Source organism: Nocardioides xinjiangensis, assembly GCF_017916385.1.
GTDB classification, from domain to species: domain Bacteria; phylum Actinomycetota; class Actinomycetes; order Propionibacteriales; family Nocardioidaceae; genus Nocardioides; species Nocardioides xinjiangensis.
The window spans coordinates 54,697-282,917 of record NZ_JAFMSW010000001.1; the positions used below are offsets into that span (position 1 = coordinate 54,697).

Annotated in this window: 218 protein-coding genes and 1 tRNA gene (2 of these 219 only partly in view); 71 read left to right on the plus strand and 148 right to left on the minus strand. The window is 73.1% G+C overall.

The window, feature by feature from the left end; genetic code table 11:
* Positions 1–369, minus strand: the beginning of a protein-coding gene (locus J3P32_RS00285) for an acyl-CoA dehydrogenase family protein (RefSeq protein ID WP_210437550.1). Its footprint begins 1,005 nt before the window's first position; the window shows 369 of its 1,374 coding nt (coding positions 1–369); the start codon lies at positions 367–369; the stop codon falls past the left edge of the window.
* 88 nt (positions 370–457) lie between these two features.
* On the opposite strand from J3P32_RS00285, the gene def reads away from it, so the two are divergent.
* From def to J3P32_RS00300, 3 genes are read left to right on the plus strand one after another with little or no spacing between them, the layout of a single operon-like run.
* On the plus strand, positions 458–1,075 hold the full coding sequence (gene def / locus J3P32_RS00290; RefSeq protein WP_210437551.1) for a peptide deformylase: 618 nt from the start codon (positions 458–460) through the stop codon (positions 1,073–1,075).
* Between the two features lie 7 nt (positions 1,076–1,082).
* Positions 1,083–1,874 (plus strand): TrmH family RNA methyltransferase, encoded by a 792-nt coding sequence (locus J3P32_RS00295; protein WP_210437552.1) that lies wholly within the window; start codon positions 1,083–1,085, stop codon positions 1,872–1,874.
* 12 nt (positions 1,875–1,886) lie between these two features.
* Complete coding sequence (locus tag J3P32_RS00300; RefSeq protein ID WP_307861515.1) at positions 1,887–2,537, plus strand: DedA family protein; 651 nt, start codon at positions 1,887–1,889, stop codon at positions 2,535–2,537.
* Here the strand turns inward: J3P32_RS00300 and J3P32_RS00305 are convergent.
* Entirely contained in the window at positions 2,485–3,300 is an 816-nt protein-coding gene (locus J3P32_RS00305; protein WP_307807613.1) for a TrmH family RNA methyltransferase, read from the minus strand. The genes J3P32_RS00300 and J3P32_RS00305 overlap by 53 nt on opposite strands.
* Positions 3,293–4,543 carry a uroporphyrinogen-III C-methyltransferase gene (gene cobA / locus J3P32_RS00310; protein WP_210437553.1) on the minus strand — a complete coding sequence of 417 codons (1,251 nt, stop codon included), beginning with the start codon at positions 4,541–4,543 and terminating at the stop codon, positions 3,293–3,295. Before cobA ends, J3P32_RS00305 begins: the two co-directional genes overlap by 8 nt.
* A 49-nt stretch (positions 4,544–4,592) precedes the next feature.
* Here cobA and J3P32_RS00315 point away from each other — a divergent pair, with 49 nt between their 5' ends.
* The 3 genes from J3P32_RS00315 (at position 4,593) to J3P32_RS00325 (ending at position 6,188) form a co-directional block, all read left to right on the plus strand.
* The gene (locus tag J3P32_RS00315) at positions 4,593–5,114 is read left to right on the plus strand and encodes a YbhB/YbcL family Raf kinase inhibitor-like protein (protein ID WP_210437554.1); all 522 of its coding nucleotides are present in this window, start codon (positions 4,593–4,595) and stop codon (positions 5,112–5,114) included.
* A gap of 297 nt (positions 5,115–5,411) precedes the next feature.
* Entirely contained in the window at positions 5,412–5,972 is a 561-nt protein-coding gene (locus tag J3P32_RS18325) for a CAP domain-containing protein (RefSeq protein ID WP_210437555.1), read from the plus strand.
* 78 nt (positions 5,973–6,050) lie between these two features.
* Entirely contained in the window at positions 6,051–6,188 is a 138-nt protein-coding gene (locus J3P32_RS00325; protein WP_210437556.1) for a hypothetical protein, read from the plus strand.
* A 160-nt stretch (positions 6,189–6,348) separates the two neighbouring features.
* Here J3P32_RS00325 and J3P32_RS18330 read toward each other — a convergent pair whose 3' ends face one another.
* A complete protein-coding gene (locus J3P32_RS18330) occupies positions 6,349–7,500 on the minus strand; it encodes a PP2C family protein-serine/threonine phosphatase (protein ID WP_210437557.1) in 1,152 nt (383 codons plus the stop codon).
* A 77-nt stretch (positions 7,501–7,577) separates the two neighbouring features.
* Between J3P32_RS18330 and J3P32_RS00335 the strand changes: the two genes are divergently transcribed.
* Entirely contained in the window at positions 7,578–8,612 is a 1,035-nt protein-coding gene (locus J3P32_RS00335) for an alpha/beta hydrolase (protein WP_246849840.1), read from the plus strand.
* On the opposite strand, the gene J3P32_RS00340 is transcribed toward J3P32_RS00335, so the two are convergent.
* The 4 genes from J3P32_RS00340 to J3P32_RS00355 all read right to left on the minus strand — a co-directional run bounded on the left by J3P32_RS00340 (position 8,556) and on the right by J3P32_RS00355 (position 11,911).
* Positions 8,556–9,317 (minus strand): sulfite exporter TauE/SafE family protein, encoded by a 762-nt coding sequence (locus tag J3P32_RS00340; RefSeq protein ID WP_210437558.1) that lies wholly within the window; start codon positions 9,315–9,317, stop codon positions 8,556–8,558. The two genes, J3P32_RS00335 and J3P32_RS00340, sit on opposite strands and share 57 nt — an antisense overlap.
* The gene (locus J3P32_RS00345; protein WP_246850164.1) at positions 9,314–10,432 is read right to left on the minus strand and encodes an SPFH domain-containing protein; all 1,119 of its coding nucleotides are present in this window, start codon (positions 10,430–10,432) and stop codon (positions 9,314–9,316) included. The genes J3P32_RS00340 and J3P32_RS00345 overlap by 4 nt, the downstream gene beginning before the upstream one ends.
* 169 nt (positions 10,433–10,601) lie before the next feature.
* Positions 10,602–11,063 carry an NfeD family protein gene (locus tag J3P32_RS00350; RefSeq protein WP_210437560.1) on the minus strand — a complete coding sequence of 154 codons (462 nt, stop codon included), beginning with the start codon at positions 11,061–11,063 and terminating at the stop codon, positions 10,602–10,604.
* 41 nt (positions 11,064–11,104) lie between these two features.
* On the minus strand, positions 11,105–11,911 hold the full coding sequence (locus J3P32_RS00355; RefSeq protein ID WP_210437561.1) for an ABC transporter ATP-binding protein: 807 nt from the start codon (positions 11,909–11,911) through the stop codon (positions 11,105–11,107).
* A 79-nt stretch (positions 11,912–11,990) separates the two neighbouring features.
* On the opposite strand from J3P32_RS00355, the gene J3P32_RS00360 reads away from it, so the two are divergent.
* A complete protein-coding gene (locus tag J3P32_RS00360) occupies positions 11,991–12,713 on the plus strand; it encodes a hypothetical protein (RefSeq protein WP_210437562.1) in 723 nt (240 codons plus the stop codon).
* 65 nt (positions 12,714–12,778) lie between these two features.
* On the plus strand, positions 12,779–13,996 hold the full coding sequence (serB, locus tag J3P32_RS00365; protein ID WP_210437563.1) for a phosphoserine phosphatase SerB: 1,218 nt from the start codon (positions 12,779–12,781) through the stop codon (positions 13,994–13,996).
* Here serB and J3P32_RS00370 read toward each other — a convergent pair.
* Positions 13,968–14,810, minus strand: coding sequence for a putative protein N(5)-glutamine methyltransferase (locus J3P32_RS00370; protein ID WP_210437564.1), 843 nt, complete (start codon positions 14,808–14,810; stop codon positions 13,968–13,970). The two genes, serB and J3P32_RS00370, sit on opposite strands and share 29 nt — an antisense overlap.
* Positions 14,807–15,328, minus strand: coding sequence for a SixA phosphatase family protein (locus J3P32_RS00375; RefSeq protein WP_210437565.1), 522 nt, complete (start codon positions 15,326–15,328; stop codon positions 14,807–14,809). Before J3P32_RS00375 ends, J3P32_RS00370 begins: the two co-directional genes overlap by 4 nt.
* Positions 15,329–15,394: 66 nt before the next feature.
* On the opposite strand from J3P32_RS00375, the gene J3P32_RS00380 reads away from it, so the two are divergent.
* Both J3P32_RS00380 and cphA read left to right on the plus strand, forming a co-directional pair.
* Positions 15,395–16,450: a cyanophycinase gene (locus J3P32_RS00380; RefSeq protein ID WP_210437566.1), complete on the plus strand. Its 1,056-nt coding sequence runs from the start codon at positions 15,395–15,397 to the stop codon at positions 16,448–16,450.
* The gene (cphA, locus tag J3P32_RS00385; protein ID WP_210437567.1) at positions 16,447–19,221 is read left to right on the plus strand and encodes a cyanophycin synthetase; all 2,775 of its coding nucleotides are present in this window, start codon (positions 16,447–16,449) and stop codon (positions 19,219–19,221) included. The genes J3P32_RS00380 and cphA overlap by 4 nt, the downstream gene beginning before the upstream one ends.
* A 423-nt stretch (positions 19,222–19,644) precedes the next feature.
* On the opposite strand, the gene J3P32_RS00390 is transcribed toward cphA, so the two are convergent.
* Genes J3P32_RS00390 through J3P32_RS00405 form a run of 4 tightly spaced genes read right to left on the minus strand, consistent with a single transcriptional unit; the run spans position 19,645 to position 23,196 of the window.
* Complete coding sequence (locus J3P32_RS00390; RefSeq protein WP_210437568.1) at positions 19,645–21,339, minus strand: Mur ligase family protein; 1,695 nt, start codon at positions 21,337–21,339, stop codon at positions 19,645–19,647.
* Positions 21,340–21,399: 60 nt separating this feature from the next.
* A complete protein-coding gene (fabI, locus tag J3P32_RS00395; protein ID WP_210437569.1) occupies positions 21,400–22,170 on the minus strand; it encodes an enoyl-ACP reductase FabI in 771 nt (256 codons plus the stop codon).
* Between the two features lie 35 nt (positions 22,171–22,205).
* The gene (fabG, locus tag J3P32_RS00400) at positions 22,206–22,943 is read right to left on the minus strand and encodes a 3-oxoacyl-[acyl-carrier-protein] reductase (RefSeq protein ID WP_210437570.1); all 738 of its coding nucleotides are present in this window, start codon (positions 22,941–22,943) and stop codon (positions 22,206–22,208) included.
* Between the two features lie 40 nt (positions 22,944–22,983).
* Positions 22,984–23,196, minus strand: a complete 213-nt coding sequence (locus tag J3P32_RS00405) for a dodecin (protein WP_210437571.1) — start codon at positions 23,194–23,196, stop codon at positions 22,984–22,986.
* 87 nt (positions 23,197–23,283) lie between these two features.
* Between J3P32_RS00405 and J3P32_RS00410 the strand changes: the two genes are divergently transcribed.
* From J3P32_RS00410 to malQ, 3 genes are all read left to right on the plus strand, one after another.
* Positions 23,284–23,574 (plus strand): DUF3099 domain-containing protein, encoded by a 291-nt coding sequence (locus J3P32_RS00410; RefSeq protein WP_307807615.1) that lies wholly within the window; start codon positions 23,284–23,286, stop codon positions 23,572–23,574.
* Positions 23,575–23,760: 186 nt separating this feature from the next.
* On the plus strand, positions 23,761–23,964 hold the full coding sequence (locus tag J3P32_RS00415) for an acetone carboxylase (RefSeq protein WP_210437572.1): 204 nt from the start codon (positions 23,761–23,763) through the stop codon (positions 23,962–23,964).
* A gap of 66 nt (positions 23,965–24,030) precedes the next feature.
* Positions 24,031–25,884 (plus strand): 4-alpha-glucanotransferase, encoded by a 1,854-nt coding sequence (gene malQ / locus J3P32_RS00420; RefSeq protein ID WP_210437573.1) that lies wholly within the window; start codon positions 24,031–24,033, stop codon positions 25,882–25,884.
* 62 nt (positions 25,885–25,946) lie between these two features.
* Here malQ and moaA read toward each other — a convergent pair whose 3' ends face one another.
* On the minus strand, positions 25,947–26,936 hold the full coding sequence (gene moaA / locus J3P32_RS00425) for a GTP 3',8-cyclase MoaA (RefSeq protein WP_210437575.1): 990 nt from the start codon (positions 26,934–26,936) through the stop codon (positions 25,947–25,949).
* 68 nt (positions 26,937–27,004) lie between these two features.
* Here moaA and J3P32_RS00430 point away from each other — a divergent pair, with 68 nt between their 5' ends.
* On the plus strand, positions 27,005–27,931 hold the full coding sequence (locus J3P32_RS00430; protein WP_210437577.1) for an SURF1 family cytochrome oxidase biogenesis protein: 927 nt from the start codon (positions 27,005–27,007) through the stop codon (positions 27,929–27,931).
* On the opposite strand, the gene J3P32_RS00435 is transcribed toward J3P32_RS00430, so the two are convergent.
* The 4 genes from J3P32_RS00435 to J3P32_RS00450 all read right to left on the minus strand — a co-directional run bounded on the left by J3P32_RS00435 (position 27,875) and on the right by J3P32_RS00450 (position 33,331).
* On the minus strand, positions 27,875–28,645 hold the full coding sequence (locus tag J3P32_RS00435; protein ID WP_210437584.1) for an SDR family oxidoreductase: 771 nt from the start codon (positions 28,643–28,645) through the stop codon (positions 27,875–27,877). The genes J3P32_RS00430 and J3P32_RS00435 overlap by 57 nt on opposite strands.
* 281 nt (positions 28,646–28,926) lie before the next feature.
* The gene (locus J3P32_RS00440; protein WP_407075266.1) at positions 28,927–30,810 is read right to left on the minus strand and encodes an ABC transporter ATP-binding protein; all 1,884 of its coding nucleotides are present in this window, start codon (positions 30,808–30,810) and stop codon (positions 28,927–28,929) included.
* Positions 30,811–30,921: 111 nt separating this feature from the next.
* Positions 30,922–31,704, minus strand: a complete 783-nt coding sequence (locus J3P32_RS00445) for an enoyl-CoA hydratase/isomerase family protein (protein ID WP_210437588.1) — start codon at positions 31,702–31,704, stop codon at positions 30,922–30,924.
* A 28-nt stretch (positions 31,705–31,732) separates the two neighbouring features.
* Positions 31,733–33,331, minus strand: coding sequence for an ABC-F family ATP-binding cassette domain-containing protein (locus J3P32_RS00450; protein WP_210437590.1), 1,599 nt, complete (start codon positions 33,329–33,331; stop codon positions 31,733–31,735).
* Between the two features lie 110 nt (positions 33,332–33,441).
* Here J3P32_RS00450 and ypfJ point away from each other — a divergent pair, with 110 nt between their 5' ends.
* A complete protein-coding gene (gene ypfJ / locus J3P32_RS00455) occupies positions 33,442–34,353 on the plus strand; it encodes a KPN_02809 family neutral zinc metallopeptidase (RefSeq protein WP_210437592.1) in 912 nt (303 codons plus the stop codon).
* An 18-nt stretch (positions 34,354–34,371) separates the two neighbouring features.
* On the opposite strand, the gene J3P32_RS00460 is transcribed toward ypfJ, so the two are convergent.
* The 13 genes from J3P32_RS00460 to J3P32_RS00520 all read right to left on the minus strand — a co-directional run bounded on the left by J3P32_RS00460 (position 34,372) and on the right by J3P32_RS00520 (position 44,618).
* Positions 34,372–35,286, minus strand: a complete 915-nt coding sequence (locus tag J3P32_RS00460) for a phosphotransferase (RefSeq protein WP_210437594.1) — start codon at positions 35,284–35,286, stop codon at positions 34,372–34,374.
* Positions 35,287–35,344: 58 nt separating this feature from the next.
* Positions 35,345–35,962, minus strand: coding sequence for an acVLRF1 family peptidyl-tRNA hydrolase (locus J3P32_RS17570; protein ID WP_210437596.1), 618 nt, complete (start codon positions 35,960–35,962; stop codon positions 35,345–35,347).
* A 116-nt stretch (positions 35,963–36,078) separates the two neighbouring features.
* Positions 36,079–36,624, minus strand: coding sequence for an NYN domain-containing protein (locus J3P32_RS00470; protein ID WP_210437598.1), 546 nt, complete (start codon positions 36,622–36,624; stop codon positions 36,079–36,081).
* Between the two features lie 41 nt (positions 36,625–36,665).
* Entirely contained in the window at positions 36,666–37,052 is a 387-nt protein-coding gene (locus J3P32_RS00475) for an ASCH domain-containing protein (protein ID WP_210437600.1), read from the minus strand.
* 44 nt (positions 37,053–37,096) lie between these two features.
* Positions 37,097–37,879 (minus strand): aminoglycoside adenylyltransferase domain-containing protein, encoded by a 783-nt coding sequence (locus J3P32_RS18335; RefSeq protein WP_210437602.1) that lies wholly within the window; start codon positions 37,877–37,879, stop codon positions 37,097–37,099.
* 212 nt (positions 37,880–38,091) lie between these two features.
* Positions 38,092–38,481, minus strand: a complete 390-nt coding sequence (locus tag J3P32_RS00485) for a metal-sulfur cluster assembly factor (protein WP_210437604.1) — start codon at positions 38,479–38,481, stop codon at positions 38,092–38,094.
* Positions 38,478–38,945 (minus strand): Fe-S cluster assembly sulfur transfer protein SufU, encoded by a 468-nt coding sequence (sufU, locus tag J3P32_RS00490; protein ID WP_210437605.1) that lies wholly within the window; start codon positions 38,943–38,945, stop codon positions 38,478–38,480. The genes J3P32_RS00485 and sufU overlap by 4 nt, the downstream gene beginning before the upstream one ends.
* A gap of 2 nt (positions 38,946–38,947) precedes the next feature.
* Positions 38,948–40,183 carry a cysteine desulfurase gene (locus tag J3P32_RS00495; RefSeq protein WP_210437607.1) on the minus strand — a complete coding sequence of 412 codons (1,236 nt, stop codon included), beginning with the start codon at positions 40,181–40,183 and terminating at the stop codon, positions 38,948–38,950.
* A gap of 29 nt (positions 40,184–40,212) precedes the next feature.
* Entirely contained in the window at positions 40,213–40,974 is a 762-nt protein-coding gene (gene sufC / locus J3P32_RS00500) for a Fe-S cluster assembly ATPase SufC (RefSeq protein WP_210437609.1), read from the minus strand.
* Positions 40,971–41,306, minus strand: a complete 336-nt coding sequence (locus J3P32_RS00505; protein ID WP_210437611.1) for a non-heme iron oxygenase ferredoxin subunit — start codon at positions 41,304–41,306, stop codon at positions 40,971–40,973. The genes sufC and J3P32_RS00505 overlap by 4 nt, the downstream gene beginning before the upstream one ends.
* Positions 41,303–42,499: a Fe-S cluster assembly protein SufD gene (sufD, locus tag J3P32_RS00510; RefSeq protein WP_210437613.1), complete on the minus strand. Its 1,197-nt coding sequence runs from the start codon at positions 42,497–42,499 to the stop codon at positions 41,303–41,305. The genes J3P32_RS00505 and sufD overlap by 4 nt, the downstream gene beginning before the upstream one ends.
* A 59-nt stretch (positions 42,500–42,558) precedes the next feature.
* Entirely contained in the window at positions 42,559–43,986 is a 1,428-nt protein-coding gene (sufB, locus tag J3P32_RS00515; RefSeq protein WP_210437615.1) for a Fe-S cluster assembly protein SufB, read from the minus strand.
* Positions 43,983–44,618 (minus strand): helix-turn-helix transcriptional regulator, encoded by a 636-nt coding sequence (locus J3P32_RS00520; RefSeq protein WP_307807617.1) that lies wholly within the window; start codon positions 44,616–44,618, stop codon positions 43,983–43,985. The genes sufB and J3P32_RS00520 overlap by 4 nt, the downstream gene beginning before the upstream one ends.
* 178 nt (positions 44,619–44,796) lie before the next feature.
* Here J3P32_RS00520 and J3P32_RS00525 point away from each other — a divergent pair, with 178 nt between their 5' ends.
* The 3 genes from J3P32_RS00525 to J3P32_RS00535 are packed head-to-tail and all read left to right on the plus strand — an operon-like array spanning position 44,797 to position 47,455.
* Complete coding sequence (locus J3P32_RS00525) at positions 44,797–45,735, plus strand: ABC transporter ATP-binding protein (RefSeq protein WP_307807618.1); 939 nt, start codon at positions 44,797–44,799, stop codon at positions 45,733–45,735.
* Positions 45,732–46,529 carry an ABC transporter permease gene (locus J3P32_RS00530; RefSeq protein ID WP_307807619.1) on the plus strand — a complete coding sequence of 266 codons (798 nt, stop codon included), beginning with the start codon at positions 45,732–45,734 and terminating at the stop codon, positions 46,527–46,529. The genes J3P32_RS00525 and J3P32_RS00530 overlap by 4 nt, the downstream gene beginning before the upstream one ends.
* On the plus strand, positions 46,529–47,455 hold the full coding sequence (locus J3P32_RS00535) for a COX15/CtaA family protein (RefSeq protein WP_246849841.1): 927 nt from the start codon (positions 46,529–46,531) through the stop codon (positions 47,453–47,455). Before J3P32_RS00530 ends, J3P32_RS00535 begins: the two co-directional genes overlap by 1 nt.
* 31 nt (positions 47,456–47,486) lie before the next feature.
* Here J3P32_RS00535 and J3P32_RS00540 read toward each other — a convergent pair whose 3' ends face one another.
* The 3 genes from J3P32_RS00540 to J3P32_RS00550 all read right to left on the minus strand — a co-directional run bounded on the left by J3P32_RS00540 (position 47,487) and on the right by J3P32_RS00550 (position 50,102).
* Entirely contained in the window at positions 47,487–47,966 is a 480-nt protein-coding gene (locus J3P32_RS00540; RefSeq protein WP_210437619.1) for a class F sortase, read from the minus strand.
* An 11-nt stretch (positions 47,967–47,977) separates the two neighbouring features.
* Positions 47,978–48,901 (minus strand): hypothetical protein, encoded by a 924-nt coding sequence (locus tag J3P32_RS00545; protein ID WP_210437621.1) that lies wholly within the window; start codon positions 48,899–48,901, stop codon positions 47,978–47,980.
* A 235-nt stretch (positions 48,902–49,136) separates the two neighbouring features.
* A complete protein-coding gene (locus J3P32_RS00550; RefSeq protein ID WP_210437623.1) occupies positions 49,137–50,102 on the minus strand; it encodes a heme o synthase in 966 nt (321 codons plus the stop codon).
* Between the two features lie 266 nt (positions 50,103–50,368).
* Between J3P32_RS00550 and tkt the strand changes: the two genes are divergently transcribed.
* The 7 genes from tkt to J3P32_RS00585 all read left to right on the plus strand — a co-directional run bounded on the left by tkt (position 50,369) and on the right by J3P32_RS00585 (position 59,718).
* Positions 50,369–52,483 carry a transketolase gene (tkt, locus tag J3P32_RS00555; RefSeq protein ID WP_246850185.1) on the plus strand — a complete coding sequence of 705 codons (2,115 nt, stop codon included), beginning with the start codon at positions 50,369–50,371 and terminating at the stop codon, positions 52,481–52,483.
* A 41-nt stretch (positions 52,484–52,524) separates the two neighbouring features.
* Positions 52,525–53,640 (plus strand): transaldolase, encoded by a 1,116-nt coding sequence (gene tal, locus J3P32_RS00560; RefSeq protein WP_210437627.1) that lies wholly within the window; start codon positions 52,525–52,527, stop codon positions 53,638–53,640.
* Positions 53,637–55,289, plus strand: a complete 1,653-nt coding sequence (gene pgi, locus J3P32_RS00565; RefSeq protein WP_210437629.1) for a glucose-6-phosphate isomerase — start codon at positions 53,637–53,639, stop codon at positions 55,287–55,289. Before tal ends, pgi begins: the two co-directional genes overlap by 4 nt.
* On the plus strand, positions 55,286–56,809 hold the full coding sequence (gene zwf, locus J3P32_RS00570; RefSeq protein WP_210437631.1) for a glucose-6-phosphate dehydrogenase: 1,524 nt from the start codon (positions 55,286–55,288) through the stop codon (positions 56,807–56,809). The genes pgi and zwf overlap by 4 nt, the downstream gene beginning before the upstream one ends.
* A gap of 75 nt (positions 56,810–56,884) precedes the next feature.
* The gene (locus J3P32_RS00575) at positions 56,885–57,796 is read left to right on the plus strand and encodes a glucose-6-phosphate dehydrogenase assembly protein OpcA (protein WP_210437633.1); all 912 of its coding nucleotides are present in this window, start codon (positions 56,885–56,887) and stop codon (positions 57,794–57,796) included.
* The gene (gene pgl, locus J3P32_RS00580; protein ID WP_210437645.1) at positions 57,793–58,521 is read left to right on the plus strand and encodes a 6-phosphogluconolactonase; all 729 of its coding nucleotides are present in this window, start codon (positions 57,793–57,795) and stop codon (positions 58,519–58,521) included. The genes J3P32_RS00575 and pgl overlap by 4 nt, the downstream gene beginning before the upstream one ends.
* Before the next feature lie 246 nt (positions 58,522–58,767).
* Complete coding sequence (locus J3P32_RS00585) at positions 58,768–59,718, plus strand: hypothetical protein (RefSeq protein ID WP_210437647.1); 951 nt, start codon at positions 58,768–58,770, stop codon at positions 59,716–59,718.
* Positions 59,719–59,856: 138 nt separating this feature from the next.
* Here the strand turns inward: J3P32_RS00585 and J3P32_RS00590 are convergent, their stop codons facing one another.
* From J3P32_RS00590 to gap, 5 genes are read right to left on the minus strand one after another with little or no spacing between them, the layout of a single operon-like run.
* Positions 59,857–60,219 carry an RNA polymerase-binding protein RbpA gene (locus J3P32_RS00590; protein ID WP_210437648.1) on the minus strand — a complete coding sequence of 121 codons (363 nt, stop codon included), beginning with the start codon at positions 60,217–60,219 and terminating at the stop codon, positions 59,857–59,859.
* Positions 60,220–60,252: 33 nt separating this feature from the next.
* Complete coding sequence (secG, locus tag J3P32_RS00595; protein ID WP_210437649.1) at positions 60,253–60,492, minus strand: preprotein translocase subunit SecG; 240 nt, start codon at positions 60,490–60,492, stop codon at positions 60,253–60,255.
* Between the two features lie 43 nt (positions 60,493–60,535).
* Positions 60,536–61,306 (minus strand): triose-phosphate isomerase, encoded by a 771-nt coding sequence (gene tpiA, locus J3P32_RS00600; protein ID WP_210440564.1) that lies wholly within the window; start codon positions 61,304–61,306, stop codon positions 60,536–60,538.
* A gap of 24 nt (positions 61,307–61,330) precedes the next feature.
* Positions 61,331–62,545, minus strand: a complete 1,215-nt coding sequence (locus tag J3P32_RS00605; protein ID WP_210437651.1) for a phosphoglycerate kinase — start codon at positions 62,543–62,545, stop codon at positions 61,331–61,333.
* 5 nt (positions 62,546–62,550) lie between these two features.
* Positions 62,551–63,546 (minus strand): type I glyceraldehyde-3-phosphate dehydrogenase, encoded by a 996-nt coding sequence (gene gap / locus J3P32_RS00610; protein WP_210437652.1) that lies wholly within the window; start codon positions 63,544–63,546, stop codon positions 62,551–62,553.
* A gap of 278 nt (positions 63,547–63,824) precedes the next feature.
* Here gap and J3P32_RS00615 point away from each other — a divergent pair, with 278 nt between their 5' ends.
* The 4 genes from J3P32_RS00615 to J3P32_RS00630 are packed head-to-tail and all read left to right on the plus strand — an operon-like array spanning position 63,825 to position 70,598.
* Positions 63,825–64,697: an ABC transporter ATP-binding protein gene (locus tag J3P32_RS00615; RefSeq protein WP_210437653.1), complete on the plus strand. Its 873-nt coding sequence runs from the start codon at positions 63,825–63,827 to the stop codon at positions 64,695–64,697.
* Positions 64,694–65,338, plus strand: a complete 645-nt coding sequence (locus tag J3P32_RS00620) for an ABC transporter ATP-binding protein (RefSeq protein ID WP_210437655.1) — start codon at positions 64,694–64,696, stop codon at positions 65,336–65,338. Before J3P32_RS00615 ends, J3P32_RS00620 begins: the two co-directional genes overlap by 4 nt.
* Complete coding sequence (locus tag J3P32_RS00625) at positions 65,335–67,560, plus strand: hypothetical protein (protein ID WP_210437656.1); 2,226 nt, start codon at positions 65,335–65,337, stop codon at positions 67,558–67,560. The genes J3P32_RS00620 and J3P32_RS00625 overlap by 4 nt, the downstream gene beginning before the upstream one ends.
* Positions 67,557–70,598, plus strand: coding sequence for an FtsX-like permease family protein (locus tag J3P32_RS00630; RefSeq protein ID WP_210437659.1), 3,042 nt, complete (start codon positions 67,557–67,559; stop codon positions 70,596–70,598). The genes J3P32_RS00625 and J3P32_RS00630 overlap by 4 nt, the downstream gene beginning before the upstream one ends.
* 16 nt (positions 70,599–70,614) lie before the next feature.
* On the opposite strand, the gene whiA is transcribed toward J3P32_RS00630, so the two are convergent.
* The 6 genes from whiA to uvrA form a co-directional block, all read right to left on the minus strand.
* On the minus strand, positions 70,615–71,601 hold the full coding sequence (whiA, locus tag J3P32_RS00635) for a DNA-binding protein WhiA (protein WP_210437662.1): 987 nt from the start codon (positions 71,599–71,601) through the stop codon (positions 70,615–70,617).
* 45 nt (positions 71,602–71,646) lie between these two features.
* On the minus strand, positions 71,647–72,615 hold the full coding sequence (locus J3P32_RS00640) for a gluconeogenesis factor YvcK family protein (RefSeq protein ID WP_210437665.1): 969 nt from the start codon (positions 72,613–72,615) through the stop codon (positions 71,647–71,649).
* 1 nt (position 72,616) lies between these two features.
* Positions 72,617–73,486 carry an RNase adapter RapZ gene (gene rapZ, locus J3P32_RS00645; protein WP_210437668.1) on the minus strand — a complete coding sequence of 290 codons (870 nt, stop codon included), beginning with the start codon at positions 73,484–73,486 and terminating at the stop codon, positions 72,617–72,619.
* Positions 73,487–75,514: an excinuclease ABC subunit UvrC gene (uvrC, locus tag J3P32_RS00650; protein WP_210437671.1), complete on the minus strand. Its 2,028-nt coding sequence runs from the start codon at positions 75,512–75,514 to the stop codon at positions 73,487–73,489.
* A 112-nt stretch (positions 75,515–75,626) separates the two neighbouring features.
* Entirely contained in the window at positions 75,627–76,100 is a 474-nt protein-coding gene (locus tag J3P32_RS00655) for a Rieske (2Fe-2S) protein (protein WP_210437673.1), read from the minus strand.
* A gap of 50 nt (positions 76,101–76,150) precedes the next feature.
* Complete coding sequence (uvrA, locus tag J3P32_RS00660; protein WP_210437676.1) at positions 76,151–79,210, minus strand: excinuclease ABC subunit UvrA; 3,060 nt, start codon at positions 79,208–79,210, stop codon at positions 76,151–76,153.
* 172 nt (positions 79,211–79,382) lie between these two features.
* Between uvrA and J3P32_RS00665 the strand changes: the two genes are divergently transcribed.
* The 3 genes from J3P32_RS00665 to trxA are packed head-to-tail and all read left to right on the plus strand — an operon-like array spanning position 79,383 to position 81,479.
* Complete coding sequence (locus J3P32_RS00665; protein WP_210437678.1) at positions 79,383–80,084, plus strand: maleylpyruvate isomerase family mycothiol-dependent enzyme; 702 nt, start codon at positions 79,383–79,385, stop codon at positions 80,082–80,084.
* Entirely contained in the window at positions 80,078–80,779 is a 702-nt protein-coding gene (locus J3P32_RS00670; RefSeq protein ID WP_210437681.1) for an MBL fold metallo-hydrolase, read from the plus strand. The genes J3P32_RS00665 and J3P32_RS00670 overlap by 7 nt, the downstream gene beginning before the upstream one ends.
* 19 nt (positions 80,780–80,798) lie before the next feature.
* On the plus strand, positions 80,799–81,479 hold the full coding sequence (gene trxA / locus J3P32_RS18340) for a thioredoxin (RefSeq protein WP_210437684.1): 681 nt from the start codon (positions 80,799–80,801) through the stop codon (positions 81,477–81,479).
* 24 nt (positions 81,480–81,503) lie between these two features.
* Here the strand turns inward: trxA and J3P32_RS00680 are convergent, their stop codons facing one another.
* Positions 81,504–82,073: a cytochrome b/b6 domain-containing protein gene (locus tag J3P32_RS00680; RefSeq protein WP_210437687.1), complete on the minus strand. Its 570-nt coding sequence runs from the start codon at positions 82,071–82,073 to the stop codon at positions 81,504–81,506.
* A gap of 9 nt (positions 82,074–82,082) precedes the next feature.
* Positions 82,083–82,553: a hypothetical protein gene (locus tag J3P32_RS00685; RefSeq protein ID WP_210437690.1), complete on the minus strand. Its 471-nt coding sequence runs from the start codon at positions 82,551–82,553 to the stop codon at positions 82,083–82,085.
* A 226-nt stretch (positions 82,554–82,779) separates the two neighbouring features.
* On the opposite strand from J3P32_RS00685, the gene J3P32_RS00690 reads away from it, so the two are divergent.
* Positions 82,780–83,421 carry a sulfotransferase family 2 domain-containing protein gene (locus J3P32_RS00690; protein ID WP_210437693.1) on the plus strand — a complete coding sequence of 214 codons (642 nt, stop codon included), beginning with the start codon at positions 82,780–82,782 and terminating at the stop codon, positions 83,419–83,421.
* A gap of 20 nt (positions 83,422–83,441) precedes the next feature.
* Here the strand turns inward: J3P32_RS00690 and J3P32_RS00695 are convergent, their stop codons facing one another.
* Entirely contained in the window at positions 83,442–84,095 is a 654-nt protein-coding gene (locus J3P32_RS00695; RefSeq protein WP_210437696.1) for a hypothetical protein, read from the minus strand.
* Between the two features lie 83 nt (positions 84,096–84,178).
* Here J3P32_RS00695 and J3P32_RS00700 point away from each other — a divergent pair, with 83 nt between their 5' ends.
* Together J3P32_RS00700 and J3P32_RS00705 are read left to right on the plus strand one after the other, a co-directional pair.
* A complete protein-coding gene (locus J3P32_RS00700; protein WP_210437710.1) occupies positions 84,179–84,823 on the plus strand; it encodes a sulfotransferase family 2 domain-containing protein in 645 nt (214 codons plus the stop codon).
* Between the two features lie 224 nt (positions 84,824–85,047).
* Positions 85,048–85,710: a class I SAM-dependent methyltransferase gene (locus J3P32_RS00705; RefSeq protein ID WP_307861521.1), complete on the plus strand. Its 663-nt coding sequence runs from the start codon at positions 85,048–85,050 to the stop codon at positions 85,708–85,710.
* On the opposite strand, the gene J3P32_RS00710 is transcribed toward J3P32_RS00705, so the two are convergent.
* The 6 genes from J3P32_RS00710 to J3P32_RS00735 form a co-directional block, all read right to left on the minus strand.
* Positions 85,669–86,802: a prenyltransferase/squalene oxidase repeat-containing protein gene (locus J3P32_RS00710; RefSeq protein ID WP_210437713.1), complete on the minus strand. Its 1,134-nt coding sequence runs from the start codon at positions 86,800–86,802 to the stop codon at positions 85,669–85,671. The two genes, J3P32_RS00705 and J3P32_RS00710, sit on opposite strands and share 42 nt — an antisense overlap.
* Positions 86,799–87,560: a class I SAM-dependent methyltransferase gene (locus J3P32_RS00715; RefSeq protein WP_210437716.1), complete on the minus strand. Its 762-nt coding sequence runs from the start codon at positions 87,558–87,560 to the stop codon at positions 86,799–86,801. The genes J3P32_RS00710 and J3P32_RS00715 overlap by 4 nt, the downstream gene beginning before the upstream one ends.
* Positions 87,547–88,824, minus strand: a complete 1,278-nt coding sequence (locus J3P32_RS00720) for a glycosyltransferase family 4 protein (protein WP_210437737.1) — start codon at positions 88,822–88,824, stop codon at positions 87,547–87,549. The genes J3P32_RS00715 and J3P32_RS00720 overlap by 14 nt, the downstream gene beginning before the upstream one ends.
* A gap of 64 nt (positions 88,825–88,888) precedes the next feature.
* On the minus strand, positions 88,889–89,860 hold the full coding sequence (locus J3P32_RS00725) for an NAD(P)/FAD-dependent oxidoreductase (protein WP_210437740.1): 972 nt from the start codon (positions 89,858–89,860) through the stop codon (positions 88,889–88,891).
* Between the two features lie 52 nt (positions 89,861–89,912).
* The gene (locus tag J3P32_RS00730; RefSeq protein ID WP_210437743.1) at positions 89,913–90,440 is read right to left on the minus strand and encodes a hypothetical protein; all 528 of its coding nucleotides are present in this window, start codon (positions 90,438–90,440) and stop codon (positions 89,913–89,915) included.
* On the minus strand, positions 90,437–90,931 hold the full coding sequence (locus J3P32_RS00735; RefSeq protein ID WP_210437746.1) for a hypothetical protein: 495 nt from the start codon (positions 90,929–90,931) through the stop codon (positions 90,437–90,439). Before J3P32_RS00735 ends, J3P32_RS00730 begins: the two co-directional genes overlap by 4 nt.
* A 65-nt stretch (positions 90,932–90,996) precedes the next feature.
* On the opposite strand from J3P32_RS00735, the gene J3P32_RS00740 reads away from it, so the two are divergent.
* Positions 90,997–91,653 (plus strand): ion channel, encoded by a 657-nt coding sequence (locus J3P32_RS00740; RefSeq protein WP_307807623.1) that lies wholly within the window; start codon positions 90,997–90,999, stop codon positions 91,651–91,653.
* A 31-nt stretch (positions 91,654–91,684) separates the two neighbouring features.
* Here the strand turns inward: J3P32_RS00740 and J3P32_RS00745 are convergent, their stop codons facing one another.
* Both J3P32_RS00745 and uvrB read right to left on the minus strand, forming a co-directional pair.
* On the minus strand, positions 91,685–92,251 hold the full coding sequence (locus tag J3P32_RS00745; protein WP_210437748.1) for a hemerythrin domain-containing protein: 567 nt from the start codon (positions 92,249–92,251) through the stop codon (positions 91,685–91,687).
* Between the two features lie 52 nt (positions 92,252–92,303).
* A complete protein-coding gene (uvrB, locus tag J3P32_RS00750; RefSeq protein ID WP_210437750.1) occupies positions 92,304–94,433 on the minus strand; it encodes an excinuclease ABC subunit UvrB in 2,130 nt (709 codons plus the stop codon).
* 116 nt (positions 94,434–94,549) lie between these two features.
* Here uvrB and J3P32_RS00755 point away from each other — a divergent pair, with 116 nt between their 5' ends.
* Positions 94,550–95,794, plus strand: a complete 1,245-nt coding sequence (locus J3P32_RS00755; RefSeq protein WP_307861522.1) for a phospholipase D-like domain-containing protein — start codon at positions 94,550–94,552, stop codon at positions 95,792–95,794.
* Here the strand turns inward: J3P32_RS00755 and J3P32_RS00760 are convergent.
* From J3P32_RS00760 to J3P32_RS00770, 3 genes are all read right to left on the minus strand, one after another.
* A complete protein-coding gene (locus J3P32_RS00760) occupies positions 95,754–96,572 on the minus strand; it encodes a hypothetical protein (RefSeq protein ID WP_210437753.1) in 819 nt (272 codons plus the stop codon). The genes J3P32_RS00755 and J3P32_RS00760 overlap by 41 nt on opposite strands.
* A gap of 41 nt (positions 96,573–96,613) precedes the next feature.
* Positions 96,614–98,305, minus strand: a complete 1,692-nt coding sequence (locus J3P32_RS18345; protein ID WP_210437756.1) for an FAD-dependent oxidoreductase — start codon at positions 98,303–98,305, stop codon at positions 96,614–96,616.
* A 603-nt stretch (positions 98,306–98,908) separates the two neighbouring features.
* Positions 98,909–99,844: a DNA-3-methyladenine glycosylase family protein gene (locus J3P32_RS00770; RefSeq protein WP_210437758.1), complete on the minus strand. Its 936-nt coding sequence runs from the start codon at positions 99,842–99,844 to the stop codon at positions 98,909–98,911.
* A gap of 40 nt (positions 99,845–99,884) precedes the next feature.
* Between J3P32_RS00770 and kynA the strand changes: the two genes are divergently transcribed.
* Entirely contained in the window at positions 99,885–100,739 is an 855-nt protein-coding gene (gene kynA / locus J3P32_RS00775; protein ID WP_210437761.1) for a tryptophan 2,3-dioxygenase, read from the plus strand.
* 57 nt (positions 100,740–100,796) lie between these two features.
* Here the strand turns inward: kynA and J3P32_RS17595 are convergent, their stop codons facing one another.
* Positions 100,797–101,600 carry a resuscitation-promoting factor gene (locus J3P32_RS17595; RefSeq protein ID WP_307861524.1) on the minus strand — a complete coding sequence of 268 codons (804 nt, stop codon included), beginning with the start codon at positions 101,598–101,600 and terminating at the stop codon, positions 100,797–100,799.
* A 630-nt stretch (positions 101,601–102,230) separates the two neighbouring features.
* Here J3P32_RS17595 and J3P32_RS00785 point away from each other — a divergent pair.
* Positions 102,231–108,800 carry a ThuA domain-containing protein gene (locus J3P32_RS00785; RefSeq protein ID WP_210437764.1) on the plus strand — a complete coding sequence of 2,190 codons (6,570 nt, stop codon included), beginning with the start codon at positions 102,231–102,233 and terminating at the stop codon, positions 108,798–108,800.
* Between the two features lie 51 nt (positions 108,801–108,851).
* Here J3P32_RS00785 and J3P32_RS00790 read toward each other — a convergent pair whose 3' ends face one another.
* Positions 108,852–109,469 carry a hypothetical protein gene (locus J3P32_RS00790; RefSeq protein WP_210437767.1) on the minus strand — a complete coding sequence of 206 codons (618 nt, stop codon included), beginning with the start codon at positions 109,467–109,469 and terminating at the stop codon, positions 108,852–108,854.
* Complete coding sequence (locus tag J3P32_RS00795) at positions 109,466–110,086, minus strand: FMN-binding negative transcriptional regulator (RefSeq protein WP_307861525.1); 621 nt, start codon at positions 110,084–110,086, stop codon at positions 109,466–109,468. Before J3P32_RS00795 ends, J3P32_RS00790 begins: the two co-directional genes overlap by 4 nt.
* Before the next feature lie 59 nt (positions 110,087–110,145).
* Between J3P32_RS00795 and J3P32_RS00800 the strand changes: the two genes are divergently transcribed.
* A complete protein-coding gene (locus tag J3P32_RS00800; protein WP_210437769.1) occupies positions 110,146–111,675 on the plus strand; it encodes an ATP-dependent DNA ligase in 1,530 nt (509 codons plus the stop codon).
* Positions 111,676–111,691: 16 nt separating this feature from the next.
* Here J3P32_RS00800 and J3P32_RS00805 read toward each other — a convergent pair whose 3' ends face one another.
* Entirely contained in the window at positions 111,692–112,528 is an 837-nt protein-coding gene (locus J3P32_RS00805) for a trypsin-like serine peptidase (protein WP_210437772.1), read from the minus strand.
* Between the two features lie 53 nt (positions 112,529–112,581).
* On the opposite strand from J3P32_RS00805, the gene J3P32_RS00810 reads away from it, so the two are divergent.
* Complete coding sequence (locus J3P32_RS00810) at positions 112,582–113,280, plus strand: TetR/AcrR family transcriptional regulator (protein ID WP_210437777.1); 699 nt, start codon at positions 112,582–112,584, stop codon at positions 113,278–113,280.
* 7 nt (positions 113,281–113,287) lie between these two features.
* On the opposite strand, the gene J3P32_RS00815 is transcribed toward J3P32_RS00810, so the two are convergent.
* From J3P32_RS00815 to efp, 3 genes are all read right to left on the minus strand, one after another.
* Entirely contained in the window at positions 113,288–114,097 is an 810-nt protein-coding gene (locus J3P32_RS00815) for a DUF1206 domain-containing protein (protein ID WP_210437780.1), read from the minus strand.
* A gap of 97 nt (positions 114,098–114,194) precedes the next feature.
* Entirely contained in the window at positions 114,195–114,605 is a 411-nt protein-coding gene (nusB, locus tag J3P32_RS00820; protein ID WP_210437793.1) for a transcription antitermination factor NusB, read from the minus strand.
* A gap of 6 nt (positions 114,606–114,611) precedes the next feature.
* Positions 114,612–115,175: an elongation factor P gene (gene efp, locus J3P32_RS00825; RefSeq protein ID WP_210437796.1), complete on the minus strand. Its 564-nt coding sequence runs from the start codon at positions 115,173–115,175 to the stop codon at positions 114,612–114,614.
* A gap of 188 nt (positions 115,176–115,363) precedes the next feature.
* Here efp and J3P32_RS00830 point away from each other — a divergent pair, with 188 nt between their 5' ends.
* The 3 genes from J3P32_RS00830 (at position 115,364) to J3P32_RS00840 (ending at position 118,643) form a co-directional block, all read left to right on the plus strand.
* Positions 115,364–116,014, plus strand: coding sequence for an SDR family oxidoreductase (locus J3P32_RS00830; RefSeq protein WP_210437799.1), 651 nt, complete (start codon positions 115,364–115,366; stop codon positions 116,012–116,014).
* A gap of 126 nt (positions 116,015–116,140) precedes the next feature.
* Positions 116,141–117,511 carry an HNH endonuclease signature motif containing protein gene (locus J3P32_RS00835; protein ID WP_210437801.1) on the plus strand — a complete coding sequence of 457 codons (1,371 nt, stop codon included), beginning with the start codon at positions 116,141–116,143 and terminating at the stop codon, positions 117,509–117,511.
* Positions 117,512–118,031: 520 nt separating this feature from the next.
* Positions 118,032–118,643: a hypothetical protein gene (locus J3P32_RS00840; RefSeq protein ID WP_210437804.1), complete on the plus strand. Its 612-nt coding sequence runs from the start codon at positions 118,032–118,034 to the stop codon at positions 118,641–118,643.
* Between the two features lie 47 nt (positions 118,644–118,690).
* Here J3P32_RS00840 and J3P32_RS00845 read toward each other — a convergent pair whose 3' ends face one another.
* The 3 genes from J3P32_RS00845 to J3P32_RS00855 form a co-directional block, all read right to left on the minus strand.
* Positions 118,691–118,879, minus strand: coding sequence for a hypothetical protein (locus J3P32_RS00845; RefSeq protein WP_210437807.1), 189 nt, complete (start codon positions 118,877–118,879; stop codon positions 118,691–118,693).
* Positions 118,880–119,011: 132 nt separating this feature from the next.
* Positions 119,012–119,896 (minus strand): NAD(P)H-hydrate dehydratase, encoded by an 885-nt coding sequence (locus J3P32_RS00850; protein WP_210437810.1) that lies wholly within the window; start codon positions 119,894–119,896, stop codon positions 119,012–119,014.
* On the minus strand, positions 119,889–120,650 hold the full coding sequence (locus J3P32_RS00855) for a histidine phosphatase family protein (protein WP_210437813.1): 762 nt from the start codon (positions 120,648–120,650) through the stop codon (positions 119,889–119,891). Before J3P32_RS00855 ends, J3P32_RS00850 begins: the two co-directional genes overlap by 8 nt.
* A 118-nt stretch (positions 120,651–120,768) precedes the next feature.
* Here J3P32_RS00855 and ligD point away from each other — a divergent pair, with 118 nt between their 5' ends.
* Positions 120,769–122,340, plus strand: a complete 1,572-nt coding sequence (gene ligD, locus J3P32_RS00860) for a non-homologous end-joining DNA ligase LigD (protein WP_246849845.1) — start codon at positions 120,769–120,771, stop codon at positions 122,338–122,340.
* Here ligD and J3P32_RS00865 read toward each other — a convergent pair.
* From J3P32_RS00865 to J3P32_RS00965, 21 genes are all read right to left on the minus strand, one after another.
* Positions 122,333–123,193 carry a PhzF family phenazine biosynthesis protein gene (locus tag J3P32_RS00865; protein ID WP_210437816.1) on the minus strand — a complete coding sequence of 287 codons (861 nt, stop codon included), beginning with the start codon at positions 123,191–123,193 and terminating at the stop codon, positions 122,333–122,335. The genes ligD and J3P32_RS00865 overlap by 8 nt on opposite strands.
* Positions 123,194–123,229: 36 nt before the next feature.
* Complete coding sequence (locus J3P32_RS00870) at positions 123,230–123,679, minus strand: type II 3-dehydroquinate dehydratase (RefSeq protein WP_210437818.1); 450 nt, start codon at positions 123,677–123,679, stop codon at positions 123,230–123,232.
* A complete protein-coding gene (aroB, locus tag J3P32_RS00875; RefSeq protein WP_210437820.1) occupies positions 123,676–124,785 on the minus strand; it encodes a 3-dehydroquinate synthase in 1,110 nt (369 codons plus the stop codon). The genes J3P32_RS00870 and aroB overlap by 4 nt, the downstream gene beginning before the upstream one ends.
* Positions 124,782–125,282 carry a shikimate kinase gene (locus tag J3P32_RS00880; RefSeq protein WP_210437822.1) on the minus strand — a complete coding sequence of 167 codons (501 nt, stop codon included), beginning with the start codon at positions 125,280–125,282 and terminating at the stop codon, positions 124,782–124,784. The genes aroB and J3P32_RS00880 overlap by 4 nt, the downstream gene beginning before the upstream one ends.
* Positions 125,279–126,457 carry a chorismate synthase gene (gene aroC / locus J3P32_RS00885; protein ID WP_210437824.1) on the minus strand — a complete coding sequence of 393 codons (1,179 nt, stop codon included), beginning with the start codon at positions 126,455–126,457 and terminating at the stop codon, positions 125,279–125,281. Before aroC ends, J3P32_RS00880 begins: the two co-directional genes overlap by 4 nt.
* A gap of 12 nt (positions 126,458–126,469) precedes the next feature.
* On the minus strand, positions 126,470–127,219 hold the full coding sequence (locus J3P32_RS00890; protein ID WP_210437826.1) for a prepilin peptidase: 750 nt from the start codon (positions 127,217–127,219) through the stop codon (positions 126,470–126,472).
* Positions 127,216–128,049, minus strand: a complete 834-nt coding sequence (locus J3P32_RS00895; RefSeq protein ID WP_210437828.1) for a shikimate dehydrogenase — start codon at positions 128,047–128,049, stop codon at positions 127,216–127,218. Before J3P32_RS00895 ends, J3P32_RS00890 begins: the two co-directional genes overlap by 4 nt.
* Before the next feature lies 1 nt (position 128,050).
* Positions 128,051–129,208 (minus strand): endolytic transglycosylase MltG, encoded by a 1,158-nt coding sequence (gene mltG, locus J3P32_RS00900; RefSeq protein ID WP_210437830.1) that lies wholly within the window; start codon positions 129,206–129,208, stop codon positions 128,051–128,053.
* The gene (ruvX, locus tag J3P32_RS00905) at positions 129,201–129,668 is read right to left on the minus strand and encodes a Holliday junction resolvase RuvX (RefSeq protein ID WP_210437832.1); all 468 of its coding nucleotides are present in this window, start codon (positions 129,666–129,668) and stop codon (positions 129,201–129,203) included. Before ruvX ends, mltG begins: the two co-directional genes overlap by 8 nt.
* Positions 129,669–129,676: 8 nt before the next feature.
* Positions 129,677–132,379 carry an alanine--tRNA ligase gene (gene alaS / locus J3P32_RS00910; protein ID WP_210437834.1) on the minus strand — a complete coding sequence of 901 codons (2,703 nt, stop codon included), beginning with the start codon at positions 132,377–132,379 and terminating at the stop codon, positions 129,677–129,679.
* The gene (locus tag J3P32_RS00915) at positions 132,379–132,651 is read right to left on the minus strand and encodes a DUF6167 family protein (protein WP_210437836.1); all 273 of its coding nucleotides are present in this window, start codon (positions 132,649–132,651) and stop codon (positions 132,379–132,381) included. The genes alaS and J3P32_RS00915 overlap by 1 nt, the downstream gene beginning before the upstream one ends.
* Positions 132,651–133,199, minus strand: coding sequence for a hypothetical protein (locus tag J3P32_RS00920; protein ID WP_210437838.1), 549 nt, complete (start codon positions 133,197–133,199; stop codon positions 132,651–132,653). Before J3P32_RS00920 ends, J3P32_RS00915 begins: the two co-directional genes overlap by 1 nt.
* 92 nt (positions 133,200–133,291) lie before the next feature.
* Positions 133,292–134,548 carry a replication-associated recombination protein A gene (locus tag J3P32_RS00925; RefSeq protein ID WP_210437840.1) on the minus strand — a complete coding sequence of 419 codons (1,257 nt, stop codon included), beginning with the start codon at positions 134,546–134,548 and terminating at the stop codon, positions 133,292–133,294.
* Between the two features lie 153 nt (positions 134,549–134,701).
* The gene (locus tag J3P32_RS00930; protein WP_210437842.1) at positions 134,702–136,030 is read right to left on the minus strand and encodes an ABC transporter ATP-binding protein; all 1,329 of its coding nucleotides are present in this window, start codon (positions 136,028–136,030) and stop codon (positions 134,702–134,704) included.
* Positions 136,027–137,124, minus strand: a complete 1,098-nt coding sequence (locus J3P32_RS00935; RefSeq protein WP_210437843.1) for an ABC transporter ATP-binding protein — start codon at positions 137,122–137,124, stop codon at positions 136,027–136,029. Before J3P32_RS00935 ends, J3P32_RS00930 begins: the two co-directional genes overlap by 4 nt.
* On the minus strand, positions 137,121–138,131 hold the full coding sequence (locus J3P32_RS00940; RefSeq protein ID WP_210437845.1) for an ABC transporter permease: 1,011 nt from the start codon (positions 138,129–138,131) through the stop codon (positions 137,121–137,123). Before J3P32_RS00940 ends, J3P32_RS00935 begins: the two co-directional genes overlap by 4 nt.
* Before the next feature lie 127 nt (positions 138,132–138,258).
* On the minus strand, positions 138,259–140,034 hold the full coding sequence (locus J3P32_RS00945; protein ID WP_210437847.1) for an ABC transporter substrate-binding protein: 1,776 nt from the start codon (positions 140,032–140,034) through the stop codon (positions 138,259–138,261).
* Between the two features lie 62 nt (positions 140,035–140,096).
* Positions 140,097–141,131: an ABC transporter permease gene (locus J3P32_RS00950; RefSeq protein WP_210437856.1), complete on the minus strand. Its 1,035-nt coding sequence runs from the start codon at positions 141,129–141,131 to the stop codon at positions 140,097–140,099.
* A 295-nt stretch (positions 141,132–141,426) separates the two neighbouring features.
* Positions 141,427–143,232: an aspartate--tRNA ligase gene (gene aspS / locus J3P32_RS00955; protein WP_210437858.1), complete on the minus strand. Its 1,806-nt coding sequence runs from the start codon at positions 143,230–143,232 to the stop codon at positions 141,427–141,429.
* Positions 143,229–144,596 (minus strand): histidine--tRNA ligase, encoded by a 1,368-nt coding sequence (gene hisS, locus J3P32_RS00960; protein ID WP_210437860.1) that lies wholly within the window; start codon positions 144,594–144,596, stop codon positions 143,229–143,231. The genes aspS and hisS overlap by 4 nt, the downstream gene beginning before the upstream one ends.
* Positions 144,596–145,279, minus strand: a complete 684-nt coding sequence (locus tag J3P32_RS00965) for an MBL fold metallo-hydrolase (protein ID WP_210437861.1) — start codon at positions 145,277–145,279, stop codon at positions 144,596–144,598. Before J3P32_RS00965 ends, hisS begins: the two co-directional genes overlap by 1 nt.
* Before the next feature lie 146 nt (positions 145,280–145,425).
* Between J3P32_RS00965 and J3P32_RS00970 the strand changes: the two genes are divergently transcribed.
* Positions 145,426–146,703 carry a DUF349 domain-containing protein gene (locus tag J3P32_RS00970; protein WP_210437863.1) on the plus strand — a complete coding sequence of 426 codons (1,278 nt, stop codon included), beginning with the start codon at positions 145,426–145,428 and terminating at the stop codon, positions 146,701–146,703.
* A 12-nt stretch (positions 146,704–146,715) separates the two neighbouring features.
* Here J3P32_RS00970 and J3P32_RS00975 read toward each other — a convergent pair whose 3' ends face one another.
* The 12 genes from J3P32_RS00975 to J3P32_RS01030 all read right to left on the minus strand — a co-directional run bounded on the left by J3P32_RS00975 (position 146,716) and on the right by J3P32_RS01030 (position 156,634).
* Positions 146,716–149,004, minus strand: a complete 2,289-nt coding sequence (locus J3P32_RS00975; protein ID WP_246849846.1) for a RelA/SpoT family protein — start codon at positions 149,002–149,004, stop codon at positions 146,716–146,718.
* A gap of 66 nt (positions 149,005–149,070) precedes the next feature.
* Positions 149,071–149,619 carry an adenine phosphoribosyltransferase gene (locus J3P32_RS00980; protein WP_210437865.1) on the minus strand — a complete coding sequence of 183 codons (549 nt, stop codon included), beginning with the start codon at positions 149,617–149,619 and terminating at the stop codon, positions 149,071–149,073.
* Entirely contained in the window at positions 149,612–149,905 is a 294-nt protein-coding gene (gene yajC / locus J3P32_RS00985) for a preprotein translocase subunit YajC (protein ID WP_210437867.1), read from the minus strand. Before yajC ends, J3P32_RS00980 begins: the two co-directional genes overlap by 8 nt.
* Before the next feature lie 65 nt (positions 149,906–149,970).
* Complete coding sequence (ruvB, locus tag J3P32_RS00990) at positions 149,971–151,065, minus strand: Holliday junction branch migration DNA helicase RuvB (RefSeq protein ID WP_210437882.1); 1,095 nt, start codon at positions 151,063–151,065, stop codon at positions 149,971–149,973.
* 17 nt (positions 151,066–151,082) lie between these two features.
* A complete protein-coding gene (ruvA, locus tag J3P32_RS00995; protein ID WP_210437884.1) occupies positions 151,083–151,682 on the minus strand; it encodes a Holliday junction branch migration protein RuvA in 600 nt (199 codons plus the stop codon).
* Positions 151,679–152,221: a crossover junction endodeoxyribonuclease RuvC gene (gene ruvC / locus J3P32_RS01000; protein ID WP_210437886.1), complete on the minus strand. Its 543-nt coding sequence runs from the start codon at positions 152,219–152,221 to the stop codon at positions 151,679–151,681. Before ruvC ends, ruvA begins: the two co-directional genes overlap by 4 nt.
* Before the next feature lie 97 nt (positions 152,222–152,318).
* The gene (locus J3P32_RS01005; protein WP_210437888.1) at positions 152,319–153,092 is read right to left on the minus strand and encodes a YebC/PmpR family DNA-binding transcriptional regulator; all 774 of its coding nucleotides are present in this window, start codon (positions 153,090–153,092) and stop codon (positions 152,319–152,321) included.
* A 34-nt stretch (positions 153,093–153,126) separates the two neighbouring features.
* Positions 153,127–153,726, minus strand: a complete 600-nt coding sequence (gene pdxT / locus J3P32_RS01010) for a pyridoxal 5'-phosphate synthase glutaminase subunit PdxT (protein WP_307807628.1) — start codon at positions 153,724–153,726, stop codon at positions 153,127–153,129.
* 16 nt (positions 153,727–153,742) lie between these two features.
* Positions 153,743–154,651, minus strand: a complete 909-nt coding sequence (gene pdxS, locus J3P32_RS01015; protein ID WP_210437890.1) for a pyridoxal 5'-phosphate synthase lyase subunit PdxS — start codon at positions 154,649–154,651, stop codon at positions 153,743–153,745.
* A gap of 65 nt (positions 154,652–154,716) precedes the next feature.
* Positions 154,717–155,340 carry a phosphatidylinositol phosphate synthase gene (pgsA, locus tag J3P32_RS01020; protein ID WP_210437892.1) on the minus strand — a complete coding sequence of 208 codons (624 nt, stop codon included), beginning with the start codon at positions 155,338–155,340 and terminating at the stop codon, positions 154,717–154,719.
* A gap of 9 nt (positions 155,341–155,349) precedes the next feature.
* Complete coding sequence (locus tag J3P32_RS01025) at positions 155,350–156,120, minus strand: inositol monophosphatase family protein (RefSeq protein WP_210437894.1); 771 nt, start codon at positions 156,118–156,120, stop codon at positions 155,350–155,352.
* 10 nt (positions 156,121–156,130) lie between these two features.
* A complete protein-coding gene (locus J3P32_RS01030; RefSeq protein ID WP_210437896.1) occupies positions 156,131–156,634 on the minus strand; it encodes an HIT family protein in 504 nt (167 codons plus the stop codon).
* Between the two features lie 23 nt (positions 156,635–156,657).
* Here J3P32_RS01030 and J3P32_RS01035 point away from each other — a divergent pair, with 23 nt between their 5' ends.
* Entirely contained in the window at positions 156,658–157,137 is a 480-nt protein-coding gene (locus J3P32_RS01035; protein WP_210437898.1) for a GNAT family N-acetyltransferase, read from the plus strand.
* Positions 157,138–157,391: 254 nt separating this feature from the next.
* Here J3P32_RS01035 and J3P32_RS01040 read toward each other — a convergent pair whose 3' ends face one another.
* From J3P32_RS01040 to J3P32_RS18060, 6 genes are all read right to left on the minus strand, one after another.
* Complete coding sequence (locus tag J3P32_RS01040; RefSeq protein WP_210437899.1) at positions 157,392–158,822, minus strand: HNH endonuclease signature motif containing protein; 1,431 nt, start codon at positions 158,820–158,822, stop codon at positions 157,392–157,394.
* Positions 158,823–158,946: 124 nt separating this feature from the next.
* Positions 158,947–159,258, minus strand: coding sequence for an aminotransferase class I/II-fold pyridoxal phosphate-dependent enzyme (locus tag J3P32_RS01045; RefSeq protein WP_210437902.1), 312 nt, complete (start codon positions 159,256–159,258; stop codon positions 158,947–158,949).
* A 9-nt stretch (positions 159,259–159,267) separates the two neighbouring features.
* Positions 159,268–160,434 carry a MalY/PatB family protein gene (locus J3P32_RS01050; protein WP_210437904.1) on the minus strand — a complete coding sequence of 389 codons (1,167 nt, stop codon included), beginning with the start codon at positions 160,432–160,434 and terminating at the stop codon, positions 159,268–159,270.
* Entirely contained in the window at positions 160,431–162,425 is a 1,995-nt protein-coding gene (gene thrS / locus J3P32_RS01055; RefSeq protein ID WP_210437906.1) for a threonine--tRNA ligase, read from the minus strand. Before thrS ends, J3P32_RS01050 begins: the two co-directional genes overlap by 4 nt.
* A gap of 81 nt (positions 162,426–162,506) precedes the next feature.
* A complete protein-coding gene (locus J3P32_RS01060; protein WP_210437908.1) occupies positions 162,507–163,460 on the minus strand; it encodes an SDR family NAD(P)-dependent oxidoreductase in 954 nt (317 codons plus the stop codon).
* 78 nt (positions 163,461–163,538) lie between these two features.
* Positions 163,539–164,399: a DICT sensory domain-containing protein gene (locus tag J3P32_RS18060; protein ID WP_210437910.1), complete on the minus strand. Its 861-nt coding sequence runs from the start codon at positions 164,397–164,399 to the stop codon at positions 163,539–163,541.
* A gap of 99 nt (positions 164,400–164,498) precedes the next feature.
* On the opposite strand from J3P32_RS18060, the gene J3P32_RS01070 reads away from it, so the two are divergent.
* The 19 genes from J3P32_RS01070 (at position 164,499) to J3P32_RS01160 (ending at position 186,044) form a co-directional block, all read left to right on the plus strand.
* Positions 164,499–165,542, plus strand: coding sequence for a polyprenyl synthetase family protein (locus tag J3P32_RS01070; RefSeq protein WP_210437913.1), 1,044 nt, complete (start codon positions 164,499–164,501; stop codon positions 165,540–165,542).
* Positions 165,539–166,420, plus strand: coding sequence for a phytoene/squalene synthase family protein (locus J3P32_RS01075; protein ID WP_210437915.1), 882 nt, complete (start codon positions 165,539–165,541; stop codon positions 166,418–166,420). Before J3P32_RS01070 ends, J3P32_RS01075 begins: the two co-directional genes overlap by 4 nt.
* On the plus strand, positions 166,417–168,003 hold the full coding sequence (gene crtI, locus J3P32_RS01080) for a phytoene desaturase family protein (RefSeq protein WP_210437917.1): 1,587 nt from the start codon (positions 166,417–166,419) through the stop codon (positions 168,001–168,003). Before J3P32_RS01075 ends, crtI begins: the two co-directional genes overlap by 4 nt.
* Entirely contained in the window at positions 168,000–168,353 is a 354-nt protein-coding gene (locus J3P32_RS01085; protein WP_210437919.1) for a lycopene cyclase domain-containing protein, read from the plus strand. The genes crtI and J3P32_RS01085 overlap by 4 nt, the downstream gene beginning before the upstream one ends.
* Positions 168,350–168,685 carry a lycopene cyclase domain-containing protein gene (locus J3P32_RS01090; RefSeq protein WP_210437920.1) on the plus strand — a complete coding sequence of 112 codons (336 nt, stop codon included), beginning with the start codon at positions 168,350–168,352 and terminating at the stop codon, positions 168,683–168,685. The genes J3P32_RS01085 and J3P32_RS01090 overlap by 4 nt, the downstream gene beginning before the upstream one ends.
* The gene (locus J3P32_RS01095) at positions 168,682–170,058 is read left to right on the plus strand and encodes a cytochrome P450 (protein ID WP_210437922.1); all 1,377 of its coding nucleotides are present in this window, start codon (positions 168,682–168,684) and stop codon (positions 170,056–170,058) included. The genes J3P32_RS01090 and J3P32_RS01095 overlap by 4 nt, the downstream gene beginning before the upstream one ends.
* Entirely contained in the window at positions 170,055–171,239 is a 1,185-nt protein-coding gene (locus J3P32_RS01100) for a glycosyltransferase family 2 protein (protein ID WP_210437924.1), read from the plus strand. The genes J3P32_RS01095 and J3P32_RS01100 overlap by 4 nt, the downstream gene beginning before the upstream one ends.
* The gene (locus J3P32_RS01105) at positions 171,239–171,739 is read left to right on the plus strand and encodes a glycosyl-4,4'-diaponeurosporenoate acyltransferase CrtO family protein (protein WP_210437926.1); all 501 of its coding nucleotides are present in this window, start codon (positions 171,239–171,241) and stop codon (positions 171,737–171,739) included. The genes J3P32_RS01100 and J3P32_RS01105 overlap by 1 nt, the downstream gene beginning before the upstream one ends.
* The gene (locus J3P32_RS01110; RefSeq protein WP_210437928.1) at positions 171,736–172,704 is read left to right on the plus strand and encodes a phosphatase PAP2 family protein; all 969 of its coding nucleotides are present in this window, start codon (positions 171,736–171,738) and stop codon (positions 172,702–172,704) included. The genes J3P32_RS01105 and J3P32_RS01110 overlap by 4 nt, the downstream gene beginning before the upstream one ends.
* Positions 172,705–172,774: 70 nt before the next feature.
* Positions 172,775–173,590 (plus strand): UbiA family prenyltransferase, encoded by an 816-nt coding sequence (locus J3P32_RS01115; RefSeq protein ID WP_210437930.1) that lies wholly within the window; start codon positions 172,775–172,777, stop codon positions 173,588–173,590.
* A complete protein-coding gene (locus J3P32_RS01120) occupies positions 173,587–174,837 on the plus strand; it encodes a geranylgeranyl reductase family protein (RefSeq protein WP_210437932.1) in 1,251 nt (416 codons plus the stop codon). Before J3P32_RS01115 ends, J3P32_RS01120 begins: the two co-directional genes overlap by 4 nt.
* Positions 174,834–175,892 carry a type III polyketide synthase gene (locus J3P32_RS01125; RefSeq protein WP_210437934.1) on the plus strand — a complete coding sequence of 353 codons (1,059 nt, stop codon included), beginning with the start codon at positions 174,834–174,836 and terminating at the stop codon, positions 175,890–175,892. The genes J3P32_RS01120 and J3P32_RS01125 overlap by 4 nt, the downstream gene beginning before the upstream one ends.
* Positions 175,889–176,425, plus strand: coding sequence for an isoprenylcysteine carboxyl methyltransferase family protein (locus tag J3P32_RS01130; RefSeq protein WP_307861529.1), 537 nt, complete (start codon positions 175,889–175,891; stop codon positions 176,423–176,425). The genes J3P32_RS01125 and J3P32_RS01130 overlap by 4 nt, the downstream gene beginning before the upstream one ends.
* Complete coding sequence (locus J3P32_RS01135; protein ID WP_210437936.1) at positions 176,418–177,452, plus strand: NAD(P)/FAD-dependent oxidoreductase; 1,035 nt, start codon at positions 176,418–176,420, stop codon at positions 177,450–177,452. The genes J3P32_RS01130 and J3P32_RS01135 overlap by 8 nt, the downstream gene beginning before the upstream one ends.
* Positions 177,449–178,060 carry an isopentenyl-diphosphate Delta-isomerase gene (idi, locus tag J3P32_RS01140; RefSeq protein ID WP_210437938.1) on the plus strand — a complete coding sequence of 204 codons (612 nt, stop codon included), beginning with the start codon at positions 177,449–177,451 and terminating at the stop codon, positions 178,058–178,060. Before J3P32_RS01135 ends, idi begins: the two co-directional genes overlap by 4 nt.
* A 111-nt stretch (positions 178,061–178,171) precedes the next feature.
* Entirely contained in the window at positions 178,172–180,271 is a 2,100-nt protein-coding gene (locus J3P32_RS01145; protein WP_210437940.1) for a SpoIIE family protein phosphatase, read from the plus strand.
* Between the two features lie 84 nt (positions 180,272–180,355).
* Positions 180,356–181,021, plus strand: coding sequence for a hypothetical protein (locus J3P32_RS01150; protein WP_210437948.1), 666 nt, complete (start codon positions 180,356–180,358; stop codon positions 181,019–181,021).
* 19 nt (positions 181,022–181,040) lie between these two features.
* Positions 181,041–182,621, plus strand: coding sequence for a Y-family DNA polymerase (locus tag J3P32_RS01155; RefSeq protein WP_210437950.1), 1,581 nt, complete (start codon positions 181,041–181,043; stop codon positions 182,619–182,621).
* A gap of 27 nt (positions 182,622–182,648) precedes the next feature.
* Positions 182,649–186,044 carry an error-prone DNA polymerase gene (locus tag J3P32_RS01160; protein WP_210437951.1) on the plus strand — a complete coding sequence of 1,132 codons (3,396 nt, stop codon included), beginning with the start codon at positions 182,649–182,651 and terminating at the stop codon, positions 186,042–186,044.
* A 144-nt stretch (positions 186,045–186,188) separates the two neighbouring features.
* Here J3P32_RS01160 and J3P32_RS01165 read toward each other — a convergent pair whose 3' ends face one another.
* The 3 genes from J3P32_RS01165 to J3P32_RS01175 form a co-directional block, all read right to left on the minus strand.
* Positions 186,189–186,338: a hypothetical protein gene (locus tag J3P32_RS01165; RefSeq protein WP_210437953.1), complete on the minus strand. Its 150-nt coding sequence runs from the start codon at positions 186,336–186,338 to the stop codon at positions 186,189–186,191.
* A 186-nt stretch (positions 186,339–186,524) separates the two neighbouring features.
* Positions 186,525–186,596, minus strand: a tRNA-Val gene (locus tag J3P32_RS01170).
* Positions 186,597–186,657: 61 nt separating this feature from the next.
* Positions 186,658–187,137, minus strand: a complete 480-nt coding sequence (locus J3P32_RS01175) for a PGPGW domain-containing protein (RefSeq protein WP_210437955.1) — start codon at positions 187,135–187,137, stop codon at positions 186,658–186,660.
* Between the two features lie 206 nt (positions 187,138–187,343).
* Here J3P32_RS01175 and J3P32_RS01180 point away from each other — a divergent pair, with 206 nt between their 5' ends.
* Positions 187,344–187,793: an SsgA family sporulation/cell division regulator gene (locus J3P32_RS01180; RefSeq protein WP_210437957.1), complete on the plus strand. Its 450-nt coding sequence runs from the start codon at positions 187,344–187,346 to the stop codon at positions 187,791–187,793.
* Positions 187,794–187,814: 21 nt separating this feature from the next.
* Here the strand turns inward: J3P32_RS01180 and J3P32_RS01185 are convergent, their stop codons facing one another.
* The 14 genes from J3P32_RS01185 to hisD form a co-directional block, all read right to left on the minus strand.
* A complete protein-coding gene (locus J3P32_RS01185) occupies positions 187,815–189,629 on the minus strand; it encodes an ABC transporter ATP-binding protein (protein WP_210437959.1) in 1,815 nt (604 codons plus the stop codon).
* A complete protein-coding gene (locus tag J3P32_RS01190; protein ID WP_210437961.1) occupies positions 189,626–191,431 on the minus strand; it encodes an ABC transporter ATP-binding protein in 1,806 nt (601 codons plus the stop codon). The genes J3P32_RS01185 and J3P32_RS01190 overlap by 4 nt, the downstream gene beginning before the upstream one ends.
* 163 nt (positions 191,432–191,594) lie before the next feature.
* A complete protein-coding gene (locus J3P32_RS01195; RefSeq protein ID WP_210437962.1) occupies positions 191,595–192,344 on the minus strand; it encodes an amino acid ABC transporter ATP-binding protein in 750 nt (249 codons plus the stop codon).
* Positions 192,341–193,213, minus strand: coding sequence for an amino acid ABC transporter permease (locus J3P32_RS01200; RefSeq protein ID WP_210437964.1), 873 nt, complete (start codon positions 193,211–193,213; stop codon positions 192,341–192,343). The genes J3P32_RS01195 and J3P32_RS01200 overlap by 4 nt, the downstream gene beginning before the upstream one ends.
* Positions 193,213–194,115 (minus strand): ABC transporter substrate-binding protein, encoded by a 903-nt coding sequence (locus J3P32_RS01205; RefSeq protein WP_210437966.1) that lies wholly within the window; start codon positions 194,113–194,115, stop codon positions 193,213–193,215. Before J3P32_RS01205 ends, J3P32_RS01200 begins: the two co-directional genes overlap by 1 nt.
* Positions 194,116–194,124: 9 nt before the next feature.
* Positions 194,125–194,916, minus strand: coding sequence for an imidazole glycerol phosphate synthase subunit HisF (hisF, locus tag J3P32_RS01210; RefSeq protein ID WP_210437968.1), 792 nt, complete (start codon positions 194,914–194,916; stop codon positions 194,125–194,127).
* The gene (priA, locus tag J3P32_RS01215; RefSeq protein WP_210437970.1) at positions 194,913–195,680 is read right to left on the minus strand and encodes a bifunctional 1-(5-phosphoribosyl)-5-((5-phosphoribosylamino)methylideneamino)imidazole-4-carboxamide isomerase/phosphoribosylanthranilate isomerase PriA; all 768 of its coding nucleotides are present in this window, start codon (positions 195,678–195,680) and stop codon (positions 194,913–194,915) included. Before priA ends, hisF begins: the two co-directional genes overlap by 4 nt.
* Positions 195,681–195,741: 61 nt before the next feature.
* Positions 195,742–196,167, minus strand: coding sequence for a hypothetical protein (locus J3P32_RS01220; protein ID WP_210437972.1), 426 nt, complete (start codon positions 196,165–196,167; stop codon positions 195,742–195,744).
* Positions 196,168–196,231: 64 nt separating this feature from the next.
* Entirely contained in the window at positions 196,232–197,668 is a 1,437-nt protein-coding gene (locus tag J3P32_RS01225) for an HNH endonuclease signature motif containing protein (protein WP_210437974.1), read from the minus strand.
* 139 nt (positions 197,669–197,807) lie between these two features.
* Complete coding sequence (locus J3P32_RS01230; RefSeq protein WP_210437975.1) at positions 197,808–198,440, minus strand: hemerythrin domain-containing protein; 633 nt, start codon at positions 198,438–198,440, stop codon at positions 197,808–197,810.
* Positions 198,441–198,484: 44 nt separating this feature from the next.
* Entirely contained in the window at positions 198,485–199,141 is a 657-nt protein-coding gene (hisH, locus tag J3P32_RS01235) for an imidazole glycerol phosphate synthase subunit HisH (protein WP_210437982.1), read from the minus strand.
* Entirely contained in the window at positions 199,138–199,746 is a 609-nt protein-coding gene (gene hisB, locus J3P32_RS01240) for an imidazoleglycerol-phosphate dehydratase HisB (RefSeq protein WP_210437988.1), read from the minus strand. The genes hisH and hisB overlap by 4 nt, the downstream gene beginning before the upstream one ends.
* Entirely contained in the window at positions 199,743–200,906 is a 1,164-nt protein-coding gene (locus J3P32_RS01245; protein WP_210437989.1) for a histidinol-phosphate transaminase, read from the minus strand. Before J3P32_RS01245 ends, hisB begins: the two co-directional genes overlap by 4 nt.
* On the minus strand, positions 200,903–202,216 hold the full coding sequence (hisD, locus tag J3P32_RS01250; protein ID WP_210440573.1) for a histidinol dehydrogenase: 1,314 nt from the start codon (positions 202,214–202,216) through the stop codon (positions 200,903–200,905). The genes J3P32_RS01245 and hisD overlap by 4 nt, the downstream gene beginning before the upstream one ends.
* Positions 202,217–202,299: 83 nt before the next feature.
* Between hisD and J3P32_RS01255 the strand changes: the two genes are divergently transcribed.
* Positions 202,300–202,965 (plus strand): LON peptidase substrate-binding domain-containing protein, encoded by a 666-nt coding sequence (locus tag J3P32_RS01255; RefSeq protein ID WP_210437990.1) that lies wholly within the window; start codon positions 202,300–202,302, stop codon positions 202,963–202,965.
* A gap of 11 nt (positions 202,966–202,976) precedes the next feature.
* Positions 202,977–203,468 carry a Cys-tRNA(Pro) deacylase gene (gene ybaK, locus J3P32_RS01260; protein ID WP_210437992.1) on the plus strand — a complete coding sequence of 164 codons (492 nt, stop codon included), beginning with the start codon at positions 202,977–202,979 and terminating at the stop codon, positions 203,466–203,468.
* 6 nt (positions 203,469–203,474) lie between these two features.
* On the opposite strand, the gene J3P32_RS01265 is transcribed toward ybaK, so the two are convergent.
* The 4 genes from J3P32_RS01265 to J3P32_RS01280 all read right to left on the minus strand — a co-directional run bounded on the left by J3P32_RS01265 (position 203,475) and on the right by J3P32_RS01280 (position 210,526).
* Complete coding sequence (locus J3P32_RS01265) at positions 203,475–205,226, minus strand: DUF3352 domain-containing protein (protein ID WP_210437994.1); 1,752 nt, start codon at positions 205,224–205,226, stop codon at positions 203,475–203,477.
* Between the two features lie 69 nt (positions 205,227–205,295).
* The gene (locus tag J3P32_RS01270) at positions 205,296–205,850 is read right to left on the minus strand and encodes a hypothetical protein (RefSeq protein WP_210437996.1); all 555 of its coding nucleotides are present in this window, start codon (positions 205,848–205,850) and stop codon (positions 205,296–205,298) included.
* On the minus strand, positions 205,847–209,416 hold the full coding sequence (dnaE, locus tag J3P32_RS01275; protein WP_210437998.1) for a DNA polymerase III subunit alpha: 3,570 nt from the start codon (positions 209,414–209,416) through the stop codon (positions 205,847–205,849). The genes J3P32_RS01270 and dnaE overlap by 4 nt, the downstream gene beginning before the upstream one ends.
* A gap of 147 nt (positions 209,417–209,563) precedes the next feature.
* A complete protein-coding gene (locus tag J3P32_RS01280; protein WP_210438000.1) occupies positions 209,564–210,526 on the minus strand; it encodes a DUF2332 domain-containing protein in 963 nt (320 codons plus the stop codon).
* Between the two features lie 156 nt (positions 210,527–210,682).
* Here J3P32_RS01280 and J3P32_RS01285 point away from each other — a divergent pair, with 156 nt between their 5' ends.
* Positions 210,683–211,819, plus strand: a complete 1,137-nt coding sequence (locus J3P32_RS01285) for a ThuA domain-containing protein (RefSeq protein WP_210438002.1) — start codon at positions 210,683–210,685, stop codon at positions 211,817–211,819.
* Positions 211,820–211,932: 113 nt separating this feature from the next.
* Here J3P32_RS01285 and J3P32_RS01290 read toward each other — a convergent pair whose 3' ends face one another.
* From J3P32_RS01290 to J3P32_RS01375, 18 genes are all read right to left on the minus strand, one after another.
* Complete coding sequence (locus tag J3P32_RS01290) at positions 211,933–212,631, minus strand: GNAT family N-acetyltransferase (RefSeq protein ID WP_210438004.1); 699 nt, start codon at positions 212,629–212,631, stop codon at positions 211,933–211,935.
* The gene (locus J3P32_RS01295; protein WP_210438006.1) at positions 212,621–213,559 is read right to left on the minus strand and encodes an RluA family pseudouridine synthase; all 939 of its coding nucleotides are present in this window, start codon (positions 213,557–213,559) and stop codon (positions 212,621–212,623) included. Before J3P32_RS01295 ends, J3P32_RS01290 begins: the two co-directional genes overlap by 11 nt.
* The gene (gene lspA / locus J3P32_RS01300) at positions 213,556–214,137 is read right to left on the minus strand and encodes a signal peptidase II (protein WP_210438007.1); all 582 of its coding nucleotides are present in this window, start codon (positions 214,135–214,137) and stop codon (positions 213,556–213,558) included. The genes J3P32_RS01295 and lspA overlap by 4 nt, the downstream gene beginning before the upstream one ends.
* On the minus strand, positions 214,110–214,838 hold the full coding sequence (locus J3P32_RS01305) for a TraR/DksA family transcriptional regulator (RefSeq protein WP_210438009.1): 729 nt from the start codon (positions 214,836–214,838) through the stop codon (positions 214,110–214,112). The genes lspA and J3P32_RS01305 overlap by 28 nt, the downstream gene beginning before the upstream one ends.
* A gap of 159 nt (positions 214,839–214,997) precedes the next feature.
* Entirely contained in the window at positions 214,998–215,738 is a 741-nt protein-coding gene (locus J3P32_RS01310; protein ID WP_210438010.1) for a DivIVA domain-containing protein, read from the minus strand.
* A gap of 103 nt (positions 215,739–215,841) precedes the next feature.
* Positions 215,842–216,135: a YggT family protein gene (locus J3P32_RS01315; protein ID WP_210438012.1), complete on the minus strand. Its 294-nt coding sequence runs from the start codon at positions 216,133–216,135 to the stop codon at positions 215,842–215,844.
* Positions 216,136–216,149: 14 nt separating this feature from the next.
* A complete protein-coding gene (locus J3P32_RS01320) occupies positions 216,150–216,635 on the minus strand; it encodes a cell division protein SepF (RefSeq protein ID WP_210438020.1) in 486 nt (161 codons plus the stop codon).
* Positions 216,636–216,696: 61 nt separating this feature from the next.
* The gene (locus J3P32_RS01325) at positions 216,697–217,413 is read right to left on the minus strand and encodes a YggS family pyridoxal phosphate-dependent enzyme (protein ID WP_210438022.1); all 717 of its coding nucleotides are present in this window, start codon (positions 217,411–217,413) and stop codon (positions 216,697–216,699) included.
* The gene (gene pgeF, locus J3P32_RS01330) at positions 217,410–218,102 is read right to left on the minus strand and encodes a peptidoglycan editing factor PgeF (protein WP_210438031.1); all 693 of its coding nucleotides are present in this window, start codon (positions 218,100–218,102) and stop codon (positions 217,410–217,412) included. The genes J3P32_RS01325 and pgeF overlap by 4 nt, the downstream gene beginning before the upstream one ends.
* A 13-nt stretch (positions 218,103–218,115) precedes the next feature.
* Positions 218,116–219,345: a cell division protein FtsZ gene (gene ftsZ / locus J3P32_RS01335; RefSeq protein WP_210438033.1), complete on the minus strand. Its 1,230-nt coding sequence runs from the start codon at positions 219,343–219,345 to the stop codon at positions 218,116–218,118.
* A 178-nt stretch (positions 219,346–219,523) separates the two neighbouring features.
* Entirely contained in the window at positions 219,524–220,285 is a 762-nt protein-coding gene (locus tag J3P32_RS01340; protein WP_307861532.1) for a cell division protein FtsQ/DivIB, read from the minus strand.
* Positions 220,286–221,698, minus strand: coding sequence for a UDP-N-acetylmuramate--L-alanine ligase (gene murC / locus J3P32_RS01345; RefSeq protein ID WP_210438035.1), 1,413 nt, complete (start codon positions 221,696–221,698; stop codon positions 220,286–220,288). It lies immediately after the preceding gene.
* Complete coding sequence (gene murG, locus J3P32_RS01350) at positions 221,695–222,786, minus strand: undecaprenyldiphospho-muramoylpentapeptide beta-N-acetylglucosaminyltransferase (protein WP_210438037.1); 1,092 nt, start codon at positions 222,784–222,786, stop codon at positions 221,695–221,697. Before murG ends, murC begins: the two co-directional genes overlap by 4 nt.
* 10 nt (positions 222,787–222,796) lie before the next feature.
* Complete coding sequence (ftsW, locus tag J3P32_RS01355; protein ID WP_210438039.1) at positions 222,797–224,143, minus strand: putative lipid II flippase FtsW; 1,347 nt, start codon at positions 224,141–224,143, stop codon at positions 222,797–222,799.
* Between the two features lie 26 nt (positions 224,144–224,169).
* Positions 224,170–225,645 carry a UDP-N-acetylmuramoyl-L-alanine--D-glutamate ligase gene (gene murD / locus J3P32_RS01360; protein ID WP_246849849.1) on the minus strand — a complete coding sequence of 492 codons (1,476 nt, stop codon included), beginning with the start codon at positions 225,643–225,645 and terminating at the stop codon, positions 224,170–224,172.
* Positions 225,646–225,653: 8 nt separating this feature from the next.
* Positions 225,654–226,766 carry a phospho-N-acetylmuramoyl-pentapeptide-transferase gene (gene mraY / locus J3P32_RS01365; RefSeq protein WP_210438043.1) on the minus strand — a complete coding sequence of 371 codons (1,113 nt, stop codon included), beginning with the start codon at positions 226,764–226,766 and terminating at the stop codon, positions 225,654–225,656.
* Positions 226,763–228,166 (minus strand): UDP-N-acetylmuramoyl-tripeptide--D-alanyl-D-alanine ligase, encoded by a 1,404-nt coding sequence (locus J3P32_RS01370; protein WP_210438045.1) that lies wholly within the window; start codon positions 228,164–228,166, stop codon positions 226,763–226,765. The genes mraY and J3P32_RS01370 overlap by 4 nt, the downstream gene beginning before the upstream one ends.
* Positions 228,163–228,221 carry the 3' end of a UDP-N-acetylmuramoyl-L-alanyl-D-glutamate--2,6-diaminopimelate ligase gene (locus J3P32_RS01375; RefSeq protein WP_374222500.1) on the minus strand. Its footprint extends 1,528 nt past the window's final position, so the window shows 59 of its 1,587 coding nt (coding positions 1,529–1,587); its start codon lies off the right edge, out of view; the stop codon is at positions 228,163–228,165. The genes J3P32_RS01370 and J3P32_RS01375 overlap by 4 nt, the downstream gene beginning before the upstream one ends.

Sequence of the window (228,221 nt, forward strand, 5' to 3'; positions counted from 1 at the left end):
GTCGGCCGCCGACGCGGCGGGCCGCAGCACCTCCTCGGCGAGCTCGCGCGCGACGTCGAGGAGCATCGCCTCGTCCTCGGTCGGCGTGAGGTCGAAGACACCGCTGGACGCGGCGCTCGCGGGCCGGGTGCCGGCGGTGCGCCGGCCGGCCCGGACGAACGTGCGGCCTGCGGCCGTCGCGACCCGGAAGCCGTTGCGCGTGGTGGAGTAGACGAACTGCTCGGCCTGGCGCCGCAGCCCGACGCGGTCGATGAGGTCGCTCTGCGCCAGCCGGTTCACCGCGGCGACGGCGAGACCGATGGGGTCGCGCGTCTCCCGGGTCGACAACCCGTGCCGCCCGCCCGGTCGGAGGCTGCTCATGATGGACATGGCAAAACTGTAACTAGGAGTTACACGTCGCGCCAGTCGCTCACCCGTGGTGAGTGCCGCGCTCCGTCCCCTCGTTAGGATCCACGGCATGTCCGCCGACCGACCGACCGACGCCTCCGCCGAGCCCCGGGCGCCGCACGGCCCGCTCCCCGAGGGCGGGAGGGTGCGCCCCATCACGCGGTGGGGCACGCCGGTGATGCACCGCCCGCAGGCCGGCGTGACGACGTACGACGAGGCGCTGGCCGCGCTCGCAGCCGACATGGTCGCGACCATGTACGCCGCCGACGGCGTCGGGCTGGCGGCCTGCCAGGTCGGCGAGGACGTCGCGATGTTCGTCTTCGACTGCCCCGACGCCGACGGCGTGCGGACCGTCGGCGTCGTGTGCAACCCGGTGCTCACGCTGCCGGAGGGCAGGGACCGCCGGCTCGAGGACGACGACGAGGGCTGCCTCTCCTTCCCGGGCTCGTTCGAGTCCTGCCCGCGCCCCGACTGGGCGCGTGTCGACGGCCAGGGCCTCGACGGGCAGCCCGTGACCTTCGAGGGGACCGGCCTGCTCGCGCGCTGCCTGCAGCACGAGACCGACCACACCCTCGGCACCGTCTTCGGTGACCGGCTCTCGGCGAAGGCCCGCAAGCGGCTCGAGCGGCAGCACCAGGCCGCCGCGGAGGACTACCCGCCCACCTGGCCCGCCGACGCCTCGGCGTGAGCCCGGCATGACCGACCTGCGGATCACCCGGGAGAACGCGCGCTTCCAGCAGTGGGAGGCGCTGCTGACCAACCGCGCCAAGCGGCACCGCAACCGCGAGCTGCTGGTGCAGGGCGTCCGCCCGATCACCCGCGCCGTCGAGGAGGGGTGGACGGTGCGCGCCCTGCTGCGGGCCGAGGGGGCGACCTCCGCCTGGTCCGACCGGCTCTGGTCCAGCACCGGCGCCGAGCGCGTCGTCCTGTCCCCCGCGCTGCACGCGCGCCTCAGCGGCAAGGACGGCGCCGAGCTCGTCGCCGTGGTCGAGATGCCGGAGGACGGGGTGGAGCGGCTCGCCGACTCCTCCCGCCCCCACGGACCGGTCGTGGTCCTCGACCGGCCCACCAGCCCCGGCAACATCGGCACGCTGGCACGCTCGGCCGACGCGTTCGGCGCCTCCGCGCTCGTGGTCACCGGCCACGCGGCCGACCCCTACGACCCGCAGGCCGTGCGGGCCAGCACCGGCTCGCTGTTCGCGCTGACGGTCCTCCGCGTCCCGGGTCCGGGGCCGGTCGTCGAGTACGCGCACGCGCACGGCTACCGGATCGTCGGCACCGACGAGGAGGGCACCCCGCTGGCCGATGTCGCGCTCGGCGGCCGCGTGCTCGTCGTGGTCGGCAACGAGACCACCGGCCTCTCGTCGGGCTGGCGTGCGGCCTGCGACGACGTCGCGAGCATCCCGATGGTCGGCACCGCCTCGTCGCTCAACGCGGCCGTGGCCGGCTCCATCGTGCTCCACGAGGCGCTGCGGCAGCGCGGCTGACGGGGCCTCGGGGTGCAAGCGGTTCTCGACTGGGTCGTCCTCGTCATGCGCACGGTCGGCTCACCCGGCGTCGGGCTGGCCACCGCGCTGGAGACCGTCTTCCCGCCGGTGCCCAGCGAGCTGGTGCTGCCGCTCGCGGGCTACACGGCCAGCCAGGGCCACTACGGACTGCTCGCCGCGATCCTCTGGGCCACGGCGGGCTCGCTGGCGGGCGCGCTCGTCCTCTACTGGCTGGGCGCGGCGTGGGGGCTGGAGCGCACCTGCGCGCTGGCCGACCGCATCCCGCTCATGCGGGCGGCCGACGTGCGCAAGGCCGTCGCGTGGTTCGGCGACCACGGCCGGGCCGCGGTCCTCCTCGGCCGGCTGGTGCCGGGGGTGCGCAGCCTCGTCTCGATCCCGGCGGGGGTGGACCGGATGCCGCTGGCGACGTTCTGCCTCTTCACCACGATCGGCAGCCTGGCCTGGAACTCCGCGCTCATCCTCGCCGGCTACGAGCTCGGCGCGCAGTGGCACCTCGTGGAGTCGTACGTCGGGCCGGCGAGCAACGTGGTCTACGTCCTGGTCGCGGTCGTGCTGGTCGTCGTGGTCGCCCGCCGGTGGCGGCACCGGGTCAGCGGCGGGCCGCGACGTAGCACGCGACGGCGCTCGCCGCGGCCACGTTGAGCGAGTCGATCCCCGCCGCCATTGGGATGATCGCCCGCCGGTCGGCCGACTGCTCCCACCGCTCCGACAGCCCGTGCCCCTCGGACCCCAGGACCAGGGCCAGCCGGTCCACGCCCGCCACCGCCTCCTCGATCGGCACGGAGTCGGGTCGCAGCGTCAGGGCGACCGTGGTGAAGCCGCGCGCCGCCAGGCCCGGCAGGGCGTCGTACCAGTCCGGCAGCCGCGTCCACGGCGTGGTGAACACCGCCCCCATCCCGACCTTGATCGACCGCCGGTAGAGCGGGTCGGCGCACCGCGGGGCCAGCAGCACCGCGTCGAAGCCCAGGGCCGCCCCCGACCGGAAGATCGCGCCGACGTTGGTGTGGTCGACGACGTCCTCGAGGACCAGCACCGACCGCGCCCCCGCGAGGACGTCGTCTACCGACGGCAGGGGCCGCCGGCGCAGCGACGCGAGGGCACCGCGGTGCACGTGGAAGCCGGTGACCTGCTCGATGAGCGCCTCGGAGAGCACGTAGCACGGACCGGAGCCGCGGGCGACGACGTCGGCGAGGCCGTCGAGCCAGCGCGGCGCCATCAGGAACGACCGCGCGTCGTAGCCGGCCTCGACGGCGCGCCGCACCACCTTCTCCCCCTCGGCGAGGAACAGACCGTGCTCGGACTCGAGGTGCTTGCGCAGCTCCACGTCGCGCAGGTCGCGGTAGTCGGCGAGGCGCGGGTCGCCGGGGTCGGAGATCTCGACGACGTCCACGGGGCGCTCAGGCACGGGGGTAGTGCCCGGGGCGGGCGACGGCCACCACCTCGCCGACGACGATGATGGCCGGCGGCACCACCTCGTTTGCGGCGAGGTCGGCGGCCAGCGTGCCGAGCGTGGACAGCACCGTGCGCTCGGTCGGCATCGTGCCGTCGACGATCACGGCGACCGGGGTGTGCGCGGAGCGGCCGCCGTCGAGGAGCGCGGCGGCGATCGCGGGAGCGTTGTCGACCGCCATGAGAAGGACCAGCGTGCCGGAGAGCCCGGCGACCGCCGCCCACTCGACCAGCGAGTCGGGGTGGCCGGGGGGCAGGTGCCCGGAGATGACGGTGAACTCGTGCGCGACGCCACGGTGGGTCACCGGGATGCCCACCCGCGCCGGGACGGCGATGGCCGAGCTCAGGCCGGGCACCACGGTGACCGGCACGTCGGCCGCCGCGCACGCCAGCAGCTCCTCGTAGCCACGACCGAAGACGAAGTTGTCGCCGCCCTTGAACCGCACGACGCGCTTCCCGGCGCGCGCCCGCTCGACGATGAGCTCGTTGATGCGCTCCTGCGAGGCGGAGCGCCCGCGCGGGAGCTTGGCGACGTCGATCAGCTCCACGTGCGGGCCGAGCTCGTCGAGCAGCTCGCGCGGTGCCAGTCGGTCGGCGACCACCACGTCGGCGGACGCCAGCGCGTGCCGGGCGGCGACCGTGACCAGCTCCGGCTCTCCCGGGCCGCCACCCACCAGCACCACGCCGGGGCTGCGGTCCAGCGCGTCCGAGGCGGTCAGGTGCCCGTCGCGCAGCGCGGTGACGATGTCGTCGCGGAGTGCGGCCGACCGGCGCGGCTCGCGGTTGCCCAGCACGCCCACGGTCACGCTGCCGTGGCGGCCGACGGCCGGGGTCCACGCCGTGCCGCCCAGGGCGTCGTCGGCGCGGACGCAGAACGTGTGCCGCTCCTCGGCCGCCGCGACCACGCGCGCGTTGACGGCCGGGTCGTCGGTGGCGGCGACGACGTACCACGCACCGTCGAGGTCGCTCTCGGCGAAGTCGCGCAGGACCAGGGTGAGCTCGCCGGCGAGTCCCTCGATCGCCGGGGTGACCTCCGGGCTCACCACGAGCACGTCGGCACCGCTGGCGAGGAGCGCGGGCACCCGGCGCTGCGCCACGTGGCCGCCGCCGACGACGACCACCCGGCGGCCGGTGAGCACCAGTCCCGCGAGGTAGGGATGGGGGTCGGCCGAGCCCGGGTGCGCAGTGGTGGTGCCCATGCCTCATTGTCTCTGGCCCGAGCCGCGCCCCGGTGGCTAGGTTCGAGGTATGAGCATCGAGCGACCTGTCAGCCCCGATCCGTACGACTACCTGCCGGCGACGGCGTCCTTCACCGTCACCAGCGACGACGTCACCGACGGCGCACCCCTCAAGGACGACCAGGTGGCCGCGCTGGGCAACACCTCGCCGCAGCTGAGCTGGTCGGGCGCCCCCGAGGGGACCCGGTCCTACGTCGTCACCTGCTTCGACCCCGATGCGCCGACGCCGAGCGGCTTCTGGCACTGGTGCCTGGTCGACATCCCCGCGGAGGTGACCTCGCTCGACGCCGGCGCCGCCTCGGACACGCTGCCCGGCGCCGCGTTCCACGTCCGCAACGACGGCGGCGAGGCCGGATTCATGGGAGCCGCCCCGCCCGAGGGCGACCAGCCGCACCGCTACTACTTCGTCGTCCACGCCGTGAAGGACGACTCGCTGGGCGTCGACCCCGACGCCTCCCCCGCCGTCGTCTCGTTCAATCTCGCCTTCAAGACGCTCGGACGCGCGATCATCCACGGCACCTACCAGCACTGACCCCGGCGGTCGCCCGCCCGGGCGCTGCACCACGAGACCCGTGGTCGGACCGACAGGTCCAGACCACGGGTCTTTTTTCGCGATTCCGGTCATGGAGAAACGGTCAAGGCGCTTTGATCTCCCCCAGACGTCCCCGAGATTCGTGCCGAAACCTTGACGAACCATGACGCATACCGTCCTCGGACAGGCGTCGAATCGACATCAGCAGGAGCGGCCGTTACGGTCGAGTCTCAGTTTCTGAAAGATTTCGTCAAGACGCGCATACTTTTGGCGCCGTCCGATTCCCGGAGGACCCCCGTGCAGCACCCCCGACTCATCACCCGCCTCGCGATCGCCGTCACAGCCGCGGTGCTGTGCGGCGTCCCGGGCACCGCCGGGGCCCACGCCGACTCCCCGAAGCTCGACTCCAGGGCCGCGAAGGTCGCGTCCAAGACCTGGCCGGTCCCCCGCACCGTCTCGGCCAAGGACCTCGAGGAGGCGTCCAGCAACGACCTCGAGGACGCGCTGATGGTGCAGATCAACGAGGCGCGAGCCGCCCACGGACTGCGCAAGATCTGGAGTTTCGACGGCTGCACCGACCAGCTGGCCGAGCAGTGGGGCGAGCGCATCGCGCGCACGGGCCGCTTCGAGCACCGCGACCAGGGCGAGGTCATCCGCAGGTGCGACAACGCCTGGGCCGGCGAGACGCTGGTGCGCGGCACCGGCCTCCGCCCGACGGACATGGTCGAGCTCTGGCTCGACTCCCCCGGCCACCGCGAGATCCTGCTCAGCCCGCGTGCGCGCCGTGCCGGCGTCGCGATCACCCGCGACGCCCAGGGACGCACGATCGGCGTCGTCAACCTCGTCAAGCACAGCTGAGGTGCGCCGCACCCCGGCGGTGTGAGCCGATCCCCGGCCCCCTCGTCGGGCGGGCCGGGGACCGAACGCGTTGAGGGGGTGGCGGATGCTGCACGTCGCCGTCGCGACCTCCAGGACATCGAGGCGCTCTGCGACCGGGTCGTCGTCATCGACCGCGGCACCTCGGTGTACGACGGCTCGCTCGCCGGGCTGCGCACGCCCAGGGCGGCTCGATGAGGACCCTCGTGGTGGACCTCGTCGACAGGCGCCGCCCGTCGTGGTGCCGGGCGCGACGGCCTACGACGTGGCGGACCTGTCGATCCAGGAGCCCGCGATCGAGGACGTCATCCGCGACCTCTACTCCCGCGGCGCCTGAGCCGGCGTCCCCAGGGCGCGGTCAGCCGCCGACCCGCAGGGCGCGTTCGGCGTCGAGCTCCGGCGAGGTGAGCGGCTGGCGCTCCAGCAGCAGCAGCGCCCGGTCGTCGTCGCCGCGCGGCACCTTCTTGAGCACGCGTCGCGGCATGCCGGTGAAGCCGCGCGCGTCGACGGCCTGCAGGGCGACCTGCCGCAGCCAGTCGATGCCCTCGTCGAGGTCGCGGTCCGCTGCCTCGATGACGCCGTCGGTGTAGAACATCAGCGCCTCGCCGGGGCGGAGCCGGCCCGTGCTCGGGGTGAACTCCGCCTCGTCGATGACACCGAGCGCCATGCCCCGCGCGTTGTCGATGGACCAGCCGCGGCGGTCCAGGTGCCAGTGGAGGGCGGGCGGGTGGCCCGCGCTGGTGATCGTGTAGTCGCCGGTGACGAGGTCGACCTTGATGTGCACGGCGGTCGCGAGCGACTCGTCGGACTCCTGCCGCAGCAGGAACGCGTTGGCCGCGGCCATCATCTGGGCCGGCGGCAGCGCGCCGATGAGGCCGCCGAGCGCGCCCGCGAACTGCAGCGCCTGCGGTCCCACCGAGGTGCCCTTGCCGCACACGTCGACGAGCGCCATCTCCAGCCAGCGTCCCTCACGCAGGTCGGCCACGAGGAAGTCGCCGGCGTAGCTCGGGCCGTTGGCGGTGATCGTCGCCGACTGCGAGCGCCAGCCGTTGGGCAGCGGCGGCACGACGCCCTGGCGCTGGAGCCGGTCGCGCAGCTGGGTCAGCACCGCCTCGCTCAGCGCCATCGGCAGGCCGGAGCGCTGCCGGCTGGACTGGTAGATCGCCAGCAGCAGGGCCAGGCCGAAGATCGTCAGCGCCGACGTGCGGCTCGCGGTGGCGAAGTCGGTGTCCAGGGAGGTCCACACCGAGACGGCGCCCAGCACGAGCGCCAGGACCAGCAGCGGCACGAACCGCAGCAGCATCGTGCCGACCATGAGGAAGAGGAACCACATGGCGACCGGGACCACGACCTGCACGGCCGCGCCGAGGAGCGTCGTCGTCGCGACCATCGCGACGAGGACGGCGAGCAGGAACCCCTGGCTCCCCCGGGACCCGGTGCGCCACCCGGCGACACGCTGCCGGACGTACGACGAGACGCCGCCCAGCACGGTCCCCACAGCACTCGACACGGCCAAAGGGTAGGTCCGGTCGGCCACGCGCCGAGGCCGAACCGGCAAAGTCGCCGCGGCTGGATAGGCTCCCGCCCATGCCCCTGGTCCCGCTGCAGGCAGACATCCTCGGGCCTGACTACCGGGTGGAGACCATCTCGCTCCCGCCCGACGACGAGGGGCCGGTCGTCGCCACCCTCGTGAAGCTCGAGCCGGCCCGTCCGACCGGTCGTGCCGTGCTGCACGTGCACGGGTTCGCCGACTACTTCTTCCACACCGAGTACGCCCAGTGGTGGGCCGCGCGCGGCTACACCTTCTACGCGCTCGACCTGCGCAAGTACGGCCGCTCCCTCCGCGAGCACCAGACTCCCCACTACGTCGCCGACCTCGCCGAGTACTTCGCCGAGATCGACCTCGCCTGGTGGCGGATCACCACGCGCGACGGTCACCGGCGCGTCATCGCGTCCGGCCACTCCACCGGCGGCCTGACCGTGCCGCTGTGGGCGCACGAGCGGCGACCCGACGAGCTCGCCGCGCTCGTGCTGAACTCGCCGTGGTTCGACATGCAGGGCGCCGCGTGGCTGCGCAGCCCGGCGGCCCGCCTCGCGATCGAGCGGATCGGCACGAGCCGGCCCAGGCAGCAGATCCCCCGGCGGATCAGCGGGGTCTACGGCCGCTCGCTGCACCGCGACCACGGCGGCGAGTGGGACTACGACCTCACCTGGAAGCCGCTCGAGTCGCGGCCGGTCCACGTCGGGTGGCTGCGCGCCGTGCGGCGCGGCCACGCCATGCTGCACGCAGGGCTCGACATCGCCTGCCCGACGCTCGTGCTGTCCTCGGCGCGGTCGCACTTCGGCGAGCAGACCGAGGAGACCGCGGCGACGCACGACATCGTGCTGGACGTGCAGCAGATCCGGCACTGGGCGTCGTCGGTCGGGCGGCACGTCACCTCGGTCGCGATCGAGGACGCGATCCACGACGTGGTGCTCTCCCGGCCCCACGTGCGCGCCCGGGCGTACGACGCGTTGGCGACGTGGCTGGACGCCTGGGTGCGGCCCGACGCGGACCGCGCGGGCTCAGACGAGGAGGACGGCGAGGGCCACGATCCCGACCACGGCGATCACGGCGCGTAGCAGCACCGGCGGGAGCCGGCGGCCGACGCCGGCGCCGAGCTGACCTCCGACCACCGAGCCGAGGGCGATCAGGCCGGCCACCGCCCAGTCGATGTCGGCGACGCCGACGAACACGGCCGCGGCCACGGCGTTGACGAGCAGGGCCAGCACGTTCTTGGTGGCGGTGTGGCGCTGCATGGTGTCGGCGACGCCGATGCCGAGGACGGCCATCAGCAGGACGCCCTGGGCCGCCCCGAAGTACCCGCCGTAGACGCCGGTGGCCGCGACGGCCGGCCAGACCCACCACACCCCGTGGTCGGGGATGCCGCCGCGTGACTCGGCGCGGGCGGCGACGGAGCGCTGGATCCGCGGCCCGAGCAGGACGAGCAGCACGCCGAGGGCGATCAGCACGGGGACGATCGCGTCGAAGGCGGACGACGGCAGCCACAGCAGGAGCAGCGCGCCGGCGATCCCGCCGAGCAGGGACGCCGAGCCCAGCCGCACGATCCGGGCGCGTTGGCCGGCGAGCTCGCGGCGGTAGCCGACGACCCCGGACAGGCTGCCGGGCACGAGCCCGACGGTGTTGCTGACGTTGGCGGTCACCGGCGGCACGCCGAACGCCAGCAGGGTCGGGAACGTGATCAACGTTCCCGACCCCACCACGGTGTTGATGGTGCCGGCCGCGACCCCCGCGAGGGCGACCAGCACGGCTTCGGTCGGACTCACTGGCCGGCGGACGCCCCCGGGTCGGTGGGCTCGCCTGCCGGACCGCTCGGACCCTGGAGCCGGTCGGTCTCGGTCGCGGTCGCCGCGGGGTCGATGGAGCGCGCCGTACGGCCCGGGTTGGCGGCGTTGGCCGCCTCGGCGATGGCCGCCTGCACGGCCTCGCTCGTGGCCCGGGTCTCCGGGTCGTCCGACGACCTCGGCAGCTGCGGCTCCGAGGGGCCCATGTCCACGCGCGTGCGCGGCGTGGCGTCACGGGGGATGCCCGCGACCTCGTGGATGGAGGAGCCCAGGCCCTCGAGCGCCTTGGTGATCTCCGAGGGGATCACCCACACCTTGTTGGCGTCGCCCTCGGCGATCTTCGGCATCATCTGGAGGTACTGGTAGGCCAGCAGCGACTGGTCGGGCTGGCCGTCGTGGATGGCCTGGAAGACCGTCTGGATGGCCTGTCCCTCACCCTGGGCCCGCAGGATCGCGGCCTCGCGGTCGGCCTGCGCACGGAGGATCTGCGACTCGCGCTCGCCCTCCGCGTTGAGGATCGCGGACTGCTTGTTGCCCTCGGCGGTGAGGATCGCGGACTGTCGCTGGCCCTCGGCGCTGAGGATCAGGGCGCGCTTGTCGCGGTCGGCGCGCATCTGCTTCTCCATCGCGTCCTTGATCGACGGCGGCGGGTCGATGCCCTTGATCTCGACGCGGTTGACGCGGATGCCCCACTTGCCGGTCGCCTCGTCGAGCACGCCGCGCAGGCCGTTGTTGATCTCCTCGCGGGAGGTCAGCGTCTGCTCGAGGTCCATGCCACCGACGATGTTGCGCAGGGTGGTCATGGTGAGCTGCTCGACGGCCTGGATGTAGTTGGCGATCTCGTAGGTCGCCGCCACCGGGTCGGTGACCTGGAAGTAGATGACGGTGTCGATCGACACCACCAGGTTGTCCTCGGTGATCACCGGCTGCGGCGGGAAGCTCACGACCTGCTCGCGCAGGTCGATGAGGTAACGCACCTTGTCGATGAACGGCACGACGATGTTGAGTCCCGCCGGCAGCGTCCCCTTGTACTTGCCGAAGCGCTCGACGATCGCCGCTCGTGCCTGGGGCACGATCCGGACCGTCTTGGCGAGCATGACGACGACGAACAGGATGACGAGCAGGAACAGGACGAGCAATGCGGTCGGCACTGGTCTCCCCCGATCTCGTGTGGGCTGTGTGTGCTGGTGGTTGCGTGGGCAGTGGGTTGTCGCGTGGGTCCGGCGTGAGCCCTGGGCCGACGCTCGTGGCTGGCCTGAGGTCCGGTCAGGGCTCGAGCGTCGCCACCGGGTGGACGTAGGCCGTGGCGCCCCTGATCTCCAGGATCTCGACGGTCTCGCCCGGGGCGATCCGGAGGTTCTCGTCGTAGGGCAGGGCCGTCCAGATCTCGCCGGCCGCCTTGATGCGACCCGGCGCGAGGCCGGTGATCTCCTCGGTCACCATCCCGCGGGTCCCGACGAGCTTGCCGTGCCCGAGAGCCAGCTCGGGGCCGGAGTGCAGCCGCTTGACGAACGCGGGTCGGACGAAGGCCAGCATGGCGACCGACGCGCCGAGCGCCGCGAGGACCTGCACGAAGATCGGGAGGCCCAGGAGGGCGGTGACCATGCCGATCACGGCGCCGGCCGCGAGCATCGCCAGGATCAGGTCAAGGCTGAACATCTCGGCCACGCCCAGCGCGATCGAGAGAGCCAGCCAGGTCTCCCAGAGGTGGTCACGGAACCAGTCCATGACACGACCCTATCCACTGCCCGATCCACCGCCCGCAGGCGTCAGGGCCCCGTGACCCGGTCGCCGGGTCGTCGGCGTGCGGCGAAGCGGTCGTCGGCACGGCTCAGCAGCAGCGGCATGCCGAAGGTCTCCGACAGCGTCTCGGCCGTGACGACGTCCTCCACGGGACCGGCGTCGACGACCCGGCCCTCGCGCAGCAGCAGCGCGTGGGTGAACCCGGGCGGGATCTCCTCGACGTGGTGGGAGACCAGGACCGTGGCGGGTGAGTCCGGGTCGAGGGCCAGCCGCGACAACGTCGCCACGAGGTCCTCCCGGCCACCGAGGTCGAGGCCCGCGGCCGGCTCGTCGAGCAGCAGCAGCTCGGGGTCGGTCATCAGCGCACGCGCGATCTGCACCCGCTTGCGCTCGCCCTCGCTGAGGGTGCCGAACGTCCTGTCCAGCAGGTGGGCCGCGCCCACCTCGGCCAGCAGGCCGGCGGCGCGGTCGTGGTCGAGGTCGGCGTACTGCTCGCGCCAGCGGCCCACGACACCGTAGGACGCCGAGACGACGACGTCGCGGACGAGCTCGCTGCGCGGGATCCTGTCGGCGAGCGCGGCACTGGTCAGCCCGATGCGCGGACGCAGCTCGAACACGTCGGTGGTGCCGAGCACCTCGTCGAGGATGCCGGCGACCCCGGACGTCGGGTGCAGCTGGGCGGCCGCGACCTGCAGCAGCGTCGTCTTGCCGGCGCCGTTGGGCCCGAGGACCACCCAGCGCTCGTCCTCCTCGACCAACCAGCTGACGTCGTCGAGCAGGAGCGTCGTGCCACGGCGGACCGTGACCCCGGCGAGCTCGATGACGGCGACCACGTCGCTCACCCTATCCAGCCGCGTCCGTGGCGCCGGTCCTGACACGGCGGTGGCGGGACGACGGGTAGCCTCGCCGGCGATGTCGCCCTCTCCCGCGTCCCCGGCCGCGACCCTGCCGCACGCGGCCCGGCTCGCGTGGTGGCTGACCGCCTGGCTGCGCGGCCACGAGCAGACCGACCACGTGCTCGACGTCCTCGCCGACGACACCCACCTGCTCGCCGGCGGCTCGGCGCTCGACCTGCTGGCGCGCTCGCGCGCGACGGGGGCGACGCACGCCGGGGTGGCCCTGCCGGTCGACGGCGACCTGCTCGGGCTCGGCGGGCCGCGCGACTTCAACGCCGCGGCCCTCGAGGCGGGCCAGGCCGTGGTGGTCGGGGACCTCGGCCTGGTGCCGGAGGAGCAGGGCGAGACGGTCCAGTGGCGGGTGTTCGCCGCGGCCCGCCGCCAGCTGCCGGACGTCGGGGAGGCCGACCGGTCCCTGCGGCAGACGCTGCTGTCCACGGCCGGCGACCTCGCCGACCTCGACGTCGCCCGGTGGCGGCCCGAGGCCGCAGACGCGTTGATGGACCTCCACCACCGCCCGGAGCTCGACGCGCCGCTCGGCACGCCGCCCCGGTGCCTGGAGCTCGCCGCCCGCGGGCTGCAGGCCTGGGCGATCGTCGACCTGGCCCTCGCCGACGACGGCGGTGCGCTGTCGTCCTACGAGATCGAGCGGCGTCGCGGCCTGCTGCAGCCGCTCGGGCGGGCGGCGCGTGGGGCGGTCGTCGCGGCGTGCTCGGCCGAGGTGTGGCCCGAGCACTGACGGACCGCTCGAGGCGCGGACCCGGCAGCGGGTTGCCGGGCCGCGAGGCTAGCCTTCGTCGCACCATGGAAGACGAGCCGAAGACCCTCCTCGTCACGCTCACGGGCAAGGACCGCCCGGGCGTCACCTCGACGATCTTCGCCGCGCTCGCCGGCGCGGGCGTCGAGGTCCTCGACATCGAGCAGATCGTGCTCCGGCGCCGCCTCGTGCTCGGCATCCTGGTCACCGCGCCGCGCGACTGGAAGAAGCTGCGCGACGTCGTCGAGCGCACCGCCGCGGAGCTCGAGATGAGCGTCGAGGTCGACCGCGGCGCGGGCGACAACCGCAGCCGCCCCGGCGACCGGTCGCACATCACGATCATCGGCAGCCCGCTGAAGGCGTCCGCGATGGCCGCCGTCGCCGGGCGCATCGCCGACTCCGGTGCCAACATCGACAGGATCGAGCGGATGGCGCGCTACCCCGTCACGGCCATCGAGCTCCACGTCTCGGGCGCCCCGGCCGACACGCTGCGCCCGCTGCTCGCCGTCGAGGCCGTCAAGCAGGGCATCGACCTCGCGGTGCAACGTGACTCGCTGCACCGGCGTGGCATCCGGCTCATCGTGATGGACGTCGACTCCACGCTCGTCCAGGGCGAGGTGATCGAGATGCTGGCCGCGCACGCCGGGCAGGAGGCCGAGGTCGCGCGGGTCACCGAGGCGGCGATGCGGGGCGAGCTGGACTTCGAGGAGTCGCTGCGCGAGCGGGTGGCGCTCCTCGAGGGGGTGCCCGCCTCGGCGCTCGACGAGGTGTACGACTCCATCGTGCTGGCCCCCGGAGCGCGCACCATGGTGCGCACCCTGCGTCGCCTCGGCTACCGCTTCGCGATCGTCTCGGGGGGCTTCACCCAGGTCACCGACCGCCTCGCTGCCGACCTCGGCATCCACTTCGCACGGGCCAACGAGCTCGAGATCGTCGACGGCCGCCTGACGGGGCGCATCGTGGGCGACGTCGTCGACCGCGCCGGCAAGGCGGCGGCGCTGCGCGAGTTCGCCCGCGAGGTCGGCGTCCCGCTCGACGCGGTGATCGCCATCGGTGACGGCGCGAACGACCTGGACATGCTCAACGCCGCAGGGCTGGGCATCGCCTACAACGCCAAGCCCATGGTCCGCGACGCCGCCGACACGTCCGTCAACGTCCCCTACCTCGACGCGATCCTCTACCTCCTCGGCATCTCGCGGGAGCAGATCGAGGACGCCGACGCCGCGGTCGGCATCGTCACCCCCGCTCCGCCCCTCCTGGGCTGACCCCGACCGCGACGCAGCCGCCGATCTCCTCGTCCACGACGACGTGGGCGGCCAGGCCCGCGCGCTCCATGGCAGCGGTCGTCAGGGCGGCCTGGGCAGGACTGGTCTCGATGAGGAGCACCCCATCCGGCGCGAGCCACGCGGGTGCGCCCGCAGCCAGCCGCCGGTGCACGTCGACGCCGTCGGGACCGCCGTCCAGCGCCTCGCGCGGCTCGTGGTCGCGGGCCTCCGGGGGCATCCGGGCGACGGCGTCGCTCGGCACGTAGGGCGCGTTGGCCGCGACGACGTCGATGCGCCCCGCCAGGTCGCGCGGCAGGGCGTCGTAGAGGTCGCCCAGGTGCAGCGCGGCCCCGGGCGCGTTCTGCCGGGCGCACGCGAGAGCGGCGCGGCTCAGGTCGGCGGCGTGCACCTCCGTGCCGGCCCCGACGCGGGCCCCGACGCGGGCCCCGACGTCGGTCTCGAGGCAGGCTGCGACCGGCGCGACCCCGCTGCACATCTCCACCACCACGAGCGCCCCACCGCCGCGGGGTGCGGCCCGTGCTGCCACCTCGGCGAGGGTCGTGCGGGCGAGCAGCTCCGTGCGGCGGCGCGGCACGAAGACCCCCGGCGCCACCACGAGCCGGCGCCCGAGGAACTCCACCCAGCCGAGCACCAGCTCGAGGGGCTCACCCGCGACCCGGCGCGCCACCAGGTCGTCGAGCTGCGCCGGCGACCCGGCCGCGCCCGTCAGCAGCGCCGCCTCCTCCTCGGCCCACACGCACCCGGCCGCGCGCAGCAGCCCTGCCACCTCGACCGGCCCGTGCCGAGCGCTCATCCGGCCCCGACGTAAAAGGCCTCGAGCCGACCGGTGCCCGGACCGAGGCCGCTCCACGGGACGGCCACCGAGAACACCGCCAGGGCGGCGGGCGGGAAGCCGCGGGTCAGCATGCTGGTCGTCGCGCCGGCGTCGCCCTCGCCGTCGTCGACCAGCTCGGCGAGCGTCGCCATCGTCGGGTTGTGGCCGACCACGACGAGGCACCCGACCCCGGCGTCGGTGTCGCGGAGCAGGTCGAACGCCGAGTCGGCACCGGCGGCGTAGAGGCCGGCGGAGTGCTCGGCCGGACAGCTCCAGCCGGCGCCGGCGGCGACCTGCTCCCAGGTCTGCACGGCCCGCGTCGCGTCGGAGACCAGCGCGGCGTCGGGACGTACGCCCCGGTCGTGCAGCCAGCGTCCGGCCTCCGCGGCGTCCGCGCGCCCCTGCGACGTCAGGGTCCGGGCGTGGTCGGAGGGCGCCATGGCCGCGGCCGTGGCATGGCGCACCAGCACCAGCCGTCGTACGTCCTCGCCCGTCACGTCGCTCCCCTACCCCGCTCGCGGCTCCTGCATCCCCGCACCTTTGCAGCCGCTAGCCTGCCTGTCATGCCCAAGGGTCCACTCATGATCATCGGTGGCGCCGAGGACAAGGTCCGCAAGCCGACCATCCTCGAGCACTTCGTGGCCCTCAGCGGGGGCCCGGACGCCCGCATCGCCGTGGTCCCCACCGCGTCCTCGCTGGGTCGCGAGGTCGTCGAGGTCTACGACGCGCTGTTCAGCAAGTTCGGGGCGGCCCGCGTCGACGCCGTACGCCCCGAGTCGCGCGAGGAGGCCCACGACGCGTCCCTGGTGGAGGTCCTCGACAAGGCCACCGGGGTGTTCATGACCGGTGGCAACCAGCTCAAGCTGTCGTCGATCGTGTGCGGCACGCCCGTCGGTGAGGCGATCCTGCGCGCCCACGAGCGCGGCGCGGTGGTCGCCGGCACGTCCGCGGGCGCGAGCATCCAGTCCTCGCACATGGTCGCCTTCGGCGTCGGCGGGTCGACGCCGAAACAACGGATGACCCAGGTGGCGGCGGGGCTCGGGCTGGTCGACGCTGCCGTGATCGACCAGCACTTCGACCAGCGCAACCGCTACGGCCGGCTGCTGATGATCGTCGCGCAGAGCCCGCAGCTGCTGGGCATCGGCGTCGACGAGGACACCTGCGGTCTCGTGGAGGACGTCGACGGGGAGAGGGTGATGCGGGTGCTGGGCCGAGGGGCCGTCACCGTCTTCGACGGCTCCCGCATGGTCTCCAACGCCCACGAGGCGAAGCGGTCCGCGCCGCTGCTGGCCAGCGGCATCGTCTTCCACACGCTGCCCGAGGGGACGGTGTTCAACCTCTCGACACGCTCGCTCGTGCCGCAGGACGCGGTCGTGGACCCGGAGGACGCCGAAGAGCTCGCCGAGGCCAGCCGCGACCTGCGCCAGCTGGCGCGCGACATCGCCGCCGCCGACGCCGCGCCGGCCGCCATCCGGCGTCGCCTCCGGATGCGGCGCCCGCGGACCGCGCCCGTGGCCACCCGACCCACCGAGCCCAGCCAGCCGACCGAGCCCACCGAGCCCACCGAGCCCACCGAGCCCACCGAGCCCACCGAGCCCACCGAAGGAGATCCTGCATGAGCGAGCGCCCCACGCCGGACCTGGAGATCGTCGAGACGCGGGTCTACCGCGGTCCCAACGTGTGGTCCTACGACAAGTCGATCCACCTCGTGGTCGACCTCGGGTCGCTCGAGCAGTTCCCCACCAGCACCCTCCCCGGCTTCACCGACGCTCTCGTCGCGATGCTGCCCGGCCTGCGGGAGCACTCCTGCTCGCGGGGGCGCCGCGGCGGCTTCCTGGAGCGGCTCCACGAGGGGACGTGGCTCGGCCACGTCGCCGAGCACGTCGCGCTGGCGCTGCAGCAGCTGGTCGGCCACGACATCCGCCGCGGCAAGACCCGTCAGGTCGCGGGCGTCCCGGGGCGCTACAACATCGTCTACGGCTACATCGAGGAGAACGTCGGCCTGACCGCCGGCCGTCTCGCCGTGCGCCTGGTCAACCACCTCGTGGAGGGCGACCCCGACTTCGACTGGGAGACCGAGCGCGACGACTTCATCCGCCGGGCCGAGCGGACCGCGTTCGGCCCCTCGACGCAGGCGATCGTCGACGAGGCCGTCTCCCGCGACATCCCCTGGATCCGCCTGAACCAGTACTCCCTCGTCCAGCTCGGCCAGGGCGTCCACGCCAGGCGGATCCGGGCGACGATGACGTCCGAGACGTCCTCGATCGCCGTCGACATCGCCTCCGACAAGGACCTCACCACCACGCTGCTCGGCGCGGCCGGTCTGCCGGTGCCCAAGCAGGAGTCGGTCCGCACGGAGGACGGCGCGGTGGCCGCCGCCCGCCGCATCGGCTACCCGGTCGTGCTCAAGCCGCTCGACGGCAACCACGGCCGCGGCGTGTGCCTCGACCTGCAGGACGAGGCCGACGTACGCGCTGCCTTCCCGGTCGCGCACGGGCAGTCGCGCCGCGGCAACGTCATCGTCGAGTCCTTCGTGACGGGCAAGGACTACCGGTGCCTGATCATCGACGGCCGGATGGTCGCCATCGCCGAGCGCGTCCCCGCGTCGGTCACCGGTGACGGCACGTCGACCGTGCAGGAGCTCGTGGACCTCACCAACGCCGACCCGCGTCGCGGGGTCGGCCACGAGAAGGTCCTGACCCGCATCAAGGTCGACGAGGCGGCCGTGGAGGTGCTCGCCGACCAGGGCCACACGCTCGACTCGGTGCCGGCCGAGGGCGAGATGATCAAGCTCGCGCTGACCGGCAACATGTCCACCGGCGGCATCTCCATCGACCGCACGTTCGAGGCCCACCCCGAGAACGTCGAGATCGCGGAGGAGGCGGCGCAGATGGTCGGCCTCGACATCGCGGGCATCGACTTCATCTGCCCCGACATCACCCAGCCGGTGCGCGAGACCGGCGGCGCGATCTGCGAGGTCAACGCCGCCCCCGGCTTCCGGATGCACACGCACCCCACCATCGGGGAGCCGCAGTTCATCGCCAAGCCGGTGGTCGACATGCTCTTCCCGCCGGGCGCGACGTCGCGGATCCCGATCGTCGCGGTCACCGGCACCAACGGCAAGACGACGACGAGCCGGATGATCAGCCACATCTTCAAGGGCATGGGCCGCAAGGTCGGCATGACCTCCACGGACGGCGTCGTGATCGACGAGCGGCTGCTCATCCGCGCCGACGCGTCGGGGCCCCGCTCGGCCCGGATGGTCCTGCAGAACCCGCGCGTGGACTTCGCCGTCTTCGAGGTGGCGCGCGGCGGGATCCTGCGCGAGGGCCTCGGCTACGAGCGCAACGACGTCGCCGTCGTGCTCAACGTGCAGCCCGACCACCTCGGCCTCCGCGGCATCGACACCGTGGAGCAGCTCGCCGACGTGAAGGCGGTGATCGTCGAGGCGGTGCCGCGCGACGGCCACGCCGTCCTCAACGCCGACGACCCGCTCGTGCGGGAGATGCGGCGCAAGTGCTCCGGGCAGGTCGTGTGGTTCTCGATGGCCGAGCCCGGCAGCGAGGCGCGCGAGATGATCGACGCCCACTGCCGCCGCGGCGGGAAGGCGATCGTCCTCGACCCCAGCGACCGCGGCGAGATGATGGTCGTCCTGCACGGCCGCCGCGCGATGCAGCTGGCGTGGACCCACCTGCTGCCGGCGACCTTCAACGGCCGGGCCCGCATGAACGTCCAGAACGCGCTGGCCGCGGCGGCCGCGGCGTTCGCGGCCGGCGCGCCGCTGCACGACATCCGGCAGGGCCTGCGCACGTTCTCGACGAACTACTACCTCTCCCCCGGGCGCCTCAACGAGGTCGACGTCAACGGGGTCAACGTCATCGTCGACTACTGCCACAACGCACCGGGCATGCGGATGCTCGGCGACTTCGTCGACCGGGTCGGGGAGTCGCTCGAGTCCTCGCACGACCTCGCCCGGCCGTCGCGCATCGGCATCATCGCCACCGCCGGCGACCGCCGCGACGAGGACATGCGCGAGCTCGGCCGGATCGCCGCGCAGCACTTCGACGTGTGCATCGTGCGCGAGGACGTGGCGCTGCGCGGCCGCGAGCGCGGTGCGACGGCGGAGCTCGTGATGGACGGCGTGCGTGCCGCGATGGCCGAGGGTGCCCGCTGCAAGCAGGCGGAGCTGGTGCTGGAGGAGATCGAGGCGGTGCGCCACGCCATGAGCCGGGCCAACCGCGGCGACCTCGTCGTGGTCTGCGTCGACAAGCACGCCGAGGTCATGGCGGAGCTGGAGAACTGGTCCGACGTCGCGCAGGCGGGATCGGTGAGCAATCCCGACGCCCCGTCGGCGGACCCCGACTACACGCCCTCGACCGCCGGCGTCTGAGCCGCCGCCTGGCGCCGCGGGCGGTGCGTGGACGGCACGCCGCCTGCCGCCGCGGGCGGTGCGTGAGGCAGGTTCTGAGCCCCCGGAACATGCCTCACCCACCGCCGCCGCCGCGGGCGGTGCGTGGAACAGGCTCTGAGCCCCCGAAACATGCCTCACCCACCGCTGCCGCCGCGGGCGGTGCGTGGAACAGGTTCTGAGCCCCCGGAACATGCCTCACTCACCGCTGCCGCCGCGGGCCGGTGCGTGAGGCAGGTTCTGAGCCCCCGGAACATGCCTCACTCACCGCCGCCGCCGCGGGCCGGTGCGTGAGACAGGTTCTGAGCCCCCGGAACATGCCTCACCCACCGCTCCCGCCGCGGGCCGGTGCGTGAGACACGTTCTGAGCCCCCGAAACCTGCCTCACCCACCGCTCGGCGCCGCTCAGGGCTGCGCTGACGCGGCCCGCACCTTCCCCGACAGGGTCTCGGGCGAGTCGGGCGTGCCGCCGTGCGCGGCGATCCAGTCGTAGGCCTCCTGCCGCTCGGCGTGGCACATCAGCCCGACGACGTCGCCCGGCTCGGCGCGCCCCACCAGGGCGGCGAGGCACTCCACCTCGGTCCGGAAGGTGTCGATGTCGGTGACGCCGACGCGGGCGGCGCCGGCGCGCAACAGGGCGTCGAGCTCGTCCATGGTCCGTCCCCGCAGGTACCACTCCTTGTGGCCGATCGCGACCACGTCGCTGCTCTTCGCGCCGATCTCGCCGAGCGCCTCGATGAGCTCGTCGGTGCGGTCCCCCACCGCGCCGAGGCCGAGCAGCAGGCGGGCACCGGGACGGCGTACGCCGGCCATGACCTCCAGCAGCGCCTCGAGCCCCGCCTCGTTGTGGGCGAGGTCCATCACCACGGAGACGCCGCCGGGGAGGGAGAAGAAGTTCATCCGGCCGGGGTTGTGCTCGGCATCGGGCCGGAAGGACGTCAGGCCGGCCACCACGTGCTCGCGGGCCAGCCCGACCGCCAGGGCCGCCGACGCGGCGGCGAGCGCGTTCTCGATGTTGAAGCGCGAGAGACCGGCCAGGGTCATCGGCACGTCGACCAGCTCGACCAGGGGGTCGGGGTCCGCACCGGGCGCGAGCACCGTTATCCACCCGTCGATGACCGTGCTGGCGCGGCCGCCGTGGCCGAGCACCTCGCGCACCGCCGGCGAGTCGGGGTCGCGGCTGAAGACCCACGGCTGCGCGGCGATCACCGCGCGCATGGCCAGCACGCGCGGGTCGTCGCCGTTGAGCACCGCCCAGCCGTCCTTGCGGGTGATCCGCGGGACGACGGACTTCACCTCGGCGAGCTGGTCGACGGTGTCGATGCCCTGCAGGCCGAGGTGGTCGGCGGTCACGTTGGTCACCACCGACACGTCGTTGCGGGTGACGCCGATCCCCTTGAGGAGGATCCCGCCGCGAGCGGTCTCGGTGACCGCGAGCTCGACGCCCTCCAGGCCCAGTGCCCGCCCGGCACCGGACGGACCCGAGTAGTCGCCGGCCTCGACCAGCACCCCGTCGCGGTAGATGCCGTCGGTGTTCGACCAGCCCACGACGAGCCCGCTGGTGCGGGCGATGTGGGCGACCATCCGGCTGGTCGTGGTCTTCCCGTTGGTGCCGGTGACCGCGACGACCGGGATCGTCGGCGTGACCGTGGTCGGCGGCGGGCCGGGCGGGGCGGCGGCGACCTCGCGGGCAGCGGCGGTGACAGCGGCCTCCACGTCCGGGGCGGGCAGCGCGTCCAGGGCGTGGGCCACCGCCTCGCCCAGCGCCCGGGCCCGGCCGCGGCGGCGCCAAGGGAACGCGACGACGACCACGTCGGGGGCCGCCGTCGGACGCACCCGCACCGCGAGCCGGCGGGTGCCCGCCTCGAGGGCGATCGCGCGGACCAGCCGCTCGACCGCCCGCAGGGCGAAGCGCTGGCGGAAGCCGGACCCAGGCGCGCCGGGGCGCGTGGTGCGCAGCCCGATGCGGCGGGCGAACCGCAGCACCGCCTCGTCCTCGGCCCCGGTGATCGTCGAGACGTCGAGGGTCAGCTTCACCGCGGCGCGCGGGAAGTAGAGGTTCGGGCCTTCGAGGACGCGCAGCTCGACGAGTGAGGTCACCGGGCGAAAACTACCCGGCACCGCCTCCGGGGGCACCAGCCCGCGCACCGGCGTCGCTGGTCACAGGCCCATCGCGTGGAAGCCGCCGTCGACGTGGACGATCTCGCCGGTGGTGGCCGGGAAGAAGTCGCTCAGCAGCGCGCACACGCCGCGGGCGGTCGGCTCGTGGTCGGACTCGTCCCAGCCCAGCGGGGCACGGTCCTTCCACGACGACTCGAGGGCCTCGAACCCCGGGATCGCCTTCGCGGCGAGCGTCTTCAGCGGGCCCGCCGACACGAGGTTGCAGCGGATGCCCTCGGGCCCGAGGTCGCGCGCGAGGTAGCGCGAGGTGTTCTCCAGCGCAGCCTTCGCGACGCCCATCCAGTCGTACGCCGGCCACGCGGTCGTCGCGTCGAAGGTCAGGCCGACGATGGACGAGCCGGGCGACAGCAGCGGCCTCGTCGCGACGGCGAGCGACTTCAACGAGTACGCCGAGACCTGCACGGCCTGGGCCACGTCGTCCCACGGGCCGTCCATGAACTTGCCGCCCAGCAGCGTCTCCGGGTTGCCGTACGCGATGGAGTGGACGACGCCGTCGAGCCCGTCGACGTGCTCGCGCACCTGGTCGGCGAGGCCGGCGAGGTGGGCCTCGTCGGTGACGTCGAGCTCGAGCACCGGCGGCTCCTGCGGCAGCCGCTTCGCGATCCGCCTGGTGATGCCGAGCGCCCGGCCGAAGTTGGAGATCAGCACCGTGGCGCCCTGCTCCTGCGCGACCCTGGCGGTCGCGAAGCCGATCGAGCTGTCCATCGTGACGCCGGCGACGAGGATGCGCTTGCCGTCGAGGATTCCCATGTCGTTGTCGACCTTTCGTGTCTGGCGTGGAGGGGTCAGTGGCCCATGCCGAGGCCGCCGTCGACCGGGATCACGGCCCCGGTGACGTACGCCGCGCCGTCGGAGGCCAGCCAGGTGACGGCCGAGGCGACCTCGGCCGTCGAGGCGTAGCGCCCCAGCGGCACCTGCGCCCTGATCGAGGCCTTCTGGTCGTCGCTCAGCACCTCGGTCATGTCGGTCTCGACGAAGCCGGGCGCGACGACGTTCGTGGTGATCGACCGGCTGCCGAGCTCGCGTGCCAGCGAGCGGGCCATGCCCACGAGGCCGGCCTTGGACGCGGCGTAGTTGACCTGGCCGGCCGAGCCGAGCAGGCCGACGACCGACGAGATCAGGATGATCCGGCCGCGGCGCATGCGCAGCATGCCCTTGGCGGCGCGCTTGGCGAGCCGGAACGTGCCGGTCAGGTTGGTGTCGATGACCGAGGACCAGTCGTCCTCGCTCATCCGGAGCAGCAGGGTGTCCTTGGTGATGCCGGCGTTGGCGACCAGCACCTCGACCGGCCCGTGGGCCTGCTCCACCTGCGCGAACGCCGCCTCGACGGCCTCCGGGTCGGTCACGTCGCAGCGCACGTCGAGCGCACCCTCGGGAGCGCCACCGTTGCGCGTGGTCACCGCGACCTTGTCGCCCTGGGCGATGAAGGCCTCGGCGATGGCGCGGCCGATGCCGCGGTTGCCGCCGGTCACCAGGACCGAACGGGGCTCGGACGGGGCGCTGGCTGCGGGAGTGTCGCTCACGTTCCCGACGCTAGTGATTACCGGGCGGTAGAGGCGAAACCTACTCGTCCTCGAGGCGGAAGCCGACCTTCATGCCGACCTGGAAGTGCTCGACCACGCCGTCCTTGGCCTGCCCGCGGACCTGGGTGACCTCGAACCAGTCGATGTGGCGCAGCGTGCGACCGGCGCGCTCGATGCCGTTGCGGATCGCCTGGTCGATGCCGTCCGGCGAGGTCCCGACGATCTCGGTGACGCGGTAGGTGCGGTTGGTCATGTGTCCTCCTGCTCGGGCGGCGGTCCGTGGACCGGCCGAGCGGTCCGCGGCGTGGGTTCCCGAGCCTAGCGACGTAGACTGGGGGGCGTGGCAAGGTCCGACGCCGTACGCATCACCACGGCACGCAGCAGCGCCGCCGAGGACATGCGATCCCGGCAGCGCCGCTACGCCTGGTCGATGAGCATCCGCCTCGTCTGCTTCGTCGCCGCGGTCGCGGTCGGACCGGGCGTCCTGCGCTGGGTCCTCGTCGGCGCGGCCGTGTTCCTCCCGCTGTTCGCGGTGGTCATGGCCAACGCGAACGACCAGCGTGACGACGGATTCACCCTCCCCCACGGCGCCGGGGTGCACGAACTGACGGCACGTGACGACGAACACTGAGGAAACGCCGGGCGACGTGCGGGTGACGAAAGTTTGGTTTTCATCCGGTCCCATGGAATGATCAACCCCGCGAACGCAGCATCCCCCGTCTGCGTTGGCGCCGAAGTGCCGGACAGCTTCCCCCCGTGGCTGTCCGGCACTTCTCTTTCGTCCGCACGCCGCTCGCACGCCTTCCGGGAGGACGCCATGGAGCCCGACCGCGACATCTGCTCGGCGAAGGGCTGCCAGGCCGACGCCGCCTGGGACCTGCAGTGGAACAACCCCAAGATCCACACGCCCGAGCGCCGCAAGTCGTGGCTCGCGTGCGATGAGCACCGGGCGTCGCTGTCGGACTTCCTCGGCTCGCGCGGGTTCCTGAGGGACGTCGTCCCGCACCGCCCCGCCGTGTGATCCGCCCCACCCGCGGAGGCGAGGCCCGGCACCGGTAGATCCGCGGGCGCGGGGAACTGGGGCCGCATGGACAACGGCTTGCGCGACTCGACCGACGCCTGGGGCATTCAGCACCGCTGGCTCGACGCCGACGACGTACCGCAGGAGGTCTCCGACGCGACGGTGGCCCGGCTGCGCGAGGTCATCGGGGAGGCACCCGACGACCTCGAGCAGCGGGCGCCGCTGGTGACGCGGCCCGGGCGCGACCTCGGCCCCGTCGCCGGACGCGTGCTCTGCGAGGACGGCACCGAGCGACGCATCGAGGGTCGCGTGCCCGACGACATGCCGCTCGGCTACCACCGGCTGCACGGCCCCGACGGCACCGACCGCCTGCTCGTGGTGTCCCCCGGCCGCTGCTGGCTCCCGTCGCGGAGGTCGTGGGGATGGGCGGTGCAGCTCTACGGCGCGCGCTCGGCCGCGAGCTGGGGCATCGGCGACCTCGGCGACCTGCGCACCCTGCGCGAGTGGACCGAGCGCGCGGGCGGCGGCTTCCTGCTGGTCAACCCGCTCCACGCGGTGGCCCCGACGGTCCCGCTCGAGCCGAGTCCCTACCTCCCGGCCACCCGGCGCTTCCGGAACCCGGTCTACCTGCGCGTGCAGGACGTGCCGGGCTGGTCCGCCGACGACGCCGACCCCGACGCCGTACGCCGGCTGGGTGACTCGCCGCTCGTCGACCGCGACGCCGCCTGGCAGCTCAAGCGCACCGTCCTGCAGGCGGCGTACGACCGCTTCCGCTCCGCCGGCGGCGACCCGCACTTCGACGACTGGCGCGAGCAGCGCGGTCCGGGGCTGCAGGAGTTCGCGACCTGGTGCGCCCTGGCCGAGGAGCACGGACCGGACTGGCACCAGTGGCCACCCGTCCTCCAACGGCCCGACACCGAGGACGTGGCGAGCTTCGGGCGCACCCACGCGACCGAGGTCGGCTTCCACGCCTGGCTGCAGTGGCAGCTGGACGTGCAGCTGCGCTCCGCCACCGGCGGGCTGACCGTCCTGCAGGACCTGCCGATCGGCGTCTCCGGAGGAGGCGCCGACGCCTGGGCGTGGCAGGAGGGCGTGGCGCAGGGCGTCACGGTCGGGGCGCCGCCCGACGCGCTCAACACGCTCGGCCAGGACTGGGGCTCGCCGCCGATGGTGCCGTGGCGCCTGCGGCTCGCCGAGTACGAGCCCTTCATCGAGTCGGTGCGCGGCACCATCGCGGGGGCGGGCGGCCTGCGGATCGACCACGTGATGGGGCTGTTCCGCCTGTGGTGGATCCCCGAGGGGGCCGACGCGACCGAGGGCGCCTACGTCCGCTACCCCAGCGACGACCTGCTCGACATCGTCGCCCTCGAGTCGCACCGTGCCGAGGCGGTCGTCGTCGGCGAGGACCTCGGTACCGTCGAGCCGGGCGTCCCCGAGGCCCTGTCCAGCCGGGCGCTGCTGTCCTACAAGGTGCTGTGGTTCGAGGAGGACGATCCGTCCGAGTGGCCCGCGGAGGCGCTGGCGACGGTCACCACGCACGACCTCCCGACGGTGGCCGGTCTCTGGACCGGGTCCGACGCCGAGGACCAGCTGGCCACGACCGGCATGCCGGAGGAGGACGTGCGCCAGGGCCGCGCCGACCTCGTGGCGAAGCTGACGCGCTCGGGTCTGCCCACCGACGCCACCCCCGAGCAGGCGGTCGACGCTGCCTACCGCGAGCTGTCGCGGGCGCCGTCGCTGCTGCTGTCGCTGTCGCTGGAGGACGCGGTGCTGGAGGAGCACCGGCCCAACGTCCCGGGCACGGTGGAGCGCGACAACTGGCGCCTGCCGCTGCCCGTGCCGGTCGACGCGCTCGACGACGTGCCGTCGGCGAGGCGCCTCGTGCGGACCGTCACCGAGGCGCTGGCCGGCGACGCCTGACCGCGCCGGTCGGCCGCCGGCCGGTCAGCGGCCGGCCCGTCGGCCGGTCGGCCGCCGGCGCGTCAGCCGCCGATCGCCGACATCGGTCGGTCGGGCTGGAGGAAGGACTGGTCGTCGATGCCGTGGCCGGCACGCTTGCCGCGCATCGCGACGACCCACCTGTCGGCGACCTCCTGGTCGCTCGCGCCGGAGCGCAGCGCCGTACGCAGGTCGGACTCCTCACGCGCGAACAGGCAGTTGCGCACCTGGCCGTCGGCGGTGAGCCGCACGCGGTCGCAGTCGCCGCAGAACGGGCGCGTCACCGACGCGATGATGCCGACGGTCGCCGGTCCCCCGTCGACGTCGAAGAGCTCGGCCGGAGCGCTCCCGCGCGGCGCACCGTGCGGCGTGAGCGTGAACTCGGCGGACAGCGCGGCGTGGATCTCGTCAGCGGTCACCATGGCCGCCCGGCTCCACCCGTGCTGGGCGTCGAGCGGCATCTGCTCGATGAAGCGCAGCTCGTAGCCCTGGGCGATGCTCCAGCGGAGCAGCTCGGCCGCCTGGTCGTCGTTGGTGCCGCGCAGCAGCACCGCGTTGAGCTTGATGGGCCCCAGCCCGGCCTCCCGGGCCGCCTCGAGCCCGGCGACGACGTCGCGCAACCGGTCCCGGCGGGTGATGGTGGCGAAGGTCTCGGGACGGACGCTGTCGATGCTGGCGTTGATCCGGTCGAGCCCGGCGTCGGCGAGGGCCCGCGCGGTGCGGGACAGGCCCAGGGCGTTGGTGGTCAGGGAGGTCTCGACGCCGAGCGCGTGCGTCCGCGCCACGATGTCGACCAGTCCGCGGCGCAGCAGCGGCTCGCCGCCGGTGAAGCGCACCTCGCTGATCCCGAGCCGCTCGACGCCGATGGTGATGAGCCGCACGACCTCGTCGTCGGTCAGGGTCTGCTCGGTGGGCAGCCAGTCGAGGCCCTCGGCAGGCATGCAGTAGTTGCACCGCAGGTTGCAGCGGTCGGTGAGGGAGACGCGCAGGTCCGTGGCCACGCGGCCGAAGCGATCTGCCAGGAGTGTCGTCACGGTCACGAGTCTACGAGTGCCGTCGAGCCCCCCTCCGCCACCGAGGACGCGCCGGATAGCCTCGGTGGGTGCCCAAGCTGCGGTTCCTGCTCTCGCGCCGCTGGATCGTCTTCGCACTCGTCGTCGTCTTCCTCGCCTGGGTCGCCTGGCGGCTCGGCGAGTGGCAGTTCCACCGGCTCGAGGACCGCCAGAAGCGCAACGCGATCATCGAGCGGAACGAGAAGGCCGGTGCCGCCCCCGTCACCGAGGTGATGGCTCCGGGCCGCGACGTCGACGCCTCGGACGAGTGGCGGATCGTCGAGGCCCGCGGGACCTACGCGGTCGAGGACACGGTCATCGTGCGCTACCGCACCCGCGACGGCGAGGCCGGTGTCGACGTCGTCGTCCCGCTCGAGCTGCCCGGCGGCACGAGCGTGCTGGTCGACCGCGGCTGGTACGCCACCGACAACCGCGGCGCCACCACGGCGGACGTCCCGGCGCCGCCCGAGGGCGAGGTGACGATCACGGGGTGGGTGCGCCGCGACGCCGAGGGCGACAGCACGCAGGTCACCGACCAGTCCACCCGTGCGGTCGACAGCGAGCAGATCGGTGAGGCGCTGGACCGCCCGGTGCTGGGCGGCTGGCTCGACCTGCGCTCGGAGTCGCCAGCGCCCAAGACGGCGCTGCAGCCGGTGGAGCTGCCCGAGCTCGACAACGGCCCCCACTTCTTCTACGGGCTGCAGTGGTGGTTCTTCGGGGTGCTCGCAATCTTCGGCTTCCTCTACCTCATCTACGACGAGTGGCGCGGCGGCCGCGGTCCGTGGGGCCGCCAGGACGCCGCCGGGGGCCGACCCGCCGGCGGCCCTGCGGGTCCGCCGGCGCGTACGGCGGCCGCGAAGCCGCGCCGCACCTGGCGCGACCGGCTGGACCGGGGCGCGGACGAGGACGACGCGCCCCCGTCAGAGCGCGCGGAGCAGTCCCCCGTCGACCGGGAGCATCACGCCCGTCAGGAATGACGCGGCCGGCGAGAGCAGGAACGCCGCGACCGCGCCGAACTCCTCCGGCTCCCCGTAGCGGCCCAGCGGGATCGTGGCCTCGGCTGCGCGCCGTGCCGCCTCCGGGTCGCCCGTCGAGGCGTCGAGCTCGGCGACCCGCTCGGTGGCGAGGCGGCCGGGCAGCAGCCCGTTGACGCGCACCCCGCGCGGGCCGAGCTCGTCGGCCAGGGTCTTGGCGACCATCGCCAGGCCCGGGCGCAGCCCGTTGGAGATCGCCATGTCGGGCAGCGGCGCGCGGACGCTCGACGAGAGCACGAGCCCGAGGGAGCCGCCCGACGGGAGGGCGGCGCCGACCTCGCGCGCGAGGCGTACGGCACCGAGGAACACCGACTCGAACGCACTGGTCCACTGCTCGTCGGTGATCGTGCCGACCGGGCCCTTGGGCGGACCGCCGACGCTGATGAGCGCGCCGTCGACGCGCCCCCAGGCGTCGTCGGCCGCGGCGAGCAGGCGGGCCGGGGTCTCGCGGTCGGCGTTGTCGGCGACCACCGTGACGGCGGCGTGACGGCCGGCCGCCTCGTCGAGCGTGGCGGCCGCCTGCTCGAGCGTCTCGCGGGAGCGGCCGGACAGGACGACACGCGCGCCCTCGGCGACCAGCACGTCGGCGCTCGCCCGCCCGAGCCCCCGGGCTCCGCCGGTGACGAGGTAGACGCGATCGGTGAGCTGGAGGTCCATGTCGCGAGCCTAGCCGGGGTCGGCGGGGTCGCTGTGCGGGTGCCGGGGCGGCCGGACGCCCCCCGCCCCGGCCCGGCCAGCGTCATACGAACCCGCACGTATAGGCGCCGGTCCGCATGACGCATGCGGGCGCCCGCCACCAGCGTCATACGAACCCGCACCCATAAGCGCCGGTCCGCATGACGCACCCCGGCGCCGCCGGACGCTTACCGGCGGCGCATGACGCTCACCGGCGCCGCCGGGCGCGACCCGGCGCACCGCGGACGCCAGGCGAGTGACGCTCAGCCGCGCGCGGGGACCGCCGACTCCTCGCGGAACTGGGTCGCGTGGAGCGTGGCGTAGAGCCCGCCGGAGGCGAGGAGCTCGGCGTGCGTGCCCTGCTGGACGACCCGGCCGCCCTCGAGGACCAGGATGAGGTCGGCGTTGCGGACGGTGGAGAGCCGGTGGGCGATCACGAGGGACGTACGCCCCTCGAGCGCGGCGTCGAGCGCCTGCTGGACGGCGGCCTCGGACTCGCTGTCGAGGTGGGCGGTCGCCTCGTCGAGGACGACGATCGAGGGCGCCTTGAGCAGCAACCGGGCGATCGCCAGCCGCTGGCGCTCGCCGCCGCTGAGGCGGTAGCCGCGGTCACCGACGACCGTGTCGAGGCCGTCGGGCAGGGCCCGGACGAGGGAGGCGATCTGCGCGGCCTCCAGCGCCGCCCAGACGTCGGCCTCGCTGGCCTCGGGCCGCGCGTAGAGGAGGTTGGCGCGGATGGTGTCGTGGAACATGTGGGCGTCCTGGGTGACGTAGCCGACGACGTCCTCGAGCGACTCGAGCGTCACGTCTCGGACGTCGTGGCCACCGACCCGGACGGCACCGGCCTCGACGTCGTAGAGCCGCGCGACGAGGTGGGTGACGGTCGTCTTGCCGGCCCCGGACGGCCCGACCAGCGCGACCATCTGGCCCGGCTCGGCGGTGAAGGTGACGTCGTGCAGCACGCGTCCGCTGTCGCGCGACTCGGTGCGCGCGACGGTCTCGAGGGAGGCGAGCGAGATCTCGTCGGCGCGCGGGTAGGTGAACGCGACGTGGTCGAACTCCAGCCGGGAGGCCGACCTCGGCAGCGCGATCGCGTCGGGCTTCTCCTGGATCAGCGAGGGCAGGTCGAGCACCTCGAAGACCCGGTCGAAGCTCACCAGGGCGGTCATCACGTCGATGCGCACGTTGGAGAGCCCCTGCAGCGGACCGAGCAGCCTGGTCAGCAGCACGCCCAGCGCCACGATCGTGCCGACCGAGAGGTCGCCGCGAATCGCCAGCCAGCCGCCGATGCCGTAGACCAGGGCCGTCGCCAGGGACGGCACGAGGGTCATGGCGGCGAAGAAGATGCGGGTCAGCAGCGAGATCCGCACGCCGAGGTCGCGCACCACGGCGGCCTTCCGCGCGTACGTCGCGTCCTCTGCGTCGCGGCGTCCGAACAGCTTGAGCAACATCGCGCCGCCCACGTTGAAGCGCTCGGTCATGGCGTTGCCGAGGTCGGCGTTGCCGTCCATCTGCTGCCGCGAGAGGTCCGCGAGGCGGTTGCCGACCACCCGGGAGGCCAGGAGCAGGATCGGGAACAGCGCGACGCACAGCAGCGTCACCGGCCAGCTCAGGAACAGCATGGTCACGCCGACCACGACGGCGGCGATGACGTTGGACACGGTGCCCTGCAGCGTCGAGGTGAACGCCCGCTGCGCGCCGATGACGTCGTTGTTCAGGCGGCTGACGAGCGCCCCGGTCTGCGTGCGCGTGAAGAAGGCGAGCGACTGCCGCTGCACGTGGGAGAAGACCTGCGTGCGCAGGTCGTAGATCAGGCCCTCGCCGATCCGGCTCGACAGCCAGCCGGTGACCAGGCCGAAGGCGGAGTCGACCACCGCAACCAGCGCGACCAGCGACGCCAGCCACACGACCAGCGAGGTGTCGCCGGTGCGCACGCCGTCGTCGATGATCGCCTTGAGCAGCAGCGGCGGCACCACGACGAGGGCCGCGTCGACGACGGTGACGGCGAGGAAGGCTACGATCAGCCTGCGGTGCGGACGGGCGAACGCGAGGACCCTGCGCACGGTGCGGCGCTCGATCTTGTTGTCGACCACGCTCCGGTCGCTGCGCAGGAAACGCCACGGCGGGCCACCTGCGCCCGGTCCCATCGACATGCCTGCTCCTCCGTCCGTCCCCACGAGAACCCGCGAGTGGACCGGATTGTTCCTCCCGCCACCGACAGGCCGGTCATGCTGCTGCCTCGGGGCGCCGGCCCGCGATCAGCTGAGCGCGGCGGCGACGGCGCGGAAGCGGCGTACCTGGGCCTCGCGCTCGAGGCGGCGCTGCTCGTCGAGGTCGCGGCCGGCGGCGCCCTGCAGCAGGCGCTTGGTCTCGGTCACGACGCCGGGCATCGGGGCGACGAGGGCGGCGACGAGGTCGCCGACGGCGGCGTCGAGGTCGGCGGATGGGTACGCCGCCGTGGCCAGGCCGATGCGGACGGCCTCCTCCGCCCCGACCGTGCGGGCCGTGGCGCAGATCTCGAGCGCCCGCGCGTAGCCCACGTGCTCCACCAGCGGCTTGGTGCCGGTGAGGTCCGGCACGAGCCCGAGCGCCGACTCCTTCATGGAGAACGAGGCGTCGTCCGCGACCACGCGCAGGTCGCAGGCGAGCGCGAGCTGGAACCCGGCGCCGACCGCGTGGCCGCGGACCTTCGCGATGGAGACGAACCGCGGCTCGCGCAACCACGTGAAGCCGCGCTGGAACTCATCGACCCGGGCCGAGGCGTCCTGGTCGCTGAGGGCGAGCAGGCCGACGACACTCTCCCGCGCGTCGGTGGACGGGTCGAGCATCGCCCGGTCGAGCCCCGCGGAGAACGTCGGTCCCTCCCCCGTCACCACGACGACGCGCACGTCGTCGGGCAGGGTGCCGCCGATCTCGGCCAGGGCGAGCCACATGGCCGGAGTCTGCGCGTTGCGGACGGCGGGCCGGTCGAGCGTCACGGTCGCGACGGGGCCGGCGAGGTCGAGGCGGAGGCCGACGGCGGCGAGCTCTTCGGGAGTCATGCCGCGAGGCTACTACTGGTCAGTAACCTCAGGCGAGGGACACGAGGTCGGCGTACTCGTCGCTCCACAGGTCCTCATCACCGTCCGGGAGCAGCAGCACCCGGTCGGGGTCGAGCGCCCGGACCGCCCCCTCGTCGTGGGTGACGAGGATGATCGCGCCGGTGTAGCTGCGGATGGCGTGCAGCACCTCCTCGCGGGAGGCAGGGTCGAGGTTGTTGGTCGGCTCGTCGAGGAGGAGCACGTTGGCGCTCGACACGACGAGGATCGCCAGGGCGAGGCGGGTCTTCTCCCCGCCGGACAGCACCCCGGCGGGCTTGTGCGCGTCGTCGCCGGAGAAGAGGAACGAGCCCAGCACCGACCGGGCCTGGGTGTCGGTGAGCTGCGGCGCCGCGCTGTGGAGGTTCTCCAGGACGGTCCGGCCGACGTCGAGCGTCTCGTGCTCCTGGGCGTAGTAGCCGAGCTTGAGGCCGTGGCCGGGCACGACCCGGCCGGTGTCGGGCTGGTCCACCCCGGCGAGGATCCGCAGCATCGTGGTCTTGCCGGCGCCGTTCAGGCCCAGGATCACCACCCGGCTCCCCCGGTCGATCGCGAGGTCGACGGCGGTGAAGACCTCGAGCGAGCCGTAGGACTTCGACAGGTCGGAGCCCATGAGGGGCGTCTTGCCGCACGGCGCCGGCTCGGGGAACGCGATGCGCGCGACCCGGTCGGCCTGGCGCTCGGTCTCGACGCCGGCCATCATCTTCTCGGCCCGCTTGAGCATCGACTGCGCGGCCTGCGCCTTGGTGGCCTTGGCCCGCATCTTGTTGGCCTGGTCGGTGAGCACCCTCGCCTTGTTCTCGGCGTTCTGGCGCTCGCGCCTGCGGCGCTTCTCGTCGTCCTCGCGCTGGGTGAGGTAGTTGTGCCAGCCCATGTTGTAGACGTCGATCACCGCGCGGTTGGCGTCGAGGTGGAACACCTTGTTGACCGTCGCCTCGAGCAGCGCGTTGTCGTGGCTGATGACCACGAAGCCGCCCCTGTGCGCCTTGAGGAAGTCGCGCAGCCAGATGATCGAGTCGGCGTCGAGGTGGTTGGTCGGCTCGTCGAGGAGCATGATCTCGGCGCCGGAGAACAGGATGCGCGCGAGCTCGACGCGGCGCCGCTGGCCGCCCGACAGCGTGCCGATCGGCTGGGCGAGGATGCGCTCCTCGATGCCCAGCGCGGCCGCCATCTGCGCCGCCTCGGACTCCGCGGCGTACCCGCCCCCGGCGTGCAGCTCGGCGTCGGCGCGCGCCCACCGGCGCATGCCGCGCTCGTGGACCTTCGGGTCCTCGCTCGCCATGTCGACCTCGGCCTCGCGCAGGCGGCGGACCACCTCGTCGAGGCCGCGGGCCGACAGGATCCGGTCGCGAGCGATGACCGCGGGGTCGCCGACCCGGGGGTCCTGGGGCAGGTAGCCGATGTCGCCGCTGCGGACGACCTGGCCGGAGGCCGGCTGCCCCTCGCCGGCGAGGATCCTGGTGAGGGTCGTCTTGCCGGCGCCGTTGCGCCCCACGAGGCCCACCTTGTCGCCCGCGGCGATCCGGAAGGTGACGTCCTCCATGAGGAGCCGCGCGCCGGCTCGGACCTCGAGCTTCTGGGCGGTGATCATCAGGGTGCACATCCTACGAAGGGGTGGCTCCCGGAGCCCCATCGGGAGCCGTTCGCGCTACTGTGCGCGAAGGCTCCTCGCCCGCCCCAGACCCCCGGAAAGGCACCCGCATGCGCTTCAACCCGAAGGCCGACATCAGCGGTGGCCGCGTCCGCGACGTGGGCGGCGGCGGTGGCGGCCCGATGCGCATCCCGCTGCCGGGCGGCACCCGTGCCGGCGGCGGCATCGGCGGCATCCTCATCATCATCCTGTTCGTGGTGCTGACCCAGTGCATGGGCGGGGGCACGGGACTGCCCAGCGGCGGCGGTGGGTCGCTGGGCCAGCCCCAGGGCATCGACAGCGACGACGAGCGCTACGCCAACTGCAGGACCGGCGCGGACGCCAACACCGACAGCGACTGCGCCCGCATGGGCGTGGCGGCCTCGCTCGAGGACTACTGGGCCACGGCGCTGCCCGAGCAGGGCGGCCCGCAGTTCACCCCGGCGGTGATCAACACCTTCGCCGGAGGCGTGCAGACCGGCTGCGGCCAGGCGACGTCGCAGGTCGGCCCCTTCTACTGCCCGGCCGACCAGCAGATCTACCTCGACACCACCTTCTTCGCCGACGTGCTCGAGGGCCAGCTCGGCGGCCAGGGCGGCGACTTCGTCGAGCCCTACGTCCTCGGTCACGAGTACGGCCACCACATCCAGAACCTGATGGGCACCATGGGCCGGGTGCGCACCCAGCAGGGCGCGAGCTCCGACGCCGTGCGCCTCGAGCTCCAGGCCGACTGCTACGCGGGCATGTGGACGCAGCACGCCGAGGACAGCGAGCTGTTGACCCTCGACGACGCCGACATCGCGGAGGCGCTCGACTCGGCCAAGGCGGTCGGCGACGACCGGATCCAGCAGCGGTCGGGCCAGGGCGTGAACCCCGAGGGCTGGACGCACGGCTCCTCCGAGCAGCGGATGGCGTGGTTCACCCGCGGCTACGAGGAGGGCACGCTCGAGGCGTGCGACACCTTCTCGGCGTCCTCGCTGTAGGCCCGGCGCCCACCGGGCTCAGGCCAGCAGGGCCTCGATCTGGCCCACCTGCCGCTGCATGGCGCGGATGTACGGCGCCACGCTGGGGTGGCGGAACTTCCCGGCGAGCGCGCCCTCGCCGTCGGCGATGCGGGCGAGGGCCCAGTCGAGCCGGGTGAGCGCCGTGTAGACGGCCATCACCCGGGCGCCGGTCAACGCCGCGTCGGGTGTGGCGAGGCCCGGCGGCAGCGCGGCGACGTAGGCGTCCACGAGCGGTTCGAGGTCCTCGCGGGCGGCCAGCGAGAGGTAGCCGAGGTCGGCGCCGACCGGGCCCCGTCCGAGGTGGGCCCAGTCGACGGCGACGGCACCGTCGCCGGCACGGCCGGGGATGTTGGCCGCCGACGGGTCGCCGTGCTGCGCCACCTGCGGGAGCGCGTCGCACCGGTCCAGCCACATCCCCCGGTGCGACCAGAGGTGCTCGGCGACGTCGGCCATGGGTGTGCGCGCCAGCGTGCGCCAGCCTCCGCGCCGCTCGACGAGCGCGAGGCGGGTGCGGAGCTGGTCACGGGCCAGCCACGGGTGGCGGCCGAGGTCGGCGGCCGCGAAGCGGCCCAGGCAGGCGGCGAGCCACAGGCCGGGGGCGTCGCGCGCCTCCACGCGCTCGTGCACCAGCGTGACGCCCTCCTCGTCCTCGTCGACCCGCACCACGGGCGCCTCGCGGAGACCGGGCGCGCCGGCCACGATGCCGCTGAGGGCCACGTCGGCGGCGCGGCGCCAGTAGTTGACGTCGGACGGCCGCAGCGGGCCGGGCGCGTCGTACGGGTCGGGCCGGCGCAGGCGCTTGACCACCACGTCGCGGCCCCGGTGCGTCGCCGACCAGACACCGACCGTGGCCGGACCGGCGCCCGCGAGCGGCTGCCACCCCGGCTCGGGCTGCCAGACGGAGGCGTCCATGGGCGCGAACCTAGCGCACCCGCGGCCCCGCCGCCGGACCCGCGCGCCCCGAGCTGCCTCAGGCGTTGGAGACCTCCACCTGCACCGCCTGCGCGTCGGCGACCGCCGCGTCGAGCACCGCCCGGCGCGGGTCGGGGACGGGGAGCCACGGCTCGCACACGACGACCGACGCGAGCCGGGCGTCGGTGAGAACGGCCGCCACCGCCGCGTGGTCGCCGCCGGTGACGACCGGGCCGCTGGTCCCCAGCACGGCGGCCAGCACGCGGGCGGCGTGGTCGGCCGCGGCCTCGTAGGCCTGTCGCGCCTGGTTGTCGCGCCGCCGGGCGAAGCGCTGCTGGCTCTGACCGCCCGCCTTGGTGCGACCCTGCACGTGCCGCTGTCCCACCTTGTGCTCGACGAGGTCGGCGCCGCTCAGCCGCGCGACCGCGAACCCGCCCTTGCGCACGAGCAGTACCCCCCACGTGTCCGGCGGCACCGCCGCGGCGGCGAACGCGGCGGCCTCCGCGGGACCGTCGTACGACGTCGCGAAGGGCAGCACCGCCGTGAAGTGCGACCCGTCGGCGGCGCTGCCGCGGAGCGTGCCGTCGGCGACCGCGAGCTCGGCTCCGCCGTGGCCGGTGGCGAAGTTGGCGACCCAGCGCTCCCAGCGCGCGGCAGGGACGAGGACGCGGGGCACGGCACGGACGCTACCGCGTCAGGCCGGGCGGGCCGCCTCGTCGGAGGCCCGCGGGAACGGGGTCAGCGAGATGACCGCTCCCGCTGCGGCGCGCCGGCCCTCGCCGGGCCGGCGCGTCAGAGGAAGTCGAGCGGGTCGAACTGGTCGATCGGGATGATCCGGATCCGGGGCAACGACGAGTTGAAGGCTCCGATGTCGTACTCGAGGTCGAGGATCCGCACGCCGGGAAGGGTGCGGAACTGTGAGTTGACGAACTCGCCGAACCCGACAACGCCGACCTGGCGGCTGCCGTCGCACAGGGCGGAGACCTGGTCGACGAAGTCACCGTCGTGGCTGACCAGCACCACGTCGGCCGGCCGGTCGACGAGCGCCTCGGCGGTGCGCTGGATCGCGATGTCGACGATCTTGCCCTCGCCGCTCAGCGGGATCGGCTTGAAGCCGATCGCCAGGAGCGCCTGCACGAAGCTCGTCGGGAGCTCGGTGCTCGCGGCGAGGAAGAAGAGCCCGGTGACGTCCTGGTCGAAGGCGCGCTCGACCCACTCGAGGAGGCGGTCCCAGCGCGGCCGCTCCTCGGGGCGCGGACGCCGGCCCAGGATCGAGGTGCCCAGGGTGGCGTCGATGTTCTCCCCGTCGACGAGGAGGTAGGTCATCCGCTCGGCCATGCGAGGACTCTCCCACACCGCGCCGGCGGCCGTCGGACCGCTCAGGACCGGTAGACGACCTTGAAGGACTCGACCACCTCGTCGCCCGCGACCTCGACCGCGGTGACCTCCACCAGCGCCCGCGGCACGCCCGCCCCGTCGCACAGGATGGAGAGCACCCCCACCTCGGGGAGGCCGTCGGCGTAGTCGGCCGCCGCCGCGCTCGTCCGGCCCCGGTCGTCGGCCAGCACCTCGGCGACGAAGGCGTCGGACTCCTCGGCGGACTCGCCGTAGGCCCACGCCGGCGGCGGCACCGACTCCAGCGTGGTCGGCCCGAAGTAGGTCGGCGCCGCGTTGAGCTTGGCGTGGTAGCGGGCGAGGTCCCAGAAGACCCGCAGCTCCTCGTGGTCGAACTCGATGTCGGACAGGTCGACCTGGGGCTGCTCCATGGAGGGAGCCTAGCCAGTCGGGCGCGCTCGCGCGGCCCCGACGCTCACGCGATGTCGGCGACGTACGACGCGAAGGCGCGCGCCGCCTCCATCGAGCCCGGGCGCGGGCGCGCCTCCCGGTCGAGGCCGAGATCGCGGTCGGCCTGCACCTGCTGCAGCAGCGGTCGCCACCGGGGGTCCGCGTGCATCATCGCCCAGCGCAGGGCGTCGCGCTTGCTCGCGACCCCACCCGTGCGCACCGTGTAGAGGCTGCGGCAGGCCTGGACGACGAGGTACCGCTGGCACCACGCCACGTCGGGCGGACACCAGCCGAGGACGCCCTCGGTGAGGCCGGCGAGCCCGGCGCGCGCGTGCTCGCGCAGCACCCCCTCCGGCACCGGCTCCACCAGCTCGACCGGGCACGGCCCGAGGAGCGTGATGCCGTGCTCGCGCAGGATCCAGCGGGTCCACGGCTGGTTGCAGTGCGTCGACCACGACATCTCGTCGGCGCCGTGGTCGACGTAGAGCCACTCGCGGCCGAGCCCGGCAGTGGTGCGCAGGTCGCCGGCGACCGCGTACGAGCCCTCGAGGTGGCGGTGCCAGGAGCCGCCGCGGTGCGGCAGGTCACCGTGCATCGCCCGCAGCGCGGCCTCCTGCGCCTCGTCGGGCCGCTCGCGCACGACGACCAGGAAGTCGCAGTCGCTGTGCCGGTCCCCCGCCCCGAGCGCGAACGAGCCCTGGAGGTAGGCGCCCACGAACAGCTCGCCGAGGACCGGCTGCGCCTCCGTGACGAGGTCGTGCAGCACGCCGTTGAGGTCGGCGTAGCGCGTGGGGTGGGGGTTGAGCACGGATGGAGTGTGCGCCCGCCCGCTCCCCCGCCGCCACGGGATATCGACGAGGTTTCAGCGAGCCCGCCCCTCGCGGTCCCAGCTGCTCGGGTAACGCCACCGAACGTGCACTCCCGCCCCCACCGGTGGGGGCGGGAGTGCACGTTCGGTGGCGTTACCGGACGACCCGGCGCGGGCTCAGGTGTCCGCTGCGGCCGGGCCTCGTGCGCGGCTCAGACGTTGAAGCCGAGGGCGCGCAGCTGCTCGCGGCCGTCGTCGGTGATCTTGTCCGGGCCCCACGGCGGCATCCAGACCCAGTTGATCGCCACGTCGTTGACCAGGCCCTCGAGGGCGGACTCCGTCTGGTCGGTGATCACGTCGGTCAGCGGGCACGCCGCGGAGGTGAGGGTCATGTCGAGGACGGCGTTGCTGCCCTCGTCGAGGTGGACGCCGTAGACGAGGCCGAGGTCGACCACGTTGATGCCGAGCTCGGGGTCGACGACGTCCTTCATGGCCTCGGTGACGTCCTCGACGGTCACCGTCGAGGTGCCGCCGGCGCCGAGGGTGGCCTCGGGAACCTCGGGCAGGTCGCCGTGGCGCTGCTGGTCGGTGGAGTCGGTCATCGGGTCTCTCCTTCTGTCTGGGCCTGGGTGGTCGCGTCCTTCCACGCCATCCAGGAGAGCAGGGCGCACTTCACGCGCGCCGGGAACTTGGCGACGCCGGCGAACGCGATCCCGTCCTCGAGGACGTCCTCGTCGGGCTCGACCTGGCCCTTGCCCTGCATGAGCTCGAGGAAGGTCGCGTGGATCGACATCGCCTCGTCGACCGGCTTGCCGATCACGAGGTCGGTGAGCACCGACGCCGACGCCTGCGAGATGGAGCAGCCGACGGCGTCGTAGGACACGTCCCCGACGACGGAGCCGTCGGGGCCGTCGGCGAGGTGCACCCGCAGGGTGACCTCGTCGCCGCAGGTCGGGTTGACGTGGTGCACCTCGGACTCGAACGGGTCGCGCAGGCCCTTGTGGTGCGGGTTCTTGTAGTGGTCCAGGATGATCTCCTGGTAGAGCGAGTCGAGGTCGGTGCTCACGTTCAGGCCACCTTGAAGTAGCTGCGGGTGTGGTGCAGGGCCTCGACCAGCGCGTCGACCTCCGCGGGCGTCGTGTAGAGGTAGGACGACATCCGGGTCGAGCTCTGCACGCCGAAGCGCGCGTGCGCCGGCTTGGCGCAGTGGTGCCCAGCGCGCACGGCGACGCCTCGCGAGTCCAGGACCTGGGCGATGTCGTGCGGGTGGACGCCGTCGAGCTCGAACGACACCGCCCCGCCGCGCTGGGTGGCGTCGAGCGGGCCGAGCACGGTGAGCCCCGGCACGGACTGCAGGCCCTCGAGGGCGTACGCGGTGATCGCCTGCTCGTGGCGGTGGATGGCCTCGAGCCCGATGTGCGAGAGGTAGTCCACCGCCGCACCGAGCCCGACGGCCTCCACGATGGGCGGGGTGCCGGCCTCGAAGCGGTGCGGCGCCCGGGCGTAGGTCGAGCGCGCCATGGTGACGGTCTCGATCATCTCGCCGCCGCCGTGGAACGGGGGCAGCTCGTCGAGCAGCTCCTGGCGCCCCCACAGCACGCCGATGCCCGTCGGGCCGCAGACCTTGTGTCCGGTGAACACGAGGAAGTCGCAGCCGACGGCCTGGACGTCGACCGGCAGCTGCGGTGCCGCCTGCGACGCGTCGATGACCGAGTACGCCCCGACGGCGCGGGCGCGGGCCACCAGGTCCTCGACCGGGTTGATCGTGCCCAGCATGTTCGACACCCAGGTGAAGGCGACGACCTTGGTGTTCTCGTCGACCAGCCGGTCGGCGTCGGTGAGGTCGAGCCGTCCGTCGTCGGTCAGGCCGAACCAGCGCAGCTCGGCGCCCGAGCGCTCGCACGCCAGCTGCCACGACACGATGTTGGAGTGGTGCTCCATCTCGGTGATCACGACGTTGTCGCCGGGGCCGAGCTCGATCGTGCGGGCCAGCAGGTTCAGCGCCTCGGTGGCGTTCTTGGTGAACACCACCTCGTTGCGCGAGGGCGCGTTGAGGAACGACGCGACCTTGTCGCGCGCCGACTCGTAGGCCTCGGTCGACTCCGCACCCAGCTGGTGCATCGCCCGCGCGATGTTGGCGTTGTGGCGCTCGAGGTGGTCGACCATCGTGTCGATGACCACCTGCGGCTTCTGCGAGGTGTTGGCGCTGTCGAGGTAGACCAGCGGCACCCCGCCCGCGAGCGTGCGCTCGAGGATCGGGAAGTCCTTGCGGATCACGTCGAGATCCGGCAGCAGACCGTCCATCGTGGTCGTCCTTTCGTGGCGCCCGGGGGTCAGGCGGAGGCGGGCTTCAGGTAGCGGTCGTAGCCCTCGGCCTCGAGGCGGTCGGCGAGCTCCTTGCCGCCGGACTCGGCGACCTTGCCGTCGACGAACACGTGGACGTAGTCGGGCTCGATGTAGCGCAGGATGCGCGTGTAGTGCGTGATCAGCAGGACGCCCTTGCCCTCGCGGGCGCGGAAGCGGTTGACGCCCTCGGAGACGATCTTGAGCGCGTCGATGTCGAGGCCGGAGTCGGTCTCGTCGAGCACCGCGACCTGGGGGTCGAGCAGCTCGAGCTGGGCGATCTCGTGGCGCTTCTTCTCGCCGCCGGAGAAGCCCTCGTTGACCGAGCGCTGCGAGAACGACGCGTCGAGGTTGAGCGCCTCGAGGGCGCCGTTGACGTCCTTGACCCAGGTGCGCAGCTTGGGCGCCTCGCCGTCGATGGCGGTCTTGGCGGTGCGGAGGAAGTTGGCCACGGACACACCGGGGACCTCGACCGGGTACTGCATGGCGAGGAAGAGGCCGGCGCGGGCGCGCTCGTCGACGGACAGCGCGAGCACGTCCTGGCCGTCCAGGGTCACCGAGCCTCCGGTGATCGTGTACTTCGGGTGGCCGGCGATGGAGTACGCCAGCGTGGACTTCCCGGAGCCGTTGGGACCCATGATCGCGTGGGTCTCGCCCTCCTTGATGGTGAGCGTGACGCCCTTGAGGATCTCCTTGGGGCCGTCCTCGGTGTCGACGGTGACGTGGAGGTCGGTGATGACGAGCTTGCTCATGCGGGGGTGACTCCGTTCAGGGTGGTCTCGGTGTCGACGTACACGTCGGTGCCGCGTACCTCGACCGGGAAGGTGGCGACCGGCTCGGTCGCGGGGAGGCTGGTGGGCTTGCCGGTGCGCAGGTCGAACATCGACCCGTGCAGCCAGCACTCGATCTGGCAGTCGGCCACCTCGCCCTCGCTGAGGGCGACGGTGGCGTGGCTGCACTCGTTCTGGAGGGCGAAGACCTCGTCGCCGTCGCGGGCGACCACGACCTCGAGGTCGCCGAGGGTGACGGCGAGGCCCTGGTCCGCGGGGACCTCGGACAGCGCGCAGGCGAGCTCGAAGGTCATGCCGACAGGTCCTTCAGCACGTTCTTGGCCAGCTCCGCCTCGACCGTGGTCATCAGGCGCTCCTCGATGGAGGGCACGCCGACCTTGCGGATCAGGTCGTTGAAGAAGCCGTGCACCACCAGCCGCTGGGCCTCCTGCTCGGAGACCCCGCGCGACTGGAGGTAGAAGAGCTGGTTGTCGTCGAAGCGCGCGGTCGCCGAGGCGTGCCCGGCGCCCTCGATCTCGCCCGTCTCGATCTCCAGGTTGGGGATCGAGTCGGCCTGGCAGCCGTCGGTCAGGACGAGGTTGCGGTTCTCCTCGTAGGTCTCGATGCCCTCGGCGACCTTGCGGATCAGCACGTTGCCGACCCACACGGTGTGCGCCTTCTCGCCCTGCAGCGCACCCTTGTAGATCGCGTTGGACTTGGTGCGCGGCGCGGTGTGGTCGGCGAAGATCCGGTGCTCGATGTGCTGGCCGGCGTCGGCGAAGTAGAGACCGAGCAGCTCCGCGGAGCCACCGGGTCCGTCGTAGGTCACGTTGGCGTCCATGCGCACCACGTCGCCGCCGAAGGAGATCGCGGCGTGCTTGTAGGTCGCGTCGCGACCGACCCGCGCCTGGTGGTGCGAGAGGTGGACGGCGTCGTCGGCCCAGTCCTGGATCGACACGACGCTCGCCTCGGCGCCGTCAGCGACGACCACCTCGACGACCGCGGCCACCGCGGCGGAGCCGGTGTGGTTGAGCACGACGACGGCCTTGCTGTGCCGGCCGAACCGCAGCACCACGTGGGCGCCGCTGGTCGCGTCGGCGTCGGTGCCGTCGACCTCGAGCACGATCGGCTCGTCCGCCTCGACCTCGGCGGGCACGTCGACCAGCAGGGTCGCGGGCACCTCGGCGAGGACGCGCGCGGTGAAGCGCGTGTTGGGCGCCCAGCCGCTCACGCCGCGCAGGTCAGCGGCCTCGTCGCCGCTCACCATGCCGACGGTCACGCCCTCCGGCGCTGCCCAGCTCGCGCGGACGTTGCGCCCGTCGAGCGGCGCGTCGGCGTGCAGGCCCTTGAGCCGCTTGAGCGGCGTGAAGCGCCAGATCTCCTCACGACCGGTGGGCACGGCGTGGTCGGCCACGTCGAACGAGCCCGCCGGGTGGAGGTGGCTCTCGACCTTGTCCAGCGCGGGTGCCTGCTCCAGAGCGGAGCGGACGGAATCAGTGATGGTCAACTGTCTACTTTCCTTGGTACTCGAAACGAGCGTCGTGCTGTCCGGGTCAGCCCGGACGGTCAGCCGACCGCGCCTTCCATCTGCAGCTCGATGAGGCGGTTGAGCTCGAGGGCGTACTCCATCGGCAGCTCCTTGGCGATCGGCTCGACGAAGCCGCGCACGATCATCGCCATCGCCTCGTCCTCCTCCATGCCGCGCGACATGAGGTAGAAGAGCTGGTCGTCGGAGACCTTGGAGACGCTCGCCTCGTGACCCATCGACACGTCGTCCTCGCGGATGTCGACGTACGGGTAGGTGTCGCTGCGGCTGATCTGGTCGACGAGCAGCGCGTCGCACAGCACGTTGGACTTCGAGCCGTGGGCGCCCTCGTTGACCTGGATCAGGCCGCGGTACGACGTCCGGCCGCCGCCGCGGGCCACCGACTTGCTCAGGATCGAGCTCGAGGTGTGCGGCGCAGCGTGCACCATCTTGGCGCCGGCGTCCTGGTGCTGGCCCTCGCCGGCGAACGCGATCGAGAGCGTCTCGCCCTTGGCGTGCTCGCCCATGAGGTACACGGCGGGGTACTTCATGGTCACCTTGGAGCCGATGTTGCCGTCGACCCACTCCATGGTCGCCCCGGCCTCGCACGTCGCGCGCTTGGTGACGAGGTTGTAGACGTTGTTCGACCAGTTCTGGATGGTCGTGTAGCGCACGCGGGCGCCCTTCTTCACCACGATCTCCACGACCGCCGAGTGCAGCGAGTCGGAGGAGTAGATCGGCGCGGTGCAGCCCTCGACGTAGTGCACGTAGGAGTCCTCGTCGGCGATGATCAGCGTCCGCTCGAACTGGCCCATGTTCTCGGTGTTGATGCGGAAGTACGCCTGGAGCGGGATGTCGACGTGGACGCCCTTGGGGACGTAGATGAACGACCCGCCCGACCACACCGAGGTGTTGAGCGCGGCGAACTTGTTGTCACCGACCGGGATGACGGTGCCGAAGTACTCCTTGAAGAGCTCCTCGTGCTCCTTCAGCGCCGTGTCGGTGTCGACGAAGATGACGCCCTTCTCCTCGAGGTCCTCGCGGATCGAGTGGTAGACGACCTCCGACTCGTACTGCGCGGCGACACCGGCGACGAGGCGCTGCTTCTCCGCCTCCGGGATGCCGAGCTTGTCGTAGGTGTTCTTGATGTCCTCGGGGAGCTCCTCCCACGAGGTGGCCTGCTTCTCGCTGGAGCGGACGAAGTACTTGATGTTGTCGAAGTCGATCGCCGAGAGGTCGGAGCCCCACGTCGGCATCGGCTTGCGGTGGAAGAGCTTCAGGCCCTTCAGGCGCAGGTCGAGCATCCACTGCGGCTCGGACTTCTTCGCCGAGATGTCGCGCACGACCTCCTCGTTGAGGCCACGGGTCGCGGTGGCGCCGGCGTCGTCGCGGTCGGCCCAGCCGAACTCGTAGCGGCCGATGCCCTTGAGCTCGGGGTTGAGGTCTTCGATGCTCAGGTTCTGGGTCATGCCTGCTGCTCCTTCGGGTGCGGCTTGTGGGTCTGGGGGATGCACGTGGTGCAGACGCCGTCGCCGTGGGCGATGGTCGCCAGGCGCTGGACGTGGGTGCCGAGGACGGAGGCGATCGCCTCGGTCTCGGCCTCGCAGAGCTGGGGGAACTCGTGGGCGACGTGGGAGACCGGGCAGTGCTGCTGGCACAGCTGCTCGCCCACGACGGGCAGGTCGCGCACGGACGCGGCGTAGCCGTTCTGGGTGAACACCCGCGCCAGGGCCTCGGCGGGGGTCAGGTCGGGGTCGAGCGCCATCACCGCGGCGTAGTCGCGCTCGACGAAGGCGACGCGGCGCCGGGCGAACTCCACCACGGCGTCCTCGCCCTGCGTCTCGGCCAGGAACCGCATCGCCTGCACCGCCAGGTCGTCGTACTGCTGGTCGAAGCTGTCGCGGCCGGCCTGGGTCAGCGCGAACACCTTCGCCGGACGGCCCCGGCCCCGCGTGCCGTAGACCTTCTGCTCGCGCGACTCCACGACCCCCTCCACGGCGAGGTGGTCGAGGTGGCGGCGCACGGCGGCCGGCGTGAGCACGAGCCGACGCGCGAGCTCGGCGGCGGTCGAGGGACCGTTCTCGAGGATTGCGCGGGCCACGCGGTCACGCGTGGGCCCATCGCCCTCACGCTGTGCCGTCGACGTCCCCACGAATTCCACAACACCAGTGTGTCGTTATTGCTTCCCGTGGTTCAAGCAAGGGTCGCCTAAGTGACGCGGGCCACCGCGGTCCGCACCGGCACCGCCCTCGGCGGCCGGCCGACCTAGACTTCCGATCGTGCCACCCGCCTCCCCCGCCGTCGTCATCGACGGCCTGGTGATGGCGTACGGCGACAAGGTGGCGGTGGACGGCCTGTCGCTGGAGGTCGCCCGTGGCTCGGTGACGGCGGTGCTCGGTCCCAACGGCGCGGGCAAGACCACGACGCTCGAGACCTGCGAGGGCTACCGCGTCCCGCAGCGAGGCACCGTCCGGGTCCTGGGGCTGGACCCGCAGCGTGACCGCGCCGCGCTGCTCCCCCGCATCGGGGTCATGCTCCAGGCCGGCGGTGCGTGGAGCGGCGTGCGGGCCGTCGAGATGCTGGAGCACATGGCGGCTCTGCACGCCCATCCCCTCGACACGGCGATGCTGGTGGAGCGGCTCGGGCTGGGGGACTGCGGCAGGACGCCCTACCGCCGGCTCTCGGGCGGGCAGAAGCAGCGGCTCGGGCTCGCGATCGCGCTGGTCGGGCGCCCCGAGCTGGTGTTCGTCGACGAGCCGACGGCGGGCATGGACCCGCAGGCACGGCGCACGACGTGGGAGCTGCTCGAGGAGATCCGGGCGGACGGCGTGACGGTCGTGCTCACCACCCACCACATGGACGAGGCCGAGCACCTCGCGGACCGGATCCACATCATCGACCGCGGCAGCGTCATCGCCAGCGGCACGCCCGCGGAGCTCACCCGCGGCGGACGGGCGGCCACGATCCGGCTCGTGGTCAACCGGCCCTTCCCCGACGGGGCACCGGAGTCCCTGCGCGCCGAGCTCGGCGCCGGCACCGAGGTGCGCCAGCTCGACGAGGTCAGCATGCTGATCCACGGGCCCGCCGACGGCACCACGCTCGGCCGCGTCTCGCGGTGGTGCGAGGAGCACGACGTCCTGCCGCAGACGCTGAGCCTCGGCCAGCGCACCCTCGAGGACGTCTTCCTCGACCTGACCGGACGCGAGCTGGCCTCGTGAGCGGCCCCGCTGCGACCCGAGCGTTCTCCCCCGCACCGGGCGGCGCCCCGCTGGCGCGCATGGTGCTCGCGCAGTCACGCATGGAGGCGCGGCTGATGCTGCGCAACGGCGAGCAGCTGCTGCTCGCCATCGTCATCCCGGTGATCGTGCTGGTGGGCGGCGTCGCCGCCGCGGGACGCATCGGCATCGACCTCGACGGCCACCGGGCCGTCGACGTCCTCACCCCCGGCGTGCTGGCGCTCGCAGTCATGTCGACGGCCTTCACGTCCGTGGCGATCGCGACGGGGTTCGAGCGCCGCTACGGCGTCATCAAGCTGCTGGGATCGTCGCCGCTGCCCCGCCACGGGCTGCTGCTCGGCAAGGTGCTCGCCCTGCTCAACGTGGTCGCGCTCCAGCTCGTGGTGCTCGTCGTCGTCGGGCTGGTGCTCGGCTGGGAGCCGACCCTCGCGGCCCCGCCGCGCACCCTGGCCGGCGTGGTCCTGGCGGTCGCGCTCGGCACCGCCGCCTTCGCCGCCCTCGGCCTCTTCGTGGCGGGGGCGTTGCGCGCCGAGGCGACGCTCGCGCTGGCGAACCTCGTCTACCTCCTCCTCATGGCCGGCGGCGGCGTCGTGCTGCCCGTCGGCACGTACGGCGCGGCGGGCGGCCTCATCCAGTGGCTGCCCTCGGGAGCCCTCGGCGAGGCGATGCGCTCCGCGCTCGTCGACGCCGTCGTCGACAGCCGCTCGCTGCTCGTCCTCGCCGGCTGGGCGCTGCTCGGCACGGCGATGACGGCCCGGACCTTCAAGTGGGAATGATGTCCTCCGTGCTCGCCCGGCTCGCCCGGCACCTGTGGCCCCTCGCGGTCGCCAACCTCCTGGCCAACATCGGCATCGTCGTCACCGGCGCCGCGGTGCGGCTCACCGGGTCGGGACTCGGGTGTCCCACCTGGCCGCGCTGCACCGAGGCGTCGTACGTCGCCCACGCCGAGCTCGGCGTCTACGGTGCCATCGAGTTCGGCAACCGGCTGCTGACGTTCCTGCTGGCCGCGGTCGCCGTGCTGTGCTTCCTGGCCGCGCTCGGCGCCCGGCACCGGCGCGCCACCAGGCTCGCGCTCGTCGTCGGGCTCGGCATCCCGCTCCAGGCCGGCCTCGGCGGCATCACCGTCCTCACCGACCTCAACCCGTGGGTCGTCGCTGGCCACTTCCTGCTGTCGATGGCCATCGTCATGGTGTGCGTCGCCCTGGTCGACGAGCTGCGCAGCCCCGACCGCGGGCTGGCTCCGCGGCTCCCCCGGGCACTCGCCTGGGGCACGCTGGGCTGGGGATGGCTCGTGCTGTACCTCGGCACGGTGGTGACCGGCGCCGGTCCGCACGCCGGCGACGCCGACGCACGGCGCAACGGCCTCGACCCCGCCACCGTGTCGCAGGTGCACGCGGTGTCCGTCTACGTCCTGGTCGCGCTCACGGTCGCGCTGCTGGTGGTCGCCGTGCGCGGTGGGCACGGCTGGCTCGCCCGCGTGACCGGCCTCGTGCTGGTCATCGAGCTGGCGCAGGGCGTGCTCGGCTGGGTGCAGTACTGGCTGGACCTGCCGGTCGGTCTGGTGGCCCTGCACATGCTGGGCGCTGCCCTCCTGGCAGCGGGCCTCGCCCGGATCGCGCTCGCGGTGCTGCCCCACCGGGCGGACCGGGAGGCCCGGGCCGGCGGCGAGTCGCAGCCCCACGCTGCGACTCGCCTGCCCTAGCCCTCCGGGTCCACCTGTCGGCGCCGTGCGCCTAGCCCTCGACCTTGCGGGCGAACACCACGGTGCGCTTGGCGTAGTCGTCGGCCTTGCAGGCCAGCAGGACGATGCGCGCGGGCCCGGACACGGAGTAGAGCGAGCCGATCCGGCGCTGGGCCGGCCAGAACTCGCGCTTGGTGACCCGGAACCTGCACCCCGCGACCGTGATCAGGTCCCCGCGGCGGAGCTGGCCCCACCGGTCGGCGACACCATTGCCGGCCCGCCAGGCGTGACCGGCGTAGACGGTGCTGCCGGTCGGGTCGCACGGCGGGTCGCCCTTCGACCAGGTGTAGACCGCTCCACGGAGGCGGGAGCCGACCGCCAGCGTGTCGTTGCGGGCCGGCACCTCGATGACAGCGGCGTCGGTGCCCAGCGTGGGGATGCGCAGCCGGTCAGGGGCGGCGTGGGCTGCCACTCCCTGACCGGCCAGCACCGTCGCACCGAGCGCCACACCTGCGAGCAGGCGTGCGAGCACGGGGCGGCGCATCACATTCCGGTGTTGGGCGCGATCTCCGGGGCACTCGCGCAGGGCCGAGTGCTGAAGGTCATCCGCCACACCTGCTTGCCCTCGAGCCGGAAGGTCGCGTCGGCGGCGTAGGCACGGACGGTGATCGACCGGGTCGTCGCCCTGAGCCACCTGCCCTCGCGCAGGACCTTGCCGCGGGACTTGTAGATGACGCCGGAGCGCTCGGCGACCCTGAACCGGTCACCGCTGCGGCCGCACTTGTCGATCTTGCGCGCCTGCGCCCGCACCACCCGCACCTGCGCGGGCAGCACCTCCGGCGGAACGACCACCGGCGGGGTGAGCACCGGCGGATTGACGGGCGGGTTCACCGGCGGCGTCACGGGGCAGGGCACGTTGCTGTCGCTCGGCGGAGGCAAGGTGACCGTCGTCGTGCCCCCGGGGAACTGGTGGCCCGGGTTCGCGGTGATCGTGATGCTGCCGTTGCCGTTGATCACGTACGTCCACGGGCCCGACGGCACCGGGCCGTAGGTCGCGTTGTTCGGGCCGCACGGGTCGAGCACCGGCACGGTCGGCGGCTCGACGATCTTGACGTCGCACTTGTCGGTGAACTTGGCGACAGCGACACTGCCGGAGTTGGTCCTGGTGTAGCCGTTGTCCCACTTCGCCGTCAGCCTCAGGGTCAGCGGCTCGGTGGGCTTGGTCGTCACCGTCTCGGTGAACGTGCGCGTCTGGTGACCGCTCAGCGTCGTGCCGGCGGGCACGACGCCCCGGCTGGAGTACGTGATCGTCTCGCTGATCGGCTCGCTGTTGACGACGGTCCAGGTGACGGCCCACCCGCCGCCGTCCTTGCACGCCACGGAGCCCGTGATGGTGTTGTGGTGCGCGTTGGCGGCGCCCGCGATCCCGACGACCGCGAAGCCGACCGCCAGGACCAGCGTGATCACTCTCGACACGATGCGGTTCAGGGAGGACGTCCGTCCTGCGACCTGCCCCCGGGTCTCGTCGCCGAGACGGTGTTGCGGTGCTGATTTCATGCTGCCGAACCCCCACGTCCCTCGGGGGATGCCCACTGCCTCCCCATCCCGCGATTCAACGCCGTCCGGGAGGACCGAGCCCGGGAGGTTGCCTCAAGATGCTCTATGTATTCACCCGGTCGCCTGACGAATCCTTCGGGATGCGCTAGCGACCGAGCAGAGGATCCAGGGCAACAGCGACGAAAAGGAGGGAAAGGTAGAGGTTCGAGGCGTGGAACAGGCGCATCGGGTTGATCTCACCGAGCACGTCAGAGGCCTTCGTACGGCTCCACATGCGGTGCGCCTCGGCGAGGAAGACCGCACCCAGCACGGCCGCCGCCACCGGGTAGACGAGGCTCGTGCCGGCGACCGGCCACAGCACCAGGGAGGTCGCCACCATCACCCAGCTGTAGAGGACCACCTGACGCCCCACCTCCGCGGCGGGCTTGACCACCGGGAGCATGGGCACGTCGACGTTGCGGTAGTCCTCCCGGTAGCGCAGCGCCAGCGCCCACGTGTGGGGCGGGGTCCAGAAGAACACCACGAGGAACAGCACGACCGGCGTCCATGCCAGCTCGCCGGTGACGGCCGTCCAGCCGATCAGGGCCGGGAAGCAGCCGGCCAGCCCACCCCAGACGATGTTCTGGGTGGTGCGGCGCTTGAGCACCATGGTGTAGACGACGACGTAGAACGCGTTGGCCAGCACCGACAGCCCCGCCGACAGCCAGTTGACCCACAGGCCCAGCACGATTGTCGACAGCACGGCGAGCATCGTCGCGAACACGAGCGCGGAGGTCGGCGAGACGATGTGTCGCGGGAGCGCGCGGCGCCGCGTCCGACGCATCTGCTCGTCGATGTCGCGGTCATAGACGCAGTTGTAGGCCGAGGCGGAACCGGCCGAGAGCGCACCGCCCACGACCGTGGCGGCGACCAGTCCCAGGGCCGGGATGCCCCGCTCGGCGAAGAACATCACCGGCACCGTGGTCAGCAGCAGCAGCTCGATCACGCGCGGCTTGGTGAGGCCGACGTACGCCGCGACGACGTCCCGCCAGGTCTTCGGCCCCTCGACCGCACCCTCGTCACCGGTCGACTGCCGGTCGGACGCGGCAGCGTGCGGGCCGGCGTGGGACACGTGGAAACCTCGGGTGGCGGAGCGGATGGGACGCGAGCGGGTGGGAACCGGAGGACATGAGCAGCCGGATTTCCGGCGTCCGGGACGACCCTCGGGCGTTGTCGAGTCTACTCGGCGACGGCGCTAGGCTCGCAGTCGAGGCCACCGACGCGCACCTGTGATCCTGGCTGCACCGCACCTGTGCTCCACCGGCGCTGCCTGGCACTCCTGGCTGCACCCCACCTGCATGACGTCCGAGAGGAACTGCGTTGACCGACAACCCCGCCCTGCCCGCCACGCTCGAGTGGGACGACGTCGACCGCCGGGCGGTCGACACGGCCAGGGTCCTGGCGATGGACGCGGTCCAGAAGGTCGGCAACGGCCACCCTGGCACGGCCATGAGCCTGGCGCCGGCCGCCTACCTGCTGTTCCAGAAGGTCATGCGGCACAACCCGGCGGACCCGCACTGGACCGGTCGGGACCGGTTCGTCCTCTCGGCCGGGCACAGCTCGATCACGCTCTACACCCAGCTGTTCCTCGGCGGCTTCGGCCTCGAGGTCGAGGACCTCCGCTCGCTGCGCACGTGGGGCAGCAAGACACCCGGTCACCCCGAGCACGGCCACACGGCCGGCGTCGAGACCACGACCGGCCCGCTCGGACAGGGCGTCGCCAACGCCGTCGGCATGGCCATGGCGGCCCGTCGCGAGCGCGGCCTGCTCGACCCCGACACCGCCGAGGCCGACTCCCCGTTCACCCACCACGTCTACGCCATCTGCTCCGACGGCGACCTCGAGGAGGGCGTCAGCGCCGAGGCCTCGTCGCTCGCGGGCACGCAGCAGCTCGGCAACCTGACGATGATCTACGACGCCAACCAGATCTCCATCGAGGGCGACACCGACGTCGCCTTCACCGAGGACGTCGGTGCGCGCTACGAGGCCTACGGCTGGCACGTGCAGCACGTCGACTGGACCAATGGGGGCAGCGACTACGTCGAGGACGTCCCCGAGCTCTACGCCGCAGTCCGCGCCGCGGCCGAGGTCACCGACCGCCCCAGCCTGATCGTCCTCCACACGGTCATCGCCTGGCCGGCACCCAACGCCCAGGGCACGGGCAAGTCCCACGGCTCCGCGCTCGGCGCCGAGGAGGTCGCGGCCACCAAGCAGATCCTCGGGTTCGACCCGGAGCAGCACTTCGAGGTGCCCGACGAGGTCATCACCCGCACCCGGTCGCTGGTCGAGCGCGGGAAGGAGGCCCAGGCGGCCTGGCAGGAGCGCTTCGAGGCGTGGCAGGCCGCCGCCCCGGCCGACGTGCTGGCGACCTTCGAGCGCATGCAGACGCGGGCGCTCCCCGAGGGGCTGGCCGAGGCGCTGCCGACGTTCGAGGCGGACCCGAAGGGCGTCGCCACGCGCAAGGCCTCCGGCGCGGTGATCAACGCCGTCGCCGGCATCATGCCCGAGCTGTGGGGCGGCTCCGCCGACCTGGCCGAGTCCAACAACACCACCATCGAGGACGCCCCGTCCTTCATCCCCGCGAGCCGGTCGACCGACCAGTGGACCGGCGACCCGCTCGCCGGGCGCGTGCTCCACTTCGGCATCCGCGAGCACGGCATGGGCGGCATCCTCAACGGCATCGCGCTCCACGGCGGCACCCGGGTCTTCGGCGGCACGTTCCTCACGTTCTCCGACTACATGCGCGGCTCGGTGCGGCTCGCCGCGCTCATGGGGCTCCCGGTCACCTACGTGTGGACGCACGACTCCATCGGGCTCGGCGAGGACGGCCCGACCCACCAGCCGATCGAGCACCTCGCTGCCCTGCGCGCGATCCCGGGCCTCGACGTCGTGCGACCCGCGGACGCCAACGAGACCGCCGCTGCGTGGCACGCGGTGCTCCGGCGCACCGACCGCCCGGCCGGCATCGCCCTGACCCGCCAGAACGTCCCGGTCTTCCCCCGCGGGAAGGACCCCGAGACCGGTGAGCACTGGAGCGACACCTCCAACGTGCACCGCGGCGGCTACGTCCTCCTCGACGTCGACGGCGGCGACCCCGACGTGATCTTGATGGGCACCGGCTCGGAGGTGCAGGTGGCGGTCGCGGCCCGCGACCTGCTCGCCGCCGACGGCATCCGCGCCCGCGTGGTGTCGCTGCCCTGCCTGGAGTGGTTCGAGGAGCAGGAGGAGGCCTACCGGGAGACGGTGCTGCCGCCGGCGGTCAAGGCCCGCGTGTCCGTCGAGGCCGGCGTGAAGCTGGGCTGGCGCGAGTACGTCGGCGACCACGGCCGCATCGTGTCCATCGACCACTACGGGGCCTCGGCCGACTACGCCCGGATCTACCAGGAGTTCGACATCACCGGCGAGGCGGTGGCCAACGCCGCCCGCGACAGCCTGCGGACGCTCACCGACTGAGCCCCTCCGCGGCCCGACCGACCCACCCCCAGGAGGCACACATGTCCGACCGTCTCAAGGCCCTGGCTGACGCCGGGGTGTCCATCTGGCTCGACGACCTGTCCCGCGAGCGGCTCGAGACCGGCAACCTCGCCGACCTGGTGCGGGACAAGCACGTCGTCGGGGTGACCTCCAACCCGGCGATCTTCCAGTCGGCGCTGGCCGACGGCGAGCGCTACGACGCGCAGGTGCGCCAGCTCGCCGCCGAGGGCGCCGACGTCGACCGGGCGACGCTGGTCATCACCACCGACGACGTCCGCGAGGCGTGCAAGGTCATGCGCCCGGTGTTCGACGCGACCGACGGCGTCGACGGCCGCGTGTCGATCGAGGTCTCCCCCGGCCTGGCCCACGACACCGCCGAGACGGTGAAGGAGGCGGCGATCCTCCACGAGACCGTCGGCGAGCCCAACGTGATGATCAAGATCCCCGGCACCAAGGAGGGGTGGCCCGCCATCACCGAGACCCTCGCCGCCGGCATCTCGGTCAACGTCACGCTGATCTTCGGCCTCGAGCAGTACCGCAACGTCATGGAGGCCTACGTGACCGGGCTCGAGCGGGCCGCCGACAACGGCCACGACCTCGCCGGCATCCACTCCGTCGCCTCCTTCTTCGTCTCCCGCGTCGACACCGAGATCGACAAGCGCCTCGAGGCGGTCAGCGAGGGCCCGGGCACCGACCCCTCGCTGCGGGGCAAGGCCGGCGTCGCCAACGCCCGGCTGGCGTTCCAGATGTACGAGGAGTTCTTCACCGGCGAGCGCTGGGAGGCGCTGGCCGCCAAGGGCGCCCGCAAGCAGCGCCCGCTGTGGGCCTCGACCGGCGTCAAGAACCCCGACTACGACGACACGATGTACGTCGTCGACCTCGTCGTCGAGGGCACGGTCAACACGATGCCCGAGAAGACCCTGGACGCCGTCGCCGACCACGGCGAGGTGCGCGGCGACCGGGTGCGGCCCTTCTACGACGACGCCCACGCCCACATGCACGCGCTCGCCGAGGCGGGGATCGACTACGACGACGTGATCGAGGCCCTCATCAAGGAAGGTGTCGACAAGTTCGTCACCGCCTGGGACGAGCTGCAGTCGACGCTGTCGGCGTCCCTCGACTCCGCCCGCGCATGAGCACCGGGCCCGTCGACCCGACCACCACGACGGCCTGGACGCGGCTGGCGGGGCTCGCAGCGGCCCCCCGGCCGGACCTGCGCTCCACCCTGACCCCGGCCTGGGTCGAGCAGCAGACCCTGGTCGCCGCCGACCTCCACGTCGACCTGTCGAAGAACCTGTTCGACGACGAGGTGGAGGCGGCGCTGCTCGCGCTCGCCGAGGAGGTCGACCTCCACGGCCGCCGACGGGCGATGTTCGCCGGGGAGCACATCAACGTCACCGAGGACCGGGCGGTGCTCCACACCGCGCTCCGGCTCCCGGCCGGCGCGTCGCTGGTCGTCGACGGCCACGACGTCGTCCCGGAGGTGCACGACGTGCTCGCCCGCGCGTACGACTTCGCCGAGCGGGTGCGCTCCGGTGACTGGACGGGCGCCACCGGCAGGCGCATCGCCACGGTGGTCAACATCGGGATCGGCGGCTCGGACCTCGGGCCTGTGATGGCCTACGAGGCGCTCGAGCCCTACCGGCAGGAAGGGCTCAGCTGCCGGTTCATCAGCAACATCGACCCGACCGACGCCGGGCAGGAGCTGAAGGGCCTCGATCCCGAGACCACGCTCTTCATCGTCTCGAGCAAGACCTTCGGGACCCTGGAGACGCTCACCAACGCGCGGCTGTGCAAGGCGTGGCTGCTCGAGCGGCTGCCCGCCGGCACCGACCCGTCCGCCGCGGTGGCGCAGCACTTCGTCGCCGTCTCCACCGCGCTCGACAAGGTCGCCGACTTCGGCATCGACCCCGACAACGCGTTCGGGTTCTGGGACTGGGTGGGCGGCCGCTACTCGATGGACTCCGCGATCGGGCTCTCGCTCATGGTCGCGGTCGGACCCGAGCGGTTCACCGAGATGCTGGCCGGCTTCCACGCCATGGACGAGCACTTCCGCACCGCCCCCGACACGGCCAACGTGCCGCTCAAGATGGGCCTGCTCAACGTCTGGTACACCAACTTCCTCGGCGCCCACACCCATGCCGTCCTCCCCTACGCCCAGTTCCTCCACCGCTTCCCCGCCTACCTCCAGCAGCTCACGATGGAGTCCAACGGCAAGGGCGTGCGCTGGGACGGCGAGGCGGTCGGCTACGACACCGGGGAGGTGTTCTGGGGCGAGCCCGGCACCAACGGCCAGCACGCCTTCTACCAGCTCATCCACCAGGGCACCCGGCTCGTGCCGGCCGACTTCATCGCCTTCGCGCGGCCGTCGTACGCCCTCACCGACGGTGACACCGACGTCCACGAGTTGTTCCTGGCGAACTTCCTCGCCCAGACCAAGGCGCTGGCCTTCGGCAGGACGGCGGACGAGGTGCGTGCCGAGGGCGTGGCCGAGGACCTCGTGTCCGCGCGGACCTTCCCCGGCAACCGGCCGACGACCTCGATCATGGCCCCCGAGCTCACGCCGGGCGTGCTGGGTCAGCTGGTGGCGCTCTACGAGCACATCACGTTCGTCGAGGGCGCGGTCTGGGGCATCGACAGCTTCGACCAGTGGGGCGTCGAGCTCGGCAAGCAGCTCGCCCAGGAGCTGCGGCCGGCCGTCGCCGGCGACGCGGAGGTCGCTGCCGAGCAGGACCCCTCCACCCAGTCCCTCATCCGCTACTACCAGGAGAACCGAGGCCGATGAGTCCCGCCAACCCCCTCCGCGACCCGCAGGACCGGCGGCTCCCGCGCATCGCCGGTCCCTGCGGCATGGTGCTGTTCGGCGTCACCGGGGACCTGTCGCGCAAGAAGGTCATGCCGGCGATCTACGACCTCGCGAACCGCGGGCTGCTGCCCCCGGGCTTCAGCCTGGTCGGGTTCGCCCGTCGCGACTGGGAGGACCAGGACTTCGCGCAGATCGTGCACGACGCGGTCAAGGAGCACGCGCGCACGCCGTTCCGCGAGGAGGTCTGGAAGCAGCTGTCCGAGGGCTTCCGCTTCGTGTCGGGCAACTTCGACGACGACGAGGCGTTCGACCAGCTGCGCCGCACCGTGCAGGAGCTCGACGAGCTGCGCGGCACCGGCGGCAACATGGCGTTCTACCTGGCGATTCCCCCGGCGTTCTTCGGCACCGTGGTGGGACAGCTCAAGGAGCACGGCCTCGCCGACCCGGGTCCCGAGCAGTGGCGCCGCGTCGTGGTCGAGAAGCCGTTCGGCCACGACCTGGAGTCCGCGCGCGAGCTCAACGAGACGCTCGCCGGGGTGTTCCCGTCCGGGTCGGTGTTCCGCATCGACCACTACCTCGGCAAGGAGACGGTGCAGAACATCCTGGCGATGCGCTTCGCCAACAACATGTTCGAGCCGATCTGGAACGCCAACTACGTCGACCACGTGCAGATCACCATGGCCGAGGACATCGGCATCGGCGGCCGCGCCGGCTACTACGACGGGATCGGCGCCGCCCGTGACGTCATCCAGAACCACCTGCTCCAACTGATGGCCCTCGTCGCGATGGAGGAGCCGGTGGCCTTCGACGCGGAGAGCCTCCGGCTGGAGAAGCAGAAGGTGCTCGCCTCGGCCCAGCTGCCGGCGCGGCTCGACACCACCACGGCGCGCGGGCAGTACACCGCCGGCTGGGCCGGGGGCGAGAAGGTCATCGGCTTCACCGACGAGGAGGGCATCGCCAAGGACTCGGCGACCGAGACGTTCGCCGCGATCACCGTGCACGTGGAGACCCGGCGGTGGGCGGGCGTGCCGTTCTACCTGCGCACCGGCAAGCGGCTCGGCAGGCGGGTGACCGAGGTGGCCGTGGTCTTCAAGCGCGCTCCGCACCTGCCGTTCACCTCGACCGCCACCGAGGACCTCACGCAGAACGCCCTCGTCATCAGGGTGCAGCCCGACGAGGGCCTGACGATGCGGTTCGGCTCCAAGGTGCCCGGGACGGCGATGGAGATCCGCGACGTCAACATGGACTTCGCCTACGGCGGCTCGTTCACCGAGGCGAGCGCCGAGGCCTACGAGCGGCTGATCCTCGACGTGCTGCTCGGCGACCCGCCCCTGTTCCCGCGCCACGAGGAGGTCGAGCTGTCCTGGAAGCTGCTCGACCCGGTCATCGCCCACTGGGAGAAGGACGGCCGGCCCGAGCCGTACGAGTCCGGCACATGGGGACCCGAGTCCGCCGTGGCGATGCTCGCCCGCGACGGGCGTACGTGGAGGAGGCCCTGACATGACCCCGCCCCACGCTGCTCCTCGCCTCCCCCGCTCCGCTCCTCCGCCGAACACCACCGAGGGGACCCCGAGATGATCGAGCTCACCGACACCAACGCCTCGAAGATCGCCGCGGAGTTCGTCCGGGCGCGCACCCGCGCCGGGAGCCCGGCCATGGGGATGGTGATGACGCTGATCATCGTCGCCCCCGAGGAGGACGCCGAGGAGGCGATGTTCGCGGCGAAGCGTGCCTCCCGCGAGCACCCGTCCCGCGTGCTCGGCGTGATCCTGGGCGAGACGCGCGGCGCCGCTCGCGTCAGTGCGCAGGTGGGCAGCGGGGACGGATGGGGCGGCGAGACCGCGCTGATCCGCCTCGAGGGCGAGGTCGTCGACCACGCGGAGTCCGTCGTGCTGCCCCTGCTGCTCCCCGACTCCCCCGTCGCCATCTGGTGGCCCACGACGGCGCCGGCCGACCCTGCGGCCGACTCCCTGGGCGCGCTGGCCCAGCGCCGCATCACCGACTCCGCCGCCGCCTCGCAGCGCAAGAGCACCGCGATGCTGCACCAGTGCCGCGCCTACGCCCCCGGGAACACCGACCTGAGCTGGACGCGGCTGACGCCGTGGCGCGCGCTCCTCGCCGCCGCGCTCGACCAGCACCCCCTCCACGTCACCGGCGCCAAGGTCACGGCCGAGCGGGTGAGCCCCAGCGCCGACCTGCTCGTCGCCTGGCTGACCGACCGGCTGGAGGTCGAGGTCGACCGCGGGCACTCCGACGGGCCCGGCATCACCGAGGTCAGCATGGACACCGAGGAGGGGCCGATCCGCATCTCCCGTGCCGACGGCCGGCTGGCGACGTTCTCCTCCCCCCACCGCCCCGACCGTCCGGTGGCGCTCAAGCGTCGCGAGGTCCCGGCCCTACTGGCCGAGGAGCTGCGGCGGCTCGACGAGGACGACGTCTACGCGGCCACGGCACGGCGCCTGGTCGAGCTGCGGGGGAACAAGTGAGCGGCGCCCCCGAGGTCCGGCGGCACCAGGACGCGGACGTCCTCGTCGGCGACGTGGCGTCCGCGCTCCTCGAGCGGCTCGAGGCGGCCCAGGGCCGTGGCGAGGTGCCCCACGTCGGCCTCACCGGCGGAACGATCGCCGAGGCGCTGCACCGCGAGCTGGCACGCCGCGCGCCGGACTCGTCCGTGGACTGGTCGCGCGTGGTGTTCTGGTGGGGCGACGAGCGCTTCGTGCCCGCCGGCTCGCCCGACCGCAACGCCGGTCAAGCGCGGGAGGCACTGCTCGACCACGTCCCCGTCGACCCGGCCAACGTCCACGAGGTGCCCGCGAGCGACCAGGTGGCGACGGCCGAGGACGCCGCAGCCGCCTACGACGCCGCCTTGCGCGAGCACGGTGCCGGCTCCTTCGAGGTGATGATGCTCGGCATCGGCCCCGACGGTCACTGCGCCTCGCTCTTCCCGGGGCACCCGGCGCTCGAGGTCCGCGACGCCGTCGCGGTCGCCGTCCACGACTCGCCGAAGCCGCCCCCGGACCGCGTCTCGCTCACGTTCGAGGCGATCGCACGATCGCGCTCGGTGTGGTTCATCGCGAGCGGCGCCGGCAAGGCCGAGGCGGTCGCGCGGGCGCTCGCGGAGGACGGTTCGGTCACCGAGACCCCGGCGCGCGGCGCGCGGGGCGAGGAGACCGTCTGGTGGCTCGACGAGGACGCCGCCTCCCGTCTGTGACGCCCGAGTGGGCGCGGGCGTCCCCTCCCGAACCGCCGAGTGGGCGCGAGGGTCCCGCCCGGGCGCCCCGAGTGGGCGCGAACGTCCCGCGCGAGCGCTCGAGTCGGCGCGAATATCCCGCCTGAGCGCACCGAGTCGGCGCGAACGTCGCGTCTGAGCGCACCGAGTCGGCGCGAACGTCCCGGCCTGTCCACAGGCAGTGACGGACCGGAGTGCCCGGCTTCCCCCGCGGGCAGGGATGTCGTCATGAACCTGCGCGCGTGGCTCGAGCTGCCGTACCTCGACGACAGCTTCCCTCTCCCGTTGGACGGTCCCTTCACCACGCGATCGGCGCTGGACGCCGGGCTCCCGCGGAAGTGGCTACCTGCGCTGACCGGCGCCGGGCTCCTCCGCAACCCGATCCGCAACTGCTTCGTCCCTGCCCAGCTGGCGGACGACATCGCCACGCGGATCGCCGTCCTTCGCCTGGTGGTGCCGCCTGACGCCGTGCTGGTCGACCGGCACGCCGGATGGGCGCACGGCGCCGACATGCTGCTGCTCCCGAACGAGCACCTCGGCACCCAGCCCATCGCCATGTACCTCCCGGACGGGCGGGGACGGCTGCGCAACAAGCTGGTCGCGAGCGGTCAGCGTACGTTCCGCGACGAGGACCTCGTCGTCGTACGAGGCGTCCGGATGACGACGCCGCTGCGGACGGCGCTCGACCTCGGCCGGCAGCGATGGCCGGAGCCCGCGCTCACCGCGCTGGATGCGCTCCACCGGCTCGGCACGTTCACCGTCCCCGAGCTCGTGCACGCCGTCGATCGCTTCGCCGGCATGCGGTGGGTCACCACGCTGCGTACGGTCGCTCCGCACACGGACGGCCGCTCGCAGTCCGGCGGCGAGACGGTCGTGCGATGGCGGTGGAAGCAACTGCCCGTGCCACCGCCCGAGCCGCAGGTCGAGGTGCGCTCAGGGACCAACGTCGCCCTCATCGACGTGGGCAACGAGGAGATCAGGTTCGGTGTCGAGTTCCAGGGGCGCGAGTGGCACACCGGAGCACGAGCCGAAGCGCGGGACGAGAAGCGCCTGCGTTGGCTCGACCGCGACGCCGGCTGGGAGATCGCTCCGGTCTGGACCCCGGACGTCTACGCGCGCAACTCGACGCTCGACGACATCATCCTGGCGGGCGTACGTCGAGCACGGGACCGGCGGTGACGCGCGGGACACTCGCGACCACTCGGCGCCCTACTGCGGGACACTCGCACCCACCCGGCCCCCTAGCGCGGGACACGCGCGCCCACTCGGCGCCCTAGCGCGGGACACCCGCGCCCACTCGCGCGGGCGGGCGGGCGGTCAGAAGATGATCTCGCCGGCCTTGCGGCGGCTGCGCAGCAGCGCGACGGCCTCGTCGAGGATGTCGGCCGCCTCGGTCTCGCTGCGCCGCTCCTTCACGTAGGCGAGGTGCGTCTTGTAGGGCTCGATCTTCGGCGCCGGCGGCGGGTTCTCGCTGTCCAGGCTGGCCGGCAGACCGCACTTGGGGCAGTCCCACGACTCGGGCACGGCCGCCTCGATCGCGAAGGTCACGACCGAGCGGTGGTCGTGACTGCAGAAGTAGGTGACGGTCTGCCGCGGAGCGGCCTCGCCGCGCTCGGCCTCGCCCATGGGACCGGCCCCGACCCGGCTGCCCCGGATTGCGTTTCCTCCACCACCAGCCACGAGGGACTCCTTCGGTCGAACTTCAGAGGGGGGTCAGTTGCCCTGGTAGGCCATGAGCAGGCCCAGGGCGACGATGCAGGCGAACCAGATGACGCCGATGCCGATCGTGAACCGGTCGAGGTTGCGCTCCGCCACCGACGATCCCCCCAGGCTGCTCGAGACACCACCGCCGAACATGTCGGACAGGCCGCCTCCGCGGCCCTTGTGCAGCAGGACCAGCAGGATCATGATCGCGCTCGATGCGACGAGCAGGATGGTGAAGAGCAGAATCACGAGCGGAAGCCTACGTCACGTCGCCCGCGGATCGGCGAGCGCCTCACAGCACGGGCATGTCGTAGAACCGGCAGATGCCGCCGAACTCGTCGACCTGCAGGCTGGCGCCCCCGACGAGGCACCCGTCGACGTCCGGCTTCTCCATGATCCCGCCGACGTTCGCGGCCTTGACGGACCCGCCGTAGAGGATGCGGAGGCCGTCCGCGGCCGCGTCGCCGTGGACCTCGCGGACCCGCGCGCGGATGGCCGCACAGACCTCCTGCGCGTCGTCGGGGGTGGCCACCTCGCCGGTGCCGATGGCCCACACGGGCTCGTAGGCCACGACCAGGCCGGCGACCTGCTCGGCGGTGAACCCGTCGAGCGAGCCGTCCACCTGGGTCAGCGTGAACGGGACGTGCTCCCCGGCCTGGCGTACGTCGAGTCCCTCGCCGACGCACACGATCGGGGTCATCCCGGCGTGCAGCGCCTTGTGGGCCTTGGCGTTGACCAGCTCGTCGCTCTCGTTGTGGTACATCCGGCGCTCGGAGTGCCCGACCACGACGTAGGAGCAGCCCAGCTTGGCCAGCATCGCCGCCGAGATCTCGCCGGTGTACGCGCCCTCGTCGTGCACGGAGACGTCCTGCGCGCCGTAGCGGATCGCGAGGCGGTCGCCGTCGACGAGCGTCTGCACCGAGCGGATGTCGGTGAACGGCGGCACCACGACGACCTCGACCTTGCCGTAGTCGTGCCGCTTGTCCGACAACGTCCACGCGAGCTTCTGGACCAGCACCACCGCTTCCTGGTGGTTGAGGTTCATCTTCCAGTTGCCCGCCATCAGCGGGGTGCGCTCTGCCACGTGTCAGTCCTTCTCGAGTACGGCGATGCCCGGGAGCTGCTTGCCCTCCAGGAACTCCAGCGACGCGCCGCCGCCGGTGGAGATGTGGCCGAACGCGGCCTCGTCGAAGCCGAGCTGCCGCACGGCCGCGGCGGAGTCGCCGCCGCCGACCACGGACAGGCCGTCGACCTTCGTGAGCGCCTCGGCGACGGCGCGGGTGCCCTCGGCAAACGCCTCGACCTCGAACACGCCCATCGGACCGTTCCAGAACACGGTGCGGGCGTCGGCCAGCGCCGCCGCGAACGCGGCGGACGACTTTGGCCCGATGTCGAGCCCCAGCGCGTCGGCCGGGATCTCCGAGGCGGGCACGACCCGGGGTTGCGGCTCGCGGTCGCCCGACGGGAACGCCGTGTCGACCACCACGTCGGTCGGGAGCACGATCTCCACGCCGCGGTCCGCCGCCTCGGTGAGGTAGCGGGTGCAGGTGTCGAGCTGGTCGTCCTCGAGCAGGCTCCTGCCGACCTCGTGGCCCTGGGCCTTGAGGAAGGTGAACACCATGCCGCCGCCGATGAGCAGCCTGTCGGCCTTGTCGATGAGGTTGTCGATGACGCCGAGCTTGTCGGAGACCTTGGAGCCGCCGAGCACCACGACGTAGGGGCGGTCGGGGTGCTCGGTGAGTCGGCGCAGCACGTCGACCTCGGCCGCGACCAGCCCGCCCATGGCCGAGGGCAGCCGCTGCGCGACGTCGTACACGCTGGCCTGCTTGCGGTGGACCACGCCGAAGCCATCGGAGACGAAGGCGTCGGCCAGGGCGGCGAGCTCGTCGGCGAACGCGCCCCGGGCGGCGTCGTCCTTGCTGGTCTCGCCGGCGTTGAACCGGACGTTCTCCAGCAGGGCGACGCCACCGTCGGCGAGGCCCTCGACCGTCTCGCTGGCGCTCGCGCCGACGGTGTCGGTCGCGAACGCGACCGGGCGCCCGAGCAGCTCGGAGAGCCGCTCGGCGACCGGGCGCAGCGAGTACCTCGGGTCGGGTGAGCCGTCCGGGCGGCCCAGGTGGGCGGTGACGACCACCCGGGCCCCTGCGTCGGACAGCTGCCGGAGCGTCGGCACGCTCGCCCGGATGCGGCCGTCGTCGGTGATGGAGGTGCCGTCGAGGGGCACGTTGAGGTCCGAGCGGACCAGGACGCGCCTGCCCCTCAGGTCACCCAGCGACTCGATGCCTGCGGTGTGGTCGACCATCGACGTCAGAGCGTCTCGCCGATGTAGGTGATCAGGTCGGCGAGGCGGTTGGAGTAGCCCCACTCGTTGTCGTACCAGCCGGCGACCTTGACCTGGTTGCCGATGACCTTGGTCAGCGGCGCGTCGAAGATGCAGGACGCCGGGTCGGTGACGATGTCGGAGGAGACGATCGGGTCGGTGGAGTAGCGGAGGTACCTGCCGTCCGCGGCCGCCTTGACGATCTCGTTGACCTCGTCGACCGAGGTCTCGCGCGAGGCCTCGAACGAGAGGTCGGTGAGCGAGCCGGTCGGGGTCGGGACGCGCAGCGCGTAGCCGTCGAGCTTGCCCTTGAGCTCGGGCAGCACCAGGCCGATGGCCTTCGCGGCGCCGGTCGAGGTCGGCACGATGTTGAGGGCGGCGGCGCGGGCGCGGCGCGGGTCCTTGTGGATGTTGTCCTGGAGGTTCTGGTCGGCGGTGTAGGCGTGGATGGTGGTCATCAGGCCCTTGTTGATGCCGAGGCCGTCGTTGAGGGCCTTCGCCATGGGCGCCAGGCAGTTCGTGGTGCACGAGGCGTTCGAGATGACGGTGTGCGCGGACCCGTCGTAGAGCTCGTGGTTCACGCCCATCACGATGGTGATGTCCTCGTTGGAGGCCGGCGCGGAGATGATGACCTTCTTGGCCCCGGCGTCGACGTGGGCCTTCGCCTTGGTCGCGTCGGTGAAGAAGCCGGTGGACTCGACGACGACGTCGGCGCCGATGTCACCCCACTTGAGGGCGGAGGGGTCGCGCTCGGCGAACGCGTGGATGGTCTGGTCGCCGACCTTGATCGAGGACTCGTCGCTCGACACGTCGGCGTCGAGACGCCCCAGGATCGAGTCGAACTTGAGCAGGTGCGCCAGGGACGCGTTGTCGGTCAGGTCGTTGACGCCGACGATCTCGATGTCGGCGCCGGAGGCGCGGACGGCGCGGAAGAAGTTGCGGCCGATGCGGCCGAAGCCGTTGATGCCTACGCGAACGGTCATGTGCATGTCTCCTAGGTGTGGGGCCTTCGGTGACCCCGTCGACGACTCTGGCCTTCGGTGACCGTCACCGACCCTATCGGTAGCCGCGAGGGCCCCGGCCCGGAGTCTCCCGCGGTACGGACGGGTAACCGGGGATCGCCGCGACGCCTCAGCGGGCGCGCCCGGGCGGCCGCGGGCGACGATGCGTCGGTGGCGACCCGCTCGGTCGGGGTGCATGATGTCCCCCGCACTCCGGCACGGGCGGGGTGGCGGACCGAGGCGGCTACGGGGGGACTCGCGTGCAGGACGGGGGCGGCATCGGCGTCCGGTGCTCGGGCGTGGTGCACCTGTACCGCACCTTCGAGGGGCACGACGTGGTGGCGCTGCAGGGCGTCGACCTCGAGATCGCGCCCGGGGAGCGGGTCGCGTTCCTCGGACCCAGCGGGTCGGGCAAGTCCACCCTCCTCGCGCTGCTCGGCGGCATCCAGCGGCCCAGCGCCGGGCGCATCCTCCTCGGCGACGACGACATCTCCCGCATGGGCGAACGGCACCTCGCCCGGCTCCGCGCACGCCGCGTGGCCACGATGCTGCAGGGAGCCACGCGCAACCTCCTCCCCTACACGACGGCGCGGCGCAACATCGAGTTCGCCCGGGTCGGGATGACCGCGGAGGAGGCCACCCGGGCGCCGGCCGTGTTCGACCTGCTCGACCGGGTCGGGCTGACCGACCAGGCCGACCAGGTGGTGAGCACGCTCTCCGGCGGCCAGCGCCAGCGCCTGGCCCTGGCGTGCGCCATCGCCACGACACCCGGTCTGCTCCTCGCCGACGAGCCCACCAGCCAGCTCTCGCACGCCGACCGCGACGCCGTGGTGGGGCTGCTCCACGACCTCAACCGCGACTTCGGCACCACCGTCGTGGTCGTCACCCACCAGCCGGAGGTCGCTGCGACGTTCCCCCGGACGGTGACGATGAAGGGCGGCCGCGTCGGCTCGGAGGGGCACCACGGCGCCGAGTACGCCGTCATCGGCACCGAGGGCGTGCTGCACCTGCCCTCGCACCTGTCCGCGCAGTGGCCCCCGGGCACGTTGGTCCGCGTCGAGGCCGAGCCGCGGAGGATCGTGATCTCCCATCCCGCGGACGAGACCGGCATCCCCCAGGACGGCGTGCGATGAGCGCCGCCGGCGACCTGGTCCTCGACCACGTGAGCTACCGGCCCGGGCCGCTGCTCCTCGACGACGTCTCCGTGACGTTCCCGGCCGGGAAGGTCACGGCCCTGTCGGGACCGAGCGGGTCGGGGAAGACCACGCTGCTCTCGGTGGCGGGCGGCCTCGTCGCACCGACCGCGGGCACGGCGACGTACCGCGGCCAGGAGACGTGGCAGGGCGACGGCGACCCGCCGCCCGAGATCGCGTTCGTGCTCCAGGTCTACGGCCTCGTCCCCATCCTCTCCGCGCGCGAGAACGTCGCCATCGCGCTGCGCGCCCGCGGCACGCCGTGGTCCGACGCCTCCGACCGCGCCGAGGCGGCGCTCGCCCGCTTCGACATCGCCGACCTCGGCGACCGGCAGGTCGAGGAGCTCTCCGGGGGCCAGATGCAGCGGGTGGCCTGCGCCCGCGGCCTCGTCGTCGGCGCTCCCGTGCTGCTCGCCGACGAGCCGACCAGCGAGCTCGACCAGGGCAACGTCGCGGTGGTCCTCGGCGCGCTGCGTGCGGAGGCGGAGCGCGGCTGCGTGGTGGTCATCGCCACCCACGACCCGGCCATCGTCGAGGCGGCCGACCACCACGTCGCGATCGACGAGGGCCGGCTCGCATGACCTCACGCGCGGTGGCCGGGTGGTGGACCCGGCGGGGGACGCACCTGCCCGTCGCCGCCGCGATCGCCCTCGTGACAGCCGCGTCGGTGCTCGCCGACGGCAGCGGCAGCCGGGCGCTCCTGGTCCCCCTCGCCGTGCTGACCGCCGGGGTGCTCCCCGGCGCGGGCGCGGCGCTCGGCGCCGCGCGCCGGCAGGAGGCGGCCCTGCTGCGGCTGCACGGCCGCCGGGGGCCCCGGTGGGCGAGCGCGCTGGTGGCCGAGCCGCTGCTGACCGCCGTCCTCGGCGGCGCGGCCGGGGTGGCCGTTCCGGTGGCGGCCGGCGCCGAGCGTCCCTCTCCGGGCCTGCTCCTCACGGTGTGGCTCGCCGCCACGGCCACCGTCGTCACCGCGATGCTGGTCGCCCTGCGCGGACCGCTGCCCCACCTGCTCCGACCCGCCGGCGGCGAGCGGGCCCGCCGGTCCGGCACCCTCGCGGCGCTGGTGCCCGTGACCGTCGCGGTGGCCGCGGTCGTGGCGCTGCTGCGCCGCTCCTCGACGGTGCCGGACGCCTGGGCGTTCACCGCCCCGGTCGTGGTCGGGCTCGCGGCCGGGCTGCTCGCGACCACGACGGTGCGGCTGGTCGCCCGCCGGCTCGCCGGACGCCCCGCGCTCGGCCCGTCGCTCGCGGGTCATCGGCTCGCGCCGTCCCGCGCCACGGCCGGGATGGCCGTCCTGGTCGGGTCGGCCGTGCTCCTCGGCTGCGCCGCGAACACCGCCCTGGCCGTCGGTGACTGGGCGCGCGACACCAGGCTCGTCACGTCCGCCGCACCTCTCGTCGTGCCCTTCGACGGATCTGCCGACGCGGTCCTGGAGGCGACCCGCACGGCGGACCCGGACGGCAGGTGGCTGATGGCGGCCGTCCGGGTCTTCGAGGACGACCGGCCGGTCTCGCGCCGGGTCTACCTCGACGCCACGCGCTACGAGCGGGTGGTTGGCGACCGCCTGGACGGGACCGTCGCGGCCGATGGCTCCCAGCAGGTGAGCGACCTCGCCGCCGCGGCCGCCGGGACCGAGCCCGAGCCCGCCACCAGTGGACGGCGCCTGACCGTCCGCCTCGCCCTCACCGGCCCGCGTCCGCGTCCGCTGCGGCTCGACGTGCTCACGGTGAGCCCCTCCGGTGCGGGCCGCCAGACCGTCTTCGCCCGCCCGGTGCCCGGCACGCCGACGACGGTGTCGGCCGCCCTGACCCGCTGCGAGACCGGGTGCCGCGTGACAGGCCTGGAGGTCGCCATCGGCGTCCCGTGCAACCCCGACACCTGGGCCCAGCCTCGGTGCCGGCGGCCCGCGCTCGACGTGACCGCGCTCGACCTCGGGGGGCTCGACCTGCTCGCGCGTCCGTGGGTGCTCGCCGAGCCCGACGACCGGCCCCCGGGCGAGGTCACCGCCTCGCCGGCGCGGCTCCGCGTCCGGCCGAGCAGCGCCGGCACCAGCTACCTCACCACCGACCGCTCGCCGTGGGCCGCTCCGGTCCTCGCCACCGAGACCGTGGAGTGGTCCGAGGGCCCCGAGGCGCCGACCACCGGCGGCATGGCGCGACCCGCACGGGTGCTCGACACCGCGGAGGCCCTCCCCGTCGTCGGGGCCGCGGGCAGCGTGCTCGACCTGCCGACCTCGCTGCTGCCGGGCACCGGCACCGTCGCCCGCGCCGAGCCGCTCGTGCTGGCGCGGGCCGACACCCCGGCCGACGTGCTGGCCGGGATCGGCGCGCCGCGAGTGGGCACCGAGCTCTCCCGCGACGTCGTCGAGGCGGCGGACCGCGGGGTCGCGACGCGCTTCACGCTGCTCGCCGCCGGCGGTGCGCTGCTGGGGCTCCTGGCCGTCCTGCTCCCGGCCGCACGACTGCGGGGCGAGCGCGCTCACGAGCGCGCGGTCCTGCGCCTGGTCGGCGTCCGTCGGGCCGACCAGCGCGCAGCCGGCCGCCTGCAGGCCCTCGCGGTGGCCCTCGCCGCCGGGCTGGCCACCGTCGCCGCGACCCTGCTCGTGGTCGTGACCCTCTCCGGCGCGCTGCCCGTGCTCGCGACCGGTCCCGGGCAGCTGCCGCTCGACACCGGCCCCCGCGCCCTCGCCGTGCTTCTCGCCGGGGCCGTGGCGACGACGCTGGCGGGGGCCGCCGCGTGGTGGACCGACCTCGTCCCCGACCGTGCGAGCCGCCCCGCGCGCCTGCGCGAGGAGGTGGCGCCGTGATCCGGGTGGCGCTCGACGGACTCCGGTCGCGCTCCCTGTTGTCGGTGGGCACCCTGCTGCTGCTGGTCGTGGCGCTCGGCTCGGCCGTGCTGGGCCCCGCCTTCGCCGCGGCCGTCGGCAACGCGTACGCCGTCACCCGCCTCGCCGAGGAGCGCAACGCCCTGACGGGGCGCACGTGGGAGGTCCGGCCCAGCCGCGGCACCGACGACCCGGGCGCCCTGCTCGACGACACGCTGACCCAGCTGGTCCTGCCCGAGGACCAGCACGCGCCGTCGGCCCAGCTCGAGACCGCTCGCGTGCTCGCCCCCGGCGCGCTCGGCGAGGTGATGCTGATGGCGAAGCCGGACGCGTGCGCCTACCTCGACATCGAGGGCCGGTGCCCGTCGGGGCCGGGCGAGGTGGCGGTGCTGGCCGGTGATGCCGAGGAGGACGGCCACGCGCTCGGCGACCGGATCGACCTGGGCGAGCCGTTCGGCACGCTGACCCTCGTCGGCACCTACGCCTACCCGTCCGGTCCCGCCGTGGCCGCCGAGCGACGCGAGGCGCTGGAGGACTTCTGGTTCGAGCCGGGCCGGCTGGCCTCCGTGCCGGCGACCGTGCGCACCGGCACCGAGGTGCCGCGCCGGCCCGCGCCGTACCTCGTCGTGCCCGAGCAGCTCGCCGGCCTGCCGCCGCACCTGCTGCTCGTCCGGGCCGACAGCCGCATCGAGGTGCCGGCCGACCTCGACGCCGCCGACCTGCCCGAGCTGGCCCGCCGCGCCGCCCGGGACCCGGCTCCGCAGCAGCTGGGGGTCGGCACCGCCGCCGAGGTCTCCAACAACGACCTCGACGGCATCGTCACCGACGTCGACCGGGAGCGTCGCGCCGCGCTCCTCGCCGTCGCGCCCGCCGTGGTGTCGCTCGTCCTCGTCGCCCTCGCGCTGCTCGGCCGGCTCACGTCGGCCGCCGGCGAGCTGCGGGTGCCCGACCTCGCGCTCGCCTCGCTGCGCGGCGCCGACCGGCGCCGCACGTGGCTGCTGGCGCTGAGCGAGCCGCTGCTCCTCGTCGCCCTCGCGGTGCCGGCCGGGATCGCGGCCGGCGCGGGACTCACGTGGGCGCTGGTGCGCGCCTGGCTGCCGCCGGGGGTCCCGGTGCCGGTGCCTGCGTACGCCGTGCTCGCGTGCGTGGCGGTCGTCGGCTGCGCCGTCGCGGTGTGCGTGGTGTCCACCCGGGCGGTCCTCGCCCGCACCCTCGCCGACCAGCTGAGCGGCCAGGCGCGGCCCCGTCCGGCCGGACGGCCGGCCGTGCTGGCCGCGCTCGTGCTGGTGGCACTCACCCTCGCCCTGGTCGTCGCCGCGCTCTCCCGGCCCTCCGGGGGCGCCACCGACGCCGCCGACCTGGTGCTCCCGCTGCTCATCGCCGCCGTGCTCGGGCTGGCCGCCGCCGGCGGTGCACGCGCGGGCGCGGCCGCGCTCGCCCGGCGGCCTCCCCGCGGGGTCGCCGGCTTCCTGGCCGTGCGGGCGGTCGCGCGGCGTGCGGTCGGCACCCTCGTCGTCCTCCCGCTGACGATCGCGATCGCGGTCGTGACCTTCGGGGCCGGTACCTTCGACGCGGCTGCCGCCTGGCGGGCCAGCGTGGCCGCCACGCAGGCGCCGGCCAGCACGGTGTGGTCGAGCGAGCTGCCGATGCGCGAGGCGGTGGCGCTCACCCACCGCCTCGACCCGGACGGGCGATGGCTGATGGCGACCGGCACCTGGAACGCCCAGGACGGCACGTACGTCGTCGCCGACGTCCCCCGCCTGCCCGCCGCGTCGCTGTGGGACCCGTCCTGGACGCCGGGGCACGACGTCGACGACGTGGTGGCCCTCGTCACCCGGCCGTCGCCGCCCGCGCTGACGGGCTCCCGGCTGCGCCTGGGACTGACCGTGCCGCGCGCCGCGGAGGAGGTCACCGTCGAGGTGCGGCTGCGCACGTCCGGCGGCGACACCCTCAACGCCTACGTCGGGCCGTTCCCGCCGGGCGCCTCCTCGGCCACCGAGCGCGTCCCCTGCGGCGACGGCTGCACGGTCGAGGGACTCGCGCTCGCCGGACCGGCGGGCCTGCCGACCGAGCTCGTGGGCGACTACGTCGTCGGCCCGCTCGAGGTCGACGGCGCGGCCGCGTCCGAGGTGCTGACCGGCGGCGCCTGGCACCTGGTCGGCGAGGGCATCGCGCAGGCCGCCGACGGCCTGCGGGTCGCCGGCGACGGCCTCGTCGTCACGGCCGACGGCACCGGCAAGGCGGGGCTGACGTCCGGGGCCGGCGGCCTGCGCCCCGTGGTCGCCGGCCGCGAGGCCGTGGACCGGCTGGGCCGGGTCGCCGCGGGCGCCGCCACGTCGTCGGTGGGCGGTCCGCCGCCGTCCGAGGCCGTGCTCGCCGCGGAGAGCGTCCCCTTCCTCGGTCCCGAGGGCGTGCTGATCGACTACGCCGTCCTCACGACCAACCGCACGGTCTACGAGGACGAGTTCGAGGTGCGCGTCCTGGCGGCCGCCGACACGCCCGGCCGCGTGTCCACCGCGCTGGCCCGCGAGGGGCTCACCGTCGAGCGGCTGCACGGCCAGGAGCGCGAACGCCTCGACGGCACGGCGTACGCCCTGGCGCTGCGGCTCTACCTGGTCGCCGCGCTCCTCGTGCTGCTGATGGCCGTGGCCGGGCTCGCGGTCACCACCGCGATCCAGCTGCCCGGGCGCCGGATGGACGCCGCCGCGCTCAGCGTCGTGGGGGTCCGGCGCCGCTCGGTGCTGCTGTCCGTGGCGGTGGAGCAGGCCGTGGTGCTCGGCGCGGCCGCGGTCGCGGGCCTGCTCGCAGGTGCGGCGGCCCAGCTCATCGTGCTCGGCCGGATCACCCTGGGCCAGGTCGAGGAGGCGTCGTGGCCGCGGGTCGTCGCTCGCGTCGACCCGGCCCTGCTGAGTGCCACCGCGCTGCTGGTCGCCGTCCTGCTGGGCACGGTGGCGCTGCTGAGCGCCTGGGCGACCGTCCGGCGTGCGCGCGGCGCGTCGTTGCGGGAGAAGGCCCGCTAGGCCGGTCGTTCCCGGCTCACGCCTCGTCGGCGAGCATCTCCGGGGTCAGCGACGCCTCGGTGTCGGGGATGCCCAGCTCCTCGGCACGCTTGTCGGCCATCGCCAGGAGCCGCCGGATGCGACCGGCGATGGCGTCCTTGGTCAGCACCGGCTCGTGCAGCTGGCCCAGCTCCTCGAGCGAGGCCTGCTTGTGCTCGAGCCGCAGGTGGCCGGCCTGGCGGAGGTGGTCGGGGATCTCCTCGCCCAGGATCTCCAGGGCGCGCTCGACGCGCGCGCCGGCAGCGACCGCGGCCCGCGCCGAACGGCGCAGGTTGGCGTCGTCGAAGTTCGCCAGCCGGTTGGCGGTGGCCCGGACCTCGCGGCGCATCCGCCGCTCCTCCCAGGCCATCAGCGACTCGTGGGCACCGAGCCGGGTGAGCAGGGCCCCGATCGCGTCGCCGTCGCGGATGACGACCCGGTCGATCCCGCGGACCTCGCGCGCCTTCGCGGAGATGCCGAGGCGACGGGCGACGCCGACGATCGCCAGCGCGGCCTCGGGACCGGGGCAGGTGATCTCGAGCGAGGACGAGCGACCCGGCTCGGTGAGCGAGCCGTGCGCCAGGAACGCGCCCCGCCAGGCCGCGACGGCGTCGCAGCCGCCGCCGCTGACGACGGCGGGCGGGAGCCCGCGCACGGGCCGGCCGCGCTGGTCGAGGAGCCCGGTCTGGCGCGCCAGCGCCTCGCCGTCCTTGGTCACCCGGACGAGGTAGCGGCTGCCCTTGCGGATGCCGTTGCCCTGCACCATGACGACGTCGGACGGGTGGCCGTAGACCTCCGCGATGTCCGTGCGGAGGCGTCGGGCGGCAGCGCCCGTGTCGAGCTCGGCCTCGACGACGATGCGTCCGCTCACGATGTGCAGCCCGCCGGCGAACCGGAGCATCGACGCCACCTCGGCCTTGCGGCAGCAGGTCTTGGTGATCTGGGTCGAGGCGAGCTCCGCCTTGACCTGTGCCGTCATTGCCATGGGGCGAATCCTGCCATGCAGGTCAACGACCCTCGAACCGTCAGCTCAGGCCTCGGCCACGATCTCGCGGAACGCCGCGGCGAGACGTTCGGGGTCGTGACGCGGCTCACCGGGGACGGCGACGTCGGCGACGACCAGGCGGGCACCCCGGTCGGCGACGGCCTTCTCCAGCCGCGGGTGGTCGTCGGCCAGGGCGGAGGCGTCGACGAGGACGGCGTGCACGCTGAGGTCGGGGGCGTGCTCGAAGAGGACGGCGAGGTGGTCGGCGGGACCGAAGCCGGTGGTCTCCCCCGCCTGCGCCTCCAGGTTGAGAACGACCACGAGGCGCGCCGCGGTCTCGGCGAGCGCCCGGCGCAGCCCGGGGACCATGAGGTGCGGGATGACCGAGCTGAACCACGAGCCCGGCCCCAGCACCACCCACTCGGCGGCCAGGATCGCCTCCACCGCCTCGGCGCAGGCCTCAGGCGCCTCGGGCACCAGCGCCACGGACTCGATCCGCCCGGCGGTGGTGGCGACCTCGACCTGGCCGCGCACCACGCTGACCGACCCCGGCTCGGCCGGGTCGGCGCCCCGGACGCGGGCCGTGATGTCCATCGGGGTCGTCGCCATCGGCAGCACCCGTCCGTGGGCGCCCAGCAGCCGGCCCACCCAGTCCAGGGCGCGCACCGGGTCGCCCATCAGCTCCCAGAGGCCGACGATCAGGAGGTTGCCGACGACGTGGCCGTTCATCTCGCCCTCGCCGGCGAACCGGTGCTGGACGACGTCCGCCCACGTGCGGCCCCACTCGTCGTCGCCGCACAGCGCCGCGAGCGCCATCCGCAGGTCGCCGGGCGGGAGCACGCCGAACTCGCCGCGCAGGCGGCCCGAGGAGCCGCCGTTGTCGGCCACCGTCACCACGGCGGTGAGGTCGTCGATGGTCAGGTCGTCGTGGAGCCGTCGCAGCGCCGACAGGGTCGCGAACAACCCGTGCCCGCCGCCGAGGGCCACCGCGGCCTGCGCGGTGTCGCGGGCCACGTCACTCCCTGCCGAGGTCGCGGTGGGTGGTGCTCACGTCGTAGCCCCCCTCCCGCAGCCGCCCGGCGATCGCCTCGGTCATCGCGACGCTCCGGTGCTTGCCGCCGGTGCAGCCGACGGCCACCTGCATGAAGCGCTTGCCCTCGGTGAGGTAGCCGCGGGCGACGGTCTCGAGCACCGGGAGGTACTGCTCGAGGAACGTCCCCGCAGCCGGCTGGGACAGCACGTAGGCCGAGACGTCGGGGTCGCGACCGTTCTGGGGGCGCAGGTCGGGGACCCAGTGCGGGTTGGGCAGGAAGCGCATGTCGACGACCCAGTCGGCGTCGACGGGGATGCCGTACTTGAAGCCGAAGCTGATCACGGTGATCTTCAGCCGGGTCGTGGCGGCCGTGCCGAACAGCTCCGCGATGCGGTCCTGGAGCTGGTGGACGTTGAAGTTCGAGGTGTCGAGGAGGACGTCGGCGTCGCCGCGGACGTCGGCCATCACCTCGCGCTCACGCCGCAGCCCGTGCAGCAGGCGGCCGCCGCCCTGGAGGGGGTGCGGCCGGCGTGCCGCCTCCTGCCGGCGCACGAGCACCTCGTCGCTGGCCTCGAGGAACAGCAGCGTCGTGGGGCGGCCGGTGACCTGCTGGTGGCGGTTGGCCTGGAGGGAGTCGAAGAACGAGCCGGAGCGCACGTCGACCACCACCGCGATGGGCTGGTGGATCCCGCGACTGTCGTCGACGAGGCGGACCACGTCGCGGACCAGGGTCGGCGGGAGGTTGTCGACGACGAAGTAGCCGAGGTCCTCGAGCTCCTTGGCTGCGGTGCTTCGGCCGGCGCCGGTCATGCCGGTGACGACCACCAGCTCGCCGGGGGTCGGCTCGTCCATCTAGTCCTCCATGATCTCGCCGGTGGCGGTGTTGACCGTCGGCGCCTTGGCAGCAGTCTTGCCGGTCGCGTCGACCTTCGCGACGGCGTCCTTGATGGCGGTCGCGGTGCGCGGGCCGATGCCGGGCACCAGGGCGATCTCGTCGACCTCCGCCTCGCGCAGCTTCTTGAGCGAGCCGAAGTGCTTGAGCAACGTCTTGCGCCGGACCTCGCCGAGCCCTGGGACGTCGTCGAGGGTGCTCTCGACCATCGACTTCGAGCGCCGGCCGCGGTGGTGGTTGATGGCGAAGCGGTGCGCCTCGTCACGGATGCGCTGCAGGAGGTAGAGCCCCTCGCTCGTGCGGGCCATGATGACCGGGTCCTCCTCGCCGGGCAGCCACACCTCCTCGAGCCGCTTGGCCAGCCCGCAGACCGGGACGTCGTTGATGCCCAGCTCGGCCAGCGCCTGCTGCGCGGCCGCGACCTGCGGCGGACCGCCGTCGACGACGACCAGGGACGGGACGTAGGCGAACTTGCGGGGCCGGCCCGTCTCGGGGTCGACGAGGAGGGGCCTCTGGGTGTCGTCCGGACCGGCCTGCGCCGCCGCGCGACCCTCCGCGGCCGCCGGCGGAGCGTCGTGCGGCTCGACCCGGCTCTGCTCGTCGAGCAGCCTCTTGAAGCGCCGGGTGATCACCTCGTGCATCGACGCGACGTCGTTCTGCCCGTCGACGCCGCGGATCACGAACCGGCGGTACTCCGACTTGCGCGCCAGTCCGTCCTCGAAGACCACCATCGACGCCACGACCTCCGTGCCCTGGAGGTTGGACACGTCGTAGCACTCGATGCGCAGCGGCACCTCGTCGAGGCCGAGCGACTGCTGGATCTCCTCGAGCGCCCGGTTGCGGGTGGTCAGGTCGCTGGCGCGCTTGGTCTTGTGGAGCGCCAGCGCCTGCGCGGCGTTGGTCGCCACGGTCTGCTGGAGGTCGCGCTTGTCGCCGCGCTGCGGGACGCGGATGGCGACCCTGCTCCCCCGCCGCTCGGTGAGCAGCTCCTCGAGCACGTCGTGGTCGGGCGGGAGCGCGGGCACGAGCACCTCGCGCGGGATGGACTCGGTCTCGCCGCCGTAGAGCTGGAGCAGGAAGTCCTGGACCAGCTCGGGGGTGCCGCCCTCGTCGGTGCGGTCGGCGACCCAGCCGCGCTGGCCGCGGATGCGCCCGCCCCGCACGTAGAAGATCTGGACGGCGACCTCGAGCGGGTCCTCGGCCAGCGCGATGACGTCGGCGTCGGTGCCGTCGCGCAGCACGACCGCCTGCTTCTCGAGCGCCCGGTTGAGCGCGCCGAGGTCGTCGCGCAGGCGCGCGGCCTTCTCGAAGTCGAGCGCCTCGGAGGCGGCGTACATCTCCCGCTCGAGCCGCTTGGTGAACGCCGCGGTGTTGCCGGCCATGAAGTCGCAGAAGTCGTCGACGATCTCGCGGTGCTCCTCGGCGGTGACGTTGCCGACGCACGGCGCGGCGCACTTGTCGATGTAGCCCAGGAGGCAGGGGCGCCCGATCTGCGCCGAGCGCTTGAACACGCCGTTGCTGCACGAGCGCATCGGGAAGACGCGCAGCAGCAGGTCGACGGTCTCCCGGATCGCCCAGGCGTGGCTGTAGGGGCCGAAGTAGCGGGTGCCCTTGCGCTTGGCGCCCCGGCCGACCATCACGCGCGGGAACTCCTCGCCCACGGTGACGGCGAGCCAGGGGTAGGACTTGTCGTCGCGGTACTTGACGTTGAACCGCGGGTCGAACTCCTTGATCCAGCTGTACTCCAGCTGGAGCGCCTCGACTTCGGTGTCGACCACGGTCCACTCGACGCTCGCCCCGGTCGTGACCATGCTGGCGGTGCGGGGGTGCAGGTTGGCGATGTCCTGGAAGTAGGACGACAGCCGCGGCCGCAGGCTCTTGGCCTTGCCGACGTAGATGACGCGGCCCTTGGCGTCGCGGAACCGGTAGACCCCCGGCTTGGTGGGGATCGACCCTGGAGCGGGTCGATAGGAGCTCGGCGTGGCCACCCGACAACCCTACGGGCGGCCCCCGACAGGCAGCACGACCCGGTGCGGGCCCACCCGCGGCACCACCGTCCGGGACGTCAGGGGCACCGCCGCGTCGTGGGACGGGCCGCGCTCAAGCCTGCGCGATGGAGTCGCCCTCGACCGTGATCGCGACGGTCTCGAGCGCGGCGGTCGCCGGCCCGGAGAGCGGGGACCCGTTCTCCAGCGAGAACTTGCTGGCGTGGCACGGGCAGGGGATGTCGCCCTCGCTGCTGGACTCGACGAGGCATCCCTGGTGGGTGCACACGGCGGAGAACGCCTTGAAGTCCCCCTCCGTCGGCTGAGTAAGCACGATCTTGGCGCTCGCCACCACGAAGCACCCGCCGACCGGGACGTCGGCCGTGCTCGCCAGCGCGCCGGCGTCACCGCTTGGGGTCTGGGTCCCGTCCGGGGAGCTGGGCGAGGACGACGCGTCCGAGGGCGAGGCCGAGGCGTCGTCCGGGTCGGTGGCCGTCGGCTCGTCGGCGCCGCAGGCGGCGAGCACGGGGACGCCCACGGCGATCGCGGCAGAACCGGTCAGGGCACGACGTCTGTTGATGGCGGTCATGCTGCGACCCTAGCCACCCCGCCTGTGAGGAACCTGTGCGGCACGAGGGCTCAGGAGGTCTTCCTCGCCGGTGCCGTGCGCGCCGCGCCCGTCGTCGCGGCCTTCCTGGCCGGGGCCTTGGCCGGGGCCTTGGCGGCGGCCTTCTTCGCCGGCGCCTTCTTCGCCGGCGCCTTCGCGGTCGCGGTCCGGCGCGAGGGGCCGGCGGACGCGGCCGCCGGAGCGCGTCGTGGCGCGCCCGGCTGCTGGGCGCCGCGGCCCTCGAGGATCGGCGCCAGGAACGCGCCGGTGTGGCTCTCGGCCACCGCCGCCACCTCCTCGGGCGTGCCCTCGGCGACCACCGTGCCACCGCGCGAGCCGCCCTCGGGACCCATGTCGATGAGCCAGTCGGCGGTCTTGATGACGTCGAGGTTGTGCTCGATCACCAGCACCGTGTTGCCCTTGTCGACCAGGCTGGACAGCACCCCCAGCAGCTTGCGGATGTCCTCGAAGTGCAGGCCGGTCGTCGGCTCGTCGAGCACGTAGACGGTGCGTCCGGTGGACCGCTTCTGCAGCTCGCTGGCGAGCTTGACGCGCTGCGCCTCGCCGCCGGACAGCGTCGTCGCCGGCTGACCCAGGCGGACGTAGCCGAGGCCGACCTCCTCGAGGGTCTTCATGTGCCGGGCGATCGCGGGCACCGCGGCGAAGAACTCCGCGGCCTCCTCGATCGGCATGTCGAGGACCTCGGCGATGGTCTTGCCCTTGTAGTGGACCTCGAGCGTCTCGCGGTTGTAGCGGGCGCCGTGGCAGACCTCGCACGGGACGTAGACGTCCGGCAGGAAGTTCATCTCGATCTTGATCGTGCCGTCGCCGGAGCAGGCCTCGCAGCGCCCGCCCTTGACGTTGAAGGAGAACCGACCCTGCAGGTAGCCGCGCATCTTGGCCTCGGGCGTCGAGGCGAAGAGCCGGCGGATGTGGTCGAAGACCCCTGTGTAGGTCGCGGGGTTGGAGCGCGGGGTGCGGCCGATCGGCGACTGGTCGACGTGGATCACCTTGTCGACGTGCTCGAGCCCGGTGATCTTCGTGTGCCGGCCCGGGACCGTCCGGGCGTTGTAGATCTGCTTGGCCAGCGAGGTGTAGAGGATGTCGTTGACGAGGGTGGACTTGCCCGAGCCCGACACCCCGGTGACCGCGCAGAAGACGCCGAGCGGGAAGCTGACGTCGACGTTCTGCAGGTTGTGCTCGCGCGCGCCGTGCACGGTGAGCTCACGGCCCCGGGTGCGCGGGCGGCGTACGGCCGGGACGGGGATCTCGCGCCGTCCGCTGAGGTACTGCCCGGTCATCGAGTCCGGGTGTGCCAGCAGGTCGGCGACCGTGCCGGAGTGCACCACCTGGCCGCCGTGCTCGCCGGCGCCCGGGCCGATGTCGACCACCCAGTCGGCCACCCGCACGGTGTCCTCGTCGTGCTCGACCACGATCAGGGTGTTGCCGAGGTCCTTGAGCCGGACGAGCGTCTCGATGAGGCGCTGGTTGTCGCGCTGGTGGAGGCCGATCGAGGGCTCGTCGAGGACGTAGAGCACGCCCACCAGGCCGGCGCCGATCTGCGTGGCCAGCCGGATGCGCTGCGCCTCGCCGCCCGACAACGAGCCGCTCGGCCGGTCGAGCGAGAGGTAGTCGAGGCCGACGTCGAGCAGAAACTGCAGGCGCTCCTGGATCTCCTTGAGGACCCGCTCGCCGATCTGGCGCTCGCGCACCGACAGGTCGACGGTGCGCAGGTAGTGGGCCGCCTCGTTGATCGGCAGCGCGCAGACCTCGGCGATGTTCTTGCCGCCCTGGTCGCGGGCGCCGAGCGTCACCGACACCGACACCGGCTTGAGCCGGGTGCCGCGGCAGGCGGGGCATGGCACCTCGCGCATGAAGCCCTCGAACCGCTCGCGGCTGGTGTCGGACTCCGCCTCCCGGTGGCGGCGCTCGACGTAGGGGCGCACGCCCTCGAACGCCGCGTAGTAGGCGCGCTGGCGCCCGTAGCGGTTGCGCGTGACGACGTGGACCTTGGTCTTGTGGCCCTCGAGGAGCGAGGTGCGGGCCTTGGCGGGGAGCTCCGACCACGGGGTGTTGAGGTCGAAGCCGAGCTCCTCGCCCAGCGCGTTGACCAGGCGCAGGAAGTAGTCGGCGACGTGGGCGCCGCTCCACGGGGCGATCGCGCCCTCGCCGAGGGTGGCGCCGGGGTCGGGGACGACGAGGTCGGGGTCGACCTCCATCCTCGTGCCGAGGCCCGAGCACACGGGGCAGGCGCCGAACGGGGAGTTGAAGGAGAACGAGCGGGGCTCGAGGTCGTCGGTGTCGATGGTGTGGTCGTTGGGGCACGCCATCTTCTCCGAGAACTTCATTTCGCGGCCGGCGTCCGAAGGGTCGAGGTCGACGAAGTCGAACACGACGAGCCCGCCGGCGAGCCCCAGCGCCGTCTCGACCGAGTCGGTCAGGCGACGCTTGGACGACTCCTTGACGGCGAGGCGGTCGACCACGACCTCGATCGTGTGCTTGAGCTTCTTGTCGAGGGTCGGCGGGTCGTCGAGCGTGTGGGTCTGGCCGTCGACGCGTGCGCGGCTGAAGCCCTGCTGCTGCAGCTGGCGGAACAGCTCGACGTACTCGCCCTTGCGGCCGCGGATGACCGGCGCGAGCACCTGGAAGCGGCGGCCCTCCTCGAGCGAGAGGATCCGGTCGACGATCTGCTGCGGCGTCTGGCGCTCGATCGGCGCCCCGCACGTCGGGCAGTGCGCCCGACCGGCGCGGGCGTAGAGCAGGCGGAGGTAGTCGTAGACCTCCGTGATCGTGCCGACGGTCGAGCGAGGGTTCTTCGAGGTGGACTTCTGGTCGATGCTGACGGCCGGGCTGAGGCCCTCGATGAAGTCGACGTCGGGCTTGTCCATCTGGCCGAGGAACTGACGGGCGTAGGCCGACAGCGACTCGACGTAGCGACGCTGGCCCTCCGCGAAGATCGTGTCGAAGGCGAGGCTGGACTTGCCCGAGCCGGAGAGCCCGGTGAACACGATGAGCGAGTCACGCGGGAGGTCGAGGGAGACGTCCTTCAGGTTGTGCTCCCGGGCGCCCCGGATGATGAGCTGGTCGGCCACAGTTGATCCTCGATCTGGCATGCGGTGGAGTCGAACACGTGTTCGGCTCAGCGTACGCGGTCGGGTGCTCCGACTCGCCGTTCCACCCTCTCACGCAGCACCGACAGCGGATCCATCGATCACCCACGCGGGTGGACTCCGGAGAGGGCGGACGAGGTGGCACGATGGCAGCGTGACCGACGTCGCGGGCGCCCTGCCCGAGCTCATCGCCCAGGCCGACCAGGCGCTGGTGCGCACCGTGGACGGACTCTCCGACGACCAGTATGCGGAGCCGACCCAACTGCCCGGCTGGACCCGCGCCCACGTCGTCGCCCACCTCGCCCTCAACGCCGAGGGGCTCGGCGGGGTGCTGCACGGCGCCCACGTCGGCCGGCCGCGTCCGATGTACGCCTCCGTCGAGCGACGCGACGCCGACATCGCCGACCTCGCGACGGCGTCGCCCCCCGAGCTGCGCGAGCGGCTGCTCGCCGCAACGGCGCGCTTCACCGACGCGCTCGGCGCGATGCACGAGGCCGACTGGGACGGGCGGTTCGAGCGGGTGCCCGACGGACCGACGTACGCGCTCACCAGCGTCCCGCTCATGCGGTTGCGCGAGGTGGAGATCCACCACGCCGACCTCGGTGCCGGATACACCCGGGCCGACTGGCCCGAGGGCTTCCGCAGGGTGCTGCTCGACTCCCTGCGCGCGTTCCGCACGGTGCCGCTGACCGTCCGGGCCACGGACCTCGACGGCACCTGGCGCTACGGCGACGGCGACCGCGGTCCTACCGTCACCGGCACCTCCGCCGACCTCGCCTGGTGGCTCACCGGCCGCGGCTCGGGCGAGGGTCTCACGTCCGACACCGGCGAGCTGCCGGAGATGGAGGCATGGTGAACGACCAGCAGCCCGACACCTACACCGGCGACGTCTCCCCCGGCGGCGCCGCGGCCGTCCGCCGCCTCGGCCGCCTCACGCTGACCAAGGTCGCGGTCGACCCGGAGATGTCCAACAACTGCTACCTGCTCCAGTGCGGCGAGACGGGCGACCTCGTGCTGGTCGACGCCGCCGCGGAGCCCGAGCGCCTCCTCGAGCTCGTCGGCGACCGGCCGCTCACGGCGGTTGTCACCACGCACCGGCACTGGGACCACCACCGCGCCCTCGCGGCGGTCAAGGCGGCGCACCCGCACGCCGTGGTGGTCGCCGGCGAGCCCGACGCCGACGCGATCGAGGAGCAGACGGGGGTGAGGGTCGAGCGCCGGGTGGGCGAGGGCGACACGGTGCGCGTGGGCTCCTCCGACCTGGCGGTGATCCCGGTCGCGGGCCACACCCCCGGGTCCATCTGCCTGCTGCTCGACGACGCGGGAGCCTCGGCCACGCCGCACCTGTTCACCGGCGACTCCCTCTTCCCCGGCGGCGTGGGCGCGACGTTCGGCGACGCCGACGCCTTCACGCAGCTCATCGACGAGGTGGAGACGAAGCTCTTCGGCCGGCTCCCCGACGAGACGTGGTTCTACCCGGGGCACGGCGGCGACGGCAGGCTGGGCGACGAGCGGCCCCACCTGGAGGAGTGGCGCGAGCGCGGCTGGTGAGGCGTGGCACGCTGGGAGCATGAGCACCCGTGCACTGACCCTGGCCGACTTCGAGCAGACCGTGAGCGGCGAGGGCATCGTCCTCGTCGACTTCTGGGCGGCGTGGTGCGGTCCGTGCCGGCAGTTCGCCCCCGTCTTCGAGAAGGCGTCGGAGGACAACCCGGATATAGTCTTCGGCAAGGTCGACACCGAGGCCGAGCAGCAGCTGGCGCAGATGGCGGCGATCACCTCCATCCCCACCCTCATGCTGTTCCGCGACGGCATCCTGCTGTTCAACCAGGCCGGCGCCCTGCCGCCGCAGGCCCTGGCCGGCGTGATCCAGCAGGCGCGCGAGCTCGACATGGACGCCGTGCGGCAGGAGGTCCAGGCGGCACAGCAGGCCGCTGAGCAGGCGCCGCAGGACGAGGTGGGCCTCGACGAGTTCGCCGCCGCTCACAGCCAGGGGGCGTACGTCCTCGACGTGCGGGAGGCCGACGAGGTGGCGCAGGGACGCGTGCCCGGTGCCGTGCACATCCCCATGAACGACGTGCCCGCACGGGTGGCGGAGCTCCCGCAGGACCGGCCGGTCTTCGTGGTCTGCCAGTCGGGGGGCCGCAGCCGCCAGGTGGTGGACCACCTGCGCTCGCGCGGCGTCGTGGCCGTCAACGTGTCCGGCGGCACGGGCGGCTGGGCGCAGCTCGGGTGGCCGCTCGAGGCCTGACCCGCCCAGCCGCGGGCGCCGTCCTCAGCCGCCGGGCAGCATCCGGCGCAGGATCGCCGGGCGCACGTTGGTGAACAGGTGCGCCGTGAGCGCCACGAAGAAGGCGACGTGCGCCGCGACGTGCAGCGGCAGCCAGGCGTCGTCCCCCGTGCCGACCAGCACCAGTCCCGACAGCGGCACGAGGACGAGCAGGAGCAGCAGCGCGCGCTCGGTCCAGTGGACGAGCCGCCGGTCCGCGTCGGAGAGGTGCTCCGACCACGGCGGCAGGCCCGCCACCTTGCGCCACAGCGGCCGCACCACGCCCAGCGCGAGCACCAGCAGCCCGAGCGCGAGGTGGAGCTCGGCGAGGTCGAACCCCCCGCCGAGCAGGTCGTAGCGGTCGGCGCGGTCCTCGCACCGCTCCTCGAGCCGGTCGAGCCGCTCCTCGAAGGCGTCGGTGGTGTCACCGCCGCTGAGGTCCTCGCCCGAAGGATCGCAGCCCTCGTCGAGGTCGAGGCGGTAGCCGACCGCGAACTGCGCGGCGATCGCCGCGACGGTGAGCCAGTGCAGGACCTTCTGCGACGGGCGGTAGCCAGTCCGAGTGTCGGCTGTCATGCCCCGACGCTAGGAGCAGGGGGGCACCACGCCCAGGTCGATCGTGCCCGTCGAGACGGTCGTCGTGACGTTCGTGCGGGTGTTCGTGGCGGTGTAGGTCAGGGCAGCGGTGACCGGGCCCTGGCTGTTCGTGTTGGTGCACACGACGAGGGTGACCATCGAGCTCGTCGTGGTGAGACCGGTGACCGTCTTCGGCGACGTCCCCGAGATGTAGGACGTGCCGTTGAGCACGACGTCAGTGAACGTGATGTTCCAGGGGTCGCCGGGCTGGACGCTGAAGTTGATCGACAGCCGGTAGCCCTGGCAGTTCACCGTGTTGGGCCCACCGGGCTGCTTGCAGGATCCCGCGAAGGCGCTGGGGCCGGCGATGGTCGGCGGGTCGGTCGACGCGGCGTAGGCCGGGGCATGGGCAGCGGCGGCGACCACCGGGACGCTCCACGCGGCGCCGCGCACGACGGAGCGACGGTTGATCTGGGACATGCTGGTGACCCCCACGGTCCTCGGAGTACGCCATCCCCACGACGGCGATCCCGATCGTATGGCCGCCGCCCCGCGGGTCCGCCCCGGTGGAACACTTCTTGAGAGTTCCTGAGGAACACCTTGAGAAATAGGGGACATCTGGCCTGGACCACCATTCGGCGCGACGGGGCTCGGGGGGAGAAGCCGGCCGCGGGGCTCTCCCCGGCCCGTGGGATAGCCTCGGCGCGTGCTGATCAGCGACGCCAAGCAGGTGCTCTTCGTCCACGTCCCCAAGACCGGGGGCGTGTCGGTCGAGGAGACCGTCAAGGAGGCGTGTCCCGACGCCCGCAAGGCACGGATCCCCATCGGCCGGCACGCGACGCTGGGCAAGATCATCAAGCACGAGCCGCAGGTCGTCGACTACTGGACCTTCGGGTTCGTGCGCAACCCGTGGGCCCGGATGGTCTCGTGGTACTCGATGATCTCGGCGTGGGACCGCCGCCACGGCCCGCGGAGCGGCAAGCCGCAGGACGTCAAGCACAACTCCATGCGCGACGGCAACGACATGTGGCGCGCGGCGGCGGCGTACTCCGGGTTCGAGGAGTTCGTGCTCCGCGGCACCGAGGAGCTCCCCCGCGTCGGCGTCCCGCAGATCACCTACCTGCGCGCACCGAAGCTCGGCCGCGAGGTCGACTTCATCGGCCGCACCGAGAACTTCGTCGAGGACCTGCAGCGGGTCCAGGTGCAGCTCGGCCTCGAGCCGTCCACCCCGCCGCACAAGAACAAGTCCCGCCACGGCAGCTACCGCGACTACTACACCGACGAGACGCGCCGCCGGGTCGCCGAGGTCTACGCCGAGGACATCGACCTCTTCGGCTACACCTACTAGGGCCCCTGACCTGCCCGGGACTAGGTGGACATGCCCGGGATGCGGGTGCCGCGCGCGCCCGCCCACTCCCCGGTCGCCTCGAGCCGGCGCCACACGTCGTACTCCGGCGCGAGGTGCGCGACCAGCGCCTCGCGGGTCGCGGGCTCCAGCTCGCCGTGCCCGGACCCCGAGGCGTTGCGCCGCTCGAAGTCCAGCGGCACGCCGATCCGCTCGCTGAACCAGCGCGACCACACGTCGGGGTGGCTGACGCTCAGGACGCGGTCCACCTCGACCGCGCCGCGGGCGTGGATGAACCGCGCCGGGCGGCCCCGGGGCACGGGTGCCTGCTCGTCGCCGGCGAGGTAGTGCCGCGCGAACTGCTCGAAGGACATGTCCGCGGTCGACCTGCGGCTGTCCTCGCGGGCGCGGTAGCGCCACCACGACTCCAGCCACGAGATCGGCTCGCGGAACATCGACACGAGCTCGTACGACTCGCGCGGGTGGCCCTGCTCGGCCAGCTCGCGGGCCTTCGTGTGCACGAACCCCCGCGCGGGCAGGTGCTTGCGCGCGGGTGGTGAGCCGACGACCTCGGTGGCGTACGGCGACAGCGTGCGCTCGAGCGTCGTGCTGGCGGTCTTCGGCAGGGCGAGCAGCACGAAGTCGCGACCGGGCCCGAGCTCGAGGAACGTCATCACGCGCCGATCATCCCGCACGCCGCCGCTCGGGTCGCGCCCGCTCGGCGGCACCTGTCACGGGTGCGTGGGCTAGCCTCGCGCCCGTGCTGATCTCCGACGCGAAGCGGGCACTGTTCGTGCACGTGCCCAAGACGGGCGGCGTCTCCGTGGGGGTGGCATTCGAGCGGTGCTGCCCCGACGCGCGCAGCAAGGCGCCCGGGGTGACTCCCCCGCTGGGCCGGCACGCGCCGTACGCCCGCATCCTCCGGGCCGAGCCGCAGACGGCCGACTACTGGTCCTTCGCCTTCGTGCGCAACCCGTGGGCCCGCATGGTGTCGTGGTGGTCGATGATCCACGACTGGGACCTCGCGCACGGCCCCTCGAGCGGCAAGCCGCAAGGCGTGGAGGCGAGCCGCATGCGCGGCAACGACATGTGGCGCGCGGCGGCCGCGTACTCGGGGTTCGAGGAGTTCGTGCTGCGCGGCACCGAGGAGCTGTCACGCGTGGGGCGCCCGCAGGTGGAGTACCTCCGGGCTCCGGGGCGCGAGGTCGACTTCGTCGGGCGCACCGAGTCGTTCGCGGAGGACCTGGCGGCGGTCGAGCGCCGGCTCGGCGGCGACCCCGCCCGGGTGCCGCACCGCAACAAGTCCCCGCACGGGAGCTACCGCGAGTACTACACCGCCGCGACCCGCGCGAAGGTCGCCGAGGTGTACGCCGCCGACCTCGAGGCCTTCGGCTACACCTTCTGAGGGTCCGGGGCGGGTGCCGGGGTCGGCTCACCCGTCCAGCGACGCCACGAGCTGCCGCAGGTGGCGAGGCCGAGGCGGGACTGCCGCGGCGTGCATCGCACTCATCGCAGCGACGTTGGTGTCGGCGCGCAGGCGGGGCACGCGAGCTTCCGACCGGCCGGGCCGCGACCGGCCTCGCGCACGGCACGATTGACGCTTCCCCGCACGCACTAGTCTCGTCGGTCGTGCCTCCCGAGACGATGCCCGCCGACCTGCTCGAGCACGCGCGTTCGGCGAAGGGGTTCATGCCCGAGGACGAGGGCGCCGTGCTCCACCGGTGGGCCCGCGAGCGGCTGCCCCACGGCCCGGGGCTCGAGGTCGGGACCTACTGCGGCAAGTCCGCGATCTGGCTGGGCGGCGCCGCCCGCGAGGTCGGCGGCACGGTGTTCACCGTTGACCACCACCGCGGCTCGGAGGAGAACCAGGCGGGGTGGGAGCACCACGACGACAGCCTTGTGGACCCCGAGCTCGGGCTGATGGACACGCTGCCCACCTTCCGGCGCACGATCGCCGGCGCCGGCCTCGAGGAGCACGTCGTCGCGGTCGTGGGCCGCTCCGAGACGGTCGGGCGCTGGTGGCGCACCCCGCTGTCGCTGCTCTTCATCGACGGCGGGCACGGGGTCGAGCCGGCGCGCGCCGATTTCCGCACCTGGCCGCGCTGGGTGGCGGCCGGCGGCGTCCTGGCGATCCACGACGTGTTCCCGGACCCGGCCGACGGGGGCCGGCCCCCCTACGAGGACATCTACCTGCCGGCGCTGGCCACGGGCGCCTTCACCGAGGTCGAGGCGGTCGGCTCGATGCGGGTGCTACGCCGTACGTCGGGCGACGCCGGCGACGCCCTCGCCTGATCCGTCCGCGGACGTGCAGCCGCACTCCAGCCCGATCTCGGCGAAGTCGGGGGCCAGGGTGGTGCCGCGCATGATGTCGGCCCCCGGGGTCCCAGCGGTCAGGGCGTCGACGGCCAGGATGACCGCCGCCGCGGTGTAGGTGGTCTGCTCCCCCGGCCAGTTCACCTCGTCCGGCCACACGTAGCCGGTCCAGTAGGAGCCGTCGTCGGTGCGCAGGTGCTGCATGTCGGCGAGCAGCTGGAGCGCCCGCCCACGGTCGCCGACGGCGTCGAGCGCCAGCACGAGCTCGGCCGTCTCGGCGCCGGTCACCCAGGGGTTCGTCGACACGCACCGGATGCCGAGCCCGGGCACCACGAAGGTGTCCCACCGCTCGGCGAGGAGCTCGTGCGCCGCCGCGCCGCGCACGGCTCCACCGAGCACCGGGTAGTACCAGTCCATCGAGAACGTCGACTTGTCCAGGAAGAGGTCGCGGTGCTCGCGCAGCGCGTGGCCGAGCCGCCCACCGGCCAGCTCCCACTCGACCTGCGGCTCCCCCACGAGTCCGGCGAGAGCCACGCCGGCCCGGAGCGAGTGGTAGATGCTCGAGGAGCCCGCCAGCAGCGCCTCCGCGTTGACTGTCCCCGGCTCGCCGTCGTGCCACTCCTGCGACCAGGCGATGCCGCCGAACGGCAGCTGCAGGGCGACCACGAAGTCGAGCGCGCGACGCACGGTCGGCCACATCGACCGCACGAACGCCTCGTCCCGCGCGACGAGCCAGTGGTGCCACGTGGCGACCGCGGCGTACGCCGACATGTTGGACTCGCCGGAGTGGTCCTCGACGTGGCCGGCGACGATCTTCATCGGCCACGAGCCGTCGCTCCGCTGGGTGGCGCGCGCCCAGGCGAAGGCGCGCTCGGCGGCCTCGCGCTGGTCGCCGACCATCAGCGCCATCGCGGACTCCAGGTGGTTCCAGACGTCGGTGTGCTGCCCGGGCGTCCACGGCACGGCGCCCGAGGGCTCCTGCATGGCCACGATCGTCGCCGCGGTCTGCTCGACCTGGGCGCGGGTCAGCACCTCGCCGCACGGTGGCACGTCGGCCGGCGGTCGGGTCACGCCGCCGCGCCGGGGCGCTCGGGCTTGCGGAAGTAGAGCACCATGCTCTTGCCGATCAGCGGGTCCAGCAGCCGCCCGGCGTACCGGAGCGGCTTCGGGTCCTGCAGGATCTCCCACACCAGCAGCCGGTGGTACGCCTTGGCGAGCGGGTGGTCGTCGTTGGTCACGCCGACCGCGCACTTGATCCACCAGTAGGGCGTGTGCAGGCCGTGGGCGTAGGCCTTGCCCGTGAACACCATGGCGTCACCCGGCGTCCCGTCGTTGGGCCGGCCCGCCTTGGTGACCTTGTCGACGAGCTCCTCGGCCGTGTAGATCCGCACGTGCCCGCCCTCGGCGTTGTGGTAGTCGTCAGACAGCTTCCAGTTCACCACCTCGGGCAGCCACCGCGGGACCGAGACCGCCAGCGTGCCGCCCGGACGCAGCACCCGGACCAGCTCCCTGATCGCGTCGACGTCGGCGTGGATGTGCTCGAGCACCTCGGCCGCGACGATCCGGTCGAACTCGCCGTCGGCGAAGGGCAGCGCGAGGGCGTCGCCCTCCTTCACGTCGGCCTCGGCGCCGTCGGGCACCTCGCCGGCCTCGCGCATGGCGGTGAACCACTCGCGCACGGTGGCCAGCTCGTCGGCGTCCTGGTCGAACGCCACGACGTCCGCACCGCGCTTGTACATCTCGAAGGCGTGCCGTCCGGCCCCGCAGCCCATGTCGAGCACCCGCTCGCCCGGACGGAGCCCGAGCCGGTCGAAGTCAACGGTCAGCACGGCGGCTCTCCTCCTGCTCGTGGCGGCCCCGTTCCTCGCGGAAGGCGGCGATGGTCTCCTCGTAGGCGGCCGCCGTGGCCTCGGCCACCGCGCGCCAGCTGAACATCCGCTCCACGCGGGCACGTCCGGCCGCGCCCATCGCCGTACGCCGCTCGGGGTCGTCGAGCAGGGCGGCGATCGCCTGCTCGAGCTCGCCGACGTCGCCGGGCGTGACGAGGTCGGCGCACTCGCCGTCGGGGCCGACGACCTCGGGGATCGCTCCGGCGCGGGACACCACGAGCGGCGTCGCGCAGGCCATCAGCTCGGCGGTCGGCAACGAGAAGCCCTCGTAGAGCGACGGCACGCACGCCACCTCGGCGGAGCCCATGACCTCGACGAGCTCGGCGTCGCTGACGCCGTTGACGAAGGTGACCCGGTCGGCGATGCCGAGCTGGTCGATGAGCCGCTCGGTGCGGCCACCGGGCTCGGGCCGGGTGACCAGCACGAGCGAGACGTCCCGCTCGACGGCGAGCTTCGCGAACGCCTCGAGCAGGGTGGCGATGCCCTTCATGGGGGCGTCGGCGCTGGCCATGGCGAGGATCCGGCCGGGGACGCGCGGGGGCGTCGGCGGTGCGAAGACGTCGTCGACGCCGAGCAGGATCGTCTGCATCCGGGCCGGGTCCACCCCGAAGTCGCGCGCGATGTCGCGGCGCGAGGACTCCGAGGGCGTCAGCACCTTGCGCAGCCGCTTGGCCACCTTGGACTGCATCCGCAGGAAGCCGTACCACCGGCGCAGGGTCAGCCGCTTGCGCCACGTGGGCGCCGTCTGCAGGTCGATCCTGCGGTCCATCGTGATGGGGTGGTGGATGGTGGCGATCACCGGCAGCCCGCGGTCCTCGAGCTCGAGGATCCCCGTGCCGAGCACCTGGTTGTCGTGCGCGATGTCGAAGTCGCCGGCGCGGTCGCGCATGATGCGCGCGATGCGCGAGCTGAACGTCTTCGGCTCGGGGAACCCGGCCGTGCACATCGTGAGGAACTCCTCGACGTCGATGAGGTCGCGGAACTCCCGCAGCCGCGGCACCCGGAACGGGTCGGGCTCGCGGTAGAGGTCCAGGCTCGGCACCTTGGTGAGCACCACGCCCTCATCGAGGTCGGGGTAGGGCTGGCCGGAGAACACCTCGACCTCGTGGCCGAGGCGGACGAGCTCGCGGCTCAGGTGCCGGACGTAGACGCCCTGTCCACCGCAGTGAGGCTTGCTCCGGTAGGACAGCATGGCGATGCGCACGCGCCCATTATGCCTACTCGCGGGTAGGCGTCCCGCCGGCCACCCCGGTCCCCGCTGCTCCGGCTCACGCCTCGCTGGAGTGCCCCGGGAAGACGTGGGCGGTCGGGTCGAGGACCACCGCGGCGTTGTTGACCGCGGTCGCGGCCTCGCCGAACCCGACCGCGATGAGGCGGACCTTGCCGGGATAGTCGGTGATGTCGCCGGCGGCGAAGACACGAGGCAGCGTCGTGCGCATGGACGAGTCGACCACCACGTGCCGCTTGCGGGTCTCCAGGCCCCACTGCTGGATCGCGCCGAGGTCGGCGATGAACCCGAGCGCCGCCACCAAGGCCTGCGCCTTGCGGACCTGCGGCTCCTGTCCGTCGACGCTGATCTCGACCTCCTCGAGGTGCCGCTCGCCGCGCAGCGCGGTGACCTGCGCGTTGGTGACGATCTCGACGCTCGACGCCCGCACCGCCGCGACCGTGCGCTCATGGGCGCGGAAGGCGTCGCGCCGGTGCACCAGCGTCACCGACGCCGCGATCGGCTCGAGGTGCTGCGCCCAGTCGAAGGCGCTGTCCCCGCCGCCCACGACGACGACGTCCTTGCCGGCGTACGGCGCGAAGCTGGGCACGAAGAACTCCATGCCGCGCCCCACCCACCCCTCCCCCGCGGGCAGGGGTCGCGGGCTGAACTTGCCGATGCCCGAGGTGATGAGCACCGCTCCCGCGGTGACGCGGGTGCCGTCGTCGAGGGTGACGACGACCCGGTCCTCGCCGTGGTCGAGGGTGGTGGCCGTGCGGTCGAGGAGGTACGTCGGGTCGGCGGTGGCAGCCTGCTCGACCAGTCCGGCGACGAGGTCGCGGCCCTTGACGCTGGGGAAGCCGGCGACGTCGAGGATCGCCTTCTCGGGGTACATGGCGGTGATCTGGCCGCCCAGCTCGGGCAGCGAGTCGACGACGGCGACGCTCAGGCCGCGGAACCCCGCGTAGTAGGCGGAGAACAGTCCGGTCGGGCCGGCGCCGATGATCAGGAGGTCGGTCGTCACGTCGTCCACGTCGCGGATCCTTCCGGTCGGACCGTCGGTCCACAAGGGTCGACGCGCGCTGTCACAGCGCGTCGAGCTCGCTGACCCTCCACCCGTCGTCGCCGCCGCCGGCGCGTTCCAGCGACACCAGCACGCGGTCGAGGTCGAGCCTCGGCTCGGCGAGGTCGGCGCCGGAGGTGCGCTGGTTGACGAACACCAGCACCCGGGCGGCCCGCGCCGTGGCGGTCACCAGCGCGGTGTCGACCACGTCGGCGGAGACGACCGTGCGGTCGCTCCGGCTCGTGGTCGCGACGCCGGCCATCGTCCGGTCGTAGCGGTCCTGCATCGCCGGCGTCATCAGGCGCCGGGCCGCGGCCTTGTCGTCCTCCAGGGTCTCCCACGAGTAGCTGTACGCCGCCCGCGTCGCCTCGGCGGCGACGTCGCGCACCTCGTCCTTGACCGCCGCCGACGCCACGGTCGCGTCCGCGGAGTCGGCGCTGCTCACCGCCCGACCCACGTCGCCGCCCGTGCCCGTCAGCAGCCACGTGAGGGCGAGCGCTGCGGCGCACACCAGCACCGCCAGTCCCGCCACCCAGCGTCGCGACGTCATCGCACGAACTCCACGTCGCTGGTCAGCCACCGCCCACCCTCGCGCACCAGCCGCATCCGGAGCCGGTAGTACCGGACCTCGCCCCGGGCGTCGGTGCCGGTGTTAATGACCGTGCTGTTCGCGGCGACCAGGACGGTGGCCGCGTCGTCGTCCTGGTCGCCCACGCCGAGGGCGACCACCTCGGGCGTGGAGACCGCCTCGGTGCGCTCGGCCTCGCTGACGAGGGTGTCGCGCTGGGACCGGTACTCCTCCGCGAACTCCCCCGTCGCGCCCGCCAGCACCGCCTCGACGAGCGGGTCCATGTCCTGGTGGTCGACGGTGAGGAAGGCGAGCGCCTCGGCCCGGGCCGCTGCCGCCACGTCCTGCTGGGCGGCCGTCAGCGGCTCGTCGACGGCGTCGCGCGACGACATGACCAGCCCGATGGCGACCAGCAGCCCGACGAGCACGACCGCCAGCGCCCCGCCCAGCCAGCTCCCAGACCGTCCGCCCACCCTGCGAACCTAGCCCAGCCGGACCTCCACCACGCGGCGCACCCGGCTCCCTAGACTCCGTTGTCGTGACCCGGCCGTTCCGACAACTGACAGCGCACCCGTCCGCGATGCTCCTGGGCGCCCAGCTGCTGCAGGTGCTGGCGTGGCCCTTCCTCGACGACTCCACGGTCGGGCGGGCCTTCCTGGGCGTCATCGGCATGCTCGCGGTGGGGTCGGCGGTGCTGGCCGTCCGGCGCACGCCCAACGTCAGCCGCGTCGTGCTCATCCTGGGCGCACCGGCGATGGTGCTGACCCTGCTGGAGGCGGTGTTCCCGGAGACGGACCCGATCGTGCTCACGTCGGGACTGCTGCACGCGCCGTTCTACTTCTACGTCTCCTACGCGATGCTGCGCTACCTGTTCCACGACGAGGAGGTCACCACGGACGAGTACTACGCCACGGGCGCCGCGTTCACCGTGGTGGCGTGGGGCTTCGCCTACGTGTTCTCCGTGGTCCAGGTCGTGTGGGCGGACTCGTTCAGCAACGCCGAGGGATTCGGCCGGGCGTGGTTCGAGCTGCTCTACCTGTCCTTCTCGGTGCTGACCAGCGTCGGGCTGTCCGACGTCGTCGCCGTCGGTGAGCAGGCCCGGGCCGTGGTGATGGTCGAGATGATGGTCGGGGTCTTCTACATCGCCATGGTCGTCTCGCGGATGGTCGGCCTCACCATGATGCGGCGGCGCTAGCCGCCCGAGCGGCCGGCGCCGCCCGGCGAGCTCAGTCGTCCGAGTCCTCGTCGTCCTCGTCGTCGAGGAGTCCCTCGCGCTCGGCCGCCTCGACGAGGCGACGGACGTTGTCGATGCTGCCGCAGTCGGCGTCGAGCTGGGCGTTGCGCTCGGCGGCGAACTCGGCGCCGAGCTGGTCGAGGACCTTCTCGGAGATCTCCTCGCGCGCCGGGTTGAGGATCGTCAGCTCCTCCTCGGTGAGGTGGTGGTTGAGCGCGGTCGCGAGCTCCTCGACGGCGTCGTCGAAGGCCTGCGTGTCGGTGCGCTTGAGCTCGAGCACCTTGAGCATCGCCTCGTGGCCCTCGGCGTGCTCCTCCTCGCCGTGCTCCGCCTCGTGCGCGGTGATCGCGTGCTTGCGCCGCAGCTTGGGGTAGACGTGCTTCTCCTCCGCCTCGGCGTGCGCGACGTGCAGCGCGGCGAGGCCCTTGCGCACGGCGTCGCGGTCGGAGCTGCTGTCGCGCAGCTGGCGCATCAGGGACTCGAACCGGCGGTGGTCCTCGAGGATGAGGTCGATGACGTTGCCGGAGACGGGGCGGCCGAGGTCGATGGGAGTGCTCATGGGCCAGACGGTAGCGACTCCGGCAGCACGCCGCCTCGCCACGCGCCGACGCTCACCTGGTGGCCTCCATCATCTGCCGCAGCTCCTTCTTGAGCTCCGAGATCTCGTCGCGCAGCCGCGCCGCCACCTCGAACTGCAGCTCTGCCGCGGCCGCCTTCATCTGGTCGGTCAGGCCCTGGATGAGCTCGGCGAGGTCGCTGCTCGGGATGCCCGCGGTGTCGGGGGCTTCGGAGTGGATCTTCGACAGCGCGGGCGTCGGCGACTTGCCCGCCTTGACGCCGCCAGCGCGCCCCTTCTGCCCGACGTCGGCCCAGGTCTTCAGCAGCTCCTGGGTGGTCTCGTCCTCGCGCGCGAGCATCTCGGTGATGTCGGCGATCTTCTTGCGCAGCGGCTGCGGGTCGATGCCGTGCTCGGCGTTGTAGGCGACCTGGATGGCACGACGACGGTTGGTCTCGTCGATGGCCGACTCCATCGACGGCGTGATCTTGTCGGCGTACATGTGGACCTGGCCGGACACGTTGCGCGCGGCACGGCCGATGGTCTGGATGAGCGACTTGTCGGAGCGCAGGAAGCCCTCCTTGTCGGCGTCGAGGATCGACACCAGCGACACCTCGGGGAGGTCGAGGCCCTCGCGCAGGAGGTTGATGCCGACGAGCACGTCGTACTCGCCGAGGCGCAGGTCGCGGAGCAGCTCGATGCGCTTGAGGGTGTCGACCTCGGAGTGGAGGTAGCGGGTGCGGATGCCGGCGTCGAGGAGGTAGTCGGTGAGGTCCTCCGACATCTTCTTGGTCAGCGTCGTGACCAGCACCCGCTCGCCCTTGTCGGCGCGGGTGCGGATCTCGTGGATCAGGTCGTCGATCTGGCCCTTGGTCGGCTTCACCACGACCTCGGGGTCGACCAGGCCGGTCGGGCGGATGATCTGCTGGACCGTGTTGTCCACGCCCCCCACCCGGTCGAGCTCGTAGTTGCCCGGGGTGGCCGACAGGTAGACCGTCTGGCCGATCCGGTCGACGAACTCCTCCCACCGCAGCGGGCGGTTGTCCATCGCGCTCGGGAGCCGGAACCCGTGGTCGACGAGGTTGCGCTTGCGCGACATGTCGCCTTCGTACATGCCGCCGATCTGCGGCACCGCGACGTGGGACTCGTCGATGACGAGCACGAAGTCCTCGGGGAAGTAGTCGAGGAGGGTGTTCGGGGCGCTGCCGCGCGTGCGGCCGTCCATGTGCATCGAGTAGTTCTCGATCCCGGAGCAGGAGCCGACCTGGCGCATCATCTCCACGTCGTAGGTCGTGCGCATCCGCAGGCGCTGCGCCTCGAGCAGCTTGCCCTGCTTCTCGAACGCCGCGAGCTGGTCGTCGAGCTCGAGCTCGATGCCCCGGATCGCCCGCTCCATCCGCTCCGGCCCGGCGACGTAGTGGGTGGCAGGGAACACGTGGAGCTCGGTGTCGTCCGAGACCACCTCGCCGGTGATCGGGTGCAGCGTCATCAGCCGCTCGACCTCGTCGCCGAAGAACTCCACGCGGATGGCGAGCTCCTCGTAGACCGGGAAGATCTCGAGGGTGTCGCCGCGCACCCGGAAGGTGCCGCGGGTGAAGGACATGTCGTTGCGGGTGTACTGGATCTCCACGAGCCGGCGCAGCACGGAGTCGCGGTCGTGCTCCTCGCCGACCTTGAGCCGCAGCATGCGGTCGACGTACTCCTGCGGGGTGCCGAGGCCGTAGATGCAGGACACCGTCGAGACCACGATCGTGTCGCGTCGCGTGAGGAGGCTGTTGGTGGCGCTGTGCCGCAGCCGCTCGACCTCCTCGTTGATCGAGGAGTCCTTCTCGATGTAGGTGTCGGTCTGGGGGACGTAGGCCTCGGGCTGGTAGTAGTCGTAGTAGGAGACGAAGTACTCGACGGCGTTGTGGGGGAACAGCTGGCGCAGCTCGTTGGCGAACTGCGCGGCCAGGGTCTTGTTGGGCTGGAGCACGAGGACCGGACGCTGCAGCTGCTCGGCCACCCACGCGACGGTGGCGGTCTTTCCCGTGCCGGTCGCGCCGAGGAGGACGACGTCCTTCTCGCCGCCCTGGATCCGGCCGACGATCTCCTTGATCGCCGCCGGCTGGTCGCCGGAGGGCTCGTAGTCGGACACCACCTTGAAGGGGGCCACCCGGCGCTGGAGATCGGTGACTGGACGCATGCCTCGAGCGTACGCGGAGCCACCGACAGCGGGTCCTCCCGTTCGGGTGCGCCCGGGGACCCGGCCCTCCGCCGGGCCTCGACGCCCCGGGCCGGGCCGCTGGCTACATTGTGCCCGTGACCGTCGCCCGAACGCTGACCGCTGTCCGGCGCACCCTGCTCACGCTGCTCGGGCTCCAGATCGGGTTCGCGGTCGCCCTGTCCCTGGTCGACTCATACCGCCGCCGCGGCAAGAGGCCGAAGCCGTTCCCCGTCACCGGGCCGCGGACCGTCCCGGTCGGCGACGGGGAGATCACGACGTACACGTTCGGCCGCGACCTCTACGACGACATGCTGGCCGCGATCGACGGCGCCAAGAAGCAGATCCTCTTCGAGACCTACATCTGGAAGGGCGACGAGATCGGGTGGAAGTTCAAGACCGCCCTGACCGCGGCCGCCGACCGCGGCGTGGACGTCCACTGCATCTACGACGGCTTCGCCAACATGGTCGTCTCCCCCGCCTTCAAGCGCTTCTCGCCGAAGCTCAAGGTGCTGCGCTACCCGGTCTGGACCGCGGGGCTGCGCTTCTGGAACCTGCGCGGCTACGGCCGCAACCACCGCAAGATGCTGGTCGTCGACGAGGAGGTCGGCTTCCTCGGCGGCTACAACGTCGGCTCCGCCTACGCCACCGAGTGGCGGGACACGCACGTCCGCATCACCGGGCCCGGGGTGTGGGACATGAAGCGCGCCTTCGCCGACTTCTGGAACCTCAACCGCCGGCACCGGATCCGTCGCAACGACCGGCCGCTGCTGCTGGAGACCGCCTCCGACTGGGACCCGCAGATCCGCATCCACAAGAACATCCCGCGGCAGTGGAGCTTCCCGATCCGCAGCATGTACCTCGAGGCGATCAGCCGGGCCAGCCGCAACGTCTGGCTCACCACCGCCTACTTCCTGCCCGACCAGGACTTCGTGGACTGCCTCGCCGACGCAGCGCGGCGGGGCGTCGACGTACGGATCCTGCTGCCGCTGAAGTCCAACCACGTCGTCGCCGACTGGATCTCGCGCGGCTACTTCGGCCAGCTGCTCGCGGCCGGGGTACGGATCCTGCGCTTCAAGGACGCGATGGTGCACGCCAAGACCGCCACCATCGACGGCAGCTGGGCGACGGTCGGCACCGCCAACATCGACCGGCTCAGCCTCCAGGGCAACTACGAGGTCAACCTCGAGGTCATCGACCCGGCGTTCGCGGAGGTGATGGAGGACGTGTTCCGCACCGACGAGTCCAACTGCCTCGAGCTGACCCTGTCGGAGTGGGAGGCACGCGACCTCAACCGCAAGTTCACCGAGAGCTTCCTCGCACCGCTGCGCCCCCTCCTCTGAGCGCGAGGATCCACGCCGACACGACGGCGATCCACGCCAGCGCCGCGACGTACGCCGCCGCCTGCCAGCCGGTGCGGTCGAGCGCGTCACCGTGGCGGGCGAGGGCGACCACCTGCAGCACCACGAAGGCGGCGCCGGTCCAGCCGAGCGGGCGCACCTGGCCGGCGTCGTCGACCAGCCGGGCGTGCGCCGCCGCCCAGCCGAGCCCGACGAGCCAGGCACCGACGGCGCGTGCCGTCAGCGGGGTCAGCGGCCACGCCCACACCTCGCTCGCCCGCTCCGGTGCCGCGAGCAGGGCGACGCCCGTGCCGACGAGGACCAGCGCGAGCAGCACCAGCAGCCACTGCAGCGCCGCCGGCAGCGAGGTGCGTACGACGTCCGGGCCCCGCGGGACCCGCGCCTGCACCACCAGCCCGAGGACCATCGCCACCGGCACGCCGGCGTAGATCGCGAGCCACCCCCAGGTGACGAGCCGTGCGCTGGTCGGGTGCCCGGCTCCGAGGTGGAACCTCTCGAGGTGGACCAGCGTGACGACGAGCGTCAGGGTCGTGAAGACCAGCACCGTCCACACCGTCAGCCGCGCGCGGCCCCACCCGGGCGACCGGGCGCCGGCGACCTCGAGCACGGCGCTCGACCAGTAGGCCGCCCCCAGGAACACGGCGGTCATCGGCACGTCGATCGTCCAGGCGAACCAGTCCGCGGTCCGCGTGGTGAAGACGGTCAGCTGCAGCCCGGCGAGGAAGACGAGGAGGGCCGCGACCAGCAGCAGCGCCCGCATCGACGGCGCGACAGGGGCGTCGCGTCGCGCCCGCCGCCGGCTCACGGTGCGCCGGCGGGCGCCGGGTGCGCGGCGAGGTAGCCGTGGAGCAGCGCGATCACGGTCGCCCCGTCGCCGACGGCGGTCGCCACCCGCTTGATCGAGCCGGCGCGCACGTCGCCGACAGCGAAGACGCCGTCGATGGTGGTCTCCAGCGGCAGCCGTCCGTCCTCGCCCGTGCGGACGAAGCCGGCCTCGTCGCGCGCGACCTCCGCAGGCAGCCAGGAGGTCCGCGGGACCGACCCGATGAGCACGAACAGTCCGCCGGCCGCCACCTCCTCGGCGCCCGTCGCTCCGTGCGGGTCGCCCAGCGTCAGCCGGGCCAGGCAGCCGTCCTCCTCGCGCCCGTCGAGCACCGCCGTCCGGTAGCGGATGGCGACGTTGCGGGTCGCCTCCAGCTGGGAGACGAGGTACTCCGACATGCTGGCGGCGAGCGAGGACCCGCGTACCAGCAGCGTCACCTGCCGCGCGTAGCGGGCCAGGTGGAGCGCCGCCTGCCCGGCCGAGTTGCCGCCGCCCACGACGTACACCTCCTGCCCGGCCATCGACGGCGCCTCCGACACCGCAGCGCCGTAGAACACGCCGCGTCCGACGAGCGCGTCGAGGGAGGGCACGTCGAGGAGCCGGTAGTCGACGCCGGTGGCGACCACGACGCTGCGGGCGCGCACCACGCTGCCGTCGGACATCCCGACCGTGCGCAGCGGGCCGTCCGTGCCCAGCGCCTGGACCTGACGCAGGAAGAAGTACTCGCTGCCGAACGACCACGCCTGCTGGAAGGACCGGAACGCCAGGTGCGCGCCGCTGACGCCGCGGGAGAAGCCGGGATAGTTGCGGATCAGCGAGGACGTGCCGGCCTGGCCGCCCACGGCGGACTGCTCCACCACCATCGTCGACAGGCCCTCGGAGGAGGCGTAGACGGCGGCGGCGAGCCCGCTGGGGCCGGCGCCGACGACCACGACGTCGTAGACGCGGTCGTCGGACAGCGGCGACATCAGGCCGAACGCGTCGGCGATCTCGAGGTCGGTGGGCGCGACCAGCGTCGTCGGCGGACTCGTGAACGCGAGCTGCAGCACCGGGAGCTCGGGGTCGCGCAGGCCCAGCCCGTCGAGGAGCCGGGTGGCCGACTCCGTGCCGACCTGGTGGAAGCCGACCGGGATGTGGTTGCGGCCGAACTGGTCGCGCAGCGCGTGCGTGCGCTCGTCGCGCTGCTCACCGATGATGCGCACCGCCTCGAAGCCGATGCCCTGCGCCAGGTGCCAGTCGTCAAGCGCGTCCGTGATCGTGCCGTGGAACTCCTCGTCGCGGCGCCGCTCCGGCCGCAGCAGCACGAGCTCGGCGTGGCCGTGGCCGATGGCCGTGAAGACGTCGCGCGTGCTCGCGAAGTCGCCCCAGATCGCGGCGATCGCGCGCTTGGCCGAGGGGTGCAACGCGTACGCCCGGCGCAGGAAGTCGAGCCCGTCGCGGTCGTCCGGGCCGAAGCAGGCGATGACGAGCGCGACCTGGCGCTCCCACCGGCGCAGCCCCTCCAGGACCGCCCGCGCGTGCGCGTAGTCGGCGCAGACGACGACCTCGTAGTCGCCGCCGTAGCGGCGTCGCAGCTCCGAGCCGATCACCTCGCGCGAGGTCGCGTCGGTCGTGGCCAGCAGCAGGACAGGATCGACGTCGCCCATGGCGGCCTCCCTCACAGCCTTCACCCGTCCCCTCGACGCTACTCCCGCCGTCCGGGCGGCGGCGACACCAATTGCGGGGGGTCTGGACCGCTCGAGCCGGCTCTCACGCACCGCCGCCCGCCCGAAGCGAGGCCGAGCGGTGCGTGGCGCAGGTTCTGCGGCCCCGGAAGCTGCCTCACGCACCGCTGCCCGGCAGCTCGGAATGAGGCCGAGCGGTGCGTGGCGCAGGTTCTGCAGCCCCGGAAGCTGCCTCACGCACCGCCCTGGGATCGAGCGGTGCGTGGCGCAGGTTTCACGACCCCGGAAGCTGCCTCACGCACCGCCGGCAGCTCGAAGTGGGCCTGAGCGGTGCGTGGCGCAGGTTTCGCGACCCCGGAAGCTGCCTCACGCACCGCCCGCGCGGAGGGAGGCCGAGCGGTGCGTGGCGCAGGTTCTGCAGCGCCGGAAGCTGCCTCACGCACCGCTGGAGCTCGAAACGAGGCCGAGCGGTGCGTGGCGCAGGTTTCGCGAGCCCGGAAGCTGCCTCACGCACCGCCGCCAGCTCGAAACGAGGCCGAGCGGTGCGTGGCGCAGGTTCTGCAGCGCCGGAAGCTGCCTGACGCACCGCCGCCCGCCCGGGAGCGGGGCTCAGCGCGTCGGCAGGTGCGCCGGCACGCTCATCCGCGGGCCGCGCCGGGGGCGGGCACGGCCGCCCGCGATCGCCATCGCGGCAGCGCGCCCCCGCTGGGGGCGGTAGGGCTCGAGCATCTCGGCCATCTCGTCGTCGGTGATGTCGCGTCCGACCAGCGCCCAGCCCACCCAGTTGGCGAGGTGGTAGTCACCGAAGCTCACCGCGTCGGGGTCGCCGAGCGCGCGCTGCCGGACCTCGGCGCTGGTCCACACGCCGATGCCGCGGATCGAGCGCAGGCGCCGGTCTGCCTCCTCGACGGGCAGCTCGGCGACGCGCTCGATCGAGGCCGCCAGCCGGCAGGCGGTGACGACCGTGCGGGACTGCGCGGGCTGGACGCCGAGCCGCAGCCACTCCCACGACGGGATGGCGGCGATCGTCTCGGGCGTCGGCTGGACCATGAGCCGCAGCGACGCGACCGGGCCGGGCGCCGGCTCGCCGTGGCGCCGCACGAGCTCGCGGAAGGAGCCGAAGGCCTGCTTGCCGGTCACCTTCTGCTCGAGGATCGAGGGCACCAGCGACTCCATCACCAGGCCCGTCGCGCCGAGGCGCCAGTGCCGGTGCGTCCGCCAACCGGCGGCCACCTCCGGGTGGTGGTGCGCCTCGAAGCCCTCCGGGTCGTCGTTCGCGCCGAGCAGGGCGGGCATCCGGTCGAGCGCCCACTCCGCGCCCGGCCCCCACGCCCGGCCCACGACCTCGCCGGCCGACGGCCGCGGCTCCACGCACAGCGACGCCGGTCCGAGCGGCGTACGCATCGCCCGCCAGATGCGGCCCGAGTCCTCGTGCCGCTGGGTCGGGTCGCCGGCCCCGCGCCGCTGCGGACGCAGCACCTGCGCGGAAGAGCACGGCCAGTCGGGCGCCCAGGTGCGGGTGAGCTCGGTGGTCGCGAGGGGCATGGGTGCGACGGTAGACGAGGACACCGACTACCGTCCCCTCATGGGCGACTCACCGATCAAGCGCGACCTCGAAGAGGGCATCCAGCGGGACTTCTCGAAGGCGATGTCCTACGGCGACTACCTCCGCCTCGACGTGCTCCTCTCGGCCCAGCAGCCGCTCTCCGACCCGCCGCAGCACGACGAGCTGCTCTTCATCATCCAGCACCAGACGAGCGAGCTGTGGCTCAAGCTGATGATCCACGAGCTGCGCTCGGCGCGCGCCCTGCTGCGCACCGACGACCTCTCCCCCGCGCTCAAGCGGATGGCGCGCATCAAGCACATCCAGCACACCCTCACCGACCAGTGGTCGGTGCTCGCGACGCTGACGCCCAGCGAGTACGCCGAGATCCGGCCCTTCCTCGCCACGAGCTCGGGCTTCCAGTCCGCGCAGTACCGCGAGGTCGAGTTCCTGCTCGGCAACAAGAACGCCGACATGGTGAAGGTGCACGCCCACGACGGCGCGGCCCGGGCGGCGCTCGAGGAGCTCCTGCACGAGCCGTCGCTCTACGACGAGTTCCTCGCGTACCTGTCGCGCCAGGGGTACGCCGTCCCCGGACGGCTCCTCGACCGCGACTGGTCGCAGCCCTACGCGACCGACCAGGAGCTGGTCGACCTCTTCGCCGGCGTCTACGCCGCCCCGGCGGAGCACTGGGGCGTCTACGAGACCTGCGAGGAGCTCGTCGACGTCGAGGACGCCTTCCAGCAGTGGCGCTTCCGGCACCTGCAGGTCGTCCAGCGGGTGATCGGCCACAAGGTCGGCACCGGCGGGTCGTCCGGGGTCGACTTCCTCAGGCGGGCGCTGGACCTGACGTTCTTCCCCGAGCTCTACGAGGTGCGCACCCGCGTCGGCGAGTGAGCCCACGACAGCACGCACGCCGCAGGCAGCTCGCCGCGGGTTCGCCTGTGCCCGCGCTCAGAGCAGCCGGCCGCAGGTGGGCCACGGGGAGCGCCCACGCTGCTTGTAGAGCAGCTTGGCGCGGTAGGTCTGCTCGCCGGCCGAGGCGGCGGTCGGGACACCGGTGCCGCCCACGCTGCGCCACGTCCCGAGGTCGAACTGGTACAGCCCGTAGTAGCCGGCTGGGTTCACCGCGCGCGGGTTGCCGCCCGACTCGCAGTTGGCGAGGGCGCCCCAGTCGAGTCCGGCGGTACCCGGGACGGCGTACGGCTCGCGGCCGACGAGGACCCGACGCGGCCGGGGGTCCTTCACGACCGTGCGCTTCACGACGCGGTACCTCACCGGCTCGCCGTTGTGGAGCGTCCTCACCGCGACGACGCGGCGGACGCCGGGCCGACCCTGGCGCACGACCTTCCGGCGGCCGGGCGCGAGCTTCGTGGTGTGCACCTCGACGGTGCCGGCGCGGACCCGCTCGCGCTTGGTCTTGCGCTCCTTGACCACGTCGGTCAGGCGTACGACGTCGCCCTGCCGCAGGCGCTTGCGCGGGCCGGACACCTCACGACCGTCGCGGACGACGTCCACCAGGTCGTTGCGGTCCACGGGGACGCCGTGGGCCTCGAGCAGCCGGCCGGGCCACGCCCGGGGAGCGCTCGCGACCTCGACGGCGGGCTGGTCCGCCACCTTCAGGCGCACAGCGACCGGGTCGGCGTCCTGCTGGGCGGCGGCGCTGCCGGGAACGAGGGTCAGGGCCAGGGCGGCCGCGGCGGTGCCGGCGGCGGCGCCTCGGAGCCGGGCGGACAGGGCGGGTGTGGTGGCACGCACGTGCTTCGGACCTCACAGGGAGTTCTGCGCCTCCGGGGCGCTCGGACGCGACGCCGTCGTGTCGGGCGTCGAGGCCGCGGCGCGTCTCACCTCGCGACGGGAGGCGCCTCGTCCGCGACGAGGGGCACTGCCTGCGGCCCATCCACCAGAACACGATCACGCGGCCATGTCGAATCCGGGGCAGGCGCTGCGCCGGGCCCGAGCGAGGCGGCGTGAGCCGGTTCACGCCGGTTCCGCGGGGCCCCCGCGGTCGGGGACGCAGCCGGGAGCGGCGCCGGCTCGGGAAGCGGCCCGCCCTTTCGAGCCGCCGGGTGCAACTTCTGTCGAAGGACCGCGCGAAGTGGTGCCACTTGTGTGTTGACGTCGACGAATCGAGGTACCTACTGTGACGTGCATCACGGGGCCGCCGGGACCCCTCGGGAGATGGGCGACCGACTCGATGGCCAGAGCCGCTCTGCTGCAGCCGCTGATGCGCCGCGCGAGCGCGCGTCCCGGGCCCCCGCATCGGCCCGCCGGCCCGACCCGATGTCGCCACCGGCCGCCGCCGGCGCCCGACCCGGCCGACACAGCCGGCCCGGCATCCACTCGCACTCGCCCCCACGCCCCCAGGTCACCAGAAGGCAGGACAGCATGAGCAGGTTCCGTTCACCCGCGGCACGCGTCAGGACCGTCGCGAGCTCCCTCGCCCTCGCCGTGGCCGGCGGAAGCCTGGCCGTCGCGCCGGCCGCCGCGTCCGCGGCCGGGCCCGACCCGGCCGACGCGCCGCCCGCAGCCGCACGGGACGCGGCCGCGAGCCTCGCGGCGCCGACGTACGACGTCCTGGTCTTCAGCAAGACGACCGGCTTCCGGCACGGCTCGATCGGGGCGGGGATCCGGGCCATCGAGCGCCTCGGCGCGCAGTACGGCTTCAACGTCGACGCCACCGAGGACGCCGCCCAGTTCACCGCGGCCAACCTGGCGCAGTACGAGGCCGTCGTGTGGCTCTCCACGACCAGCGACGTGCTCAACGCCAGCCAGCAGGCGGCGTTCGAGGACTACATCCAGGCCGGCGGCGGCTACGTCGGCGTGCACGCCGCCTCCGACACCGAGTACACCTGGCCGTGGTACGGCCAGCTGGTCGGCGCGTACTTCCAGAGCCACCCGGCCGGCACCCCGACCGCCACCATCGACGTGGAGGACCAGGAGCACCCCTCCTCGTGCGCGCTGCCGCAGAAGTGGACCCGCACCGACGAGTGGTACAACTTCCAGGCCCCGGAGAACCCGGTCGTCAACGGCGGCGGACCCGACTACAGCCCGCGCGTCGACCCCCACATCCACGTCCTGGCGACGCTCGACGAGTCGACGTACGTCGAGAACGACGGCAACGCCACCGACGACGACCACCCGATCGCGTGGTACCAGGAGTTCGACGGCGGCCGCAGCTTCTACACCGGCGGCGGCCACACCGACGCCTCGTTCTCCGAGCCGCTCTTCCGCACGCACCTGCTCGGCGGCATCCAGTACGCCGCCGGCCAGGCCCCGGACGCCTGCACGCCGGTGCCGCCCGGCGACGCCTCCTTCGAGCAGGTCACCCTCGCCAAGGGCGTCGACAAGGTTGGGGAGCCGATGAGCATCTCGGTCCTGCCCGACGGCCGGGTGCTGCACAACGCCCGTGACGGCCGCATCTTCCTCACCGACCTCGAGGGCAACACCACCCTCCTGCACGACGTGCCGATCTACTCCCACGACGAGGACGGCCTGCAGAGCGTCACGGTCAGCCCCGACTTCGAGGAGGACGGCTGGGTCTACCTCTACTACGCCCCGCCGCTGGACACCCCGAGCGGCGACGCCCCCAACGACGGCACGGCCGAGGACTTCGCGGCGTGGAAGGGCTACAACGTCCTGACCCGGATGAAGATGGTCGACGACGACCTCGACCCGTCGACCGAGCAGGAGCTGCTGCGCGTCGAGGCGGACCGGGGCATCTGCTGCCACGCGGGCGGTGCGATCGACTTCGACGCCGACGGCAACCTGTACCTGTCCACCGGCGACGACTCCAACCCGTTCGCCTCCGACGGCTACGCGCCGCTCGACGAACGACCCACCCGCAACCCCGCGTACGACGCCCAGCGCAGCTCCGCCAACACCAACGACCTCCGCGGCAAGGTGCTGCGCATCACCCCCGACCCGACGGCGGCGAGCTACACCGTGCCGGCGGGCAACCTCTTCCCCGAGGCGTCGGACACCCAGGGCAAGACCCGCCCCGAGATCTACGCGATGGGCTTCCGCAACCCCTTCCGCATGACCGTCGACAAGCGCACCGGCTACGTCTACCTCGGTGAGTACGGTCCGGACGCCGGCAGCGCCAACCCCAACCGCGGCCCCGGCGGCATCGTGGAGTTCAACCAGATCCGCGAGGCGGGCAACTTCGGGTGGCCCTACTGCACCGGGTCCAACACCGCGGCCGAGACCTACAACGACTGGAACTTCGCGACCGGCACCACCGGCCCGAAGTTCGACTGCTCGGCGCCGGTCAACAACAGCCCCCGCAACACCGGCCTCACCAACCTGCCCCCGGCCCAGCCCGCCTGGATCAAGTACGACGGCGGCAACGTCACCTACAACGGCGTCACCACCGGCGAGTTCGGCGGCGGCGGCGAGGGCCCGATGGCCGGCCCGGTCTACAACTTCGACCCCGAGCTCGACTCGGACGTGAAGTTCCCCGAGTACTTCGACAACCACTTCTTCGCCGGTGAGTGGACCCGCGGGTGGATCCGTGACATCGCGATGGACGCCGAGGGCGACGTGGCCGGCATCGACCCGTTCTTCGACTCCATGACGCTGTACGCGGCGATGGACATGGAGTTCGGTCCCGACGGCTCCCTCTACGTCCTCGACTACGGCAACGGTGGCTACTTCACCGGCAACGAGAACTCGGCCGTCTACAAGATCAACGCGATCAACGAGGGCGCCCGCTCCCCCTCGGCCTCGGCCACCGCCACGCCCGACTCCGGCGCGGCGCCGCTGGAGGTGCAGTTCTCCAGCGCGGGCTCGAGCGACCCCGACCAGGGCGACTCGATCGTGGGCTACGCCTGGGACTTCGACAACGACGGCACGGTCGACTCCACCGAGGCCAACCCGACGCACGTCTACACCCAGGTCGGGGTGTACGACGCCCGCCTGACGGTGACCGACTCCACCGGCCGCACCGGCGTCGCCACCGCGGTCGTCACGGTCGGCAACACCCGGCCGAGCGTCGAGATCGAGCTCCCGCCCAACGGCGGCTTCTTCGAGTTCGGCGACTCCGTGCGGGTGAAGGTCAACGTGAGCGACCCGGAGGACGGGACGATCGACTGCGACCGGGTCGAGATCGACTACGTCCTGGGCCACGACTCGCACGGCCACCCGCTCAGCTCGCGCACCGGCTGTGACGTCGTCCTGCCGACCGTGCAGGACGAGGGCCACGACGCCTCGGCCAACATCTTCGGCGTCATCAACGCCAGCTACACCGACGAGGGCGGCAACGGCGTCCGCACGCTGACCGGCGAGGACGAGGTCGTGCTGCAGCCCAAGCGCAAGCAGGCCGAGCACACCACCACCCGCCAGGGCGTCGAGACCGAGGCGACCACCGACCCGCTCGGCGGAGCGCGCAACCTGTCCAACATCGACGCCGGCGACCACGTGTCCTACGCGCCGATCAGCCTGTCGCAGGTGCCGCGCCTGCGCTTCCGGGTCGCCTCGGCCGGGGCCGGCGGCACGATCGAGGCCCGACTCGACAGCCCGACCGGACCCCTGGCGGGGTCGGTCGCGGTCCCCGTGACCGGCGGCTGGCAGCAGTGGCAGTTCGTCGACATGGACATCGCGGAGTCGGCGCAGCAGGGCTCGCACGAGCTGTTCCTGGTGTTCACCAACGCCAACCCCTCCGCGACGGGCCTGTTCAACGTGAACTTCTTCGACGCAGCCGGCAAGGGCGTCTCGGTCAACTCCAGGCCGCAGGTGGGTGCACAGGGCACCCCCACCCAGGGCACCGCGCCGCTGACCGTCGACTTCACCGGCTCCGCGTCGGACTTCGACGGCGACGAGCTGACCTACCGGTGGGACTTCGGGGTGCCCGGTGACGGCGACACCGCCACCAGCCTCGACGCCGAGTACACCTACACCGAGCCGGGCACCTACACCGCGCGCCTGACCGCGACCGACCCGTCCGGGGCCAGCGGCTACTCGACGGTCCCGATCCGCGTTCTCAACGCCTGCGGCGTGCAGCAGTCCGACGAGTTCGACGGCAGCTCGCTCGACGGCAAGTGGGACGTCATCCGCGACAGCGGCGAGTGGAGCGTGGCGGACGGCGGCCTGCAGCTGCCGATCAACAGCGGCAGCCTCTACGGTCCCGGCGGCAACGCCGAGGACATCATCGTCCAGCAGACGCCGGACGGCGCGTGGCAGGTCACGGCGAAGGTCACCGCCGTGGTCTCGGAGAACTACCAGCAGGCCGGCCTGCGGGTCTACTCCGACGACGAGAACTGGGCCTCGGTCCACCTCATCTCGGCGGGCGGGAACCGCGACGTCGAGTTCATCTACGAGGCGCAGGGCTCGCCGCGCAACAACGCCGAGGACAAGCTGGGAGGTGTCCCCGAGGGCTTCCCCACGACCTACTACGTGCGGCTCACCTCGGACGGCACCGACCTGCGGGCGTCTTACTCCACCGACGGCGAGACCTTCTCGCCGGTCGGCCGGCCGGCGCCGATGAGCTCGTTCGCGGACCCGAAGATCGGTCCGGCGGCGGTCTCCGGCGGCGCGCAGGGAACCCCGACGGCGACGTTCGACTGGATCCGCTTCGACCCGGACGGCACGTCCGGGGCCGCGGACCCGACCGACGAGTTCGACGGCACCGCCCTGGACACGTGCCGCTGGAACGCGATCGTGCGCGAGGACGCCTCGCTGTACGACGTGGAGAACGGTGCGCTGACGATCTCGGCGACCACGGGTGACCTGTACCAGGGGTCCGACCCGTCGGGCACGAGGAACATCATCCTGCAGTCCGACACCAACACGACCGAGGACTACTCGATCGAGACGAAGATGTCGACGACGTTCACCGACGGCTACGCCCAGGGCGGGCTGATCATCTACGGCGACGACGACAACTACGTCAAGCTCGACCCGATCAGCGACACCAACGCGGGCCGGATCAACCGCATCGAGCTCCGCTCGGAGTCGAACGCCGCGATCCTCAACCCGCAGCCCGAGCTGGCGGCACCGGCCAACGTCACGTCGTACCGGCTGCGGCTGACCAAGACCGGGAACAGCTACACCGGTGAGGCAGCGTTCGACGGCGGCGAGTGGCAGACCGTCGGCACGGTCTCCAACCCGACGGCCGACATGGACTTCGGGGTCTTCGCCCTCGGTGTCCAGCAGGCCGGCCGGACGGCGACGTTCGACTACTTCCGCGTCGAGCCCGCCGACCAGAACCGGGCGCCCGTCGCCGACGACGACTCCGCCACGACGCTGGAGGGCACCCCGGTCGACGTGCCGGTCCTGGTGGGCGACACCGACCCGGACGGTGACGACCTCACCGTCGCCAGCGCCACCGACCCGGCGCACGGGACGACCGCCGTGAACGACGACGGCACCGTCCGCTACACGCCGGACGCCGGCTTCTCCGGCGCCGACTCGTTCAGCTACACGGTGGAGGACGGCAACGGCGGCAGCGACATCGCCTCGGTGGCCGTGACCGTGTTCGAGGACTGCGACCTCGAGAGCCCCGACGACACCTTCGAGGGCGCCGCCCTCGACGACTGCCGCTGGAACGCGATCGTGGCCGAGGACCCCGACCTGCTCGAGGTGGCCGACGGGCGCCTGCACCTCACCACCACGACGGGCGAGATCTACCAGAGCGGGACGAGCAAGTCGAACCTCGTCCTGCAGTCGCCCGACCACGCCGGCACGGACTGGACCATCGAGACGGTGGCCGACGTGAGGGGCCTCGACGGTGGGTGGAGCCAGGCCGGCCTGATGGCCTACGGCGACGACGCGAACTACGTCAAGCTCGTGTCCATCTCCGACGACGGCCGCTCGGCGCCGAACCGGTTCGAGCTGCGCTCGGAGGTCGGCGACGTCATCGTCGGGGCCAACCCGCAGCCCGAGATCGTGGTGCCGGCCGGCGCCGACCTGAGCGACGTGCGCCTGCGCCTGGTCAAGGCCGGGAGCACCTACACCGGCTCGGTCTCGTTCGACGACGGAGCGAGCTGGGTGGACATGCCCAGGACGGTCAGCAACCCGGTGGTGGCGCCGCGGTTCGGCGTCTTCGCCGCGGGCGTGCTGCAGAGCGGTGACGTCGTGTCGTTCGACAGCTTCACCGTCGACGGCGAGGACCCGGTCGACCCGGTCAACACCGCGCCGGTGGCGACCGACGACCGGGCGACGACGCAGCGGGGCACGGCCGTCCGCGTCGACGTGCTGGCCAACGACAGCGACGCCGACGAGGGCGACGAGCTCTCCGTCGAGTCGGTGACGAAGCCGGCGCACGGCACGGCGGTCGCCGGCGCCGACGGCACCGTCACCTACACCCCGGACGCCGGGTACACCGGTGACGACGCGTTCGACTACGTCGTCACCGACGGTGCCGACACCGACACCGCCACGGTGACCGTCACGGTCACCAAGGCCGCCGAGCCGGTCGCGGACACCCGGATCACGGTCGCTCCGCGCGACACCACGCGCTCGAGGACGGCGACCATCGGGTTCTCCGCGACCGGTCCGGGCGCTGCGGGAGCGACGTTCGAGTGCTCGCTCGACGGATCGGCGTTCCAGGCGTGCGCCTCGCCCCGCACCTACCGCGACCTGGCCGACGGTGCGCACGAGGTGCGGGTCCGGGCGGTCACCGCCGGCGGCGTCGACCCCACGCCCGCGACCGCCGCGTGGACGGTCGACCGGACCGGGCCGCGGGTCCGGAAGGTCACGCCGACGGGGGCGACCCGCGACCGCACGCCGAAGGTCGGCGCGCTCGTCACGGACAGGCACTCCGAGGTCCGCCCGGCCGGCCTGCGGCTGTTCGTCGACGGCACGCGGGTGCCCGGCGTGCGCTACGACGCGCGACGCGGCCGGCTGAGCTGGACGCCGGACCGGGCCCTGTCCCCCGGCCGCCACACCGTGCGCCTCGTCGCGAAGGACGCGCTCGGCAACCGGACCGTCGAGAAGTGGCGGTTCACCGTCCGCCGGTGACGCGGGAGCGCCGCCGAGGCGTCCGTCGTCAGACGGTCGTCCTCGGCGGCGCTACACGGGCCGTTCGATCGTGGTCACCACGCGTGTCACCGAGGGCCGCCTCGGCGTGCTGGAGAAGCCGAACCGGCAGGGCGGGTCGACGGACGCGAGAACACCCAGGCCGGTCCCCCGCCAGGCCCCGGTGATCCTGGTGACCGCCGCGACCGACGTCGCGCCGTACCACTCGCGCCGGTCGTTGCCGGCCGTCCCCCGCGTCCGGACGCCGCGCAGCACGACGCGGGCAAGGGGGTCGGCCAGCGCGCAGAACCACGGTGCCGTCGCGACGCGCGCGGGCACGAGGCCGAGCAGCAGGCCCAGCGGCGTACGGTTGCCCACCTCGAGGCCGAGCGACAGCGACGGGGTCGTGACCTGCCAGCCGGCAGGGGTGTCCTCGACCGACACCGGCTCGATGACGTGCTCGTCGAAGGAGTAGGTCGACGCGACGAAGTGGCGCACGCGGTCGTCAGGGGCCAGCAGGACGCGGTGGCCCGAGGCGTCCTCGACCATGACGTCGGTGAAGGGGCCCCACGGCGAGTCGTCCCAGCGGCCGACGACCACGCGGACGCCGCTGCTGCTGCCGACCCCGGCGATCCGGCCGGTGAAGCGCTCCCGGACCCGGCCGGTCCTCACGGCTGCACCAGCCCCCCGGGCTCACGGCCCTCGGCGGCGAGGCCGCGGGCCACGCCGGCGCGGTCCTCCTCGGAGCGGTTCTGGCTCAGCTTGGCCTTCGCCTCCACGGACTCCACGACGAGCTCGACCCCGACGATGGGGCGGAGGTTCTTCTCGACGTAGTCGGCCGGCGCATCGGTGACCGCCCACGGCTCGGCGCGCGGCTGCTCGTGGCGGTCGGTCAGCCGCGTGACCATCCCCCGCACCCACTCCGGGTCGTCGTGGACCGCGACCCGGCCGCGCAGGTGGACGACGGAGTAGTTCCAGGTCGGGACGACCCGGCCGTGCTCGGCCTTGGTGGCGTACCAGGAGGGGCTGACGTAGGCGTCGGGGCCGCTCACGACGGCCAGGGCCGGGGCCCCGTCGACGATGCGCCGCCAATGGGGATTCGCGCGGGCGAGGTGGCCGACGAGGAGCTCGTCCTCCCACAGCACCGGCAGGAACGTCGCGTCCGGTACGCCGTCCGCGCCGACCGTGACGAGCTGCGCGGTGCCGACGGCGCGGACGAACGGGCGCACGTCGTCGGCGTCCATCACGTTGAACCGCGGGACGTAGAGGGAGGCGGCCGGGTTGCTCACGCGACCATCCTGCCCCTCCGGGGGGCGCCGTTGTCGGCGGCGGGCGGCAGGATGGGCGCATGCTGCTGGCCGAGCTCGTCGCCACCTCCGCCGCGGTCGCCGCCACACGGTCCCGCAAGGCCAAGGTCGCCGCGCTCGCGGAGCTCCTCGGCCGAGTGTCGCCCGACGAGCTCGAGGTCGTCGTGTCCTACCTCGGCGGCACGCTGCGCCAGCGACGGACCGGGCTCGGCTGGCGCGGCGTCAGCGACCTGCCCGCGCCCGCCGACGCGCCGTCGCTGACGGTGCTCGAGGTGCACGAGGCGTTCGAAACGATGGCCGCCCTCTCCGGCGCCGGCTCGCAGCTGGCCCGCAGGGAGGCCGTGGTCGACCTGTTCGGCCGCGCGACGGCCGCCGAGCAGGCCTGGCTGCGCGCCATCGTCACCGGCAACGTCCGTCAGGGCGCGCTCGACGCGGTCACCCAGGAGGCGGTGGCGCTGGTGGCGGAGGTGCCGCTCGCCGCCGTGCGCCGTGCCGCGATGCTGGCGGGCTCGACCGTCGCGGCCGCGAGGGCGGCGTTCGCGGGCGAGGAGGCGCTGGCCGCGATCCGGCTCGAGGTCGGCCGGCCGATCATGCCGATGCTCGCGTCCAGCGCGCCCGACGTCGCGACGGCGATGGCGGGTCTCTCCGCCCACGGGGCCACGGAGGTGGCCGTCGACGCCAAGCTCGACGGCATCCGGATCCAGGTGCACCGTGACGGCGACGACGTGCTCGTCGTGACCCGCAGCCTCGACGACATCACCGGTCGCCTGCCCGAGGTCGTCGAGGTCGCCCGGTCACTCGCGGCGGAGCGCTTCGTCCTCGACGGGGAGGCGCTCGCGCTGTCCGAGGACGGCCGGCCCCTGGCGTTCCAGGACACCGCGAGCCGGACCGCGCAGGACACGGGCGTCGCCGTCACTCCCCACTTCTTCGACCTGCTCCACGTCGACGGTCGCGACCTGCTCGACGCCCCGGGCCACGAGCGCCTCGCCGCGCTCGACGCGCTGGTGCCCGAGCGGCACCGGGTCCGCCGACTCGTCACCGCCGACCCGCGGGCCGCCGACGAGTTCGCCCGCGAGACCGTCGCGTCGGGGCACGAGGGCGTGGTGCTCAAGGACCTGTCCGCCCCCTACGCTGCCGGCCGTCGCGGCTCGGCCTGGGTGAAGGTCAAGCCCCGGCACACCCTCGACCTCGTCGTCCTCGCGGTCGAGTGGGGGTCGGGGCGGCGCGAGGGATGGCTCTCCAACATCCACCTCGGTGCGCGCGACGCGTCGTCGCCGACCGGGTTCGTGATGCTGGGCAAGACGTTCAAGGGCATGACCGACGAGATGCTGGCCTGGCAGACCGAGCGGTTCACCGAGCTGGCCGTCTCCCCCGGCACCGTCCGCGACCGCTACGTCGTCGAGGTGCGGCCGCTCCAGGTCGTCGAGATCGCCTTCGACGGCCTCCAGCGCTCGACGCGCTACCCCGGCGGCGTCGCGCTGCGGTTCGCCCGCGTGCTGCGCTACCGCGACGACAAGGGACCCGACGAGGCGGACACCATCGAGACCGTGCGCGCGCTCGCCGCGGGTTGACGCCCCGGCGCAGCAGTCAGCGCCGCGGCTTCGGCAGCCGGCACCCCGGCGTGTCCAGGTCGAACGTCCGCCCCGCGTCGAGGCAGGTGAGCAGGAGCCAGGTCTGCTGGCCGTAGTTCATGTCCCTCACCATCCGCACCCGGCCGCGCCGTCCCTCCTCGCACGCCGAGTCGACGCAGCGGCGGCCCCCGACGTAGGCGGTGTTCGCGATCCCGACCACGAGACCGGTGTCCTGCGACACGACGGGCGAGCCGGAGTAGCCGCCGCGGATCGCGCAGCCGTCGCGCGCCGGCAGCCGGATCGCGTGCCACCAGTCCCACGTCCGCTCGTGCAGCCGGTACGCCGTGCCGGCGGTCGCGCACGTGCGCTGCTCGGTCCAGTAGCCGGACGGGATGCGGACCCGCTCCCCGCGCGCCGGCCCGTCGCTCGCCAGGGTGAGCGGCGTGACGCCGTCGCCGGCGAGCTCGGCGTACGTCTCGCGCAACGACAGCAGCGCGACGTCGGTGCGGTACATCGTGGCGTACTGCAGCCGGACGCCGCGGACGGTGCGGGCCACGTCGCCGCGGCCGTCGAGCAGCTCGACCCGGGTCCACCGCCTCTCGTCGACCAGGACCTCCCGGGCGCCGAGGAACGGGCGGCGCACGCAGTGGCCGTTGGTCAGGACGACAGCGGGGTCGGTGTCGAGCGCGGCCGGCCAGCGCACCACCGCGCCCGAGCACCCGGGCAACCGGGCCGTGCCGGCGAACCGTCCGACGCCGTCGTCGGCGGCGACCGCAACGAGGGGCGACAGCACCGCGGCGAGGGCGGCGAGGACCCAGACGACGACGGCACGACGGGCTCCGGGCAACCGCATGCCCGCATCGAACCACACCCGGGCACCGGCCCGACCCTCCCTAGACTGGCGTCATGAGCACCGAGTCGACGCCCGAGACGGTCCCCGGGCGCGGCAGCACCGCGGCCGTCCGGCGTCGGCAGCGGGAGACTGAGATCATCTCGGCCACCCGGCGCCTCTTCGACGAGCGCGGCGTCCGTGACGCGCAGATCGAGGACATCGCCAAGGCGGTGGGCATCAACCGCGCGATCATCTACCGGCACTTCACGAGCAAGGAGGAGCTGTTCAGCCTCACCCTCGTGCAGTACCTCGACGAGCTGCGGGTCGCGCTCGAGCAGGCGGCCGCCGGCACGGTGGAGCCGCGCGGGCAGCTCGTACGCCTCGTGGAGGCGTTCGTCGACTACGGCCTCGCCCACCCCGCGTTCGTCGACTGCGCCCAGGCGATCATGCGGCGCCCCGGCGGCGACCTCCTCGAGGAGGTCAGCGAGTCCGCGATGTACCGCCTCGGGCAGGCCATCGGCGGCTGCCTGTCGGTCCTCACCCGGGCGATCACCGCCGGCGCGGAGAGCGGCGACTTCCACGTCGAGGACCCCGGGCTGCTCGCCAACATGCTGTACGCCAGCGGCCTCGGCACGCTCCAGCTCGGCCGCGTGGCGATGCTGGTCTCGGAAGAGGCCCCGGGCGTGCCGCGCATCAGCCGCATCACCGCCGAGCAGGTGCGCGACCACATGGTCGCCTCGGCCCTCGCGGTGGCCGCCGGCCCCGTCCGCTAGGCGGCGCTCAGCGGGACAGGTGCTTCGCGCGGGCGAAGCAGAACGCGCCGTAGGCGACGATGCCGACCGCGATCGCCGTCAGCAGCACCTGGCCGAAGGGCTGCTCGCGCACGGTCTGCAGCGCCTGGTCGAGGCCGCCGGACTTCTGGGGGTCGTGGGTGACCGCGGCGTAGCCGAAGAGCCCGCCCACGATGGCGATCGCGACGCCCTTGGCGATGTAGCCGATCTTGCCGAGGCGGACGTACACCGAGCCGTCCGTGCCGGCCTGCCCCTGCGCGTCGAGGTGCTCGCGGAACTTCTCGGTCCACCCGCGCCACACCAGCGAGGCGCCGTAGCCGATGACCGCCAGCCCGACGGCGCCGACGATCAGCTGCCCGCCGGGGAGGTCCATGAGCTTGGCGGTGGTGGAGTCCGTGCCGCCGTTGCCGCCACCGGACCCCGTGGCGGTCTGCACCGCGCTCCAGCCGATGGCGCCGTAGATGACGGCCTTGCCGAGGGATCCCGCGCGCTTGCGCCACCGCTTGGTGTCGTCGGACTCCTCGCGGTGGCCATAGCCGAACTCCAGCAGTCGCCACAGGACGAGGAGGAACATCCCGACCGCGACGAGCCACACCAGGACCTCGCCGAGCGGCTGCTGGACGAGGTACTGCATGGCGCCGGAGTTGGAGGCGCTGTCCTCCTTCTCGCCGAAGGCGAGCTGGAGCGCGAGCCACCCGACCAGCAGGTGGACGACGCCGTACGCCACCAGTCCGGCGCGGATCGCGTGGTCCATCCAGTCGCTGCCGCGGACCTGTGCGGCGGTGTCGGGGGCGTTCATGGGGTCAACCTAGGGGGCGCGCCCGTCCACCGGCGAACCGCCACAACCCCTGCGGGTGGGGCGCGCGTGCAGATCCGGGTGGCGCCCCGACGAGGGTCTAGACCAGGCTCGCGCGGTCGCGCATGATCGAGCCGAGCAAGCCGTTGACGAACGTCGGGGACTCGTCCGTGGAGAGGTCCTGCACCAGGTGCATCGCCTCGCTCACCGCGACGCTCTCCGGGACGTCCTCGTCGCCCCACAGCAGCTCGTAGACGCCGATGCGCAGCACGTTGCGGTCCACGGCCGGCATCCGGCTGAGCGTCCAGCCCTTGCTGTAGGTCGTCAGCACCTCGTCGATGCGCGTCCGGTGCTCGGCGACACCGCGGACCAGCGTGCTGGTGTAGTCGTTGGTCGGGCCCTCGCCGGCCTCGATGGCCCGGTCCAGCGCCGTCACGGGGTCCTCGGAGCGCAGCTCGGAGGCGAAGAGGATGTCCAGCGCGCGCTTGCGCGCCTTCGAACGGGCAGCCACGCGGTGTCAGGCCTTGACGCGGCCGAGGTAGGACGAGTCGCGCGTGTCGACCTTGACCTTCTCGCCGGTGGTGATGAAGAGCGGTACCTGGATGGTGTGGCCGGTCTCGAGCGTGGCGGGCTTCGTGCCGCCGGTCGAGCGGTCGCCCTGCAGGCCCGGCTCGGTCTCGGCGATCAGCAGCTCGACGGAGGCGGGCAGCTCGATGAACAGCACGCGGCCCTCGTTGGTGGCGACGATCGCCTCCTGGTTCTCCAGCATGAAGTTCTTCGCGTCCCCGACGACCTCGGGGGCGACCTCGAGCTGCTCGTAGCTCTGGACGTCCATGAAGACGTAGGAGGAGCCGTCGTTGTAGAGGTACTGCATCGTGCGGCGGTCCACGTTGGCCGTCTCGACCTTGGTGCCGGCGTTGAAGGTCTTGTCGACGTTCTTGCCCGACTCGACGTTCTTGAGCTTGGTGCGCACGAAGGCCGGGCCCTTGCCGGGCTTGACGTGCTGGAACTCGACGACGGACCAGAGCTGCCCCTCGAGGTTGAGGACCATGCCGTTCTTCAGGTCGTTGGTGGTTGCCATGTGTCTGATGTCCGCCTTCGTCGAGTTGTCAAGGAGCACGGGCGCGCGGCCGGTGACGGGCGCGCCGACGGACCAGTCTAGTCGCGGGCCGCGAGAGCCAGGAAATGCTCGGCCTGCGACTCGGTGGTGCCGCGCGGGGCACGGCGCGACGGCGGGCGTGTCGGGACGGGGAACGGTAGCGTCGGGCCATGCGAGTCACCATCTTCGGCGGACACGGCAAGGTCGCGCTCCTCCTGGCCCCGATGCTCGTCGAGGCGGGGCACGACGTCACCTGCGTCGTGCGCAACCCCGACCACATCGAGGACGTCCAGGCGACCGGCGCGATCGCGCTGGTGTCCTCCGTGGAGGAAGCGGACGAGAGCGCGCTCGTCGACCTCCTGCAGGGGCAGGACGCCGTCGTCTGGTCCGCAGGCGCAGGCGGGGGCGACCCGGCCCGCACCTACGCCGTGGACCGCGACGCCGCGATCAGCTCGATGGACGCAGCCCTCGAGGCCGGCGCCCAGCGCTACGTCATGGTGTCGTTCTCGGGATCCGACCCCGACGTGCTGGTGCCCGAGGACGACCCGTTCCGGCACTACCAGCAGGCCAAGATCGCCGCCGACGAGCACCTCCGCGGCACCGACCTCGACTGGACCGTCCTCGGCCCGGGCCCCCTCACCCTCGAGCCCGGCACCGCGTCGGTGAACCCCCGGGCCCGCGCCGGCGACGGCGACCGCACGTCACGGGAGCTGGTCGCGCAGGTGATCCTCGCCGTGCTGGAGGACCCACGGTCCTTCGGGCGCACGCTGGTCCTCGGCGACGGCGACGTGCCGATCGACGACTGGCTCGCGTCCCTCTGACGCGCTCCCGCGCCTGCCGACCCGTACGCCGGGCGGGGACGCGTCCCCGGGCACGTCCGAGCACCCGTCCACAGGCGGCGTCGCGGGACACGCGTCGGTGTCGGTGGGCTCTGGTTGAGTGGATCCATGGAGGGCACGAGCACCGTCGGAGGAGCGCAGGTCGGCGACCTGACCGACCTCGCCGACGAGGCCCTGCTGTCCGAGGCGTCCGAGATCGAGGTCCTCCTGCGCGAGGGCGAGGTCCACAAGCTTGGCGTCGCCTACCAGTGGGCTGTCACCCATCCCCCACTGGACGCGTGCGAGACCCCGTCCGGGCCGGTCCTGCCGTCCGTGCTCGCTGAGCCCGAGACCCTCGGCGGCCCCGGGACTCCCGCGGTCGCCGCATTCACTCCCGAGCCGCTGGCCGTCGCTCTCGGCTGCTCCCCGGCCTCCGCGTCCGCCCTCCTCGCCGACGCGCTCGACCTGAACCACCGGCTCCCCCTGCTGTGGGACGCCACACGTGCACTGCTGGTGCCGGCCTGGAAGGCCCGGCGCGTCGCCGCTCGCACCCGCTACTTGCCGATCGACGCGGCGCGGTGGCTCGACCGCCGGGTCGCCGGGCGCATCTCGTCGCTCGGCGCGCCGGCGCTCGACCGGCTCATCGCCGAGGCCGCGGCTCGCTGCGACGGCGCCGGCACCGCCGAGCGGGAGGTCGCCGCCCGTGACGGCTGGGACGTCGTGCTGGTCCACCCGGACCCCGGCCGCTACTCCGGCACGTCCGAGCTCCGGGCGACCGGAGACACCCTCGACCTCATCCGCTTCCACGACGTGGTGTGCGCGGAGGCCGAGGCCATGGGAGCCCTCGGCGACACGGACGAGCTGCCGGTGCGCCGCGCCAAGGCCCTGGGGGCCATCGCGGACGCCCAAGCCCGACTCGACCTCACGAGCCTCGTCGGCACCACCGATCCCGACACGGGTCGGAGGGTGCGGCAGGCGGCTGTCGCGCGACGAGACGCGAAGGTCCGGCTCTACCTCCATGCCTCGCTCGCCGACGTCGTCGCGGATGACGCGCGGGCCACCGGCTCGGCCGAGTCGTTGGGACCGGTCAGTCTCGACCTCATCCGCGACTGGGCCGGCCGGTCACGCGTCACCATCCAGCCGGTGCTCCACGTCGCCACCGACGACCGCTGGTCCGTCGATCGCCACGATCCACCTCCGCGGATGGCCGAGCAGGTCCGGCTGCGGGACGAGACGTGCGTCTTCCCATGGTGCGGGCGGGCCGCGCGTCAGTGCGACCTGGACCACCGCGAGCCCTTCGTGGACCCGGGTGACGGCGGTCCACCGGGGCAGACGTCGCCCGCGTCCCTCGCCCCGCTCTGCCGACGTCACCACCGGGCGAAGACCGCTGGGGAGTGGTCCTACGAACGCGCCGATCCCGGCACCTACCTCTGGACCGGGCCGGTGGGCATGTCGGCCCTGGTCACCGCACGCGGCACCATCGCCGTCCCCCGCGCCTAGGCGTCGACCAGACGGGCACACCCGTCCGCGGTCCCGCCCTGTGCCCGCGAAGCCCACCCGGGCGACCACCGGTGCCAGGCGCGGCCTACGACTGGCCTACGACTGGTCGCTGCGACGTGCGAGCGCTATCGCTACGGACGCAAGCGCGGCGACACCGGCCAAGACCCATATCACCGCTGACAACGTCTCCCTCTGCGGCGACGGGAGGAAGAACGCCAGTGCTGCAGCGCCCAGCACACCCACCCAACCGAAGCGGCAGGCGAGGTTCCGCAAGCGCATCGTCGTCCCTCGCGCCACTCGTCCACCTCCGGTCGCCGATCGCGTGTCTCCGAGGAAGGTAGCGTGCACCGCGCCGGTCTTCGTCCGGCTCGCGAGCAGGAGCCACCGCTCAAGCCGAGCGGACGCACATGCCCGCGGTGCGGGCGGTTCCACCGATATCCCTGCGTGCCTGCTCGCCGACGCGGCATACTCCAGCACCACACGCTGCGGTCCCAGCGCAGCCCCACCTGATCGGACGTCCATGCCGTCTCTGCGACTCCTCGCTGCGTCGATCGCGACGTCATCGGTGCTGCTGGCGCCGACTGCCGCCCACGCCGAGCGCCTGGTGACCGAGGACGCCGTCGGCGACGCCCAGAGCATCAGGTCGGACGCGGAGGAGGAGATCTTCGACCCGGCACCGGAGCACACCGCCGCCGACATCACCAGGACCGTGGTGGTTCACGGCGCCCGCCGGGTGCGGGTGCAGGTGCGTTACCGCGACCTCGAGCGCACGTCTCCTCGCGCCGCGTACGTCAAGCTCCGCACCCCGGGTCGGCGGTTCGACCTGCGGACGTCCCGCAACGCCCCGGGTGCCGGCACGTGGCTGACTCGGGGACAGCGGGAGGACGACGTCCATTGTCCTGGACTGCGTTCGTCGGTGGACGGCGCCAGGGACCAGCTCACCGTCACCGTGCCGAGCGCATGCCTGGGCCGCCCCGCGTGGGTCCAGGTCGGCGTGCTCTCGGTCGTGGCGGAGGCGGATGCCGGCTCCGGGCTCGATGAGCCCCACCTCGCGTACGTCGACGACGCCCACATGGTGGGGGGCTTCGAGGACCACAGCGTGCGCCTGGGCCCCAAGGTCTTCCCCGGCTGACCGCTGGCCCGTCCGGTCCGGACCCGGCCGCGCGACCCGGTCGACCGTCAGCGCGAGACGCGCCGCGGCCGCAGCGTGCTGATGCTGTGCAGCACCGCGTCGCGGCGAGCCGCGCGTACCTCACCGAGCTTGACCTCGCAGGTCCAGCACCGGTCCGTCGCCACGCAGCACGTCGCGTCGCGGACCTCGGCCTCCAGCTGGTCCGCGTGGGCGCTCCTGCTGAGAACGCTTCGCATGACTTCCTCCCCCGACCCCGCACGGTGCGGCGTCTGCGTCGAGTCTGACCGCGGGCGCCGGTGCACCACATCCGCATTACTACCGATGTCTGGACCAGTGCTGTGCCGCGCTGGCGAGGTCGGGCGCGTCGGTCAGGCGTCCGAGCCGGCCAGCCGCGCCAGCAGCCCGGGCAGCTCCCCCGGCAGCTCGCGGGCGAGGTAGCCGACGGGACCGACCCGTCCCGCCAGCTCGTCACCCGCACCGGCGTGCAGGTGGGCGGCCCACACCGCGGCCTGGGCAGGCTCCGCCCCGCGGGCGAGCAGGCCCGCCACGATCCCCGCCTGCACGTCACCGGAGCCGGCGACCCCGAGCCCCGGGTTCCCGGCCTCGACACGCCAGAGGTCGTTCCCGGCCGCGACGACCTTCACCGACCCGCCGCACAGCACGACGGCGTCCGTCCGGCCGGCCAGCTGCGCCGCATGGCCCTCGAGGTCCGACTCGACGTCCTCCTCGTCGGCGCCGAGGCAGCGCGACAGCTCCGTCGGGTTCACCGTCAGCACCACGTCGGCCTCGAGGGCCGCGACGCCGTCGTGGTTGTCGGTGACGTACGCCGTGGCGAGGGCGTCGAGCACGACCCGCCCGCCGAGCTGGGGGACCACCCGCCCGACGAGGGCCGCCGCGGTGTCCGTGTCCGTGAAGCCGGGACCGAGCAGCGCCACACCGGCGCCGTCGGCGAGCTCGACGAGGCCCTCGGTCTCGCCGACGTCGATCGAACCGGACTCGTCCTCCCTCAGCCCGACCACCATCAGCTCGGGCGCGGCCACGGCCAGGGCCGTCGCGCAGGAGGCAGCCGTCGCGAGGCGCACCTTGCCCGCCCCCACGCGGAAGGCGCCCTCGACGGCGAGCAGTCCGGCCCCGGGCGTCGCCCGGCTGCCGGCGACCACGGCGAGGCGGCCGCGGGACTCCTTGTCCGAGCCCGGCTCCGGCAGCGCCCAGTCACGCAGCAGCGCGCCGTCGACCAGCGTCGCGTCAGGCATCGGGGGCCTCCCCCGCCTGGTCGTCCTCGTCGGTCCTCTCCGCCGGGCCGCGCGTCAGGTGCGAGTCGTCGGCAAAGGTCTCGAGCACGAGTCCCTCCGGCCCCCTACGGTAGCGCGTCAGGGACGCGTTCGGGATCGGCGTGGTCCGGTCGATGTCGAGCAGCGCCGCCTCGTCGAGCCCCTCCAGGGCGTAGCGGAACGACATGATCACCGCCTGGTGCGTGAACAGCCACACCCGCTGGCCGTCGTACCCCTCCCGCAGGTCGGCCAGCAGGCTGCGGATCCGCAGCACCACGTCGGCCCAGCTCTCGCCGGAGGGCGGCTGGTAGTAGAACTTGCCGACGTGGGAGCGGCGCTCGGCCTCCTCGGGATACCTGCCGCGGATCCCCTTGCCGGTCAGCCCGTCGAAGAGACCGAGGTCGCGCTCGCGGAGCCGCTCGTCGAGGAGCAGGTCGATCCCCAGGTCGCCCAGCGCAGCGCGCGCGGTGTCCGCGGCGCGGCGGTAGGGCGAGCTCACCACGAGGTGCGGGCGCTCCTCCTCGGCGATCCCGGCGACCCACCGGCCGAGGGTGCGCGCCTGCTCCTCGCCGTTGGCCGACAGCTCGACGTCCGCGTCGCGCGCCGACAGCTCGAGCCGGTCGGCGTCGGCGTCGCGCGCCTCCGTGTCGGCGATGTTCCCCGCGCTCTCCCCGTGCCGGACCAGCACCAGCTGCTCCGGTCCGCGCCTGCCCTGCAGCACCGCCGTCAGCCCCATCCGCGCCTCCTCGCCGTCAGTCGCAGCCTCCCCGGGCGCGTCGCCCGGACCGTTACCCCGCCGGCCCGTCCCGGATGCGCCCGTCGCATGCCGCTGCGGGCAGGGGGAACAACAGGGCATGGCCGACCCGCTCGACACCTATCGCCGCATGCGGGACTTCGGCCGCACCCCCGAGCCCGCCGGCGAGGTCGCCGCCACGGACGGCGCGGCGAGGTTCGTCGTGCAGCGCCACCGGGCCAGCCGCCTGCACTACGACCTCCGCTTCGAGGTCGACGGCGTGCTGGTCAGCTGGGCGGTCCCCAAGGGACCGACCCTCGACCCGAAGGCGCGACGCCTGGCCATGCACGTCGAGGACCACCCGATCGAGTACCTGGACTTCGAGGGCGTCATCCCCGCCGGGGAGTACGGCGGCGGCGACGTGGTGGTGTGGGACATCGGCACCTGGGAGCCGGTGCGGACCGACGATCCCCGGGCGGCGGTCGAGTCCGGCGAGCTGCACGCGGAGGTCCACGGCCGCAAGCTCCGGGGCCGCCTCGTGCTCGTGCGCCGGGACGGCGACGCGGGCGAGAGCGGCGAGCCCTGGATGCTGCTGCACAAGCGCGACGAGCACGCGGTCGAGGGGTGGGATCCCGAGGACCACCCGCGGTCGGTCCTCAGCGGCCGCACGAACGACGAGGTCCTCGCGGACCCGCACCGGCTCTGGCGCTCGGACGTGCCGGCGGAGGTCGCGGCGATCTCCCTGCTGCCCGACCCGCTTCCCGACGCGGCGATCGACCGGTTGGCGTCGATGGGCACCTCGGGCACGTGGGACGTCTTCGGCCGCCGCCTGAAGGTGACGAACCTCGACAAGGTGCTGTTCCCGGGCGACCCGCCGGTGACCAAGCGCGAGCTGCTGGCCTACACCGCCCGGATCGCGCCGTTCGCGCTGCCCTACCTCGAGGGCCGCGCGCTGAACATGCACCGCTATCCCGACGGCGTGGAGGCCAAGGGCTTCTGGCACAAGGAGCGGCCCAACCACGCACCGGTCTGGCTGGGCGCGTGGGACAACGAGGAGGCCGACGAGGGCGAGACCGAGACCTACGTCGTCGCCGACGAGCCGGCCGCCCTGGTGTGGGCCGCCAACTTCGGGGCCCTCGAGTGGCACCCGTGGACGTCGCGGACCGACGCGCCGCACGAGCCGACGTACGCCCTGGTGGACCTCGATCCCGGCACCGCCACGAGCTGGGAGGACCTGCTGGTGCTCGCGCGGCTGCACCGCACCGCGCTCGACCACCTCGGCGTCACGGCCCGCGCCAAGGTGACCGGCCGCCGCGGCATCCAGATCTGGGTGCCGGTCGTCCCCGGCTACACCTTCGACGACACCCGGGCGTGGGTCGAGAAGCTGTCGCGCACGGTCGGCAAGGTGGTGCCGGAGCTCGTCAGCTGGAAGTGGGAGGTCAAGGCGCGCAAGGGGCTCGCGCGGCTGGACTACACGCAGAACGCCATCAACAAGACCCTCGTCGCGCCCTGGTCACCGCGGCCGGCCCCCGAGGCGCCGGTGTCGGTGCCCATCGGGTGGGACGAGCTCGACGACCCGGACCTGCGGCCCGACCGCTGGACCGTGCGCACCGTGCTCGACCGGCTCGCCGAGAAGGGGGACCCGTTCCGGGCGCTGCTGGGCGCGGCGCAGGAGCTGCCGGAGATCAGCTGAGGGGGGTGCGCGCCCCGAGGTCGACCTGGCCCGTGATCCGGGTGACCGCGTCGCCGGACACCCACACGCGCCCCTCGGCCGCCTCGAGCCGGACGCGTCCCTCGCGACCGATCACGCTCCCCTGCCGGGACGTGTACGACGGCGGGAGTGCCCCGGTGCCCACCAGCCACTGCGCGAGGCCGGCGTTGGCGCTGCCCGTCACCGGGTCCTCGACGAAGTCCCGGCCGTCGGCGAAGAACGCGCGCACCTCGACGTCGGCGCCCAGGTCGGCGGCCGCGACGTCGCCCCACCGGCCCAGCACCGTCACCTTCAGGTCGGTGAAGGCGGCGACGTCGGGCACGACGTCCAGGACGGCCTCGGCCGAGCCGAGGTCGACGCCGACCCAGCCGGGACCGTTGTCGATCCACGCCATGTCCTCGACCGCACCGTCCTCGACCCCCAGTGCGTGGACGATCCGGGCCCGCAGCTCGACGTCGACGGGCCCCGAGCGTCGCAGCGGCGGCGCGGCGAAGCCGAGCCGGGGCGAGCGACGTACGTCGACGAGCCCGGCGCCGCACTCCTGCACGACGACCTCGCCGCGGGGCACTCCCCCGGCCTCGAGCCACGCGTGCGCGCTGCCGACGGTCGGGTGCCCCGCGAACGGGAGCTCGCCGCTGGTGGTCCAGATCCGCACGCGGTAGTCCGCCGCCGGGTCGGTCGGCGCGCAGAGGAACGTCGTCTCCGACAGGTTGGTCCAGCGCGCGAACCGCGCCATCTCCTCGTCGCTGACGCCGTCGGCGTCGTGCACGACCGCGAGCGGGTTGCCGAGCCACGGCTCGGCACTGAAGACGTCGACCTGGCGGAAGGGCAGCATCCCGCGATCCAAGCACACGGTCGGCGGCCCGCGGGCTCACCCGTCGGCGGCCACGACCTCGAGCGCCCGGCGGTAGCCGTCGATCCCCTGCCCCGCGATGGTCGTGACAGCGTGCGGCTCGACCACGGAGGTGTGGCGGAACTGCTCCGCCCGCTGCCGGGGGTCGGAGATGTGCACCTCGACCAGCGGCGCGGTCAGCTGGGCGCAGGCGTCCCAGAGCGCGAGCGAGTAGTGCGTCCACGCGCCGGCGTTGAGCACGACCGGCACCGCGTCGTCGGCGGCGGCGTTCAGCCAGTCGATGAGGTCGCCCTCGTGGTTGGTCTGGCGCACCTCGACGTCGAGCCCGAGCCCGCGGCCCCACTCCACGCACAGGTGGGCGAGCTCGGCGTGGGTCGTCGAGCCGTAGATCTCGGGCTGGCGGCGACCGAGGCGCCCCAGGTTGGGACCGTTGAGGACCAGGACCTTCCTGACCGGACCCGTGCTCACCGGACGCCCCCGATGGCGGCGTACGCAGCCCGCAGGTCGTCCTCGCTCGGGCCCGCCAGGATCCGCGGCGAGGCGAGGTCGTCGAGGACCACGAACCGCAGCTGCGAGCCGCGCGCCTTCTTGTCGACCTTCATCGCGGCGTGCAGCTCGTCGAACGACGCCGCGTCGTACGTGGTCGGCAGGCCCACGCGCGACAGTGCGGCCCGGTGTCGCTCCACGAGCGCGGGATCGAGCCCGGCGGCGCGGGCGGCCAGCTCCGCGACGTACACGCAGCCGATCGCGACGGCCTCGCCGTGCCGGACGGCGTAGTCGCTCGTGCGCTCGATGGCGTGGGCGAGCGTGTGGCCGTAGTTGAGCACCTCGCGACCCGGGTGCCCGTCCCGGCCGCCGGTCTCCCGGAGGTCGCCGACGACGACGTCGACCTTGACGCGGACGGCGCGCTCCACCAGCTCCCGCAGCTCCGGCGAGGACGGCGTGAGGGCGTCGGGGTCGGTGCGCTCGACGACGTCGAGGATCACCGGGTCGGCGACGAAGCCGCACTTGACGACCTCGCCCAACCCGGCGACAAGCTCCGCGCGCGGAAGCGTGTCGAGCAGCGACAGGTCGCAGAGCACGCCGGCGGGCTCGTGGAAGGACCCGACGAGGTTCTTGCCGGCGCCGGTGTTGACGCCGGTCTTGCCGCCGACGGCGGCGTCCACCATGCCCAGCAGCGTCGTCGGCACGTGGACCACGCGCACGCCGCGCAGCCAGGTCGCGGCGACGAAGCCGCCGAGGTCGGTGGTCGCGCCGCCCCCGATGGTCACTACGGCGTCGGACCGGGTGAAGCCCGCCTCACCGAGCGCCTCCCAGCAGTCGGCGGCGACCGGCGCGGTCTTGGCGCGCTCGCCGTCGGGAAGCCCGAGGGCGAGGACGTCGAAGTGCTCGACCAGCGCGTCGACGACGGGGTCGGCCAGGGCGCCCAGCGCGCCGGCGTACAGCACCGCGACCCGCTCGACGCCCTCCCCGAGCAGTGCGGGCAACCGCGCGCTGAGCCCGTGGCCGACGACGACGTCGTAGGGCGAGGCGCCGCCGACGTGGAGGACGGTGTCGGGTCCGGGCGCGCTCACGGCAGCAGCTCCTCGATGTCGGCGGCGACCTCGGCGGGGGTGCGGCCGTCGGTGTCCACGACGTGGGCGGCGACCGACTCGTAGACCGGGGTGCGCTCGTCGAGCAGCGCCTTGATCCGGGCGCGGACGTTGCCGAGCAGGAGCGGGCGGCCCACGCCGAGCCCGACCCGCTTCACCGCGTCGCCGAGCCCGACCCGCAGGAACACGACCGGGAGGCCCGCGAGCAGCTCGCGGGTCTCCGCCCGCAGCACCGCTCCCCCACCGAGCGCCAGGACGCCGTCGTGCTCCGCGACCGCGGCGGCGACGGCGGCCGCCTCGAGCTCGCGGAAGTGCTCCTCGCCCGACTCCACGAAGATGTCGGAGATCTCCCGACCCGTGCTCGCCTCGATGTCGGCGTCGGTGTCGCGGACGGGCACGCCCCAGGCCTGGCCGAGCAGGGTGGCGACGGTGGTCTTGCCCGCGCCCATCGGGCCGACGAGCACCACGCGCGGGCTCATCGGAACCGGAGGGTGTCGAGGTAGGACGCGGCGTTGCGGCGGGTCTCCTGCACCGAGTCGCCGCCGAACTTCTCCACGACGGCGTCCGCGAGCACCAGCGCGACCATCGCCTCCGCGACGATGCCCGCCGCGGGGACGGCGCACACGTCGGAGCGCTGGTGGTGCGCGACGGCGGCCTCGCCGGTCGCGACGTCGACGGTGCGCAGGGCCTTCGGCACGGTCGCGATCGGCTTCATCGCGGCACGGACGCGGAGCACCTCTCCGGTCGACATGCCTCCCTCGGTGCCTCCGGAGCGTCCCGACGCGCGACGCAACCCCGCGTCGGTCGCCACGATCTCGTCGTGCGCCTGCGAGCCCGGGGTGTCGGCCAGCTCGAAGCCGTCGCCGACCTCGACCCCCTTGATGGCCTGGATGCCCATCAGCGCGCCGGCGAGGCGCGCGTCGAGCCGGCGGTCCCAGTGGACGTGGGAGCCGAGGCCCGGCGGCAGTCCGTGGACGACGACCTCGACGACCCCGCCGAGGGTGTCGCCGTCCTTGTGCGCCTGGTCGATGCGCGCGACCATCGCGGCGCTCGCGCCGGGGTCGAGGCAGCGGACCTCGTCGGCGTCGAGCCGCTCGACGTCCTCGGGCCCGGGCACGAGCCCGGCCGGGGCCTTGACCCCGCCGAGCGCGACCACGTGGGACACGATGCGCGCGCCGACCGCCTGCTCGAGGAAGTTGGCGGCGACGCGGCCGAGCGCCACGCGGGCCGCCGTCTCGCGGGCGGAGGCCCGCTCGAGGATCGGGCGCGCCTCGTCGAAGGCGTACTTCTGCATCCCGACGAGGTCCGCGTGGCCGGGGCGCGGTCGGGTCAGGGGCGCGTTGCGCGCCAGCGCCTCGAGCTCCACCGGGTCGACGGGGTCGGCGGACATGACCTTCTCCCACTTCGGCCACTCGGTGTTGCCGACCTCGATGGCCACCGGCCCACCCTGGGTCTCGCCGTGGCGGACGCCGCCCAGCACGCGGACCTGGTCCTGCTCGAACTTCATCCGGGCCCCGCGTCCGTAGCCGAGGCGCCGACGGGCGAGGGAGTCGGCGAGGTCGTCCGACGTCACGCGCACGTGCGCGGGCAGCCCCTCGAGGATCGCCACCAGCGAGGGACCGTGGGACTCGCCTGCTGTCAGCCATCGGAGCATGGCGTCAGTCTCTCAGCCCCAGATCCGCCCGGCGAGCGCCGTCCCCCAGACGAGACCCACCAGCGCGCCGACGACCATGAAGGGGCCGAAGGGGAACGACGTCTTCAGCAGCGTGCGGTCCCGCCGCAGCGCCAGCACCGCCAGCGCGGGGACGGTGAACGCCAGGAACCCCGCCCAGACCCCGATCACCACGGCACCCCAGCCGACCCAGCCGAGCACCAGCCCGACCGGCGCGGCGAGGCGCACGTCGCCGAAGCCGATGCCGCCGGAGCGCAGCGCCCACAGCAGCCAGTAGAACGAGCGGACCGCCACCATCGCCAGCAGCGCACGCACGAGGGCGTCGCGCTCACCGACGGCGACCCCGACGGCCACGACGGCCACGATCGCGGCCCCGGTGGCCGGCAGCACCAGCACCCTCGGCAGCAACCGGGTGTGCCAGTCGATGACCGACAGGGCGACGGCCACCGGGACCAGCGGGACCAGCCACAGCAGCGGCCAGTCGAGGCCGGTGGCGAGCCCGACGAGCGCACCGGCCACGGCCGCGACCAGCGCGCTCCGTGGACCCAGCCCCGGACGCGCGGCGAGGTCGGCGTAGCGCACCTTCGCCGGCTCGGCGTCCGGCTCGGTGTCCAGATCGACGTCCGGCTGCGGGGTCGGCTCGGGCACCCGGGCGACGAGCCGCGGCACCAGCAGGCCGCCGACGCCGGCCAGCAGCGCGGCCAGGACGGCGGCGAGGACGGTGTCGTCCACCAGCCCGCTCACGAGCCGTGCCGCCCGGCGAGGGCCTGCTCGCCGGCCCGGCGCATCACCTCGACCGGCGCCGGCAGTCCGGTGAACAGCTCGAGCTGCAGCGCCGCCTGGTGGACGAGCAGGTCCAGGCCGCCGACGAGCACCCGGTCACCCGGCGCCGACAGCGCGGAGGCGGCCAGCGGGGTCGGCCACGGGTCGTAGAGCGCCTCGAAGACGACCGGGACCCCGGCGCAGCGCGCCACCAGCGCCGCCGTCTGCGCGGCGGCCGGGATGGTCGCGACGACCACGTCGGCGACGACCTCGTCGCCGGCGTCGAGCGGCGACGTGCGCACCTCGACACCGTCGGGGTGGGCGCCGAGCGCCTGCACGGTCTCCGCCGCCCGGGAGGCGTCGCGCACGAGGAGCTCGATCCGCCTGACGCCGAGGTCGGCCAGCGCCAGGCCCACCGACGTCGCGGTCGCTCCGCCGCCCAGGATGGCGGCCGACGCGAGCGGCGCCGACGTGCGCTCCCGGACGGCGGCCGCGGCCCCCGGGAGGTCGGTGTTGTCGCCGAGCCGGCTGCCGTCGTCGTCCAGCACCACGGTGTTGACCGCGCCGGCGAGTCGCGCGCGGTCGGTGAGCAGGTCGACCAGGGGCAGCACCTCACGCTTGAGCGGCATGGTCAGCGACAGACCCCGCCAGCTGCCGTCGAGGCCGGCCAGGAACGCGGGGAGCCCGCCGGAGGCGACCCGGTGGGCGTCGTAGCCCCAGTCCAGGCCGAGCTCGGCGTACGCCGCCCGGTGCAGGACCGGCGAGAGCGAGTGGGCGATCGGGTCGCCCAGCACGCCGCAGCGCCGCCTCACCTCAGCACGTCTCCGGCGCGTTCTCGCACAGCTCCGCGTCGAACTCGAGGAACTCGTCGTAGGAGTCGGTGAACTTCGTCTCGCCGGTCTCGAGGTCGACGGTCACCCAGAACAGCCACGGACCGTCGGCGGGGTTGGCCGCAGCATCGATCGCGAGCTCGCCGGGCGCCTCGATCGGGGTCGGCGGCAGTCCGGGCCGGGTGTAGGTGTTGTACGGGGTGTCCTGCTGCAGCTGCTCGCTCGTCAGGCCCACGCCGAGGTCCTGGTTGAGGCCGTAGTTGACCGACGCGTCGATCTGCAGCAGCCCGTTGGTGATCCCGTTGTCGGGGTTCTCGAGGCGGTTGTAGATGGCGCGCGAGATCTTGTACATGTCCTCGCCGCGGCCCTCGGCCTCGACCAGCGAGGCGATGATCATCAGCTCGGCCGGCGTGCGACCCAGCTCGGCCGCCCGCTCCTCCAGGTTGGCCGCGTCGGCGGCCTCGCGCCAGCGGTTCACCATCATCTTGAGGATCGCGACCGGCTTCATCCCGGGCTTGATCTCGTAGGTCGCCGGGAACAGGTAGCCCTCGGCGTTGCCCTCCGCGTAGTCCGGCAGGCCGAGCTTGTCGGGCTGCTGGAGCGCGCGGTTCCACGCGGCCTCGGGGTACTCGGTGTTCGCGCCGAGCGTCTCGACGATCTCCGTGACCCGCAGGCCCTCGGGGATGGTGACCGTGGGGAAGCCGATGAGGTTGTCGGGGTCGACGAGGACCTCGAGGGCGTCGGCAGCCCTCATCTCCTTCTGCAGCTCGTAGGCGCCGACCTGGATCCCGGCGGCGTCAGGCTCCTCGGCGGCGGCGTCGATGAACGCCTGGACCGACGCGGTGACCCCCTCGGCCTTGAGGTTGCGCCCGATCTGGGCGGTGGTGTCGCCCTCGTTGACCGTGAACTCGACCGAGCCGGTCCCGGGTCCCGGGTAGTCCTCGGGCCCCTGGAACTGGTCGGCGACCCACGAGACGCCCTGCGTCAGGGCGACGTAGAAGCCCCCGACCAGGACGACCAGGGCGACCAGCACGGCGACGCAGCCCTTGAGGCCGCGGCCCTTGCGCCGCCGGCCACCCGGGACGTAGTCGTAGTCGTCGAGCTCGTCGCGCTCGCCGGCACGCGCCTCGTGCTCACTCATGTGTCTCCGTCACCTCGACGATCTCTCCGGGCGGCTGTCCGCTCGAGCGTTCCGTGTCGAGCGCAGTCTGCAGGATCAGCACGGCGGCCGCCTGATCCACCACGGCGCGTCGCCTCGCCCCCCGTCGCCCCTGCTCGCGCAGGATCGACTCGGCTGAGACCGTGGTCAGTCGTTCGTCACACAGTCTGACGGGTACGGGCGCGACACGGCGAGCCAGCCTGGCCGCGAGCGCCCGCGCCTTGTCCGCGGCGGGGCCCTCCGAGCCGTCGAGCGAGCGGGGCAGCCCGACGACGACCTCGACCGCACCCAGCTCGTCCGTCAGCTGTGCGAGGCGGCGTACGTCGCCCCGCCCGGCGCGGACGGTCTCGACCGGCGTCGCCAGGAAGCCGGACGGGTCGCTGCTCGCGACGCCGATCCGGGCGTCACCCGGGTCGACTCCCAGCCGTACGCCGAACCGCATCGCCCCGCTCAGCCCTGACCCGCGCGCTCGGCGACCTGGCGCCTCACCAGCTCGAGCGCCTCGTCGATGCGGGAGGCGTCGGAGCCGCCGCCCTGCGCGACGTCGTCCTTGCCGCCGCCCTTGCCGCCGAGCAGCGGGCCGACCGCGCGGACCAGGTCGCCGGCCGACAGGCCACGCGAGCGGGCCTCCTCGTTGGTGGCGGCTACCACCGAGACCTTGCCGTCGGCCTGGCCGATGACGACCACGACCCCGGGCTCGCCGTGCGGGAGGCGACCGCGGACGTCCATGGCGAGGTTGCGCACGTCGCCGCCCCCGGCCCCGTCGGCGCGGTGGGCCACCAGCCGCACCGGGCCGACCTGGGCGGCGCCGGCGGCGAGGTCGGCGCTCGCGCCGAGCAGCTGGGCGAGGCGCGCCTTCTCCAGCTCCTTCTCCGCCGCCCGGAGCCGCTCCGTGAGGCCCTGGACCCGGCTGACCAGGTCGTCGGGCTGGGTCTTGAGCAGCCCGGTGAGCTGGGCCACGACGTCGCGCTCGCGGGCGAGGTAGCCGAAGCCCTCGAGGCCGGTCAGGGCCTCGATGCGCCGGTTGCCGGAGCCGACGCTGGTCTCGCCGGTCACCACCACGGTGCCGATCTGGGAGGAGTGGTCGACGTGGGTGCCGCCGCAGAGCTCGCGCGACCAGGGGCCACCGATCTCGACAACGCGCACCTTGGTGTTGTCGTAGGTCTCGCCGAACAGCGCGATGGCGCCCCACTCCTTGGCCTGGTCGAGGGTCATGTAGTCCCACGACACGGGGAGGTCCGCGCGCAGCGCCTGCTGCGAGACCTGCTCGATGTCGCGGACCTGCTGGGGCGTCAGCGCCTGGGTCCAGCCGAAGTCGAGGCGGAGGTAGCCCGGCCGGTTGTAGGAGCCGGACTGGAGCGCGGTGGGGCCGAGCACCTCGCGGAGCGCGGCGTGCACGACGTGGGTGCCGGAGTGGGCCTGCCGGGCACCCGTCCGCCACTCGGGGTCGACCCGGGCGTGGACCTCGCGCGAGGCGTCGAGCTCGCCCTCGAGCACCCGGACCTGGTGCACGACGAGGCCCTTGACCGGGCGCTGCACGTCGATGACCTCGAGGCGGCCTCCGTCGAAGACGATCGTGCCGGCGTCGGCGACCTGGCCGCCGGACTCGGCGTAGAACGGCGTGCGGTCGAGGACCAGCTCGCCGATCTCGCCCTCGGCCAGCCGCGGCACCGACGCACCCCCGCTGAGCAGCGCGAGCGGGCGGGACTCGGTCTCCAGCGTCGCGTAGGCCAGCCACTCGGTCGGGCCGTGCTGGTCGAAGATCCCCCGGTAGACCGCCGTGTCGCCGTGGGCGCCCTTCTTGGCGCGGGCGTCGGCCTTGGCGCGCTCGCGCTGCTCGGCCATGAGGCCGCGGAACCCCTGCTCGTCGACCACGAGACCCTGCTCCGCGGCCATCTCCAGCGTGAGGTCGATCGGGAAGCCGTAGGTGTCGTGGAGCGCGAAGGCCCGCTCGCCCGACAGCGTCGAGCCGCCGGACCGCTTCACCTCGGACGCGGCGAGGTCGAAGATCTGCGTGCCCGCCTGCAGCGTCTTGCGGAAGGCGTCCTCCTCGGCGAAGGCGACCTGCGAGATGCGGGGCCAGTCGGTGAGGAGGTTGTCGTAGGTCTGCCCCATGACGTCACGCGACACGGGCATCAGCTCGGGGAGAACCCGCTCCTCGCACCCGAGCAGCCGCATGGAGCGCACGGCGCGGCGCAGCAGCCGGCGCAGGACGTAGCCGCGGCCGTCGTTGCCGGGGGTGACGCCGTCGCCGATGAGCATCATGGACGACCGGACGTGGTCGGCGACCACGCGGAAGCGGACGTCGTCGGCCGGGTCGGCGCCGTACTTCCTGCCCGTCATCTCCTCGGCCCTCGCGATGACCGGGTAGACGACGTCGATCTCGTACATGTTCGCCTTGCCCTGCAGCAGCAGCGCGACGCGGTCGAGGCCCATGCCGGTGTCGATGTTCTTCTTCGGCAGGGAGCCGGAGATGTCGAAGTCGGACTTGGAGCGGACGGCGCTGAGCTCGTCCTGCATGAACACGAGGTTCCAGATCTCCAGCAGCCGGTCCTCGAGCTCGACCGGCATGTCGGGCCCGAGCGTCGCCGGGTCGAAGTCCGGGCCCCAGTCCGGGCCGCGGTCGTAGAGGATCTCCGAGCACGGGCCACCGGGACCGGGCACGCCCATGGACCAGTAGTTCTCCTTCGGGCCGAGCTGGACGATGCGCTCGCGCGGCAGGCCGGTGACCTTCATCCAGTAGCCGATGGCCTCCTCGTCGCCGACCAGCACCGACGGGTACAGGCGGTCGACGTCGAGGCCGAACCCGCCCTCCTCCACCGGCGTGGTGATCAGGCTCCAGGCGAGCTCGACGGCACCTTCCTTGAAGTAGTCGCCGAACGAGAAGTTGCCGCACATCTCGAAGAACGTGCCGTGCCGGGTCGTCTTGCCGACGTCCTCGATGTCCGGGGTCCGCACGCACTTCTGGATGCTGGTCGCGCGGTCGTAGGGCGGCGTCTCCTGCCCCAGGAAGTAGGGCTTGAACGGCACCATGCCGGCCGGGACGAACAGGAGGTTCGGGTCGTCGGCGAGCAGCGAGGCGGAGGGCACCACGGCGTGTCCGGCGGCCTCGAAGTGCGCGAGGAAGCGGCGGCGGATCTCGGCGGTGTCCATCAGTGGGGGTCCTTCTGCGGGTCGTCGGTCGGGGTGCGAGCGGTGAGCTCGGGTAGTCCATGGGGCCGGAGGCCGAGCCGCTCGCGCAACTCGGTTTCGCGTTCGGCACGGCCCTGCTGGACCTCCTCGGCGAAGAGTCGTGCGCCGGCCCGCCAGCCACGGACGCGGTCGCGCACACCGTCGGCGGTCAGCGCCTCGGCGGCGCGGCGGGCTCGGGCGGCGGCGTACACGCCGACCCCGGCGCCGGCGGCGAACCAGAGTGGTCGACCCATCAGGCGACGTCCCCGTCGACCGCGGCGGGGCCGGCCTCGCCGCGGGGCGCCTCGCGCTCGCGCGCCCGGAACTCGCGCAGCGCCTGCTTCATCTCCGCGCGGCGCTCGCGGCCGGCCCGCTTGGCCTCCTGGCGGACCTCGAAGCGGATGCGGTTGCGCGTCTCCGGCGAGAGGGCGCGGCGCAGGCCGTGGGTCCAGGACGCGGCCTTGACGACGGTCTCGCGCGCCACGATGTCGGCGAACAGCCGGCCGTCGATCGGCGACGCGGGCGGCACTCCGGAGCGTGCGGCGCCGGACTCGTCGCTCGCGGCGGCGTCCGCGCCCACGCCGGTGATGACGTACGCGCTCGCCGCGGGCTCCGCGGCGGCCGTCGGGGACGGATGCCCGGCCGGGGCCTCGACCGCCGCGAGCCGCTCGCTCACGGAGGCGGCGTGCGCCTCGGCGCGGCGGGCCCGGGCGTGCGAGCGCAGTGCGACGAGGAGCGCGACCAGCGCGACGCCGAGCGCTGCTGCGCACGCCGCGACCAGCCACACCTGCTCCGAAGTCACCGGGACACCCTATAAGTCGCCGCGCAGAGCATGGAGCGGTCGGTCGGGAGGTGGCCCGGGCGCCCCCTCGGCGGCATCCGGGGACGGCTGCCTCAGCGCCCGCGCAGGATGCGGCGGATGCGCTCCCAGCGCTCCTTGACGCCGCCCTCGGCGCCGAGGGTCGTCGGCTCGTAGTAGGTCGCGTCCTCCAGGACGTCGGGGAGGTACTGCTGCCCCACGACCCCGAAGGGATGGTCGTGGGGGTACTTGTAGCCCTTGCCATGGCCGAGGCCCTCGGCCCCGCCGTAGTGGGCGTCGCGCAGGTGCGCGGGGACCTGACCGATCCTGCCCCGGCGGACGTCGGACAGCGCGGCGTCGATGGCCGTGATCACCGCGTTGGACTTGGGGGCGACCGCCAGGTGGATCGTCGCCTGCGCGAGGTTGATCCGCGCCTCCGGCATGCCGATCAGCTGCACGGCCTGGGCCGCGGCGACCGCGGCCTGCAGAGCGGTGGGATCGGCGAGACCGACGTCCTCGCTGGCGTGCACCACGAGCCGCCGGGCGATGAAGCGCGGGTCCTCCCCGGCCTCGATCATCCGCGCCAGGTAGTGCAGCGCGGCGTCGGGGTCGGACCCCCGGATCGACTTGATGAAGGCGGAGATGACGTCGTAGTGCTGGTCCCCCTGCCGGTCGTAGCGCACGGCCGCCTGGTCGACGGCGGTCTCCGCGGTGGCCAGGTCGATGGCGTCGAGGCCGTTGCTGGCTGCGGCGCCGGCGGCCGCCTCGAGGTAGGTCAGAGCCCGGCGCGCGTCCCCGCCGGCGAGGCGTACGAGGTGGGCGCGCGCGTCGTCGTCCAGCGCGGTCGTGCCGGCCAGGCCGCGCTCGTCCGCGAGCGCCTGGTCGATCACCTCGGCCACGTCGTCGTCGGTCAGCGACTGCAGCCGCAGCAGCAGGCTGCGCGACAGCAGCGGGCTGATCACCGAGAAGAACGGGTTCTCCGTGGTGGCGGCGATCAGCGTCACCCAGCGGTTCTCCACGCCGGGCAGCAGCGCGTCCTGCTGCGCCTTGGTGAAGCGGTGCACCTCGTCGACGAAGAGCACCGTCTCCTGCCCGCCGCGGGCGAGCTCGGCGCGCGCGCCGTCGATCGCCGCGCGCACCTCCTTGACCCCCGCCGCCACCGCGGAGACCTCGACGAAGCGCCGCCGGGTCTGCTGGCTGACGATCGAGGCGATGGTGGTCTTGCCGGTGCCGGGCGGACCCCACAGCAGGAGCGACATCGACTGGTCGCCCTCGATCAGCCGGCGCAGCGGCGAGCCGGCGGCGCGCAGCTGCTGCTGGCCGACGAGCTCGTCGATGGTGCGCGGTCGCATCCGCACCGCTAGCGGCGCCGACGCGTGCGTGTTGGCGCCCAGCGACCCGGCGCTGGGGACAGACGTGGCACCGGGCGCGGGTCGCCCCGCGCCCGGTATCTCGAACAAGCCGTCCACGTCGGTGAGTATCCCCCGCGGTGCGCGGGGACCCCCTCAGACCCCCGTCGTCTGCTTGCTGCGCAGGTCGTACCAGGTCTTCTCGTAGCCCGGACCCGTCAGCTGCGTGTTGGTCGGGGTCCCACCCGGCACCGGGCTGCCCTGGTCGTCGACGCCGAGCAGGTCGGTCGTGACCGGCGTCGCGGGGTGGGCGCCGAGCTCGCCCGCGAAGTGGCACGCGACCTTGTGGCGCTTGCCGATCTGGAGCAGCGGCGGCTCGACCTTCGCGCAGATCTCCTGGGCGAACTGGCAGCGGGTGCGGAACCGGCACCCGGACGGCGGGTTGATCGGGCTCGGCACGTCGCCCTCGAGGCGGATGCGCTCGCGGCGCCCGCCGATGGCGGCCTGCTTGACGTCGGGCACCGCGGACAGCAGCGCCTGCGTGTACGGGTGGTGCGCGTGGCCGTAGATCGTCTCGCGGTCACCGATCTCCACGATCTTGCCGAGGTACATCACCGCCACCTCGGGGCAGAAGTGACGCACCACCGCGAGGTCGTGGGCGATGAACAGGAACGCGATGTCGAACTCGCGCTGCAGGTCCTGCAGCAGGTTGACCACCTGCGCCTGGATCGACACGTCGAGCGCGGACACCGGCTCGTCGGCCACGAGCAGCTTCGGGTTCAGCGTCAGCGCGCGGGCGATGCCGATGCGCTGGCGCTGCCCCCCGGAGAACTCGTTGGGGTAGCGGTTGTAGTGCTCGGGGTTCAGCCCCACGACCTCGAGCAGCTCCTGCACGCGCGGGAGGATCTTGTCCTTCGGCACGATGTTGTGCACCGCCAGGGGCGCGCCGACGATCGAGCCGACGGTGTGGCGCGGGTTCAGCGAGGTGTAGGGGTCCTGGAAGATCATCTGCACGTTGCGGCGCAGCGGCTTCATCTCCGAGGTCGACAGCTTGGCGAGGTCCTGGCCCTCGAACATCATCGACCCGCCGGTCGGCTTGTAGAGGCGGGTGATGAGCCGGCCGGTCGTGGACTTGCCGCACCCTGACTCGCCGACCAGGCCCAGCGAGCCGCCCCGCGGCACCTGGAACGACACCCCGTCGACGGCCTGCACGTGGCCGACGGTCCGCCGGACGAGGCCGGAGGACTTCACCGGGAAGTACATCTTCAGGTTGTCGACGGTGATGATCGGCTCGGCGTCCAGGTCGAGCTGGGTCGCGACGTGGCCGTGCTCGGCGAGGGCGTGGAAGTCCGGCGGCTCGTGGAACGCCTCGTGGTCGTCGACGACGTCGGTGTGGTCGGAGAGGTCACGCTCCCCCGTCTCCGCCGCGTTGGCGCCGACCTCGCTGACGTCGATGCCGACCTTGGCGTTGGGGTCCTGGCTCATCGGATCTCCTCGGCGAGGTCGGGGGCGATCTCGGGCAGCACTTCGAGCTGGTAGATCTCCTGGGGGTTGGGCAGGTGGCACCGCTTGAGGTGGCCGGCTCGGTTGCTGGCCGGGGTGAGGGCGGGCAGCTCGGTGACGCACAGGTCGCCGGGCACCTTGTCGCGGTGGGCGCACCGCGGGTGGAACGGGCAGCCCGACGGCGGCTTCAGCAGGCTCGGCGGGTTGCCGGGGATGGGGATGAGCCGTGCGTCGGTGGACGCCGTGACGTCGGGGATGCTCGAGAGCAGGCCCCAGGAGTACGGCATCTCGGGACGCGTGAGGATCTCCTTGGTCGTCCCGTACTCCACGCAGCGGCCGGCGTACATCACGAGGACGTCGTCAGCCATCTCGGCGATCACGCCGAGGTCGTGGGTGATGATGATGACGGCGGAGTTGAACTCGCGCTGCAGGTCCTGCAGCAGGTCGAGGATCTGCGCCTGCACCGTCACGTCGAGCGCGGTGGTGGGCTCGTCGGCGATGAGCAGCGACGGGTCGTTGATCAGGCCCATCGCGATCATCGCGCGCTGCCGCATGCCGCCGGAGAACTGGTGGGGGAAGTCGTCCACGCGGCGGTCGGGCTGCGGGATGCCCACGCGGTCGAGCATCTCGATCGCCTTGCGGCGCGCGTCGCGCTTGGACGCCTTGGGGTGGTGCATCGCGTAGGCCTCGGCGAGCTGGTCGCCGACCCGGTAGAAGGGGTGCAGCGCGGCGAGGGCGTCCTGGAAGATCATCGCCATCGCGTTGCCGCGCAGCTTGCGCATGCGGCTCTCGCCCAGTCCGATGACCTCGGTGCCGCCGACGCGGATCGAGCCGGTGATCTCGCTCGACTTCGCGTCGTGCAGGCCCATCACGGCCATGCTGGAGACCGACTTGCCGGAGCCGGACTCGCCCACGATGCCGAGCGTCTTGCCGAGCTCGACCGAGTAGCTCAGCCCCTTCACGGCCTGGACGGGACCGTCCTGGGTGGGGAACGTCACCGTGAGGTCCTCCACCTGGAGGAACGGTCCGTCGACGTCGGCCTGCGACGCGGCGGAGGAGGGGGACGTGATGGTCAAGAGAGCCTCACTCGGGGATCGAGAATGCTGTAGATGACGTCGACGACGATGTTGGAGATGATCAGCACGGCCGCGCCGAACAGGGCCGTGGCCGAGACCACGGGGAGGTCACGCTGGGCGACCGCCTGGAGGCTCCACAACCCGATCCCGTCGATGTCGAAGATCGTCTCGGTGAAGATCGTACCTGCGAGCAGGGTGCCGAAGTCGATGCCGAAGATGGTGATCACGGGCACGAGGGCGGCGCGCAGTCCGTGCTTGTAGACCACGGTGTTGGCGGCCAGGCCCTTGGCCTTCGCCGTGCGGATGTAGTCCTCGTTGAGCACCTCGACCATCGACCCGCGGGAGTAGCGGGTGTAGGAGGTGCAGCCGAAGGCACCGAGGGCCAGCCAGGCCAGCAGCATCCCGCTGAACCACTTGGCCGGGTTGTCGGTGATCGGGAAGTAGCCGGTGTCGGAGAACAGGGGTATCTCCCAGCTGATCGTGAGGAAGAGCCACGTCAGCAGGGCGAACAGGTAGTACGGGATGGACGAGATGACCAGGAAGCTCGACACGAGCGCCTTGTCGGCCACTGTCCCTCGTCTTCGGGCCGCGGCGACGCCGATGGGGATGCCGAGGCTGAGGTAGAGGAACGCGCCGCCGAGCGCCACGGAGAACGTGGCGGGCATGCGGTCCTTCATCTCCTCGAACACCGGGGCCTTGGTCCGGTAGGAGTAGCCCAGGCACGGAGCCGGGCAGTCGAACTTGGTGGTGCTGCCGAACTGGATCTCGCGCCCGGCCACGACACCCTTCATGAACTTGCCGTACTCCTCGTACCACGCGTTGTTGAAGCCGAGGTTCTCGCGGAACACCTCGAGGCGCGCGGGGGTGCAGCGGTTGCTGGTGTCGTTGTCGCAGATCGTCTGGGCGGGCTCGGAGGGTCCGTACCAGAAGAGCAGGAACACGCTCATCGAGATGAGGAACAGGACGACCACGCCCGAGAGCAGGCGCTTGACGACGTAGGCGAACACGAGGATTTCCCTCCGGGGTTGGAAGCAGCTGCCGGCGTTGCCGGCACACGGTGGTGTGGGGGCCCCGCGTGAACGGGGCCCCCACACCGAGGTGGAGCAGGGTCGACTGGGTCAGCCGACCTCAGGATCACTGAGCGACGTAGAGATCCTTGTAGTTCGGCGCACCGAGCGCACCGTCACCGGTCGGGTTCCCGATCTTCTCGCCGAAGGCGAAGAGGTCGTTGCGGAACGCGGTCGGGATGATCGGGTAGTACTCGGTCGCGATCTCCTCGTCGAGGGCACCCCAGGCGTCGGGCTGCTCCTCGAGCGGCAGGGTGCCGATCTCGTCCATCTTCTCGTCGATCTCCGGCTCGGAGAAGAACGCCGTGTTGTAGGTGGCGCCCGTACGGAGGAGGGCCGGGATCATCGTGGAGCCGGACGGCCAGTCCGAGCACCAGTTGACACCGCGGAGGTTGAGCTTCTTGTTGATCTTGTTGTCCGGGTCGGTCCAGATCGTGTACAGCGAGGTCTCGATCGGCACGGGGTAGGACTTGACCGTGAAGCCGGAGTCGGTGAGGCCCTTCTCGATCTGCTTCTGAGCAGCCTCGGTGGTCGGCGAGCCGGTGTTGTAGGCCATGTGGATCTCGAAGCCCTCCTCGCCGGCCTCGGCCAGGAGCTCCTTCGCCTTCTCGGGCTGGTAGGTGATCTGCTCGCCGTCGACCTGGTAGTCGGACTTGCCCGCCATGCCGGGAGGCATGATCGAGTTCGCCGGGACGCGGGTCACGCCGGGGACCTCACCGGAGGCCTGCCACACGCTCTCGTACGGGTAGGCGTACGCCAGGGCCTTGCGGATCTCCGGCGTCGTCTTCTCGTAGTCGGGCGCCCAGAAGCTGGTGCACTGCGCCGACTGCTGCACGAGGCGGTCGCCGAGCTCCTGGTTGAAGTTGGCGTAGTTCTCGGCGGTGATGCTGGCCGAGAGGGCCGTCTGCGACTCGGTGTTGCCGCTGAGCATCAGCTCGTCGGTCTGGGTCGGGTCGGCAGCGAACTTGAAGACCCACTTGTCGGCGTACTGGTGACGGGCCGGGTCGGACTCGGCCACCCAGGCGTCGTTCTTGACGAGCACGAGCTCCTCGCTCGGGCGGAACGACTCCACCTTGTAGGGGCCCGTGGAGAGCGGGCTGCGGCCGTACTCCGGCGGGTCGGAGACCTTGCCGAGCGGGGCCGGGCCCATCGCCATGAAGGCGCCCCAGTAGTCCATGTCGGGGAACGGCATGGACATCTTGATGGTCACCGTGCGGGCGGCCTCGTCGAAGGTGATGCCCTCGTAGTCCTTGCCCTTGTCGGTGTAGGGACCGTTGTACTTGTCGGCGTCGAGGAAGTAGTGCTTGGAGTACTCGGTGCCGGGACCGGACGGGAAGGCCTCGGAGTCGAGCGAGCGCTCGATGCCCCAGGCGACCTCCTCAGCGGTGATCGGCTTGCCGTCCTCCCACGTCGCGTCCTCACGGATGGTGAAGGTCCACTCCGTGAAGTCCTCGTTCGGGGAGCCGAGGTCGGTCGCGAGGTCCGGGACGAGCACCATCTCGCCGGTCTCGTTGTCACGGGCGTACTGGGTCAGCGACCGGTGCGTGAGCGCCTGCTGGATCGAGTTGCCCGTCACCGACCAGCCGTTGGTCGGGTCGAGGTCCTCGGGGCCCGGGTCGTCCGGCAGGTACACCGTGATGGTGCCGCCGGCCGATGCGCCCTCGACCTCGGGCGCGGGGCCCTGGCGCGATTCGTCCTTCGCGATGGTCTCCGCAGCGTTCTGGAAGCCGTCGTTGCCGTCGCTGCCGGTCTCGTCCTCGTTCCCGCCGCCGCCACCACAGGCAGCGAGGGTCACGAGCGCGGCACTGGTGGCGAGTGCTCCCGCCGCCTTGCTCCGTCTCATTGTCCAGCCTTTCGTTGTTGTTCGCACCACGGAAGCGCCCGGGTGACGTCTGGGTGACCCGCTCAGCGGCGGGTCTTGGGGTCGAACGCGTCGCGTACCGCGTCGCCGAGGAGGTTGAGCGCGAGGACGAGGGCCACCACGCCGATCAGCGGCTCCCACAGGTAGAGCGAGTAGTTGCTCCAGTAGGGCACCGCGTTGGCGATGGTCTGGCCCCACGACGCGCTGCCGGTCACGCCGATGCCGAGGAAGGCCAGGCCGGCCTCCGCCGCCACGAACGCCGGCAGCATCAGCGAGATGCTGATGACGATCGGCGCGGTGAGGTTGGGCAGCAGCTCGCGGAAGAGGATGCGCTTGGTCGGCATGCCGAGAACCCGGGCCGCGTGGATGAACTCGCGCTCGCGCAACGAGAGCACCTCACCGCGGATGAGGCGGGCCACCGTCATCCAGCCGAACAGCGACAGGATGCCGATCAGCGAGGCGATCTGCACCGTCTCGTAGCTGTCGCTGGTGCCGAAGCGGTCGATGATGATCGGGGCGATCGTCAGCGCCGCGAGCAGGAAGGGGATGGTGAGGAAGAAGTCGATGACGAAGGACAGCACCTTGTCGACGACGCCGCCGGCGAAGCCCGCCACCAGGCCGACGATGATGCCGAACACCGACGCGAACAGCGTCGCGGCGCCCGCGATCAGCAGCGAGGTCCGGCAGCCGTAGATCCAGTGCGCGAGGTTGTCGGCACCGGTGCGGGGGGCGAGGCCGAAGGGGTGCGAGGGGTCGAAGTCGTTGAACGGCGGGCCCGTCTTGGGGTAGCCGACGCCCGGGTTGGCGAAGTTGCACTCGAGCACCTCGCACGCCGTGACGGTCTCCAGGTCGACACCGAAGGCCTTCGCGATCAGGTCGGCGAAGATCGCGACGAGCACGAAGAACAGGACGACGACGGCGCAGACGATCGCGATCTTGTCGCGCCGCAGGCGGGCGAACGCGATCTGCATCGGCGACTTGCCGGAGATCTCCTTCGCCTGCTTGCTGTTCGGGTCGGTGATCTCCGCTTCGTCGCTGAGCGAGCCCAGGGTCTCAGGCCCTGTCGCTTGTGCCGACATTCTCTCCCCATCGCGTCCGGGTTCAGTGGCGCCCTGCGAGTCCCTCCCGGGACCGCGCCGAACGGGACTCTATGTGACCCACGACGCGGCGACGATCACTGATGAGTAACGATCCCGTTACGACGCGTTCGCCGACCGACCCCGTCGTTCGTCCGTCTGTTCGGTGACCGGACGTCGGTTCTTCCGCCGTCGGCGGCCCGGGCCGGGCGACCTTCCGGCACGCGACAGCCCCCTCGGCGCGCCGTCGTGCGGCTCGCCGAGGGGGCGGGGTCGGGGGTGCGGAATCGAGGGGCGGCTACTCCTCGTGGCTCCTCTGATCGGGAGCGACGTCCGCCGGCACGGCGTCCACGCCGGCTTCCTTGCGCTGCTCCGGCGTGATGGGCGCAGGCGCCGCCGTGAGCGGGTCGTAGCCGCCTCCGGACTTCGGGAAGGCGATCACGTCGCGGATCGAGTCCGTGCCGGCGAGCAGCGCGACGATGCGGTCCATGCCGACGGCGATGCCGCCGTGCGGCGGTGCCCCGAACTTGAAGGCGTCGAGGAGGAAGCCGAACTTCTCCTGCGCCTCGTCCTCCGAGAGCCCCATCACCGCGAAGACGCGCTTCTGGATGTCGCTGCGGTGGATACGGATCGACCCACCGCCGAGCTCGTTGCCGTTGCAGACGATGTCGTAGGCGTAGGCCAGCGCGCTGCCCGGGTCGGTGTCGAAGGTGTCGAGGAACTCGGCCTTCGGGCTGGTGAAGGCGTGGTGCACGGCCGTCCAGGCGCCCGCGCCCACCGCGACGTCACCGCTCGCGACCGCCTCCGAGCTCGGCTCGAACAGCGGCGCGTCGACGACCCAGGTGAAGGCGAACCGCGAGTCGTCGAGCATGCCCCCGCGGCGGCCGATCTCCAGCCGGGCGGCGCCCAGCAGCGCGCGGCTGCTCTTGACCGGGCCGGCGGCGAAGAACACGCAGTCGCCGGGGCTCGCACCCACGTGGGCCGCGAGGCCCGCGCGCTCGGTGTCGCTGAGGTTCTTCGCGACCGGGCCGCCGAGCTCGCCGTCCTCGGCCACGGTGACGTACGCCAGGCCCTTCGCGCCACGCTGCTTGGCCCAGTCCTGCCACGCGTCGAACTGGCGACGCGGCTGGCTGCCGCCACCCGGCATGACCACCGCGCCGACGTAGTCGGCCTGGAAGACCCGGAACGTGGTGTCCGCGAAGTACTCGGTGCAGTCGACGAGCTCGAGGCCCATCCGCAGGTCGGGCTTGTCCGAGCCGTACCTCGCCATCGCCTCGGCGTACGTCATCCGCGGCAGCGGCCGCTCGATCGTGTGGCCGGCCTGGGCCCACATCGCCTCGAGGACGTCCTCCATCAACGTGATGACGTCCTCCTGGTCCACGAAGCTCATCTCGATGTCGAGCTGGGTGAACTCCGGCTGGCGGTCGGCGCGGAAGTCCTCGTCGCGGTAGCAGCGTGCGATCTGGTAGTAGCGCTCCATGCCGCCGACCATCAGCAGCTGCTTGAACAGCTGCGGGCTCTGCGGCAGGGCGTACCAGCTGCCCGGTGCCAGCCGGGCCGGCACCAGGAAGTCGCGTGCGCCCTCCGGCGTGGAGCGGGTCAGCGTCGGCGTCTCGACCTCGACGAAGCCGCGCGCGTCGAGGACGTCGCGGGCCGACTTGTTGATCCTGCTGCGCAGCCGCAGGGCGGCGTTGGGGCCCGAGCGGCGCAGGTCGAGGTAGCGGTGCTTGAGGCGGGCCTCCTCGCCGACCTCGCCGCCCTTGTGGCCGGACGCGTCGTCGATGGGGAACGGCAGCGGGTCGGAGGTCGAGAGCACCTCGAGGTCGGTGGCGACGACCTCGATCTCGCCGGTGGCGAGCTGGGGGTTCTCGTTGCCCTCCTTGCGCGCGACGACCTCGCCGGTCACCTTCAGGCAGTACTCGCTGCGCAGGCTGTGCGCGATCTCCTCGTCGCGGACGACGACCTGCACCACCCCGCTGGCCTCACGGAGGTCGAGGAACGCGACGCCGCCGTGGTCGCGACGGCGCGCCACCCACCCGGCGAGCGTGACGGTCTGGCCGACGTGCTCGGCACGCAGGGCGCCGGCGTCATGGGTGCGGATCACTGGATCTCCTCGGTCTCACTGATGGCTGTGCTGCTGGCTGTGCTGATGGTGGTGGGCCGGAGGTCGGCCTCGGGCGGGCTCCAGGTCGACGGATCGGCCTCGACCTGGTCCCCCGTGCGGATGTCCTTCACCTGGCTGGTGCCGTCCGGCTGCACGAACCAGACGTAGGGGATGCCGCGACGCTCGGCGAAGCGGATCTGCTTGCCGAACCGCGCCGGCGACGGGGCGACCTCGCACGCGATGTCGCGGGCCCGCAGCGCAGCGGCGACCCGGGTGCTGGCCGCCCGCTCCTCCTCGGAGCTGACGGCCACGAGCACCGCGCTCGGCACCGGCCGGCTCCCGGAGAGGACGCCGTCGGTGATGAGCGGGACCAGGGTGCGGGAGACGCCGAAGGAGACGCCCACGCCCGGGTACGTCGTGCGGCCGTCGCTGGCGAGCGCGTCGTAGCGCCCTCCCCCGCCGACGGACTTCAGCCGCTCGTAGCCGGCCATGAAGATCTCCACGACCGTGCCCGTGTAGTAGTCGAGCCCACGAGCGATGCGCAGGTTGGCCTCCACGTCGACGCGGTCGCCGGCCACGGCCCGGCAGCCGTCGACGACCGCCGCGAGCTCCTCGAGGCCCTCGTCGAGCAGGGCGTCGGTGACGCCGAGCGCGCGCACCCGCTCGACGAGGGAGCCGTCCGCGACGCGGATGGTCGCCAGCTCCAGGCAGCGCTGCGCCTGCTCCGCCGTGGTGCCGACCCGCTCGACCAGCAGGGCGGCCACCTCCTCGGCGGGCAGCTTGTCGAGCTTGTCGATCACCCGGATCGCGTCGGTGACGTCGTCGATGCCGAGACCGCGGTAGAAGCCCTGGATCAGCTTGCGGTTGTTGAACTGGAAGGACAGGCGCGGCAGCGGCAGGCGGCCGAGCGCGTCCACCATCACCGACATGACCTCGACGTCGTGGTGGAACGGCAGCTCGTCGCGACCCACGACGTCGACGTCGGCCTGCGTGAACTGGCGGTAGCGGCCCTCCTGCGGCCGCTCCCCCCGCCAGACCGGCTGCACCTGGTAGCGGCGGAACGGGAACTCCAGGTGACCTGCGTGCTCGAGGACGTAGCGGGCGAACGGCACGGTGAGGTCGAAGTGCAGGCCGAGCTCGGCCTTCGAGTCCGGCTCGGCGGCGATGCGCTGCAGGACGTAGATCTCCTTGTCGATCTCGCCGCCCTTCGCGAGCCGGTCGATCGGCTCGACGACACGCGTCTCGATGTTGGCGAAGCCGTGGAGCTCGAAGGTGCGCGACAGCGACGCGACGACCTCGCGCTCGACGGTGCGCTGCGCGGGCAGCAGCTCGGGGAACCCGCTCAGCGGGCTGATCTTGCTCATCACACGTCCTGGCCCAGGTCTCGGAGGAAGGGATTGGTGGCGCGCTCGCGCCCGATCGAGGTCTGCTCGCCGTGCCCGGGCAGCACCACGACGTCGTCGGCGAGGGGCAGCACCTTGGCGGCGAGGCTGCGCAGCATCGTCGCGTGGTCGCCGCCGGGCAGGTCCGTGCGGCCGATGGAGCCGGCGAAGAGCAGGTCGCCGGAGAACATCACCTCGGAGACGTCCTGCTGCGCGTACGGCGTGCGGAAGGTCACCGACCCCTCGGTGTGCCCGGGCGTGTGGTCGACGACGAACCGCAGGCCCGCCAGCTCGAGCTCGGTGAGGTCCGACAGCTCACGTACGTCGTCGGGCTCCGCCCAGGTGTGGTCACCCCCGAGGAGCATCCGCGTGGTCTCCGGGCTCATCCCGGCCATCGGGTCGGTCAGCAGGTGGCGGTCGTCGGGGTGGATCCAGGCCGTGGCGTCGTAGGTGCCGGCGACCGGGGCCACGCACCACATGTGGTCGACGTGTCCGTGGGTGACGAGCACGCTGACCGGCTTCAGCCGGTGCTCGCGCACCACCTCGGCCACCCCCGCGGCCGCGTCCTTGCCCGGGTCGACGACCACGCACTCGGTCCCCGGACCCGTCGCCACGACGTAGCAGTTGGTCCCCCAGGGTCCGGCGGGGAAGCCAGCGATGAACACAGGCGTCAGTCCTTGCAGTCGGGGGCTGTCGAGCGGGTGGCGAGCAGGTCGCACGCCGGTGGCGGGCCGGGGCGGCCGCGTGGCGGCCCGTTCGTCGGTGGGAAGCCTACCGAGGGCACTCCGGGCCATGACTACGATGGGCGACCATGAGCGCCGACAAGCAGTCACGGGACGACTCGACCCCCGGTGAGGTGGCCTGGGGTCGGGTGGCCGAGGACGGCACCGTCTATGTCCGCACCGCCGACGGGGAGCGTTCCGTCGGGTCCTACGAGGCCGGCACACCGGCCGAGGCACTGGAGTTCTTCACCAAGCGCTTCGACGAGCTGGAGGGCAAGGTCCGCCTGCTCGAGCAGCGTGTCGCCTCGGGTCGCCTGGCCCCCGAGGAGGCGGCCTCGGCGGCCAAGGCGCTGCGGGAGCAGGTGGTCGACGCCCACGCGGTCGGTGACCTGGTCTCGCTCGCGGCGCGTCTCGACGCGCTCGCGCCGCTGATCGCGGCGCAGCGCTCGGCGCGCAAGGAGGAGCGCGCGCAGCGCAGCGCGGAGTCCAAGGCGGCGAAGGAGAAGCTCGTCGCCGAGGCCGAGCGCCTCGCGGAGGGCACCGACTGGCGCAACGGCGCCAACCGCCTGCGCGAGCTGCTGGCCACGTGGAAGGAGCTGCCGCGGCTCGACCGCGCGACCGACGACGCCCTGTGGCGACGCTTCTCGACCGCCCGCACGACGTACACGCGCCACCGCAAGGCGCACTTCGCCGAGGAGCACGAGCGCCGCGACGCCGCCCGCGTGGTGAAGGAGCGCCTGGTCAAGGAGGCCGAGGCGCTGTCCACCTCGACCGAGTGGGGACCGACGGCGGGCAGGTACCGCGACCTGATGCGCGAGTGGAAGGCCGCCGGGCCGGCGCCGCGCGACGTCGACGACCGGCTCTGGCAGCGGTTCCGCAGCGCGCAGGACACGTTCTTCGGCGCCCGCGACGCCGCCAACGCCGCGCTCGACCAGGAGTTCGCCGCCAACGCCGAGGTCAAGGAGGCGATCCTGGTCGAGGCCGAGGCGCTGGTGCCGTCCCTGCAGTCCGGCTCGGGCGACCTCGAGGCGACCAAGAAGGCCTTCCGCGACCTGGCCGACCGCTGGGACGCCGCCGGCAAGGTGCCGCGTGAGCGGATGAAGGAGCTCGAGGGCCGCATGCGCAAGGTCGAGCAGGCCATCCGCGCGGTCGAGGACGAGCAGTGGAGCCGCAGCGACCCGGAGAAGTCGGCGCGTGCCGACGACATGATCAGCAAGCTCGAGGCCGGCATCGCCGAGACGCAGGCGCGGCTCGACAAGGCCACCGCCGCGGGCGACGAGCGCAAGGTGAAGGACCTCGAGTCCGAGCTCGCCAACAAGCAGGCCTTCCTCGACATGGCCCGCAGGGCCGCCGCCGACTTCGGCTGAGGGGCGCGCGGGTCACGCGGTGACGCGGTAGGCGTCGAACACCCCGGGGACCGCCCGCACGGCGCGCAGCACGCCGTCGAGGTGGGCGGCGTCGGCCATCTCGAAGGAGAACCGGCTCTTCGCCACGCGGTCGCGCGTGGTGGAGAGGGTAGCGCTGAGGATGTTCACGTGGGCGTCGGAGAGCGCCATCGTGATGTCGGAGAGCAGGCGGGCCCGGTCGAGCGCCTCGACCTGGATGTTGACCAGGAAGGTGGACTGCGACGTCGGGGCCCACTCGACCTCGAGGACGCGCTCGGGCTGGCCGAGCAGGCTGCTGGCGTTCGTGCAGTCCTTCCGGTGGACCGACACTCCCCCGCCCTTGGTCACGAAGCCGAGGATCGGGTCGGGCGGCACCGGCGTGCAGCACTTGGCGAGCTTGACCCACAGGTCGTCGACGCCCTTGACGATGACACCGGAGTCGGTGGGGCCGCGCTTCGCGCTGGTGCGGGAGCGACCCGTGATGGTGACGCCCTCCGCGAGGTCCTCCTGGGCCCCCTCGTCGCCGCCGTGGAGGTCGATGACCCGGCGCACCACCGCCTGGGCGCTGAGGTTGCCCTCCCCCACCGCGGCGTAGAGCGCGGACACGTCGGCGTGGTGGAAGTGCTCCGCGACCAGCGCGAGGATGTCGTGCGTCATCAGGCGGTTGAGGGGCAGGCCCTCCTTGCGCATGAGCTTGGCGATCTGGTCCTTGCCGCGCTCGATCGCCTCCTCGCGGCGCTCCTTGGTGAACCACTGCCGGATCTTGGAGCGCGCGCGCGGCGACTGCACGAAGTTGAGCCAGTCGCGCGAGGGGCCCGACGTCGGCGACTTCGACGTGAACACCTCCACGACGTCGCCGTTGTCGAGCGTCGACTCCAGCGGCACGAGCCGCCCGTTGACCCGCGAGCCGATGGTGTGGTGGCCGACCTCGGTGTGCACGGCGTACGCGAAGTCGACCGGCGTGGACCCCATCGGGAGCGGGATGACGTCGCCGCGCGGGGTGAACACGTAGACCTGCTGCTGGTTCATCTCGAACCGCAGCGACTCCAAGAACTCCCCCGGGTCCTCGACCTCGCTCTGCCAGTCGAGCAGCTGGCGCAGCCAGGTGAGGTCGTCCTTGTCGCCGAGCCGGTCGGTGTCGACGCCGGCCTTGGAGTTCTCCTTGTACTTCCAGTGCGCCGCCACGCCGTACTCGGCCCGGCGGTGCTGGGCGAAGGTGCGGATCTGCACCTCGACCGGCTTGCCCTGCGGGCCGATGACCGTGGTGTGCAGCGACTGGTACATGTTGAACTTCGGCATCGCGACGTAGTCCTTGAACCGCCCGAGCACCGGGTTCCAGCGGGAGTGGATCACGCCGAGCGCGCTGTAGCAGTCGCGGTCCTCGTCGACGAGGATGCGGATGCCGACGAGGTCGTAGATGTCGGAGAAGTCGCGGCCGCCGACGATCATCTTCTGGTAGATCGAGTAGTAGTGCTTCGGCCGACCGGTCACCTTGGCGTTGATGCGGGCGGACTTGAGGTCCTGCTCGACCTCGGCGACGACCTCGGCGAGGAACTGGTCGCGCGAGGGGGCGCGCTCGGCGACCATCCGGACGATCTCGTCGTAGATCTTGGGGTGGAGCGTGGCGAAGGCGAGGTCCTCCAGCTCCCACTTGAGCGTGTTCATGCCGAGCCGGTGGGCCAGGGGGGCGTAGATGTCGAGCGTCTCGCGCGAGGACCGCTCCTGCGAGGCGGCCGGGACGTAGCGCAGGGTGCGCATGTTGTGGAGCCGGTCGGCGAGCTTGATCACCAGGACGCGGATGTCGCGCGACATCGCCACGATCATCTTGCGGATCGTCTCGGCCTGCGCCGAGTCGCCGTACTGCACCTTGTCGAGCTTGGTGACGCCGTCGACCAGCAGCGCCACCTCGTCACCGAAGTCGGCGCGCAGCTCGTCGAGGGTGTACGGCGTGTCCTCGACGGTGTCGTGCAGGAGAGCGGCGACGAGCGTCGGCTCGGTCATGCCGATGTCGGCGAGGATCGTGGTGACCGCGAGCGGGTGGGTGATGTAGGGGTCGCCGCTCTTGCGCATCTGGCCGGTGTGCCACTTGTCCGCGACGGCGTAGGCCCGCTCGAGCAGGGCGAGGTCGGCCTTCGGGTGGTTGGCGCGGACGGCCCGGAAGAGCGGCTCCAGGACCGGGTTCGACGAGGGCGGGCGGGTGCCCACGCGGGCCAGTCGTGCCCGCATGCCGCGCGCGGTGAGGGGAGCCTTCCCCTCCTGCGCGGGTGCCTGCTCCTCTGCCATTGCCCCAGTCTAGTGAGGGTGCGGGCAGGCTGGTGCGCCGACCGGGGGCGATCGCGGCGAGGCGGCTCAGATGGTGAGCAGCGTGGAGACGGGCAGGTCGCCGATCACCGACCGCGGCTGGAGGAACGACAGCTCCAGCAGGACCGACGCGCCGGTGGCCACACCGCCGCAGGCCTCGATGAGCTGCCGCGTCGCCACGACGGTGCCGCCGGTGGCGAGCACGTCGTCGACCATCAGCACCCGCTCCCCGGGCGCGATGCCGTCGCGGTGCACCTCCAGCGTCGCCTCGCCGTACTCCAGGGCGTACGACACCGCGTGCGCCTCCCGCGGGAGCTTGCCGGCCTTGCGCACGGGGACGAACCCGACGCCCAGCGCCAGCGCCACCGGCGCGGCGAGGATGAAGCCGCGGGCCTCCATGCCGACGACCTTGTCGACGACGACATCGCCGCGCTCGTCGCGGCCGGCGGCCGCCAGAGCGGTGATGACCGCCGAGAAGGCGTGGTGGTCGGCCAGGACGGGCGTGATGTCCTTGAACGTCACGCCCGGCTCGGGCCAGTCGGGGACGTCGACGGTGAGTCGGGCGAGCGCCTCCTGGGCCGTACGCCGGTCAGGCATCGCCGGGCTCGCCCGGCTGCTGCGAGACCGGCTCGTCGACCTTGGCGATGGCCGCACGGGCGATCTCGATCTGTGTCCCCGGCGCCACCTCGAGGCGGGCGCGCTCGTCGGTGAGCGAGACGACGGTGCCGAAGACGCCCGACGACATCATCACGCGCTGACCCACCTGGATGCTCTCCTGCAGGGCCACGACCTGCCGCTGCCGGCGCTGCTGCGGGCGGACCACCATGAACCAGAAGAGGGCCAGGATGGCGACCAGGGGAAGGAGGGCGGCGAGGTCGTTCACGGTGGGGGTCTCCTCGGGAGATCGTGGGTGATCGGTGGGTGTCGGCCCGAGGAGTCTACGGGTGCTCAGACGTCGTCGAAGAGCGTGGAGTCCACGCTCGGGACCGGCGGCGGGGTGAGCCCCAGGTGGTGCCAGGCGGCCGGGGTCGCGACACGGCCGCGGGGCGTGCGGGCCAGCAGGCCGGTGCGGACCAGGAACGGCTCCGCGACCTCCTCGACGGTCTCGCGCTCCTCGCCGACCGCGACGGCGAGGGTCGAGACGCCGACCGGTCCACCGCCGAAGCGGCGGCAGAGCACGTCGAGCACCGCCCGGTCGAGGCGGTCGAGGCCGGACTCGTCGACCTCGAACAGCTCGAGCGCGGCCTGGGCGACAGCGAGGGTGAGCACGCCGTCGGCACGCACCTGGGCGTAGTCGCGGACCCGGCGCAGCAGCCGGTTGGCGATCCGCGGCGTGCCGCGCGAGCGCGAGGCGATCTCACTCGAGCCCTCGGCCGTGAGGTGCACGCCGAGCAGCCCGGCGGAGCGGTGCACGATCCGGTCGAGCTCGTCGGGCTCGTAGAACTCCAGGTGGGCGGTGAAGCCGAACCGGTCGCGCAGCGGACCCGGCAGGAGCCCGGCCCGGGTGGTCGCGCCGACGAGGGTGAAGGGCGGGATGTCGAGCGGGATCGCGGTGGCGCCGGGGCCCTTGCCGATCACCACGTCGACGCGGAAGTCCTCCATCGCCATGTAGAGCATCTCCTCCGCCGGCCGTGACATCCGGTGGATCTCGTCGACGAAGAGGACGTCTCCCTCGTTGAGCCCCGACAGGATCGCGGCCAGGTCGCCGGCGTGGGTGATGGCCGGTCCGCTGGTGAGCCGCAGCGGCGTGCCCATCTCGGCGGCGATGATCATCGCGAGCGTGGTCTTGCCGAGCCCGGGCGGCCCGGACAGCAGGACGTGGTCGGGGGCGCGGCCGCGGCGGCGCGCCGCCTCGAGGACCAGGCCGAGCTGGTCGCGCACCCGCGCCTGCCCGACCACCTCGTCGAGCGTCTTCGGTCGCAGCGCGGCCTCGACGGCGCGCTCGTCGCCGTCGGCGTCGGCGTCGGTGAGCCGCTGGAGGTGGCTGAGCTCCGCGGCCGTGAGCTCGACCTCGTCCACGTCGGCGTCGTCGTCCCAGTTCATCGGAGTCCCGCCCCGGCTCACGCCTTGCTCAGCGTCCGCAGCGCGGCGCGCAGCAGCGCGCCGACGTCGGGCGAGTCGCCCGCACCGGGTGCGACGGCCTCGACCGCCCTGTCGGCCTCCTTGGCCGACCAGCCGAGCCCGATGAGGCCCTGCTGCACCTGGTCGCGCCACGGTGCGGAAGCGGGCGCCGCGGCGGCGGGGTGGTGGACGCCGACCGGCGGGCCGATGCGGTCCTTGAGCTCCAGGATGATCCGCTGGGCGCCCTTCTGGCCGATCCCCGGCACCCGCGTGAGCGCCTTGACGTCCTCGGTGGTGATCGCGCGGCGGACCTCGTCGGGGCTCATCACCGCGACGATGGCCTGGGCGACCTTGGGACCCACGCCGGAGGCGGTCTGGACGATCTCGAACACCTGCTTCTCGTCCTCGTCGCGGAAGCCGAAGATCGTCAGGCTGTCCTCGCGCACGACCATGCTCGTCGGCAGCGTGGCGGCCGCGCCCACCCGGAGGGTCGCGAGCGTGCCGGGCGTGCACATGAGCTCCAGCCCGACGCCGCCGACCTCCAGCACGGCGCTCGACAGGGTCACGGCGGCGACCTCGCCGCGCACGAAGGCGATCATCGGGTCCTCACAGGGTTCGGGTGCTGGGCGCGGGCCCGGGCGACCGCGGCGTCGATGCGCGACGTCGCGGAGCCGCGCCACACGTGGGTGATGGCGAGCGCCAGCGCGTCGGCGGCGTCGGCGGGCCGGGGCGGCTCGGCGAGGCGCAGGATGCGCACGACCATCGCGCCCACCTGCGCCTTGTCGGCGCGGCCGTTGCCGGACACGGCGGCCTTGACCTCGCTCGGGGTGTGCATGGCGATGGGCAGGCCGCGGCGGGCGGCGACCACCAGGGCGATGCCGCTGGCCTGCGCGGTGCCCATGATCGTGCTGGAGTCGGAGCGGGCGAACACGCGCTCGACCGCGACGGCGTCGGGGCGGTGCTCCTCGATCCAGGCGTCGAGCCCGCGCTCGATGCTGACCAGCCGCTCGGCGATCGGCAGGGTGGAGCTGGTGCGGACCACGCCGACGTCCACCATGGACAGCGGGCGGCCGACGCTGCCGTCGACGACGCCGACACCGCAGCGGGTCAGACCGGGGTCGATGCCGAGCACCCGCATGCCGCCACCCCTTCCGCCGCCCGGCCCGTCCGAACACATGTTCGCCCGCCCACGCTAACCCGCAGGGCACGCGGGACGGCGTACGACACGCGGCGGGTCAGGCGTCGGCGCCCTCGAGCTCGGCCATCACGTCGGCGGGGATGTCGACGTTGGTGAAGACGTCCTGCACGTCGTCGAGGTCCTCGAGGGCGTCGACGAGGCGCAAAACCTTGCCGGCGCCCTCGGCGTCGACGGGGATCTCCAGGCTCGCCACGAACTCCACGTCGGCGGAGTCGTAGTCGATGCCGGCCTCCTGCAGGGCGGTGCGGACGGCCACGACGTCGGTGGCCTCGCTCTGCACCTGGAACGCGTCGTCGAGGTCGTTGACCTCCTCGGCGCCCGCGTCGAGCGTCGCCTCCAGGACGTCGTCCTCGGTGACCTCGCGGCCCTCCTGGGACTTGGGCACGACCACGACGCCCTTGCGGTTGAACAGCCGCGAGACCGAGCCGGGGTCGGCCATCGTGCCGCCGTTGCGGGTCACGGCGGTGCGGACCTCCATGGCGGCACGGTTCTTGTTGTCGGTGAGGCACTCGACGAGGAAGGCGACGCCCTGCGGGCCGTAGACCTCGTAGGAGATGCCCTGGTAGTCGACGCCGCCGGACTCGGCGCCGGAGCCGCGCTTGACGGCCGAGTCGATGTTCTTGTTGGGGACCGAGCTCTTCTTGGCCTTCTGGATGGCGTCGTAGAGGGTCGGGTTGCCGGCGGGGTCGCCGCCGCCCTGCTTCGCCGCGACCTCGATGTTCTTGATCAGCTTGGCGAAGAGCTTGCCGCGCTTGGCGTCGATCGCGGCCTTCTTGTGCTTGGTCGTTGCCCACTTGGAGTGGCCTGACATGGATCCCTCAATCTGTCGCGGTTCGTGTGGTGCGTCACCGGGCCGAGCGCACCAGGTCCACGAACATGCCGTGGACCCGGTCGTCGCTGCCGACCTCGGGATGGAACGAGGTCGCCATCAGGGGGCCTTGACGGACCGCGACGATCCTACCCGCGGCGGGTCCGTCCTCCACCCGGGCCAGCACCTCGACGTCGTCCTCGACCGCCTCGACCCAGGGGGCGCGGATGAACACCGCGCGGACCGGCTCCGCGAGCCCGGCGACGTGCAGGTCCTCCTCGAAGGAGTCCACCTGGCGCCCGAAGGCGTTGCGGCGCACGGTGACGTGCAGGCCGCCGATCGTCTCCTGCCCCGCCGCGCCGTCCTCGATCCGGTCGGCGAGCATGATCATCCCGGCGCACGTGCCGAACGCGGGCAGCCCGCCACGCACGGCCTCGCGCAGCGGCCCGAGCAGACCGAAGATCGTGGCGAGCCTGCCCATCGTGGTGGACTCCCCGCCCGGGACGACGAGCCCGTCGCAGGCGGCGAGCTCGGCGGGACGGCGTACGGTGATCGCGTCGGCACCCAGCGAGCGCAGCGCGACGAGGTGCTCGCGCACGTCGCCCTGCAGCGCCAGCACGCCGATAGTGGGGGTCACGGACGCGCGGGGTGCGTCACCAGCCGCGCTCGGCGAGGCGGTGCGGCTGGGGGATGTCGTCGACGTTGATGCCGACCATCGCCTCGCCGAGGCCGCGGGAGACCTTGGCGACCACGTCGGGGTCGTCGAAGAACGTCGTCGCCTTGACGATGGCCTCGGCGCGCTGGGCGGGGTTGCCGGACTTGAAGATGCCCGAGCCGACGAATACGCCCTCGGCGCCGAGCTGCATCATCATCGCGGCGTCGGCCGGGGTGGCGATGCCGCCGGCGGTGAAGAGCACGACCGGCAGCTTGCCGGCCGCGGCGACCTCCTTGACCAGCTCGTAGGGCGCCTGGAGCTCCTTCGACGCGACGTAGAGCTCGTCGTCGGCCATGCCGTGCAGCCGGTTGAGCTCGGCGCGGATGGTGCGCATGTGGGTGACCGCGTTCGACACGTCCCCGGTGCCCGCCTCGCCCTTGGAGCGGATCATCGCAGCGCCCTCGGTGATCCGGCGCAGCGCCTCGCCGAGGTTGGTGGCGCCGCACACGAACGGCACGGTGAAGGCCCACTTGTCGATGTGGTGCGCGTAGTCAGCCGGGGTCAGCACCTCCGACTCGTCGATGTAGTCGACGCCGAGCGACTGCAGCACCTGGGCCTCGGCGAAGTGGCCGATGCGCGCCTTGGCCATCACCGGGATCGAGACGGCCTCGATGATGCCGTCGACCATGTCGGGGTCGCTCATGCGGGAGACGCCGCCCTGGGCGCGGATGTCGGCCGGGACGCGCTCGAGCGCCATCACCGCGACCGCACCCGCGTCCTCGGCGATCCTCGCCTGCTCGGGGGTGACGACGTCCATGATGACGCCGCCCTTCAGCATCTCGGCCATGCCGCGCTTGACGCGGCTGGTGCCGCGCTCGATGGGGGTCTCGGGGGTGTGCTCAGCCATGCCTGGATCGTAGTGCGGACTCATCCCAAAGGATGCATCCGGGCGGCGACCGGAGGAGGACCGGACTAGGCCTGCGAGCCGGCGCGCGCCAGGGCCTGGCGGCGGACGACCCAGATGCGCTGGACCACCGTGACGGTCGCCGCGATCGCGAGCGCCCACAGGCTGACGTGGAGCAGGATCCAGAGGTCGAACAGGTCGGCGAAGAACGCCGGCACCAGCATGCCGACGAGGCGGTCGGGGCGCTCGGCGATCCCGACCTTGGCGTCGTAGCCGAGGTGGTCGGCCTTCGCGCGGGCGTACGACGTCACCGCGCCCATCACGAGCACGACGAGGCACAGCACGAGGTAGAGGCGGCTCTCGTGGTGCCAGGCGAAGAAGAGCGCCAGCCCGCCGAACAGCGCGCCGTCGGCGACCCGGTCGAGCGTGGAGTCGAGGAACGCGCCGAAGTCGTCCGTGCGGCCGGCCTTGCGGGCCATCGCGCCGTCGACGAGGTCGCTGAAGACGAAGGCGGTGATGAACAGGACGCCCTGCCACACCATGCCGTTGGGGAAGAAGTAGAGGGCGCCGAAGCTGACGCCGAGCGTGCCGACCAGCGTCACCGCGTCGGGGCTGATGCCCAGACGGATGAAGAGGTTGACGAAGGGGGCGAGCACCACGCCCTGCCAGAACTGCTTGAACCTGTCGAGCACGTCCGCAGGCTATCGGGCCAGCAGCGCGGCGCGGACGTCCGCCACCGCGGCGGGCGCGCCGGTGACGGTCCAGTCCACGCCCGACGCCGGCACGACGAGGGACGCGCCGCCGGCGCCGCGGATGATCGCGGCTCCCGGCAGGCGGTCCCAGTCGGCGACGGAGTGCTGGAACAGCACGTCCCACTGCCCCGACGCGATCGCCATGACGTCCATCGTCCCCGACCCGAGCATCCGCAGGGTGCCGACCTGGCCGAGCGCCCGCGCGAACGCCTCCCACACGCGGCCGCCGTAGAAGGGCGGGTGGAGATAGGTCGCCGCGCAGCGCTCGTCACGGGGCGTGTCGGGCAGCGGCGCCAGCGGCGCGCCGTCGCAGGTGCTCGGCAGGTCGGGCCCGCCGACCCAGGTGCGCAGCGACGCGGCGTGGTGCACGGCGCCGAGCAGCACGTCGTCCTCGTCGTGGAGCGCGATCGCGCTGCACCACCAGTCGCTGCCGCGGGTGAAGTTGTAGGTGCCGTCGACGGGGTCGATGACCCAGGTCCGGCCCGAGGTCCCGGGCCGCGACGTGCCCTCCTCCCCCACGATCGCGTCGTCGGGCCGCTCGGCCGCGAGCCGCTGCACGATCAGGCGCTCCGCGGCGGTGTCGGCCTGCGTCACGACGTCGGACCCGCTGGTCTTGCGCGAGACGTCGAGGCCCTCGACGCGGATCCGGGCCGCCAGCAGCGCCGCCTCGCGGACCACGTCGGCGGCGAGGTGGGCGTCCGCGGCGAGTCCGGAGGTCACGCCGGCGACCCTACCGAGGGGCGCCGGGCCAGGCGTCGGCGAGCAGGGCGCGCGTGTCCTCGAGGAGCTGGGGCAGCGTCTTGGTGCCGCCGACGACGGTGATGAAGTTGGCGTCGCCGGTCCACCGGGGCACGACGTGCTGGTGGAGGTGGTCGGCCAGCGAGCCGCCCGCGGCCCGGCCGAGGTTGAGCCCGACGTTGAACGAGTCCGGGCGGCTCACCGCGCGGATCGTGCGCAGCGCCTGCTGGGTCATCGACATCAACTCGCCGGACTCCTCGGGCGTGAGGTCGGCGAGGTCGGCGACGTGGCGGTAGGGCAGCACCATGAGGTGGCCGGGGTTGTAGGGGTGCAGGTTGAGCACGGCGTACGCCACCTCGCCGCGCGCGACGACGAGCGACTCGCCGTCGGGGTGCCCCGGGATGGCGCACAGCGGGCAGCCCTCGTCGTCGACCGCGGTGCGGACGTAGGCCATGCGGTGGGGCGTCCAGATCCGCTCGAGCCCGTCGTCACTCATGGCGGCGATCCTAGGCTGGGGCCATGACGTCGATCCGCCCCGCCGTCCCCGCGGACATGGCCGCGGTCGCCGACGTGTGGCACGCCGGGTGGCACGACGGCCACGCCGGTCACGTGCCCGCCGGGCTCGCCGCCGCTCGCACGCTCGAGGCCTTCCACGAGCGGACGCCGTCCCGCGTCGCCGACACGGCGGTCGCGGTCTCGGACGACGGCACCGTGCTCGGGTTCGTGATGGTCGTCGGCGACGAGGTCGAGCAGCTGTTCGTCGCCGAGGACGCTCGCGGCACCGGGCTCGCCACCGTGCTGCTCGACGAGGGCGAGCGACGCGTGGCCGCCGGCGGGCACGAGGTGGCGTGGCTCGCCGTCGTGGTCGGCAACGCCCGCGCGCGGCGGTTCTACGAGAAGCGCGGCTGGTCCGACGCCGGCGACCTGCCCTACGAGGTCACCGCCGGTGGCGAGCGTTTCGTGTCGCCGTGCCGCAGGTACGTCAAGCACGTGCGCTGACCGCGAGCTCGCGCCCTCTGCGGCACGGAGGCGCGGTCCCGGTCATGTTGCAGAGATTGCTCGTGGTGCGTCGAAGGCGACCACGCCACCACCGTGCGCCCGCCATGCCGGTCAGCCGGGATGCGACCGGGGTCGAGTCCGCCGTGCCCGGTCACCGGGTCGCGACGCACGCGACTGCGGTGTGGTGAACCGGCTACGCGGCGCGGGCATGGGCGGAGCTCCGCCGACTCATGGCGGCGGGGTCCGGTGCGGGGTCATGGTCGGCGGGGTCGCGGGACGGTGGGCCGATCGGGTTGATCGGGTGGGTCGAGCGCTGTGGTGCCGGTGTGGTCGCGTCGGTAGTGGTGGCCGTGGGGGCTGGTCCACTCGAAGATGCCGTTCGAGGTCATGCGGTAGTGCCAGGCGGTGTGGGTCTTGAGGCGGTGGTGGGAGCGGCACAGGGCGGCGAGGTTGTGGGTCGCGGTGGGGCCGGGTTGGGGCCGGCCGTCTGGGTCGGCGTGGTGGTCGTAGGCGATGACGTGGTCGATGTCGCAGCTGCGGGCGGGGCGGGTGCACCAGGGGAAGACGCAGGTGCGGTCGCGCAGGGTGACGTGTTCGCGGATCCGGTCGGGGATGGCATAGCCCGGCGCGGTCAGGTCGGTGTTGAGGTCCATGACCGGCTTGACGGTGACCTTGGTGCGGCTGTCGCCGCACCAGCTCCTGACCTGGTCGAGCAGCAGCAGCCGCTGGCGCTCCTCGAGCCGGCCGGTCGGACCGAACACCGTGTGCCCGTCGGGCGTGAACGTGGCGTCGAAGTGGGCGCGCAGGACGACCTCGCGGGCAGCCGGCAGCCCGTCGCCGCCCCGGGTGCCTTCGACGCCACGCGTGCCTGAGGTGTGGAGGTCGAGGGCGGTCTGGGTGCGGGCGAGGTCGCCGAGGGCGGCGGCGCGGCGGGCGTCGAGCGACGCGTTGGAGCCGAGGGCCTTCAACGTCTCGGCGCCGTGGGCCAGGGCGCGGTCGAGGTCGAGGGCGTCGGCGATGTCGAGCTCGGCCTCGAGGCGCATGGTGCCGGCGTAGTGCACGTCCTCGTCGTGGACGGTGGCGTGGCGCCGGTCGATGGTGAGGTGGCCGTCCTCGGGGTCGGCGGTGGGGTCGGGTGTGGCGAGGTGGTGGCGGGTGATGGCTTCGGCCACGAGCCGGTCGAGCTGTGCGGGTCCGACCTTGCCGGCGACGGCGGCGACCTGGGTGTCGACCCAGCCTGCTGCGTCGACGGTGAGCGCCGGGGTGGCGTGGATGGTGGCCTCGGCGACGGCGCGGGCCCGCCATGGCGGGACCTGTCCGGCGTGGACCTGCGCCCACAGCCGCGGCAGGCGGTGCCGCAGCTCCAGGGCGTGCCCGACCAGCCGTTTGGCCGCGGTGGTCGAGACGCCCAGCACGGCGCCGAGCTCGGCGATGCAGAACTCCGCCACCAGCGGGCACCCGTCGCCGGCGATGGGCTCCTCGTGCTCACACGACGGCACAGTGAAGGTCGCGGCGGAGTGGATCGACTCCGGCGGGTGGAGGTCGGCCCAGCGGGCCGCGAGGTCGAGCTGGTCGGCGGCTGCGCGGTGCTCGGCCGCACGGCGCTCGCGGAGCAAGGACAGCAGCTCGGCGGCGGTGAGGTCCTCCACCTCAACCGCCTCGGATGCCGCCGATTGATCGATCATGTGTTCGATTCTAGGTGACACCACCGACATCTGACACGGCTCGAAGAACATCTGTGGACAAGACCGGACACGCATCGTCGCCTGCCGCGCAGCCGCCGGCACACCCGACCGCCACCACGGACGCCTAGACCCAGGCCGTCGCGAGCCTCTCGACGATCTGCGTGAGCCGCTCGGGCGAGGTGGCGAAGTTGAGCCGCACGTGGCCGATCGAGCCCGAGGCGCACGCGTGTCCCGGGCTAGGCTTGACCCGACCGCGCTCGAGCGCCACGGCGGCCGCGTCGTCGTGACCGTAGGCCGAGGCGTCGAGCCAGGCGAGGTACGTCGCCTCCTCCGGAAGCATCCGGACGTCGGGGAGGTGCTCGGCGAGGAGGTCGACGAGGAGCGTGCGCTGCTGGTCCAGCCGCTCGACGAGCGAGCCGGCACATCCCGCCGCCACCGCGGACGCCTAGACCCAGGCCGTCGCGAGCCTCTCGACGATCTGCGTGAGCCGCTCGGGCGAGGTGGCGAAGTTGAGCCGCACGTGGCCGGTCGAGCCCGGGGCGTACGCGTGACCCGGGCTGAGCTTGACCCGACCGCGCTCGAGGGCCACGGCGGCCGCGTCGTCGTGACCGTAGGCCGAGGCGTCGAGCCAGGCGAGGTAGGTCGCCTCCACGGGACGCATCCGGACCTCGGGGAGGTGCTCGGCGAGGAGGTCGACGAGGAGGGCGCGCTGCTGGTCCAGCCGCTCGACGAGCGAGGCGAGCCAGCCGTCGCCGTGCTCGTAGGCCGCGCGCGCCGCGACCGCTCCGAGCGGCGACCAGGAGTCGTTGCGCGACATGGGCTGCTCGGCCAGCCGTCGACGGGCAGCCGCGTCGGGCACGACGAGCTGGGCGCAGCGGAGACCGGCTGTGTTGAAGGCCTTGGACGCCGCCACCACCGCGACCGCGTGGTCGTGCGTTCCGTCGATGGACAGGTAGCTGACGTGCTCGGCACCGGGCAGCACGAGCGGGGCGTGGATCTCGTCGCTCACGACGCGGGCGCCGTGGCGCACGACGACGTCGCGGACGCCCTCGAGCTCGGCGCGGGTGAACGCACGGCCCCACGGGTTGTGCGGCTGGGTCAGCAGCAGCGTCCGCGCCCCGTCGGCGAGGAGCCGGTCCAGCCGGTCGAGGTCGATCTCCGCGCGGTCGGCCGTGGCGGGCACCTCGAGCAGGTGCTCCTCGCGTCCGGTGACGCGCGCGAGCCCGTGCTGCGCGTTGTAGCCCGGGGTCGGGAACACCACCCCGCCGGGGTCGCTCAGCACGTCGATCACGAGCCGGACCCCGGCGGTCACGTCGACGACCGGGTGCACGGCCTCCGGCTCGGGCGCCCAGCCGAAGTGCCGCGCCGACCACTCGGCGTACGACGTCGCGAGACCTGCGTCCCAGCCGTCCGGCGGGTAGCCGGTGATGCCGTCGGCGAGCATCCCACGGACGGCGTCCAGCACCACCGGGTCGACGGCGTAGTCCATCTCGGCGACCCACGCGGGGAGCACGCCCTCCGGGACCCCCCACTTCAGCGGCAGCCGGCGCCGCGCCTCCTCCTCGGAGAGGTCGACGACCGGACGGCGCCCGCCCGGGTCAGCCGTGGTCACACCTGCTCGCGCGACGCCACCGCGCGCGCCACCCGCTCGATCGCCTCCGCCAGAGGTACGCCGTTGTCCTGGCGCCCGTCGCGGTAGCGGAACGACACGGCGCCGGCCTCGACGTCGTTGTCGCCCGCGATCATCATGAACGGCACCTTGGCCAGCTGCGCGTTGCGGATCTTCTTCTGCATCCGGTCGTCGGAGTCGTCGACCTCCACCCGCAGCCCCTGGGCCTTCATCTGCCTCGCGATGTCGAAGAGGTAGTCCTCGTGCCGCTCGGCGATCGGGATCCCCTGGACCTGCACCGGCGCCAGCCAGGGCGGGAAGGCCCCGGCGTAGTGCTCCACGAGGACGCCGATGAACCGCTCGATCGAGCCGAACTTGGCGGAGTGGATCATCACCGGCTGCTGCCGGCTGCCGTCGGCGGCGACGTACTCCAGGTCGAACCGGTCGGTGGCGGGCTGGTTGAAGTCGTACTGGATCGTCGACATCTGCCAGGTGCGGCCGATCGCGTCCTTGGCCTGGACGGAGATCTTCGGGCCGTAGAACGCGGCACCGCCCGGGTCGGGCACGAGGTCCACGCCGAACTTGCGCGCCGCGGTCTCGAGCACCGAGGTGGCGGTCTCCCACTGGTCGTCGGAGCCGATGAACTTGTCGGGCTTGGAGTCGTCGCGGGTCGACAGCTCGAAGTAGTAGTCGTCGAGGCCGAAGTCCCGCAGCAGGCCGGTGACGAAGGTGAGCAGGTGCTCGACCTCGGCAGGTGCCTGCTCGGGGGTGACGTAGGAGTGGGAGTCGTCCTGGGTCATCGCCCGCACCCGCGTCAGTCCGTGGACGACGCCGGACTTCTCGTAGCGGTAGACCGAGCCGAACTCGAAGAACCGCAGCGGGAGCTCGCGGTAGGAGCGCTGCCGGGAGCGGTAGATGAGGTTGTGCATCGGGCAGTTCATCGCCTTGAGGCGGTACTCGGCGTGCTCCATCTCCATCGGCGGGAACATGGTGTCCGCGTAGTAGGGCAGGTGCCCGGAGGTGTGGAACAGCCCGTCCTTGCTGATGTGCGGCGTGCCGACGTAGTCGAAGCCCTCCTCGAGGTGCCGGCGCCGGACGTAGTCCTCCATCTCCCGCTTGATCACGCCACCGCGGGGGTGGAAGACCGCCATGCCCGAGCCGATCTCGTCGGGGAACGAGAAGAGGTCGAGCTCACGGCCGAGCTTGCGGTGGTCGCGCCGCTCCGCTTCCTCGATGCGGTGGAGGTGCTCCTCCAGCGCCTCCTTGCTCTCCCAGGCGGTGCCGTAGATGCGCTGGAGCTGCTTGTTCCGCTCGTCGCCGCGCCAGTACGCCGCTGCGCTGCGCATCAGCTTGAACGCCGGGATCCGCTTCGTGGTGGGCAGGTGCGGGCCGCGGCACAGGTCGGACCACTTCACCTCGCCGTTGCGGCCGACGTTGTCGTAGATCGTGAGCTCACCGCCGCCGACCTCCACGCTCGCGCCCTCGGCGGCGTCCTCCGCGCCGGCGCCGCCCTTGAGACCGATGAGCTCGATCTTGTAGGGCTCGTCCTTGAGCTCGGTGAGGGCGTCGGCGTCGGTGGTGACCCGCCGCTCGAAGCGCTGGTTCTCCTTGATGATCTTGCGCATCGCGGACTCGATCTTCACCAGGTCCTCGGGCACGAACGGGGTCTCGACGTCGAAGTCGTAGTAGAAGCCGTTCTCGACCGGCGGCCCGATGCCGAGCCGGGCCTCGGGCCAGATCTGCTGCACGGCCTGCGCCATCACGTGCGCGGTCGAGTGGCGCAGGATGTCGCGGCCGTCGGGGCTGTCGATGGCCACTCCCTCGACCTCGTCACCGTCGGCGAGCTCGTGGGCGAGGTCCTTCAGCGCGCCACCGACCCGGGCGGCGACGACGTCGGGCTCGTCGCGGAAGAGCTCCCAGGCCTTGGTGCCCGTCGTGACCGTGGTCTCCGCACGCTGATCGGCGTGGATGCGGACGACCGTGATGTCGGACACGAGGGCTCCTTCAGGGGCTGGACGGATGTCCCCGCGATGCTATCGGCCGCCCTCCGAGCGGCTCACCCCGGTTTCGCCGCGTCAGCGGCCGTTCAGCCGCCGGCGCACCACCTCGGCGACGTTGGCGCCCATGGCGAGGAGCGCGTTGGCGTGTCCCCCGCGCAGCCCGTTGTGCTCCTGGCGTGACTCCAGCACGTTGCCCGGGCCGGACCTCGGAGGGGTGGTGAGGTCCTGCGCGGCGATCGCGAAGAGCGGTCCCACGAGGCGGTCGTAGGCCCACGGCAGGGCGGTGAAGCCGAACCGGATCACGTCGTTGGCGATCCCCACCTGGCCGCCGCGGCGCCGGCCGTCGGCCACGGCCAGGATGCGCGCGGCGACGTGCTCGGGGGTCGCGACCGGGAACGGCGGTCGGCCCTCGGAGTCGCCGTACGTCGCGGCCTGGCGGTAGATCGGGGTGTCGACGCCGCCCGGGGCGACGTACTCGATGCGGACGCCCTTGCGGTCGCGGTTGTCGAGCTGGAGCTGGCGGACGAGGCCGCGCACGCCCCACTTGCTGACGACGTACGGCGCCATGTCGGGGACGCCCAGGTGGCCCACGACCGAGCCGACGAGCACGATGCTGCCCTCGTCCTGGTCGCGCAGCACCGGCAGCACGTGGCGGGCGAGGTTGACCGAGCCGAGGAGGTTGGTGCGCACGACCTGGTCGAAGACGTCGACGGGGACCTCGTCGATGCGGCCGTACGCCACCACGCCGGCGCTGCCGACCACCACGTCGAGACGTCCGTGGCGGGCCATGGTCGTGGCCACCGCGGCGGCCACCTCGGCGTCGACGCTGACGTCGGTGGGCTGCACGGTGACGGAGGCCGCGCCGAGCTGCTCGCAGGACTCGGCGACGGTCTCCAGCGCCTCTCGTCCGCGGGCGAGCAGGACGACGTGGTCCCCACGGCTCGACGCCTGTTGGGCGACGGCCTGTCCGATGCCGCTGGACGCACCGGTGACCAGGACGACGCGAGGGGAGGGATCTGTGTCGGGCATGCGCACTGGTACCCCGGGGACGGGCGGATCAGTCAGCCCGGCTCGAGCGCTCCGGCCCGCACCCGCGGTCCGGGCGCGTCACCGCACGTCCCTGGCGTCGAGGTAGCCGACCACCCGGTCGAAGAGCTGCATCGCGCGGTGCAGGTCCTCGGACGCGGCCACCGGGTCGGGCTGGGGCGGCAGCGCCGGACCGCTGCGCCAGTCGGGGCGCAGCTCGTCGGCCAGCGACGAGGCGATCCGCCCGGCGTCGCGCACCACGACCGGGTCCACCGACCACACCGCCTCGAAGGAGCGGCCGGGACCGGCCGGCTGGCCGGGCCGCTCGACCGCCACGAGGCAGGCCGGCAGGTCCGCGGCGTCGCAGACCACGATCCACTCCCGGTTCAGCGGCGACTCGTGCGGCAGCGCCACCTCGACGAGCGCTCCCGGCTGCACCGGGGCGGGGTCGACGAGGTCGGCGAAGACGACCGCGCGCCGGGCCGTGCGGGCCAGCTCGCGCCACCGGTCGTAGGAGGACCGCAGGAAGTCCTCGCGCTGGAAGCCGCCGAACAGGAGGGGGTCCGCGGCCCGGGCGCAGCACTCGTCCTCGATGGCGTGGCTCATCGCGACCAGCGTGCGCCGGGTGAGCACCTGCGGCCGGAGCAGGGGGTGGCGTCGTCGCAGCTCGGCGAAGAGCGAGCCCGAGCGGGCGGCCGGGGCCTCGACCTGCTGCACCGCGCGCTGCACCGCCGCCGCAAGCGACAGGCCCGCACGCCGGCGCGCCTGCACCGCCAGCACGGCGTCCACGTCGGCCTCGCTGTACCGGCGGTGACCGCCCGCCCGGCGGCTGGGCCGTGGGAACCCGTAGCGCCGCTCCCAGCTCCGGAGGGTCGTGATCGGGACTCCGGTCCTCTGGGCGAGGTCGCCGATGGTCAGGGTGACACGTGAACCGGCAGCCATTCGCCCACTCCTTCACCTCACGCCTAGATTTGGTTGGAAGTGTTGCATAGGTTCGGTCGCATAGGTTGGGACGACCTGACATGACCTGGGGAGGACCAGATGATCGGGAGCGGGACGGACCTGGCGCTGCAGCGCCTGCTCGACGACGGGCGCAGGCGGGCGGCGGCGACCGACCCGCACCACGCCCTGCTGTGGGAGGCGCTCAGCGCCGCCGCCGAGGGCGGCAAGCGGTTCCGGCCCGCCCTGCTCGTCGCCACGCACGACGCCCTCGGCGGCACGTCGCCGGAGGCCGCCGCGGAGGTCGGCGCGGCCGTCGAGCTGCTGCACACCGCCTTCGTCATCCACGACGACGTCATCGACGGCGACCACGTGCGCCGCGGGCGCCCCAACGTCAGCGGGACGTTCCGCGCGCTGGCGGGCGTGGACGGCGCCGGCCCCCAGGCGGCCGCCGACTACGGACTGACCGCCGCCATCCTGGCCGGCGACCTCGCCCTCACCGCGGCCGTGCGTGCCGTCGCCACCTGCGGGGCCGCCCCCGACGTCGTGGACCGCCTGCTCGACCTCTTCGACGACGCCCTCCACGCGACCGCTGCCGGCGAGCTGGCCGACGTCCGGCTCTCGATGGGCGTGGCCGACGCCTCGCTGGCGCAGAGCCTGGCCATGGAGGCGCAGAAGACCGGCGCCTACTCCTTCTCGCTCCCGCTCCAGGCCGGCGCCCTCCTCGCCGGTGCCGACGCGCGTACGACGGCCCGGCTCGGCGAGGCCGGCCGCGCGATGGGCGTCGCGTTCCAGCTCGCGGACGACCTCATCGGGGTGTTCGGCGATCCGGCGAGCTCGGGCAAGAGCGCGACGAGCGACCTGCGCACCCGCAAGCAGACCCCGCTCGTCGTGCATGCCCGCTCCACCGCCGAGTGGGACCGCATCCGGGGCTACCTCGGGCGCGACCTCGACCCCGCGGAGCTCGGCGAGGTGCGCGAGCTGCTCGTCGCGAGCGGATCGCGGCAGTTCGTCGAGGACCTGGCCGTGCGGCACCTCGCCGAGGCGCGGGCGGTGCTCGAGGCGCTGGGCGTCCCGCACGAGCTGCTCGACCAGGTGGGCGCGGCTCCCCTCGTCCTGGCCGACGGAAGCGGGGCGGCGGCATGACCTTCTTCGTGGGCCGCAGCGCCCCTCGCAGCCTCTACGACGCGGTCTCCGAGGCCAGCTCCGCGATCGTGATCCGGGAGTACTCCAGCTCTTTCGGGCTCGCCTCGCGGCTCCTCGGCGAGCCGGTGCGCACCCAGGTGCGCAACATCTACGCGCTCGTGCGGGTGGCCGACGAGATCGTCGACAACCCCGACCCCACGCTCGACCGGGCGGCCCGCTCGACCATGCTGGAGTGGCTCCAGGACGACGTCCGGCACGCGCTGCGCACGGGCTACAGCGGCAACCTCGTGGTCCACGCGTTCGCGCGCACGGCGCTCGGCGTCGGGATCGAGGACGACGTCGTGGCCCCGTTCTTCGCCTCCATGCGGATGGACCTCGACACCACCGCGCACACCCAGGACAGCTTCGAGCGCTACGTCCACGGTTCCGCCGAGGTCGTCGGGCTGATGTGCCTGCGGGCGTTCCTGGCCGCCCCCGACGCGCGCGGCGGCACCCGCCCGTACGACGAGCTGGCGCCGGGCGCGCAGCGCCTCGGAGCGGCGTTCCAGAAGCTCAACTTCGTCCGCGACCTCGCCGACGATCACGACGTGCTGCGCCGCGACTACTTCCCCGGCCTCGACGTCGACGCGTTCTGCGACGCCGACCGCGACCGGATCCTCGACGACATCGACGCCGACCTGGCTGCCGCGGCCGCCGTCGTCCCCGACCTCCCGCCGAGCAGCAGGCGCGCGGTGCGCGCCGCCCACGCGACGTTCGCGGAGCTCGCCTGCCGGCTGCGCGCGACCCCGGCGCCGGAGATCCGCCGCACGCGCGTGCGCGTGCCCACCCCGGTGAAGCTCCGGCTCGTCGCCGGCGCCCTCCGCGGTGGTGGCTCGTGACCGCCGGTCCCGCCGGCGACGGCGCGTCGCTGCGCGTCGTGGTCGTCGGCGGTGGCATCGCCGGGCTGGCCACCGCGGCGCTCCTGGCGTCGCGTGGGCACAGCGTCGACCTGCTGGAGAAGAACGCCGACCTCGGGGGCCGCGTCGGGAGCGTCGAGCGCGGCGGCTTCCGGTTCGACACCGGCGCCTCGTGGTACCTCATGCCCGAGGTCTTCGACCACTTCTTCGACCTCCTCGGCACCTCGACGGAGGCCGAGCTGGACCTCACCGTGCTCGACCCGAGCTACCGCGTCTTCTTCGAGGGGTACCCCGACCCAGTGGACCTCCGCCCCGACCGGGCGCACAACCGGGCGCTCTTCGAGTCGCTCGAGCCCGGCGCGGGCGACCGCTTCGACGCCTACCTCCGCTCGGCCGACGAGACCTACGACATGGCGCTGCGCCGCTTCCTCTACAGCAGCTTCGACTCCCCCGGCGCCTTCCTGCACCCCGACGTGGTCCGCCGCACCCCGCGCCTGGGACGGTTGCTGACCCGGTCCCTGGAGAGGCACGTCGCCTCGTCCTTCCGCGACCGCCGGCTGCGCCAGGTCCTCGGCTACCCGGCGGTGTTCCTCGGGTCGTCCCCCAGCCGCACGCCGAGCATGTACCACCTGATGAGCCGCCTCGACCTCGGCGACCGCGTGCTCTACCCGCAGGGCGGGTTCACCCGGCTCGTCGAGGTCGTCGCGGCGCTCGCGCAGCGGCACGGCGCCCGCCTGCACACCGGCGCCCGGGTCACGCGCATCTTCACCCGTCCCGGCGCGCGCGGGCGCGCGGAGGTGCAGGGCGTGCAGCACGCCACGGCCGACGGTGGCAGCCGGACCCTCGAGGCCGACGTCGTCGTCGGCGCCGCGGACCTGCACCACCTCGAGACCGCCCTGCTCGACCCCGGGCTGCAGACCCATCCCGCGCCGAGCTGGCGCAACCGCTCGCCCGGCCCGGGTGCGGTGCTGGCGATGCTCGGCGTGGAGGGCAGGCTGCCGGAGCTGGCCCACCACTCCCTGTTCTTCACCTCCGACTGGCGGCAGAACTTCGGCGACATCTTCGGACCCGGCGCCCGCGTCCCCGACCCGGCCTCGATCTACGTGTGCAAGCCGTCCGCGACCGACCCCACGGTGGCTCCCGCCGGGTGCGAGAACCTCTTCGTGCTCGTGCCGGTGCCGGCGGACCCGGGCATCGGGGCCGGCGGCGACGACGGCAACGGCTCGTCCGTGGTGGAGCGCACGGCCGACGCCGCGATCGACCAGATCGCCTCCTGGGCTGGGGTCCCCGACCTCCGCGACCGGGTCCGAGTGCGCCACACGGTGGGGCCGCGCGACTTCGAGGTCCGCTACAACGCCTGGCGGGGCAGTGCCCTGGGGCTGGAGCACACGTTGCGGCAGAGCGCGTTCCTGCGCCCCGGGAACGCCTCCGCCAAGGTCGACGGCCTGCTCTACGCCGGCGCGAGCACCGTGCCGGGCGTGGGCCTCCCGATGTGCCTCATCAGTGCCGAGCTCGTGCTCAAGCGCCTCAGCGGCGACCGCTCGAGCACGCCGGTGCGCGCATGAGCCTCGCGCAGTGGTCGTACGTCGCGATGCTGGCGTTCTGCCTCGTCGGTACCCTTCCCCTCGTGCCCGCGTTCCGCCTGCGCGTGCTGCGGCAGCCGCGGCGCCTGCTGCTGACCATCGCGCTGGCCGGCACGCCGTTCCTGCTGTGGGACCTGTGGGCCACCCACGTCGGCCACTGGTGGTTCGACGAGCGGCAGACGCTGCCGTGGCGGGTCGCCGGCCTCCCCCTGGAGGAGATCGGCTTCTTCGTGGTGATCCCCCTGGTCTCGGTGCTGACGCTCGAGGGGGTCCGTGCCGCCCGGCGGGGCGTGCGGCCCGGGGCTCCGCGGCGCCGCGAGGAGGCCCGGTGACCTACACGTCGATCGCCGTCACCTGCGTGGTGCTCGCGCTGGTGCTCGACCGCTGGGTCGTGCGGACCCGCCTGACGTCGACCCGCGACTGGTGGTCGGCCTACGCCATCATCGTGTTCTTCCAGCTCCTCACCAACGGCTGGCTGACCGGCCGGGGCATCGTGAGCTACTCCGGTGACGCCATCCTCGGGAGCGGGCGCGTGCAGTTCGTGGGCGACGGGCGACTGGTGTTCGCGCCCGTCGAGGACCTCGGCTTCGGCTTCGGCCTGGTGCTGCTCAGCTGCGTGGCCTGGACCCGTCTGGGTCGCCGACGGGACGAGGCGCGCGCATGAGCGTCGTCACCCGGCTCCAGGCGATGCAGCCCACCGACATCGGCGTCCCGGGCCCCACGTCGCTCGACATGGCCCGCGCGTTCCGATCGGTCCGGGCCGACCCGCTGTCGTTCCTCGTCGCGGTGTCGGCGCAGCACGGGGACACCGTCTCCTTCCCCGTGCCGGGGGCGCCGGCGCTGCTGCTCAACGACCCCGCCGACGTCCGGCACGTGCTGCAGGCCTCGGCGCGCACCTGGACCAAGGACACCGTCCAGTACGCCGCCCTCGCCCGGGTCACCGGCCCCGGGCTCCTCGCCTCCGCCGAGCCCGGCTGGATCGAGCACCGCAGGCTCGCCGCCCCGGCCTTCCACCACGAGCGGCTCGGGGCCGTCGGCGATGAGGTGCGCGCCGCGGCACGCACCGCGATCGACGCCCGGCTGGCCGGCCTGCGCGACGGTCCGCACGGCGAGGTGGTGGACGTCGCGTCGCTGACGCACGCCATCGGGCTCGACGCCGTCGGCCGGGCGCTCTTCAGCGCCGACCTCTCCGGGCTCGCCCACGACCTGCTCGAGGCGACGAGCGAGGCCGCCGAGCTCGTGGTGCGGCTGGGTCGCTCGATCCTCCCGACCGCCGCCTGGGCCCCGACCCGGACGAACCTGCGGCTGCGGGCGGCGCGCCGGCGCCTCGACGTCGGAGCGGCCGAGATCATCGCCGAGCGGCGCCGCCGAGCCGGCGCGGCCACCCACGGGGACGACCTCCTCGGCCTGCTGCTGGACAGCGGCATGGCTGACGACGCGATCCGCGACGAGCTGGTGACGATGGTCATCGCAGGGCACGAGACCGTCGCGGCCGCGCTCGCGTGGACGCTCATGCTCCTCGCCGAGCACCCGGCCGACCAGGAGCGGGTGCGCGCGGAGCTCGCCGGGCACCCCGGCCCCGTCCCCCTGGTCGGGCACCGCGAGCGGCTCCCGATGACCCGTGCCGTGGTCGACGAGGGGCTGCGCCTCTACCCGCCAGCGTGGGCCGTCTCGCGACGCGCCGGCGGCGCCGACGTGGTGGCCGGGCGCGAGGTCCCGGCCGGCACCCTGGCCATCGTCAGCCCGTGGCTGGTCCACCGGCGGCCGGACCTGTGGCCCGAGCCCCTGGCGTTCCGTCCCGAGCGGTTCCTCGAGGGCACGGTGCGCTCGGGCTACCTTCCCTTCGGCCAGGGTCCCCGGCTGTGCATCGGCCGCGACTTCGCGCTGGGCGAGATGGTGCTCGTGTTGGCCGAGCTCCTGCGCGAGCACCGCCTCGAGGTGCCGGCCGGATGGTCGCGGCCGCTCCCGCAGGCCCAGGTCGCGGTGCACCCGCGCGGCGGGATGCCGCTCCTCGTCCGGCGAGCGGCCCGCGCATGACGCCCGTCGACGTCGTCGTCGCCCTGCTCCTGCTCGCCGCGGCGGCCGGAGCGCACCGCTTGGTCGCCGACCTGCGCACGCTGCCGCCGCCCCCGTCCCTCGCGCCGTCCCTCGCCCCGTTCCTCGCCAAGCCCCTCCCGACGGTGTCGGTCGTCGTGCCGGCGCGCGACGAGGAGGGCACCCTCCCCCACCTGCTGGGCTCGCTGCGCGAGCAGACCGTCCCGCCCGCCGAGGTGGTCGTCGTCGACGACGCCTCGGCCGACGACACGGCCGGCGTGGCGCGGGCCGCCGGCGCGCGGGTCGTGCCCGCCGGGACACCGCCGGAAGGATGGACGGGCAAGGCGTGGGCCTGCCACGTCGGCGCGGGCGCCACCCGGGGGGAGCTCCTGCTGTTCCTCGACGCCGACACCGTCCTGGCACCCGACGCGCTGGCCGCCCTGGTCGCTGCCCGGGCGGAGCGGGGCGGGCTCGTGTCCGTGCAGCCGCACCACGTCGTCGTACGCGCCTACGAGCAGCTGTCGGCGTACTTCAACGTCGTCGCGGTGATGGCCAGCTCGGCGTTCACCCGCCGCCCCGCGACCGTACCCATGGCCTTCGGGCCGTGCCTGCTGACGTCGCGCGGCGACCTCGAGCGTGCTGGCGGCCACGAGGGAGTGCGCGGAGAGATCCTCGACGACGCAGCGCTGGCCGCCGCGTACTTCCGCGCCGGGCTGCCCGTCTGGTGCGCCGTCGGCGGGACCAGCCTGCGGATGCGGAGCTACCCGGGCGGGATCGGACAGCTCGCCGCGGGGTGGACGAAGAACATCGCCTCGGGTGCGTCGTCGGCGGCGCCCGGCGCGACGCTGGCGACCGTCGCGTGGGTCAGCGCCCACCACGCCGTCGCGGTCGGCGCGATCGTGTCCCTCGTGGCCGTCACGACCGGTGCCGGCGGCGCCCTGGTCGCGGGCAGCCCGCTGCTCTGGGCGCTGGCCTACCTCGGCACCGCACTGCACCTGCGCTGGCTGCTCCGGCGCGTCGGCACGTTCCGCTGGTGGGCGTGGCTGCTCTTCCCGCTGCCGCTGCTGGCCTTCGACCTCATCTTCGCCAGGTCGGCGGCCCTCACCGCCGTGCGCCGGGCCGTGCCGTGGCGCGGCAGGGAGGTGGACCTCGCCCGCGGCGGGTCCGCCGGGAGGGCGGCCTGATGCTGCGACTCGTGCTGCCCCAGACGGTGACCGTCGTGGTCGACGTGGTCGCCTGGGGTGTCTTCCACGCCGCCACCGGGTACGCCGCGCACCGCCTCGGGGAGCACCGGCTCGCCCGGGACGGCTGGGGCCTGCGTGAGCGGCGCTTCGAGCAGGGCGGCCGCTGGTACCGGCGCCGTCTGGGGATCCACCGCTGGAAGGACCGGCTCCCCGAGGCCGGGGCCCTGTTCGCCGGCGGCATCAGCAAGCGCGAGCTGCCCGCGCGCGACGTCGACGGCCTGCGGGTGTTCGTGCGCGAGACCCGGCGCGCGGAGCTGACGCACTGGTGGGCGATGTGGTGCGGCCCGCTGTTCGTGCTCTGGAACCCGCCGCTCGCGGCGACGCTGCTCGTCGCCTACGGGGTGCTCGTGAACATGCCGTTCATCCTCGTCCAGCGCTACAACCGCTTCCGCACGCAGGCGCTGATCAGCCGGCTCGAGCAGCGCCGGGGCACCGCATGACCGGGCGACCGACGGACCGGAGCGGCGAGGGACGCACCCTCGTCGACCGCGTGCCCGCGGCCGGCCCGCACGAGGACGAGCCGCAGCAAAGCCACGACTCCTCGCGGCACGGCCCCGTCGCGCAGCTCCTCATCGCGTGGTCGCCGCTGAGCGCCATCCTCGTCGCCTACTGGGTCGCGCAGTGGATCACCGCCCCGCTCGGCACCGGCGACGGCGCCGACACCAACCGCATCGGCGCCCGGCTCCACGTCCTCGGCCCGGCACGCGGGGACGAGGCACTCCTCGGCACGGTCCCGAGCGTCTGGCTCCAGGAGCGGCTCGTCGACGGGTCCACCCACTGGTGGGACGCGGTCGCCGCGGTCGTGTACATCACCCACTTCGTGACCATCCCGCTGATCACGGCGGTGGTGTGGTTCCGCCTGCGTGAGCGCTTCGGGGAGTGGCTCACCGCCGTGCTCACCATGTCGCTGCTCGGCATCGCGACCTACCTGGTCTACCCGGCCGCCCCGCCGTGGCTGGCCTCCGACCGCGGCGACATCGGCACCGTGGACCGGATTTCCCACGTCGGCTGGGAGCACCTGGGACTCGACGCGGTGGCCCGGCTGGTGGAGCTGGGACAGTCGGGCAGCAACCCGGTGGCCGCCATGCCGTCGCTCCACGCCGGAGCCGCCCTCCTCGCGGCGCTGTTCCTGTGGCGGTCGGTCCGGTGGGTCGGGCGCGCCCTGCTCGCGGCGTACGCGCTCGCCATGGCGGCGACCCTCGTCCACACCGGCGAGCACTACGTCGTCGACGTGCTGGCCGGCTGGCTGGTCGCGTCGCTGGGCGCGCTGGCGGCGCACGGCGTCCGGCGACGCCGCGACCGGTGCGCATGGACGTCCGTGGCCCGGGTACCTCCGGGCGACAGGACGGCCCGGCCGTCGGGAGCACGCCCGCCGGGTGGGCGCCGGATCGGGGAGGCGTCGTGACGGCGAAGACCACTCGAGGGACGCACCCGGGGACCGGCCGGAACCGACGGAGGTCGCCGTGACTGCCGGCGTGGCGCCTGACCGGGTGCCGGACGCCTCCGCGCTGCGCGGCGTCGTCGTCGCCGCGCACCCCGGGCCGGCCCTCGCGGTCACCGTCCTGGTCGGGCTGCTGGTGCTCGCGCAGGGGCTGGCCGCCGGCCGCGGGATCCTCGTGGTGGCCGCCGTGCTGGCCGGGCAGCTCTCGATCGGCTGGAGCAACGACCTCGTCGACCGGGCCCGCGACCGCACGGCAGGCCGGACCGACAAGCCGCTGGCGACCGGGGCCGCGTCGGTCACCGCCGTGCGGGTCGCCTGCCTGGGCGCCGTGGCGGCGTGCATCCCGCTGTCGGTCGCGCTCGGCCCCCGCGCCGGACTGCTGCACCTGGTGTGCACGGCGTCGGGCTGGGCCTACAACCTCGGCCTCAAGGCCACCGTCTGGTCGTGGGTGCCCTACGCGGTCACCTTCGGCGGGCTGACGGCTGTCGTGACCCTCGCCGACGGCGAGGCGCCGCCGTGGTGGTGGCCCGTCGCCGCCGCGCTCCTCGGGGTGGGCGCCCACCTGCTGAACGTCCTGCCCGACCTCGACGACGACGCCGCCACCGGCGTGCGCGGCCTGCCCCACCGGCTGAGCCGCGGTCGCATCGCGCCGGTCGCCGCCGCGGTGCTCGTCGCGGCGTCCGGGGTCGCGCTGGTGGGCGCCGCTCCCCCGATCCCGGTCGCGGTGGGGGTCGGCGTCGTCGTCCTGGCGCTGGGCGCGGTCGTCGTCAGGAGCCGCGGCCGGACGCCGTTCGTGGCGGCCGTGGCGGTCGCGCTCGTTGACGCCCTGCTGCTGGTGGTCGCGCGATGACCGGGGGCGAGCGGCCCGAAGTGCCGCGGGAGCACTGGGACGTCGTGGTCGTGGGGGCCGGCCCCGCCGGCTCGTCGGCCGCGCTCGGTGCCCTCGCCGAGGATCCCTCCCTGCGGGTGCTGCTCCTGGACCGCGCCGACTTCCCGCGGGACAAGTCGTGCGGCGACGGCATCGCCCCCCAGGTGCTCGACGCGCTCGCGGAGGTCGGTGCCGCGGACGTCGTCGACGGCTGGCGGCCGCTGCGCGACCTGGAGCTCTCGCGTGGCGACGTCACGGTCTCTGGTCCCATGCGGCGGGAGGTCCACGTGGTGCCGCGCCGCGTCCTCGACGCCCGGCTGGTCGAGCACGCCGTCGCCGCCGGTGCCGTCCTGCGCCGGCACCGGGTCTCCTCGCTGTCGACCGGACCCGGCGCGCCGCTCGTGTCCGGCGAGATCGGCGCGGAGGTCGTCGTGGGCGCCGACGGTGCGCACTCCCTGGTCCGCAGCGTGCTGCTCGGCGGGCGCCGGCAGCCGCGGGCCATCGCCATCCGCGGCTACGCCCCGACCCCGCCGGAGGTGGCCGGGCGGCAGGTGATCCGCTACGGCCACCGCGGCCAGCCGTCGTACGCCTGGGCCTTCGACCGCGGCGACGGGCTGGCCAACGTCGGCTACGGCGAGCTGCTCCCGGGCGGGGGCGCCGGCTCGGCAGCGCCCAGCCGGCGGCTGCTGCTCGACGAGCTCGAGCGGCTGGTGCCGGGCGCGGCGGCCACCGGCACGGACTGGCGCGGGCACCACCTGCCGCTGAGCACGTGGCGGTGGGACCAGCCCGACGGAGCCGTGCTCCTGGCCGGCGACGCGGCCGGGCTCGTCAACCCGATGACCGGCGAGGGCATCTACTACGCCGTCGCGACGGGCATCACCGCGGGGCGCCACGCCGCGCGCGCGGTGGCGGCCGGCGACCCGGCGGGCGCGGGTGCGCGCCACCGCCGTGCCGTCCGCGGCATGCTCGGTGCCCACCTGCGGCACACGTGGGCCGCGTCGCGCCTCTCCCGCTCGCCCCGCGTGGTGGACGCCGGGATCCGGGCCGCCGGGCGTGACCGCCACGTGTTCGACACCCTCGTCGAGCTGGGCCTCGGCGACGGCCGCATCGACGCCCGACTGGCCCGAGGGCTGGTCGGCGGCCTGCTGCGACCGACCGACCCACGCTTCGGGCGACCTGCTCCCGACCGACCTGCTCCCGACCCCCAGACCCCGAGGTGGCTGACATGAGGATCCTCTCCGTGCGGGGCGCGCTGCCCGCGCACTCCCACTCGCAGGCGGAGATCACCGAGGCGTTCTCCGAGGTGGTCGGCACGCAGGGCGGCGTCGACCGGGCGCTGCTGCGCCGGTTCCACGCCAACGCGGGCGTCGAGCGACGTCACACGGTGCTCCCCCTCGAGGAGTACGCCGACCTCGGCGACTTCGGCCACGCCAACGACCGGTTCATCGAGCACGCCGTCGAGCTGGGCTCGCGAGCCCTCGAGGACGCCCTCAAGGCCGCCGACCTCACGCCGTCCGACGTCGACCTGGTGGTCACCGCCACCGTCACGGGGCTGGCGGTGCCCTCCCTCGACGCCCGCATCGCCGGGCAGGTCGGGCTGCGCGAGGACGTGCGCCGCATGCCGCTCGTCGGCCTCGGCTGCGTCGCGGGGGCCGCAGGCATCGCCCGCGTCCACGACTACCTGCTGGGCCACCCGGGGCACACGGCGGTCCTCGTGGCGGTGGAGCTGTGCTCGCTGACCGTGCAGCGCGACGACGTCTCGGTGCCGAACCTCGTCGCCAGCGGGCTCTTCGGCGACGGCGCGGCCGCCGTCGTGGCGGTCGGGGACTCCGTCCGCCCGGGGCCGGTGGAGGTGCTCGACTCCCGCAGCCGGCTCTACCCCCACAGCGAGCGCACGATGGGGTTCGACGTGACGGGCAACGGGCTGCGCATCGTGCTCGACGCCGAGGTCCCCACCCTCGTGGGGCGCTACCTCCGCGGCGACGTGGACGCCTTCCTGGCCGACCACGCGCTCACCCGCGCGGACATCGACTGGTGGGTGTGCCACCCGGGCGGACCCAAGGTCATCGAGGCGCTGGAGGAGGCGCTGGAGGTGCCCCGGGACGCCGTGCAGCTCACGTGGGACTCGCTGGCCCGGGTCGGCAACCTCTCGTCGGTCTCGGTGCTGCACGTCCTCGAGGACACGATGCGCGACCGCCCGCCGGCACCCGGCACCCGCGGCGTGCTCATGGCCATGGGCCCGGGGTTCTGCTCGGAGCTCGTGCTGCTGCGGGCGGCGTCGTGACCGGTCTGGTCGCCTTCACCGTCCTCGTCGCCCTCGTCGGGCTCGAGCGCGTCGCCGAGCTGGTCGTCTCCACGCGCAACGCCGCCTGGAGCCGCGAGCGGGGCGGCGTGGAGTCCGGGCTCGGGCACTTTCCCTTCATGGTCGTGCTCCACACCGGCCTGCTCGTCGGTGCGCTGGTCGAGGCCTGGGTCCGCCGTCCGGACGTGCCCCCGCTGCTCGCCTGGTCGATGCTCGCGCTGGTCGTCGCCTCGCAGGCCCTGCGGTGGTGGTGCATCGCCACCCTCGGGCGACGCTGGAACACCCGCGTCATCGTCGTGCCCGGGCTGGCCCCCGTCCGTTCCGGGCCGTACCGGCTGATGCGCCACCCCAACTACGTCGCCGTGGTCGTCGAGGGCGTCGCCCTGCCCCTCGTGCACGCCGCCTGGGTCACCGCGCTCGTCTTCACCGTGCTCAACGCCGTCCTGCTCGCCGTCCGCATCCGCGTCGAGGACGCCGCCCTCTCCACCCTGCCCTCGGGAGCCGGCGGTGCGTGACCTCGTCGTGGCCGGCGGCGGCCCGGTCGGGATGGCGGCGGCGCTGCACGCCCACCGGGCGGGCCTGTCCGTCGTGGTGCGCGAGCCACGCACCGGGCCCATCGACAAGGCGTGCGGCGAGGGGCTCATGCCCGGGGCCGTCGCCGAGCTGGCCCGGATCGGCGTGCACCCCCGCGGCCGGCACCTCGCCGGCATCCACTACCTCGACGGTACGGGGGCCGGGGCCACCGCGCGCTTCACCGCCGGTCCGGGCAGGGGCGTGCGCCGCACCGTCCTGCACGACGCCCTCGCCCAGCGGCTCGCCGAGGCGGGCATCGCCGTCGAGGCCCGCGCGGTCACCGACGTCGGCGACGCCGGCGACCACCTCCTCGTCGACGGCGAGCCGGTCCGCCACCTCATCGCCGCCGACGGGCTGCACTCCCCTGTGCGCCGCCTCGTGGGGCTCGACGGGCCGCCCGCGACCCGGCGGCGGTTCGGCCAGCGCTGCCACGTCCGGCAGGCGCCCTGGACCGAGCTGGTCGAGGTGCACTGGTCGCACCGCGCCGAGGCCTACGTCACGCCGGTCGACGACGACCTCGTCGGCGTGGCCGTGCTGGGTGAGGCCGGCTCGCGGTTCGACGACCTGCTCGACGACTTCCCGCGCCTGCGCGAGCGCCTCACCGGCGCCCGGACCCGGGTGCTCGGCGCCGGCCCGCTCCGCCAGCGGGCGCGCGCCCGGTCGGCCGGACGCGTGCTGCTGGTCGGCGACGCCGGCGGCTACGTCGACGCGCTCACCGGGGAGGGCATCGCCCTCGGCCTCGCGCAGGCGCGCGCGGCCGTCGCCTGCCTCGCCGCCGGCCGGCCCGACCACTACGAGGCGCAGGCGCGCCGCCTGGTGCGGCGGCACGAGCTGCTCACCCTCGCGCTGCTGCGCGCGACCGCGCACCCGCCGGTGCGCCGCGGCCTGGTGCCGGCGGCCACCCGGCTGCCCTGGCTCTTCTCCGCCGCCGTCAACCAGCTCGCCCGACCCGTGGGGAGGCCCGCATGACCGACACCCAGCCCGACACCCGTGAGTTCGTGGTGCTGCTCGACGAGGAGGGACGCGCCGTCGGCACCGCCGACAAGGCCACGGTCCACCACGCCGACACCCCGCTGCACCTGGCGTTCTCGTGCTACCTGTTCGACGGCGAGGGCCGGGTCCTCGTCACGCGGCGGGCGACCGACAAGGCGACGTTCCCCGGGGTGTGGACCAACAGCTGCTGCGGCCACCCCGGGCCCGGCGAGGCGCTCGACGAGGCCGTACGGCGACGGGTGCGGCAGGAGCTCGGCACCACCGTCACCGACCTCCGGCTGGTGCTGCCGCGGTTCCGCTACCGGGCCGAGCAGGCAGGGGTGGTGGAGAACGAGATCTGTCCCGTCTACGTGGGCACCGCCGAGGGTCCCGTCACCGCGGACCCGACGGAGGTGGGCGCCGCCGGCTGGGAGTCCTGGAGCGACTTCCGCGCCGCCGTGCTCGACGGGAGCAGGGAGGTGTCGGTGTGGTGCCGCGCCCAGGTGGAGCAGCTGCCCGCGGACCCGCTCGCGGCGGCCGCTGCTCCCGAGGCCGACCTGCCGCCGGCCGCCCGGCCGCCGTCGGCGGGCGGCGCCGACGACTGAGCAGGGCGGGTTGCGCCGTTCGCCTGCCTGCGTGCGGACTGGTGTGACAGGCTGGGCACCGGCACCTCCATGACCCGGGCTGCCCCGACCGCCCGCTGGAGGACGACCCACGTGACCGACGACGCTGCGTCGCGACCCCGGGACCGCCAGCCCCTCGACGCCGAGAGCGACCGGGTGGCGTGGCGGCTGGCCGTCGACGCGGCCGGCGTCGGCGCCTTCGTGTGGGACCTCGTGAGCGGGCAGCTGCGGTGGGACGGCCGGCTGCTCGAGCTGTTCGGACTGGACGAGGACACCTTCGGCGGGACCATCGAGGCCTTCAACCAGTGCGTCCACCCCGACGACCTGCCCCGCGTGAGCGCGGCGCTCGAGCGCGCCGTGTCGACCTGCGGCGACTACGACGCCGAGTACCGCGTCGTGCTCCCCGACGGCGGCGTGCGCTGGATCGAGGCTCGCGGACGCGCCCTGTGCGACCAGCCGGGCGGACCTGCAGCGCGGCTGGTGGGGGCGGCGTACGACACCACCGACGTCCGCGAGGGCGAGGCGCGGATCGCCCGGGTGCTGGAGTCGATGTCGTCCGCGTTCTTCCAGCTCGACCACGCCTGGCGCTTCACCTACGTCAACTCCGAGGCGGAGCGGCTGCTGGGGGCGACCAGGGTGCACCTGGTCGGCCGGAGCATCTGGGAGGCCTTCCCCGCCGCCGTGGGGAGCCCGTTCGAGCGGCACTACCGCGGCGCCGCCGACTCCGGCTCGCCGGTGTCGTTCGAGGCCTACTACCCCCCGCCGCTCGACGCCTGGTACGAGGTCCGCGCCTGGCCCTCGCCGGAGGGGCTCGCGGTCTACTTCGTCGACATCAGCGCGCGACGCGCCGCCCAGGACGCCCTCGACCGCTCCGCGCACCGGCTGGCCCTGCTGGCGTCGGTCTCCGAGGCCCTGACGGCGACGCTCGACCCCGTCGAGGGCGTCAGCCGCCTGGCCACCCACCTCGTCCCCGAGCTCGCCGACTGGTGCCTGGTCACCCTGGTCGAGGACCCGAACGCCGCCGACTGGCGTCGGGCGCTGCGCGACGTCGGCTGGGCGCACGCCGATCCCGACCTCGAGCCGGTGCTGCGCGAGTACGCGTCCCTGCGGCTCACGGCAATGACCGACGAGTCCTATCTCGCGCTCACCATCCGCGAGATGACGCCGGTGCTGATGGAGACCCACGCCGCGGAGCAGGTCGCCGCCGTGCTCGTGCCGGGACCGGCTCGCGACCGGCTGCGGCTGCTCGACCCGGCGTCGGCCGCCGTCGTGCCGCTGCGCGCCCGGGGCCGCACGGTCGGCGTCGTCAGCGTCTTCCGCGGGCCGGGCAGGCCAGCGTTCGGCGACGACGACGTGGTCCTCCTGCAGGACATCGGGTCCCGGGCCGCCCTCGCCCTGGACAACGCCCGCCTCTACGCCGGGCAGCGGGACGTGTCCGAGGCGTTGCAGCGCAGCATGCTCACCGAGCCGCCGCCGGCGGAGGACCTGGAGATCGCCACCCGCTACGCCCCTGCCGGGGACGTCGCCAGGATCGGCGGCGACTGGTACGACGCGTTCCTGCAGCCGGGCGACCCCGCCACCTCGCCCGACGTCGTCGTGGTGGTCGGCGACGTGGTCGGGCACGACGTGGAGGCGGCCGCCGCCATGGGACAGGTCCGCGGCCTGCTGCGCGGTGTGGCGGTGCACAGCGGCGACGCCCCCGCGGCGATCCTGTCCGGGGTCGACACCGTCATGGACTCGCTGCAGCTCGGCACGACCGCCACCGCCGTGGTGGCGCGGCTCGAGCGCGACGCAGGATTGGCCGCCCAGCACGAGCCGGGCGTGTCCGTGCGCTGGGCCCACGCCGGGCACCCGCCGGCGCTCCTGCTCACGCCCGACGGGGCCGTGACCCTCCTCGCCGAGGTCGACGACAACGACCTCCTGCTCGGCTTCGACCCCGACGTCGCCCGCGCGGAGCAGGTGCGGCGCCTCGAGCCTGGGGCGACGCTGGTGTTCTACACCGACGGGCTCGTCGAGCGCCGGGACCGCGACATCGACGCAGGGGTGGAGGCGCTAGCCGACCTCCTGCGGATGCTGGCCGCCACGACCGAGGACATCGAGACCCTCTGCGACCGGCTGCTCGAGGGCATGATCGAGGACCGTCCCGAGGACGACGTGGCGCTGCTGGTCGTGCGGTGGTCGCCCGGCGGGTGAGCCGGCCGCCCGGTGAGGGCTGGGACCGTCGTACGATTCCGGTGCCCGCTTGACTCGTTCGAACACCTGTTCGATCATGGACCGGTGTCCACCAGCCGCTCCGTCGCCGCGCTCGACCAGCGCCGCGACATCGTGGAGCAGCTGCGCCAGCGGGTCGCCGCCATGGAGCACAAGCCGGCGGGCCAGCCCGTCCCGACGCTGCCGGGGCTGGCCGGCCTGGTGCCGCTGCACGCCGGGGCGACCTACTCGGTGGACTCCGCCTCGCTCGCCCTGGCTCTCGCGGCGGGCGCGTCCCAGGCCGGCGAGTGGGTGGGGTTCGCCGGCTGCCCCGACTTCGGGGCGGAGGCCGCCGCCGAGCTGGGCGTCGAGCTCTCGCGCACCGTGCTGGTGCCCGACCCGGGTGAGCACTGGCTGGAGGTGACCGCCGCGTTGGTCGACGTGCTGCGGGTGGTGGTCCTGCGGCCTCCGGCGTCCGTGGACGAGAGGGCAGCGGGCATCCTCGACTCGCGGCTGCGCACCCGCTCGGCCGTGCTCGTGGTCCACGGCCAGTGGCCCCGCGTGGAGGCGCGGGTGAGCGTCGAGGAGACCGGCTGGACGGGGCCGGGGTCCGGCACCGGTCAGCTGGAGGAGCGTCGGGCGCGCGTCGTCGTGCGCCGGGGGGCGCGCCCGCCCGAGCGCGCCGACCTGTCGTGGCCCGGCGTGCACCGCCTCGACCGGCAGGTGCGCGAGATCCGCCGGGTCTCGGGATGACGGGTCCGGTGCGGCTCACATGCGCGTGATGGTCGTGTGGTGCCCCGACTGGTCGGTGGTCGCCGCACTCGACGAGGCCAAGCGGTCGCCCCGCTCCCCCGCGGCCGTGCTGTCGGCCAACGTGGTGGAGGTGTGCAACGGCCCGGCGCGCGCCGAGGGCGTACGACGCGGACAGCGCCGTCGCGACGCGCAGTCCCGGTGTCCCGAGCTGGTCCTCCTGCCCGCGAACCCCGACCGCGACGCCCGGGCGTTCGAGCCGGTGCTCGCCGTCGTGGAGGACCTGCGTCCCGGCGTCGCGGCCCTGCGACCCGGCCTGCTCGCCGTCCGCGCCCCCGGGAGCTGGTACGGCACCGAGACCGACGCCGCCGCCACCGTGTGCCAGGCCCTGGTCGAGAGTGGCGTGTGGGACGTGCGCATCGGCATCGCCGACGACCTGTTCACCGCCGAGCGCGCCGCCCGCACGGCCGAGGTGCAGGAGTGGGCGGTCGTCCCGGAGGGTGGCTCGGCGACGTTCCTGCGCGGCCTGCCCGTGCACGTGCTGCAGGACGACGGGCCGCGGGGGCGCGAGCTGGTCAGCCTGCTGCAGCGACTCGGACTGCGCACGCTGGGCGACCTCGCCGACCTCCCGGGCGACGCCGTCGAGCACCGGCTCGGCACCTACGGGGCCGAGGTCAGGCGCCGGGCGCGGGGCGAGGACCGCACGCTGTTCTCCGCCCGCACGCCCCCGCCCGAGCTCGACGCCGAGGTCGTGTTCGAGCCACCCCTCGACTTGGTCGAGGCCATCACCTTCAGCGTCCGCACGACCGCCGAGCGGCTCGTGTCCCAGCTGGCGCACCACCAGCTCGTCGCGACGGGGGTGCGCGTCGAGGCGGAGTCCGACGGCGTCGTCTGCTCGTCCCGCACCTGGCTGCACCCGCGCCACTTCGGCGCGCGAGACCTCGTCGACCGGGTGCACTGGCAGCTGCAGTCGGCCGGATCCACCAGCGGAGCCGGCGGCGGGCTGCGCTCGCGCAAGCAGACCGGCACGGTGCGTGCCCCCGTCGACCGGGTGCGGTTCGTGCCGGAGGTGGTCGAGCCGGCCGCGGCCCACGGCGAGGCGCTGTGGGGCGCGGCCTCCGACGACCTCGTCGAGCGCGGGGTGGCGCGGGTGCAGGGCATGGTGGGCTTCGACGCCGTCCGCCGACCGGTGCTGCAGGGCGGTCGCAGCCCCGGGGCGCGCCAGGCGCTCGTGCCGTGGGGCGAGCGGGCCGTCGACCTGCGTCCGGTCGACCGGCCGTGGCCCGGGCGGGTGCCGGGTCCGGCGCCGGTGCGGGTGTTCGCCTCACCTCCGGCCGCCGAGGTGGTCGACGACGCGGGGCGCGAGGTGCGCGTCACCGACCGCGGCGTCGTCACGGGCGAGCCCCGGCGCTTCCGCGTGGGAGGCGGGGTCCTGCCGTGGCAGCCCGTGACCGCCTGGGCCGGTCCGTGGCCCACCGACGAGGGGTGGTGGTCGGGTGGGTCCGGCCCGACGGCCCGGTTCCAGATGGTCGGCGCCGACGGTCGCGCCTGGCTGCTGGTGAGCGCGCCGGACGGCTGGTGCCTGGAGGCCGGCTATGACTGACCGCGACACCTCGTCCGGGGTGCGCTGATGGCCTGGAACAACCCCGCCATGCGCTGGAAGGAGCTCGAGCGTCGGCTGAGCGGCCTGCCGGGCGCCGACGACGCTCCCGTGTCGCGGCGCAAGCGCGCCGCCACCACCGCGCGCACCATCGAGCGCCCCGGCGCCGTCACGCCCTACGCCGAGCTGCACTGCCACAGCCACTTCAGCTTCCTCGACGGGGCCAGCTCCCCGGCCGAGCTCGTCGAGGAGGCCGTACGACTCGGCCTGCACGCCCTCGCGGTCACCGACCACGACGGGTTCTACGGCGCTCCGATGCTGGCGGAGGCGGCCGCGGCCTACGACCTCCCCACCGTCTTCGGCGCCGAGCTGTCCCTGGGGCTCACCGGTCCCCAGAACGGCGTACCCGACCCCGAGGGCAGCCACCTGCTGGTCCTGGCCCGGGGCGTGGAGGGCTACCACCGCCTCGCCGCCGCCATGACCGACGCCCACCTGAGGGGCGACGAGAAGGGGCGCCCGGTCTACGACCTCGACGAGCTCGGTGAGCGCGGGCGGGGCCACTGGGTCGTGCTGACGGGCTGTCGCAAGGGCGCGGTGCGCCAGGCGCTGGCGACGGGGGGCGAGGCCGCGGCCGCGGAGGCCCTCGACCGGCTCACGGCGCTGTTCGGGCTCGAGCACGTCCTCGTGGAGCTGTCGCCCCGCCCGGGCGCCGACGCGACCAACGCCGCCCTCGCGCGACTCGCCGGCGTCCACGGCCTCGACGTCGTCGCGGCCGGCAACGTCCACCACGCCACCCCCGAGCGGCACCGGCTCGCCTCGGCCATGGCGGCCGTGCGGGCCCGGCGCAGCCTGGCCGAGCTCGACGGCTGGCTCGACCTGTCGGGCTCGGCCCACCTGCGCAGCGGCGCGGAGGTCGCCGCGGCGCTCGCGGCGTACCCCGCGGCCGTGGCCCGCAGCGTCTCGCTGGCCGACGACCTCGCCTTCGACCTGCGCAAGGCCTCCCCCGCGCTGCCCAAGCGGCAGATCCCCGAGGGGCACACCGCGGACTCGTGGTTGCGGGTGCTCGCCGAGCGCGGGTTCGCCGAGCGCTACGCCGGCGTCCCCCACGAGGCCGAGGCGCGCGAACGGCTCGAGCACGAGCTGCGCATCATCGGCGAGAAGGACTTCGCAGGCTACTTCGTCATCGTGCACGACATCGTCGCCTTCGCGCGGGAGCGACGCATCCTCTGCCAGGGGCGCGGCTCGGCGGCCAGCTCAGCGGTCTGCTACGCGCTCGGCATCACCGCGGTCGACGCCGTGTTCTACCGCTTGCCGTTCGAGCGGTTCATCTCCGCGCACCGTGACGAGGAGCCCGACATCGACGTCGACTTCGACTCCGACCGCCGCGAGGAGGTCATCCAGTGGGTCTACGACACCTACGGGCGCCGCAACGCCGCGCAGGTGGCCAACGTGATCGCCTACCGGCCCCGGATGGCGGTGCGTGACGCCGCCAAGGCGCTGGGGCACTCCCCCGGCCAGCAGGACGCCTGGTCCAAGCAGATCGACGGGTGGAAGGCCGTGGTGGCCGGCGACATGGGCGACCCCACCGCGCACGACGTGCCGGCACCGGTCGTCGCGCTGGCCGAGGAGCTGATGGGTGCGCCGCGGCACCTCGGCATCCACTCCGGCGGGATGGTCCTGACCGAGCGGCCCATCGGGGAGGTGTGCCCCATCGAGCGCGCGCGCATGGACCGGCGGACGGTGCTCCAGTGGGACAAGGACGCCTGCGAGACGATGGGGCTGGTCAAGTTCGACCTGCTGGGCCTGGGCATGCTCGGCGCGCTCGACCACATGATGCGCCTCGTCGAGGACCACCTCGGCGAGCGGTGGGACCTCGCCACGATGCCCAAGGAGGAGCCCGCCGTCTACGACATGCTGTGCCGTGCCGACTCGATCGGCGTGTTTCAGGTGGAGAGCCGGGCCCAGATCGGCACCCTGCCGCGGCTGCGGCCGCGCGAGTTCTACGACCTCGCGATCGAGATCGCGCTGATCCGGCCCGGCCCCATCCAGGGCGGTGCCGTGCACCCCTACGTCCGCCGGGCCACGGGGCAGGAGGCCATCACCTACGACCACCCCGAGCTGGTGCCGGTGCTCGAGCGCACCAAGGGCGTCCCGCTCTTCCAGGAGCAGCTCATGGCGATGGCGGTCACCCTCGGTGACTGCAGCCGCGACGACGCCGACCTGCTGCGCCGCGCCATGGGCTCCAAGCGCGGGGTCGAGCGCATCGAGTCGGTGAAGCAGAAGCTCTACGCCGGCATGCAGCGCCGCGGCATCACCGGCGAGCTGGCCGACTCGATCTACGTCAAGATCCTCTCGTTCGCCAACTTCGGGTTCGCAGAGTCGCACGCCCTGTCCTTCGCGCTGCTGGTCTACGCCTCGTCCTGGTTCAAGCTGCACTACCCCGCCGCGTTCCTGGCCGGCCTGCTGCGCAACCAGCCCATGGGCTTCTACTCCCCGCAGTCGCTGGTGGGCGACGCCCGGCGCCACGGCGTGGACGTACGCCGCCCCGACGTGACCCGCTCGGCGGCCCAGGCCGACCTCGAGCCCGTCGTCCCCGGCCCGGTCGCCGCCACGGGGCTCGAGGAGTGCTGCCGGCCCCGCTTCACCCGCACCGAGTGGGTGCCCGGCACCCCCGACCCGGTCCCCGCGCACCGGCGCGACGGGGCGCTCGCCGTCCGGCTCGGGCTCGACTCGGTGCGCGGCATCGGGCTCGACGTGGCCCGCCGGATCGTGGCAGCTCGTGACGAGGCGCCGTTCACCGGCGTGACCGACCTGTCGCGCCGGGCGGACCTGACGCCCGCCCAGCTGGAGGCGCTGGCCACCGCCGGGGCGTTCCAGCCCTGGGGGCTCGAGCGCCGCGAGGCGCTGTGGGCGGCCGGGTTCGCCGAGAGCGCCGAGCACCTCCCCGGCACCACGCCGGCACCGGCGGCGCCGACCCTGCCCGGCATGAGCGAGCCGGAGATCACCCTCGCCGACCTCTGGGCCACGGGGGTCTCGCCCGACGCGCACCCGGTGGAGCACCTGCGTGACGACCTCCGCCGCGCCGGGGTGCGCTCGGTCGCGGAGCTCGCGGACACCGAGGCCGGCCGGCGCGTCCACGTCGCCGGGCTCGTGACCCACCGCCAGCGGCCGGGGACCGCGATGGGCGTCACCTTCCTCAACCTCGAGGACGAGACCGGGATGCTCAACGTCGTGTGCTCGGTCGGCGTCATGCGGGCGCACCGGCAGGCGGCCCGCAACCGCGTCGCGGTGGTGGTGCGCGGACGTCTCGAGCGCAACGAGGGCGTCACCAACCTCGTCGCCGACCGGGTCGAGGGCATCGACGTCGTCGTCCCGGGCGCCGGCGACGTCCTGCAGGCCCGGGCGTCGTCGCGCGACTTCCGCTGACCGGCCCGCACCCGCCGTCTGCCCGCGCGCCCGCCCGTGCCCGCCGTCGCGGGTAACGCCACCGAAGGAGCACTCCCGCCCCCACTGGTGGGGGCGGGAGTGCTTAGGTCGGGGCGTTACCCGTCGAGGGGCGGCGGCTCGGGCTCAGGTGTTGTAGCGCAGGACCGAGACGACGATGAAGATCAGCGCGATCAGCGCGATCAGGCCCACGACCGCGAGCACCGGGGTCACCTTGGGCCGCGGACCGGGCGCGTTGAGGGGCTGGTTGGTGGTCGGGCGCTCTCGATCGTCCATGCCGTGCGGTACCCCGGCGCCCGGCGCAGCATGCCGCCCGAGCCCCTCGACGAGCCGCATCGCCGGGGGCGTAGCCCGCCGTCGCCTGCGTCGTTGTGCCGGTATGGAACGGCTGCTCGGTCCCGGTGGGCGGTACTGCGCGAACAGCAGAGCCGCGCTACGGATAGCGCGGCTCCGGGGTCTCGGTGGGCGATACTGGGTTCGAACCAGTGACCTCTTCGGTGTGAACGAAGCGCGCTACCACTGCGCCAATCGCCCGGGACGCGGGAACGATATCCCATGCCCGGCCGGGACCGGCAATCGGGTCCTGATGGACCGGTCAGCCGCGCTGGCGGTCGGAGTCGCCGATGTCGCGACTGAGCGCCTCGACGGCCTCGGGGTTGCCATGGAAGCGGCGGTAGCTGTAGACGATCAGCGCCAGCGCGATGACGGCCGAGGCGATCTGGGTGACGCCGGTCCACACGCCACCGGGCAGCCACCACGCGTCGGAGAGCGGCCACCAGCCCGGTGCGGGCGGCTTGATGATCCAGTAGACGCCGCAGACGGCGAGCACCACGGCGCCGACGCAGGAGGCGATGATGCGCGGCCAGGTCTCGACGCCTTCGGCCGCGCCGCGCAGCGCCCGCAGCCGCACCGGCTCGACGCGACGCTCGGCCCAGTCGTACTGCTGGGAGAGCAGGGCGAGCCCGGCGAAGATGCCGAGCAGGCCGGGCCCGGGCAGGAAGATGGCCGCCACGCCGAGCAGCAGCAGCGTCCATCCCAGGACCTCGAGACCGATGCGCTTGGCTGCCCCCGTCATGTGGAGAACCTATCGGTCCCCACCAGAGGTCATCGAGGACCGATGTGCGGCGGTTACCGTCAAGTTCGTCATGAGTCACCATCAAGATCCGGTCTGGACCGGATCGAGTCCATTTTCGCCGTTTCGCATCACGGCGGCCTCCGGATGCCGTCTCATGAGCATCGCAACTCCGGGACCTGCGTCCCGGCGACCCCTAGGAGCCCTCGATGAAGGAGCCCTCGATGAACCTGTCCGGTAGCGGGCGCACCCTGGCCGACGTGGCACTGGACATCACCGTCGAGTGCATGGACGACCGCGGCATCCGCCACGAGATCGACACCGTGCTCAGCTACGCCGGCTCGGACCCCTTCGCCGTGGCGATGACCTTCGTGACCTCCGACGGCGACCTCGTGTGGACCTTCGGGCGCGATCTGCTCATGCGGGGCACCGAGGCCCCGGCCGGCGACGGCGACGTGCACGTGGCCCCGGCGATCGGCGTCAGCGGCCGCGCCATGGTCAGCATCGAGCTCAGCTCCCCCGACGGACACCTCGTGCTCCTCGCCCGCTCGTCGGACGTCGACCACTTCATCGCGCGCACCGTCGCGGTGGTCGCCCCCGGCGCCGAGTCGGAGGCGTTCGACGCCGACCTGCTGATCAGCCAGCTGCTCTCGTCCTGACGCAGGTCCGGGCCCGGCTCGTCAGGCGCGGGAGTGCTGGGCCACCCAGCTGGCGTGCAGCCCGGCGTAGACGCTGCCCTCCTGCGTGACCAGCTCGCGGTGCGGTCCGCGCTGCACCACGCGGCCCTTGTCGACGACGATCACCTCGTCGGCGCTCTCGGCCGTCGACAGCCGGTGGGCGATCGTCACCGAGGTCCGCGACTGCATGAGCCGCTCGAGCGCGCGGCCGATCTGCATCTCCAGCGCGGGGTCCACCGCACTCGTGGCCTCGTCGAGGACCAGCAGGTCGGGGTCGGCGAGGTGCGCGCGCAGGAGCGCGACCAGCTGCCGCTCCCCCGCCGACAGCGACTCACCGCGCTGGCCCACCTCGGTGTGCAGGCCGCGCGGCAGGCCGGCCAGCCAGTCGTCGATGCCGAGCTCCGCAGCCGAGGCGCGGATCTCGTCCTCGGTGGCCTCGAGCCGGCCGTAGCGCACGTTGGCGGCGATCGTGTCGTCGAACAGGAAGCCCTCCTGCGGCACCAGCACGACGCTGCGCCGCAGCGAGCGTGCGTCGATGCGGCGTACGTCGACGCCGTCGAGGAGCACGGCACCCTCGATCGGGTCCATCAGCCGGGTGAGCAGCTTGGCGAAGGTCGACTTGCCCGAACCGGTCTCACCGACGATCGCGACGCGCGTGCCGGCCTCGATCGCGAGGTCGACGTCGCGGAGCACCGGCGGACCTCCGGGGTAGGCGAAGGTGACGTCGACGAACCGGACGTCGATCGGCCCCCGCGGCAGCTGCTCGCCCTCCGGGCCGGGGTCGACGAGGTCGGCGGGCGTCTCCAGGATGCCGAGGACGCGGCGCCAGCTGGCGATCGCGTTCTGGGCGTCGGTGAGGATCTGGGTGCCCATCTGCACGGGACCGACGAACAGGGTGACCAGGAACGCGAAGGCCAGCACGCGCCCGGGCGTCATGTCGCCGGTGAAGCCCAGGAGGACGCCGATGACGATGACGCCGGCGTTGGCCAGGCCGGCGGAGATGCCGCCGAGGGAGAACGAGGTGACGGTGTAGGTCTGCGCGTGCGTGTAGGCGCTCTGCCAGTCGGAGATCGCCGAGTCGATGCGCGCCTGCGTGCGGGCCTCGACCCCGTAGGAGCGGACCACCGCGGCACCGACCACCGGCTCCGAGATCGCCCCCAGCAGCACGCCGACCTGGTGGCGCACGACGGTGTAGGCGGCCGAGAGCTTCTTCTGGAACCAGCGGATCGACAAGAAGAGCGGCGCGAAGCAGAGCCACACCACCAGGGCGAGCTCCCAGCTGTAGACGAGCATGAGGACGGTCGCCACGAGCACCTGCCCCACGCTCACCACGAAGATGAGGCCGCCGAAGACGAGGAACTGGCTGACCTGGTCGACGTCGCTGGTCACGCGGGAGACGAGCGCGCCGCGGCGCTCGGTGTTCTGGGTCAGGAGCGGGAGGTCGTGGACGTGGCGGAAGGCCTTGGTGCGCAGCGTGGCCAGGCCGCGCTCGGAGGTGGCGAAGAGCCGGCTCGTCATGGCGTAGGAGGCCAGTCCGGTCACCACGATCGCCAACGCTGCCAGCACCCCCATCCAGGCGACGTAGTCGAGGCGGGGGCCGCCCGGCGCGCCAAGGCCCTTGTCGAGGGTCTGCTGCACCGCGATCGGCACGACGATCTGGCCGCACGAGGCGATCACGGCGAGGACGAGGGTGACCCCGAAGCCCTCGCGGAGCTCCGGCGAGTACTTCATGCCGAGCCGGAGGGTCGCGATCGCGCCGATGCCCTCGCCGGTCTCCATCCGGGTGCCGCTCGCTGCCGAGGGTGCGGTGGTGCTCATGCGGGGTCCCCTGCCGGGTCGACGTCCGTCTCGTAGGCGTTCACGAGCTGTGCGTAGGCCGGGCTGGTCTCGAGCAGCTCGGCGTGGGTGCCGCGGGCGACGATGCGCCCGCCGTCGAGGTGGACGACCTCGTCGGCCAGCGAGATGGTCGCCTTGCGGTAGGCGACGACCACCAGCGAGGCACCGGAGCCGTCGTCCTCGCGGTCCTCGCGCAGCGAGGCCAGGATCCGCGCCTCCACCTCGGGGTCGACCGCGGAGGTGGCGTCGTCGAGGATCAGCAGCCGTGGCCGGCGCACGAGGGCCCGGGCGAGCGAGAGCCGCTGCCGCTGGCCGCCGGACAGCGACGTGCCGCGCTCCCCCAGCTGGGTGTCGAGGCCCTCGGGCAGGGCGGCGACGAACCCGTCGGCCTGTGCGGTCCGCAGCGCGGCCCAGACCTCGTCGTCGGGCACGTCAGCGCCGAGGGTGACGTTCCCGCGCACCGTGTCGTCGAACAGGAACGCCGTCTGCGGCACCAGCGCGACGGAGCCGGGCAGCTCCCCCTTGCGCAGGCCCTTGAGGTCGTGGCCGTCGATGCGGATCGAGCCGCTGTCGGGGTCGACCAGCCGGGTCATCAGGCTCGTCAGGGTGCTCTTGCCGGACGCGGTCGGCCCCACCAGGGCGACCGTGCGACCGGGCGGGACGTCGAAGTCCACGCCCTGCAGGAGCGGAGTGTCGGCGTCGTAGGAGTAGTGGAGGTCGTCGACCTCGAGCAGGGCGCCCATGCCCTCGTCGGGCAGCCGGGCGTCGCCGTAGGCCATGGAGCCGCGGGCGTCGAGCACGGCCTTGGCGCGGCGGTAGCCCACGACCGAGCGGGGGAACTCGCCCAGCAGCCAGCCGATGGCCCGGATCGGGAAGGAGACGATCGTCAGCAGGTAGGCCACGGTGATGACGTCGCCGGCCTCGGTGGCGCCGCTCGCGACCCGCGAGACGCCGACCGCGAGAACCACGAGGACGCCGAGGCTGGGGAGGCTGGCCAGGGCGGGATCGAAGACGGCACGGTAGCGGCCCGCGCGGATGTTGACGTCGCGCAGCTCCTCCGCCTTGGCCCGGAACCGGTCGGTCTCCTCGACCTCGCGGCCGAGGGTCTTGACGACCATCGCCCCGTCGAAGGACTCGTGGGCGATCTCGCTGACCTCGGCGCGCAGGCCCTGCGCGCGGGTCATCAGGGGCGAGGAGTAGTGCTGGTAGAGCAGGTTGGCGACCACCACCGCCGGGAACACCAGGAGGCCCACGAGGGCCATCACCACGTCGGCGACGAACATCTGGACGACCGCGATGACCATCATCACGATCGTGCCGAGCGCCATCGGCAGCGGCATGATCGGCGCCCAGGCCGCCTCGACGTCGGAGTACGCGTTCGAGAGCAGCTGGCCGGTCGGGTGCCGCTGGTGCCACTCCATCGGCAGGGAGAGGTACTGCCGGGTCACGCCGCGCCTGGTGTGGGACTGCATCCGGTAGTACATGACGCCGCCGCCCAGGCGACGCGCGACGATGCCGACCGCGCGCAGGATGGCCACCGCCATGAAGAGCGCGACGACCCACACGAGCAGGCCGGTGCCGATCTCGCCGGTCTCGAAGGCCGGGATCAGGACGTGCTCGGTCGACCACCCGAGGACCCATGCGTCGGCCACGGTGAGTACCCCGAACAGGACCGCGCCCAGCGTCGCGACGGTGAAGATGCGCGGCTCCCGCCGGATGCCGACCCAGAGGACCCGGAAGCCGTCGAGTGTGGTGGTGCCTCGCAGCTCCGCGTCGTCAGCCACCGGTGTCGCCCGCCTCCTCGTCCCTGTCCCGCCATCGCGCCGTTCGGTTGTCGAGCGCAACCGACCGGCCGCATCAGGCTATTCCCCGGCACCGACAGCCGACGAATCCGAGGGGCGGCCCGGACGTCGCCGTCCCGGACGTGGTGACTCCTCGGCGGCGCGATCAGGATGCGCGGATGCGGGACAGGAACGCGCGGGTGCGCTCCTGCTGCGGGTCGCCGAGCACCTGCTCGGGCCTGCCCCGCTCGTGGATGCGGCCGTCGTGCAGGAAGCACACCTGGTCGGCGACCTCGCGCGCGAAGCCCATCTCGTGGGTGTTGAGCAGCATCGTGACGCCCTCGCCCTTGAGCTCGGTGAGCAGGTCGAGCACCTCGCCGACGAGCTCGGGGTCGAGTGCGCTGGTCACCTCGTCGAGCAGCATCAGCCGCGGGTTCGCCACGAGGGCCCGGGCGATCGCGACGCGCTGCTGCTGGCCGCCCGAGAGGTCGTCGGGGCGCGCCTGGGCCCTGGCCGCGAGCCCGACGCGGTCGAGCATCGCGAGGCCGCGTGCCCGCGCCTCGTCGGCCGCGACGCCGTGCACGAGGCGCAGGGCGAGGGTGACGTTGCCGATGACGTCGAGGTGCGGAAAGAGGTTGTAGGCCTGGAAGACCATCCCCATCCGCGAGCGGACCTCGTCGCCGTCGACGCGGGGATCGGTGATGTCGCGTCCCTCGAAGGTGATGACGCCGTCGTCGACGACCTCGAGCAGGTTCACGCAGCGCAGCAGGGTGGACTTCCCGGACCCCGAGGCGCCGATCAGCACCACGCACTGGCCGGGCTGGACGGTGAGGTCGACCTCGCGCAGCACCACGTGGTCGCCGAACGACTTGCGGACGCCGTCGAGGCGCAGGAGCTCGGGTCGCGGGGTCGTCACAGGTGTCCTCCGGCTCCGTGGTAGCCCTTCTTCCGGGCGTACCGGTCGGTGAGCCGCGCCATCGGGATGGTGAGGCAGCAGAACAGCACGCCCGCGACGACGTACGGCGTGTAGTTGAAGTCGAGCGCCGTCTCGATCTGCGCCTTGCGGATGGCGTCGGTGACGCCGAGGACGGCGATGAGGCCGGAGTCCTTCTGCAGGGAGACCAGGTCGTTCATCAGCGGCGGGATGACCCGACGCCACGCCTGCGGCAGCACCACGTGGCGCAGGGTCTGCCCGTAGGACAGGCCCAGCGACCGCCCGGCGAGCCGCTGGCTGGGGTGCACCGACTCGATGCCGGCGCGGAAGACCTCGGCGACGTAGGCGGAGTAGGACAGCACGAGCGCCGCACCGCCCCAGAACAGTGGCGACGTCGGCAGGCCCTGCAGGCTGAGGGCCGGTCCGCCGAAGCCGAGCAGGAAGATGACGAGCAGCAGCGGCAGCCCGCGGAAGACGTCGACGTACGCCGTGCCGAGCAGCCGCAGCGGGAACGCGACGGGGCCGCGGAGCGTCCGGACCACCGCCACGGTGAGCGAGAGCAGCAGGATCAGCACCCAGCAGACCGCCATGACCCGGATGTTGAGCCACAGCCCTTCCAGGACCTCAGGAAAGGAGGAGACCGCCTTGTCCCAGTCGAAGTAGGTCTCACGGACCCGGTCCCAGCCCGGCGAGCTGACGACGGCGCCGCCGACCACGCCGAGGAGGAGCAGCGTGCTGAGGGCGGCGATGGCCGCGCTGCGCACGGTGCGGCGCCGCCGCCACTCGTCCCGTTCGCGCTGCACCGCCGAGGGTTGCCAGGCGGTGTCCGCCCGGCTCGCCTGGTCGGGCATCAGGACAGCTCGGGAGCGCCCTGCTGGGCCAGCCACTCCTGGCTGATCTGGTCGAGGACGCCGTCCTCGCGCAGCGCGTCGACGGCGGCCGACACGCAACCGGTGAGCGGGCTGTCCTTGGCCAGCACCGCGCCGAACTGCTCGACCTCGCCGTCCGGGAGGGGCAGCTGACCGACGATCACGCCGTCGTCGAGCTGGACGGCGGTCATGAAGTAGGCGGTCGGCAGGTCGACGACGATGCCGTCGATCTGGCCGTTCTTGAGCGCCTGCACCGCCTGGTCGTTGGTGTCGAAGACGGCCGGCTCCTGCGAGGGCTGCACCTGCTCGGTGATCGCGGTGTAGCTCGTCGTGCCGACCTGCGCGCCGAGCTTGGCGTCGGCGAGGTCGGCCAGGCTGGTGGCGCCGTCGATGGCGCTGCCCTTGTTGGTGATGACGGTCTGCACGACGTCGTAGTAGCCGGAGGAGAAGTCGACGGCCTTGCGGCGGGCCTCGGTGATGGAGACCTGGTTGACGTCGAAGTCGAACTCCTTCGGCCCCGGCTGGACGACCTTGTTGAACGGCACCGTGACCCAGGTGACCTGCTCCTCGGTGTAGCCGAGCTGCTCGGCGATGGCGTACGCGACCGCGGACTCGTAGCCCTGGCCGTTGGTCGGGTCGTTGTCGACGAACCACGGCTCGTAGGCCGGGTCGTCGGTGGCGATGGTCAGCGTGCCGTCGGTGACGGTCTCCATCGCGTCGGGGGTGCACTCGTCGGCGGCGGGGCTCCCGGACTCGGACGCACCCGAGGACTCGGGGCCATCGCCCTCGTCGGTGGGGGCGCAGGCCGTGAGGGCGATCGTGGCGGTCGCGAGTGCGGCGGCTGCGAGGTGGCGCTTCGCCGGGCGCCGGGAGGTCGTGAGCATGGCGGGATCCTACGTCTCCGACCGGCCGCCGCGGACCGCGTGACCGGCCGTGGACAGACCGGTCTTGACCTCGCCGATGCTGAGGGTGCCGAAGTGGAATACCGTGGCGGCCAGCACGGCGTCGGCACCGGCCTCCACGGCCGGCGGGAAGTGCTCGACGGCCCCCGCTCCCCCGCTGGCGATCACCGGCACGTGCACCTCGCGGCGCACGGCGCTGATCAGCTCGAGGTCGAAGCCGTCGGTGGTGCCGTCGGCGTCCATCGCGTTCAGCAGGATCTCGCCGGCGCCGAGCTCGGCGGCGCGGACCGCCCACTCGACGGCGTCGAGGCCGGCGCTGCGGCGGCCGCCGTGCGTGGTCACCTCGAAGCCGCTGGGCGTCGCCGGCTGGTCCGCGCGGACGCGCCGGGCGTCGACGCTGAGGACCAGCACCTGGTTGCCGAACCGGTCGGCGATCTCCGCGACGAGCTCGGGGCGCCGGATGGCGGCGGTGTTGACGGCGACCTTGTCGGCGCCGGCGCGCAGCAGCCGGTCGACGTCCTCGACGCTGCCCACCCCGCCACCGACGGTGAGCGGGATGAACACCTCCTCCGCGCAGCGGCTGACCACCTCCATCGTGGTCGCCCGGCCCTCGTGGGAGGCGGAGATGTCGAGGAAGGTCAGCTCGTCGGCGCCCTCGGCGTCGTAGAGCCGGGCCAGCTCCACCGGGTCGCCGGCGTCGCGCAGCTCGGTGAAGTTGACGCCCTTGACCACCCGGCCGCCGTCGACGTCGAGGCACGGGATGACGCGGACCGCGAGCGTCACGAGGCGCCCTCGGCGGTGCCCGTGCCCCGCGTCAGCGCGAGAGCGTCCTCGAGGGTGAAGCGGCCCTCGTAGAGCGCGGTGCCGGCGATCGCGCCCTCCACGCCCTGGTCGACCAGTCCCATGAGGGCGCGGATGTCGTCCAGGGTGGTGACGCCGCCGCTGGCGACCACGGGCCGGTCGGTCGCCGCGCAGACGTCGCGCAGCAGCTGGAGGTTGGGGCCCTGCAGCATGCCGTCCTTGTTGACGTCGGTGACCACGTAGCGCGCGCACCCCTCGCCGTCGAGGCGCGCCAGCGTCTCGTAGAGGTCGCCGCCGTCGCGGGTCCAGCCGCGAGCCGCCAGCGTCGTCCCCCGTACGTCGAGGCCCACCGCCACGCGGTCGCCGTACGTCGCGATCGCGCGGGCGCACCACTCCGGCTGCTCGAGCGCGGCGGTGCCGATGTTGACGCGCCGGCAGCCGGTGGCCATGGCAGCCTCGAGCGACTCGTCGTCGCGGATGCCGCCGCTCATCTCCACCTGGATGTCGAGCGTGCCGACGATCCGCGCCTGCAGCTCCCGGTTGTGCCCGTGCCCGAACGCGGCGTCGAGGTCGACGAGGTGGATCCACTCGGCGCCGGCCTCCTGCCAGCGCAGCGCTGCCTCGATCGGGTCGCCGAACCGCTTCTCCGACCCGTCCACGCCCTGCACCAGCTGGACGGCCTGGCCGCCCTTGATGTCGACGGCGGGCAGGAGCTCGAGGTACGGCTGGTCAGGCGTGCTGGGCATGGGTCGATCCTAGGAGCGCCCGGGGCGCGGCCCGTTCCCGCCGTGGTGTGGCGAGACGCCGTCACCACTGAGGGTCGTCGAACCAGCCGGCCAGGTCGGAGAACGCGCCGGCGCCCAGGGCGGGCGCCAGCATGAACGGCAGGGCGACGACGAGCACGGCGAAGGCGAGCAGCCCCAGCCACGGACGGCCCTTCACACCGTGCGCGACTAGTCCGGCAGCCGCAGCCGGCACCACGAACGGCAGCGCCGCAGGAAGCTGCCGGGCGCACCAGGCGACCGCCCCGGCGTAGAGCGCGACGCCCACCAGACGCACACCGAGTGCGCTGGTCCACGAGCGCGTCCTGCGCTTCGAGTCGTCGCCGGCATGCCGCCGGACGTCCGCGATCGGCAGGTGGCAGCCTCGGCAGGCGGACGCCGAGGCAGGCACGGCCGTCCCGCAGAGCGGGCAGGTCAGGCCGGCGTCGGTCATCGGTCGGACGGAACGCACGGATGCACCGTATGCGCGCACGGGCATCCGCGAGGGCGGAACGGAAGAACACCCGGGGGCGGAGTCACATCGGGGGGTCGGGTGGTTGGGCTGGCTCGGGTGGTCCGGTCGGGCTGGTGCCGGTGTGGTCGCGTCGGTAGTGGTGGCCGTGGGGGCTGGTCCACTCGAAGATGCCGTCCGAGGTCATGCGGTAGTGCCAGGGGGTGTGGGTCTTGAGGCGGTGGTGGGTGCGGCACAGGGCGGCGAGGTTGTGGGTCGCGGTGGGGCCCGGTTGGGGCCGGCCGTCTGCGTCTGCGTCTGCGTCTGCGTCGGCGTGGTGGTCGTAGGCGATGACGTGGTCGATGTCGCAGCTGCGGGCGGGGCGGGTGCACCAGGGGAAGACGCAGGTGCGGTCGCGCAGGATGACCTGCTCACGGATTCGGTCGGGGATGGCGTAGCCGGGCGCGGTGAGGTCGGTGTTGAGGTCGATGACGGGTTTGACGGTGACCTTGGTGCGGGTGTCGGCGCACCAGCTCTTGACCTGGTCGAGCAGCAGCAGCCGCTGGCGCTTCTCGAGCCGGCCGGTGGGCCCGAACAGCGTGTGCGCGCCGGGGGTGGAGGTGGCGTCGAAGTGGGCGTGCAGCACCACCTCCCGGGCGGCGGGCAGACCATCCACGTTCCGGCCCATGTCGCTGCTACCCGGGCCGCGGGTGTGGAGGTCGAGGGCGGTCTGGGTGCGGGCCAGGTCGCCGAGCGCGGCGGCGCGGCGGGCGTCGAGCGACTCGGTCGAGTCGAGTGCGGCGAGGGTGGCGGCGCCGTGGGCCAGGGCGCGGTCGAGGTCGAGGGCGTCGGCGATGTCGAGCTCGGCCTCGAGGCGCATGGTGCCGGCGTAGTGCGCGTCCTCGTCGTGGACGGTGGCGTGGCGTGGGTCGATGGTGGGGTGGCCGTGCTCGGGGTCGGTGGTGGGGTCCGGTGTGGCGAGGTGGTGGCGGGTGATGGCTTCGGTCACGAGCCGGTCGAGCTGTGCGGGTCCGACCTTGCCGGCGACGGCGGCGACCTGGGTGTCGACCCAGCCTGCTGCGTCGACGGTGAGTGCCGGGACGGCGTGGATGGTGGCTTCAGCGACGGCGCGGGCGCGCCATGGCGGGACGGCTCCGGCGTGGACCTGCGCCCACAGCCGTGGCAGGCGGTGCCGCAGCTCGAGGGCGTGCCCGACCAGCCGTTTGGCCGCGGTGGTCGAGACCCCCAGCACGGCGCCGAGCTCGGCGACGCAGAACTCCGCCACCAGCGGGCACCCGTCACCGGCGATGGGCTCCTCGTGCTCGCACGACGGCACGGTGAACGTCGCGGCGGAGTGGATCGACTCCGGCGGGTGCAGGTCGGCCCACCGGGCCGCGAGGTCGAGCTGCCGAGCCGCGGCGGCGTTCTCCGCCACACGCGCCTCACGCGCCGCGGACAGCAAACCAGCGGCGGTGAGGTCATCCACCCCACCTGCGTCCGCGTCAGCCAGCCGCTCGATCATGTGTTCGATTCTAGGTGCCACCACCGACAGCGGCACCGGTCCAGACAACTGTGGAGCCTCGACCCCCTCGTTCGTCTTGGTCGGGCCCGCGACGTACGACGGCGTGGGTCGCCCCCGACCGCCCAACCGCCGAGGGCGACTAGCGCCAGACCGGCGCCACCTCGCGGCGGTAGCGGCGCGCCAGCAGCAGCGTCAGCACCGTCAGCACGGGACCCGGGATCATCGCGCGCAGCGAGGCCCGCTCGCGCTCGCCCGCACCGTCCTGCATCCACGCCAGGGCGTTGGCGGCGTCGACCGGGCTGGCCGGGCGCAGCTTCTTGGTCAGCTCCTTGAACTCCGCGTCGTCGTGCAGCGCGCCCATCGGACCCTCGACGTCACGCTCCTCGTGGTCGAGGTGCCGGTTGATCACCCCGCGGGCGCGGGCCACCTCGTCCGCCGCGGACGAGGCGCCGGCCGCGGTGGGCTCCGCGACGAGGGCGTCGAGGCACACCGACACCGACGACAGCGCCTGCTTCATCGCGACGTGCTCGGCCTCCATCTCCTCGAGCAGGGTGCGCTCGACCCCCCGGGACTGCAGGAACGGCCACACGTGCTCGTCCTCGGCCTCGTGGTGGTGGGTCAGCTCGCGCACGAGGTTGCGCCATGCCGTACGGACCTGGCGGGCGCGTCGCGTGTCACCCTCGGGCAGGGCGCGCAGCGCCTCCTCGGTCCGAACCACGTCGCGGCGGACCGCGGCATGGATGATCTGGTTCATGCTGAGCGGCTCGGTCATCCTCGGACGCTAGCGCCGGGGCCGAGGCCCGGCGACCTCAATTCTCAGGAGATCCGGCCTGCGCCCGGGCGCAGCGACGCCACCCAGTTGCGCAGCAGCGCCGCCCCGGCGTCGCCGGACTTCTCCGGGTGGAACTGCGTCGCCCACAGCGGCCCGTTCTCGACAGCGGCCACGAACCTGTCCCCGCCGTGCTCGGCCCAGGTCACCAGCGGCGCCTCGGTCCGGTCGTTGGTGACGAGGTCCCACGACCGTGCGCCGTAGGAGTGGACGAAGTAGAACCGCTCGTCCTCGACGCCCGCGAACAGTCGGGACCCGGACGGCACCTCGACGGTGTTCCAGCCCATGTGGGGCACCACGTCGGCCTGGAGCCGCTCGACGGTCCCGGGCCACTCGTCGCAGCCGGCGCTCTCGACACCGCGCTCGACGCCGCGCGAGAAGAGGATCTGCATGCCCACGCAGATGCCGAGGACCGGTCGACCGCCCGCGAGGCGCCGCCCGATGATGCGGTCGCCCTTGATCGCGCGCAGGCCGTCCATGCACGCGGCGTACGCGCCCACGCCGGGAACCAGCAGGCCGTCGGCCGCCAGCGCGGCGTCGAAGTCGCCGGTCAGCGTCACCGACGCACCCGCGCGCTCGACGGCGCGGACCACCGACCGGAGGTTCCCCGAGCCGTAGTCGAGGACGACGACGTCGGGGCTCACAGGCTGCCCTTCGTCGACGGGACACCCGTCTCGCGGGGGTCGATGGCGACCGCGTCGCGGAACGCGCGGGCGAACGCCTTGAACTGCGCCTCCACGACGTGGTGCGGGTCGCGCCCGCCCAGCACCCGCACGTGCAGGGCCAGGTGGGCGTGGAAGGAGATCGTCTCGAAGACGTGACGGGTCAGCGAGCCCATGTACGGCGCGCCGGTGCCGCCGATCGCGACGTAGGCCTGGCCGTCGGGCTCGCCGGTGTGCACGCAGTACGGGCGGCCCGAGACGTCGACGACCGCCTGGACGAGCGCCTCGTCGAGCGGCACGGTGGCGTCGCCGAAGCGGCGGATGCCCGCCTTGTCGCCCAGCGCTTCACGCAGCCCCTGGCCGAGGACGATCGCGGTGTCCTCGACGGAGTGGTGCGCGTCGATGTGGGTGTCGCCGGTGGTGTGCACGACCAGGTCGACGAGCGAGTGGCGCGCGAACGCGTCGAGCATGTGGTCGTAGAAACCCACGCCCGTGGACACGTCGGAGCGGCCGCTGCCGTCGAGGTCGACCTCGACGACGACCTGGGACTCCTTGGTGGTGCGCTCGATCTTCGCGGTGCGGCTCATGCCCGCTCCTCCGTCTTCCCGGTTGTCTGCCCAACTGTCTGCCCGGCTGCCTGCCCCACGGTGTCCAGCAGTGCGTGCCTGAATGCTGTCATCTCGCCCGCCGTGCCGATCGACACCCGCAGCCACCCCTCGGGGCCGGTCTCGCGGATCAGCACGCCGCGGTCGACCAGACCCTGCCAGACGGCGTGCCGGTCGGCGAACCGCCCGAACAGCACGAAGTTGGCGTCGGAATCGGCGACCTCGAACCCCTGCCCCCGCAGCCAGGTCACCGTCGCGTCACGCTCGGCGCGGAGGTCGTCGACCCGCCCGAGCAGCTCCGGGGCGTGACGGAGGGCCGCCAGCGCGGTCGCCTGCGTGACGGCGGAGAGGTGGTAGGGCAGCCGCACCACCCGGATCGCGTCGCAGACCGCGGGGTCGGCGGCGAGGTAGCCGACGCGGGCGCCGGCCAGCGCGAACGCCTTGCTCATCGTGCGGGTCACCACGAGGTTGCGGTGCCGCGGCAGCAGCTCGAGGGCGCTCGGGGTGCCGGCGCGCCGGAACTCGCCGTAGGCCTCGTCCACCACCACCAGCCCGCCCGACTCGTAGGAGCTCGCCGCCTCGCACAGCACGGTGACCGCGTCGTGGGGCAGCGCCGTGCCGGTGGGGTTGTTGGGGCTCGGCAGCAGCACGACCGCGGGCCGGCGCTCCTCGACCAGGCGGCGGGCGGCGTCGAGGTCGAGGGAGAAGTCCTCGGCCCGGTGCCCGGCGTACCACTCGGTGAGGCTGTCGCGGGCGTACTCGGGATACATCGAGTACGTCGGCGCGAAGGACAGCGCCACCCGGCCGGGGCCGCCGAAGGCCTGCAGCAGCTGCAGCATGACCTCGTTGGAGCCGTTGGCCGCCCACACCATCTCCGGGGTGATGCCGGACCCGCCCGAGCCGTTGAGGTACGCCGCCAGCGCGGACCGCAGCTCGACGAACTCGCGGTCGGGGTAGCGGTTGAGCGACACCGCGGCCGCGCCGACCGCGCGGGCGATGTCGGCCGCGGCCTCCGGTGAGGGACCGTAGGGGTTCTCGTTGACGTTGAGCTGCACCGGCGCCTGCTCGAGGGAGAGCTGGGGCGCGCCGTAGGGCTCGATCCCCCGCAGCTCCTCGCGCAGGGGTGGGAAGGCCGCGCTCATCGTGGCGACCGCTCCGCGAACCGGGCGCTGACCGCCTGGCCGTGGCCGGGCAGGTCCTCGGCCTCGGCGAGCGTCACGACGTGGTCGGCGACCTCGGCGAGTGCGGCTCGGGAGTAGTCGACGACGTGCACCGACTTGGTGAACGCGCGCACCGAGAGGCCGCTGGAGTGGCAGGCGCAGCCGGCAGTGGGCAGCACGTGATTGGAGCCGGCGCAGTAGTCGCCCAGCGAGACCGGTGCCCACGGACCGACGAAGATCGCGCCGGCGTTGCGGACGCGCGCGGCGTGCGCGGCGGCGTCGCGGGTGTGGATCTCGAGGTGCTCGGCGGCGTAGGCGTCGACCACGGCGACGCCCTGCTCCATGTCGTCGACGAGCACGATCCCGGACTGGCGTCCGCTCAGGGCGGTGCGGATCCGCTCGGTGTGGCGGGTCTCGAAGACCTGCTTCTCCAGCGCGGTCTCGACGGCGTCGGCGAGCTCGAGGGAGTCGGTGACGAGGACCGAGGCGGCCATCGGGTCGTGCTCGGCCTGGCTGATCAGGTCGGCCGCGACGAACGCGGGCTCGGCGCTGTCGTCGGCGAGGATCGCGATCTCGGTGGGGCCGGCCTCGGAGTCGATGCCGACGACGCCGCGCAGCAGCCGCTTGGCGGCGGCGACGTAGATGTTGCCGGGACCGGTGACGAGGTCCACCCGCGCGCAGGGTCCGGCGCCGTGGGCCAACATCGCGATGGCCTGCGCCCCACCGACGGCGTAGACCTCCTCGACGCCGAGGAGCGCGCAGGCGGCGAGGATGGTCGGCTCGGGGAGCCCACCGTTGGTCCGCTGCGGCGGGCTCGCCAGCGCGATGGACCGCACGCCGGCCACCTGGGCCGGGACGACGTTCATCACGACGCTGCTGACCAGGGGCGCCAGCCCGCCGGGGACGTAGAGCCCGACGCGGTCGACGGGCACCTTGCGGTGGGTGACGGTGGCGCCGTCGGCGAGCCGGCTCGTCACGTCGTGCTCGAGCTCGGCCTCGCAGGTGGCACGGAGCCGGCGCACGGACTCCTCGAGCGCCGCGCGGACCGCCGCGTCGAGCCCCTCGAGGGCGGCGGTGAGGGCGGCGGGCGGGACGACGACGTCGTGGCTCTCGACGCCGTCGAAGCGGGCGGAGAGCTCGAGGATCGCCTCCACCCCGCGGGTGCGGACGGCGTCGATGATGGGCTGCACCTGGTGCGTGGCGGCCTCGACGTCGAACTCGGCGCGCGGAACGCTCGCGCGGTAGTCGACGGACGCCGCGTCGGCGCCCCTCAGGTCGATGCGACGGATCAGGGACATGCCTCGATTCTAGGTTCCGCCCCGGCACGCCCCCGCGTCGGCCGCGAGCGGTGGACAGGCGGCGCTAGGTTGGTCACGTGAGCGACACGCTGCCGATGTTCCCGCTGAGCACCGTGGTGTTCCCGGGGATGACCGTGCCGCTGCACGTCTTCGAGGACCGCTACCGCATGCTGGTGCGCCACCTGCTCACCGTCGACGACCCCGCCGCCCGGGTCTTCGGCACGGTCGCGATCCGCGAGGGCTACGAGGTGGGCGACCACGGGGCCCAGTCGGTCTACCGGGTCGGCTGCGTCCTCCAGCTCACCGAGGTCGACCGGCGCGAGGACGGCACCTACGACATCGTGGCGGTCGCGCGGGAGCGGATGATGCTCGAGGAGATGCGGAAGGGCGCCGACTTCCCGCAGGGCCGTGCCGCCGTGCTGCCGGAGCCCGAGGTCGACGTGCCCGCCGACCTGCTCCACCGGGCCCGCGCGACCTTCACCGCCTTCCGGGCCGCGATGACCGAGCTGCAGGGCGACCCGTTCAGCGGGACGCTCCCCCGCGACCCGGACTACCTCGCCTGGACGCTGTCCGCGCTGGCGCCGCTGCCGATGGCCGAGCGGCAGTCGCTGCTCGAGGCGGCCGACGCCACCGAGCGGCTCACCCTGGTGACCCGGCTGCTGACCGAGGAGCTGCGCGCCATCAACGTCATCCCGTCCCTGCCGGCGACGCAGGTCGCGCGGACGGCCTGGTCCCCCAACTGACGGCCCAGGCGATGGCGAAGAAGGCGCGAGCGGCGGGCGGCACGCCGGCCACCGTGGCGCTGACCAAGGCGGACGTCCCCTTCGAGGTGCGGCCCTACGCGCACGACCCTCGCGCGGAGTCCTACGGCGCCGAGGCCGCGCAGGCACTGGGCGTCGACCCCGCCCGGGTGTTCAAGACGCTGCTCGTCTCCCTCGACGGGAGCCTCGTCGTCGGCGTCGTGCCGGTCTCCGGCCAGCTCGACCTCAAGGCGCTGGCGCGGGCGCTCGGCGGCAGCAAGGCCGTCATGGCCGACGTCGCAGCGGCCGAACGGGCCACGGGCTACGTCGCGGGAGGCATCTCGCCCGTGGGGCAGAAGCGGCCGCACCCCACCGTGGTCGACGCCTCCGCCCTCGAGCACCGCACGATCCTGGTGTCGGGCGGGCGCCGCGGGCTCGACCTGGAGCTCGCGCCGCAGGACCTGGTGGCGGTCACCGGTGCGGTGACCGCCACCATCGGTCGCTGAGCGCTGTCAGTCGGTCGTCAGCTTGACCATGCCGTGGACGACGTCGTCCTCCACCCAGCCGCTGATCCCGAAGGACGAGAGCGGCCGGAGGTTGTCGCTGAGCTCGGGCTCGTCCTCGGTGAGCCGGACGAGCCAGTCGTCGTCGGCGTCGAAGTCGACGAACAGGACCGTCTGGGCGTCGCCGTCGATGACGTCCGAGTAGACCGCGCTGTCGCCGAGGCCGCTCTCCGACTCCAGCTCGGCGCGGTAGTCGTCCTGCAGGGCCAGCACGGCGTAGCCGTCGCCCTCGGTGACCTGGAGGTACTCCTCGGCCTCCGGGCCGGCGACCGCGCTGATCTTGTCGAGCACGGCCTGGATCTCCTCGGCGTCGCCCTTGACCTTGATGCCGGCCGGGACCTCCTGCGGGCCGCCGTTGGTGATCGCGTCAGGGTCGATGCCGCTGCCCACGGAGACCGTCACGCCCTCGCCGAGCAGCGTCTCGACGTCCTCGGGGAAGGAGAGGCCCGTCTCGGTCTCGAACTGGGCGACCTGGTCGTCGATCGTCGCGGCCTCGTCGGGCGCGAGCGTCTTGACGTAGTCGAGCAGCCCCTGCGCCCACCCCTCGCTGAGCGAGAAGCCGAGCGCCGCGACCGTGTCCTCGGGCAGGTCGGAGACCATGTCGACGCCCTCCTCGCTGGTGAGGAACCTCGTCAGGTCCTTCTGGTAGTTCGAGACGGCGTACTCGACCTCGACCGCGCCGTCGTCGAAGCGCACGGTGGCCGCCGCGCCGTCGAAGTCGTCGATCATCTGCTGGAGCTCCGGCGGCAGCTCCTCGGAGCCCTCCTCGGGGAGCGCCTCGTCGGACGAGCCGTCCGCGGACTCCTCCGGAGCGACGAAGCACGCGTCGATCTCCTCCGCCGTGGTCGCGTCGGCGAGGCAGTCCTCGTCGAACGACGCGCCGGCCGGCGCGTCGTCCGGCGCGGGCGCGAGCGCCATCGGGCCGCCGAGCAGGCCGGTCATCCCGGCCGCGTCCTCGAGGTACTTCGCGGCGGACTTGGCGACGTACATCGACATGAAGCCGCCGTCGCCCGCCTCGCCGGTCCACTGCCCGAAAGCCGCGTCGTCGGCGAGCGTGCCGTCGTCGGTGGCGTCGACCACCTGCTGCGCGATCTCCTCGGTCTCCGCCACGACCATCCAGTCACCGTCCACGACCCAGCCGCCGGTCTCGGCGTCCGAGGCGCCGCCGCAGGCCTCGACGAGCGTGGCCATGCCCTCGTCGGCCCGGTCGCCGTCGCTCACCTGGACGACACCGACGGCGGTCGGCTCCTCCTCGCCGAGGTCGAGGACGGCCATCGCGGCACGCGAGCCCAGCCACGGCTCCACGTCGTCGGCGTAGTCGAGGCCCTCGCACTCGCCGGAGGAGGTGACCTCCTCGAAGAGGCGCTCACGCAGGTCGTCGTCGGTCTCGATGTCGACGTGGTCGGTGAACGCCGGGAACTTGCGCAGCGTCCTGACGGCCTCGATCTTCTGCCCACCGCTCGGGTCGAGGTCGACGCTGAGGTAGGCGACGGTCGAGGCCGGCAGCGCCTCGGCGGGCTGCGCCCCCGTGGCGAAGAAGCTCGTCGCCGCCCAGGCGCCACCCGCGACGACGGCGCCGCCCACGACGATGGCACCGAGCGCGATGAGGCGCTTCTTGTTGTCGTCGGCCGGCGCGGACGCGCCCGGGCCGGATGCGTCCAGGTAGTCGGGGCCGCTCGGCCCGCCCGGTGTCATGCTCATGAAGTCCTGATCCCCCGTCGCACAGGCCCCGATGAGGGTCGGGACAGCCCTGAGATGGTCGGGCTCAGCCTACCCACGCGAGCGCCGGACGAACCCCGTTCCGCACAGGTACGTCACGACCAGACCCGTCATCGCTCCGGCCGGCAGCGCGACCAGCGCGGGCGAGTGCCACGGCACCCGGCCGGGGTCGGGCGCGGTGAGCCCGAGGCCGGCGTCGAGCGCGGTGTAGTCGGACAGCGCGGCGGCCAGCGCCTGGGGGTCCTCCGGGCCGAGCGCGTTGCCGACGGCGTACATCACCGCCGCCGCCAGGCAGGCGCCGGTGAGGACCGAGACCAGCGTCGCGCTCTCGTGGCCGCGCCACATCCCCGCGAGCACCGCGAGCACCAGACCGAGCGGGAACGCGATCAGCACGAACAGAGCGACACCCTCGAAGGAGACGTCGGGACCGGCGGGCTCGAGGTACCAGCGGCCTTCGTAGACCAGTCCGGACGGGGGCTCCCACAGCCACTCCCACAGCACCCCGGCCGCGGCGCCGCCACCGAGGAACAGCACGAGGACCGACAGCACGCGACCGAGCGGGGCGCGAGGGCCGGGCACGGCCCCCCGGTCGGACAGCTCGCTCATCCGGTCAGGCACCCGGGCCCGAGCAGCTGCTTGAGGTCGGCGAAGAGGGCGGGGCTGGGGCTGACCCTGAGGTTGTCGTCGAGCCGCAGCACCTTCGTCGAGCTCCGGGTCAGCAGGCGCAGCTGCACCTCGGTCATGCCGGGGTGGGTGCCGAGGACGTCGCGCAGCTGGGCCACCACCGGCGGCGTGCACCGGGTGGACGGCAGGCTGATGACGACCGGGCCCGTCGGGCCCTGCGTGAGGTCGGGCGCCGTGACCTCCTGGGCGCGCAGCTCGGGCTGGTCCTTGTCGCGGGACAGCTGGCCCTTGATCCGGACGATGTTGTCCTCGACGAGCAGCGTCGAGGCGAGCGTGTAGGCGCTCGGGAACAGCAGCACGTCGATCGCGCCGTCGAGGTCCTCGAGGGTGATCGTGGCCCACGGGTCGCCGCGCTTGGTGATCTTGCGCTGCACGGAGGTGATGAGGCCGCTGACGGTGAGCGTCGAGTTGTGGGCGCGCTCCTCGTCGAGCATGAGCTGGCCGATGGTGCAGTCGGTGCCCTGGGAGAGCACGTGCTCGAGGCCGAGCAGCGGGTGGTCGGAGACGTAGAGGCCGAGCATCTCGCGCTCGTGGCCGAGCAGGGTGAGCTTGTCCCAGTCGTCGATGTCGGGGATGGCCACGCTCACCCCGAAGCCGGCGTCGTCGTCGCCGAGGCCGCCGAAGAGGGAGTCCTGGCCGATCGCCTCGTTCTTCTTGAGGTCGACGAACTGGTCCACGGCGGTCTCGTGGACGGCAGCGAGCGCACGGCGCTTGTGCTTCATGTCGTCGAAGGCGCCGGCCTTGATCAGCGACTCCACCACGCGCTTGTTGCAGACCAACGCCGGGACCTTCTCCATGAAGTCGTTGAAGTCGACGTAGCGCCCCTTCTCCTCGCGGGCCGCGACGATGCCGTCGACGACGTTGCCGCCGACGTTGCGCACCGCGGTGAGCCCGAAGCGGATGTCGTTGCCGACCGGGGTGAAGTCGGCGTGGGACTCGTTGACGTCGGGCGGCAGCACCTGGATCTTCATGCGGCGACACTCGTTGAGGTAGATCGCCATCTTGTCCTTGTCGTCCTTCACCGAGGTGAGGAGCGCGGCCATGTACTCCGTGGGGTAGTTGGCCTTGAGGTATGCGGTCCAGTAGGTGATGACGCCGTAGGCCGCGGAGTGCGACTTGTTGAACGCGTAGTCGGAGAACGGGAGCAGGATCTCCCACAGCTTGTCGATCGCCTGCTGGGGGAAGCCGCGCTCGAGCATGCCGGACTGGAAGCCGGCGTACTGCTTGTCGAGCTCCTCCTTCTTCTTCTTGCCCATCGCGCGGCGCAGGTTGTCGGCGGCTCCGAGGGTGAAGCCGGCGAGCACCTGCGCGATCGCCATGACCTGCTCCTGGTAGACGATCAGGCCGTAGGTCTCCCCCAGCACCGGCTCGAGCGCCTCGGCGAGCGCGGGGTGGATGGGCTCGATCGGCTCCCGGCCGTTCTTGCGGCGGGCGTACTTGTTGTGCGAGTCGGCGCCCATCGGTCCGGGTCGGTAGAGGGCGCTGACGGCGGTGATGTCGGCGAACTGGTCGGGCTGCATCGACCGCAGCAGCGCGCGCATGCCCGAGCCGTCGAGCTGGAACACGCCCAGCGTGTCGCCGCGGCCCATCAGCTCGTAGGTCGGCCGGTCGTCGAACGGCAGGTCCTCGAGCACGACGTCGAGGTCGCGGTTGACCTTGATGTTGGCCAGCGCGTCCTCGAGGATGCGCAGGTTGGACAGGCCGAGGAAGTCCATCTTGACCAGCCCGAGCGACTCGCACATCGGGTAGTCGAACTGCGTGATGATCGCCCCGTCCTGGGGGCGGGCCATGATCGGCACGATGTCGATGAGCGGCTCGCTCGACATGATCACGCCGGCGGCGTGGACGCCCCAGTTGCGGATCTGCCCCTCGAGGCCGAGCGCCGTCTCGTAGATGGTGCGGACGTCGGGGTCCTGCTCGTGCAGGGCGCGGAACTCGCCGCCGTCGTTGTAGCGCTTGTGCTGGGCGTTGAAGATCTCCTTGAGCGGGACGCCCTTGCCCATCACGTCGGCCGGCAGCGCCTTCGTGATCCGGTCGGAGATGGCGAAGCCGTGGTCGAGCACCCGCGCGGCGTCCTTGATGGCGGCCTTGGCCTTGAGCCGGCCGAAGGTCGCGATCTGGGCGACGCGCTCGGCGCCGTACTTCTGGCTGACGTAGTGGATGACCTCGCCGCGGCGCGCGTCGTCGAAGTCGATGTCGAAGTCGGGCATCGAGGGGCGCTCGGGATTGAGGAAGCGCTCGAAGAACAGGCCGTGCTCGAGCGGGCACAGGTCGGTGATGCGCAGGGCGTAGGCGGCGATCGAGCCCGCTCCCGACCCACGACCGGGTCCGACGCGGATGCCGTTGTCCTTGGCCCAGTTGATGAAGTCGGCGACCACGAGGTAGTAGCCGCAGTAGCCCTTCTGCGTGATGACCGCGAGCTCCATCTCGACGCGGTCGCGGACCTCCTGCGTCGTGCGCTCGCCGGGGTAGCGCGCCTCGATGCCGCGCCACACCTCCTTGCGGAACCAGCTCTCCTCGGTCTCCCCCTCGGGGACGTCGGCGCGGGCCATGTAGCCACCGGTGGACTCGGTGAACTCCACCTCGCAGCGCTCGGCGATCGCGAGGGTGTTGTCGCACGCCTCCGGCATGCCGAACCGGTCGGCCCACAGCGCGCGCATCTCCGCCGCGGACTTGATGTAGTAGCCGCCGCCGTCGAACTTCAGGCGGTTGGTGTCGGAGAGCCGCTTGCCCGACGCGACGCAGATGAGCGCGTCGTGGGCGGCGGCGTCCTCGGGGTTGTTGTAGTGGGAGTCGTTGGTCGCGACGGGCGGGATGCCCATCTGCTTGCCGAGCCGCAGGAGGTCGTCACGGACCCGCTTCTCGATGTCGATGCCGTGGTCCATCAGCTCGAGGAACACGTTGTCGCGACCGAAGATCTCCTGGAGCTCGCCGGCCTCGCGGACCGCCTCGTCGTACTGACCGAGTCGCAGGCGGGTCTGGATCGCGCCGCTCGGGCAGCCGGTGCTGACGATCAGCCCCTTGCTGTGCTCGGCGAGGATCTCCTTGTCCATCCGCGGCTTGTAGAAGTAGCCCTCCATGCTCGAGCGCGAGGACAGCCGGAACAGGTTGTGCATGCCCTCGGTGCTCTCGGCCCACATGGTCATGTGGGTGTAGGCGCCGCCGCCGGCGACGTCGTTGCCGCCCTCCTCGGCGAGGTCGCCCTGCCCCCACCGCACGCGGCGGCGCTCGCCGCGCTGGGTGCCGGGGGTGATGTAGGCCTCGATGCCGATGATCGGCTTCACGCCGTGCCGGCGGGCCTTGCTCCAGAAGTCGTACGCCCCGTGCAGGTTGCCGTGGTCGGTCATCGCGATGGCCGGCATGCCCAGGTCGCTGGTGCGGGCGAAGAGGCCGTCGAGCAGCGACGCCCCGTCGAGCATGGAGTACTCGGTGTGCACGTGCAGGTGCACGAAGCTGTCCGCGGAACTGGTGGAGGAGCCGGCCGACATGGAGGAGACTTCCGCGCCTTTCAGGAGTCGCTGACGGGGTCGTGCTGGGGACGTGCTGGCTGTGCAGCGCGAAGGGGGAAGAGCCGCAAGCCTACGTCAGTGTGCCGGGCCCCACCGACAGGACACGGACCGCGACGGGGGTCCGCTTCACACCCAGTCGACGGCGTGCCCGTGGCCGTGGCTCAGGGCCGTGGGCACCCCGTCCAGCGCGGTGACGAAGCGGCCCGGCGGCACCTCGAGGGAGCCGGTCACCTCGGGCAGGACCTGCGGCCCCTCGTTGCTGATCCACCGGCAGCGACCCGCCGCCACCAGGTCGCCCATGAGCTCGTGGAACCTGCGGCGCTGCGGCACCTCGAGGTAGGCGACCACCGCCGAGTGGAACACCACGGGCGTGCCGTGGGCGGCGGCCTCGTCGAGCAGGTCGGGCAGGTGGTCGAACAGGTCACCGCGGCGCAGCACCGGCGGTTCCCGACGCGTGACCTCGACGGCCGCCCGCAGGCGTGCGCGCCGCTCGTCCTGCTCCGGCCACACCAGGTTCTCCAGCCACGCCATGGCGTCGGCGTCGGCCACGTCGAGCGGGTTGAGGTCGACGCCGCCGCGCCAGGCCACGTCGGGATGTGCCGAGGGCACCGGCAGCGGACCGCCGGCGTCGGCGCGGAGCACCGGACCGCCGCTCCCCCGCAGCTCTCCGGCGCCGCGCCAGGCGTAGTCGTAGCGGTCGGGGTACAGGCACAGCCCGGCGCTGGCGCCCACCTCGACCAGCGCCAGCGGCCCCGGCAGGAGCGCCAGCACCGGCGTCAGCGTGGCCAGCCGGCCCACCTCGTTGGTCTGCGTGGCGCGGGTCATGATCGTCGCCCGCACGTCGGGCTCGCGCTCGAGCAGCACCCGGCGGAGGCCGGCGTACGGGCCCGGGGCGGGCGCACCGTGCCACCGCGCCGCGGCGAGGACGAGGTTGGGCTGCCGCTTGAGCGGCGGCAGCGTGCCGAGCCAGGCCACCACCTCCTCGTCCTCGGCGACGCCGAGCGCCCACTCCTCGAAGCAGGGCGAGTCGCCGGCCGCGTAGGTCGCGAAGTCGCGGTACTCGGTCACCACGTCGTCGTAGAGCAGCACCTGCCCATCATCTCGCGACCCCGGGCCCCAGCCAGGCGCGGCGCGACAGCCGACCAGGGGCGTTGACCGCCGTGACATGGGTCACATACCGTTCTCCTACCGGCATTAGTTTGGGTTCCCAACAAACAAACCCCCACCGCAGAGAAGGACCGAACCATGAGGAAACCGCTCAGCCTGATCACCACCGGCCTCGCCGCCGGCGCCCTGCTCCTCACGGGAGCGACCTACGCCTCCGCCGGAGCCGACTCCGACGGGGCCGCCGTGGGCCCCGCCGAGGCCGCCCAGCCGTACAAGGTGCTGGTCGTCGGCAAGACGCTCGGCTTCCGCCACTCCCACATCGACGACACCACCAACGCGGTCATCGAGCTGGGCAAGGAGCACGGCTTCACCGTCGACGTGTGGGACCCGCCGATCGGACGCTCCCCCGGCCAGCCCGCGCTGACCATGGCGACGACGCCCTTCACCAGCACCGAGGCGCTGTCGAAGTACGCCACGATCATGTTCGCCTCCCCCGTGGACGGCACCAACAACCAGGACCCCAACCGGCCGCGCACCCTGGACGACGCCGAGCTGGCCGCGTTCAAGGGCTACATCCGGCAGGGCGGGGGCTTCGTGGGCCTCCACGCCGCCACGGACGAGATGCACGCCGTCCCGTGGTTCGGCCAGCTGACCGGCGGCTCGGCCCGGTTCCGCAACCACCCGGCCCAGCAGACCGCGACGATGGTGGTGGAGAGCCCCCACCACCCCTCGACCACCATGCTGCCGAAGAAGTGGGTGCGCTTCGACGAGTGGTACAACTTCACCTCCAACCCGCGCGAGGACGTGCACGTCCTGCTGACCCTGGACGAGTCGACCTACAACCCGGGCAACGGCGCCATGGGCGCCGACCACCCGATCGCGTGGTGCCACAACTTCGAGGGCGGCCGCTCCTGGTACGAGGGGGCCGGCCACGTGGACTCGTCCTACAGCGACCCGCTGTTCCTCGACCACCTCCTCGGCGGCATCGAGTGGACCGCCGGCGTCGTCGAGGGCGGCGGCAACTGCGTGACCTTCCCGGAGGTCGAAGAGATCACCGCCGACCTCGCTGACGGCGGCAACCGCAACGCCAAGCTGAGCGCCGACGTGGCCGACCACCTCGCCGCGGCGGAGGAGGCCGCCGAGGCCGGTGACCACGCGGCAGCGGCGCACATCCTCAAGAAGGCCAGGGGCAAGGCGCACGGCCTGCAGGACGACACCCTGGTCGCCAAGCTCGTCGACCTCGTCGAGTGGCAGGGCGGCCTGGTCGGCTGGTGACCCACCACTGACCGTCACACCCCGTCACACCCCGTCACGCCTCGGCCGACACAGCACCGACGACCGGTCGCGCCCACCCGGGCGCGGCCGGTCGTCCCACGCCGGGGCGACGGTCAGCGCGCGGCGTCGAGCGACTCGGTGATGATGACGTCGACGATGCGGGCCACCCGCTCCGGGCCGAGCTCCGGCACCACCGAGGCCACCCGCTCGACGATCTCCGCCTCGCGGTCCGGGTCACGCTCGACGGACGGCTTGACCCCCTGCACCACCCGCGTCAGCGCGGTACGACGCGCGAGCACGTCGCCCAGCACCAGGTCGGTCTCGTCGATCAGCCCGCGCAGGAAGGCCAGCGGGTCGGCGCCGGGCCACGCGACGCGGATGTCCGGCGCCCGCTCCTCGTTGGCCGACCCGTCCGTCCGCTCGAGCTCGACGCAGCCGTGCCGGCGGTAGAACGCCCGGGCGGGCTCGTTCGACTCGAAGACCCACAGGCAGAACCCGTCGGGACGGGTCGACGCCACGAGCTCGAACAGGGCGGTCCCCACGCCCTGGCCCTGGTGGTCGGGGTGGACGTAGAGGTCGTCGAGCCACGTCGCCGTCCAGCGGGCGTAGCCGGCCGGATCGCCGTCGCGCTCGGCCAGCCAGACGTCGTACGACGCCAGGTCCCAGCCCGCGACCCAGGCCCGCGCCTCGTGGTCGGGGTGCACCGGCGGCGGGAAGGCGTCGCCGGCGCCGCGGCGAGCGGCGAGGTGCAGGTCGGCCACGGCCGGCAGGTCGTCGACGGTGACCGGGCGGAGCGTGAGCTCAGTGCTCATCGCGGATGACGTCGAGCGCGTGCGCGAGGTCGTCGGGGTAGGTGGACTCGTAGGTGACGTAGTCACCGGACTCGGGGTGCTCGAAGCCGAGCCGCACCGCGTGCAGCCACTGGCGCTGGAGCCCGACCCGCTCGGCGAGCCTCGGGTCGGCGCCGTAGGTGAGGTCGCCGACGCACGGGTGCTTGAGCGCGCTCATGTGCACCCGGATCTGGTGGGTGCGACCGGTCTCGAGGTGGACCTCGAGCAGGCTGGCGAACCGGTGGGCCTCCAGCGTCTCGTAGTGCGTGACGCTGTGCCGGCCGTCGGCCATGACCGCGAACTTGTAGTCGTGGTGGGGATGACGACCGATCGGCGCGTCGACGGTGCCGGCGAGCGGGTCGGGGTGCCCCTGCACCAGCGCGTGGTAGGTCTTGTCGACGGTGCGGTGGCGGAACGCGTTCTTGAGCACGGAGTAGGCGTGCTCGGACTTGCAGATTACCATGACGCCGCTGGTGCCGACGTCGAGGCGCTGCACGATCCCCTGTCGCTCGCTGGCTCCGCTGGTGGAGATCCGGAAGCCGGCTCCGGCGAGGTGGCCCACGACGGTGGGGCCGGTCCAGCCCGGCGAGGGGTGCACCGCGACGCCGACCGGCTTGTCGATCACCACGATGGCGTCGTCGTCGTGGATGATCCGGATGCCCTCGACGAGCTCGGGGACCACCTCGAGCGGGTCGCTCTCGACCGGGATGGTGACGTCGAGCATCGCGCCGGCGTCGACCCGGTCGCTCTTGCCGACGTCGGCGCCGTCGACCTGCACCAGTCCCTGGGAGATGAGGTCGGCCGCCCGCGTGCGCGAGAGGCCGAACATCCGCGCCATCGCGGCGTCGACCCGCTCACCCGCGAGGCCGTCGGGCACGAAGACCGTGCGCTGGTCGGCGTGCGTGCTCACGCCCGCGACCCCGGCTGGGGATCGGGCTCCGCGTCGGACTCGCGGGTGCCGTCGAGGGCGATGCCCCGGAACGTCTGGAGGATGATGAGCCCGGCGGCGACGTTGATGCACACGTCGGCGACGTTGAAGACCGGCCAGCTGGGCAGCATGAGGAAGTCGACGACGTGGCCGTGGAACGGCTCCGGCGGCCGCACGATGCGGTCCGTGAGGTTGCCGCCCACGCCACCGAGGAGGATGCCAAGCGCCAGGGCCCAGCCCGTGCTCGCCAGCCGGCGGCTCAGCCACAGCACCACCACGACGGCCACCATCGCCAGGCAGGTGAACACGATGGTGAAGTCGGTGCCGGTGCTGAACGCCGCACCCGGGTTGAAGGTCAGGTGCAGGGTGAACCAGTCGCCGAGGACCGGGACGTCACCGTCGGCGAGCGCGGAGAGCGCCCACTGCTTGGTGCCGAGGTCGAGGGCGTAGGCCAGCAGCGCCACGCCCGCGAAGACCAGCCGCGCGCCGGGACGACGACGAGCCGGTGGGGCATCGGCCGGGTCGCTGGGCTTCAGCGACGCTCCTCGCGCTGCTTGCATGACATGCACAGTGTGGCATGGGGCACCGCCATCAACCGATTCTTGCCGATGGCGTTGCCGCAGGAGTCGCAGACGCCGTAGGTGCCGTCGTCGATGTGCGACAGCGCCCGCTCGATCTGGGCCAGCGCCTCGCGCTCCTTGGCCAGCACGGTGAGCTCGTGGTCGCGCTCGAAGGTGGTGGCGCCGACGTCGGCCTGGTCGAGGCCGGCGCCGTCACCGGCGTCGCGCATCAGCCCGGCGAGCTCCTCGGCCGACCGGCCGACGATCGCGGTGAGCCGTTCCTGGTGCTCGGTGAGCTCCTTGACGACCTCGTTGAGCTCGCCGCGGGTCCAGGCGGACTCCCCGTCGAGGACCACGAGCGTGGAGGGGGTGGCCTTGCGGACCTTCTTCGTCGGCGTGGCCTTGGCGGCGGGGGTCGGAACAGCCTTCGTCACGGGAGCTGCCTTCTCGGTAGGCGCGGTGGTCTTCGCGCTGGACTTCGCGGGGGTCTTCGCCGCCGCCTTCTTCGCCGGAGCCTTCTTGCCCGCTGACTTCTCGGCCGCTGACTTCTCGGCCGCTGACTTCTCGGCCGCTGACTTCGGCGGCGCGGAGGAGGCCGGGCCCTCCTCGGCGGGGGCATCCGTGGCCGGGCCCTGACCGACCACCCGCTTCGCGGCCGCCGCAGCGGTGCCCGCCAGTGACTTGCGCGTACTGCCAGCCATCTCCGAGGGCCTCCAGCTGCTTCGGGTGTGGTGGGAACCACACGGTGGCAGGGAGGGTATCCGCTGCCGGGGGGCCAGCCAACAACGCGGCCGCGCAAATGCGAGAACGACCACCCCGAAGGGCGGCCGTTCTCGCGTGCGGACGTGTGCGCTGGAGGCTCAGCCCTCGTCGTCGCCGAGGACGGAGCGCAGGCGCTTGGGCGCCGTGCCGCTGTCGACCGGGGCCTGCGTCTCGCTGCCGGCGGAGAGCGCCTCGAGCTGCTGCGTGAAGTACGTCTTCAGGCGGCTGCGGTACTCGCGCTCGAACTGGCGGAGGGTCTCGACGTCGCTGTTGAGCTTGTCGCGCTCCTTCTCCAGGTCGCCGAACATCTGCTGGCGCCGCTCGGCGGTCTCGGAGTCGAGCATCTGCGCACGCTGGCGGGCGTCGGCCTCCATGCGGTCGGCCTTGGTCTTCGACTCGGCCTCGAGGCGCTCGGCCTTGGTGCGGGCGGCACCGACGATGCGGTCGGCCTCGTTCTTGGCCTCCTCGACGAGCTCGTCGGCGTTGCGCGTCGCGATCTCGAGCAGGCGGGCCGCGGCGTTGGAGGCGTCGGCGACGGTCTCCACGCGCATCGTCTGCACCGGCGCGGCGGCCGCGACCGGCGCGGGGGCCGGCTCCGGCTCGGGCTCGGGCTCGGGCTCCGGCGTGGGCGCGAACGACGCCGCGGGAGCAGGTGCGGAGGAGCCACCGGCCTGGGCCGCGGACAGCTTGGCCCGCAGCTCGTCGTTCTCCCGGGTGAGCCGGGCGAGCTCGGCCTCGACCTCGTCGAGGAACTGGTCCACCTCGCCCATGTCGTAGCCCTCACGGAGACGGACAGGCGTAAAGCGCTTGTTGCTCACGTCCTCAGGCGTCAGCGGCATGACCTCACCCAAACTTTCCACGATCGATTCACGGTGGCTCTGCTGTCAGGAGACAATAGCGCCCGGGACGCCACAGGGCACAGTGACCCGTGTGACGGATGGTTCAGAGCCCGAAGATGGTCACGACCACGTTGAGCAGCAACCAGGCCGCCACCATGACGAGCAGGAAGCTCAGGTCGAGCGCCACCGAGCCGATGCGCAGCGGGGGCACGACGCGGCGGAGCGCCACGATCGGCGGGTCCGTCGTGCTGTACACCCCCTCGAGGGCGACGAGGAGCGCCCCGCGCGGCTCCCACTGGCGCGCGAAGACCTGGACCCAGTCCACGATGAACCGGATCCACAGCAGCCCGATGAAGACGAGCAGGATGATGTAGAGGATCTGACCGAAGGCTTGCACGAGTCGAGTATCTGTCAGCTCTGGTTGAAGAAGCCGTCCTCGGCGATGCGCTCCTTGTCCTCCGCGGACACCGCCACGTTGGGCGGCGAGAGCAGGAACACCTTGTTGGTGACGCGCTCGATGGAGCCGCGGGTGGCGAAGATGAGCCCGGCGGCGAAGTCGACGAGGCGCTTGGCGTCGTTGTCGTCCATCTCGCTGAGGTTCATGATCACGGGGGTGCCGTCGCGGTAGTTCTCCCCGACCAGGCGGGCCTCGTTGTAGTTGCGGGGGTGGAGGGTGGTGATGCGGCTCAACTCGGCCACGACTCCTGTCTGGACCGGGGCCGGACGTCGGCGCTCCGCGAGGTCGGACACCGGGGCTGGGCGGCGCTCGCGCGCGACCGGACGCTGGTCGACGGCGTCGTGGGTCGTGGTCTCGGCGTCGCTCTCGTAGTCGTCGTAGTGGCCGGTGTCCTCGAGCAGGCCGAGGTACTCGCCGATCCTGCGCATCGCGCCGCTCATGAGACTGTTCCTCCGCTAGACCTGGCGCCCCGTGCGGGACACCTGTTGACTGTTGTGGACATTACTGGACCGCAGGCCTCGGACCGAGGACCGCGGAGCCGACACGCACGTGTGTCGCGCCGTGGGCGATCGCCGCCTCGAGGTCGCCGCTCATGCCGGCCGACAGCACGGTGGCGTCGGGGTGCTCGCGCAGGAAGTCAGCGCGGACGGCGGCCAGCCGGGCGAAGGCGGTCGCGGGGTCCTCGCCGAGGGGTGCGACCGCCATCAGCCCGCGCAGCCGCAGCGCGTCGGCCCCGGCCACCAGCCGGGCGAGCTCGTCGAGGTCGGCAGGGTCGGCACCCGACCGGTGCGCGGCGCCGGGCGGGTCGAGGCTGACCTGCAGCAGCACGTCGACCCCGGTGCCCGGCGGGCCGGTGCGGGCGTGGGCGCCGCGCGACAGGGGGCCGACCAGCTTGGGGCGGTCGAGCGACTCCACCACGTCGGCGTACGACGCCACTGCTGCGGCCTTGTTGGACTGGAGCCCCCCGATGAAGTGCCACCGGAGGCGGAGGTCGGCGCACTCGGCGGCCTTGGCCTGGGCCTCCTGGTGTCGGTTCTCCCCCACGTCGGTCACGCCGAGGTCGGCGAGCAGCCGGACGTCGGAGGCGGGGAAGAACTTGGTGACCACCACCAGCGCGACGTCGTCCTCGGGACGACCGGCCTCCGCGCACGCAGCGCGGATGCGGCCCCGCACGGCGTCGAGGTTCGCCGCGACCTCGTCAGCGCGTCGCCCGGTCACCGATGGCTCCAGATGACGCCGGCGAAGCGGGTGGCCTCGGCGCCGTCGCGGCGGTAGGACGGCCACGCCGGGTCCTCGCGGGTGCAGGCATCGACGCCGCGCACGTCGGTGACGCCGCAGGACGCGAGCTGGGCGCGCACGCCTGCACCGAGGTCGAGGGCGGGCGTGCCCCACGACGTGGTGGAGCTCGCCTCCGGCACCACGGCGACGACCTCGTCGCGCAGGGCGGCGGGGACCTCGTAGCACGCGCCGCACACGTGCGGGCCGAGCCAGGCCACGCTCGGGTCGGCGCCGTGCTCGCGCAGGGCCGTGACGGCGGCGGGGACGACGCCGGCGGCGAGCCCCGGTCGCCCGCTGTGCGCCGCGGCGATCCAGCCGGTGGCCGGGTCCGCCAGGAGCACGGGCACGCAGTCGGCGGCCCGGGCGAGCAGCGCCACGCCGGGCCGCGCGGTGATCATCGCGTCGCAGCCCGTCGCGCTCGTGCGCCGGTCGTCGACGACCTCCACGTCGGCCCCGTGGACCTGCCGCATCAGCACCGGCGTGGCCCCTGTCGCGCCGGCCACCTGCGCCAGCGCGGCAGCGCGCACGTCGTCGCCGGCGGCGTCGCCGAGGCTGAGGGACACGTCGGTGAAGGCGACCTCGATCACGAGGTCGCCTTCGATCCGGTCACGGTGGTGCAGGAGCGGCACGGTCGCGGTCAGCTCACTTCAAGAAGTCGGGCACGTCGAGGTCGTCGTCCTCGAACTGCACCTGCCGGGCCGGGCGGGCCGGTGCCGACGGGGTGGTCGGCTGCTGCGCCTGAGCGGGGGTCGCGGACTGCACGCGCGCCGGCTGTGCCGGCGTCGGCGCCGCGCCCGACGTGCCGGCAGTGGCCGCGGCGGGCGCCGCGGCCCGGGTCGCGACCTGCTGCGCCGGCACCCGGGCCTGCTCCTGCGCCTGCACCGGCTGCGGGCGCAGGACCGCGCCCTCCTGGCGGCGCTTGGGCATGCCCCCGTCGAAGCCGGCGGCGATCACGGTCACGCGCACCTCGTCGCCGAGGGCGTCGTCGATGGTCGCACCGAAGATGATGTTGGCCTCGGCGTGCGCGGCCTGCGACACCAGCGCGGCGGCCTCGTTGATCTCGAAGAGGCCGAGGTCGGAGCCGCCGGCGATGGAGAGCAGCACGCCGTGCGCGCCCTCGATGCTCGCCTCGAGCAGCGGGCTGGAGACGGCCATCTCCGCGGCGGCCACCGCCCGGTCCTCACCGCGCGCCGAGCCGATGCCCATGAGCGCCGAGCCGGCGTTGGCCATGACGGACTTGACGTCGGCGAAGTCGAGGTTGATCAGCCCGGGGGTGGTGATCAGGTCGGTGATGCCGGAGACACCCTGCAGCAGCACCTGGTCGGCCTGCTTGAAGGCGTCGAGGATCGACACGTTGCGGTCGGAGATCGACAGCAGCCGGTCGTTGGGGATCACGATGAGGGTGTCGACCTCCTCGCGGAGCTGGCTGATGCCCTCCTCCGCGGAGTTCGCGCGCCGCCGGCCCTCGAAGGCGAACGGGCGGGTCACCACGCCGATGGTCAGGGCGCCGAGCGAGCGGGCGATGCGCGCCACGACGGGGGCGCCGCCGGTGCCGGTGCCGCCGCCCTCGCCAGCCGTCACGAAGACCATGTCGGCCCCCTTGAGGACCTCCTCGATCTCGTCGGCGTGGTCCTCGGCGGCCTTGGCGCCCACCTCGGGGTTCGCCCCCGCGCCGAGGCCCCGGGTGAGCTCCCGCCCGATGTCGAGCTTGACGTCGGCGTCGCTCATGAGGAGTGCCTGGGCGTCGGTGTTGATCGCGATGAACTCCACGCCCTTGAGTCCGACCTCGATCATCCGGTTGACGGCGTTGACGCCACCGCCACCGATGCCCACGACCTTGATGATCGCCAGGTAGTTCTGCGCTGCTGCCACGGCTCCGGGGCCTTTCGTGAAGGGGATGCGAGTTCTGGGTGGACGGGTCGATCCGTCTTGCGACCCCCGGGCCTCACGGAACCCTAACCGTGAGCCTGAGGGTTATAGTTATGTCAACCTCGCCTTTCGCACGACCATAGGCAGGCGTGCGTCCCGAACCCGGGCCGACACGCCGCGTTCAGGGCCGGTAGGTGGGATTCCCCGGCACGCTGACGTCGTAGTACGGCGCCTCCTGGGCTGCCAGGAGCTTGTCGACCACCTCGGCCTTGAGCGCGGACTCCTCCGCACTCCCCCAGAGCACCTGTCGCCGGTCGCGCAGGACCAGGGTGATCTGGTCGACCGTCGCCACCTCGACGTGGTCCACGCGGGTGACGAGGTCCCGGGGCAGGGCGGAGACCACCGTGGCGGCCTCTCGCAGCGCGTCGGTGCCCGCCGCCGCGCCGGGCCGGATCCGCGGCATGCCCGGCGGCACCTTGTCGTACTCTCGGAACACGACGCCGTCGGGGTCGAGCCCCCGGAGCCGCCCGGCCAGCTCGACGACCGCGACGGCCGTGCGCTCGACGACCGCGATCCGCACGGCGTCGGGCCAGGTGCGCGAGACGTCGACCGACTCCACCTCGGCGAGCGAGCCCACCCTGTCGTCGGCACGGCCGAGGTCGACCAGCGCGAGCTGGTCGCCGAGAGGGACGTCGGCGATCTCGCGGATGCGGGTGTCGCTCAGCAGCTCGTTGCCCACGACCTCGACCTTCTTGACCTGCAGGAGCGCGGAGAAGAAGACGAGGTGCACCGACGCACCGAGGACGGCGAGGACGAGGAGCAGGGCCACGACGTAGCGAAGTGACAGCCAGCGCCGCGCCCACTGCCGCCGCGCGAAGCGGCGGCGGGTGCGCAGCGCTGCGCGGTCCTGCTGCTCCTGCACCTGCTGCTCCACCTGCTGCACTCACGCACCCCCGAGCAGCCCGAGCACCTGCGGCCCGACGCTCGTGACGTCTCCCGCGCCGAGGGTGATCACGAGGTCGCCGGGCCGGGCACGCTGGGCGAGCGCCTGCGCAGCGGCGCCGAGGCCGTCGACGTAGGTCACGTGCTGTGCCGGGAGCGGGACGGCGTCGGCGACGAGGCGGCCGGTCACGTCGGGGTCGGGGTCCTCGCGGGCGACGTAGACGTCGAGCACGACGACCTCGTCGGCCGCGCCCAGCTCGTCGCCCATGGCCTCCCCGAAGATGCGGGTGCGGGAGACGAGGTGCGGTTGGAAGGCGGCGACCACGCGACCCTCCCCGGCGAGGGCGCGTGCGGCCTCGAGGTCGCCGCGGATCTCCACCGGGTGGTGGGCGTAGGAGTCGTAGACGCGGACCCCCGCGGCCTCACCCTTGAGCTCCATCCGGCGACCGGTGCCGGTGAACCCGCCGAGGCCCTCGGCCAGTGCCTGGAACGGGAGCCCCAGCCGCAGCCCCATGGCGAGCGCGGCGACGGCGTCGAGGACGTAGTGGCGCCCGGGGATGCGCAGCCGCAAGACGCCGAGGTCGGCACCGTCGCGGGACACCCGGCAGCCGGAGGTGGTGCCCTCGAGGGCCAGGTCGTGGATGCGGAGGTCGGCGAGGGGCGACTCCCCCACCGTCACCACGTCGAGGCCGCGTGCCCGCGCCCGGTCGGCGAGGTCGGCAGCGCCCGGGTCGTCGACCACGCAGACGAGGAAGCCCGACCGGTCGACGGTGCCGACGAACTCCTCGAACGCCCGGCGGTAGGCCTCCTCGGTGCCCCAGTTGTCGAGGTGGTCTGCCTCGACGTTGGTGACGATCGCAGCGAACGGGCGGTAGTGGAGGAACGCCCCGTCGCTCTCGTCGGCCTCGGCGACGAAGAGGTCGTCCGCGCCCGCGTCGGCGTTGCGGCCCGTCGCCGTCAGGACCCCGCCCACGGCGTACGACGGGTCGACGCCGGCCGCGAGCAGCGCCGAGGTGAGCAACCCGGTCGTCGTCGTCTTGCCGTGGGTGCCCGCGACGGCCAGGACCCGCGAGCCGGCCATGACGGCGGCCAGGCCCGCCGAGCGCGGGAGGATGCGCAGCCCCCGGCGCCGCGCCTCGAGCACCTCCGGGTTGTCCTCGCGCGCCGCGGTCGTGACGACGAGGGTGTCGGCGTCCCCGACGTGCGCGGCGTCGTAGCCGAGGTGGCAGGTCACGCCGAGCTCGCGCAGGGCGGGCAGGAACGGGGTGTCGTGGTCGTCGCTGCCCGTCACGGCGACGCCCCGCTTCGCCATGATGCGCGCGATCGCCGAGATCCCGGCGCCGCCGATGCCGACGCAGTGCACCCGGCCGAGCTCTGCGGCGGGCAGGACCTCGCCCGGGACGGGGATCCTCACCGGCCCGGACCCCCGCTCGCGGCGCCGGCGTCGAGGACCATCCGCGCGAGCTTCTCGTCGGCGTCGAGCGGGATGACGCCCCGGGCGGTCGCGCCCATCTCGCGCAGCCGCGCCGCGTCGGTCAGCAGCCCCGGCACGCTCGCCGCGACCCACTCGGTGGTCAGCGCCTCGTCGGCGACCAGCAGGCCGCCGCCGGCGTCGACGACCGGGCGCGCGTTGAGCGCCTGCTCGCCGTTGCCGATCGGCAGCGGCACGTAGACGGCCGGCAGGCCGACCCCGGAGACCTCGGTGACGGTGTTGCTGCCCGATCGGCACAGCACCGCGTCGGCCGCGGCGTAGGCCAGGTCCATGCGGTCGACGTAGCGGCGCACGACGTAGGGCACCTCGCCGGAGGCGACGTCGAGGTCGTGCTTGGGACCCACGACGTGCAGCACCTGCACGCCGGCTGCCGCGAGCGCGGGCGCGGCGCCCGAGACGGCGGCGTTGATGCGCGCGGCGCCCTGCGAGCCGCCCGTGACGAGGAGCGTCGGCAGGTCGGGGCGAAGGCCGAACGCCGACAGCGCCTCCTCGCGCAGCGCCGCGCGGTCCATCGTGGAGATCAGCCGGCGTACCGGCAGGCCGGTGCACACCGCGTGCGGCAGCGCGGTGCCCGGGAAGCTGATGGCGACGTGCCGGGTCATCCGCGCGCCCAGCCGGTTGGCGACGCCGGGGATGGCGTTGCCTTCGTGGACCACGATCGGCACTCCCCGCCGGCGCGCGGCGAGGTACGCCGGGACCGACACGTAGCCGCCGAAGCCGACGACGACGTCGGGCCGCACCCGGTCGACCACCGCGAGGGCCGCGGCACGTGCGGCGCGCAGGCGGGTCGGCGTACGCAGCAGGTCGGGGCCGGGACGGCGCGGCAGCGGCACCCGGGGCACGATCTCGAGCGGCAGACCGGCCTCCGGGACCAGTCGCGCCTCCAGGCCCTCGCGGGTGCCGAGACAGGTGACCTCGGTCGCGGGGTCCAGGCGGCGCAGGGCGTCGGCGGTGGCGAGCAGGGGCGAGGTGTGGCCGGCGGAGCCGCCGCCGGCGAGGAGTACGCGCATCAGGGTGAATCTATCGAGAGCGGTGGTAGGAGGCGGCAGCGGCGAGGCCCGCGGAGCGGTCGCGACGGCGTGCCGCCAGCGCCGCAGCGGCGTCCGGCTCGCGCCGCGCGAAGCCGATCAGCAGGCCGAGGGCGACCAGCGAGGGCAGCAGCGCGGAGCCGCCGTAGGAGACGATCGGCAGCGGGATGCCGATCACGGGCAGCACCGCGAGCACCATGCCGACGTTGATGATCATCTGGCCGAGCAGCCACACGACGATGCCGAACGTGGCGTAGCGGACGAACGGGTCCTGGGTGGTCAGCGCGACCCGGATCGCGGCGTAGGCGATGGTGAAGAACAGCACGATCACCAGGAGGGTGCCGGCCAGGCCCAGCTCCTCGCCGAGCACGGCGAAGATGAAGTCGGTGTGGGCCTCGGGCAGGTCGCCCCACTTCTGGGTCGAGGCGCTGATGCCCTGGCCGAACCAGCCCCCGCTCGACAGGGCGTAGAGGCCGTGCGCCGGCTGCCAGCCGGCGTCGGTGTAGTCCTTGAACGGGTCGGTGAAGTGGGTGATGCGCTCCAGGCGCTCGGGATCGGTGGCGGCCAGCGCCACCGCGGCCACGCCGAGCACCGAGAGGCTGAGGCCGAAGAGCCGCAGCGGCGCGCCGACGACCCACAGCATCCCGAGCAGGATGGCGGCGAGCACCATCGCGGTGCCGAGGTCACGACCGACGAGCACCAGGGCGATGACGGCGAACAGGCCGGGGACCACCGGGACGAGCAGGTGGTGCAGCTCGCGGAGGCGGCGCTCCTTGTGGGCGTAGATGTTCGCGGCCCAGAGCACGATGGCCAGCTTGGCGACCTCGGCCGGCTGCATCGTGAACGAACCGATGGCGAGCCAGTTCTTGTTGCCGTTGATCAGCACGCCGAAGCGCGCCACCAGGGCGAGCAGCACCAGCGCGAGCAGGAATCCGGGGTAGGCCAGACGTCGGACGTGCCTCACCGGGATCCGCGAGGCCACCCAGGCGCACGGCAGGCCGATCGCGACCCACATCAGCTGCCGCTTCACCACGGCGTAGGAGTCGTCGTAGGTGAGGTAGGACCGGACGCTGGACGCGCTGAGGACCATGATGAGGCCGATGGTGAGCAGCAGCGCAGAGGCGCCGAGCAGCAGGTAGTAGGACGTCAGCGGCGTGTCGATCGCCTCGCGGGTGCGCCGTCCTGCGAAGGCGACGCGCTCGCGCGCCGAGCGCCACGCGGCGGGCAGGCCCGAGCCGAGCGGTGCGCCGGCCCCGGGGTCCGCGGTCGTCGGAGGGACGTCGGGGTGGAGGCCGGGGTGGCCCTGCACGGCCACGTCCTCGGGGTTCGCGGTGGTCATCGGTCGCGCTCCCCTCGTCCAGTGGTCTAGTCGGTGCCGGCGATCCTGCGGTGCACGGCGGCGGCGAACGCGTCGCCGCGCGCGCCGTAGCTGGTGAACATGTCCATGGAGGCGCAGCCCGGCGCCAGCAGGACGGTGTCACCGGACCTGGCGAGCCCGGCGGCGGCGTCGACCACGCGCTCCATCGGGTCCCCAGTCTCGTCAACGCCCACATCGATGACCGGCACATCGGGCGCGTGTCGCGAAAGAGCGTCGGCGACGACCTGCCGGTCCCGCCCGAGCAGCACGACGCCGCGCAGGCGGTCGCGCACCGCGAGCACGAGGTCGTCGAAGCGGGCCCCCTTCGCCAGCCCGCCGGCCACCCACACCACGTGCTCGTAGGCCGCCAGCGAGGACTGCGCGGCGTGGGGGTTGGTGGCCTTGGAGTCGTCGATCCAGGTGACGCCGCCCGCCTCGGCGACGTGGGCGATCCGGTGGCTGCCGGGCCGGAACGCGCGCAGCCCGTCGCGCACCGCCTGCTGGCTGACGCCGTGCGCGCGGGCCAGCGCGGCCGCGGCGAGGGCGTTGGCGACGACGTGCGGAGCGGGCGAGGCGAGGTCGGCGAGCGTGCACAGCTCCGCCGCGCTGGTGGCGCGCTCCTCGATGAAGGCCCGGTCGACCAGGATGTCCTCGACCACCCCGACGTCGCCCGAGGCGGGAGTGCCGAGGGTGAAGCCGATCGCCCGCGCGCCCTCGACGACCTCGGCCCCGCGCACCATCTCCTCGGTCGCGGGGTCGGCGAGGTTGTAGACGCACGCCCGCTGCACGCGCTCGTAGATGCGCGCCTTGTCGGCGGCGTACCGCTGCATCCCGGTGCGGGCGTCGTCGCCGCCGGCCGGGTCGTCGTCGTACCAGTCGAGGTGGTCCTCGGCCACGTTGAGCACGACGGCCGACTCCGCGGACATGGAGTAGGTGTAGTGCAGCTGGAAGCTCGAGAGCTCCACGGCCAGCACGTCGTAGGGCTCGGGGTCCATCACGGCCTCGACGATCGGCAGGCCGACGTTGCCGACGGCGGCGGCGCGGAGGCCGGCCGCGGTGAGGATGGACTCCAGCATCTGCACGGTCGTGGTCTTGCCGTTGGTGCCGGTGACCGCCAGCCAGGGTGCGGGGCGCTCGGGGTCACGCAGCCGCCAGGCGAGCTCCACCTCGCCCCACACGGGCACCTCGCGCGCGACGGCCTGGGCGAGCAGCGGTGCGCTGGGCCGCCAGCCCGGCGAGGTGACGACCAGGTCGACGTCGTCGGGCAGCACCGCGGTGGCGCCGGGCTCGAGGCGCACCGTGGCGCCGAGCGTCTCGAGGAGGCGCGCCTTCTCGGCCTTCTCCTCGCTCGTCGCGTCGTCGAGCGCGGTGACCTGGGCGCCGAGGAAGAGCAGGTTGTCCGCGGCGGCGAAGCCGGAGACCCCGAAGCCGGCGACCACGACGCGTACGCCGGACCAGTCGCTGGTGCGGCCGAGCGACTCCATGTCGTGCCTCATCCGATGCCCGCGACCCACTCGGCGTAGAAGATGCCGATGCCGGTGGCCACCGCGAGGCCGGTCACGATCCAGAACCGGATCACGATGGTGACCTGCTCCCAGCCGAGCATCTCGAAGTGGTGGTGCAGCGGCGTCATCCGGAAGACGCGGTGGCCGGGCTGGACCCGGAAGACGCTGCGGAACAGCCCGCTGGCCCGGCTGGCCTTGAAGACCGAGACCTGGATGATCACCGACAGCGTGATGACGACGAACAGGCCGCCGATGATCAGCAGCAGCAGCTCGGTGCGGGTCATGATGGCGAAGCCGGCCATCGCGCCGCCGAGGGCGAGCGAGCCGGTGTCGCCCATGATGATCTGCGCGGGCGAGGCGTTCCACCAGAGGAACCCGAAGCAGGCACCGGTGATGGCCGCCGCCACCACGGCGAGGTCGAGCGGGTCGCGCACCTCGTAGCACTTGGGCCCGGCCTGGAGCGCGCACGACTGGCTGTTCTGCCAGATGTTGACCAGCGTGTAGGCGGCGAAGATGAGGATCGACGCGCCGGTGGCGAGGCCGTCGAGGCCGTCGGCGAGGTTCACCGCGTTGCTCGTGCCGGTCACGATCAGCCAGACCAGCAGGATCGCCAGGACCGTGGGCAGCGAGAAGCCCTCGTAGTCGCGGATGAAGGAGATGTGGTCGGAGGCCGGACGCCAGCCCCGATCGTCCTCCAGCACCGGCGAGAGCGCGAGGAAGCCGAACACCACGGCGACCAGCGTCTGCCCGATCATCTTCGCGCGGCTGCGCAGGCCGAGGTTGTGCTGCCGGCTGACCTTGAGGAAGTCATCGAGGAAGCCGACCGCACCGAGCCCCACCAGCAGGAACAGGAGCAGGAGCGCCGAGGCGCTCGGCGCCTGGCCGGTGATGAGCTTCGCGGCGAGGTAGCCCACCACGCTCGCCAGCACGATCACGGCGCCGCCCATCGTCGGCGTGCCGCGCTTGGTGTGGTGCGTCGTCGGGCCGTCGTCGCGGATCGGCTGGCCGAAGCCCTGCCGGGTGAAGAACCGGATGGCGTAGCGCGTGCCGAGCAGCGAGATCAGCAGGGAGAGTCCTCCTCCGAACAGGATGGCTCTCATGTGGTGCTCCCTTCCCCCTCGGACACGAGGAGGTCCTCGGCGATCAGTTCCAGAGCCGCTCCCCGCGATGCCTTCACCAGGACGACATCAGCAGCCGAGACATTGTGCCGCAGCCACTCCGCCGCCGCGTCACGCCCCGCCGTGGGGATGCTCACTCCGCCGCGGCCGGCGCGCTCGAACCCCTCGGCGATGCCGTCCGCCTCGGGCCCGACGGTGACCAGCACGTCGACGCCCGACTCGGCGGCGTGGGCGCCGACGCCCCGGTGGGCGTCCCGGGCACCGGCGCCCAGCTCGAGCATCTGGCCCAGGACGGCGACCGTGCGGCGGCCGCTGCGGGCGCCGATGCCGGCCAGCGTCTCCAGCGCGGCGCGCATCGACTCGGGGTTGGCGTTGTAGGCGTCGTTGACGACGACGAGGCCGTCGGCGCGCTCGCCCACCTCCATCCGCCATCGGCTGGCCGGGACCGCGTCGGCGAGGGAGTCGGCGACGGTGTCGAGGTCCAGGCCCGCCGCCAGCGCCATCGCGGCGGCCGCTGCGGCGTTGCGCCACTGGTGCGTGCCGACCTGCGCGAGGTGGACGGTGGCGTGCGAGCCGCGGTGCGCGAGCTCGAAGGACTGCCGGCCGAGCTCGTCGGAGGTGATCTCGCTGACCGCGACGTCGGGCGGCGGGCCACCGGGTGGGCCGCTGCCGAACGTGGTGACGGCGGCGACGGTGCGCGGGGCCATCGCGGCCACGAGCTCGTCGTCGGCGTTGAGGACGGCGGTGCCGTCGACCGGGAGCGCCTCCACGATCTCCCCCTTGGCCGCCGCGATCGCCTCCCGGCTGCCGAACTCGCCGATGTGGGCGGTGCCGACGTTGAGGACCGCGGCCACGCGCGGCGGCGCGATCGCGCACAGCTCGGCGATGTGCCCGACTCCACGGGCGCCCATCTCGACGACGAGGTAGCGCGTCTCGGGCGTGGCGCGCAGGACGGTGAGCGGCACCCCGAGCTCGTTGTTGAAGTTGCCGCGGGTGGCGACCGTCGGCCCCGCCTCGGCGAGCAGGTGCGCGAGGTAGTCCTTGGTGCCGGTCTTGCCCTGGGAGCCGGTCATCGCCAGCACCGTGACCTCGGGCAGCCGGTCGACGACGTGCCGGGCCAGCACGCCGAGCGCGGCCGTGACGTCGTCGACGACGACGGTGGGCAGGACGGTCGGGCGGCTGCCGAGCGCGGCGACCGCGCCGGCCTCGGCGGCCGCGGGCGCGAACTCGTGCCCGTCGGCCCGCTGCCCCGCGATGGCGACGAAGAGCCCGCCGGGCTCGGGGGTGCGGGTGTCGAGGAAGGCTCCTCCCGTGACGACGGCATCGCCGTGCGCCGTCCCGCCCACGACGTCGGCGATCTCCGCCAGGGACATGTCGATCATGCGCCACCTCCGCTCTCGCGCTCGGCACGCACGGCGCGGACCTCCTCCGCGGCGA

Bases quoted from the DNA above. Each gene is read 5' to 3' on its own strand.
- J3P32_RS00350 (WP_210437560.1), bottom strand. From the start codon at position 11,063: ATGGACTGGTTCCGTGACCACCTCTGGGAGACCTGGCTGGCTCTCTCG.
- trxA (WP_210437684.1), top strand. From the start codon at position 80,799: ATGAGCACCCGTGCACTGACCCTGGCCGACTTCGAGCAGACCGTGAGC.
- J3P32_RS00445 (WP_210437588.1), bottom strand. From the start codon at position 31,704: ATGACTCCCGAAGAGCTCGCCGCCGTCGGCCTCCGCCTCGACCTCGCC.
- mltG (WP_210437830.1), bottom strand. From the start codon at position 129,208: ATGAGTGAGCACGAGGCGCGTGCCGGCGAGCGCGACGAGCTCGACGAC.
- J3P32_RS01125 (WP_210437934.1), top strand. From the start codon at position 174,834: ATGAGGATCCTCTCCGTGCGGGGCGCGCTGCCCGCGCACTCCCACTCG.
- fabI (WP_210437569.1), bottom strand. From the start codon at position 22,170: ATGGGAATCCTCGACGGCAAGCGCATCCTCGTCGCCGGCGTCACGATG.
- J3P32_RS00745 (WP_210437748.1), bottom strand. From the start codon at position 92,251: ATGAGCACTCCCATCGACCTCGGCCGCCCCGTCTCCGGCAACGTCATC.
- tpiA (WP_210440564.1), bottom strand. From the start codon at position 61,306: ATGGCGGGCAACTGGAAGATGAACCTCAACCACCAGGAAGCGGTGGTG.
- alaS (WP_210437834.1), bottom strand. From the start codon at position 132,379: ATGGACACCGCCGAGATCCGCCGCCGCTTCCTCGCGCACTTCGAGGCC.
- J3P32_RS01285 (WP_210438002.1), top strand. From the start codon at position 210,683: ATGAGGAAACCGCTCAGCCTGATCACCACCGGCCTCGCCGCCGGCGCC.
- J3P32_RS00370 (WP_210437564.1), bottom strand. From the start codon at position 14,810: ATGAGCGCTCGGCACGGGCCGGTCGAGGTGGCAGGGCTGCTGCGCGCG.
- rapZ (WP_210437668.1), bottom strand. From the start codon at position 73,486: ATGGACGAGCCGACCCCCGGCGAGCTGGTGGTCGTCACCGGCATGACC.
- J3P32_RS00730 (WP_210437743.1), bottom strand. From the start codon at position 90,440: ATGACGTCGCGACGCTGGGTGGCGGGACTGGCGGTGCTGGTGTGCGCC.
- def (WP_210437551.1), top strand. From the start codon at position 458: ATGTCCGCCGACCGACCGACCGACGCCTCCGCCGAGCCCCGGGCGCCG.
- J3P32_RS01205 (WP_210437966.1), bottom strand. From the start codon at position 194,115: ATGCTCACGACCTCCCGGCGCCCGGCGAAGCGCCACCTCGCAGCCGCC.
- whiA (WP_210437662.1), bottom strand. From the start codon at position 71,601: ATGGCAATGACGGCACAGGTCAAGGCGGAGCTCGCCTCGACCCAGATC.
- priA (WP_210437970.1), bottom strand. From the start codon at position 195,680: ATGCCCAGCACGCCTGACCAGCCGTACCTCGAGCTCCTGCCCGCCGTC.
- uvrB (WP_210437750.1), bottom strand. From the start codon at position 94,433: ATGCGTCCAGTCACCGATCTCCAGCGCCGGGTGGCCCCCTTCAAGGTG.
- ypfJ (WP_210437592.1), top strand. From the start codon at position 33,442: ATGCGCTTCAACCCGAAGGCCGACATCAGCGGTGGCCGCGTCCGCGAC.
- J3P32_RS00485 (WP_210437604.1), bottom strand. From the start codon at position 38,481: ATGACCGACTCCACCGACCAGCAGCGCCACGGCGACCTGCCCGAGGTT.
- J3P32_RS00505 (WP_210437611.1), bottom strand. From the start codon at position 41,306: ATGACCTTCGAGCTCGCCTGCGCGCTGTCCGAGGTCCCCGCGGACCAG.
- J3P32_RS00770 (WP_210437758.1), bottom strand. From the start codon at position 99,844: ATGCCCCTCGCGACCACCGAGCTCACCCGCACCTGGGCGCCCGACTGG.
- J3P32_RS00785 (WP_210437764.1), top strand. From the start codon at position 102,231: ATGAGCAGGTTCCGTTCACCCGCGGCACGCGTCAGGACCGTCGCGAGC.
- J3P32_RS00315 (WP_210437554.1), top strand. From the start codon at position 4,593: ATGAGCATCGAGCGACCTGTCAGCCCCGATCCGTACGACTACCTGCCG.
- J3P32_RS00460 (WP_210437594.1), bottom strand. From the start codon at position 35,286: ATGGACGCCTCCGTCTGGCAGCCCGAGCCGGGGTGGCAGCCGCTCGCG.
- J3P32_RS01370 (WP_210438045.1), bottom strand. From the start codon at position 228,166: ATGATCGACATGTCCCTGGCGGAGATCGCCGACGTCGTGGGCGGGACG.
- ftsW (WP_210438039.1), bottom strand. From the start codon at position 224,143: ATGACCACCGCGAACCCCGAGGACGTGGCCGTGCAGGGCCACCCCGGC.
- J3P32_RS00680 (WP_210437687.1), bottom strand. From the start codon at position 82,073: ATGACAGCCGACACTCGGACTGGCTACCGCCCGTCGCAGAAGGTCCTG.
- J3P32_RS01060 (WP_210437908.1), bottom strand. From the start codon at position 163,460: ATGCCCGACACAGATCCCTCCCCTCGCGTCGTCCTGGTCACCGGTGCG.
- J3P32_RS00625 (WP_210437656.1), top strand. From the start codon at position 65,335: ATGACCTCACGCGCGGTGGCCGGGTGGTGGACCCGGCGGGGGACGCAC.
- J3P32_RS00360 (WP_210437562.1), top strand. From the start codon at position 11,991: ATGTCGCCCTCTCCCGCGTCCCCGGCCGCGACCCTGCCGCACGCGGCC.
- J3P32_RS00655 (WP_210437673.1), bottom strand. From the start codon at position 76,100: ATGACCGCCATCAACAGACGTCGTGCCCTGACCGGTTCTGCCGCGATC.
- J3P32_RS00535 (WP_246849841.1), top strand. From the start codon at position 46,529: ATGTCCTCCGTGCTCGCCCGGCTCGCCCGGCACCTGTGGCCCCTCGCG.
- J3P32_RS01095 (WP_210437922.1), top strand. From the start codon at position 168,682: ATGAGCGTCGTCACCCGGCTCCAGGCGATGCAGCCCACCGACATCGGC.
- ruvB (WP_210437882.1), bottom strand. From the start codon at position 151,065: ATGAACTGGGACGACGACGCCGACGTGGACGAGGTCGAGCTCACGGCC.
- J3P32_RS00760 (WP_210437753.1), bottom strand. From the start codon at position 96,572: ATGCGGGCGCTGCTGCTGGTCGCGGCCCTCCTCGTCTTCCTCGCCGGG.
- J3P32_RS00930 (WP_210437842.1), bottom strand. From the start codon at position 136,030: ATGAGCCAGGACCCCAACGCCAAGGTCGGCATCGACGTCAGCGAGGTC.
- kynA (WP_210437761.1), top strand. From the start codon at position 99,885: ATGGGCGACTCACCGATCAAGCGCGACCTCGAAGAGGGCATCCAGCGG.
- J3P32_RS00830 (WP_210437799.1), top strand. From the start codon at position 115,364: ATGCGAGTCACCATCTTCGGCGGACACGGCAAGGTCGCGCTCCTCCTG.
- J3P32_RS00585 (WP_210437647.1), top strand. From the start codon at position 58,768: ATGAACCTGCGCGCGTGGCTCGAGCTGCCGTACCTCGACGACAGCTTC.
- J3P32_RS00855 (WP_210437813.1), bottom strand. From the start codon at position 120,650: ATGGGGCTGACGGCGGTGCTGCAGGGCAGGCGCGGACCGGAGCAGCTG.
- J3P32_RS00450 (WP_210437590.1), bottom strand. From the start codon at position 33,331: ATGATCACCGCCCAGAAGCTCGAGGTCCGAGCCGGCGCGCGGCTCCTC.
- J3P32_RS00440 (WP_407075266.1), bottom strand. From the start codon at position 30,810: ATGGGACCGGGCGCAGGTGGCCCGCCGTGGCGTTTCCTGCGCAGCGAC.
- J3P32_RS01200 (WP_210437964.1), bottom strand. From the start codon at position 193,213: ATGCCCGACCAGGCGAGCCGGGCGGACACCGCCTGGCAACCCTCGGCG.
- J3P32_RS00840 (WP_210437804.1), top strand. From the start codon at position 118,032: ATGCCGTCTCTGCGACTCCTCGCTGCGTCGATCGCGACGTCATCGGTG.
- J3P32_RS01265 (WP_210437994.1), bottom strand. From the start codon at position 205,226: ATGAGCATGACACCGGGCGGGCCGAGCGGCCCCGACTACCTGGACGCA.
- J3P32_RS00685 (WP_210437690.1), bottom strand. From the start codon at position 82,553: ATGTCCCAGATCAACCGTCGCTCCGTCGTGCGCGGCGCCGCGTGGAGC.
- J3P32_RS01030 (WP_210437896.1), bottom strand. From the start codon at position 156,634: ATGAGTGACGACGGGCTCGAGCGGATCTGGACGCCCCACCGCATGGCC.
- J3P32_RS00575 (WP_210437633.1), top strand. From the start codon at position 56,885: ATGATCGAGCTCACCGACACCAACGCCTCGAAGATCGCCGCGGAGTTC.
- J3P32_RS01225 (WP_210437974.1), bottom strand. From the start codon at position 197,668: ATGATCGAGCGGCTGGCTGACGCGGACGCAGGTGGGGTGGATGACCTC.
- murD (WP_246849849.1), bottom strand. From the start codon at position 225,645: ATGGAGTCGCTCGGCCGCACCAGCGACTGGTCCGGCGTACGCGTCGTG.
- malQ (WP_210437573.1), top strand. From the start codon at position 24,031: ATGGACAACGGCTTGCGCGACTCGACCGACGCCTGGGGCATTCAGCAC.
- J3P32_RS18060 (WP_210437910.1), bottom strand. From the start codon at position 164,399: ATGGCTGCCGGTTCACGTGTCACCCTGACCATCGGCGACCTCGCCCAG.
- J3P32_RS00295 (WP_210437552.1), top strand. From the start codon at position 1,083: ATGACCGACCTGCGGATCACCCGGGAGAACGCGCGCTTCCAGCAGTGG.
- ruvC (WP_210437886.1), bottom strand. From the start codon at position 152,221: ATGCGGGTGCTCGGCATCGACCCCGGTCTGACCCGCTGCGGTGTCGGC.
- J3P32_RS00405 (WP_210437571.1), bottom strand. From the start codon at position 23,196: ATGACCAACCGCACCTACCGCGTCACCGAGATCGTCGGGACCTCGCCG.
- mraY (WP_210438043.1), bottom strand. From the start codon at position 226,766: ATGAGAGCCATCCTGTTCGGAGGAGGACTCTCCCTGCTGATCTCGCTG.
- J3P32_RS00620 (WP_210437655.1), top strand. From the start codon at position 64,694: ATGAGCGCCGCCGGCGACCTGGTCCTCGACCACGTGAGCTACCGGCCC.
- J3P32_RS00345 (WP_246850164.1), bottom strand. From the start codon at position 10,432: ATGCTCGCCAAGACGGTCCGGATCGTGCCCCAGGCACGAGCGGCGATC.
- J3P32_RS00605 (WP_210437651.1), bottom strand. From the start codon at position 62,545: ATGGTCGACCACACCGCAGGCATCGAGTCGCTGGGTGACCTGAGGGGC.
- J3P32_RS00475 (WP_210437600.1), bottom strand. From the start codon at position 37,052: ATGGAGCAGCCCCAGGTCGACCTGTCCGACATCGAGTTCGACCACGAG.
- gap (WP_210437652.1), bottom strand. From the start codon at position 63,546: ATGACCGTTCGCGTAGGCATCAACGGCTTCGGCCGCATCGGCCGCAAC.
- J3P32_RS01245 (WP_210437989.1), bottom strand. From the start codon at position 200,906: ATGAGCGCGGCCTTCCCACCCCTGCGCGAGGAGCTGCGGGGGATCGAG.
- J3P32_RS00335 (WP_246849840.1), top strand. From the start codon at position 7,578: ATGCCCCTGGTCCCGCTGCAGGCAGACATCCTCGGGCCTGACTACCGG.
- efp (WP_210437796.1), bottom strand. From the start codon at position 115,175: ATGGCAACCACCAACGACCTGAAGAACGGCATGGTCCTCAACCTCGAG.
- hisB (WP_210437988.1), bottom strand. From the start codon at position 199,746: ATGAGCCGCACCGCGAAGATCGAGCGCACCACCAAGGAGTCCCAGGTC.
- J3P32_RS01100 (WP_210437924.1), top strand. From the start codon at position 170,055: ATGACGCCCGTCGACGTCGTCGTCGCCCTGCTCCTGCTCGCCGCGGCG.
- J3P32_RS01165 (WP_210437953.1), bottom strand. From the start codon at position 186,338: ATGGACGATCGAGAGCGCCCGACCACCAACCAGCCCCTCAACGCGCCC.
- sufB (WP_210437615.1), bottom strand. From the start codon at position 43,986: ATGACCCAGAACCTGAGCATCGAAGACCTCAACCCCGAGCTCAAGGGC.
- J3P32_RS00495 (WP_210437607.1), bottom strand. From the start codon at position 40,183: ATGGACGGTCTGCTGCCGGATCTCGACGTGATCCGCAAGGACTTCCCG.
- J3P32_RS01120 (WP_210437932.1), top strand. From the start codon at position 173,587: ATGACCGGGGGCGAGCGGCCCGAAGTGCCGCGGGAGCACTGGGACGTC.
- J3P32_RS00800 (WP_210437769.1), top strand. From the start codon at position 110,146: ATGCTGCTGGCCGAGCTCGTCGCCACCTCCGCCGCGGTCGCCGCCACA.
- J3P32_RS00970 (WP_210437863.1), top strand. From the start codon at position 145,426: ATGAGCGCCGACAAGCAGTCACGGGACGACTCGACCCCCGGTGAGGTG.
- hisS (WP_210437860.1), bottom strand. From the start codon at position 144,596: ATGAGCAAGATCAGCCCGCTGAGCGGGTTCCCCGAGCTGCTGCCCGCG.
- cobA (WP_210437553.1), bottom strand. From the start codon at position 4,543: ATGGGCACCACCACTGCGCACCCGGGCTCGGCCGACCCCCATCCCTAC.
- J3P32_RS00915 (WP_210437836.1), bottom strand. From the start codon at position 132,651: ATGGGTCGACCACTCTGGTTCGCCGCCGGCGCCGGGGTCGGCGTGTAC.
- pdxS (WP_210437890.1), bottom strand. From the start codon at position 154,651: ATGGCTGAGCACACCCCCGAGACCCCCATCGAGCGCGGCACCAGCCGC.
- J3P32_RS00435 (WP_210437584.1), bottom strand. From the start codon at position 28,645: ATGGACCTCCAGCTCACCGATCGCGTCTACCTCGTCACCGGCGGAGCC.
- J3P32_RS00470 (WP_210437598.1), bottom strand. From the start codon at position 36,624: ATGGCCGAGCGGATGACCTACCTCCTCGTCGACGGGGAGAACATCGAC.
- J3P32_RS00845 (WP_210437807.1), bottom strand. From the start codon at position 118,879: ATGCGAAGCGTTCTCAGCAGGAGCGCCCACGCGGACCAGCTGGAGGCC.
- J3P32_RS01320 (WP_210438020.1), bottom strand. From the start codon at position 216,635: ATGAGCGGCGCGATGCGCAGGATCGGCGAGTACCTCGGCCTGCTCGAG.
- J3P32_RS00980 (WP_210437865.1), bottom strand. From the start codon at position 149,619: ATGCCTGACCGGCGTACGGCCCAGGAGGCGCTCGCCCGACTCACCGTC.
- J3P32_RS00945 (WP_210437847.1), bottom strand. From the start codon at position 140,034: ATGAGACGGAGCAAGGCGGCGGGAGCACTCGCCACCAGTGCCGCGCTC.
- J3P32_RS01035 (WP_210437898.1), top strand. From the start codon at position 156,658: ATGACGTCGATCCGCCCCGCCGTCCCCGCGGACATGGCCGCGGTCGCC.
- J3P32_RS01070 (WP_210437913.1), top strand. From the start codon at position 164,499: ATGATCGGGAGCGGGACGGACCTGGCGCTGCAGCGCCTGCTCGACGAC.
- ligD (WP_246849845.1), top strand. From the start codon at position 120,769: ATGGCCGACCCGCTCGACACCTATCGCCGCATGCGGGACTTCGGCCGC.
- J3P32_RS00835 (WP_210437801.1), top strand. From the start codon at position 116,141: ATGGAGGGCACGAGCACCGTCGGAGGAGCGCAGGTCGGCGACCTGACC.
- murG (WP_210438037.1), bottom strand. From the start codon at position 222,786: ATGCGCGTACTCCTCGCCGGCGGCGGCTCCGCCGGCCACACCTCGCCC.
- sufC (WP_210437609.1), bottom strand. From the start codon at position 40,974: ATGAGCAAGCTCGTCATCACCGACCTCCACGTCACCGTCGACACCGAG.
- J3P32_RS01040 (WP_210437899.1), bottom strand. From the start codon at position 158,822: ATGATCGATCAATCGGCGGCATCCGAGGCGGTTGAGGTGGAGGACCTC.
- J3P32_RS01290 (WP_210438004.1), bottom strand. From the start codon at position 212,631: ATGAGCACTGAGCTCACGCTCCGCCCGGTCACCGTCGACGACCTGCCG.
- J3P32_RS00380 (WP_210437566.1), top strand. From the start codon at position 15,395: ATGCCCAAGGGTCCACTCATGATCATCGGTGGCGCCGAGGACAAGGTC.
- ruvX (WP_210437832.1), bottom strand. From the start codon at position 129,668: ATGCGGTTCGGCGTACGGCTGGGAGTCGACCCGGGTGACGCCCGGATC.
- J3P32_RS00805 (WP_210437772.1), bottom strand. From the start codon at position 112,528: ATGCGGTTGCCCGGAGCCCGTCGTGCCGTCGTCGTCTGGGTCCTCGCC.
- J3P32_RS00850 (WP_210437810.1), bottom strand. From the start codon at position 119,896: ATGCCTGACGCGACGCTGGTCGACGGCGCGCTGCTGCGTGACTGGGCG.
- idi (WP_210437938.1), top strand. From the start codon at position 177,449: ATGACCGACACCCAGCCCGACACCCGTGAGTTCGTGGTGCTGCTCGAC.
- J3P32_RS01110 (WP_210437928.1), top strand. From the start codon at position 171,736: ATGACCGGGCGACCGACGGACCGGAGCGGCGAGGGACGCACCCTCGTC.
- pgi (WP_210437629.1), top strand. From the start codon at position 53,637: ATGAGCACCGGGCCCGTCGACCCGACCACCACGACGGCCTGGACGCGG.
- J3P32_RS01310 (WP_210438010.1), bottom strand. From the start codon at position 215,738: ATGCCGCTGACGCCTGAGGACGTGAGCAACAAGCGCTTTACGCCTGTC.
- J3P32_RS01175 (WP_210437955.1), bottom strand. From the start codon at position 187,137: ATGACGGGGGCAGCCAAGCGCATCGGTCTCGAGGTCCTGGGATGGACG.
- J3P32_RS00925 (WP_210437840.1), bottom strand. From the start codon at position 134,548: ATGCGACCGCGCACCATCGACGAGCTCGTCGGCCAGCAGCAGCTGCGC.
- J3P32_RS01155 (WP_210437950.1), top strand. From the start codon at position 181,041: ATGCGCGTGATGGTCGTGTGGTGCCCCGACTGGTCGGTGGTCGCCGCA.
- zwf (WP_210437631.1), top strand. From the start codon at position 55,286: ATGAGTCCCGCCAACCCCCTCCGCGACCCGCAGGACCGGCGGCTCCCG.
- J3P32_RS00975 (WP_246849846.1), bottom strand. From the start codon at position 149,004: ATGGCAGAGGAGCAGGCACCCGCGCAGGAGGGGAAGGCTCCCCTCACC.
- J3P32_RS01075 (WP_210437915.1), top strand. From the start codon at position 165,539: ATGACCTTCTTCGTGGGCCGCAGCGCCCCTCGCAGCCTCTACGACGCG.
- serB (WP_210437563.1), top strand. From the start codon at position 12,779: ATGGAAGACGAGCCGAAGACCCTCCTCGTCACGCTCACGGGCAAGGAC.
- ybaK (WP_210437992.1), top strand. From the start codon at position 202,977: ATGGCGAAGAAGGCGCGAGCGGCGGGCGGCACGCCGGCCACCGTGGCG.
- J3P32_RS00810 (WP_210437777.1), top strand. From the start codon at position 112,582: ATGAGCACCGAGTCGACGCCCGAGACGGTCCCCGGGCGCGGCAGCACC.
- lspA (WP_210438007.1), bottom strand. From the start codon at position 214,137: ATGCAAGCAGCGCGAGGAGCGTCGCTGAAGCCCAGCGACCCGGCCGAT.
- aroC (WP_210437824.1), bottom strand. From the start codon at position 126,457: ATGCTCCGATGGCTGACAGCAGGCGAGTCCCACGGTCCCTCGCTGGTG.
- J3P32_RS01270 (WP_210437996.1), bottom strand. From the start codon at position 205,850: ATGAGCGAGCTGTCCGACCGGGGGGCCGTGCCCGGCCCTCGCGCCCCG.
- J3P32_RS01180 (WP_210437957.1), top strand. From the start codon at position 187,344: ATGAAGGAGCCCTCGATGAACCTGTCCGGTAGCGGGCGCACCCTGGCC.
- cphA (WP_210437567.1), top strand. From the start codon at position 16,447: ATGAGCGAGCGCCCCACGCCGGACCTGGAGATCGTCGAGACGCGGGTC.
- J3P32_RS00880 (WP_210437822.1), bottom strand. From the start codon at position 125,282: ATGAGCCCGCGCGTGGTGCTCGTCGGCCCGATGGGCGCGGGCAAGACC.
- J3P32_RS01160 (WP_210437951.1), top strand. From the start codon at position 182,649: ATGGCCTGGAACAACCCCGCCATGCGCTGGAAGGAGCTCGAGCGTCGG.
- J3P32_RS01085 (WP_210437919.1), top strand. From the start codon at position 168,000: ATGAGCCTCGCGCAGTGGTCGTACGTCGCGATGCTGGCGTTCTGCCTC.
- J3P32_RS01185 (WP_210437959.1), bottom strand. From the start codon at position 189,629: ATGAGCACCACCGCACCCTCGGCAGCGAGCGGCACCCGGATGGAGACC.
- J3P32_RS01105 (WP_210437926.1), top strand. From the start codon at position 171,239: ATGCTGCGACTCGTGCTGCCCCAGACGGTGACCGTCGTGGTCGACGTG.
- J3P32_RS01230 (WP_210437975.1), bottom strand. From the start codon at position 198,440: ATGACCGAGCCGCTCAGCATGAACCAGATCATCCATGCCGCGGTCCGC.
- J3P32_RS00950 (WP_210437856.1), bottom strand. From the start codon at position 141,131: ATGTCGGCACAAGCGACAGGGCCTGAGACCCTGGGCTCGCTCAGCGAC.
- J3P32_RS00670 (WP_210437681.1), top strand. From the start codon at position 80,078: ATGGTGAACGACCAGCAGCCCGACACCTACACCGGCGACGTCTCCCCC.
- J3P32_RS00865 (WP_210437816.1), bottom strand. From the start codon at position 123,193: ATGCTGCCCTTCCGCCAGGTCGACGTCTTCAGTGCCGAGCCGTGGCTC.
- J3P32_RS01005 (WP_210437888.1), bottom strand. From the start codon at position 153,092: ATGTCAGGCCACTCCAAGTGGGCAACGACCAAGCACAAGAAGGCCGCG.
- J3P32_RS01305 (WP_210438009.1), bottom strand. From the start codon at position 214,838: ATGGCTGGCAGTACGCGCAAGTCACTGGCGGGCACCGCTGCGGCGGCC.
- tal (WP_210437627.1), top strand. From the start codon at position 52,525: ATGTCCGACCGTCTCAAGGCCCTGGCTGACGCCGGGGTGTCCATCTGG.
- dnaE (WP_210437998.1), bottom strand. From the start codon at position 209,416: ATGTCGGCCGGCTCCTCCACCAGTTCCGCGGACAGCTTCGTGCACCTG.
- J3P32_RS00815 (WP_210437780.1), bottom strand. From the start codon at position 114,097: ATGAACGCCCCCGACACCGCCGCACAGGTCCGCGGCAGCGACTGGATG.
- ruvA (WP_210437884.1), bottom strand. From the start codon at position 151,682: ATGATCGCCTTCGTGCGCGGCGAGGTCGCCGCCGTGACCCTGTCGAGC.
- J3P32_RS00415 (WP_210437572.1), top strand. From the start codon at position 23,761: ATGGAGCCCGACCGCGACATCTGCTCGGCGAAGGGCTGCCAGGCCGAC.